Origin of the sequence: Streptomyces sp. NBC_01571 (assembly GCF_026339875.1) — a bacterium.
Lineage (GTDB): Bacteria > Actinomycetota > Actinomycetes > Streptomycetales > Streptomycetaceae > Streptomyces.
Genome location: NZ_JAPEPZ010000001.1, coordinates 5714660 through 5941180 on the forward strand (window position 1 = coordinate 5714660; position 226521 = coordinate 5941180).

Below are 226521 nucleotides of genomic sequence, written 5' to 3' on the forward strand. Positions count from 1 at the left end.
CAGGGGCGCCGCACGCCGGTGCTGGTCCCGCTACGTCCCCAGCGCCGGGAGTCTCACCAGCTCTTCTTCTGGTACGCGTGCCAGTGGGCGCCGGCGTGGCCGACGGGCTTGGTGCAGTGGAGATGCGTGGGCGCGTGCTCCGCCCAGCAGTAGCCGGCGAGGCCGCGGGGCCCGGTCGGTGCAGGCGGGTTGCCCTTCGGTGGCGCCTGCTTGCCTTCAGCCATGACGGGTCCCCCTCTCGGCCCGCTGCGCGGTTGACCACTCCTGGAGAAGTGCGCCGGCCTGCGGGCACTCGCGCTCCGGGACGGAGCGGCAGGAGCGGCAGCCGGAGCAGTGGTCCAGCAGGGCCCCGTACTCCACGGGCGCGATCGGCTGTACGGATGGGGCGCTCACGACTTCACGCCCTCGCCGAGCGGGACCAGGTGGCGCTGCTCGCGGCACGGCGCGCACGCCCACAGCGGGATGGGCGGCGCGCTGTTGCGCTCGATCGCGTCGACTATCACCGCGGTCTCGGATGGCCCCTTGTGCCAGTCGCATCGACGGGCGACCGGTTCCTGCTCTGTGCTCTGCGGCAGGGTGTGCGTATCGTCTGGCATGTCGACTGCTCCCTCGAAGCGTCGTCCAAGCCCCGGGCCGGTGACACGGCCGCGGGGGTTTTCTTCTTCACCCGTATAGACCGTACTACCCCCTGCTACCCCCGTGGCTAGCTATGGTGACCCACCTTTACCCGCCTACTTTCTGGATCATGAGCATTGACCGGGAGGGGCCCGTACCTCCGTACAGGCAGATCGCCGCAGCGCTCCGCACCCAGATCAGCGACGGCACGATCCCCGTCGGCCGCCGCATCCCCTCCCTGGTGCAGCTGGAGCAGACCTACGGCGTAGCCCGGGACACCCTGCGCAAGGCCGTGCAGCTGCTGAAGGACGAGGGGCTCGTCGAGACCGTGAGCGGCATGGGCGTCTTCGTGATCGCGGCACCCGCGGGCGGTGCCGACGAGACGGCCGGCTGACCCCGGACGCACGAAAGCGGCCCCGCCCTCCCGAAGGAGAGCAGGGCCGCTTTTCGTGTCAGGGAGTCATGCGTACTGGCGACGGGTGGGGTCGAGACCGAGTGAGAAAAGGCCGCCGCTGCTTGGACTGTCAGTCGGCTGAGGCGCACCGTCCTTTCGGCATACCAGGGCGTCCGGGTCGTCGGCCGGGGCCTGCCAGCTGTAGCCCGTCGGGCACGCCTGCCCATCCTTGCCGTCCTCGCCCGCGGGCCCCTGCTCGCCCTGCGGTCCGGCCGGCCCCGGGTCGCCCTGCGGTCCTGGTGGTCCTGCCGACCCGTCGACGCCGGGGGCGCCGTTCTGCCCGACGCCGTTTTGCCCGTCCTGGCCTGGCGAGCCAGACGGCCCCGGCGTGCCGGGCGTTCCAGATGGGCCGGGGTCGCCCTTCGGGCCGGGCGGTCCGGGTATCGGGACGGGGACCGCTGCACGGTCGGGCAGATCCTTGACGGCCTTGGTCGGGTCCGGGGCAACCGGCGTCCCGCCCTTGGCCTTCACCTGTTGCCGCAGTGCCCGGACATCCCCGGCAAGGGTGGATACGGCGGTGCCGCGCAGGTCGGCCTCGGCGGCGAGCTGGTCGGCGCGCGCCGCTTCGGACTGGACGCGCACGTACACCAGGAGCACGGCGCCGGTGAGGGCCAGAAGGAACGCGAGGAGAGCTATGGGCTTCCACCTCCGGGCGAGGACCCGCTCGGTGCGCGTCACGGTGCGCCTCCCAGCGTCTGTACCAGCAGCTTCAGGCGTGCCGTCTCCGCTCGCTCCGCGGCCAGCTCGAGGCGCAGGGCGGCCAGGTCGGCGCGCAGCTCCTTGCGTTCTTCCTGCAGTTGGTCCGTGAGCGAGTTGAAGCCCGTCACCGCGTTGCCCTCCCTCTGGGATCGCCCGGCGACCTTCGAGCCGTACATGGCTGCCGCCCCGGCCACCGCGGCGCTGCCGATCACGCCGATTGCTGTGACGAGGGCGGCGTCCATGCCACCTCCAAGACGCTCGCACTGTGCAGGGTTAGACGCTTGCCGCGGTCGACGCGCTGTTCTTGGCGCCGACGACGCGCGCGAACAGGCCCTTCACGAGCGAGCCGGCCGCGGCGATCCCGGCTGCGCCGACCGTCTGCCAGAACGAGGCGGAGAACATGCTCGCCGGGCCAGCCGCGAGAGCGACACCTCCGGCCGCGGTGAGGAACGTCCAGATGACGCGCTCGGCGAGGTCTCTCGCGTAGGTCTTCGCGGTCCTGACGACGGTCTCGGCGTCGCCGGGCAGGGTGAACTCGGGCATGGTGCTACCTCACTTCTTGGGGAGCTTGAGGACCTGGCCGATGGCGATGTCGTCGGCGTTCTTCAGGTGGTTGAGGGTGGCGATCTCCTGCCACCGGTTGCCGTCGGCGAGCTTCGAGGCGGCGATGGACCAGAGGGTGTCGCCGCGGGCGACGGTGTACGAGATGGTCGCGTCCGGCGACCAGGACGCGGGGTGCTTCAGCCGCTCGTCGACGTCGGCGCGCAGCTGCTTCATGGAGAACGTGAACCGGCCGCGCGAGCCGTAGCCCTCGACCGGGCCCTTCGGGTCGATCTTCCCCTCGACGCTGGTCTCCAGGTGGCCGGCGACCGAGCCCGCACCCCAGGCGTGGTGGCGGCAGATCGCCGCGTTCCAGCGGACCCACGCGTCGTACTGGTCGCGGGTGTAGACGTCCTTGCCGTTGCCGAGGTTCTCCGTCTCGACGCCGTACAAGCAGTCGTTGCCGTCGACGGTGCTGGACTTGTCCTGCCTGGGCAGGGCCTTCTCTGCGGTGAGCGCGCTGATGACGTTCGCGGCGGCGAGGCCGGCGTGGTTGGCGCGGTGGCAGGACACCATGACGGCGATCCCGCTCTTGGGCAGGAAGGTGTGGCAGAGGGGCGCGGGCAGGTTCGGCGCCCCGTCCACGGCGACGGCGCGCAGGCTGTTGCTGCCCGCCGTGTGGTGGTTGAGGACGCCGTGGACCGGGCCGAAACTCTTGCCGGTGGCGGCGTCGCGGCCGCGGGTGGTCCAGCCGTCGTACTCGGTGAACTTGACGCCCTCGGCCTTGAGAGCGGCGCGCCACTGCGCGGGGGTCATGGGTGTGGCCATGGGTTCTCCAGGCATAGAGAAAGCCCCGGCCATCTGGCTCGGGGCGGCATGTGAGGGGTGGGTCAGGTGGCCGGCGTCTCCGCGTCCGGGACCGGGTCGGGAGCCGGGGGCTGGGCGGCGTCGAGTATCACGTCGTCTTTCTCGTGACGGGTGATCCTCGCGGTGTACACCTCGGACTCGTTGCGGCTTTCGAGGTCGGCCTGGAGGACCGCGGCGAGCTGCCAAAGCACGGACTCCGGGCCGCTCCAGCCGGGACACTCGATGGTGTGCAAGTTGTCGTACTTGGTGCCGGCGGTGACGGTGTAGCCGGTGACCTCGGCCATAGGGGCTGCTCCTTAGGAGGCTGCTTCGTAGGTGCCGGTGACGCGGAACTCATCGGACGCAGCCCAGGCGAAGGGGACGCCCGTGGCGATGTTGGCGGTGCTGCCGGACTGGGCGAAGAAACGTGCGGCGGTGTCGTTGCTGCCGACCTGCCCGACGCCCACGTAGTTCGCGCCGGCTGACGAGTCGAAGAAGCGCAAGAGCGCGTTGCCCGTCGTCGACTTCGTGGCGCTGGGAAAGGGGATCGTGATGTTCCAGCTGCCGGTCCCGTAGGTGCTGGTCGAGCCCATGAACATGGTGGCCTCGAAGTGCACGGTGCGGCCGACTTTCATGTAGCGACCGTTGATCGTCCCGTTGCCGATGGCCGGGGCGGTACCGGTCGCACCCCACACCGGGGTGTACGTCGACCAGGCGCCGAAGAAGCTGTTGAACTGATCGCGGATCTCCTGGTTGAGGGTGGCCGCCGCGACGACCTCGCCCACGACCCAGGTCCTCGGGGCGAACGTCATGCCGCCTTACCTCCTTCGGATCGGGGGTCGGTCGGCTCCTCGGCGGTCCGGTCCCACGTGCCGTCGTCGTCGGGGTTCCACCAGTTCCGTTCGTGCGGCAGCTCGTCGGCAACGGAGGCCTCCGCGGCCGCCGGGTCCTCGGGGAAGATCAGGGCGAACCAGCCTGCTCCGCAGTCCGTGCAGGCCATGCGCGGGTCCGCCGGGGTGACGATCTGCGCGGACCCGCACGGACAGTCGGCGACCCACCGGTTGTGGTTGATCCGGGCAAAGATCTTCTGCCCGATGACGAATCCGGCGGGCGGGACCAGGCGCCGCTGCTGGCGCAGCTCGACCCAGCGGAACACCCGCTCGGCCAGCGGTACCAGGTCCCAGGCCGTGGGCGGCTGGTTGGGGGGTGGCAGGTAGAACGTCTCGGCGCGCACGACGGCGACCACGGCGACTCCCTAGTAGGCGAGGCGGGTCGTGGACCCGAGGACGGAGTACACGGAGTCGTCCAGGACCCACACGGAGTCGTTCACTGACGCGCTCGTGTGGAACTGGATGATGTGGCTGCGCTCTTTGAGCGTCTCGGTGTAGCCCTCGACCGTGACGCGGAGCGAGCTCGCGGGTGCCTGTGACGGCAGGTTGTAGACGGTGAAGTAGCTGGAGATGTCGGCGTCGAGGATGGCCAGGTAGCCGGGCATCGTGTACGCCTCGATGACCGCCTCGCGCAGCTCGGGGCCCGGGTTGGCGTACCGGGACACCAGCCAGTACGCGGCGTCCAAGACGCTGTTGTCGCTGGTCTTGAGGATGTTGAGGGTCTGCGGGTAGGCGCCGAACGCGAACACGCTCTGGGGTGCGCTGACCCGCTGGGTGGCCCCGCCGGGCCGGGCCGCTTCGACGGAGTTGACCAGCTTCTGATCGTCGTCGGCGAGGCTGGTCCCGGGCTCCAGGTCGGCGTAGTCGATCGTGAAGGACTCGGCGGCCGGGATCGGGTTGTAGCGCACGTCGCGGCTTTGGTACTCCAGTCCGTAGAAGTCCCGCGCGGCGAACAGGTGGCCGGACTCCGTGGACTCGACCTCCCGCATGCGAGCCACGACCTGCGAGCCACCCTCGCCCTGTGAGGCGATCGGGTCGTGGGTGGTCCCGGCGATCGTCACGGACGGGATGCCCGCATACCGGGCGAGCCGCTGGATCCGCACGTCCGCGTCCTCGCCAGCGAACGCGGTCGTGCCCGCCGTGTAGTGCGGGGTGAGGCTGGCGCCGGTGGACACGCTCACCCCGTACAGGGCGACGTGCGCGACACTGCCGGCCCACAGCCGGGTGTTGCGGTAGCCGCCCACGTGCAGGATCCGCTGGTCGAATCCGTAGGTGACGGCGAGCGCGGAGTCCCGCAGGGTGCCGTCGACCCAGACGGCTCCCGCGTTCTGGTCGTAGATGACGTGGTGCCAGGCCCCGTCTGCGAGTCCGCTGGTCCCGTCGACGGTTTCCACGGTGAGGCTGGTGACGCCCAGGTTCGTCCACTCGATCTGCAGGGCGCCGCTCGCGGACAGGGACAGGACGTGGACGTACCGCAGGTCGGCGCTGGCCAGGCCGAGCATGGCGCGCCCGGTCGTGGTGGTCTGGAACCAGCACTCGAACACCGGCCAGTTCTGGGTGAGCTGCTGTTGGACGGCTGAGCCCATGTCGGCCATGAGCCATTTCCCGGCGGTCGCCGTGGATGGCGTGAACACGGGGACCTGGTCGCCGCTGGCGGGCGGCCCGTCTGTGTTCGACATGGTGAGGGTGCCGCCGGACCCGGCCTGCTGGATGGTGAGCGATCCGGCTCCGAGGCCGGACAGGTCACCGGCGCTGAGGGAATCGGACGGCTCGGTCAGCGGGTAGTACGCCACCGGCCCGGATTCGAGGGTCTCCTCGGTCACCGCGGAGCGCAGGGCCGGCAGGCGGTTGAGCCGCTTGAAAAGGTCCGTGCACGTGATCGTGACGGTAGAGAGCAAGCCTTCCCAGTCGACGGGGAACTCGTTGACCATGCCGTAGAAGCGGGGCCGGATCTCCGCGCCGATGAGGTCCCACTCGACGTATCCGGTGGTGCCGCCGGTGCGGGTCGTGGGGAAGTCCACGGCGTGCGTCTGGCTGGTGACCCAGCTCGGGGTGGCGAGGGTGCGGCGCACGGTCCACGTGTAGCCGTCTCCGGACGTCTCCCAGTACACGGTCCCGCTGGCCTCGCGGACGCGCAGCCACCCGTGGTCGATCGCCGAGTAGGTGAGGTTCACCGCGGAGCCGTCGGCGAAGCTGGTCTGCGACTGGGCGCTGATCACACCGGCGAGCGCGTCGTAGCGCCAGCCGATCCGCGTGCCGGACGTGGTCGAGGTGACCCACATCGACGCGGCCACGTTGGAGCTGCCGTTCACCGCGGGGACCGTGGCGAGCTTCGCGGTGAGCTTGCTGCCGGCCAGCTTCCACTGCCGGACGGAGGTGAAGTTCGTGTCCACGCCCGGTGCGAGCGGGATCCGCAGGCGGCCCTCTGCGGTCTCGGTGGCGCCGCCCGTGGCGACGGGCCACACCGACGGGTCGATGCGGCCGTCGTCGAAAGCGTCGCCGAGCATGGCGAGCGGGTAGGGCGCCGACCCGGACACCGTGGGGATGACCGCCACGGATACCCGGATTGGCGCGTTGCGCCGTACATACGGGTAGTACGGCGAGGCCGCGTTGCCCGGGGTGAAGCGTCCGTCCTGGTTGTCCAGGCGCAGCGTGGCCGAGCCCGGCTGCGTCTCGGACAGTTCGTCGGCCGCGCCGCGGGTCACCACGATCCCGTTGACGATGCCGTCCGCGAACGTGCTGACGTCCGTCCACGTGATGGTCGCGGGGAACTGCACCAGGCCGCCCCAGCCCATCTCTACCAGCAGAGCCACTACCCCACCCCCAGACTGACGTTGGCGCCGTGGTGGCGCTTGAGAGAGAGCAGGCCGCGCTGGATCTCCAGCCAGACGGCCTCTGCGTTGGCGCCCGGCCGTACCTCGACGTTGAGGTTGATGACGGTGGTCCCGCCACCGCCCGCTGCTCCTGCGGGCCGGCCGACGACGGGCTGCGTGCCGGCGACCCGGCCAGTGATGACGCCGAGCGCGCGGTCGAGATGAGGCACGCCCTCGATGAGGCCGCGGGCGAGTCCCTGCGTGGAGTACGAGCCGAGCTCCGCCATGACGCGCGAGGGGCTTTTGATGCCGAGGGCCTTCTTGATGGACTTCTGCATGCCCTTGGCGATGGACATCATCAGCTTCTCGATGTCCTTCTGCTGGCCCTCCAGCCCCTTCAGGAACCCCTTGCCGGCGTTCTTCCCGCTGTCGTACATCCGGTCGGCGCCGACCTGCCCGAGCGTCGTCGTGGACTTGTCGAGCTGCGACTGCAGCGAGTTGATCGAGTTGAAGGTCGCCTTGTCCGCGCCGACCAAGGCACTGGCGTAGGCGTAGCCCGTCTCGGGGCCCATGTTGAGGACCTGCCGAAGGAGACTCTTGTTCAGGCCCCGCTTGGCCAGCTGGTCGATGTACGTCGTGAACTTCTTGACCTGCGCGAGCTTGGCCGCCAGCCCGCCCTTGATGCTGCCCTTGGACACCTCCTCCGGCTGCAGCCCCAGGCCCGACAGCGACGAGCTCTCGCGGGCCGCGCTTGTGAGGTCGGACGCGTACTTCTTCGCGGTGGCGATGGTGCTCGCCAGCTTGTCGCGCTTCGCTGCGTCGGCGAGCAGCTTCTTGGTCTGCTTGTTGACCATCGCGACGTAGCGGTTGTCCTTGCTGCCCGTGAACGCCGTCCAGATGTCCTTGGCCAGGTCGGCAGACACGGACTTGATCTTTGCCTGGGATCCGGTCAGGCCGATGATGAGGCCCTTGCCGACGTCTGCGGCGAGCGCCTTCGTCTTCTTCGACGGGCTGGCGATCTGCAGCTCACCCTTGATACCGGTCGTCACGGCGGCCGCCATCTGCCGGGCCGCCGACTCGACGAGCGAGCCGCCGCCGGTCATGCCGGCCGCGAGCCCGCGGGCTGCCTGCATGCCCGCCGATCCGGTGCCGCCGTCCCCGAGGGAGCCGGCCGCGAGGCGGCCGGTGTTGATGGCGCGCAGGAAGTCGAGCCCGTAGCGGGCGACCGACTTCGCCTTGATGACGAACTCGCCGGCCGACAGCCACGGCGCGTGGACGTCGTCGGACGTGCCCGTGCCGGGGCCGCGGACCAGGCCGCCGTCCGCGTACCGGTTGGCGAACGCCTTGCCCGTGTACAGGCCACCGGTGGCGCCGACCATGTCGTGGACGCTCCCGCCGCCCGAGACGGAGCGCGACGTCGAGTATTCCGTCCGGATTTTGTGGAAGGTCCAGGTCGTGGCGGTCTTCCCGTTCAGGTTCGCCAGCGCCCGTGCCACCGCGCCGATCCCGCCGAGGGCACTCCCGTTCGCCGTGTAGACCGCGGTCTTTCCGTCGGGCAGCGCCCTCGTTTTCAGGCCGACCGCTTCGAGTGCCTTGATCGCGGCGCCGTTGAGCGTGTCCACCTTGATCTGCTTGGCGCCCGGCGTCTTCGTGATCTCCGCCTGCACCGACTGCAGTCCGGCGATCGCCTCTTTGCGCTCCAGCTTGACCATGGTCTTGATCTGGTCTGGCGTGCCGAGCAGCGTGTTGACGTACTCGCGGGCCTTCTTCTTGTTCCCGTCGAACGCGTCGGTCGCCAGCCGCATCATCTCGCTGCGCAGCCGCGACGACTTGCTCGTCATCGAGGCCAGCGAGTCGCCCGCCGCCAGGCCGGACGCGACCATCTCATCCTGAGCCTTGGCGGCCGCCGACATGGCCTGCCCGTTCTGCCGCCCCTTGTCGGTGTGGATATCGAGGGTGGCGCCGTTCTTCTTGAACGATTCCGTCAGGCTGTCCAGCCCGGCCTCGAAGCTGATCTGCGAGTCGTAGGCGCTGCGGTTGACGTCGTTCAGCGCGTTGATGCTGGCCCGGAGCCCGTCCGCGCTGTTCTTCTGCGCGTCGAGCGTCAGCTGCGTCTGGCGGGCCTGGTTGCCGAAGATGCCCATCGACTGCGCCGCCCAGTCCTGCTCGAACTTGGCAGCACTCAGCGACGACTTGTACGTGTCGAGCTTGCTCGTGAAGTCCTTGACATTGCCGCCGCCCTTGACGTAGCTGTCCGAGTAGTACTTCAGGGCGGCTGCGGCCTCTCGCGGCTTGCCGCCCCGCACCATGTCGCTCAAGGACTTGTCGATCGCCTTGATCCGGTCCTCGGCTTCGGTGTGCGGAGTCGAGTCCGCCATGCCGAGCGAGAACACCTTGACCAGACCCTGCTGGAGCTTGTCGGTCGTCGTCGGATCGGAGATGTTCCGGATCGAGCTGTACAGGCCGTCGAGGTTCTTCCCGAACAGCCGGGCGCCTTCACCGGAGTTCTTACCGGTGAGCGCCAGGTTGCCCAGGCTCGTGGTCAGCTTGTCGACGTCCGGGGGTGCCTGCTTCCCGACCTTTGCCAGATTGATCGCCGCGACCGCGACGAGGCCGATCCCGACCGCGGCCAGGTTCATCTTGGCGCCGGTCGACAGTGTCCCGACCGCAGACCGCAGCGACCCCATGCGGGTGCCCGCTCCGATGGCCGCCGTGCCCATCCTCCGGATGGCGTCGGAAACGGTGACGAACCCGCCGGCCAGCAGCTGCATACCGGAGCCAGCCAGGCGCACGGCGCGGATCGCGAGCGCGGTCTGCATCAGCGTGGTGATGAATCCCGTGGGCAGCGAAGCCACCAGCGAGGCCGCGGCGTTCGCGATCTGTAGGAGGCCCACGCCCACGCCGGACGCGGCCTCCAGCAGGTGGACCGCAGCCGTCGCCACGTTCTTCAAGGTGTCCGCGAGGAGCGGCCCCTGCGCGCGCGCGTAGTCCATGAACTGGGAGAAGCCCCCGCCGACCTTCCCCGTGTCGAGGGTCTGGGCGAAGTGCACGATGCCGTCGACGGCCTGGCGCAGACTCGTGGTCGCGAAGTTCGAGAACTTCTCCATCAGGCGGTCGAAGCCAGGGCTGGCCATGCCGCCGGCCGCCAGCGTCACCAAACGGTCCAGCTGTACGGACGCGCCCTTCACCAGCGGCGTCAGCTTCGGCAGAGCAGCCGACGCCATGGCCACACCCTTGGTGAAGACGGGCATGGTGTCCTTGGCCAGCGAATCCGACCAGTCCGAGTACTGCTCCTTCAGCATCGACATGCCGACGGCCGCCTTGCGGGTTTCCGGCGGCAGCTTCGCCATCTGCTGCTGGAACTCGACGTGTGCGGCGATGGCATCCTCGGACGCCGCCCCCGACTTCGCGACCGCATCCTCGTACTTCGTCTGCGCCTTGCTCGCCTCGGACAGGGCGCCGATCTGCGGCACGATCGCCGCACCGAACGCTGCCACCGCCACCGCGGCGGCGCCCGCCTGCGCTGCGAGCGGGGCCAGCGCGGCGGCCGCGGGGATCGCCGCGCCGACCATGGCGAGCTTCTTCTCCAGGTTGCCCGCGGAGTCGCCCGCCTTGTCGAGGACGCGGCTCAGCCGGTCTCGGCCCTCCAGCGTGAACGTCAGGCTCGTGCTGGCCATCACTCACCTCCAGCTGCTTGGGCCTGCGCTTGCGCGGCCACGTGTCGCTCGGCCCAGACCACGGCCTGGAGGAATCGGGTACGCGGCAGCGCTTCGAGCTCGGCGGGGCCGATGTGCAGGAGGTGGGCGATCAGAGGCCAGTACTCGTCGAGGAGGTCTCCGATGCGGCGTCCGGCGAGGGGGCCGGCTCCGGGGGCGTGGCGGCGGCCTGGGCTTTTGGGGCTGCCTCGTCGAAGGCCCGGTCGACGTCGGCCGGGTCGTAGGCCATGACCCGCATGTGCTTGGTCATGCCCTCGACCAGTTCGTCAGTCATCTCCGGGTTCTTCATCAGGGCTTCGACCATGTCGAAGATCTCGGCGTACTCCAACTGCGCCTTGGTGCGGCGCTTCCAGCCGGGCAGGTCGAACTCGGAGAAGCGCAGTGTGGGCTGCTGCCGCTTGCGGAACACCCACAGGACCGCGCGCATCGCGGTCGGTGCCTGGTGGCGCAGCGCGGTGTCGACGTCGTCCCAGTCCAGGCCGGTGGCCGACTCGATGACGGACGACTCGATCGCGGACAGATCGTCGGTGGAGACCTCCTCGACGGTGCCGTCCTCCTGGCGGTACGAAACGATCATCTGTTGCTCCTGGGCTATTCGAGGCGACGGCGCACGTCGTCGAGGATTCGGGCGGCTTCGCGATCCATGCGGGGGCGGCCCTTGCGCACGGTGTTGTCCCACCACAGAGGAGTGGCGTTCTGCTGCACCCAGCGGCGCCGGTTGCCGTACACGGGGTGGCGGATGCGGCCGGTGTTGATGGCGCCCGGCATCTTCCGCAGGTCGGCCGGCAGGCGGCCTTTGTCGACCCAGACGCGGGCGCCCGGGTTGCCCGCGGTGCGGACGCTGATACGGATCGCGTCGGCGATCGTGGCGCGCAGCGGGCGGGTCGTCGGGGATGGTCCGCCCGGGCGGCCGCGGCGCCCCTGCGAGCTGATGTCCAGACCGCGGATCGCGGACTGCAGATCGTCACGCAGGGGCTCGGCGGCGTGCCGTAGGCGGCGCTGCATCGAGGCGCGGATGTTCTCGTGCCCGGCCGCCCGCAGGCGGCGCTGCAGCTCGATGAGGCTGCCGGTGTTGGTGATACGGATGTCGGAGACCACGGGGGGTCACCTCACACAGTGATATCCGTGGACATGTATTCGATCTTCACCGGGTTCGTGCCGTCGTACAGACCGGTGAAGTTGAACGACGGCTTCACGACGTCGAAGCCGTCGACGACCGGGGGGCCCTCGTCGAAGCGGACCGCGGGCAGCGTGATGCGGAACGTCTCGAAGTACGTCGAGGCGATGAGCGGTCCGGTGAACTCCCACACCAGGCTGGTCGCGCCGTCGGAGGTGTGGAGGTCGTCGAGGACCGTGTCGATGTAGTCCGTCTCCAGCGTCCCGGTGATCTTCACCTGGTCGTTCGAGATGGGCTCCTTCTTCAGCCCGGACTGGCCCGCGTAGAAGCGCTCCGTCGCCTGCGGCCGCTCGATCTTCACGGACACCTTGCGGACGCCGTCCCGCGCTACCTCCGAGGAGTACGTGCCGGTCTTCACGGCCATCTGCCCGAAGCGGAACGGAGACATCGCCGGGTAGCTGGCGGTCGCCAGGGTCTGCGCCTCGTCGACGGTCTTGCCGTCGAACTCGAACGACGCGGTGAGCATGCCGCCCACCTCGCACGAGAACTCGCCGCTGGTGACCTTGCAGCCGAGGAACGTCTTGTCGGTCACCGTGCCCGTGGTGAGCGGGACGCCCTTCTGGATCGTCAGGCTCTTGCCCGCCGTGTCCGCGAGGATGTGCGTCTGCAGGTAGGCGGCCGTCGCGACTTGCTGCACCGGTGTGACCGTCGTGCCCATCAGCGCCTGCAGCAGGCCGCCCATGGACTTGTTGACGACCTCCAGGTCGATGGACCCCTGCACCTCTTGGCGGGTCAGGACGCGCCGGGACGACAGGGGCAGCAGGCGGCCGGCCGCGATGCCGGCGCTCTGAGCGGTCGTCTTCTTGAGAGCGAGGCTCTCCTTCGTGAACTCGATGAACTTGGCCGGGGCCACGAACGTCCCGTAGGACGACTCCGGCGAATAGCCGATCTGGGCGCCAAGGCCCGAACCGATCGCCATCAGAGATCAGCTCCCTTCGCGGCACGCGCCGCCTTCTTCGCGTCGGCCGCGGCCTTCATGCCGGGCTCCTCGACGGACTCCCAGGTGGCGGTCTGGCAGACGTAGCCCTCGAACCGCTCGTCGGGGACCTCGACGACGGTGTCCGGCTCGATGAGCCGGTCTCCGAGCTCGGGCACCGTCACCGGCTCCGCGCCCAGGTAGCGCACTCGCGCCATGGCTGTACTCCTTCTTGGGTGGGGTGGATCAGATGCGGGCCCGGCAGGTCACGGCGAAGACCACGCCGACGAGGGCGCCCTCGGCCGTGTCCTGCAGGACGTTGCCCGTTGTGAGCTCCGCCCACAGGACGCTGCCGTTCAGGGTCGGTGCCGTCGGATTCGAGTCGCTGGCGCGCATCGCCTGCTCGACCTCGCCGATCAGGTCGAAGGCGTCGGAGCGGCGGAACGACATGTCCTTGTCGCCGCCGCGCGATTCGGCGTAGCAGGTGATCGAGAACGCCTCGTCGCGGGTACGGGCGCCCGCCGCGTTGAACTGCTGCTGAATCTCAACCGCCTGCTCAGCGTTCGGGGACCATCCGATGTGGATCCGCCGGCGCTGCGTCAGGTTGACCGACGCCGGCCCGTCGACGACGGCAACGTCCTCGAGCGCGGACCGTGCCTGCAGGATCGCGAGCAGCGCGTCGATGGCGGCAGGTACGCGGGAGGTCTGCACTACGCCACCCCCGGCGGAACCTTGTACGGCTCCAGCAACTGCAGGACCCGGTTGGGGATCGCGTAGCCCCAGCCCGGCGCGGGCTCGGTGACGTTGTAGTCGTCGCCGCCACCGATGGAGGACATGCCGCGCGACGCCCCGTACTGCGTGCGCCACAGGTGCTGCAGCAGTATGCGGGCGGCGAGGTTGACGGTCGGCATCTCCTCGGTCCGGCCGGCCGTGTACACGAAGCGCCAAAGGGTCCCGGCGAAGGTGCCGCCGCGGTAGCGGACGATGCCGGTGGCTCCGTCCAGGACGAGCCTGGACAGGTCCAGGGCGTCGCCCTCGTCGACCGCGGGCTCCACCGACACCAGGGCGACGGCGGGGATGCGGGACAGGCACACGCTGGCGCTGCGGCCCTCGATCGTCTCGGTGAACTCCCGGACCTCGACGGGCCCGATGTGCCGTTCGATCGGCGCGGTCAGCGCGTCGATGAACGCCTGCAGCTCGACGTCCTCCGCCGAACCGTCGATGTCGAGCTGGGCCTTCGCCTCTTCGAGGGTGAGCAGCGCCATGAGGACCTCCGCCTACTTCTCGACCGCGGACTTCGTCATGGGTCCCTTGCGGCGGGCGGTGGCGGTCTCCGGCTTCGCCGGGTTGGCCGCGTTCTCCTCGGCCAGCTCTTCGGTCTCGTCCTGGCCGTCGGCCTCCTCGACGAGACCGCCCGCGATCATGTGCCGGGCCTCCTCGTCGGGCAGGTCGACCACGCCGCCCCGCTCGGGCCAGGTCTCGCCGTCGCGGGTCCCGGAGATCGTGACCTTCATCCGAACGCGCATTGCTGTTTCCTCTCAAGCCGAAGGGGCGCCCACGGCCATGGGCGCCCCGGATACGGATGGATCAAGACGCCGCGCCGGTGAAGAGCTTCACGGCACCGGTCTGGTCGATGAGCAGGCCGTCCGCGCGGATGATCGCGCGGAAGGTGACCAGGTCAGAGTTGAACGCGTAGTCGTCCGAGCGCTCGAAGCGCACGCCGCCCGCGAGGCGGACGAAGTACTGCGAGAAGTCGCCGAACGCCACAGACTTCGCGTTGACCGCGGTCCCGGCCACGTTCGGGTCCGTGTGCACCGGCTTGCCCAGCAGCATGTCCGGCGCCCCGACCTGGATCGACGGCTGCCACAGGTACTGGCCCTGAGAGTCCTTCAGCTTCCGCGCGGACCCGAGGGAGGCGTCCTTCATCAGCCAGCCACACGAGGTGCTGTTCCGGTACGGCGCGATGACGCTGTAGTACAGGTCGATCAGGTTGTCCGCGGTGAACGCGCCCGTCACGCCGGTGCCGCCGGTCACGCCCGCGGACGCGGAGGTGATGATGCCGGTCGGCTTGGACGAGCCGTCGCCGGTGATGGCGTGGACACCGAACGCGTTGCCGAGCGCGCGGCCGGCCTGCATGGCGAGGTAGCCCTCCAGGTCGACGCCCGTGTCGGTGAGCAGCTCGGAGGACGCCTGGATCAGGACGCCGTACTTGTACGCCCCGAGAGTCCGCTTGGCGAACGCCGGGTCGGACTCGGAGATGGGCGCGGCCTCCGCAGTGAGCGCGCCACTGGAGTGCGCCGTGGTCACCGGGATCTCGATGCTCTCGCCGGACGCCGTGTTCAGGACGGTGGGCCCGGCCATCATGATCCCGGACACCTCGATGAGGTGCGCCATGAGCTGGCCGTAGAACGTGGTGGGCACGGTGTTGCCGCCGGCCGTCGCGGTGCCCTTGACCAGGTCACGGAACGCGACCCCGTCCGGCTTCGCGATGTCGATGGCGCGCTGCTCGCCGCGCGCCCAGCGGCGGAGCTCGGAGTCCTTCTCGTCCGCCTTGCGGGCGCCGGGCTCCTGCGGCTTGGCGAGCAGGCCGGCGAACGCAGCCTCGGCGTCCTTGGTCCGCTGCTCGGCCTCGGTCAGGTCCTTCACGCGAGCGTCGATGCTGTTGAGGTCCGCGTTGAAGGCCTGGTACTTGCCCTCTTCCTCCGCGGTCAGATCGCGCTTCTCCTTCTCGGCCGTGTCGAGCAGCTCCTTGGCCTGCTCCCACACGTTGGCGCGCCGCTCCTGCAGCGACTTGATGAACGCAGTCACGTTGCCCTCCTGGGCATGACGACGACACCCGCGGCGCGTCGGCCGGGGTGCCTGGTGGATGGAGTGTCGAGGTGGGGTTCGCCCTGCCTCAGAAGGTGCGGCGCCTCATCAGCTCGGCGCGCCGCTGCCGTACCGCCAGAACCGGGTGGGGTTCGCCCTGCCCGGTCGGCGGGATGATCGTGGGGGCCGGGGCCCCGAGGAACCGCTTCAGCTCGCCGGCCTCGGCCGCGGCTCGGACTTCCGCCAGCTCGGCGCCCGTCTTCTCCGCGAGGGAGCGCAGGCCCGTGGACGTGTCCAGGTATGCCGGGTCGTTGACCGGGGCGACGTCGACCAGCTGCCCGGACAGCAGCGTCCGCACGGGGAAGCCGTCGTCCGTCATCGCCCAGTCGTCCTCGAACGTGAAGAAGGCGAACGAGGACTCGGTGATGTCGCCGCGCTGCACCAGCTCGTACACGTCGCCGCGGGCCTGCGGTACGTCGACGCTGTAGTCGAGGCCCGTGCCGTCCGTCTGCAGCCGCAGCGTGCCCGCCCGGGACGTGCCGAGCAGCGCCATGTTGTCGTGGTTGTAGCGGGCCATCACGCGCGGCCAGCCGTCGCCCTCGGACTTCGCGAAGAATCCTGGGTCGATGCGCTCGACGAACCCGCCGAGGTTGCGGGACAGCGTGTTGAACTTCGCCGCGTATCCGCCGATGGTCCTGTTGTCGCCGGCCGCCCGGACCTCCACGAGGCCGCGCGTGAACCGACGCTCACTGTCGCCGTTCATCACTTCTCGCTTTCGTCCGGAGCCACCTTGCCCAGTGGCGTGTAGTCCTGCCCGAGCCCGTTGGGCAGGGGCGGCTCGTCCTCGACGCGCCGCAGCTCGTCGATGTTGTGCAGGCCGATCGCCCGGGAGATCCGGTGCGACTGGTAGCGGGTCAGGGTGTCGGTGCGCAGCATCGCGTCGACGTTGAACCGGGCTTCCTCGGTGGGCGGCCGCAGCCAGGAGAACGCGTCCTCCAGCCGGGCCAGCCAGGGGCGCAGTGTCCACGTCAGCAGGTCGATGCTGTTCTGCTCGACCGTGGCGTAGGTGAGGCTGCCGCCCGTCTCGCCGCCGACCTTCTCCGGCGGCACCCCGTAGATTGCTGCGATCTGGTTCGCCGTCGCCTTGATGGTCTCCAGGAACTGCGACTCGTTGGCCGGTACCGAGATGGCCCGGTACTTCACGCCGTTGCCCAGCGCCACGACATCGCGTCCCTCGGCGGCCTCCTTGAACCGGGCCTTCAGGATCGTCGCCGCATCCCGGTCGACGACCATGTCCGTCTCCAGGACGGCGCTCGGGGTGGACCCGTTCGCGAACCAGTCTCGGCCGAACTGGTTGGCCAGCAGCCCGGCCTCCGTCGTCGTCGCGAAGTACGCGATCGGCGACAGCCCCAGGATCTGGCCGGGCACCGTGTAGGCCGGGATGTGGAACAGCTGCCCGTCCTCCAGGCGGCGGCCCTTGTGGTACCAGACGGGCACGGGGGCAAGGTTGTCCTGGATGCTCACGTCGTCCGGGTGGAGCCACTCGATCTGGCTCGGCCAGCCGTCCGGCCCCCAGGCGACGATCAGCCCGTAGGCGTTGCCGCGCAGCGTCAGCGAGGTCATGCACCGGTGCAGCCAGTCGTAGCGCGTACCGACCGCGGCCGGGCGCCGGAACAGCGGGGGCACCGGAGCCCGTAGACGGTCGTCTCCGTCCGTCCGGTAGGACTTCAGGGGCAGGGACGCCACCGAGTCCGCGAGCAGCCGTGTGGCCGCGTACACGGGCCCCAGGCGCAGCGCCCGCTCCTGGCTGTGGCCGCGCAGGACCGCCGGGTCTCCGCCCGAGCCCCACACGTCTTGGTACGAGATCGCCCGCTTCAACGCCGTGCGGCGGAAGGGCCACCACCTCATGTCGTCACCCTTCTCACCACACGCTCAGCAGGATGTCTTTCGGCTCCTCGACCTCGGCGCCGAGCCCCCACTTCGCCAGCGTCACCGCGACAAGCGGGCTGATGTCGACGCTCACGCCGCGGCGGGCCCACGCCCACGCGTCACCGAGCGGCCGCATCTGTGCGCCCGCCAGCGCCGCGGCAAGCGGCGCCTGGTCGAGATGACTGACGGTCTGCTCGATGACCGCGTCGTAGAACTGGCCGCACGCGGAAGCCATCTCGCGGGCCTTCGGCTGCACCACCTCGACGCCGAGGCGCTGCTGCAGCTGCTCGATGATGGAACCGGCCGGCCCGCCGGCGTCGACGACCCAGCACTTCGGCTTCCACCGCTTGTGCAGTTCTTCCGCCCGGTCGAGTAGCCAGCCGGTGCCCGGCCGGTGGTCGACCACCTCGGCGTGCGTGCCGCCCCGCCAGGACCCGGCCACGCCGATCGCAGCGTGGGAGCGCTCGGGCGTCATGTCGATGGCGAACGCCACCTTCTCGCCAGGCTCCGACTCCGCGGCCGCCAGCGCCCGCCAGGCGTCCTCGCCGATGACCTGCCACGTGTCCGCCGTGTCGGACGGGTACACGCCCACACCGAGGCGCTCACGCGCGTACAGGGTGTCGCCGAGCGTCAGCCGCTCGTTCACCGACTTCTCCAGCGTCAGCCGGTACCCGACCGCCGGGTTGGCGATCAGTACCGACTCCGGCGCGCCTACGTCGTCGTGCTCGGTGCAGCCCTGCCCGCACTCGTCGCGGTGCTCGTTGATTGACCACTCGCAGTACGCCAGCGTCGGGTCTGCCACCCCGGACTCCAGGGCGGCCAGCGCGCGGCGGCGCAACCGGCCGAGCTGCACGGACTGGTGGCCGATGCCGGCCGAACCGAGGTACCAGGTCTGTGGGTTCGCGACCGCGGCGAGCGTCGGAGCGAGCGCCGCCATTGCGTCGTCGCCGAGGATCATGTCCTCGTCGAGGACGATGCAGTCCGCCGTGAACCCGCGGCCGGAGCCGCCGGAGCGGGCGATGAACCGCAGGAGCTGCCCCGTGTGCAGCTCGATGCCTTCCTCGCCGACCGTCTGCCAGTACCGCTTAACACGTTTGTGCAGGTCAGGGCATGTGCGGATCAGTCGCTCGATCCGCTTGAACGCGTTCTTCGCCGTCTTGAACTCGTGCGCCGAGTGCAGGATCAGCTGCTCGCCACCGATGAACAGGCCCCACAGCTCGCGGGCCTCGATGATCCCGCCCTTCCCGTTCTGGCGCGGGACGTTGACGCAAACCTCGGAGGCGGCCCAGTTGCCGTCCGCCTTCTCGCCCATGCCCTGGTCGAGGACGAACTGCTGCCACGGGTCGAGCTTCAGCCCGGCGCGGGCCGCCAGGTCGACGGCCTCCTGCCCGGCGCTCGACAGCGCGATGCCCGGCACGGTGAAGACTCGGGGTCTCTGGTGGCCGTACACGGCGCCGTCAGCCACCAGCGGCACGCCTTCGGGCTTCTTCCTGGCGCTTCTTTCGCTGCTCACCAATGTCATCGACCGCGTCCCCCTTCTCCCCGACGGGGGCGAGCTTCCGGAGGTCGGCCATGATCGAGCGCAGCTCACGGGCAGTAACGGCCTTGGCGGTGGCGGCGTCCGTGCCGTCGATGGCCTGCGCGAGATCGAAGGCGACGGCCGCCATGCCGGGCGACGTCTCGGCCGCGTGGAGATCTTCGAGCTCGGCGGCGATCATGTCGGCGATGGCCATGACCACCTCCACTAATTCACTCGAACCTGGTTCGCGGAAATAGCGGGGCGATCACAGAGAGTGAGGCCACTAATGTGGTCGAACTCAGTTCGCGCGGAATGATCTTTCAAAATCGCCGCGCAAAAAATCGGGCGAGAAGGGCGTTTGGGTCGCCCGCCCTCCCCCTCAAAAAGGGGCCGGGCTCATCTCGTTGATCATGGTCACCACACTCGGGACGCCTGCGGCATCTCGTCTCGGGGCCGGCCGCGCCGGGCGTTGTACCACCGGGTGACGACCCGTTCCATCTCAGGCTGTCGCATGGCCTTGACCCTCTGCATGACGATCTCCCGCCCGGGGTCGATGGTCACGATGCGGGCCTCCAGCCTCTTGTACTTGGCCAGGGCCTTGGCGCTGGGCTGTGTGTGGATGACGTACACGTCGACCTTGTCGAGGTGCTGGTACGCCTCGTTGAGTGCGGCGAAGCGGGCTCGGTGCACCACCCGCATCAGTACGTCACCGTGTGCGTGGTGGTCTGCTCCGGGGCCGGCCATGGCCAGGGCCATCAGGTCCAGGTCGATGACGATGTCGTTGGCCTTGGCGTGATCCTTGATCCAGCTGGACTTGCCCGCGGCCGGCGGGCCGGTGACGACGATCAGCACCGGCCGAGGGCCGGGTCGATGCCGCGGTCTCCGGCGGCGAGCCGCTCGGGTTGCTGGCAGACGTTCCAGTCGCACGGGGTGTCCCACTCCGTGTGCCAGCACTGCACGGGCGGGTCGTCGTCCTCGTCCTCGTCGTCTTCGAACTGCATGGTCACCACCTACGGAAGCCAGGTTCCGAACCGCCGCTTGCTAGCGATCATGATCGCCATTCCCGCGCCGACCCCGGCAGCGTCGAAGAGTACGAGCAGCCAGACAACCGGTGACATGGTCACCACCTCCGCGAAGATCTCTGGGGCCTGCTGGGCGTCGTCCTGTTGCCCCTCGCACTGTTGCACCGCCGGTGCGCTGAGCGGGCGTTGACGGGGTCGGTGAGGTTGCCGCCGCGGGACAGCGGGATCAGGTGGTCGAGGGTGAAGGCGAGCGGGTGCCGGCGGCCGTCGACGTCTGGCGGGATGTTGTGGCCGCAGATCCAGCACGGGAGGCCGAGGGCCTTCTGCGCGGCGACGAGGCGGCGGTAGGGGCGCCCGTTGCGGATACCGGCCACGGGCGCCCACCTCCGTCTATGCGTCGCCGAGGACGTCCTTGCGGGCTTCTGCGGCCTTGCGGTTGAGGGTGCCGGTCATGCGGAACAGGGCGACGGTGAGGGCGAGGAACCCGGCGACGAGGAGCAGCTGGGTGATGACGCTGACGATGTGGATGTTCTGGGTGGCCAGGGCGATGGCCAGCAGGATGAAGTTGCCGCAGGCCCACGCGAACCAGATGCGGAGCTTCTCGACGCGGACGGCGCTCTGGACTTCTCTGTAGCTGGTCATGGTCCCCCCAAGGGCTGCGGATGCTGAGTGGGCATCATGCGCCGTTGGGGGGCGTTGTGGTGGCGGTGTGGCTGTCCTGTGACCCGTGGGGGTGAGGGACGGCGGCGCGGGCGGGTGCGCTCCCGCTTCCCGGTCGCCCAACCGGTTTCCGCGCCGCCGTCGGGCACGACGAAGCCCCGGGGGCGCGGGGCCGCTCCGGGGCTTCGTGTGCGTCTGTGGTGCCGGTTGAGGGCACAGTTGTACACGCAGATCGTCACACGCCGTCTGACCTGGGGTCAAGCGGCGGCGCGTGCTTGTCGTTCGGCGAGGAGCGCGGCGACGTCTGCGACGGCGTACCAGGGGTGTCGTTCGGTGCCTCCGACGCGCTTGAGGCGGCCTCGGTAGACGAGGTTGCGGACGCCGCCGGTGCTGGTGCCGAGGGCGCGGGCGACGTCGCGGGTGGTGTACCGGCCGGGCGGGGCGAGCTCGTCTTCCATGCCTCCATGATGCGGCAGCGGTGTCGTCTGCGGGGTGGGTCCGGATCACTGATTCGGGTCGCTTTTGGCGTGCGGGGCGAGACCCCCGAAACTCGAAACCTCCCAGCTCACGCCCGATATCGGGGCCGAAACCGGTTTCGGATCAAGGTGAAACCACAGCCTTGATCCGAAACCAGCCTGGCGGGCTCTACTCGCCGTCTTCGGCGGCGGGCAGATCGGCGTACCGCAGGCCCTTGGCGCCGCCACAGCACTCACGGATGGTGAGCTGCTTGGTCGCCACCTTGAGCGGCTTCAACGCCGCGCTGAGCGCCGTCGACGACTCGGCAGGCTCCATCTCCAGCCAGGCCTTGTACAGGTCCGGCCGGTAGGGGGCCAGGGCTTCGACGAGCCGGTGCGAGTGGATCGCCTCGACCCCGTCCGGCCAGATCGCGCGCAGGTGGTCGACGATCGTCTCGACGTCCTGCTCCTCGACCTGCGCGCCCACCGCCTGTCCAGTGAGGGTGCCGGCGGCGGTGCGCAGCGCGAGGGCGCGCTTGCCGACCTCCTCGGCCTCGGTCTGCTTGATGAACGCGGCGCGCACGGTGAAGCCTTCGCGGCCACGGGCGAGGATGCCGGTTCCCTGCTCGTCGACGCTGATGTCTGTGGCGCGCAGGCCGCGGTCGTAGGCGCCGGTGCCGAGGACGTTGTTGTTGGCGCGCCAGTCCATGACGGCGAGGCACAGGCGGGTGCCGACGCTGCTGGAGACCGAGGTGGGCAGGGAGTTCGCGTCCGGGTTCTGGGTGAGCAGGATGAGGATGAGGCCGTAGGCGCGGCCCTTCTTGATGAGGCGGGTGGCCAGGGCGGTGGCCTCGTCCTTGTAGTCGGGGTGCGTGAACAGCTCCTGGACCTCGTCGATGACGATGACGCGCGGCCCGAGCTGCTGCTCCGGGTACTTCTCGGCGAGCGCGCGGGTGACGCGCCGGCCGTCGGGGACCTCGGACGCGGGCAGTCCCTTGATGAACTTGGCGCGGCGCTGGTACTCGGCGATGCCGGAGCGCATGCCGCCGAGGGCGGCCTCCAACTCGGGGTCGTCGTCGCCGGACACGTACCGGTGGCAGATCGGCTTGACGGCCTCGAGGTCGCCGGATCCCTTCAGCTCGTAGATCCACAGTTCGGCGGTGGGGTCGAGGGCGACGCCGAGGACGACGGCGAGGGCGCAGGACGTCTTGCCGGAGCCGGGGATGCCTCCGACCAGCAGGTTCGAGTACATGAGGGTGATGTCGATGAGGTTGCCGCGCGGGTCGAAGCCGTAGGGCAGCGGCTCGTACACGTCGGCGGTGCCCTGCTTCATGAGCGGCCACAGCTTCCGCCCGGACTTCGCCGGGTCCCGCTGGGCAACCCAGAGCACCAGGCGGCCCGGGTGCGCGGTGCGGTCGACGGAGGGCCACACGGTGCTGATGGGGCGGCGCATCGCCGCGGCGAGTGCGGCCCGCTTCTCCAGGACGGCGGTGGCCTCGACGCCCGGCGGGAGGTCGACCTCGGCGCGCCAGCCCGGTCCGTCGCGCATGACCTCGGCGGCGAACTCGACGCCCCGCTTGCCCTTCTTGCCCTCGATGCCGATCGCGGCGAGCGCGTCGATCACCTCGGTGGAGTCGAGGCGGCGCAGCACGTTGGTGGCGACGTAGCGGGTGACCAGCGGCTTTCCGTCGCTCTTCTTGCCGTTGAGGCCGACGAGGGTGGCGGCGGCGAGCGTCGCGGCGAGCGTCCAGCCGGGCGCCAGGAAGCAGCCGGCCAGGGTGGTGACACCGGTGGTCGTGGCGACCACCAGTGACACGATGCGGCGCGGCCGGACGCGGCGGGAGTGCTCCCGGGACAGGGACAGCCACGCCTCGATGTCCGCGGACGCGGCGGCCCTGGCCTCGACCGGGCGGGCCTCCGTGTCCGCCACCCAGCGTCCCCAGCGCAGGACCATGCGGGCGAGGCCGCGGGGCGCCCTGGTGAGCAGGCGCAGGGCGTAGACGGGCAGGCGGATGGCGTGGAAGGCGGTGACGTGTCCGTAGTAGGACGCCGTCCAGCGGGCGGCGTTGACGAACTCGGCGGCGTTGCGCAGGAAGGTCGGGACGACGGGCGGGGCGTCGGCGAGGTACGCCTGTCGCTCGGCGATCCACGTGCCGGTCGGCAGCTGTTCGGCGGGCGGGTCGACGGGGCGCGGCTTGGCGTCCTGGGCGACGTCGATGATGGTCTCGGTGAGGGTGTCGCGGGCGTCCTCGGTGAACGCGTGGGCGTCCTGGGCGTCCTGGGGGGCGTCCTTGTGGAGCTGGACGACATTGTTCGTCATGCTGGTGGCTTCCTGCCTCTTGATGGGTGCGGGACGCCCGGGGACGGCGGCAGCTTGGCGGTTGGACGCCGTCCCCGGGGCTGGCTACTTGTAGCGGCGGAGCTCGTTCTGGATGCGGCGGGCGGCCTGCTCGTGGTCGTGCATCTCGCGGCGGGCGGCGGCGCGTTCGGGTCCGCTGCTGGTGCGCATGGTGACCTTGGCGGTGGCGGCGGCCTGCTGCTTTTCGGTGAGGCGGCGCTGCAGGGCGGCGACTTCGCGGGTCCCGCGCTCCTCGGCGCGCCGCTCGATACGGTCGGCCTCCCGCTTGATGCGGTCGTCGATGGTGTCCTCGTTGCGGTCGCCTGCTGCGGACTGCTTGAGGGCCTTCAGTCCGAGTCGGGCCAGGCGGAACTTCTCGCCTGTGGTGTACGAGCTGGGCATGGTCAGACCTCCGGGGTCTCGGTGAGGGCCTGGGCGATGGCGACGTGGGTGAGGGCGATGTCCGACCACAGGCCGCCGGCCCGGCTGTGTGCCTCGGAGCGCTGGTTGTCCGGGTTGTAGCGCTCGGCTTCTCCAGCGAGGTTCTCGGCACGGAGGACGGCGGCCTCCGCCAACTTCAGGTGCTGCTCACGGTTCATGGGGTCTCTCCCTGGTCTCGGGTCCGGGCTGTCCGGCCCCACCGCACCCCCGCAGGTGTTCCATTTGGAACACCTGGCGGAGGACGGAAGGGCAGGTCAACCCTTGCGCTGGTAGTCGCGCCACATGGAGCGCAGGACGAGCAGGCAGCAGGTGACGGCCACCGCGCCGACGGCGACGGCGATCGCGGACAGGGCCAGGGAGATCGCGCACACCGACCCGGCGAGGCCGATCGCGATCCACTTGCCCACGCTGAACTGCGAGGTGGCGGGGTCGGGTGGCGGGGCGGCGGGCTGCTGCTGGTTCTGCGCCAGCTTGGCCAGTTCGACCGCGGCGAGGGCGACCTGTACGGCGGCACTGTTCACGGCCGCTTCGGAGGCGGCGGCCTCCGCCTTGGCGAGGGCGTCACTCATCGTGCCCACCTCTTGATCTTGCGGGCGACGCGAGGCCAGAACAGGACGCCGGCGGCGAACGCGAGGACGGGCGGGCAGGAGACGGCGGCGGTGGCGCCGAACAGGGCGAGTTGGAAGAGCGGCGGCCAGGCCACGACCAGGGCCAGGAGGGCGCCGAACAGGATCCGCATCATGCCGACACCTCCGCGTACTCGGGCAGCTGGTCAGGGTGGAAGAGGTTGCGTCCTCGGGCGTCCTTGCTGTGGACGGTGAGGCGTCCTACGGCGACCCAGGAGCGGACGGTGGACATCTCGATGCCGTACCGCTGGGCGACCTGGGCGGACGTCATGAGGGGCGGCTCGGGCGGCGGTCCGTCGTCGGTGTCCTCGGCGTCCTGGTCCGTCCCGCGCGGGAGTTCAGGCGTCCCGGTGACGTCCTGCTGGTCCTCCCGTTCCAATGTCACGGTGGGCACCGGGCGGGCCGTCATCGGCAGCAGACGAGCGCCGGGCGGGACCACCTCGGGGATGGGCTGGACGCTCGGGACGGCATCGGACGCGATCGCGTCCTGGGCGTCCGGTGCGTCCTGGTGGGCGTCCGGCGGGCTTGCTGCGAGGTGCAGCAGGTGCCCGACGACGGCTGGCGGGACGAGGCTGGTGACGGCGATCAGGACGGGCTGGTCGGCGATCACGTGCCCGGTGGTGATGAGGTGCGACACGACCTGCGCGGCCATGGCGAGGCCGAGGGCGAGGCACGCGCCGATGATCGCGGACCAGCGGCCTCGGTCCCCGCGGCGGCGGGTGGAGGCGACGGCGGCCGCGATGCCCGCGTAGGCGGACAGGACGACCGGCATGCCGTAGCTGAAGGGATCTGCCCAGCCAGCGGTCTCGGCGAGGTGGTACTCGCCGGGCGCGCACATGAGGAGGGCGACGCCGAGGACGACGGGCCGTCCGCCGGCGGTGAGGCCGCGGACCCACAGGGGTGCGGCCGTGTGCCGTACCCCTTGGCTGGGCTGCGGCCGGAACAGGCGTGCGACAGCGCGACGGATGCGGCTCATGCCTGGCCCCCGTTCCGGAGGTGCCGGGCTTCGGCGGCGAGGCGCTCGAGCCGGAGGGCGGCCGCGCGCAGGCCGTGGGCGACTCGGCCGACGCCGTCGGGGTCGACGTCCGCGTTGAGGTCGAGGTTGACGGAGACGACCGGATGCGGCTCCGGGCGCTGTACGAGGTAGGGGGCGTGGGTGACGAAGGCGTCGAGGAAGTCGACGTAGCCGTGGCTGCCGATGGAGCCGGCACGGACGTGGCGCCCGTTGTGGGTGACCTCGTCGAGGGTGCCGACGGTGTCGCTGTCGTGGCCGGTGCACCAGGCGGGCTCGGGCAGGACGACTTCGCCATGGTCGAGGGTCTGCAAGGTGACGGTGCCGTCCCGGTAGAGGGGCTGCTGCGTCTTCAGCGGGGTGAGCTCCCGCCGGGTGTACGCCCGGTCGATGGCCGCGTCGAGCTCGGCGGCCTGGTCGGCGCTGAGGGAGGCGTCGGCGGCCTGGAGTTCGGCGTCCGAGCTGAAGATGGCGGCGCCCGCGAGGTAGCCCTCGATTTCCCGCCGGGTGTCGGTGACGGTGAGCTCCGCGAGCGGGGGTTCGCCGGCCAGTTCGGCGTGGCCGATGGCGAGGGCAGCGCGCAGCTGCTCGCGGGTGACGGTGACGGACAGGGTGACGACCGCGAACGGCGTGCTGCTCTCGTCGCAGGGGAACGTCTCGGTGGGCCCGAACGCGGGCACGTCGGCGGTCACTGGTTGCCGCCCTTGGCGCGCACGCGGCGCAGGGCCTCGTCCATGTCCGGGTCGCTGTCGCCCGGACGTGCGGGCATGGAAAGATCGGCCATAGCCGGATCTCCTCCTGGTCTTGTCAGGAAGTGGGCTTCGGTCAGGCCCTTGGTCGGGATTGCCGTCCCGGCCTTGGGCCGTCTTCAGTTGTGGGGTGTAGCTACAGGCGCTTGGCCTTCAGCGCGTTGATGGCCCGGTTGATGCCGGCCCGGGTGACCCCGAGCTCTCTGGCCACTGCTGCTTGGCTGCCCAGTTCGGCTTCGCCGTCGATCAGGGCTTGCGCCCGTTCGTCGGTGGCTTCCTGGTACGCCTTCTGTGCGGCGTTCTGCTTCTGGACGGCTGCGTCATGGCGCTCTTTCCACGTAGTCACGTCCCTCCTAGTACCGGAAGCGGTGGCGGTTCCACAACTGTAGCCAGGGGTGGCGACACTCGTCAACACCCGTGGCGACATCATGCGGACCTCTTGGCCCGCTGGAACGCCTCATGGATGAGCCGCTGCGCCTCCGCCAAGTGACGGGCGTAGATCTTCAGTTCGGCGGTCGGGTCGACCGCCTCGCCCGTGCACTGGGTGCCGCGCCCGGACAGGACGCGGCACGTCACGATCCGCTCAGGCATCCGACGCCTCCTTCGGCTGGTAGTGCATGAGCAGCAGCAGGTCCTGCTCGGTCCGGTACTCCGTCCCGCACCACCGGCACCGCACCACCCGATCCGACCCGCGGGACAGGACCGCGCCGCACACCGTGCCCGCGTCGTCCGTGACCGCGACGCACAGCCCCTCGCGCGCGGGCCCCGTGTCCGCGCCGAGGGAGCGCAGTTCGCGCTCCAGCTCGTGCAGCTCTCGCGCCATCTCGCCGGCCGCCGGGTAGCTGGAGACGATCCACTCCAGCTCCATGCCCAGCCACCGGCAGTCCGCGGCCAGGCCGGACGGGGGCGGCGCGGAGTGCTCCGGCCACCGGGCGCGCTGCACGTCCACGCGCCGGGCGTGGACGACCTTCGCCGCCCGGTTGGCCTCCATGAGGTCGAGGACGCTCTCGTTGATCGGCGACCTCGGCCCGGCGCCCCGCCCGGTGACGGGCTCGCCGAACCCGGTGCGCGCGGGCACCAGGTGCAGGGCGAGCTCGCCGTCCAGGACGGGCAGCGTGGTCAGGCGCAGGGCCAGCTGCACGGTGTGGCGCTCGCACAGGTAGCGCCCGCCGGCGGTCTCGCCGCACAGCTCGCACGCGTTCACGTCCACGTCGTCTCCGTGTGGTCGTACTCGGTGGCGCCGCACGCCGTGCCGTACCCGGAGGCCGTGCACGGCGCGTCGAAGCCATCCCCCGAGTAGCGGTGGGTTCCGATCGGAAACTTCTGCTTGCCGCGGGCGTCCAGCTGGTCCATGGCGCGGCCGAGGTCGGCCATGGCCTGGAGGTACATCTGGTGCAGCGGGTCGACGACTTCCATCAGGCCGTCGACGACGGATTCCGCCGTGGACCTGAAGTCGCCATCCGGGTCGGTGAAGGGGGCGAGCCTCGCGCGCAGGGCGTCCCGCAGTTCCGCGGTCACACCCGGCTCCGGTTCCGCAGCCGGTAGAGGCGGAAGCCGCTGTAGAACAGGTCCGCGGTCGCCTGCTTGCGTGCGGCCCGTGAGGCGGCGGTGCTGCGGCGGGACTGCTCGTCCCACCGCATGTGCAGCAGGTTCATCAGCACCACGCCGAGGCCCATGCCGATGATGAGCAGCTGGATCTCGTTGAGGGACACGTCGACTCCTAGATCAGAACGGGGGGTTCTCGGGGTGGCCGGCGGCGGCCGGGGCGGGCGGGGTGGTTGACCACCCGCCGCCCTGGGACTGGCCGTTGGCGGGCTGGGCTCCGCCCCGGGGGTCTGCGGTGGGCGCACCCCCTTGCTGCTGCCCCCCGCCGCTCGGGTTCTTGGTGACCTTGGCGGTGGCGCGGGTGAGGCTCGCGCCGACCTCGTCGACGTCGAGTTCGTACACGGTGCGCTTGACGCCCTCGCGGTCCTCGTAGGACCGCTGCTTCAGCCGGCCCTGCACGATGACGCGCATACCGCGCTGCAGGGACTCGGCGACGTTCTGCGCTGCCTGCCGCCAGACGGAGCAGGTCAGGAACAGGCTTTCGCCGTCCTTCCACTCGTTGGCCTCGCGGTTGAAGACGCGGGGGGTGGAGGCGATACGGAACTTGGCGACGGCCGCCCCGAACGGGGTGAAGCGCAGCTCGGGGTCGTCGACCAGGTTGCCGACGACGGTAATCACGGTCTCTCCGGACACGGAGGGCTCCTTCTGTGGTGTGCTGGACGGGTGGCCGGCCCGGTTCCCGCGGGCCGGCCGTTTACGTGCGGGTCAGGTACTGGTGGCCAGCCGGGCGGTAAGCCGCTCACTGCGCTGGAATCTCGAATCGCGGTTGAGCGGCAAGTCGAGGAAGTCCGCAGCCGTCAGGCGACGGCCGAGCCGCTGTTCGATGCAGCCGACACACAGGAAGCCGAACGGGCACATGCCCGACGCCTCCCACGTCTGGTCGGTGACCATGTACCGCTCGTCCGTGCTGTCGGTGCCGCAGTCCGCGCAGTCGTACTCCCACTGGTCGGTCATGCCAAGCCAGGCGTCTTTGGCTGAGGCGAGGAAGACGCACTCACGGCTGTCGACCCTGGCGGGGTGCAGTTCCGCATGGAGTTCCTCGGCGGTGGTCCACGCGCCAGGCGTGTCGGCGAACATGGCAAACACGGCCGAGCGGCGCCGGTTCTGGCCGAGCCAGTCGCGGAAGGTCACGGTCACTGGCGCTCCTCGACAGGGGCGGGCGGGAAGGTGAGGACGACGTGGACCCTGGCCCCGCCGAACTCGCCGTCGGCGGCGAGGCCGATCCACTGGTCGTCTTCGCAGGCGCCGCCCGTGACGGTCAGCTCGGTGCCGAGCAGCAGGGCGATGTCCCCAGCGAAGGCCTCGCGCATGTCACCGCGGCCGTCTGTCCAGGGGATGGCCACCAGGACAGCGTCCGGGGTGACGGTCAACTGCGGGTACACGCCGTAGAGATCGCGCAGGGCGGCGAGAGATTCGGTGAGACGGGCGGCCCGGGTGAACGCCAGGCGGGCGGTCTTCGCGGTGGTCATGAGTTCTCCTTCCAGTGGTCGCGGACGGCGGCGAACATCTGGTCGACCTTGGCGTGTGCGGCGACGGCGCCGATCGGGGCGTGGTCGGCGAGCTTCCGCATGCCGGCTTCGTCGATGACCAGGTGCGTGCGGCCGAAGGTGTCGGTGATGGTCTTCGTCTCGACGCCGAGCTCGTCGCACAGAGCCTTGGCGTCGACGTCGGTGAAGTCGTCGGTCACTGGATCTCCTCGGTGGTGGTGTCAGCCGTGACCGTCTCGGTCACGGTTCCGTCCGTCGTGCGGGCGGAAAGGTTGCGGAGCTTCTGTGCGTGGCGGGCGGCGAGGCCGCGCTGCCGGGCGGCTTTGAAGGCGGCGCGCCGGCGCTTGGCGGCTTCGGCTCGGGCCGCAGCGGCGGCTATCCGCTCTTGCACGAGGTCATCGACGTTCACGGCGGCCTTTCCTCCATTAATTCCATGGGTTGGGGACGTTCAAGGTGAGGGATGGGCCCGCTAGTGGTGACCCAGGGGTTAGCTCATGGTTACGCAGAGTAATAATTAGTTAGAAATAGGCTTACGGAGAGTCCTGGAGGTAATGCCAGGACCTCTCACGCGGCACCCCGAGGCATGGAATTAATGGAGATAACCCGGCTCTCCGTCCTGCTCGTCACATCCGGGTGGGTCACGAACCGGCGCTTCTGCGGTCGCCCCTTCTGCCCCTCCTTGCGCTCAGGCGGGTCGATCTGACGGGCCCAGCCGGCTCGCACCAGAACGTCCAATGCGTCGTCCACGTCAGCCATCTCCGTGCACCAGGCCTGACCCCGGACGCCCTTCTCCACATCGCCAGCAGAGAAGCGCCCTTCAACTTCCTTACGGCGCAGCCAGTCGAGGACCGCGCGGGCGGGCCCGAGCTTCGACTGACGCTCGGCCGACATCAGGTCGGACACCAAGCGGGCGTGAGCGATCAGGTAGGGAACCAGGGACACGGCGTCGTCCATCACGTCGCCCGGCACGATCAGCGCCTGCGGGTTCTCGAACAGGGTCAGGACCGCGGCGATGCGCAGCACTTGGCCGGGCAGCTTCTTCGCCCAGCCCTCGATGGCGGCAAGGTCGCCGTGCGACTTGTGCCGGGGCTCGAGCGCCTCCCAGAAGGAGCGGAAGGATTCCTTCGCCTTGCGGTCGAGCTGCATCTCCTGCGGCTCGTCGTCGTCCCAGATCGACGCCATCATGTCTTTGACCCGGGCGCCCCACGCCTGGCTGGTCTCTGGCGGGATGGGGTCGGTGTCGTACACGCGATCGCCGACGCGGCTGGCGGGCATCGAGAAGATGAATCGGGCCATCAGGCCGCGGGCTTCGAAAACGTCGCCGGTCTCGCCCATGCCGGTGAGGAATCCGGGCTGTACGGCCAGGCCGAGCGACAGGTTGGGGCGCTCGAGCAGTAGCGGCCGGCCACTCTTGCGGTTGACCGCGTGGGGTTCCTGGCTCCACGCCTTGAGGACGATCTCAGGGTTCGCGTTCTTGCTGTACCGGCCGCCGACATTGCCGAGGAACGAGCTCTCCGTGGAGAGCACGGCCAGGCGCTCGCCCTGCTCGGCGATGACGTCGGTTGCCGCCTCGGGCGTGGTGTCGTCGGCGATCAGCTGCGTGAAGACCTTGGGCTCACCGAGCAGGTCCAACTCATCCCGTGCCGCGTCGAGCAGGTCGCGCGCGGTCTTCCTCTTCGCCGGGTCGCCCGCCTTGATGACCTTGGACTCGGCGTCGGAGACGCATGCCTCCGCGATCCGCCTGTCCTGCTGGTCCCTCGCGATGGCCGGGCCGTCCTCCAGGCGGCGCCGCTTCTGCTCCTCGAAGATCGGTTTGGCCATGAGGCCCAGGGCAGGCGACTTCATCTCGCCGGGCGCCGCGACGGGCATGGTGTAGAGCGTGACGGGCTCGACCCAGTCCGGCTTGGGGCTGACGGTGCGTCGCCCGCCGATGGCGGTGGAGACGACGGCCATACCCAGCCAGGCGGGCAGGTCGACGGGCACCTGCAGGCTGTCGGAGACGGCCTGCGCCATGGTCCCGATGCCGCGCAGCTTGGACGCGTCCAGGTGCGGGGCGGGAGGCGGGTCGAGCGGTACGGGGTCTTCCCAGCCGCGGAGGTCTTCTGCGTGGACGCCTTTGTCCCAGGACGGGGATTCGACGTTCGGGGCCCAGTTGGGCGCGCTGCTCATGCCGCCTCCGCCGGGTCGCCGGGGTACGGGACGGGCGCCCACACCTGGTTGAACTCGGAGTCCGCGTGGCCGGCGGCGAAGTGGTCGGCGGCGTCCTTGCCGGTGAGGGCCTGGACGACATAGATGGAGCGGGCGATGCCGAGCAGGGTGTTGACGACGGCGACGGCGTGTTCGCGGCCTTTGTCGTCGCGGTCGGCGACGACGGTGACGTCTACGCCTTCGAGGTGCTGGGCATGCTCGGCCGTCCACTTGCCCGAGCCGCCCGCATTGCAGGTGGCGACGAGTCCGTGGTCGACGAGTGCGTGTACGTCCTTCTCGCCCTCGGCGATCCAGACAACCCGGTCGGCCTCCTTCGCCTCCAGGATCTGGGGCAGCCGGTACGGCACGACACGGACCAGGCGGTTGCCGTGCTCGTCGTTGAGGGACCAGCGGCGGCCGGACTTGGTGCTCGGCTCGGGCCGCCACTGCGCGAAACATTTGTGATCGCACCGGGTGACGCCGTGGACGGTCAGCTTGTTCTCGTCGCGGTAGACGTACTGGGCGACCCGCCGGTGCGCCTTGTCGCGGGTCTGGCACGGGATCCACTGGTCGTCCATGGGCCGGTCCCGGGTCCGCTCGAGCGGCTCGTCGAACAGGTCGGCGGCGGTCCAGCCGATGGCCTCCAGGAAGCCGCTGTTGTCGTTGCACTTGTGGCAGTGGATGACCACGCCGTTGCTGCCGCGGCTGATGGCGACAGTGCCGGGGGCATCGCCGTCGTGGCACAGGCCGGGGACCCGGAGGGCTCCGCCCTGGTAGCGGCCGCGCACTCCCATGCCCGCGAGATGATCCGCGAGCCGGTTGTAGGCGAGTGGTTCAGTCACGAACGTGCTCTCTTCTACGAGCTGGATCAGTGGTTCGTGTGGCGGGGCGGGCGCCGCTGGGGGATGCGTCGCCCGCCCCGCGGGTCAGGCCGCTCGGCGCTTGACCTGGGCGACGTCGTCGGCGATCGCGAGGATGTGGGCGCACCAGATGCGGGCCTTGGCCTGGGCGGACGGCCCGGTGGGCTGCTGCTCGAGGTCGTGCCGGATGGAGTCGAGGCACATTTCGTGCAGGGCCTTCTCTGCGGCGCGCTTCACGTACAGCTCGTCAGTGGTGGTGTCGGTCTGGCCGACCGCGTCGAGGGTGGCCGGCTCGGGCACGGGCCACTGGCCGGGGCGGTGCTTGCTCACGGCGTCTCCTTGCGGTGGATGGGCCAGCCGGGGCCGGTCGGGATTTCGGGCAGACCCTGCAGGGCTCGCGGGGTGTGGACGGGGCAGCGGTGTCCGATGACGTAAAGCCGGACGCCGTCGACCTCCTTGCAGTGGTGTCGCTGTTCGCCGACCCAGTGGCCGCACTCGGGGTGAGCGATGTCCTTCACGCCGCCTCCCGTGCCACGGGCTGGTGGAACGCGGCCCTGATCACGGCGCGCTGATGGTCCGTAAAGGGCGGAGCCTCGTCAACGATCGCGTCGATGCGCGCCCAGTACGCGGCGTTGCGGGCCTGGTCCTCGAACCGGACGGGGCGCGCGGCGCGGCGCTCTTCGTCGGTCACGCCTGCACCTCGCCCGGGATCTCGAAGCGGGTGACCTGGAAGACGTCAGGGAAGAGGTGCGCCGACAGGCCGAGGTGCTGGGTGATGAGGAAGCGGATGGCCGCGTCACGGGTGTCGTCGCCGAGGCAGGTCGGGCTGTAGATGGTGATGCGCCCCGATGCGGTGACGGTGACGTAGCCGAAGAAGCCCGGCTCGTTGATGCCGGTGGAGTCGAGGCTGCCGTTCACCCGAGCAAGCAACTCGTCCATCGGGAGGTCGCACACCTGGGCGGACGTGAGATTGTCGCGCTGGTCGATCGGAGTCGACGGCGCCTTTGCCGTCGCTGGCGCCTGTGCTTTCATGGCCATGAGGACGCGTTCTTTCCGGCGGCGGCACTGATGGGGTGGCTAGACCCCGGGTGCCGCCGTCTTGCTGGTTAGCGCTGGTGGACTGAGCTGTTCTCGTCAGACGGGGCCGGGTGGCTAGACCTGGCCCCGTCGCTGTTCTCCGGCGTGATGTGAAGAAGCTGCAGAAGGTCCTGAGTGACGACGCGGTAGCTCCGTCCCGCACGGATGACCGCGCAAGGGAACTCACCGCTCTTCGTCAGCGCGTAGGCCGTAGTTCGTCCGAGCCCGAGGGCGCGACCTGCGGTTTCTACGTCGATGCTCGCCGGCAAGGCCAGCAACTCACCCCTGCTCATCCCTCTGGTTGCGCCATCACGGCGCAGGTGTTGCGTCATCTCCACCCAACTCCTGTGTCACTTGGGTCGACATGACTGAAACTAGCGGATGGGTTGGCACAGTTCAACCCTCCCTGTAAGTTGGGTCGATATGGAGCAACTGGACTGGATGGCACGCGTTAGCACGACCATCGCGAACGAGGTACGCCGCATCCGTCAGCAGCGAGGCATGAGTGCGCAGCGCCTATCGGACAGGTGCGCAGAGCTTGGAGCGCCGATCCCTCGAACCGTTCTCTCCAACTTGGAGAACGGCCGACGGGGGAACGTGACGGTGGCGGAGGTTCTTGTTCTGGCGACTGCCCTTGGCGTCCCGCCGGCGACCCTGATTTTCCCAGTCGGCTACGAACAGGAAGTAGAGCCGCTTCCGGGGGTTTTGGATTCCCCGCTCCGAGCGGTCGACTGGCTTTCTGGATTCGCTGATATTAGCGACGTAACGCCAGGGGAGAGCGATGACGTAGCGCTGTACCGATACCGGAGGTACACGATGAGGATCGGGACCTTGATGGGCCGGCTGAAGGAGCTGCAATTTCTGGACGTTGACGACAGCCGGGCGGGGCAGGCGCGAGCAATGCATGCGGCATATCAAGACCAGTTGAGGCGTGCGATCGAGGAGCAAGCCGAAGTTGCCCAGCGCGCGGAGCGCGTAAGGGGAGACACCCCAGAGGGGTATGCGTTGATGGACGAACTATCGCGAATCAGTGAGCGGACTCTTGAACTTCAGCGCGCGGTAGCGGATGCACGAAGGGATGCGGAGGGGTTCACGGCACGGGCAGCGATGGGGCGCTCTCACCTTGAAAGCGTGCGCGCATTGGCCCTGTCAATCCGTGACGATCGAGAAGATATGCGGCAGCGTGGATGGCTTCTACCCGCCCTACCTGAGGATCTGCGCGAAATTGTTGAGACCGGCGATCCAATGGCGCGAACTCGAATTTCTGACAACACCGGGGGCGTCAGCGAGACGTGAGCGTTCCGAACCTGGCGGAAGGACCTCCTTAGGCCTTGCCGCGCTTCCAAGAGAATTGCACGGCGTCGTAGTCGAAGTACCCGCCGTCGGGCATGCGTCCTGAGCGCGGCTTGACCAGCGTGACGACGAGTGCCGCGCGCAGGACGTTGCGCTTCTGCTCCAGGCTCAGCGCCCGCCACGCCTTCCGCACGTCCGGCGCGCCGACCAGGCCGACGAGCGGATCCACTGTCGCCGCACGGGCGAGCTGCTTGGTGACGCCCTCCAGCTGGGCGCGGGCCGTCTCCATCCCCTCGGTGAACGGCTCCAGCTCGAGCTGCCCAGCACCGAACAGGCCCGCCAGGTCCGTCATCCGCCGGCGGATCTGCTCGCTCTCCGCCTGCAGCCCAGCCACGTCGATGTCCTCGGGGCCGGGCAGGAGCAGGTCCTCCGCGTCGTCCCGTGACAGCCGCGCGACGATCGTGTCCTCGACGTACTGGTCCACGATCTCCGCCCGCCGCCCGCCGCCGTGCCCGCTCGCACACTTGTAGCTCGGATACTGTCGCCCGCCGGACTGCGTCACGGTCATGCCGCGGCCGCACTCGTCGCGGCCGCACAGGTACAGCAGCGACCCCATCCACCTCGGCTGCGCCCCGCGGTTCGTCTGGCGTGACGGGTCCGACAGGATCGCCACGACGGCCCTGAACTTCTCCTCCGGGACGATCGGCTCCCACAGCCCCCGCCCGACTTCCTCGCCCCGGTACACGGCGATCCCGGCGTTCCTCGGGCGCACGAGCATGTCTCGCAGGTCCTGGTGGGAGATCGTGTTGCCGCGCGGCGTCTTCAGGCCCTTGTCCTCGCACCACTTCACGCACGAGCGGATCGACCCGCCGGACAGCAGCGTGTCCGTCCAGTGCAGGACCGCGGCAGCCTCCTCGGGTACGGGCTTGGTCATGTCGAGGACGTCGACCTCGAGCTCCTCGCCCGTCTTCCGGTCGACCCTCTTGGTCGTCTCGCCCGTGGGAACGCCCCAGCCGAACGGCCGGATCCCGCCCGCCCACTTGCCGGCCATGGCTTTCTGCTGGCGGGCGCGGGCGACGCGGTGCCCCTTGTGCTCGGACTCCTGGCGGGCGACGGCGCCGAGGATCCGCGCGGTCATCCGGCCGGACGGCGTGGCGAGGTCGATCGTCCCGGCCTGCACGGTGTGCGTGGCGACGCCGCGGCGCTCGGACAGGTCGATGTACTTCTCCAGCTCGGTGGGCGAGCGGTGGAGCCGGTCGGTGTGCCAGGCGATGACCACGGTGGCGGTGCCCTGCTCGAGGTCGGCGAGCATCTCCTCGTAGCGCTTGCGCTTCTTGCCGGAGAACGCGCTCACGTCGTTGTCGACGTAGGTCTCGACGACGTCCCAGCCGTGGCGTTTGGCCAGCTCCTCGCAGTCTTCCCGCTGCCGGTCGACGCCGAGGCCGGCGCCCGTCCGGTCCTGGGAGATGCGGCAGTAGATGACCGCGCGCGTCCGGCTGACCGCCGCTGGGGTGGGCTTCATCCTCATGAGTGTGGCTCACCAGTGGCGTCATTGTCCCGGGTTCGGCAAGACGACGCTGCTGAGCGCGCTGCTGGGGCTGGTCGGCCCCGGGGAGCGGATCGTGCTGGCCGAGGACTCGGCGGAGCTGCGGCCCGACCACCCCCATGTGGTCCGGCTGGAGGGGCGGCCCGCCAACCAGGAGGGTGCCGGGCTCGTGGCACTGCAGGACCTGGTCCGCCAGGCGCTGCGCATGAGACCGGACCGGCTGGTCGTCGGTGAGGTGCGCGGACCGGAGGTCGTGTCGCTGCTGGCGGCGCTCAACACCGGCCACGAGGGCGAGTGATCGGGTCAACCATACACGGCGACAGCTACCGGCGCCGCCACTTTTCCAGGGACGCTAGGGCGCCTCTGACCAGCGATTATGCGTCGTCTGATGCCGGAAGCGGGTCCACCACGAACGTCCCTCGCGCCGGACGGGTGACCACAAGTCCCGCATCCCGCAGGATCGTCAGCGCACGGCGCACAGTGCCTGGACCGACGCCATAGTCATGCGTCATCACAAGCTCACCAGGCAGGCGTGAGCCAGGCGGATACTCGCCGGTCCTGATCTTGCGCTCAAGAATCGCGGCGAGTTGCTCATAAACGTACGCGGGTGAGTCGGGGCTGATCTTGTCCACACTGCGACCGTAAACGCCTGCCTTCCACCGCGCATTACCTGCCGCTACTACCAACCGCTACCCACCACTACTCCCTATCGCCTACGCTTAGCGGACAACAAAAACGCCCCCAGGGTGGCCGGGCAAGGGCCAATCCCCAGGGGCTAGCCGACTGATTAGGAGTCGACCTATGACCGAGCCTACTGGCGCCCAAGGCGGCAGCAGCATGAGGCACCCGGACGTACACAACTCCAGCGAGCACCCGCACTGTGGCGACACCGGCCGTCTCAGCCGCTTCCCCTGCGTGCGTACTGCTGATCACGCTGGGCTTCACTGCGATGCCTTGGGCGTGAGCTGGCCAGTGGCGCGCGGACTTCGCACCCTCGGGTACGACGCAGCGACAGGCAAGCGGGCGTACGCCGTTACGGAGCCTGGCAGCGCGCTGGACAAGGCGGCAGACGTTGTGGCGCTTGAAACTGCCGCTACATGGCATGCGCTGGCTTCCGCCATGTGCGAGGCAGACGAGCCGCTCGGGGCCGAGGAAGGGGCGTTCGTGCTGGCACGTGTGGTGGAGTCCCTCGGCGAGCTGCTGACAATCGCGGCTAACGCCGTGGCCGGTAACCAGGCTGTAGACCTGCCCCTCTGGGGAGACAGCGCACGGGACATCGGCGCAGCGTTGCGGGGCATGCGCCCGTAGGCGCCGCTAGGAATATCGAGAGCGCCCCTGTACTGCCCAGCGCGGTACAGGGGCGCTCTGCTGTGTGTGCCCAGGGCGTATATCCCGTTTTGACGCCCGGCGAGTCGTTGGGCCAATGGGGATTACCGGCGGTAAGTCAAGACCAGTGAAGGTAAAGAATCTATTCGCTTCTAGCACACGGCGCGCAGCTTGGCAACTCAGGGCGCTAGCACAGGCAACGCCACAGCGCAAACGACCAGGTCACAGCTCTGAGCATACTTCCATCCCGCTGTCAACCAACGCATCTAACGACTCGTCACCTACATCTGAGACGGTGTGAGATTGCAAAATGTCAAGGCATCTGAGGCAACGTTAGGAAAATCAGTTATCACATAATGCCTGCTGCTGTCAACGTGACGTGCACCACATCCGGCCCAACTGCTCGCCGACGACAGAACGGCCCCTGAGCCACTCCCACAGCGGGAATGGACCAGGGGCCGGGGCGCTGGCTACGCCTCTGGCTCGTCCAGGTCGGCCAGCCTGCGCAGCGCCTCGCGCATCACCTTGTTGAAGCTCTGGCCGGAATCCTCAGCGATCCGGCGCAGTGCTTCCATCTCGTCCGACCGTAGGTGGACACGGATGCGGTTGTGACTCATGCGGCAGCCTCCTCGGCCATTCGCAGGTAACGGCGTCCGGTGCGCTCGGACACCCCAAAGTGGTCGGCGACCATTCGGCCGGTCACCGGTCGGCCATGCCGGTCAGCGAGGGTGGCCACGGTTGCGCGCATGTCCTCGACAGTCGGCGGGGTGGCCAGGGCGTCCGCCTCGCTGTCGGCAAAGTCCTGCCACAGGTCGACGTCCGGCCAACTGTCCGGCGCAGCCTCAGCGGGCGCAGGGGGCGCTATCGCTGGCGCGCTGGCCACGGGTGCCGACTCGGCCACGGCAGGCGCCTCAGCGGTCACCAGGGGGCGTGCTGGCCGATGCATCCGGTACAGGGTCACGGGGAACACAGCGTGCAGACCAGCGGACACCCAGGTATCGACGCTGGCGAGAGACTCAGCGGTCAGGACACCGGCCACGTTGGCGGACACGGCCACGGCCACGGCGAACAGGACGTCACGGCGTGACCGGACGGACCAGACTAGGAACAGGTCGACGGCCAGGGGCACGGCGTAGGACGGCCAGCCGGGCACCCCGTGCGTGACCGCTAGGTGTTGCTGGGTCGTGAAGCTGATGAGCATGGCGGCCAACAGGGCTGTGTACCGGGCCCAGTTGGCTACTGAATGACGGTTCAAAAGAGTCTCCAGGGCATGGCAGGGGCCCCCGGCGTAGGGGTCAACCAGGGGCCCGAGTAGGGAAGTTGGGGGCGCTGCGCGCTGTCAGTCGGCCACCAGGGCGAATGTCACCCCGAGTGATAGCCCGAGGTTCACTCGCTGTGACGGATGGGTTCAACGGAAAGTAGTGGACCGATTACGGAGCGCGCAGCCGGCCTGTGACGTAGGCCACAATCGGGGTCTTTGAACTGGGCGCACACCTCGGAGCCCTCCCCCGCGTTCTAGGTCCCCACCCCCCCTAAGGGGTCACCCCCCACCCCCTTGGTCACTCAATGCAACGTCTGACAGAAAGTCAGAACTTGAGAACATTGCATAGCGTGATGGGCGGGGGCACGGGGCCAGGCGGGCAGCCAGCCAGGCGGCCAGGGGCACCTACCAGTCTTGGTAGGTGGTGGTCAGTTCAGGTCGAGCAGATCGCGCAGCGTGCCGAGTGCCTCGTAGACGTCCACGCGTGCGCTGTCGGTAGGCATGAGCACGTGGTCGGCAAGGGTCTGCACCACCCGCGCTGGCTGCCCGTCGAAGGTGAGCCAGTCGGCAGCGAGGGAGGCACGCCTACGGCCGGACACAGCAGCCTCAGCCAGGCGGACGGCAGCGAGGTAGGCAGGCTCACGCGAGGGGGCCAGGTACGGGGCCAGGGTGAGCAGGGGATCAGACATAGTTCCCCCACTCGTCCTCGAACGTGTTCTCCCTGGTGCGCGGCGGGGTGTAGGCAGTGGCAGTGCCCTGGTCTATCCAGCCCTGCGCAACAGCGGACGGCACATTGCGCAGTATCTGCCCGCCGCTGAATACGGCGCCCTGGTAGGTGACTTGGAATCCGGCATTGATCTTGACGTACATGGTGTTCCTCGTTTCTCAGCGCCAAGGGGCCGACCACACACCGGTTTTGGTAGGTGGCCGACCCCCGGCGTAGTCGCTTATACGCCCTTGATGAAACTGTTGGTCGCACCGACAACCAGCCGCGCACGGTTGACCAGGTTGTCAGGCTCGCCATTCTCGGCGTAAGGGTCAGTGATGCCCATGGAATCCAGCGCGCCGAGAACCTGGGAGATTTCCTCAGAGCCTCGCGCGTGAGCATCGGCACGGGGCACATAGCCACCCCCGTACTCTCGCTGTTCGCCAGCCTTGAATAGCGCCAGGAAGGTGCGCACCTGGGCAGCCTGCCGGAATGCATCACGGGCAACGCGAGCGGCATTGTCAGCCTTGCGGTAGGCGTCAGCCGCAGTGCGCAGGGCGGCGCCAGCATCGGGGACCAGATCCGGCACGGCAGCAGACCATGCGCGGAACAGGGCAGCGTCAGCGGCTCGCAGGTCCTCGTATAGCGCCTGGCGGGCGCCCAGGGCACGGGCACGGCGCTTTTCAGCCTTGCCCAGTTCGGTGTCACCAGCGAACGGGTCCTTACCGGCACGGATGGCGGCAGCAGCGTTGCGCTTGTCGATCGCCTCGAAATGCGCCTTCCACATGGGGTCGAGCACGTCGTACTGCTCGGCCTCGAAATCCACCAGGCGCTCATAGGCAGCCTCGCGCGCTGCGTAGTGCTTGGCCACGTCGGCGGGTAGCTGAACGGGCGCCAGGTAGGTCGGAGTCGGGTCAACGAGCGGGATGTTGTCAGACATTGGTATTCCTCTCGGCGCCAGTCGGCGCATAGATGCGAATTTCAGCGGCAGTGCGCTTGGCGTGGCCGTGCTTACTGCTTCTCGGCGCCCGGGTCCACGTACTCAGCGTGGCCAGCCTTGACATGGGCGGCAGCGTGCGACTCGGCATGACGGCCAGTCAATTCAAGGACCTGTCCATTGGTCGCGCTGCGGATAGTGACTGCCTTGAATGTCGGCAGACGGCCGTAGCTGCTATCGATGGCGTTGACCTCAGCAGCGCCCCGCAGAGGCTTGCCGTATGGGTCAACGGCCGGTCCCTCGCTGGCAGTCATCGGCTCGGCGTCAGCGTGCTCCTGGTAATCGGTGTAAAGGGTCAGCTTGGCCCAGTTGGCGTGCCAGGAACGCAGCAGCAGGGCGGCCCCGTATTCGCCCCGCGCGCTGTCTGCGACCTGCTGAGCCGCTATGTAGGCGTCTGCGGCCTCGGACACCCGCTGCTGAATGGCAGAGCCGATGGTGCCGAGTTCGAGCCGTACAGCCTGCTTCAGCGCGTTGTCAGCCTTGACCACCTCGGCCACCAGGGCGCGCAGTGCGCCGACCACACGGGGCCGCTCGTCACGGGCCTGCGCCAGCGCGGAAGGAACAGAAAGCGGGTCCGCACCATTGGCGACAGCCTCACGCCCGGCAGCCTCATCCTTGGCGGCATACGCCGCTTCCCAATTGGACGCCGTAAGTTCGGCGTGGTCCGCCTCGAAATCGGCCCAGCGCCCATACGCAGCCTCGCGAGCGTCGTACAACTTGTGCACGCTCTTGGGCATCAGCGACTTGGGCGGTAGACCAGTGATGTCGGGGGAGTGGAAAATCTCGTCAGACACAGTGAATCTCCATTTCGCGCCCTACGGCGCATAGGTGGTTAGCTCCTGGGCAACACGCGCCCGGTATCCAGTGGTAGTTACTGCGTCACGGCGCAGCGGGCATTCCGAGTTGCGCCGGTGCGACCAATGGGGGCGCTTGTTGGTGTGCACCTGTAGCGATACAGGCGCAAGGCATCTGGGGCACATGAACGGCGCAGCGTCAGCGGGTGCATCCTCTGCGCTGTAGATGTCCATGAGGGACAGCGAGAGAGCGAACAACATTCGGCACACTCACCTCTTGCCCTGGCGTGAGCGGCCCATCAGCGCGCCATGAATGCACTGGCCGTCTGATGCTTCGCACGAATGGCGTTCATCATGGCTGCCTGTGACTGGGTCAGGGCTGCAAGGTGGCGGGTTAGCTCGGCCAGGGCGGCAACTGCGTCCAGGTCAAGGGAATCGTCCTGCTCGATCGATTCGGCCAGCGATGCTGCAACCTGCTCGACCGCGAAACGAGCGGCAGTGCTCGGGCTGTTCGGCCGGGCGTACTTGGGTGCGATGTCAGCGGGTGTGGGTGTCGTCATGGTGGATTCCCAGGGGTAGGCACCTACCAGTTTTGGTAGGTGGCTCAGCGAGTGAAATGGGTTGTCGCGCTGGCCGTCGCACAGAGGGCAGCCAGGGTGGTGAATACGGCGAGCAGCATGGGCGCTCCGATTTGCAGACTGGGAACGGTCGTGGACGGGCGGCGCAGCGCGTTGACCAGCGAGAATGCCCGAGCCGGCGAGGGGTGATCGTTTGCGTGAGCAGCGAGCAGGGCGCCCAGGCTGGCGGAAAACAAAAAGGCCCGTAGGCACCGGTTCACTTCGACCTGTCCTGCACGACAGGGAGTGAATCCGGGCCCACGGGCCTAGATCATGGGTGAGACTCGGTTTCAGGGGGTGCAGCCCTACCAGTTGTCTCGGGGCGCGTGGCGCCCTCGAACATATCTAGCGGTTCGATCGCACTTCCGTCGTGAACCGCCATACGGCCTACAGACAGCCGAACGCAGGCGCCCTGGCTGGATTCCCCAGGGCGAGACTGAGAGGCGCTCAGCGAGCCATACGGCAGGCTTGACACCGGATTACGCGCATGCTGGCGGCGTACTCGACCGGTCCCTTACAGCTCACACAGCGCAGGCAGTCAGCGCAATACGGCGGACCGTCAGCGGGTAGGGCCAGGTAACAGATTCGGCAGGGCTTGACCTTATGCACTGGCCCCCGCCTTTCGCTGGGCCCGGTAAAAGGCAGTCTTGCAGCGAGGGGCACAGAACCGGCGCGGACGACCCCGGCCACCCTCGTTACCGACCCATTCTCCGCAGTGCTCGCAGCAGTGGTCCTGACGCTCGCCGTCGGCGCTATTCGCTGCCCATGCCTGCTCGTTCTGGAGTTCCGCGCAGTCAGCGTCCGCCTGCTCGTCAAAGTCGCAGTAAGTCTGGTTCCCTCTCAGCGGACGGAAGGACTTGCCACATAGGCGGCAGACCTTGTCAGCGGGTTTGGGCTGCGCTTCCTTCCATGCTCGCTGTCGGCACGGGTCAGAGCAGTACCGGCGGTCGGCGCGGACGTCACGGCCGGTGTGTGACTCGCTGGGCAGCCAGGTTCCGCAGTACGCGCAGTCGTAGCGTCGTTCGCTCATGGTGTGTTCCCTAAATCAGATTGCGGAACGGGTCCTGGTTACTCCCTAAGAATCATTAGGAAGTATGTAGGATGTGTTTTGTAATCAGAATAAAGAAACCAACTACAGCAAGTAGTCGCCTCTCTCGCTGTCTAGGAAGCCTTCCGCTCTGCGTACGCATACTTGCGGCAGTTGTCCGAGCAGTACCGGCGCGGGCGGCCCATACCGCTGTTGGCCAGCGGGTTTCCGCATCGCTGGCAGCTTCCCTCGGCGTCCACAGCGCGCAGCGCACTGGCTATTTCCTGGTGTGTGCGGGCGGCATCCTCGTTGGTGCCGACCAGTTCCCACAGGGTCGACTCAGCTACGCGCAGTAGTGAAATGAGCTGCTGACGGGTCATCAGTTCCGTCATCCTTTCGTCAATACGGCATTTCTTGCGTCAGGGTTACGGCATGACAGGGTGTTATTTCGTCGCCCATACGTCATGGCTGGCATGGCAGAACATGACGAAATAGGGCCAGAGAAAAGCCACCCAGCGCGATGCCAGGTGGCTTGATCTCAGAATCTCGGATTTCAGGCTGGAACTAGTCCGGCCTTTCGCTTGGCCTGCTTCTCAGCGTGGATGCCGAGCAGGGCCAGCCGGTGCGCCTGCTTCGCTGGGTCGTTGTCCAGGTTGGACTTGAACGCGCGGACCAGGCGGCCACGGTGGGAGTTCTCGCGCTCCCACGACATGATCACGTTGAGCATTTCCTCTGCTGCCACGGTGTCTCTCCTCAGACCGGTGTGACTGCCTACGGGTGTAACTAGCGATTCGATCGCACTTTCATAATGCGGAAGATTACTTCCGAAATCCTGTGCGCCTGTCAGCGGGCATAAAAGCGCCCCGCCCACCGGATCCACCAGGGACCCAGCGAACGGGGCGCAGAGGGGCGCTCAGGGGCGCCTAGGCGTCCAGTAGGTCCTCCAGTGCCACGGCCTGTAGGGCAGCCTCAGCGGGGTCAGCGTCGCGCACCCATGCCGGACCGGCGAACGCCAGCGCCAGCCGCTCAGGGTCGAACCGGCGAGCCTTGCCAGGCGCCAGGGGCGCGATGATCACGCGTGCGCCCAGGTCGGCGAGCAGGGTCCGGCGCCCCGACTCGTCGCGCTGCTCCCACTCGTCGGCAACCGTGACCCCCGTGTCTTCCCAGCGCCCTACAGCGTGCTCAGCCTCGGTCCGTAGCTCAGCCTCGCGCCGTTCCAGCGCGTCCACCTGGGCCATGGCCAGACGCCACGTCCGGCCACCAGCGGGCAGGTGCGGGATGCTGGCAGACAGGTTGTCCAACTGTGCTGTGACGTCTGCGAGTTGGAGCACTGCGGACCCGTCCGGCTCGACCCAGCGAGCAAAGCTGAACGTCCCAAATCGCTTCAGGAAGTCGGCAGTTACGTGCTCTTCCAGCAGGCGCGCGATGATCACGTTAGGTGCGTGCGCTCCGCGCTTGCCCACGCCTGCCCGGCATACGTACGTGCTGTAGTCCTTGCCGTCGACGGCTCGGCGCTGGCGGTACATGGGCCCATCGCACAGCGAGCAGCGAGCGACGTGCAGCAACAGCGCCTTGCCGGACCGCTCAGCGCCACGGCCCACAGACTTCCCGTCGATGATGCTCCGCACGGTCTGCCACGTCTCGGCGTCCAGGATGGCCGGACCGGCGCTCACAGGGTTGTTCTCGGCGTCTAGAACAGCCTTGTTCGTCAGCGCGCTGCGCCTGGTGCCCGGAGTCGCCTGTACGGCCCAGCCACGGACGGTAGGCGTGTACAGGACATCCCGCAGGGTTGTGGAGTGCCAACGCTGCCCGCGCAGCTTCCGGCCGTCTCGCTGGCGCGCATGCTCCGCCGGGGGCAGGACTCCGCGCGTGTTCAGCTCCTCGGCGAGACCCGTGAGGCTTCCGCCATGGTTCATCAGCCGGTCGGCGCATTCACGCAGGATGGCTGCCGCTGGCTCGTCTATAACCCATCGCTTGTTATTCACCGGACCAGTCACGGCGTAGCCATACGGCGCGATGCCGCCCAGGTGGTTGCCCTTTGATCGAAAGTGTTCCTTGCTCGCTGTGATTCGGTCCGTAATCATTTTTCGCTCATGTTCGGCAAACGCAGCAAGAACACCGATAATCAATCCTGCGTTCTCCGGTGACACCAGATTGTCAGCGGTGACGATTGCTGCTCGCATAGTCTTGGCTGCGTCGAGCAAGCGGTAGAACTCCAGGGAGCTGCGGGCGAAGCGGTCGAGTTTGGCGGCCAGCACGTAGTCACAGCGGGGGAGCCAGGAAAGGACTTCCCGCATGCCGGGCCGGTCCTCCAGCTTGCTCGCGCCGCTGATGTTGGCGTCCGTGGCGATATGGACGACGTTCCACCCGCGCTGTTCGGCGTAGGCCTTGCATGCTGCTATGCGGTGGTCGGGCGCCTCATCTGCGAAAAGGCGGCTGAGTCGGTCGTAGATGACGACTGTTGGCACGGTTGCTCCCTCTGGTCTTGCGCCCGCTGAGTGTACGTGTACGGCTAAGCCGTTCATGTGGGCGGCTGCGGAACGGTGCACGCGAACGCGGCGGCACAGGTACCGGCCCGTCTGGAGGCCCTGGGCACCGCCGCCGGGCTCGACAGGGCCGCCCTGCACAGCCAGTTGGCGGCGGCGCTGTCAGTGGTCCTGCATCTCGTGCGCGATCGGGCGGGGCGACGGCGCATCGCCGAGGTGCACGTCCTGGAGCGCGATCCGTCGGGGCTGGTGGTGACGGTGCCGGCGCTGCGGTGGGGCGCACTGGCGTTCGCGTACGAACCGGGTTGGGAGCGGCTGCGGGAGCTGCTCCACGAGGGAAGCGAGGGGAGCGGACCGTGGTGACGGGGACGGACGGGATGTCGGTGGGAGCGGCCATGGCGTGTGCCGGGACGGCGGCCTGGTTGATGGGCGGCGGGCGGGACTCGGGGGCACACAGAGCGCGGTTGCTGTGTGCGGGCGGACCGGTGATGGCCGGACCGCCGGCGGGGGAGCGGGCGCGGGCCGGATGGCGGCGGCTGCGCGCACGGCTGCGGCCCGAAGGCTGGTCGCTGGTGGCCGGGTTGGCGGTCGCACTGCTGGGTGCCTCGGTCCTGCCGCTGCTCCTCGGCGCGGCGGGGGTGCCGTTGCTCCGGCGGGTACGACGGGCCGGGGAGACGGACCGGGAACGGGAGCGCCGGGGCGACGCGGTGATCGCCCTGTGCGGGGCGCTCGCCGGGGAGGTCCAGGCCGGACGGCAGCCGGGCGAGGCGCTGCTGAATGCCGCGCACGACTCGGGCGGCCTCGGCGAGGCGCGGGCGTCGGTACTGGCCGCTGCCCGGTTCGGAGGGGACGTGCTGGACGCGCTGACCGGTGCGGCACGGCAGCCGGGTGCCGAGGGGTTGGTGGGGCTCGCCGCGTGCTGGCGGGTGGCCGTGGACCGGGGCGCGGGTCTTGCGGCGGGACTCGACCGCCTGGAAGGGGCGCTGCGCGCGGAGCGCGACCAGCGGGCCGATCTGAGAGCCCAGTTGGCGGGATCGCGGTCGACGGCGGTGATGCTCGCGGGGCTCCCGGTCCTCGGACTGCTGCTCGGCACGGCGCTGGGCGCGGATCCGCTGCACGTGCTCCTGCACAGCGGGCCGGGCCTGGGCTGCCTGCTGGTCGGTGGGGTGCTGGAAGGCGTGGGGCTGTGGTGGGCGCTGCGCATCGTGAAGGGAGCGGAGGCGGCATGAGCGCGGAGATCGTCCACAGGCTGTGGACGCTCGGGTGCGGGGCACTGGCGCTCGGCTGGCTGGCGCGGGCGTTCGGCAGGGCGCGGTACGAGCGGCGCGTGCGCAGGAGGCTGGCCGGGTTGCTGGACCTGCGGAGGGAGCCGCGGCGACGGCGGTTCGACGTCCGGGGCCCGTGGCGGCGGTGGCTGGCCCCGGCGGGTGCCGTGTGTGCGGGCTGGGTGCTGGTCGGAGGGCCGGCCGGGGTCGTGACGGGGCTGATGGCGGGGCTCGGGATCCTTCGGTGGCGCAGACGGCGCGGGCCGGGACCGGTGGAGGAGTACGACGTGGCGCGGGCCGCCCGGCAACTTCCGCTCGCCGCCGACCTGGTGGCGGCCTGTATCGCGGCGGGCGCGGATCCCGTGGCGGCGGCCCGGGCCGTGGGCGACGCCCTGGGCGGGCCCGTCGGGGAGCGGCTCGCCCGGGGTGCGGCGGAGGTGCGGCTCGGGGGCGAACCGGCACACGCGTGGCGGAGGTTGGCGTCGATACCGGGAGCCGGGGGTCTGGCGCGGCTGCTGGAGCGGGCGGGCGAGTCGGGGGTACCGGCGGCCGCCCCGGTCGGGCGGATCGCCACCGAGGCCCGCGCCGAACGGGGGCGTAGCGCCACGGCGCGGGCACGCAGGGCGGCCGTCATGGTCACCGTGCCCGTGGGGCTGTGCTTCTTGCCCGCGTTCCTCGCGATCGGCGTCCTGCCCGTGGTGATCGGGCTGGCGGACGGGGTGTTGGGAGGTGGTGGCGGATGACCGGCCGGACGGCCGGCGGCAGGCGTCGAGTGACGACACGAGTCAAGTGATCAGCGGGACCGAACCCACGGGGGTTGAGATGTGCAGGACGGTACGAGTGCGGGTGCGGGCATGGATGCGTGGTCTGGCGGCGCGGAGGGACGCGGGAATGGTCACCTCCGAGTACGCGGTGGGTGTCATCGCGGCGGTGGCTTTCGCCGCCGTGCTCTACAAGGTGGTGACGAGCGGTCAGGTCAGCGAGGAGTTGCAGGACATCGTGGGGCGAGCGCTCAATGTCCCGACGTGAGCCGGTGGTGAGCGGCCCGGCGCGGTGCGGCGACCGTGGATTCGTGACCGCCGAGGCCGCGGTGGTGCTGCCCTCGCTGGTGCTCGTCGGAATGGCGCTGGTGTGGGCCCTGCTCGCCGCGTCCGCGCAGATCCAGTGCGTGGACGCGGCGAGGGCGGGCGCCCGCGCGGCGGCCCGTCAGGACCCGCCCGACACGGTCCTGGCGACGGCACGCCGCGCGGCACCGCACGGCGCCAGGGTCACGGTGAGCCGGACGGGTGATCTGGTCCGGGTGACGGTCACGGCGAGCGCGCCGGGGCCCGACGCGCTGTCCCTGGAGCTGAGCGACGAGGCCGTGGCCCTGGCGGAGGAGACCGTGGGGGTGACCGGGGATGCCACCGGGTCGTAGCGCGCCGCGCGCCCGCCTCCGGCCGGTGCCCGGCCCCTTCCGGTCCTCGCGCAGCCGGTGCGGGCCCGCGCGCTCACCTTCAGGGTCCCCGCGCATCCTCTCGGGCCGTCTGTGCGCCCTTCTGCGGCGTCGAGTTCGCCTCCGGCTCCCGCCCGCCCTTCTCCGTCCGTACGCCCTCCTCGGGCCCGTGCACGCCCTCCTCCGGGCCACGAGGGCGGCAGCGTGGGTGAGGAGGCGGACGCGATCCCCGGATTTCTCGGACAGGGGGTCGGCGACCGTGTGGGCGGTCGGGGTGATCGCCCTACTGTGCGCCGTCTTCGGGGCGGTCCTGGCCATGGGGCAGGTGGTCGTGGTGCGCCACCGCGCGGCGGGGGCGGCCGACCTGGCCGCGCTCGCCGCCGCGGACCACTGGACGGACGGCAGCCGGGCGGCCTGTGCCGAGGCGGACCGGGTGGCCCGGGCCCAGCGTGCCCGGCTGGCGCGATGCACGGTGGAGGGCGACGTCTCGGACGTCACGGCCGTGTCGGGTGCCGGCCCCTTCGCCGCGGAGATCAGGTCCAGAGCGGGCCCCGCCACACCGGTGGACCCGGCGGCTACTCCTCCGGCGCTCCCCGCAGCAGTTCGGTGAGCAGCCGGACGGCACCCCGTTTGTGCAGCGGCTCGTTGCCGTTGCCGCACTTGGGTGACTGGATGCAGGACGGGCAGCCGGCCTCGCACTCGCAGGAGGAGATGGCCTCACGGGTGGCGGTGAGCCAGGCACGGGCGGTGTGGAAGGCGCGTTCCGCGAAGCCCGCGCCGCCGGGGTGACCGTCGTAGACGAAGACCGTGGGCAGCAGGGTGTCGGGGTGCAGGGGGACGGACACGCCGCCGATGTCCCAGCGGTCGCAGGTGGCGAACAGCGGGAGCATGCCGATCGACGCGTGTTCGGCGGCGTGCAGGGCGCCGCCGAGGATCTCCGGACCGATGCGGGCGGCGTCCAGTTGGTCCTCGGTGACCGTCCACCACACGGCACGGGTGCGGAGCGTGCGCGGAGGGAGGTCGAGCTTCGACTCGCCCAGCACTTCTCCGGTGATGACCCGACGGCGCAGGAAGGAGACGACCTGGTTGGTGACTTCGACGGAGCCGTAGCACAACCGGCCCTCGCCCCAGGGGATTTCGGTGTCCGTCTCCAGGACGGAGATGGCGGTCGTGTCGCGGGCGACGGTCGAGTACGGCGGGTTGGCCTCCTCGACCAGTGCGACGGAGTCCTCCAGGTCCAGGTGCTTCACGAGATACGTACGGCCCTGGTGCAGATGGACCGCGCCCTCGTGCACCGTCGTGTGCGCGGCGCCGGCGTCCACCGTGCCGAGCAGCCGCCCCGTCCCGGCCTCGACGATCTGCACCGGGCTGCCGCCCTCGCCGCGGATGTCGGTCAGGTCGGCGGCCCGCTCCCGGCGCGTCCAGTGCCAGGCCTTCGTCCGGCGGCGCAGCAGCTTCGCGGCCTCCAGTTGCGGCAGCAGATCCGCGGCGGCCGGGCCGAACAGCTCCAGATCCTCGTCCGTGAGAGGGATTTCGGAGGCCGCGGCGCACAGGTGCGGGGCGAGGACGTACGGGTTGTCGGGGTCGAGGACCGTGGACTCCACCGGCTGGTCGAACAGAGCTTCGGGGTGGTGCACGAGGAACGTGTCCAGTGGGTCGTCGCGGGCGACCAGGATCGCCAGCGCGCCCTGCCCCGACCGGCCGGCGCGGCCCGCCTGCTGCCACAGGGAGGCCCGGGTGCCGGGGTAGCCCGCGATGACGACGGCGTCCAGTCCGGAGACGTCGACACCGAGTTCGAGGGCGGTGGTGGCGGCGAGACCGAGGAGTTCTCCGGAGTGCAGGGCGCGTTCGAGGGCGCGGCGTTCCTCCGGGAGGTAGCCGCCGCGGTACGCCGCGACGCGCCGGACGAGCGAGCGGTCGACCTCGGCCAGCCGCTCCTGGGCGATCACCGCGATCAGTTCGGCGCCGCGCCGGGACCGTACGAAGGCGACCGAGCGCACGCCCTGGACGGTCAGGTCGGTCAGGAGGTCGGCGGTCTCGGCGGTGGCGGTACGCCGGACGGGCGCGCCCTTCTCGCCGTGCAGTTCGGTGAGCGGGGGTTCCCAGAGGGCGAAGACCAGCTCACCGCGCGGCGAGGCGTCGTCGGCGACCTCGACCACCGGGAGGCCGGTCAGGCGGCGGGCGGCGACGGAGGGCTCGGCGGCGGTCGCGGAGGCCAGCAGGAAGACGGGTGAGGAGCCGTAGCGGGCGCACAGTCGGCGCAGTCGGCGCAGCACCTGGGCGACGTGGGAGCCGAAGACGCCGCGGTAGGTGTGGCACTCGTCGATGACGACGTACTTCAGGGCGCGCAGGAAGGAGGCCCAGCGGGGGTGGGAGGGCAATATCCCGCGGTGCAGCATGTCGGGGTTGGTCAGGACGTAGTTGGCGTACTGGCGGACCCACTCGCGTTCTTCGACCGGGGTGTCGCCGTCGTACACGGCTGGGCGAACGGCGTTGCCCAGGGGTTGTGAAAGTTCCTTCACAGAACGGCGCTGATCTGCTGCGAGGGCCTTGGTGGGCGCCAGGTAGAGCGCGGTGGCTCCCCGGCCGTTCGGCGCCTCGGAGCCGTCCAGAAGGGCTGTGAGGACCGGCACGAGGTACGCCAGGGACTTGCCGGAGGCCGTGCCGGTGGCGACGATCACGGAGTCGCCGTCCAGGGCGTGCTCGGCGGCGAGTGCCTGGTGGGCCCAGGGGTGCTCGATGCCCGCGGCCTGCACGGCGGCGACGACCTCTGATCGAATCCGGTCGGGCCATACGGCATGGCGACCCGCCCGCGGGGGCAAGTGCTCCGTATGAGTGATGCGCGAAGCCCGGCTCGGCCCCGAGGCGAGCCGGTCCAGGACCGTGCCCGGAGAGGGGCGCGAAGCGGTGTCCGCCGAGGTTCGATCGGATCGGTGATTCTTGGCCATCGGCATCGAGTGTGTCACTGGCGTGACGGACAATGGGCTCAAGGCGTCGTGCACGCCTGCCGGTAAGTGATTGAATGCCATCGCGGCTGGCGAACCGTCCCGGGGGCTCTGCCGAGGTGTCCCTTGGGGCGACCGCTCGATAGCAAGGTGCTGGAGGATCCGTGGACCTGTCCCTGTCGACCCGTACCGTCGGCGATCGTACGGTCGTCGAGGTCGGTGGCGAAATCGATGTATATACCGCGCCCAAGCTGCGTGAGCAGCTGGTCGAGCTGGTGAACGACGGCAGTTTCCATCTTGTCGTCGACATGGAGGGCGTGGACTTCCTCGACTCCACCGGGCTCGGCGTTTTGGTGGGCGGCCTGAAGCGTGTGCGGGCCCATGAGGGCTCGCTGCGACTGGTCTGCAACCAGGAGCGCATTCTGAAGATCTTCCGTATCACCGGTCTCACCAAGGTGTTCCCCATCCACACCTCGGTCGAGGAAGCGGTAGCGGCCACCGACTGACCCCGTCGTGGGGCGCCACGGGAGCGTGGCGTCCGAGACGGTAGAAGCAATGGAGGGGGACCGGGCCTCGGCGGCCCGGCCCCCTGACAGCACGCCCGTAGTTGAGGGGGATGCATGGCCACCGTTGAGCTCCGCTTCAGCGCGCTGCCCGAGCACGTCAGGACCGCCCGACTGGTGGCGGCAGCGGTGGCGCGCAGGGCCGGAGTGGACGAGGCCGTTCTCGACGAGGTCAGACTCGCCGTGGGCGAGGCCTGCAGCCGTGCCGTCGGACTGCACCAGAGCAGCGGCATCTCGGCGCCGGTGCGGGTGACGCTGATCGAGGAGGAGAAGCAGTTCTCCATCGAGGTCGGCGACGAGGCGCCGCGTTCGGTGCCCGGTGCGACGGTGCCCGGAGCCGCTCCCGGCAATGCCGACACGGACGCCGAGGAGGACGAGATGGGCCTCGCGGTCATCAGCGGCCTCGTCGACGACGTAGAGGTCAGCGCCGACGAGCACGGTGGACTGATCAGGATGAGCTGGCCGACCACGCCGCCGGTCACGCTCGTTCCCTGATGTCCCCCTCGTAGCAGGACACGTACAAGACACACTCATCACACGAAGGGCCCTGCCTCGCAGGGCCCTTTTTCTTGCGCCCGGGCAGGTGAGATGACTGCACACGCCATTCGTGAATTGGTTCACGATCAATCACGCGATTATTTGATCAAGGGTCAACGCTTTTGGGGCATTACCTCTTTTGGGTTCTGTGGATGCCCGTCGATCATTTGCTGACGGGGATGTGAAGGCGAATTCCGTTTACCGCGTACTGTTTTGATCAGGTTCCGGTACCTACAATCCGTCCACATCTTGAGCTCAGCCCAAGCGTCAAGGAGGACGAATGGCGGGGCTTTCTACCCCTCATCAGTTTGACCATCCCACAACCTTCGCAGCCGCAGTTCTGACCGACGACAACCGCCTGATCGTGATGGTCATCGGCGTCGTCGCGCTGGCGGCCCTTGCGGTCGCCGGGGTTCTGGTACGACAAGTGCTCGCTGCCGGCGAGGGCACCGACAGCATGAAGAAGATCGCGGCAGCGGTCCAGGAGGGCGCGAACGCCTACCTGGGGCGGCAGTTGCGCACCCTGGCGGTTTTCGCCGCCGTGGTGTTCTTCCTGCTCATGCTGCTGCCCGCGGACGACTGGAATCAGCGTGCCGGAAGGTCGATCTTCTTCCTGATCGGCGCGGTGTTCTCGGCGACCACCGGATATATCGGTATGTGGCTCGCCGTCCGGAGCAATGTCCGCGTGGCCGCCGCGGCACGGGAAGCGACTCCGACGGCGGGTGAGCCCGAAAAGGATCTCACCGCCGTCTCGCACAAAGCCATGAAGATCGCATTCCGTACGGGCGGCGTCGTCGGCATGTTCACGGTCGGGCTCGGGCTGCTGGGCGCCTCCTGTGTGGTGCTGGTGTACGCGGCCGACGCGCCGAAGGTCCTGGAGGGATTCGGCCTCGGCGCCGCGCTGATCGCCATGTTCATGCGTGTCGGTGGCGGCATCTTCACCAAGGCCGCCGACGTCGGCGCCGACCTGGTCGGCAAGGTCGAGCAGGGCATCCCGGAGGACGACCCGCGCAATGCCGCGACCATCGCGGACAACGTGGGCGACAACGTCGGGGACTGCGCCGGTATGGCCGCGGACCTCTTCGAGTCGTACGCCGTCACGCTCGTCGCCGCGCTGATCCTCGGCAAGGCGGCGTTCGGCGACTCCGGGCTCGCCTTCCCGCTGATCGTGCCCGCGATCGGCGTCCTCACGGCCATGGTCGGCATCTTCGCGGTGGCGCCACGCCGTTCCGACCGCAGCGGCATGTCCGCGATCAACCGCGGTTTCTTCGTCTCCGCGGTGATCTCGCTGGTGCTGGTCGCGGTGGCCGTCTTCGTCTACCTGCCGGGGAAGTACTCCGGCCTGGACGGCGTCACGGACGCGGCGATCAAGGCCAGGGGCGGCGACCCGCGGATCCTCGCGCTGGTGGCCGTCGCGATCGGCATCGTGCTGGCCGCGCTGATCCAGCAGTTGACCGGCTACTTCACCGAGACCACCCGCCGTCCCGTACGGGACATCGGCAAGAGCTCGCTCACCGGTGCGGCCACCGTCGTCCTCGCCGGTATCTCCATCGGTCTCGAATCGGCCGTCTACACCGCCCTGCTGATCGGTCTCGGCGTGTACGGGGCCTTCCTGCTCGGCGGCGCGTCCATCACGCTGGCGCTCTTCGCGGTGGCGCTCGCCGGTACCGGCCTGCTCACCACGGTCGGCGTCATCGTCGCCATGGACACCTTCGGCCCGGTCTCCGACAACGCCCAGGGCATCGCGGAGATGTCCGGCGACGTCACGGGCGCGGGCGCCCAGGTGCTCACCGACCTGGACGCGGTGGGCAACACCACCAAGGCCATCACCAAGGGCATCGCCATCGCCACGGCCGTCCTCGCGGCCTCGGCGCTCTTCGGGTCGTACCGGGACGCGATCCTGTCGGCCGCGAACGACGTCGGCGAGAAGGTCTCCGGGCCCGGCGCGCCGTTGAACCTGATGATGGACATCTCCCAGCCCAACAACCTGGTGGGTCTGATCGCCGGCGCGGCCGTCGTGTTCCTCTTCTCGGGCCTCGCGATCAACGCCGTGTCGCGCTCCGCGGGGGCCGTCGTCTACGAGGTGCGGCGGCAGTTCCGCGAGCACCCCGGGATCATGGACTACACGGAGAAGCCCGAATACGGACGGGTCGTCGACATCTGCACCAAGGACGCCCTGCGGGAGCTGGCCACCCCGGGTCTGCTCGCCGTCCTGGCGCCCATCGCCATCGGCTTCACACTCGGTGTCGGCGCGCTCGGCTCGTATCTCGCGGGCGCGATCGGGACCGGCACCCTGATGGCCGTCTTCCTCGCCAACTCCGGCGGCGCGTGGGACAACGCGAAGAAACTCGTGGAGGACGGTCACTACGGTGGCAAGGGCAGCGAGGCGCACGCCGCCACGGTGATCGGCGACACGGTCGGTGACCCCTTCAAGGACACGGCGGGACCCGCGATCAACCCGCTTCTGAAGGTGATGAACCTGGTGGCGCTGCTGATCGCGCCGGCGGTCGTCAAGTTCTCGTACGGCGAAGACAAGAACCTCGCTCTGCGCATCCTGATCGCGGTGCTCTCGTTGCTCGTGATCGTGGTCGCGGTGTACATCTCCAAGCGACGCGGGATCGCCGTGGGTGACGAGGAGGACGCGGAACGGGTCTCCAAGTCACCGGATGCGGCGGTGGTTTCGTAACCCCAGGGTTCTCCATCTGGTCAGGTACTGGCCAACGGACGGGCGGGCGGCGCGTATTGACGCGCCGCCCGCCCGCTCCGTGTGTGTTCACACCGTCGCCGTGAGCCTTCTCTCGCTTGGTGCAAATGGCTTCAAAAAGGGGTGAACCGGGTGCACGGCCCGCGGATGTCGCCCGGATGGCGTGTATGTTCCGGGGCCGAGAGCCATGGAAGGGACCAATCCGGTGAACAAGAAGCTCACGGCCGCACTGTCCGGCGGTGCGGTACTGGTACTGGCGCTGTCGGGATGCAGCAGCGACAACGGCAACGACGACAAGCTGAACTCGTGGGCCAAGCAGGTCTGTGACGCGGTGCAGCCGCAGGCCAAGAAGATCGAGGCCGCCAACGCCGCGATCCAGAAGGAGACCTCGGACAACAGCGCGCCGGATGCCGTCCGGAAGACGGACGCACAGGCCTTCCAGGACATGTCCGACGCCTACAAGGCGATCGGCGCCGCCGTCGACGGTGCCGGCGCGCCCGACGTCACCGACGGCAAGCAGAAGCAGACGGATGCCGTGAAGGAACTCAACGGCATCTCCGCGTCCTACGCCGCCCTCAAGAAGCAGGTCGACGGGCTCGACACGAAGGACCAGGCGAAGTTCGCGGACGGCCTCAAGGGCATCGCGACGCAGCTCGCCAAGCTGAGCCAGAGCGGCAACGACGCGCTGAAGAAGCTGGAGGAGGGCGACGTGGGCAAGGCGATGGCCAAGCAGGAGAGCTGCAAGTCGGCGTCGTCGCCCTCCGCGGCCCAGGGCTGAGCGGCGGGCGGGCGAACGGCCGCCCGCCCCGACGAGGACCCGGCACGTGCCCGAACCAGGACCCGGTACGCACGCGTGCCGGGTCCCCGGCATGTGTCCACAGGCGTGCCTGCCACTGTCCACAGGAGCAGGTGCTGCTGTCCACAGGAGTGCGTGCCGCTGTCCACAGGAGTGCGTGCCGGTCGGCGGGAGCGGACACAATGGGGGATGTGAGTCACACCAGCCTGCCACCGTTGCCCTCGTCCGACCGCGTCGACGTCGCCGATCGGCTGCGGGACGCCCTGCTCGGCGCCTCGTTCACCGCCGACGGAATGCTCGACCTGCTCGGCGCACCCGCCTACGCGGCGCTGGCGCGCAGTGAGACCGTGCCCGCTCTCCGGGCGACCCGCGGGGACACGCCCCTGGAGACGCTCGTCCGGCTGTTCCTGTTGCAGCAGCCCGTGCCGCACGCGCGCGTGGCGGACGTACTGCCGGTCGAGGACTGCCTGGAGAGCGGCTGGCTGACCCGGGTGGGCGGCGACGAGGTCACCGCGACGGTGGACGTCCGGCCGTACGGCGGACCCGGTGGCGAGGACTGGTTCATCGTGTCCGACCTCGGGTGCGCCGTCGGGGGCGCGGGCGGCATCGGAACCCGTGAGGAGGGCGTCGTCCTCGGTGTGGGCGGCGCCTCCACGACCCTGGCCGGCATCACGGTCCGCGAGCCCGTCGCCGCCGCGCTCGATCTCGGCACCGGCTCCGGTATCCAGGCCCTGCACGCGGCCCAGCACGCCACACGCGTGACCGCGACCGACCTCAACCCCCGCGCGCTGCACATCACCGCGCTCACCCTGGCGCTCTCCGGCGCCCCGGCGGCCGATCTGCGCGAGGGCTCGCTCTTCGACCCGGTCCCGGACGACGAGACGTACGACCTGATCGTCTCCAACCCGCCTTTCGTGATCTCGCCCGACGCCCGGCTCACCTACCGCGACGGCGGGATGGGCGGGGACGATCTGTGCCGCACGCTCGTTCAGCAGGCGGGGGACCGGCTGAACGAAGGGGGGTACGCCCAGTTCCTGGCCAACTGGCAGCACGTGGAGGGCGAGGACTGGCAGGACCGGCTGCGCTCCTGGGTGCCGCGCGGCTGTGACGCGTGGATCGTGCAGCGCGAGGTGCAGGACATCACGCAGTACGCGGAGTTGTGGCTGCGCGACGCGGGCGACCACCGCTCCGACCCGGCCGAGTACCAGGCGCGGTACGACGCCTGGCTGGACGAGTTCGAGGCGCGCAAGGTCAAGGCGGTCGGCTTCGGGTGGATCACGCTGCGCAGGACGGCGGCCGCCGAGCCCTCGATCACCGTCGAGGAGTGGCCGCACCCCGTCGAACAGCCGCTCGGCGACACCGTGCGCGCGCACTTCGCCCGCGTCGACTTCCTGCGGGCCAGCGACGACGCGGCGCTGCTCGCCGGGCACTTCAGGCTCACGGCCGAGGTGGTCCAGGAGCAGGTCGGCCTGCCCGGCGCCGAGGACCCGGAGCACGTGGTGCTGCGCCAGAACCGCGGGATGCGGCGGGCCACCAAGGTGGACACGGTCGGCGCGGGCTTCGCGGGCGTGTGCGACGGCACCCTGAGCGCCGGGCGGATCCTCGACGCCATCGCCCAACTGGTCGGTGAGGATCCGGTGTTGCTGCGTGACCGGACACCCGGCCAGATCCGGCTGCTGGTGGAACAGGGGTTCCTCGAGCCCGCGGAGTGACGAGGCACGCGCCTCCCGGCGCCCGGCGACACGCGCTCCGCCGGGCACCGGATGCACCAGGGCCCGCATGCATCAGGACTCTTCGCCGGAGCCCCCAGGACCCCTTCGCCGGAGCGACCCGGGACCTTCGCGGGGCCCCAGGCCCCCCAGGGACCCCCTTCGGCGGGGCCCCCAGGACCGTTCGGCGGGGTCCCGGGGACCCTCGCGGGGAGCCCGGCCGTCGCCGGGATGTGGATTCGGCCAACATCCGACCGGTGCCGGACGTTCCGGGCGTTCCGGGCGGCGTTTCCTGCGCAGGTGTGCCGCTCACCGGCCAGGGAAGCGGGTTCGGTGCCTCAGGACCCGCGCCGGGCCGCGCGGCAGGGGTGAGCCGGTCGGTGAGGGCGGGGGCTGGGGAACGGCGGACGACGAATTCGCCACAGTCCCGCGCCCGGCGGGTCGCTTCCGGCGACACGAGGACGGCCCGGAGGGCACCCGCGCCGGGCGTGATCCGAGCCGTCCAGGCCCGCCGATGGGGTGCCGTCCGCCCTGCGTTCACCGCAGGTTCGCACAGCCGCTTCCGGGGCGTGCCAGCCTCCCGACCCTGGGACCCGGGGCGGAAGGCATATCGATGGAAAGTGGACCGGCGATCTTCGTGGGGACGGTGTTCGCCCTGTTCGGAGGCGCACTGCTGGCGTGGACGGTGGTGCGGCTGCGGCAGGGCGAGCCCATCGCCGTCGGTGTGAACCGCGTCGCATCGGCGACGGTCGCGAGCGTTGCCGGAGCGGGTGCGCTCGCACTCGGGATGTGGTGTTTCACGCGCGTGTGAGGGCCGGCACCCCGGTGACCGGGGGGTCACGCTCCGGTTAGGGCCGAAAGGGCGGCTGCGTACTCCGGGCGGCAGGAATGGCGGTAGTCGGGTTACCGTTCGAGTGGCCGTTGCGGGCTTTTCCCGTTTGACACGGGGGCGGGATGTACCGTCACACTCCGCAGCGTCAGCACGACCCGACCCCCGGGACCTAGGCCTGGGGAGACCCCCTGCGTCGACCGGAGAGAAGAGCGAAGTTGTCCCCGACCAGCGACACCGCACACGGCGGCCGCCGACTCGTCATCGTCGAGTCGCCTGCCAAGGCGAAGACGATCAAGGGCTATCTCGGCCCCGGCTATGTCGTCGAAGCGAGCGTCGGGCACATCCGCGACCTCCCCAACGGCGCGGCGGAGGTGCCGGAGGAGTACACCGGCGAGGTGCGCCGCCTCGGCGTGGACGTCGAGCACGACTTCCAGCCGATCTACGTGGTCAACGCCGACAAGAAGGCCCAGGTCAAGAAGCTCAAGGACCTGCTGAAGGACTCCGACGAACTCTTCCTCGCCACCGATGAGGACCGCGAGGGCGAGGCCATCGCGTGGCACCTCCTGGAGGTCCTGAAGCCCAAGGTTCCCGTCCACCGGATGGTCTTCCACGAGATCACCAAGGACGCGATCCGCAGCGCCGTCGCCAATCCGCGCGAGCTCAACCAGCGCATGGTCGACGCCCAGGAGACCCGCCGCATCCTGGACCGCCTCTACGGCTACGAGGTCTCGCCGGTCCTGTGGAAGAAGGTCATGCCGCGTCTGTCGGCGGGCCGCGTGCAGTCCGTGGCGACCCGCCTCGTCGTCGAGCGGGAGCGCGAGCGCATCGCCTTCCGGTCCGCCGAGTACTGGGACCTGACCGGCACCTTCGGCACCGGCCGCCGTGGGGACGCGTCCGACCCGTCCTCCCTGGTCGCCCGTCTCACCGCGGTCGACGGGAAGCGCGTCGCCCAGGGCCGGGACTTCGACTCGCTCGGCCAGTTGAAGGGCGCCAACACACTCCACCTGGACGAGGCGAACGCCCGCGCGCTCGCCGCCGCCCTGGAGAACACGGACTTCTCGGTCCGCTCGGTCGAGTCCAAGCCCTACCGCCGTTCGCCGTACGCGCCGTTCCGCACGACGACGCTCCAGCAGGAGGCCTCGCGCAAGCTCGGCTTCGGCGCGAAGGCCACCATGCAGGTGGCCCAGAAGCTGTACGAGAACGGCTTCATCACCTACATGCGTACGGACTCCACGACCCTCTCGGAGACGGCGGTCACCGCCGCCCGCACCCAGGTCACGCAGCTGTACGGCGCCGACTACCTGCCGGCCCAGCCGCGCACGTACGCCGGAAAGGTCAAGAACGCGCAGGAGGCGCACGAGGCGATCCGCCCCTCGGGTGATCGTTTCCGCACTCCGGCCGAGACGGGTCTGACCGGCGACCAGTTCAAGCTGTACGAGCTGATCTGGAAGCGGACCGTCGCCTCGCAGATGAAGGACGCGGTCGGCAACTCGGTCACGGTGAAGATCGCCGGCACGTCCGCCGACGGGCGTGACGCCGAGTTCAGCGCGTCCGGCAAGACGATCACCTTCCACGGCTTCCTGAAGGCCTACGTCGAAGGCGCGGACGATCCGAACGCCGAGCTCGACGACCGTGAGCGCCGTCTCCCGCAGGTCGGCGAGGGCGACCGGCTGTCCGCCGAGGAGATCACGGTCGACGGGCACGCCACCAAGCCCCCGGCCCGCTACACCGAGGCCTCGCTCGTCAAGGAGCTCGAGGAGCGCGAGATCGGCCGCCCGTCGACGTACGCGTCGATCATCGGCACGATCCTCGACCGCGGCTACGTCTTCAAGAAGGGCACGGCACTGGTGCCGTCCTTCCTGAGCTTCGCCGTGGTCAACCTCCTGGAGAAGCACTTCGGCCGGCTCGTCGACTACGACTTCACGGCCAAGATGGAGGACGACCTCGACCGCATCGCGCGGGGCGAGGCACAGGCCGTGCCGTGGCTGCGGCGGTTCTACTTCGGCGAGGGCGAGGCGACCGGTGCCGCCGAGGCCGGGAACGGCGACGGCGACCACCTGGGCGGCCTCAAGGAGCTCGTCACCGACCTGGGCGCCATCGACGCCCGCGAGGTGTCGTCCTTCCCCGTCGGCAACGACATCGTGCTCCGCGTGGGCCGCTACGGCCCGTACGTCGAGCGCGGCGAGAAGGACTCCGAGAACCACCAGCGCGCGGACGTCCCCGAGGACCTCGCCCCGGACGAACTCTCCGTGGAGCTGGCGGAGGAGCTGCTCGCCAAGCCGAGCGGCGACTTCGAACTCGGCAACGACCCGGAGTCGGGCCACCAGATCATCGCGCGGGACGGACGCTACGGCCCGTACGTCACCGAGGTGCTCCCCGAGGGCACCCCGAAGACGGGCAAGAACGCCGTCAAGCCGCGTACCGCGTCCCTCTTCAAGTCCATGTCGCTGGACACGGTGACTCTTCAGGACGCCCTCAAACTGATGTCCCTGCCGCGCGTCGTCGGCAAGGACGCCGAGGGGGTGGAGATCACCGCGCAGAACGGGCGCTACGGGCCGTACCTGAAGAAGGGCACTGACTCGCGCTCCCTGCAGACCGAGGACCAGCTCTTCACCATCACGCTCGAAGAGGCGCTGGAGATCTACTCCCAGCCCAAGCAGCGTGGCCGTGCGGCCGCCAAGCCGCCGCTGAAGGAGCTGGGCGAGGACCCGGTCAGCGCGAAGCCCGTCGTCGTCAAGGACGGCCGTTTCGGGCCGTACGTGACCGACGGCGAGACCAACGCGACCCTGCGGTCCGGGGACAGCGTCGAGGACATCACTCCGGAGCGCGGCTTCGAGCTGCTCGCCGAGAAGCGCGCCAAGGCCCCGGCCAAGAAGACCGCGAAGAAGGCGGCCGCCAAGAAGACGGCCACCAAGAAGGCCCCGGCCAAGAAGGCCGCCGCGAAGAAGACGACGACGTCGAAGACGGCCGCCAAGAAGGCGCCCGCCAAGAAGACGGCCGCCAAGAAGACGGCCGCTTCCGAGAGCTGAGACCAGGCCGGCACCGCCCGGCAGATGTGGACGCCCCCGTACCTTCCGGTGTGGGGGCGTCCACATGTTCGGGCACCCCTCCGGACAGTCAGTGGGTCCCGATAGGCTTGCAGAATGACGCGAGCCGAGCAGCCTACGGCCCACACTCCGGCCCCCGACGACGCCCTGGTCGCGGATTCGCGCGAGCGCGCCGTGCGCGCGCTGCTGCGCCAGCCGCAGCTGAAACGCCTGTGGGGCGCCCATCTCGTAGGGAGTGTCGCCGACGCCCTGGCCCTGCTCGTCCTGGTCGTACTCGTCCTCCAGGCGGCGGTCGCCGAGGGCTCCTTCGGCGGCGGCTACCGCGGCGTCGCCCTCGCGGTGTCCGCGGTCTTCGCGGCGCGTGTGCTCGCGACGCTGCTCTTCGGAGCGGTCCTGCTGGGCCCGCTCACCTCGCTGACGTCGAAGGACGGCCCCCTCGACAGGCGCTGGACCATGGTCGGCGCCGACGGGCTGCGCGCCCTGCTGTTGATCGTCGCGCCTCTGTGGATCGACTGGACACCGGACGACGCCCTCGCCGTCCTCCTGGTCGTCGCGTTCGTGACCGGTGTGGCCGAGCGCTTCTGGACGGTGAGCCGGGAGGGCGCGGCCCCCGCGCTGCTGCCGGCGCCACCCCTTGAGGGCGCCACCGTGCGCCCGCTGCCGGACCACATGGACGCGCTGCGACGCCTGTCCCTGCGTACCGCGTTCGCGGCGGTGCCGATCGCGGCCGCGGCGCTCGTCGTGGTGTCCCTCGTCAACAACCTGCTGGGTGCCGGGATCACCTGGTTCGACCAGCACCAGGCGGCGCTCGCCTCGTATGTCGCCGCCGGGCTGTTCGCCGCCTCGCTCTCCGTGCTCACGTTCCTCGAACTGCCCGACACCCGCACCCCCCGCGCCCGCTCGCCCCTGGAGGGCCTGCGCCGCCCCAAGACGGGCACCGGTGTCGACAAGGGCCGTACCGGCGTGATCCCGCTCCTGGTGCTCGCCTGCGCGGCCGTCGCCGCCGCGATCGCGGCAGCCGTCGCGGTCTCCGTGCTGCAGGCCAAGGACCTGGGCGGCGGACCTGTCACGTACGGGCTGCTGGTGCTGGCGCTGACCGGCGGTGTCGTCGTCGGTGTCCGTACCGCCGCCAAGGTGCTGCCGTCGCTGTCGCGCCGCCGGCTCCTCTCCCTCGCGATCGCCTTCACCGGTATCGCCCTGCTGGCCGCCGGACTGGTCCCGGACGTCACCACCGTGCTGCTGATCGTCGCCCTCGCCGGCGTCGGCGCGGGTGTCGCCGCGAACACCGGGCACGCGCTGCTCGACCAGGAGGCCGAGGAGTACCGGCGGGCGCGCACCACCGAACACCTGCACGCGGTCGTACGGGTCTCCGTGGCGCTCGGCGCCCTGCTGGCCCCCCTGGTGGCCGCGGCGATCGGACCGCACCGCCTGGAGAACGGCAAGTTCGTGTTCGCGCACGGCGGCGCCGCCTTCACCCTGATGCTGGTCGGCGCCCTGCTGCTGCCCGTCGCCGCCCTGGTGCTCGCCAAGGTCGACGACCGCTCGGGCGTGCCGCTGCGCCACGACCTGCTGGACGCGCTGCGCGGCGGCGACGACCCGCTGCCGACGCCCGCCGGGAACGGCTTCTTCATCGCCCTGGAGGGCGGCGACGGAGCCGGGAAGTCGACCCAGGCCGAGGCGCTCGCCGAGTGGATCCGGGCCAAGGGCCACGAGGTCGTGGTGACCCGCGAACCCGGTGCCACACCGGTCGGCAAGCGACTGCGGTCGATCCTGCTGGACGTGTCCTCGGCAGGTCTGTCGCACCGCGCGGAGGCGCTGCTGTACGCCGCCGACCGCGCGGAGCACGTGGACACGGTGGTGCGGCCCGCGCTGGAGCGCGGTGCCGTCGTCATCTCCGACCGCTACATCGATTCCTCGGTGGCCTACCAGGGCGCGGGCCGCGACCTGTCACCAACCGAGATCGCCCGCATCAACCGGTGGGCGACCAACGGACTGGTGCCGCACCTGACGGTGCTGCTCGACGTCTCCCCGGAGGCGGCGCGCGAGCGGTTCACGGAGGCGCCGGACCGGCTGGAGTCGGAGCCCGTCGAGTTCCACACGCGCGTGCGGTCCGGTTTCCTGACGCTGGCCGCCGCCGACCCCGGCCGCTACCTGGTCGTCGACGCCGCACAGGAGCCCGAGGCGGTCACCACCGTCGTCCGGCACCGCCTCGACGTGATGCTGCCCCTCTCCGAGGCCGAGGTGAAGGCCCAGGAGGAGGCGCGCAAGGCGGCCGAGGAGGAGGCCCGGCGCAAGGCCGAGGAAGAGGCTGCCCGCAAGGCCGAGGAGGAGCGCCAGGAGCGCGAGCGCCAGGAACAGCTAGCCCGGTTGCGCGCGGAGGAAGAGGAACGCCAGCAGCGGGAGCTGGAGGAGGCCCAGCGTCGCGAGGCGGAGCGGCAGGCGGAGGAGGCCCGGCAGCGTGCCGAGGACGCCCGCCGGCGGGCCGAGGAGGAGCGGGCCCGACTGCTGGCCGAGGAGAAGGTCAGGGCCGCCGAGCAGGAACGGCTGCGCAAGCAGGCCGAGGAGGAGGCCCGGCTGCGCGCCGAGGCGGAGACCCGGCGTCTGGAGAAGCAGCGCAAGGCCGAGGAGGCATTGCTGCGCGCGGAGCGGGCACGGCGTGCGGCGGCGGAGACGGCGGCCGCCTCGGCCGCTGCCGCAGCCGCGGCGAGCGCCGCCGCGTCCTTGCCGTCCACCGGGGCCGCTTCGACCACCAGGGCTTCGACGTCGGCCGCCGCGTCCGACTCCGCTCCGGCGCCGACCCCGGCCTCGTCGCAGGCATCCACTCCTGCCCCCGCCACAAATCCGGCCGGCACCAACACCAGCACTGGTACCGAGTCCGACAACGAGACGACCGTGCCCACGCCGGTCGTCGCGCCCCCGAACGCGTCGGGCGGTGCGGTGGACGACACGGCGGTGCTGTCGCCGGTGCGGGACAGGGGCAACCGCGGCGGTTCCCGGTCCGACTCCGAGGAGACGGCCAAGCTGCCGAAGCCGCCCGTGCCGGAGGACGCCGCCGAGCGGACGACGGTGCTGCCGCCGGTCGCGGGAGCCGCCGACGAGACGGCGGTCCTGCCGCCGGTGACACCCGGCGCGTCCGACGAGACGGCGGTGCTGCCTCCCGTACGGGACCGGGCCCCGGACTCGGGCAGGGACAGGGACAGGGACAGGGGTAGGGGTGGGGATTCGGCCGGGGACCCGTCCGACCGGGTGCCCCCGGGCTTCTTCCGGGACGAGCGGGCGGCGGCGCAGCGCTCCGACGACGGGGTCGACCGTACGCGCGAGCTGCCCCAGGTCGACGCCTCGGGCACGCCCCGCCGCCGCCCGCGTCCCGACTGGGCCGAGGAGACGCCGCTCGACGACCTTCCGACCCTCGCGGACGAGCTGCTGGGCCCGCGGGAGGACGACGAAGCGGACGAGGGACGCGAGGGACGCGAGGGACGCGGCGGGAACCGTCGCTGAATCCGGGGCGGCGGCTGCGCGGGGCGGTCGCTGCCGCTGGAACGGGGTGGGGTGACCGCCGGGTGCGGTCGTCGTGGCCGTGGGAGACCCGGTGAGGATGATCCGCCGGGAGTGCGGCGATCGTGAGCCGGCCAGGTCGGCGGTCGTGACCGGCGGAGGCGGCACGGGCGGGATCTCCGAGCATCGCGGTCTCCGCCTGTCGGCCCGTGGCCCGGGGCCGTGGTCGGCGGCGTCCGTCGGCAGCGGCGTCCGTTGTCAGTGGCGACCCGCACAATGGACGCGGCAAGGCAGAGTGCGACGAAAGGGCGGTGCCCCGTGCCCGTATGGGACGACCTGGTGGGCCAGGAGAAGGTGAGCGAGCAGCTCGCCGCCGCCGCGCGTGACGCAGACGCCCTGGTCACGGCGGTCGCCGGGGCCACCCCGCCGCCCGAGGCGTCCAGGATGACCCACGCCTGGCTGTTCACCGGGCCGCCCGGGTCGGGCCGTTCCACCGCGGCGCGCGCCTTCGCCGCGGCGCTCCAGTGCGTGAGCCCCGACCGCGCGCTGGGCGGGGTCCCCGGCTGCGGTTTCTGCGACGGCTGCCACACCAGCCTGATCGGGACGCACGCCGACGTGCAGATCGTCCGCACCGACCTCCTCTCCATCGGTGTGAAGGAGACCCGTGACCTGGTGCGCCGCGCCCAGATGTCGCCCGCCGTCGGCCGCTGGCAGGTCATCGTCCTGGAGGACGCGGACCGCCTGACGGAAGGCGCGGGCAATGTGCTGCTGAAGGCCGTCGAGGAGCCGGCGCCGCGCACGGTCTGGCTCCTGTGCGCGCCCTCCATCGAGGACGTCCTGCCCACCATCCGCTCCCGCTGCCGCCTGCTGACCCTGCGCACGCCCCCGGTGGAAGCGGTCGCCGACATCCTCGTACGGCGTGACGGCATCGACCCGGATGTCGCCGCGGCCGCCGCGAGCGCGACGCAGGGGCACATCGGGCGGGCCCGGCGCCTCGCCACGGACCCGCGGGCTCGGGAGCGCCGGGCCGCCGTCCTCAAGCTCCCGCTCCGGGTCGACGACGTCGGCAGTTGCCTCAGGGCGGCCCAGGAACTGGTCGACACGGCCGCGGAGGACGCGAAGCAGCTCGCCGAGGAGGTCGACGTGAAGGAGACCGAGGAGCTGAAGACCGCCCTCGGCGCGGTGCAGGGCGGGCGCATGCCGCGTGGCACCGCGGGCGTCATGAAGGAGCTGGAGGACCGGCAGAAGCGCCGCAGAACGCGTACCCAGCGCGACAGTCTGGACCTCGCGCTCATCGACCTCACGGGCTTCTACCGCGACGTCCTCGCCCTCCAGCTCGGCTCCCGCCTGGCCATCGCCAACGCGGATTCCGGGGATGTGCTGGAGAGACTGGCTCGCGGCAGCTCGCCGGAGGCGACCCTGCGCCGGATCGACGCCATCGCGGCGTGCCGCGAGGCCCTCGACCGAAATGTGGCACCGCTGCTGGCGGTGGAGGCGATGACGATGGCGCTGCGCGCGGGCTGACGCGGTCGTCGAATTCGGGCGCGCGGGCTTACGTGTCGCCGTCGGGATGTGGCGCGCGGGGGCTGACGCGCGGGCGTCGGGGTGCGGCATGCGCGTGGTGCGCGTGGTGCGCGAGGTTGACGATGTCACTCGTAAGAGGCGCGTGCGCCACTGAAGGTGATCAATCGATCGCGCAAGGTTACGCTCGCGGAATGTACTTCAGGCGCATCCTCAGGCCCCTCCGCAGGGGCGGCATGCTGCTGGCCGCCACGACGCTGCTCGTCTCCGCCTGCTCCTCGGAGAGTTTCACCACGTTCACCACGACGGCGCCGAGTGCCGCCGAGGCGGCGCCGACGACGGCCGAGGCGGTGCTGACCCCGCTGCCCAACACCACTCCGGCGACGCTGACGCCCTACTACGAGCAGAAGCCGGCCTGGCGCTCCTGCGGTGCGTCCGGCTTCGAATGCACCACGATCAAGGTGCCGCTCGATTACGGCGACCCGGCTTCGGGCCCCATCAAACTGGCCGTCGCCCGCAAGAAGGCCACGGGTCCGGGGAAGCGGATCGGCTCGCTGCTGGTCAACCCGGGCGGTCCGGGCGGCTCGGCGGTCGGATACCTGCAGTCGTACGCGGGGCTCGGCTACCCGGCGCAGGTCCGCGCCCGCTACGACATGGTCGCGGTCGACCCGCGCGGAGTGGCCCGCAGCGAGCCGGTCGAATGCCTCAGCGGCCCGGAGATGGACGCGTTCACGAAGACGGACATGACGCCCGACAACGTGCGGGAGACGAGTGAACTGGTCGACGCCTACAAGAAGTTCGCCGAGGGATGCGCCCGGCACTCGCCCAAGCTGCTGCGGCATGTCTCCACGGTCGAGGCGGCCCGAGACATGGACATCCTGCGCGCGGTACTGGGCGACCAGAAGCTGAACTACGTGGGAGCGTCGTACGGGACGTTCCTGGGAGCGACGTACGCGGGCCTGTACCCGCAGCGGGTGGGCCGGATGGTCCTGGACGGCGCGCTGGACCCCTCGATCACCGCCCGCAAGCTCAACGAGGACCAGACGGCGGGCTTCGAGACGGCCTTCCAGTCCTTCGCGAAGGACTGCGTACGCCACAGCGGCTGCCCGCTGGGCGGCGCGGGTACCAGCCCGGACCAGGTGGGCAAGAACCTCAGCGCCTTCTTCAAGAAGCTCGACTCGAACCCCATCCCGACCGGCGACGCGAAACGCCGTCAGCTCACCGAGTCGCTCGCGACGACGGGCGTGATCGCGGCGATGTACGACCAGGCGGCCTGGCCCCAGCTGCGTGAGGCGCTCAGCGCGGCGATGAAGGACAAGGACGGGGCGGGCCTGCTCGCCCTCTCCGACAGCTACTACGAGCGTGACGCCGAGGGCCACTACACGAACCTGATGTACGCCAACGCGGCCGTGAACTGCCTCGATCTCCCGGCCGCCTTCTCCAGCCCCGACCAGCTGGAGAAGAGCCTCCCCACCTTCGAGAAGGCGTCCCCCGTCTTCGGCGACGGCCTGGCCTGGGCCTCCCTGAACTGCGCGTACTGGCCCGTGAAACCAACGGGGGAGCCCCACCGCATCGAGGCGAAGGGCGCGGGCCCGATCCTGGTGGTCGGCACCACCCGGGACCCGGCCACCCCCTATGCCTGGGCCGAGTCCCTCGCCAGGCAGCTCTCCTCCGCCACACTCCTGACCTACGTCGGCGACGGCCACACCGCCTACGGCCGCGGCAGCGTCTGCATCGACTCCGCGATCAACCGCTACCTCCTCGACGGGACCCCTCCACCCAAGGGAAAGCGCTGCTCATAGCCCTCCCGCACGCCCCGGATCCGGGCCCTCCGGGGCGTGTACGGAGCACCCTCGGAAACTGTGTAGACTTACCGCGTTGCTGATCGCACCATAGTGCGGACGGCGCGCCGCCTTAGCTCAGATGGCCAGAGCAACGCACTCGTAATGCGTAGGTCTCGGGTTCGAATCCCGAAGGCGGCTCTGTAGAAGCCCCAGGATTCTCACTCGCCGTGACCTGGGGCTTTTGCTTTTTGCTGGATACGGCGGCCGCGCCGTGCACGAGCCGCGCGGCGGTCCCCAGTCTCAGTTGCGGGCTCAGAGGCAGCTGCCGGGGCGGGCAGGTGGGCGTCACCCATGCGGCGCATGGTGTCCTTCGAGAGGTGCGAGCGGCCCTTGACCTAACGGCGCGTCTGACTGATCTGGGTGTACTGCCAGGATCTCCATGATGATGGTCGGCATGTCCACGCCCAGCTCGTTTCAGGACATCAGCTCCCGGACCGCGTGGGTCAGCTCGGGAGAGGCGCGTCGCTCGACCAGAACGTCGACTTCACGTTCGGCGCCGGCAGCCTCTGCTTCGAGTAGTCCGGGCCGTTCGGCTTGCTGGTTGGCGGAGCAACCTCGGACTTCTCCGCACACGGGGTGGTGACGCTCAGGTGGGCCTGGCCAGTGGTCCCGATCAGGACTTCGAGCTGGAAGCCGTCCTGGGTCTCGAAGTTGGCCGCCAGCCCGTTCTGACTCGCCGCGACGAACTTGTAGCCTTTCCCCTTCCAGTGGCGTTCCAATACGCCGAGGAAGCTGGCACGCCGTTCGGCCGAGATGATCGTCATGACGGAACGATCGCGGTCCACATAGCAGTCACCCGGCATTGAGTACGTGTGCGTCCACTGAACGGGAGGCTTGATGGCCGCAAACGTCTCGTCCAGAATCGCGTCCGCCTTGTCGGCCGCCTCTTGCATGTTCATATTCGATTGGCTTTCCTTGCTTGAGGACGCGGTACCTGTCGAGCCGCACCCAGCCAGAAGCAGAACCAGCACTGCGGCCGCTGCAACCCTTTTCCTCATCGCGGCGTCTCCCTCGTGACGTATCCCGGCTGTCCTGCGGTAATGGCAGCGATGTTTCGCGCAGAAACCTTATCCTTTCCATCCTCTGGGGAGAAGTAATTACTATGGGCATCGATATCCAACTTCGAGTCCAACACGTCGGGGAAGGAAGGATGAACTAGCTCCGGTCCGGGCAAGGTCTCGAATCTGTTGGCGCCGAACGCTTTGCTCGCCGGATCCTTGCCGAACCAGATGTCGTCGTCACCCCGGTCTGCGATTTCTCCTCCGAGGTACGCGCCAAACGGCCCTCCCCCGAAGAATCCCATGGTTCCTGCCGCGGCTTCCTTTGACGAAGGGAGCCTGGTGACGATGTCGTTCTCGGCCGCGCCCACCCAGACGTGATCCTTGCCCACACCTAGGTCCGCCGCCTTGTCAACGCCGACGCCGGGACTGCCGACGAGGATGATGTCATCGGCCCCCGGAATCCCTCCTGCCTCCTGTGTGGCGGCCCCCACCAGTCGAGAACCGTAGGAATGCCCAATGGCAGTAATGTGAGGATCGGCATGCTCGTTGGTCGCCGAAATTCCACTCATGAAACTGTTGTAAGCGGGGGCGCCGCGCTCAGCGTCGTCCGTGGTCATTACATCGATCGATTGCGGGGCATCGTAGCCGAGCCATACGATCGCGGATGAGGAGGGATCGATACCCTGGGCGCCCTTAGCCGTATCGAAGGCACGTTTCACCGTGCCGTCGGCAAAACCGGAATTAAGTTTAGTGCCCAATCCAGGCACGTAAGCGGAGACGTTCTTCGAGGTGTCAGGGTTCCCGAAGGCAACGATTGCTCTCCCGTTTCCTTCGAGGCCGACCCCTAGTAGGAACATCGGCGGCTGACTGCCCGAGTCGAGCTTGGTCCGGATACCTTTCAGTCCGTCAAGCTTGTCTTTGAACGCCTCGTCGTGCCTGGCCTCCAACTCAGCGATGAGAAGTTGGATGTTCCCGCGGTTTGCTTCGTCGCGGACCACGGCCGGGATGCCGTCCAGGTTTCCGATGATTTCCGGGAAGGCCGCCTTGTACTCCGCGCGCTCCTCGTCGCTGAGGTTGTCCCACCACTCCTTGCGGTCGGTGGGCGACTTGTCCAACGGGACGTGGTCCGCGATGTAGTCACTCGCGGCAGAACTCACAGCGTCGACGTCGGACGCTACGTCTGCCCATACCTCGGTGTTGACGTTCAGGCCTGGTGCCGCTTTGAGCTTGCGCAGTGCCTTGCTGTACCGATCGTCGATCTCCTGGGCTTCCCTTACGGCGTGGGCGATGCGGTCGGCGATGTCCACAGCTTTGGCGTAGTGCGGGTTCGGACTCTTGAACCGAGGATCGTTCGGCGCCAGCCTCGGTGACTGAAATCCACTGTTGTTGCTCGTGACCAGACCGTTGTTGCCCAGAACCGTGCCGCCGGGGATCGGCTCACCGGTGAGCTCGTTCGTACCGCTGGCGGGATACGTGATGGCGCCGTTCTCGTTGACGGTGTACGCCAGCGCGACCGCGTCGTCCAGTGCCTCAGTCAGACGCCGCTTGGGGGCAGCGATTTCGGACGAGAAGCCGTCGAGGGCTCCAGTGATCAGACCGCACTCGACCTGGGTGTAGTGGAAGTTCTCCGAGAGTTTCCGCAGCTGCTTGAGTGCCGCGTCCGCGGCCTCACCCTCATTGGCCTTTCGCATGGCCGCGGTGATCTGGTTGTCGATGCGGTCCTTGGCCGCGTCGGCCATGCCGTTCATCGCGCGGTACCCGTCCGCCGCGTCCGCGTACTCGGTCGGTTTGAGGGCCTTGAGAGTCAGGTGGTCCATGCTTCCGGGTCACTGCCCCTTGGCCTGGCCGCGGCTGGCCGGCGCGTCCTCGTAGTACTTGGACTTCAGCTTGGCGATCTCGGCCTCGATGACCTCGTCGGTCCGTAGCTGGTCGTTGCCCGTCTTCTCGAGTACTCCGGCAAGCCCGTCGCACACCCCGCTCACGTCCTTGACGTAGCGTCTCCAGGAGTCGTAAACCCCCTTCTGGGCCGCCGCGGTCAGGCACCCGGCCCCCTTCTCGAGTCCCGTCTGGCCCGACTCCGCCTTCGCCCACGCCTTGCCAAGGTCTTCCCGTAACGAACCGACGCCTTCCCCCGCCTTGGTCCACGCCGCCTTGTCGGACCTCAGCTCGTCGGCACCGACGCTACTGCCACCCGAAGTGGAACCTCCGGGGTCGGCAGGTAGTTGGTTGAGCTGCATCTGTGTGGTGTGCCGCTCGACAGCCGCGGTCTTGAGCTGCTCCCACTCATCCCACGCCATGCCTGGCCCCCTCCCCGTGCCTCGTCGTACACCGACGAGTGGATGCGAACGTGTGACAGCATCGTTTTGGTGATCGAGAAGTACCGTAGCGCCGTTCATCACCTGCCCCATCCGCACCGGTAACCATCGCACCTGAGTATCTGTACTCATGTGGAACAAGGGCCTCGGTCGGAAGGGCTGACGCTGCTCGGGGCCGAATGCGGAGGATGAGTGAGCCCGGTTTCTGCGTAAGGGAATTGGCTCAGGGGGATCGTGGCCGCCTGGAGCGACGCTGCGGGGGCCTTCCGGGCAGTACTGCCGTCCCGACACCCGGCGAGATCCGGAGGGTGCTGTCGTCGTCCCTGGGCGCGGAGCCCGTCGTGGCGGAGTGGTCATCCTCTGCCGCCGCGTCGGTGCCGTTGGATCTGGAGGCGTCGGGAGACGGTGACTGCGACGCTGCGGCTGCGAGTTCCGGGAGGGGGTACTCGTTGGCGGGGCCCGGAACGTAGGGTTCTGCAGAGCAATGCGGGGGCGTACGGCCCCGTATCTAGCCGAGGTTGTCGGTCCGCTCCTTAGGCCCGCCCGATTGGGGCCCGGCCGGCCCGCCGACGAGGTCCTCCGGGGGCCAGGATGGGGCCGGAAGGACAGTGGAACCCGGTGAACGATCATCAGGCCCCGGATGCCTCCATGCCCTCTGACCTGCGCAGACAGTAAAAGTGGGAACAGTCAGGGAAGTCCGGGGCAACGCTCTGGCGATCTTGTGATGCGTGGTCTCGGGTTCGAATCCCGAAGGCGGCTCTGTAGAAGCCCCCGGATTCCCGGATTCCCACTCGCCGTGACCTGGGGCTTTTGCTTTTCCCGAACGCGGCGGCGGTGTCGTGCGCGTGCCGCCTTGTTGTCCGTGGCGCGGTCAGTTGGCGTCGGTGATGCAGCGGGGGGTGGACGCGCTGCAGACCTTGGCCTGTGGGGGTATTTCAGGGCCGTTGTGGCCCCATTCGAGGAAGGTGACGGTCCGGTCGGGCTCCAAGGTGGCCCGGGACTGATACAGGAAGCCCTGGTGTTCGTCCCCGGTGAGGTGGAAGGGTCCACGATCGTCGACGACGACGGCGAGGCTGTAGTAACGGTGCTGGAACTCGTCCGATGAAGGCATGTGGTCGGGGATCCCCTCCATCCGGCCGATCCTCGGCACGGATGGGTCCTGGGCGACGTTGTAAGGGCCGCACTTGAATCCCGCTCCGTCCTCGCGCCGGTAACCGAGGCAGTAGCCGTCGCCGGAGATCCAGCCCACCTCGCCAGTGCCTTTCTGTCCGCGATGGATGACCACCACGGTGTTCAGGGCCGGTATGGGGTGCCCCTGGGGAGGGGCTGCCGTATTGAGCCACTTCACGAGAGCGCTGTCCTTCGGCCCGAGGCGGGCCGCCACTCCAACGGGACGTGCCGGGCCCGCGGCCGGCGTGGGCGCCGCCGAGGTCGACGAGAGGGCTGAGGCGGTGGGGCGAGGCGTGCCCGCAGCCTTGCCGTGCCCCTCGCTCGTGCACCCGGCGAGGGCCAGGAACAGTACGCCGCACGCTGTGAACCGTCTGCCAAGCCCCGTCGCCATCGAACCCAAGCCCCCTGGTAGCAGTACTGGAAGGAGCCGACGCCGAGACCTTCGCGACCGGCCGCCGCCCAGGCGCGGTGCGTTCCGCTTGCCGGTCGGCCACGTTGATCGCTCACTCACGGACGCGCTCCTGAGGGTGACAACCGAACGGCGTCAGGGGTTGTGCAGCAGCCTCCGGCGTGACGGAGGGGAGATCCCCGGCAGGTCGGCCGGTCAGACGATGAGGGTGAACGACGTGCCCGCCGGCATGGTCAACCACGTGGCCACGGGCGTCCGTCGAGGCGCTCGATGTCGCGGTTGAAGCGGCTGAGATAGGCGGCGAACTCGGCGACGTCCTCGGCCGCCCAGTCGACCATGACCTTCTCCAGACCCTCCAGGTTCTCGGTCCGATGGATGTCCAGACGACGCTCGCCCTCGGCGGTGATGGCGAACTTGCGGGCCATGCCCCCCTCGGGGTCGGGCATACGCTCGACGACCCCGGCCCGCACCATGGCGGCGGTCTGTCGGTTGAGGGTCGAGGCGTCCAGGCCGAAAGCCTCGCTGAACTCGCCGATCGACATCGGCCCCTGTGCCTGGATGCGGCTGAGCAGGACGTACGCGCTGCGGTCCAGCCGTTCCTCACCGGCCCCACGCGCCCGCGGGTTGAGCATGTGCATGTGCCGCCCGAGCAGCATGGTCTCGAATTCCAGCAGATCAAGTGGCTTGTCCACGCGAGGCATCCTTCAGTTCCCGGCTCGCTTCCCCTGTCAGGAGAACCGCCTTCGGCTAGATATACCACCCATATATGCATCATACACTCAACATGTACCGTGCACATCCCTGCCTGCCGGGAGTGGCGACCCATGGCACCCCGGCCGTCCCCCGGTGGACGACACGGTGAGCTCCCGAAGATGCCGGCGCCGGTCACACATCCACCCCGGGGTGCGTCAAGAGGGAGGCGCCACCCCTGCGACCCGGTGGGGGTGTGACAGGTGTGACAGGTGTGACAGGGACGAGAAGGAGATGACGACATGGCCGTTCTGATGGTGCGTGCCACGGTGAAGCCCGAGTGTGTCGACGAGCTCGAAGCGGCGCTGCGGAGGATGTTCACCGCGATCGAGGCCGCGCGGCCCAAGGGCGTGCGGTACGCCTCGTACCGGCTGGCCGACGGGGTCACCTACCTCGCGGAACTGGAGATCGCGGACGGGATCGGGAATCCGCTTCCCGAGATCCAGGAGTTCCGCGAGTTCCAGGCGGCCCTCAAGGACTGGCTGGCCGCCCCGCCCGCCGTCGAGCACTTCGAGGTGCGGGGCGCGTACGCCGCCTGAGGACACGTGGGTGTCCGGTAAGAGCTGGTAAGAGTCGGCCGGACGCCGGGTGTGCTCCCGTCCCGCGGTCCCCGCGCCGCGTAGGTTCGCTCCCGACCGCGCGGCCGGCCGGCCGGGGAGAGCTCCGACAAGGGCCGGGCGGCGGCTGCGGCCGGTGCCGGGACCGAGGGCCGTACGGGGCGGGGAGCCGCGAACGGCGTGAGGAACCGCATACGGGGCGAGGAAAGACGGCGTACCTGAGGGATACGCCCGGTGAACGGTTAGCATCGCGGGCAGTGTTGTCGGCCTGGGATGGAGTGGTGTCGTGCCGGAGGGTCCACGGATCGCCGTTGCCGTCGTGACGATGGGGAATCGGCCCGTCGAGGTCGACGCGCTGCTCACCTCGGTGGCCAAGCAGGACGTCGCGCCCGCCCGGATCGTGATCGTCGGGAACGGGTGTCCGCTGCCCGACTTCGCCGAGCGGCTCGGGCTGCCCGGCGAGGTGACCACCATCGAGGTCGACGAGAACCTCGGCTGCCCGGGCGGCCGGAACGTGGGCCTGGCCAGGCTCGCGGAGTTCGGGGACGTGGACGTCGTGGTCGAGCTCGACGACGACGGGCTGCTGGTCGACGCGGATGTGCTGCGCAAGGTCCGTGACCTGTACGCCGCCGACCCGCACCTCGGCATCGTCGGCTTCCGGATCGCCGACGAGAACGGGGAGACCCAGCGCCGGCACGTGCCCCGGGTCGGGGCGAAGGACCCGATGCGGGGTGGCCCGGTCACCGGGTTCCTCGGCGGCGGGCACGCGCTGTCGATGCCCATGGTCGCCGAGATCGGTGACTGGCCCGCCGAGTTCTTCTTCGCCCATGAGGAGACCGACATGGCCTGGCGTGCCATCGACGCCGGGTGGACCGTGCTGTACGAGCCCGAACTGCTGCTCCAGCACCCGAAGACCTCACCCGCGCGGCACGCCATCTACTACCGGGTCACCGCCCGCAACCGCGTCTGGCTCACCCGCCGCCGACTGCCCTTCGCGCTCATCCCCGTGCACCTGGGGATCTGGGTGCTGCTCACACTCGTACGGACGCGGTCGCTCGGCGGGCTGCGGGCCTGGTTCGGCGGCTTCGCGGAAGGCCTGCGCGAGTCCGGCGGCCGACGGCAGCCGATGCGGTGGCGGACGGTGTGGCGGCTCACGCGGCTCGGACGCCCGCCCGTCATCTGACGGTTCGATGGGCGCCGGGAAGGACGAAGGCCCCGGTCGTTCACCTCCGACGACCAGGGCCCTCTCTGTCCCCGGATCCGGCCACGGCGGCGACACTCCCCCGAGTTACGCGTCGTACGCGCGCACCGTCGGGCCAGATCCGATGCACTGATCCCATCAGGCCGCGCCAACGGATCGCTAACATGTGGCCAACGGGTCCCTCGGGAACCGGCCAACGGTTCCGCCGGAACCGGGAGTCGGTCGGTGCGAAGTCGCCAGGGGCACGGCCGGACGGTCGCGTGGGAAGGCAGTGGGCGGGCTATGCGGTACGGGCTGCGGTTCGGGCTGCTGGGTCCACCGGTCCTGTACGACGCCGACGGCGAGGTCGGGTCGATCGGCGGCGGCAAGATGCGTGCCCTGCTGGTGGCGCTGCTGCTGGAGCCGGGCCGGGTCGTCTCGGTCGACGCGCTCAAGGACGCGCTGTGGGGTGGATCACCGCCCGCGTCCGCACAGGCCTCACTGCAGAACCACGTCACCCGGCTGCGTCGGCTCCTCGACGATCCGGAGCGGCTGCGGGCCGTACCGCCGGGGTATCTGCTGCGGGTCGGCGAGGGCGAGCTCGATGTCCGCGTCTTCGAGTCCCACGTCACGGCGGCGCGTGCCGCGCATGCCGGGCGGGACGGCGCACGGGCGCTGCGCGAGGCACTGGCGGCGCTCGCGCTGTGGCGCGGCACCCCGCTCGGCGGAGTCCGGCCCGAGCTCGGCGGGCACGCCCTCGTCCAGCGCCTGGAGGAGGCGCGGCTGCTGCTCCTGGAGTGGCGCTACGAGGCCGAGTTGTGGCTCGCGCCGCCGATCGCCGGAAGCGGTGGGCGCGCCGGCGGTGGCCGTGGCGGGGGAGCGGTGGGGACTTCGGGGGGTGCGGAGGGCACCGGGGAGACACGTGCTTCCGGGAACTCCCCGAGCTTTGCGGACGCGAGTGGTTCCGTGAGCTCCACCAACTCCGCGGGCGAGGACGGCTTCGGGAGTTCCATGAACTCCGTGGGCGAGGACGGCTTCGGGAGCTCCACGAACTCCGCGGACGTGGGTGGCTTCGGGAGCTCCACGAACCCCGCGGACGCGGGCGTCTTCGGGCATGCCCGACTGGCCGGCCTCGCACCCGAGTTGGCCGCTCTGGTCGCGGAGCACCCGTTGCGGGAGGCCTTTCACCGGCTGCTGATGCTCGTGCTGCACCGCACTGGTCGTCAGGCCGAGGCCCTGGCCGTCCACCGCGACCTGCGGGCCCGTCTGATCGAGGAACTCGGGGTCGAGCCGGGCCCCGCCGTGCGAGAGGCACATCTGGAGATCCTGCGCGACCGCGAGCCCGGCGTGTCAGTCGGATCAGTCGGATCCGCCGGGTCGGGCGGCAGGGCCGGAACAGCCGGCACGGGCGGAAAGGACAGTGCGGGTACGCCGGCCGGGTCAGGCAGGTCGGGCGGACCACGGAGAACAAGCGGATCGAGCAGAGCAGGCGCATCGAGCGGCGAAGGCGGATCGGGCAGGGCCGGCGCATCGGGCAGGGCCGGCGCATCGGGCGGAGTGGACGGGGCCGGCGACATCGGTCAGGCCCCCTGCGCGGACGGAGACGTACCGGCCGCACCGGCGCAGCCGGTTTCCCCCCGTCCTGCCCAACTCCCACCGCCTCCGGCCCACTTCACCGGACGCGGCGACGTACGCGACGAACTGGGCCTGGTCCTGGACACGGACCGGCGGTTGCGCCTGCCCGTTCCCGCCGTGGCCGTCATCAGCGGCATGGCCGGGGTCGGCAAGAGCGCGCTGGCGCTACACGTGGCCCACGGACTGCGGGAACGTTTCCCTGACGGCCAGCTGTACGTCAACCTGCACGGGGCCACCCCTGGAATGACCCCGCTCTCGCCCGGTCAGGCGCTCGCGGCGCTGCTGCGCGACCTCGGCGTCGAGTCGCGCCGTATCCCCGAACTCCCTGACGCGGCAGCCGCGTTGCTCCGTTCGACGCTGGCCCCGACGCGCACCCTGATGGTGCTGGACGACGCCGCGCACGCCGCTCAGGTACGGCCGCTGCTGCCGGCGGGCGCCGGGTGCGCGGTGATCGTGACGAGCCGTTCGCCGCTCACGGTGCTGGACGGCGCACACCGTTTCCCGCTCGCACCGCTGTCGGACGAGGACAGCGCGGCGCTGCTGCGCGCGGTCTCCGGACGCCGCGACGGCCTCGACGGCGGGCACCCGCTCGTCGAACTCACCGGTCGGCTCCCGCTCGCCCTGCGCGTCGTCGCGGCCCGCCTCGCCGCGCGCCGGGCGCTCACCCCGGACGCACTTGCCGATCAACTGACCGACACGGAAGGCAGGTTGCGTCATCTGGAGTACGACGACCTGAGCGTTCGCAGGTCCCTCGCCGTGGCCCATGACGCGCTGCGCGCCTCGGACCGCGAGGCCGACCGGGACGCGGCGCGCGCCCTGTGCAGCATCGGGGCGCTCGACCTGCCCGTCTACGGTGCGCCCCTGCTCGCCCGGCTTTCCGGCATCGCCGAACACCGCGCCGAGGCCGCGCTCGACCGCCTCGTCGACGTCGCCCTCCTGGAGGAGACGGCGTACGCCCGCTACGCACCCCACGACCTCGTCCGCGACTTCGCCCGGGAGATCGCGGGAACGACGACGACGACGGGAACGAGAGAGGCACCAGGGACACCTGGCGCAACAGGGTCGACGGAGACAGCAGGAGCGACCGAGACGCCAGGGCCGGCGGAGGCGGCCGACGAAGCAGCCGGCGCTGACGGAGCGGACAGGACGGGCGGGGTGAGCGAGGGTCCCTGCGTCTCCGAGCGTGCCCTGCGCTGGTACGCCGGAGTCGCCGCCCGCTCGCTCGAAGTGATCGTCGAGGCGGGGCTCGACCGCGCGGACCGCAGCCGGCCGACGGCCACGCAGCCGGCCGCGCACACGGCCGACGCCGCCGCCACACCGCCGTTCCGCTCCGCCAAGGACGCCTTCGCCTGGGGCGATCTGGAGCTGGAGAACGTGATGACGCTGGTGGAGCGGTACGCGGAGGTGTCCGCGTATGTGCCGGTGCTGGTGCGGCTGCTCAACCCCTACCTCCAGCGCAGCGGCCGGGTCGCGGAGTCGGAGGTGCTCCTGCGGACGGCGCTGGGCGCGGCGCGGCGGCTCGGGGACGAGGCCGCGCAGGCGTACGCGCTCGGCGACCTCGCGGGGCTGCACTTCATGACGGGGCGGGCGGGCGAGGCGCTCACCCTGAACGACGAGGCGCTGGCGATCTGGCGGCGGCTCGGGGTGCTGTCGTGGGTGCGGCGCGGTCTGAACAACCGCGGCATGCTCCTGGAGGGGCTCGGCCGGTACGTGGAGTCCAGCGAGGCCCTGCTGATGAGCCTGGAACTCTCCCGGGAGCTGGGCGACCCGCACACGGAGGCCATCACCTACAGCCATCTCGGCAACCTGTACGAGCACACCGACGCCCGCGCCGCCATCGACCACCACAAGCGCAGCCTCGCGATCGGCGACGTGATGGATGACGTGATCATCCGGCACTCGGCGCACTGCAACATCGGGTACGCGCACCTCACCCTCGGGGAACCGGCCGCCGCCGTACCGCACTTCGAGGAGAGCCTGCGCATCCTCGGGGGGCACGACGACTGGCACGGGGAGTCGCAGACCCGGCTCGGGCTGGTGCGCGCGCTGCGCGGGGTGGGGCACTGCGAGCGGGCCGCGCTGGAGTGCGAGCTGCTGCTGTGCCGTGCCGATCGGCGCGCCGACCAGTTCACCGGCGGTCTGGCGCGGCACCAGCGCGGACTGCTGCTGCGCACCCGGGGGGACGCCGAGGGGGCGTACGCACAGTGGAGGGCGGCGCTGGAGGCGCTGGACGGCAGGGACACCTCGGTGGTGGGGGAGCTGCGGGAGCTTCTCCAGGAGGCGTAGCTACTTCGCGTCCGCGTAGCACTCCACGACCGCGGTCGTGAAGGGGAAGTGGACCGGTGTCTCGCCGAACGTCAGCCTGCCCGCCAGCTCCGCGGCCTCCCGGACGGCCGCCACGACCACGTCCGCCTCCTCGGCCGGGCAGTGCACGATCACCTCGTCGTGCTGGAAGAAGACCAGCTCGGCGGCGAGGCCGGCGCAGGCGCGGCGGAGGGCGGCGAGCAGCAGCAGCGCCCAGTCGGCGGCGCTGCCCTGGACGACGAAGTTGCGTGCGAAACGGCCGCGGGCGCGGGAGTTGGAGGAGGCGTACCCGGGCACCCAGCCCTGGTCGCCGAGTGCCTCGGCGGGCTCGTCCTGGGGGAGGCCCGCCTCCTCCGACGCCCGGTCGGAGGCACCGGCGGCCGGGGGGCTGGTCCGGCCCAGCCAGGTCCGTACGAGGCGGCCCTCCTCGCCCGCGCGGGCGGCGTCGTCCACGTACGCCACCGCCTTGGGGAAGCGGCGGCGCAGTGCGGCCAGGTTCTTCAGGCCGTCGCCCGACGTCTGCCCGTACACCGCGCCGAGGACGGCGAGCTTGGCCTGGTCGCGGTCGCCGGCGAAGGCCCGGTCCGACACCGCCTGGTAGAGGTCGCCCTCCCGGCCCGCGACCTCCATCAGGCCGGGGTCGCGGGAGATCGCGGCCAGTACCCGCGGCTCCATCTGGTCGGCGTCGGCCACCACGAGTCGCCAGCCGGGGTCGGCGACGACGGCACGGCGGATGACCTTGGGGATCTGGAGCGCGCCCCCGCCGTTGGTCACCCAGCGTCCGGTGACCGTGCCGCCCGGGAGGTACTCGGGGCGGAAGCGTCCGTCGCGCACCCAGTCCTGCAGCCAGGACCAGCCGTGGGCCACCCAGATCCGGTACAGCTTCTTGTAGGCGAGCAGGGGCCGCACGGCGGGATGGTCGACCGATTCGAGCTCCCACCGCCGGGTGGACCCGACCTTGATCCCGGCCTGCGCGAAGGCCTTGACGACGTCGGCGGGCAGGTCGGGTCTGACCCGTCTGCCGAAGGCCGCCGAGACCTCGTCCGTGAGCTCGGCGAGGCGGCGGGGCTCGCCGCCGCCCGCGTACCGCTCGCCGAGCATCTCGCGCAACAGCTCGCGGTGGACGTCCGCGCGCCACGGCAGTCCCGTCGCGTTCATCTCCGCCGCCACCAGCATGCCCGCCGACTCGGCGGTGGTGAGCAGGTGCATGCGCTCGGGGTGGGCGGTGGCCGCATGGCGGCGCCGCTGCTCCGCGTACACCTCGATGAGGTCTTCCAGGGGGAGGTGGACCGGGCGGGGCTCGAAGAGGGACGACTGCGAGCCGGGCTCGGCGGAGCGCTGCGGGGGGTCCGGTGGCACGGGCCCGCCGCGCAGCCTGGCCAGCGCGGCGGCCGCCGCGCGGGGTTCGCCGAGCCGGCCCTCGTGGCCGAGCAGCAGGTTCTCGGCGGCCTCGATGTCGTAGCACCGCTCCACGCGCACCCCGGCGGCGAGCAGGCGTGGGTGGACGCCGGCCGTGGACCGCCAGACCCACCGGACCACGTCGGGCCGGGCCCGCACGGCCTCGACGAGATCGGCCTCCCTGCGCACCGGTCCCACGGGCAGCCCGTCGGGTCCGAGGGGGGCGAGCTCCGCGCCGCCGTCCTCGGCCGGTCCGACAGCCCACCGGTCGCTCATGATGCCGAGTCTCGCAGGAGGGTCTGACAACGCCGTCGCGACGACTCGGCTGGTCGGGGCGACGCGGCTGGTCGGGGCCGCCCCGACGGCGCGGCCGGACGCCGCGCCGCGACGACTCGGCCGGATGCCGCGCCGCGACGACTCGGCCGGTTACGGCGCCTCGGTGAGGTCCGCCAGCGCGCGGGCGACGTGGGCCTCGGTCGCCTGCTTGGTGACGCCGGCGTCGCTGAGCACCCCCTGGCCGTTCTCGTGCTCCAGGAGGGCCAGGAGGATGTGTTCGGTGCCGATGTAGTTGTGGCCGAGGCGGAGGGCCTCGCGGAAGGTGAGTTCGAGGACCTTCTTCGCGGCGGGGCCATAGGGGACGAGCTCCGGGACCTCGGCGGCGGCCGGCGGGAGCGCCGCGGTCGCCGCCTCACGGAGCGCCTCCAGGGTCACGCCCTGCGCGGTGATCGCGAGCGCTGCGAGCCCCCCGGGCTCGGCGAGCAGACCGAGGACCAGGTGTTCGGGGAGGCCTTCGGCGTTGCCCGAGGTCTTGGCCTCGGCGTGCGCGGCCATGACCACGTTCCGGGCGCGCGGTGTGTAGCGGCCGAAGCCCTGGCTGGGGTCGAGGTCCGACTCCGCCTTCGGGACGAACCGCTTCTGCGCCGCCTGCCGGGTGACCCCCATGCTCCTGCCGATGTCCGTCCAGGACGCGCCCGAACGCCGGGCCTGGTCCACGAAGTGCCCGATCAGATGGTCGGCGACGTCGCCGAGGTGGTCCGCGGCGATCACCGCGTCCTGGAGCTGGTCGAGCGCGTCGGTGTGGACCTTCTTGATGGCCTCGATGAGGTCGTCGAGGCGTACGGATGGCGTGCCGAGTGGGTTCGTCGTCATGTGTCAACCGTAAGTTGACAGTGGAGGGGTGTCAACCCGAAGTTGACATCTCGCGCGCCCTCGTCCGGGGAAGGCTCGGGCGAACAGCTGGGGAGAATCCGCGGGGAAACGTTGTCCACAGGGTGTGGATACTTTTTTCGCGTGACGGAAGCCCGACGGCACCTGCCCCGGAGGGGACCCCGGAGCGCGTGGCACGATCGGAGGATGAGCAGCAGTACGACGCCCAGCACCGTGGAGCGTGCCTTCGGGGCCGCCCTCTACGCCGACACCGACGCGGCCCTCGACACGGGCGCCTCGCTGCTCGCCGCCGATCCCGCGGCGGACGCCGAACTCGCCCTGCGCGGCACGGAGTTCGTCGCCGCCGCCTGGCGCCGCGGCTGGCAGCCCGCCGACGTCGTACGGATCGTGCGGCGCGAACTGGACGACGTACACGTGGGCCTGGTGTCGGCCCTGATCCTGCGGGAGGACCGGACACCCCGGGGCCCGCGCTGGGCGGCTCAGCTCGACGAACTGGACGCGGCCGCCGGGCCGCCGCGCGCCGACCGCTTCACACACGCCACCACCGTGCTGGAGCTGTACCGGCTGTTGCTGCGGCTGCCCGCCATCGAGCCGTTGGACCCGCCCCGGCAGGACGCGCCGCAGGACTCCCGGATGCTCACCCGCATCCGCGCCCTGCTCGCCAAGGCCGAGGCGACCGGCTTCCCGGAGGAGGCGGAGGCACTGAGCGCCAAGGCCCAGGAGCTGATGGCGCGGCACAGCATCGACGAGGCACTGCTCGCGGCCCGCACGCACGCCAAGGACGCGCCCGGCGCCTGCCGCATCGGTGTCGAGCCGCCGTACGAGACGGCCAAGGCGGTACTGCTCGACGCGGTGGCCGGAGCGAACCGCTGCCGTGCCGTGTGGAACGAGCCCCTCGCCTTCTCGACCGTCGTCGGCTTCGAACCCGACCTGGAGGCGGTCGAACTCCTCTACACCTCGCTGCTCGTGCAGGCCACCACCGCGATGGCGAAGGCGGAGGCGGCGCAGCGGGCCGGCGGGCGGAAGCGTACGAAGACGTTCCGGCAGTCGTTCCTCGCCGCGTACGCCCATCGCATCGGAGACCGGCTCGCGACGGCCGCCGAGGGGCAGGTCGCGTCGTCGGAGGGGGAGCTGCTGCCCGTCCTGGCGGCCCGCGAGGTGGCGGTCACCGACCACATGGAACAGATGTTCCCGGACACCGTCACCACCCGGCTGCGCGGGGTGGACGACGCGGCCGGGTGGCAGGAAGGGGCCGCCGCGGCGGACCGGGCCCAGGTCAGAGCCCGGCCGCCGCTGCGATGAGGCGACGGCCGGCGGGCCCTGCGAGCGGCTGATCGGTCAGTCGCCGGCCGCCTGGAAGGTGCTCACGGAGGCGTTCAGGTCGTCCGGCCCGGTCTTGCCCGCGAGGGGGCCGTACGACCACTTGAAGCGCTGGGCGTCCTTGGCACCGGGCAGGCTGATCTTCAGCGAGGTCGCGGCGAGGCTCTTCGCGTCGCCCGCCTTGCCCCGCACGTAGGTGATCGTGAAGGAGGCGGTGCCGTCCTTCGCCAGGGTCATCTTCTGCGGCTTCGCCGACTTGTCCGCGAAGACCTCCGTTCCCCGGGTGCTGTCGTGCAGCTCGATGCCGGGGAAGCCCGTGAGGGTGCACTCCTCGCCGTGGTTGGTGAGCGTGACGGGCACGTTGCCGGTGTCCCCGGCGGCCGGGGCGGTGTTGGCGGGGCCGACCTCGAAGTCGATCCGGTCGATCGCGCAGACGCTGGAGGAGGCCGAGGTCGCCGTGGAGCCGCCGGAATCCTTCTTGTCGGCACCGCCGCTGTCGCAGGCGGTCAGCATGAGGGCCGCCGCGGCGGTGACGACGGCGATCGGAAGGGCGCGCATGGGTTTCCCCCTGGGTTCGTGACGGTGCACACCGATCATCACGCAGACCGGGGGGTGAGTGTCGCGCGACCCCCCGCTCCGGCGCGTCGTCCGTGCGACTGGCACCCGGAGAATCACCTGAACGTCGAACGGGGCGGGCCCGCGGGCGTCCGGCACGGAGCCGCGGAACATGGGGAGATCGACGTCCCGTTCGGGGGCGGGGCCCGCAAGTGCGCAGGCGGGAGCCGTGGGCGGGGGTTCAGGACCCCAGGCTCGCCGTCGGCAGCCCCGACGGCAGCTTGCCGCCCTGGGCCTTCGTGTACGACTCCTTGCCGAGACCGCCCGACCAGGTGACCTTGAGCGTCGTGGCGTTGACGGAGTCGACCATGCCCGTGGCGCGCTGCTTGTTTCCGTCCGCGCAGGTGAGGTGGATCATCCGCATGCCCGACTCCTCCCCGGCCGTACCGCTGCACACGGTGCCGCCCGTCGCGAAGAGCCCGGCCTGCTTCCCGGTGATCACCAGCGCCACCGCTTTGCCGCCTGTGGTGGCCAGCCAACTGCCCTCGAGTCCGGCCTTGGCGGTGGGCGAGGTGCTCGCATCCCCGCCCGTGCCGCCGGTCCCGGACGCGCCGGTGCTCGCGGTCTTGTCCGCGGATCCCGGACTGGAGGAGCCGGAGTCGTCGCTGCTGCAGCCGGTCAGCGCGAGCGCGCCCGCCAGACCCGCGGCCACGAGCATGGCGGTGGCCGCGGTCCGGACCCGCCGACGCGGGAGGATCGCCGAAGTCGCCGATGTCACTGAAGCCCCCAAGGGTGGTGGTGTCGCTGGGGTCGCCGGAACGACCGCAGCAAGCTACCAGGAGCATGCGTGAACGCCTCGGGCGAGTCGTGCGGAGTACGTACGGATGTCCTGAGCGGTCCGGTCCTATCCGGTCGGGCCGGGTCGGGTCCGTTCCCTCCGGGGCCGTCCGGGAGGCCGGCGGCACCCGCCGCCGCACCGAGTGGGCCTGCGGGCTCGACGGGCCCGGTGGCCTGGTGGCGCGATGGCCTGGAAGTGGCTCCGGCGTGATCGCTATTCCGTCCCGGAGATCCGGTCCGCGGCCCGCGCGCAGGGAGACGGGGCCCTGCCCCGTCCCACCCCTAGGTGCTGGACCGCGGGCGAGACCGCGTACGGCGACGGCGTCGGGCCGCCCCGACCGCGAGAGCGCCGACCTGCCGAAGAGGTTCCTCCGCGACGGTGAGGGGCTCCGCGACGGTGGGGTCGGCCGTGCGACTGTAGGGACGGGAGGGGGAGCTGGTGTGTGCGAACGGGAACGCGGGGGAGAGGGCATCGCGGCCGTACCGCCGCACCTGCCGCCGACCGGGTCCTGGGCCGGAGGTTGAAAACCGGACGTTGAAGCCGAACGTTGAAACTCGAAAGGCTCGCCCTGCGTCTGTTCCTAGTACATAGGGATTCGACCCGGGCGAACCCGTACGGATGCCGGGGCGGACGAGCATGCACGGGGGGCGGAGGTCGTGTGTCGGGCGACTTCCGGGGCAGGCGAGGGGCCGTCGGCGGCCCGGCGGGCAGCAGGCCGTAGTCAAGCGGACAGCAGGCAGTAGTCAAAGGCCGGTAAAAGCTGTAACCGTGGGACCACCCCCCGTGCACGTGCATCTGCTCATGCATCTGCACATGAACAGAGCTATGATCCGGGGCAGTTGGCCACTGCATCAATGGCCACATCGGCCACTGCACGACCGGGGAGCGACCTGTGGACCACGACGTGTGCGACGTGGATGACGTGTACAACGGCATGGCTGCGACAGAGCTGACCGGGGTGGCCTGGCAGAAGAGCAGACACAGCAACTCGCAGGGATCCTGCGTGGAGTTCGCGAGGCTGCCGGGGGGTGACGTGGCCGTGCGGAACTCGCGGTTCCCCGAGGGGCCGGCGCTCGTCTACACCCGCGCCGAGATCGAGGCGATGCTCCTGGGCATCAAGGACGGCGAGTTCGACCACCTGATCGCGGGCTGAGGGCGGGGTGCCGGCGGACCGGTACCGAGTGCCCGTTCCGTGAACGCGGCGCGGTCGTCACCTCGCGCCGCGTAACGCGCGTAGAACCGCGGCGCCGAAAGGCGCCGCGGTTCTTCATTCGGCCGGGGCCGTGGCGGGGGCGTGCGGCGGGAGCCGGAACAGCGCCCACACGACCTTGCCGCTGAGGGTGCCCGCGAGCGGATGCCAGCCCCAGCTGTCGGCGAACGAGTCGACCAGGAACAGGCCCCGGCCCGACTCCGCCGAGAAGTCGTCCGAATCGCCGGCCACCGGACTGTCGTGACTGGGGTCGCGCACCGCGCACACCAGACGTGAGGTCCACCGCATCAAGTGCAGCCGCACGGGCGCGCCTTGGTCGTCCGCGCGGGGCGTGTCCGAGGGCAGCGCGTGTCGCAGCGCGTTGGTGACGAGTTCGGAGACCACCAGGCACACGTCGTCGAAGCGGTCGCCCATGTCCCACTGGTCCAGCGTCCTGCGCGTGAACCGCCGGGCCTCGCGCACCGCTTCGTAGCGTGCGGGCAGGGCACAGGAAGCGGCGCTGGACACGGCCGCGGGATCGAGCGGCGGAAGTCCCTGCCGTAAGGGCTCGAGCATGGTCGATCCATTCGTCCCCATGCGAGGCACTCCCGGGTGTTCGCGGTCGTTGCGATGCAGCGGTGGCGCGGGGACCATGGTTCCGAATGCGTACAGCAGATGCAAGGGCAGATGCACGTGCACGCGCCCGAACTGAAGTCTTTTGCCCCCTTTTCCAGCTACTTCTTCTGTCGTCTTCTTCCCTCTTGTTGGCCCTCGCGTGCCCCTTTGCTGCGCGGTGCCTTCGGAAGCTTTCCGTTTCTGTAATCGAACGAGTACTGCTTGAAGTGTTTTAGTGGCAGACTTCGGCGTCTGAAGACGGTTGGGGAGGCGGACGAACGTGAGCGCTGGTGAGTCGAGCGGCTCTGTGGTGCGGCGCATGCTGCTGGGGTCACATCTGCGGCGCCTGCGGGAGGCGCGCGGCATCACCAGGGAAGCGGCCGGCTACTCGATCCGTGCCTCCGAATCGAAGATCAGCCGCATGGAGTTGGGACGGGTGAGCTTCAAGACGCGCGACGTCGAGGACCTGCTGACGCTGTACGGCATCACGGACGAGGCCGAGCGCACCTCCCTGGTGTCCCTCGCCAAGGAGGCCAACGTCGCGGGCTGGTGGCACAGTTACTCGGACGTGCTGCCCAGCTGGTTCCCGACCTACGTCGGCCTGGAGGGCGCGGCCCACCTGATCCGGTCGTACGAAGTCCAGTTCGTGCACGGCCTGTTGCAGACCGAGTCCTACGCCCACGCGGTCGTCGCGCGCGGCATGAAGGGCGCGAGCGCGGCCGACATCGAGCGGCGGGTGGCGCTGCGTCTGGAGCGGCAGAAGTACCTCGTCTCCGAGAAGGCCCCGGAGTTCCACATCGTCCTCGACGAGGCCGCGCTGCGCCGTCCCTACGGCGACCGCGAGGTGATGCGCGGCCAGCTCCAGCATCTGATCGAGGTGTCGGAGCGCCCCAACGTGCGCCTCCAGGTGATGCCGTTCAGCTTCGGCGGCCACTCCGGCGAGAGCGGCTCCTTCACGATCCTGAGCTTCCCCGAGTCCGATCTGTCGGACGTCGTCTATCTGGAGCAGCTGACCAGCGCGCTCTACCTGGACAAACGCGAGGACGTCACCCAGTACGAGAGTGCGCTGAAGCAGTTGCAGCAGGACAGCCCCGGGCCGTCCGAGAGCCGCGATCTGCTCCGTGGACTGCTCCAGCTCTCCTGAACCCTCGGCCCGGCATCCACCGGACGCCTCTCCGTCCTCTCCGGGGAGTCTTCACGGACTGTCCCGAGCTGCCCCCCAACTCCCTTTGTGCACAAGTACGATGACGTCTGATCAGTCGTTGATCGGATGTCTGCTGACTCAGACTCGAAATGTCTGCCTCGGCAGCAAGGGGATCGAGGGAGCACATGTCGTCCTACTTCACCGACCTGGCCCGGCAGTACATCGGCGGGGAGTGGCGCCCGGGCACCGGCTCCTGGGACATCATCGACTTCAACCCGTACGACGGTGAGAAGCTGGCGTCCATCACCATAGCCACGGTGGACGAGGTCGACGAGGCCTACCGCGCGGCCGAGCGAGCCCAGAAGGAATGGGCCGCGGTCAACCCGTACGCGCGCCGCGCCGTCTTCGAGAAGGCCCTGCGTCTCGTCGAGGAGCGCGAGGCGGAGATCACCGAGGTGATCATCGCCGAACTCGGCGGCACCCACCTCAAGGCCGGCTTCGAGCTCTACCTCGCCAAGGAGTTCCTGCGCGAGTCGATCCAGCTGGCGCTGCGGCCCGAGGGCAGGATCCTCCCCTCGCCGATCGACGGCAAGGAGAACCGCGTCTACCGGCTGCCCGTCGGTGTCGTCGGTGTGATCAGCCCCTTCAACTTCCCCTTCCTGCTCTCCCTGAAGTCCGTCGCGCCGGCCCTGGCGCTGGGCAACGGCGTGGTCCTGAAGCCGCACCAGAACACCCCGATCGTCGGCGGCTCGCTGGTCGCCAAGATCTTCGAGGACGCGGGGCTCCCCGGCGGCCTGCTCAACGTCGTGATCACCGACATAGCGGAGATCGGCGACGCCTTCATCGAGCACCCCGTCCCGAAGGTGATCTCCTTCACCGGTTCGGACAAGGTCGGCCGGCACGTCGCCACCGTCTGCGCCTCGCACTTCAAGAGCGCGGTCCTCGAACTCGGCGGCAACAGCGCGCTGGTGGTCCTGGACGACGCCGACATCGACTACGCCGTGGACGCGGCGGTCTTCAGCCGGTACGTCCACCAGGGCCAGGTCTGCATGGCCGCCAACCGCGTCCTCGTGGACCGCTCGGTCGCCGACGAGTTCACCGAGAAGTTCGTCGCCAAGGTCAGGACGTTGAAGGTGGGCGACCCGAGCGACCCGCGGACGGTCATCGGCCCGGTCATCAACTCCTCCCAGGCGGACGCGATCACGGGCGCCGTCGAGCAGGCGATCGCCGAGGGCGCCACCGCGCTCGTGCACGGCGCCACCACCGACAACCTGGTCGGGCCGACCGTCCTGACGGACCTGCCGTCCGACTCCGGCATCCTCCGGCAGGAGATCTTCGGCCCGGTCGCGCTCCTGGTCCCCTTCGACGGCGAGGAGGAGGCCGTACGCATCGTCAACGACACCCCGTACGGGCTCAGCGGCGCCGTCCACACCGCCGACGTCGAGCGCGGGGTCTCCTTCGCCAAGCAGATCGACACCGGCATGTTCCACGTCAACGACGGCACCGTGCACGACGAGCCGCCGGTCGCCTTCGGCGGCGAGAAGCACTCGGGCATCGGCCGCCTCAACGGCGAGGCGACGGTCGAGGCTTTCACCACCCAGAAGTGGATCTCGGTGCAGCACGGGCGGAGCTTCTTCCCGTTCTGAGAGAGGCCGGAAGAGGGGCAGCCCGCGGCAGACATGCATCCAGGTGCGCAGTGGACGCATGTCTGCCAGGTATCCCGTCACTGGGGCGAGGGGCAAAACCGGAGACCTCGCCCGCGGAGCGGCCCGGCACGAGCGCATCGTGGGGGACGGCGCGAGCGCCGTCGGCCTGCCGGCCGCGGAGCAGGAGGGCCCGTCAGCCGGCGGGCGGGTGACCGGGTCATAACCTTGGGCGCATGTCAGCGATCCGTCTCCTGGTGCTGGGGGCCGTGCGCCAGCACGGGCGGGCCCACGGTTACCAGGTGCGCAACGACCTCGAGTACTGGGGCGCGCACGAGTGGTCCAACGCCAAGCCCGGCTCGATCTACCACGCGCTCAAGCAGATGGCGAAGCAGGGACTGCTGCACGCCCACGAGATCGCGCCGTCCACGGCGGGCGGCCCCCCGCGCACCGAGTACGAGATCACGGGCACGGGCACCGAGGAGTACCTCACGCTGCTGCGCCGGTCGTTGACCGCGTACGACCAGAAGCCCGATATCCTCTCGGCCGCGCTCGGCTTCATGGTCGACCTCGGCCGGGCGGAGGTCCTCGGGCTCCTTCGGGAGCGGGTGCGCGCCATCGAGGAGTGGCGCACGTCCGTCACCGAGTACTACACCCCCGAGGACGGCCCCGGACAGCTCGGCCACATCGGCGAGATCATGAACTTCTGGGTCCACTCCGCCGACTCCGGAGCGCAGTGGACCCGGGGGCTCATCGAGCGGATCGAGGGCGGCGCGTACACGTTCGCGGGCGAGGGCCCGCCCTTCGTCGGCGTGCTGGGGGAGGGCGAGGAGAACCCGTACGCGACGGGGGCTCCGCACCCCGGCGACCGTATCTAGAGCTGCCGTGGCGCCCAGGCGGAACGGTGCGCGCGGGCACCGTTCCGTCCCGTCCCCGGGGGCTCCGCCCCGGACCCCGCCAAGGGGCCGCCGCCCCCTGGACCCCCGCTCGCCCGGAGGGCTCGTCCTCAAACGCCGGACGGGCTGAAATGCGTGGCCCGGGCGCCAGTCTTCGAGTGCGCCCCAGCAGCGCGGGCTCGCACTTCCAGCCCGGTCGAAGTCCCCGGCGCACGCCGAAGTCCCCAGCGCACGCCGAAGTCCCCAGCGCGCGCCGAACTCTCCAGTGTGGGCCCGCATCTCCAGCCCGTCCGGCGATTGAGGACAAGGCCCTTAAGGCCGAACGGGGGTCTGGGGGCGGAGCCCCCAGGGATGGGAACGGCGCGCGCCGCACGCGCCGTCAGTGGTGGAAGCCGGTCGCCCGCTGCTTGTCACGGGTCCACGGATGTGGCTGACGGCGCAGTTGGGGCACCAGCCGGCTCAGGTCCTCCATGAAGAGGTCGGCGAGATCCGCCGAGAAGCCGTTACGGCACACCACCCGCAGCACCGACAGGTCCTCCCGGTTGGCCGGGAAGGTGTACGCGGGTACCAGCCAGCCGTTCTCCCGCAGGCGCCGGGACACGTCGAAGACGTCGTAAGCGCTCACGTGGGGCGCCGTCGTGAAGGCGAAGACGGGCAGTTGGTCGCCCCGGGTGATCAGGCGGAAGTCCTCCAGCTCCTCGATCCGTCGGGCGAGCCCGCGGGCCAGGTCCCGGGTCGTCTGCTGGACGGCCCGGTAGCCCTCGCGGCCCAGCCGCAGGAAGGTGTAGTACTGCGCCGCGACCTGTGCGCCGGGCCGCGAGAAGTTGAGCGCGAAGGTCGGCATGTCGCCGCCCAGGTAGTTGACCCGGAAGACGAGCTCCTCCGGCAGCTCGGCCGACGACCGCCACAGCGCCCATCCGACACCCGGGTAGACGAGTCCGTACTTGTGCCCCGAGGTGTTGATCGACGACACCCGCGGCAGCCGGAAGTCCCAGACCAGGTCCGGGTCCAGGAAGGGGGCGATCATCCCGCCGGACGCTCCGTCGACATGGACGGGGATGTCCAGGCCCGTACGCTCCTGGAGCCGGTCGAGGGCCGCGCAGAGGTCCGCGATCGGCTCGTAGGACCCGTCGAAGGTGGAGCCGAGGATCCCGACGACCCCGATGGTGTTCTCGTCGCACAGCTCGGCCGCCGCCTGCGGGTCGAGGTGGAACCGGTCGCCCTCCATGGGCACTTGGCGGGCCTCGACCTCCCAGAAGTTGCAGAACTTCTCCCAGCAGACCTGGACGTTCACCCCCATGACGAGGTTGGGGCGCGCTCCCGGGTAGCGGTCCGCGTTCCGCTGCGTCCAGCGCCGCTTCAGCGCCATCCCCGCGAGCATGCACGCCTCGCTCGAACCGGTCGTGGAACAGCCCACGACGGCGCCGGGATCGGGCGCGTTCCACAGGTCCGCGAGCATGGCCACGCAGCGTCGCTCCAGCTCGGCGGTGCGCGGGTACTCGTCCTTGTCGATCATGTTCTTGTCGAGGCACTCCCCCATCAGCACCCCGGCCTGCGGCTCCATCCAGGTGGTGACGAAGGTGGCGAGATTCAGCCGTGCGTTGCCGTCCAGCATCAGTTCGTCGTGGACCAGCTGGTAGGCGATCGTGGGCGTCAGCGGCCGGTCCGGGAGCCGGTGCTTGGGTGGCGCCTCGGTCATGTCGCCGAGCGGATTCGCGTCGCCGAAGAAGGGGTTGACGGACATCGGTCGCTCGTCGGGCTTCTCGGAGCCTTGGTGGAGCGGCATGAGCTCTCCCATCGCGTCTGAGGGTCCTGTGGGGTTCTGGGTCCTGTGGGGTCAACGAACGGCGGTTCCGTCCTGGTGGAGCTGCATCTGCGGTCTGCCGGTCACCAGCAGCCAGGCCGGCAGGGTGGCGATGCACAGCAGGGCGAGGATCGTGGGAGAGGCGACCAGGACGGCCGCCGTGAACAGACTCATCCAGCCCTGCCGGGTGATCGCGAGGAGCATGCCCAGCACCCCCGCGGACACGCCGAGAGCGGGCGGGACCGCCGGGACGAGCGCATGGGCGAACAGGCCGAACGCGGCGCCGATGAAGACGGCCGGGAAGATCCGGCCGCCCCGGAAGCCGCAGGACGCGGCGACGACCAGGGCGGCGAGCTTCACCACCGTCATCGTGGCGAACTGCCCGGCCGACCAGCCCTCGGGGTTCCTGGCCAGCTCGCCCACCTCGGCCAGCCCCTTGAAGAGCGTCAGATGACCGCCCAGGGCGCCCAGCAGGCCGAGGACGAGCCCGCCGAGCGGAAGCGCCAGCATCGGGTGCCCGAGCCGGGAGAAGACGCCGTGGACGTACGGGAAGGCGTAGACCGCCGCCATGCCGAGCAGCGCCGCCGCGGAGGCGACCACGAGCGCGGCCAGGACGTCGCCCCCGCGGGGCGGTCCGAGCGGGGGCATATGGAGCTCGAAGGTCGGATGGGCCACCAGGGCGGTCGTCGTGGCACCCGTGGCGGCGGCCGTCAACGGACCGAACAGGTTGTCCCACAACTTGCCGTCCAGCTGTTGTCCGGCGAGCGCCTCGGAGATGACCAGCGCCGCCGCGACCGGCGTCCCGAACAGCGCGCCGATCGTCGCCGCCTCGGCCAGCGCCGCCCACAGGCCACCGGGCAGCCGTGGCGCGAGCCTGCGGCCCAGCCAGAACGCGAGTGCGATATTGGTGGCGATGATCGGGTTCTCCGGTCCCAGACTCGGACCGCCGGCCAGCATCAGCGCGGTCGCCACCAGCAGGCCGGGCAGCACGGCGGGTGGCATCGGGGGCGCCGAGAGCCCGACGGTCGCCGGGTCGGGGCCCGCGTGGCCCGGGACCTTCCACACCACCAGACCGACCAGGACGCCCGTCGAGGTGAGGACGACGAGCATCCAGAGCACGGAGTACCGGCCGACCCCCAGCGACTCGGGGAGGCCGTTCCAGAGCACCCCCTGGAGTCTCTCCGCGAGCGCGCTCACCCCGAGGAACAGAAGGCTGGCCGCGACGCCGACGACGAGTGCCGGGACGATCAGCGGCAGCAGCGCCCGCGCGGGGGTCGCCGGGGCGGAGGCATGTGCCTGCCGGGCCGCGTCGTGGGTCACGCGGTCACCCTAAGCGGGCAAACCGGGCACCACATCCGGAGTGGCGTCGCGCGGAATCCCCGCTTGCACCTCACGTGACGTCAGGGGCCAGGCTGAAGGCGTACGGAGGAAGGAGCGGAAGTGAGCTATTCGGTGGGCCAGGTCGCCGGTTTCGCCGGGGTCACGGTGCGCACCCTGCACCACTACGACGAGATCGGCCTGCTCGTGCCGAGCGGGCGCAGCCACGCGGGGCACCGGCGCTACGGCGACACCGACCTCGACCGGCTGCAGCAGATCCTGTTCTACCGGGAGCTCGGCTTCCCGCTCGACGAGGTCGCGGCCCTGCTCGACGACCCGGAAGCGGACCCGCGCGCGCATCTGCGCCGCCGGCACGACCTGCTGACCGCCCGGATCGAGAAACTGCAGAAGATGGCCGCGGCCGTGGAGCACGCCATGGAGGCACGCACGATGGGCATAGATCTCACGCCCGAGGAGAAGTTCGAGGTCTTCGGGGACAAGGACCCCGAGGCGCACGCCGAGGAGGCCGAGCAGCGCTGGGGAGGCACCGAGGCGTACGCCGAGTCGCAGCGCCGCGCCGCCCGCTACACCAAGGACGACTGGAAGCGCATGCAGGCCGAGGTGGCTTCCTGGGGCGAGCGTTACGACGCCCTCATGGAGGCCGGTGAGCCCGCGACCGGCGAGCGCGCCATGGACATGGCCGAGGAGCACCGGCTCCACATCACCCGGTGGTTCTACGCCTGCTCGTACGAGACGCATCGGGGTCTCGGCGAGATGTACGTGGCCGACGAGCGGTTCAAGGAGTTCTACGACTCCATGCGCCCGGGACTGGCCGAGCACCTGAAGGGGGCGATCGCGGCGAACGTCACGCGGCACGGAGGCTGACGGCGCCTGTCCCGCGGGTCCCCGGCCGCGGCCGTGTTCTCCGGTCCCCGTGGCTCACAGCTTTGTGCCAGTGGGACCACAGTGCATGCTGGGGACATCCGTGGAACCTGGCGTGGACACAATGCGTTGATAGCTTTGACCGCCGTACCAGGACGCCGCCTCTTCCTTCACCCCTCAGGAGCCCGGAACCGTGACGACGCTCGCCCTCGGTCCAAGCTGGCTGGATCCGAACACGCTCCTGGACAACTTCGGCATCTGGGGCCTCCTTCTCGTCGTCTTCGCGGAGTCCGGCCTGCTCATCGGCTTCTTCCTGCCGGGCGACTCGCTGCTGTTCACCTGCGGTCTGCTGATCACGTCGCACCGGCTGGACTTCCCCCTGTGGGGAGCCGTCGCCCTGATCTGCGTCGCCGCGATCCTCGGCGACCAGGCGGGTTACCTCTTCGGCAAGAAGGTCGGCCCCTCGCTCTTCACCCGCCCGGACTCCCGCCTCTTCAAGCAGGAGAACGTGGTCAAGGCCCACGAGTTCTTCGAGAAGTACGGCCCCAAGTCCCTGGTCCTGGCCCGCTTCGTGCCGATCGTGCGGACGTTCACGCCGATCATCGCGGGCGTCAGCGGCATGCGGTACCGCTCCTTCATCACCTTCAACATCATCGGTGGCGTCCTGTGGGGCGCGGGCGTCACCCTGCTCGGCTCCTGGCTCGGCAACATCGCCGTCGTCAAGGACAACATCGAGGCGATCCTGATCCTGATCGTCCTCGTCTCGGTGGTCCCGATCGCCATCGAGTTCCTGCGGGCGCGCTCCAAGGCCAGGAAGAACCCGCCGGAGCCGGAGGCCCCCCAGGGCCCGGCCGCGTACCAGCAGCAGCCCACGGCCCCCGTCATGGACGACGCCACGCGGCCGCTGCGGATGCACCAGCCGCAGCAGGGCCAGGACCCGTACCAGCAGCAGGACCCGTACCAGCAGGACCCGTACCAGCAGGGCGGCCGACAGCCGGGGCGGCACCAGCAGGACCAGTACGCCCAGGGCCAGGGATACCCGCAGCAACAGGACCCCTACGGCCAGGGCCGGCGATACCCGCAGCAGCAGCCCCAGCAGCCGTACGGCAACCAGGACCAGGGCTACTACCAGGGCCACGACCAGAACTACGGCCAGCACCGCGACCAGGGCCACGGTCAGAACCACGGCCAGGGTTACGGCCAGGGTCAGGGCCAGAACCATGATCAGGGCCAGGCCTATCCGCCCCAGCAGTCCCCGCAGGGCTACCCGCAGCAGCCGTACGACGCGCAGCAGAACCCGTATCACCAGGGCTACCCGCAGGGCTGAGCCCGGCACACCGCGCCCCCGAAGGGGTCCTGGGGACTCAGAAGCCCCTGGTCCGCTTGGCGGCCCGCCGCCCCGCGGCGGAGCCGCCGGGCACCCGCAGGAACAGCCGGGAGATCTCCGACCCCAGGTTCACCCCGATCGCGATGGCCATCGCGAGCGCGGCGGCCTTGGTGAGGGACACCAGCCCCTTGTCGACGTTGTTCTGGGCGATGGACAGCAGCCCGAAGTAGGTGGCCGAACCCGGCAGCAGGGGCCCGATCGCGGCGGTCGTGTACGGCAGCGCGGAGGCGAAGCGGTAGCGGGACAGAAGCTGCCCGAAGAGACCGACCAGGCCCGCCGCGACGGCCGTCGAGGCCACCGGTGAGATGCCGCCCGGGTAGTGCATCGCCCCGTAGACCGACCAGGCCACCCCGCCGTTGAGGGTGACCGCGAGGACGGTGGACCGTTCCTGCTGGAGCAGGACCGCGAAGGTCAGCGACAGCAGCATGGACGCGGCGATCTGCACCAGGGGCCGCTCGGAGATGCTCAGGGACTGGTCCGGGTTGAGCTGGGCGTCGAACTTCACGCCGAAATACAGCACCACCAGGACACCGACGACGATGCCCACGAAGAGGTACATGACCTCCAGCAGGCGCGCGGACGCGGTGATGTAGAAGCCGGTCAGCCCGTCCTGCACGCCGGCGACGAGCGCCCGTCCGGGCAGCAGCGCGAAGAGCCCACCGGTGATCACCGCGGACGCCTTCACGTCGACGTGCGCCAGCTGGAGCGCGACCCCGATCGCGGCCGGCGGCATCGCGGCCACCGTGAACTGGTAGAACTCCGGCAGCCCGCGCCCGGCGCACAGCCACGCGAGCCGGTCACCGAGCATCGCGCCGAGCGCCGCGGCGACGAACACCACGGCGTCACCGCCGACGAGCACCGAGGCGGCGCCCGCGAGCAGCCCGCTGGAGCCGGTCAGCACCCAGCCGGGATACGGGTGCCGGTTGCGTCGCATCTCGGCGAGCCGCCGGTAGGCGTCCTCCAGGGAGATGCCGGTCTCGGTGTCGCTCAGGTCGTCGACGAGCCGGTAGACGGCCGCCAGGCGTGTGTAGTCGGTGCCCCGGCGGCGTACCGTCCGTGAGGCCGTCACGGGATCGTCCACCAGGGACGGCTGGTGCGAGATCGACAGCAGCGTGAAGGTGACGTTCGGCTCGCAGCGGTCCAGGCCGTAGGAGCGGCAGACGGCGAACATGGCCGCCTCCACGTCCTCGGCGCCCTCGCCGCCCGCGAGCAGCAGCTCGCCGATACGCAGCGTCAGGTCGAGCACGCGCGGGACGGCGGGCCCCGACTCGTCCTCCTTGTGCACCAGCTCGGGTGCCGGGCGCTCGGCCACGGGCATGCGCAGCATCGTGCGCATCCGGTCCTGCCAGGGCACGTCCTTGGTCAGACTGACGACGGGGACGCCGGTCGCCGGTGTGAAGGCCGGCGGCGCGTGCCGTGCGCTGTAGGTGCGCGGCGTGCTGAACGCAGACCCCTCGGAGTCCGCCCCCGCCGGCTCCGGCGGCGCCAGCCCCCTGGGGATCGCGAACTCCGACGTGGTCCCCGACTCGTCCTCGACCGCCTGCGCCACGCCGTCCGGTTGGACGAAGGCGCTCCTCGCCTCGTCCGACTGCGGTTTGCGGTCCTCCGCTTCCGTCACCCACTGCTCCCGACTGCACAGGTCCAGTACGCCCCAGTATGCGCACTGATGCACGAACGGGCCGCGCCACCCCCGCAGGGGTGGCGCGGCCCGCGGATCTCAGGAGGGATCAGTGACCGCCCTGCTCCTTGAGTCGCTTGTAGGAACGCTCGATCTCGGCCTCGGCCTCCGTGCGGCCCACCCAGTTCGCGCCCTCGACGGACTTGCCGGGCTCCAGGTCCTTGTAGACCTCGAAGAAGTGCTGGATCTCCAGGCGGTCGAACTCCGACACGTGGTGGATGTCGCGCAGGTGCTCCACCCGCGGGTCGTGCGCCGGGACGCACAGCAGCTTGTCGTCGCCGCCGGCCTCGTCCGTCATACGGAACATGCCGATCGTGCGGCACTGGATGAGGCAGCCCGGGAAGGTCGGCTCGTCCAGGATGACCAGCGCGTCCAGCGGGTCGCCGTCCTCGCCGAGGGTGTTCTCGACGAAGCCGTAGTCGGCCGGGTAGCTGGTCGAGGTGAAGAGTCGACGGTCCAGGCGGATCCGACCGGTCTCGTGGTCCACCTCGTACTTGTTCCGCGAACCCTTCGGAATCTCGATCGTGACGTCGAACTCCACCGGTGGCTCCTCCATGATCAACACATAGTTCTGGTGATTAAGTGTCCCTCACGCAGGTGTGTGATCGCGAAAGGGGCTGGTGGTCGTGCCAGAGCTGAGGGCTTGGCGGGCCGCGAGACCGCATGTGCTGCGGGTCGCGCGGGCCGCGCGACCGCGGGTGAGGCGGGTCGCGCAGTCCGTACGTCCGCAGCTGGTGCGGGTCGCTCAAGCCGTGCGGCCGCGCTCCGGGAGGATCACGGCCCCGCAGCTCACGGCCGTGGCCGCCACCGCGGGCCTGGCGCTCGCGGCCGGGGCGGTGGCCGTGGCCGGTCCCTGGGACTCCACCGGTCAGCGTACGGCGGAGCGCGACTGGGCCGCATCGCGGGACCAGCAGGGTGGCGCAGATCACGGGCGGAACGCCGATACGTCCCCTACGTCGCCGGCACCCGCGCCCAGCGCCGCGTCCGTGCTCACCGGCCTCGGCAGTGTCACGTCCGCGGCGCCCGCGCCGGACGGCAAGGCCCTCGCGGCCACCCTCGACCGGCTCTTGGGCGTGCCCGCGCTCGGCGCCCGGCGCACGGCCGTGGTCGTCGACGTCGCGACCGGCAGGCGGCTGTACGGCAAGGAGGCAGCCACGGCGCAGACCCCGGCCTCCACCACCAAGATCGCCACCGCCGTCGCCGTGCTCTCCGCCGCGGGCGCCGACCACCGCCTCACCACCCGCACGGTGCTGGAACCCGGCACCAAGGAGGTCGTCCTCGTCGGCGGCGGCGACCCGACGCTGACCGCCCGCAAGGACGCCGGGGAGTGGGCGAGCCTGCGCACCCTCGCCGACGACACGGCGAAAGCGCTGAAGGCCCGTCACCTGGACCAGGTGACGCTCTCGTACGACACCTCGCTCTACTCCGGTCCCGCCGTGCATCCCATCGGTCCCAACCCCAACCTCGCGCCGGTCAGCGCCCTGACGGCCGACGAGGGGCGCACCGACGCCTCCACCAGCGGCCCGGCCGAACGCACCGCGGACCCGGCGGCGGACGCCGCCGGCACGTTCGCGGACCTGCTGCGGGCCAAGGGCATCGACACCACGTCCCCCGGCCCGTCGCGAGCCACCAGCGGCTCGCAGGCCCTCGCCTCGGTCTCCTCGCCACCCCTGTCCGCCCTCGTGGAGCGGATGTTGACGAACAGCGACAACGACATCGCGGAGGCCATGGCGCGTCAGGTCGCCGTCGCCACGGGACGGCAGCCGAGCTTCGGCGGCGGCGCCGGGGCGATCGACGCGCAGCTGCGGAAGCTCGGACTCCCGCTGTCCGGGGCGCACTTCACGGACGGCAGCGGCCTGAACCGCGACGACCGGCTGACGGCGGACCTGCTCACCGCCCTCCTGGTGAAGGCCGGCGACCCTGCCCGGCCCGAGCTGCGCCCGGTCCTGACCGGCCTCCCGGTCGCTGGCTTCACGGGCACCCTCAGCGACCGCTACACCGACGACTCCTCCGGACCCGGTGTCGTACGCGCCAAGACCGGCACCCTGACCGGGGTGAACACCCTGGCGGGCACGGTCGTCGACGCGGACGGCCGGCTGCTGGCCTTCGCCTTCCTGGCCTCCGGCACGTCCGATCCCATGGCGGCGCAGGCGGCCCTGGACGACACGGCCTCGACACTGGCGGGCTGCGGCTGCCGCTAGGCCGTGTCCGGACGCGGCCGGCTCGAAGGGTCAGGACCCGGCCGGCGCGAAGGGCCAGGACCCGACCCGGTGCCGCGACGGCGCCGATCCGACGTGGGCCCGCGGACCCGGACCGGGCCCCGCCGGACGCGCCGACGGGTCCTGGCCCCCGCAGCCGCACGAGCCCCAGCAGCCCCGGGCGGGGGACTCATCCGGCGCCGTACCCCTAACCGCAGCCGGATCCCCTCACGTACGGTTGACGCATGACGAGCATCGGTGGTGCCGAGATGGTCGACTGGAATCTCGCGGTGGCGACCGCGACCCGGCTCGTGCGGCCTGGCCCCGACGTGAGCCGCGACGAGGCCCGGGAGGTCGTCGCGGAGCTGCGCAGGCACGCGAAGGCCTCGGAGGCGCACGTCCGGGGCTTCACGCGGATGGGCACGGAGGACCTCCACGACACCCCCGTACTCGTGGTCGACCGACCCGGTTGGGTGCGGGCGAACGTCGCCGGGTTCCGGGAGGTCCTCAAGCCCCTGCTGGACAAGATGCAGGAACGCCGGGCGAGCGGCCCGGGCGGAGCCGTCCTCGGCGCCGTCGGCGGCAAGGTGACCGGCGTGGAGCTGGGCATGCTGCTGTCGTTCCTGTCGTCGCGGGTCCTAGGCCAGTACGAGACCTTCGCCCCCGCGACCCGCGAGCTGCCCGCCGGGGAGAACGGCGGCGGCAGGCTCCTGCTGGTCGCGCCGAACATCGTCCACGTGGAGCGCGAACTCGACGTGGAGCCCCACGACTTCCGCCTCTGGGTGTGTCTGCACGAGGAGACCCACCGCACCCAGTTCTCGGCCGTGCCCTGGCTGCGCGACCACCTGGAGGGCGAAATCCAGTCTTTCTTGGCCGAGACCGAGGTCGACCCCATGACGGTCCTGGAGCGCATCAGGGAGGCGGCGCAGTCGCTCGCGGGCGGGCGGCCCGAGGGCGAGGAGGACGAGGGCCGCTCACTGGTCGAGATCGTGCAGACGCCCGCCCAGCGGGAGATCCTGGCCCGGCTGACGGCCGTGATGTCGCTCCTGGAGGGGCACGCGGACTTCGTCATGGACGGCGTGGGCCCGGACGTGGTCGCGTCCGTCGGGGAGATCCGCGAGAAGTTCCAGCAGCGCCGGGCCAAGGGTGCCTCGCGCCTGGACCTCGCCCTGCGCAAGCTGCTGGGTCTGGACGCCAAACTGAAGCAGTACAGGGACGGCGAACGGTTCGTGCGCGCGGTCGTCGAACAGGTGGGCATGGACGGGTTCAACCGCGTGTGGACTTCCCCGAACACGCTCCCGACCAAGACGGAGATCGCCAAACCGGCGGACTGGGTCGCGCGGGTGCACCGCAAGACGGAGTCGTGAACCCTACGGCAAGGTCGTGAAACGAATCCGGCCGACGGCAGGTGAACGCCCCTCCAATCACCCGTCCGAGGGACCGTGGGCCATGCGTAGGCGTGCAATGCTCGGGGAACGGCCTGTTTCTGTCACCATCGACACACTCTGAGTGACCGAAACTCGGGCTCACCCCCCGAAAACTTCATGAAGGGAACCGGACATGGGTCCCCATCCTGCGGTCGCGGCGATACGCCTGGCGGTCCGCCGCGTACTCCACGACATCCTCATCGACCACACCCGACCCCCAGGCGGGTCCTCCCCGCTCGGCCCGCTCGGCCCGCTCGTTCTGGTCGCCTGCTCCGGCGGCGCCGACTCCATGGCGCTCGCCTCCGCGCTCGCCTTCGAAGCCCCCAAACTCGGTGTCCGCGCCGGCGGCATCACCGTGGACCACGGTCTGCAGTCCGGCTCCGATCTGCGCGCCGACGACGTGGTCGGACGCCTCGTCGAGCTGGGCATGGCGCCCGTCGAGTCCCTCGCCGTGACCGTCGGCCGCGACGGTGGCCCCGAGGCCGCCGCCCGCGACGCCCGGTACGCCGCCCTGGACGCCGCCGCAGAGCGCCACGGCGCCGCCGCGATCCTCCTCGGACACACGCGCGACGACCAGGCCGAGACGGTTCTGCTGGGCCTCGCCCGCGGCTCCGGCATCCGCTCCCTGTCCGGCATGGCCGAGGTCTCGGGGGCCGGCGGCCGTTACCGGCGCCCGTTCCTGCACCTCGACCGGCAGACCGCGCGCAAGGCCTGCATGGTCCAGTCGCTGCCCGTCTGGGACGACCCGCACAACGCCGACCCGGCCTACACCCGCTCGCGACTGCGCCACGAGGGTCTGCCCGCCCTGGAGAAGGCGCTGGGCAAAGGGGTGGTCGGAGCCCTCGCCCGTACGGCCCAGCTCTCCCGTGACGACGCCGACGCCCTCGACGCCTGGGCCCGTCAGGCCGAGGCCTCCGTGCGGGACACCGCGGGCCTGCTGGAGTGCGCCAAGCTGTACGCCCTGCCGCCCGCCGTACGCCGCCGCATCCTGCGCCGGGCCGCCATCGAGGCGGGTGCCCCGGCCGGTTCGCTGTTCGCCCGCCACATCGAGGAAGTCGACCGGCTGATCACCGGCTGGCGCGGTCAGGGAGTCATCAATCTCCCGGGCAAAGTCGTCGCGCAGCGGCAGGGTGGCAGACTGGTGATTCGGCAAAGCTGAAACGCGCCCCCTCCGGAGAGGGCCGTGACAGCCGGTGGGACGACCGAAAGTGATGCGGGTGGACGCGAAAGACATGGGCACCGACCTCAAGTCGGTGCTCATCACCAAGGAAGAGATCGACGCGAAGCTGGTCGAGCTGGCCGCGAAGGTCGACGCGGAGTACGCGGGCAAGGACCTGCTGATCGTGGGGGTGCTCAAGGGTGCCGTCATGGTCATGGCGGACCTCGCGCGCGCGCTGTCCACCCCCGTCACCATGGACTGGATGGCGGTGTCCTCGTACGGCGCGGGCACCCAGTCCTCCGGTGTGGTGCGGATCCTCAAGGACCTCGACACCGACATCAAGGGCAAGCACGTCCTGATCGTCGAGGACATCATCGACTCCGGGCTGACCCTGTCCTGGCTGATCTCCAACCTCGGCTCCCGCGAGCCGGCCTCCCTCAAGGTGTGCACGCTGCTGCGCAAGCCGGAGGCGGCCAAGGTCGCGATCGACGTGGAGTGGGTCGGCTTCGACATCCCGAACGAGTTCGTGGTCGGGTACGGCCTGGACTACGCCGAGAAGTACCGCAACCTCCCGTTCGTCGGTACGCTCGCGCCTCACGTCTACGGCGGCTGAACCCCCGAGTCCCGGTCTTCGTAAGACGATCGGGAACCCCAGCGGGTTTCGCGCCGTTGGAGCATGCGTGGGCGGGATTGTCAGTCGTCCCCTGCGGCTTCGGGTGACAATGCTGGGGTACCGTCCGAAGAACAGTCTTTCTAAGTCTTTATCAAACTCACTATGGCAGGAGGGACGGGGCGGCTCCGCTCCGTATGGATGGACGTGAAGCGATACTTCCGTGGGCCGGTCATGTGGATCGTGCTGGCCGTCCTTGCCGTGGTCGTGTTGATGCAGGTCGTCGGCTCGTCCGGCGGCTACAAGACAGTGGACACCGGCCAGGTCGTCCAGGCGATCAATGACAACAAGGTCGAGTCGGCCAAGATCACCACTGGCGACGAGCAGGTCATCAAGGTCTCGCTGAAGGACGGCGAGAAGGTCGATGGCAGCTCGAAGATCCAGTCGAGCTACATCGGCGACCAGGGCGTGGCCCTGGCCAACACCCTGCAGGACAAGTACCAGAACAAGCAGATCCCGGACGGCTACACGGTTTCGCCGTCCAAGCAGAACCCGTTCCTGGGCATCCTGCTGTCGCTGCTTCCCTTCGTCCTCATCGTCGTCGTCTTCCTGTTCCTGATGAACCAGATGCAGGGCGGCGGCTCCCGGGTCATGAACTTCGGGAAGTCCAAGGCGAAGCTCATCACCAAGGACACCCCGAAGACGACGTTCTCGGACGTCGCGGGTTCGGACGAGGCGGTGGAGGAACTCCAGGAGATCAAGGAGTTCCTGCAGGAGCCGGCGAAGTTCCAGGCCGTCGGGGCGAAGATCCCCAAGGGTGTGCTCCTGTACGGGCCTCCCGGTACCGGCAAGACGCTGCTCGCACGCGCCGTCGCGGGCGAGGCCGGCGTTCCCTTCTACTCGATCTCGGGTTCCGACTTCGTCGAGATGTTCGTCGGTGTCGGTGCCTCCCGGGTCCGTGACCTCTTCGAGCAGGCCAAGGCGAACGCCCCGGCGATCGTCTTCGTCGACGAGATCGACGCGGTCGGCCGCCACCGCGGCGCCGGCCTCGGCGGTGGTCACGACGAGCGCGAGCAGACGCTGAACCAGCTGCTCGTCGAGATGGACGGCTTCGACGTGAAGGGCGGCGTGATCCTCATCGCCGCCACGAACCGGCCCGACATCCTCGACCCGGCCCTTCTGCGCCCCGGCCGCTTCGACCGCCAGATCGCGGTCGACCGCCCGGACATGCAGGGCCGTCTGGAGATCCTCAAGGTTCACCAGAAGGGCAAGCCGGTCGCTCCGGACGTCGACCTGTCCGCCGTCGCCCGCCGCACGCCCGGCTTCACGGGTGCCGACCTGGCCAACGTGCTGAATGAGGCCGCGCTCCTGACGGCCCGCAGCAACCAGAAGCTGGTCGACAACAACATGCTGGACGAGGCGATCGACCGTGTGGTCGCGGGCCCGCAGAAGCGGACCCGGATCATGTCGGACAAGGAGAAGAAGATCACCGCGTACCACGAGGGCGGCCACGCCCTGGTCGCGGCGGCGTCTCCGAACTCCGACCCGGTCCACAAGATCACGATCCTGTCGCGCGGACGGGCCCTCGGCTACACGATGGTCCTGCCGGACGAGGACAAGTACTCCACGACGCGCAACGAGATGCTGGACCAGCTTGCTTACATGCTGGGCGGCCGCGCGGCCGAGGAGCTCGTCTTCCACGACCCGACCACCGGTGCCGCGAACGACATCGAGAAGGCCACCGCAACGGCCCGCGCGATGGTCACGCAGTACGGCATGACCGAGCGTCTCGGCGCGATCAAGTTCGGCGGCGACAACACCGAGCCGTTCCTCGGCCGGGAGATGTCGCACCCGCGCGACTACTCGGAAGAGGTCGCCGCGCTCGTCGACGAAGAGGTCAAGAAGCTCATCGAGAACGCGCACAACGAGGCCTGGGAGATCCTGGTCGAGAACCGCGATGTTCTGGACGCGCTGGTGCTCCAGCTGCTGGAGAAGGAGACGCTGAGCAAGGAGCAGATCGCCGAGGTCTTCGCTCCCATCGTGAAGCGCCCGGCCCGCCCCGCGTGGACCGGCTCCTCCCGCCGCACCCCGTCCACCCGCCCGCCGGTGCTCTCCCCCAAGGAGCTGTCACTGACGAACGGGGCGAACGGCGCGACGCCGTCCATCGTCAAGACGGAATCCGTCCCGGCGAAGGAAGCGGCTCCCGAGGACCGCACGGAGGGCTGACCCGCTCAGCTCCCCGGCGGCCTCAGCAGGCCCGGAATGATTGCCGCGCCCCCCAGGTTTTAGCCTGGGGGGCGCGGCATTGCGGTATGCCCGCACGTCGGCGCGTCGAACCGCACGCGCCGAGAGGCACAGGAACGAGGACCACATGACCGACCCCGTGACGCTGGACGGCGAGGGCTCGATCGGCGAATTCGACGAGAAGCGCGCCGAGAACGCCGTACGAGAGCTCCTCATCGCGGTCGGCGAGGACCCGGAGCGCGAGGGCCTGCGGGAGACACCGGGGCGGGTGGCGAGGGCCTACAGGGAGATATTCGCCGGGCTGTGGCAGCGGCCCGAGGACGTGCTGACGACCACTTTTGACCTCGGGCACGACGAGATGGTCCTCGTGAAGGACATCGAGGTCCTTAGCAGCTGTGAGCATCATCTGGTCCCGTTCGTCGGGGTGGCCCATGTGGGGTACATCCCGTCCTCGGACGGCAAGATCACGGGGCTCTCGAAGCTGGCCCGGCTCGTGGACGTCTACGCCCGGCGTCCGCAGGTTCAGGAACGGCTCACCACGCAGATCGCCGACTCCCTGATGGAGATCCTGGAGCCGCGCGGCGTGATCGTCGTCGTGGAGTGCGAACACATGTGCATGTCGATGCGCGGGGTCCGCAAGCCGGGAGCGAAGACCATCACCTCGGCGGTGCGCGGCCAGATGCGGGATCCGGCCACTCGCAACGAGGCGATGAGCCTGATCATGGCCCGCTGAGCCCGCTCCTCGCACACCGGGCGTGCTCCCGGTGCGCGGACGCCCTCCGGGCGGGCCAGGGCCCGGTCACCGGCGTCGGGGGTCGGGTCGCTGTGCGGTGCGGGCGCCGGACGGGCGTCACGCGACCGGAGCCGCGCCGCCGTGTTCGTTGTCGTCGTCCTCCGGGAGTTTGCAGACGCGCTCCAGGAAGAAGGCGGCCGCTATGACGGCGATGCCGGCCAGGACCGAGAAGCCGGCGTAGATGGCCTGGTCGCGCAGGGCCGGGACTTCCAGGGACTCGAGCAGGAACGCGCCCGCGCCGCCGTACATGCCCGCCACCAGGGCGGCGACCAGGGCGCTCGCCTGGCCGAAGACGACCGCGCGGGCCGCCATCAGCGGGTCGACGCCCTTGGCGCCGGGGCGGCGCTCGCGCTGGGCCTTGAGGCGGGCGCGCAGCGAGAGCGCCGTGGACAGCAGCACGACGGCGATCAGGGCCAGCACGATGGGGGCGGCCAGAGGGACGCGGGGAAGCGTCCCCACCGCGTTCCACAGCCGGGCGCCCGCCCAGGACAGCACGCCCGCCACGACGAACACGGCGGCCAGCGTCCTGATCCGCAGCTCTTTCACTTTGCCCCTTCGGTCACCCGCCCCCGGACGGTCGTCCGGCCTCTGGTCGTCTTGACCTTAACGACTACTCGGGCAGGTGGAGTTCCAGGTCGGCGCGGGGCGTGACATCGTCCTGGCCGACGCCGGCGAGGAGCTGTGCCACCGGGCCGCGTCCGGGCAACTGGGCCTCGGGTTCCACGTCCTGCCAGGGGACGAGGACGAAGGCCCGCTCGTGGGCGTGCGGGTGAGGGAGCGTCAGGACCGGGTCGTCCGAGACGACATCGGCGTACGCCACGATGTCCACGTCGATCGTGCGGGCGCCCCAGCGTTCGTCGCGTACCCGGTCGAAGGCCTCCTCGACCGCGTGCGCCCGCTCCAGGAGCGAGGACGGGGGGAGGGTGGTCTTGAGGACCACGACCGCGTTGAGGTACGACGGCTGGCTGCCCGGCTCGACGCCCCACGGCTCCGTCTCGTAGACGGGCGAGACCGCTTTGATGCGGACGCCGGGGGTGTCCTCCAGAGCGTCGACGGCGCCCTGCAGGGTCTCCAGCCGGTTGCCCAGGTTCGAGCCGAGCGAGAGGACCGCCCGCTTCGGGTTCTGCAGGGTCGTGTCGGCCGCGTCCACGCGCTCCACCACGGAGGCGGGCACCGGCTGGACCGTCGGGTCGCTCTGGCCTTCGGTGTAGGACGCAGTCATACTCGGCTCCGGGTGATGGTGACGGTCACGTCGTCGAAGGGGACCGGGATCGGCGCGTCCGGTTTGTGGACGCAGACTTCGACCTCGCTCACCCCGTCGTGCTTCAGGCAGGCCTGGGCGATGCGCTCGGCGAGCGTCTCGATGAGATCGACGGGTTCGCCCTCGACGATGGCCACGACCTCCTCCGCCACGATGCCGTAGTGCACGGTCTTCGTCAGGTCGTCGTCGGCCGCGGCCGATCGGGTGTCCAGGCCCAGCGACAGGTCCACGATGAAGGGCTGTCCCTCTTCGCGTTCCTTCTGGAAGACACCGTGGTGTCCGCGAGCCTTGAGGCCGCGCAGCGCGACACGATCCACGCGAATCACTCCTGCAATCGTCGGTAGGGTCCGTCGTGCACCGCGTGCGGTCGGCACACCGGCCTTCGGACGAATCTACCTGCGGGCACTGACAGTGTCGGTCCGTGGGGGCGCGCGCCCACATGATGGTCACGAGGCTTCATCGGGTGTTTCCCCTGGGGAACGCGGCGGCTCACGGGTCGGTAGCGGCCCATACCCGGCGGTTCGTGATTCCAACCACTTCTTGGTTCCCCCGGGCGTCCGGCCCACTCAACCGGGTGTCTCCTCGTCCTCCTCCTCGCCGGATTCGGCGAGGACGGGGGAGGCGTGGTGCGACCAGAGCTTCCAGCCGTCGTCCGTGCGCCGGAACACGTTCGTGGCGACGACCAGCTGGCCGACCAGCGGGCCGAGCTCGTCGCTGTCGTCGGGCGCGGGGCCGCCGCTGAGGATGTTCTCGGTGCAGGTGACCAGCGCGGTGTCGCCGGTCACGGAGACGTGCACGTCCGTGAGGAAGAACTGGATGTACTCGGTGTTGGCCATGATCAGCGCGTACGAGCGCAGGACCTCGCCTCGGCCGTTGAGGACCGGCCAGCCGGGGTGGACGCAGGAGACGTCCGCGCCCTCGCTCCCGACGCTGTCGTCGCCGGTGTCCAGAGGGGCCAGCCAGAGGGACGACAGCGTCTCGAAGTCGCCCCTTTCCAGTGCCTCGTAGAAGGCGGTGTTGGCGAGTTCGACCTGCTCGACGTCGGTGCGCGGTGCGCTCACTGGGCTCCCTCGACGGCCCGGGCGACGCGGACGGCGTCGGCGGTGGCCCGTACCTCGTGGACACGGACCGCCCACGCGCCCTGGTGGGCGGCGAGCGCGGAGACGGCGGCGGTGGCGGCGTCCCGTTCGCGGGCGGGTGGCGGGGCGCCCTCCGGGCCCGCCAGGACGTGGCCGAGGAAGCGTTTGCGCGACGCGGCGACCAGGAGCGGGCGGCCGAGTCCGCCCAGCCGGTCGAGGTGGGCGAGGAGTGCCAGGTCGTGCTCGGAGTCCTTGGAGAAGCCGAGGCCCGGGTCGACGACGATCCGGTCGGGGCTGACGCCGCCGGCCAGAACGGCCTCCACGCGCGCGTGGAGCTCGTCGACGACTTCGGAGACGACGTCCGTGTAGGTCCCCCGTACGTTGCCGCCCTCCAGGAAGCCGCGCCAGTGCATGACCACGAAGGGGGCTCCGGCCGCGGCGACGGCGGGGATCATCGCGGGGTCGGCGAGACCGCCGCTGACGTCGTTGACCAGGGCGGCTCCGGCGGCGAGCGCCTGCTCGGCGACGCTGGCGCGCATGGTGTCCACGGAGACGGTGATGCCCTCGGAGGCCAGGCCCCGGACGACCGGGATCACCCGCTTGAGCTCTTCCGCCTCGTCGACGCGGGAGGCGCCGGGGCGGGTGGACTCGCCGCCCACGTCCACCAGGTCGGCGCCCTCGGTGACCAGGTGGAGGCCGTGTTTGACGGCGGCCGTCGTGTCGAACCAGCGTCCGCCGTCCGAGAAGGAATCGGGCGTGACGTTGACGACTCCCATGACCGCGCAGCGGTCCCAGGTCGGCAGTCCCGCGACGTGGCCGCGCCGGCGCTCAGTGCTCATACGTCCAGCCTAGGCCTCCGGCGAGGGCCGGATTCCTCCGCGGGCCGCCCGTGACCGGGGTCTTCGGGCCGCTCCCGGCCGGTTCGGGTTGCTCCGCGGACCCCTCCACCGTGCGGGCCCCCGTGGTGCGGGCGAGGGCCCCCAGGGCTGGGGCAGGAGTCCTCGGGCGGCGTCGTCCGCGCGGCTACGCGCGGCTCCGTCCGTGCGCCTACGCCGCTCTGACCCCGTGTTCCGCCACCGCGTGCGCGCAGGGGCGCGGGGCCCGGACGCGGCGGCGGAGCAGCCCGGGAAGGGCCAGGTTCACGAAGCCCTCGGCCTGCATGGCGGCGAAGCCGATGCGCGGGAGGTCGCGGGAGGAGCCGTAGACGACGAAGCGGGGCTCCCAGCGCGGGCGGAACTTGGCGTTGAACTTGTACAGGGACTCGATCTGGAACCAGCGGGACAGGAAGACCAGCAGTCCCCGCCAGGCGCGCAGCACGGGCCCCGCGCCGATCTTCTCGCCGCGTGCCAGCGCCGAGCGGAACATCGCGAAGTTGAGCGAGATCCGCTGGATGCCGAGGCGGGGGGACGCCTCCAGGGCGGCCACGATGAGGAGTTCGTTCATGCCGGGGTCGGCCGCGCGGTCGCGCCGCATGAGGTCCAGGGAGACCCCGTCGGCGCCCCACGGGACGAAGTGGAGGACGGCCTTCAGGTCACCGTACGGGCCGGGTGTGTCGTCGGCCTTGTGGGCGGTGGCGATGAGGCAGTCGCTGTCGGAGGGGTCGCCGATGCGGCCGAGCGCCATGGAGAAGCCGCGTTCGGTGTCCGTGCCGCGCCACGCCTCCGAGGCGCGGCGTATCCGGTCCAGTTCGCCCTCGCTCAGGTCACGGATGCGCCGCACCCGGGTCTCGTAGCCAGCCCGTTCGATGCGTTTCACCATCTGGCGCACGTTGCGCATCGCGCGCCCGGCCAACGAGAAATCCGCGACGTCCACCACCGCCTCGTCGCCCAGTTCGAGGGCGTCGAGACCGGTCTCGCGGGTCCACACCTCGCCGCCCGTCTCCGAGCAGCCCATCACGGCGGGGGTCCAGGAGTGGGCCTTGGCCTCGTCCATGAAGCGTTCGATGGCGCCGGGCCAGGCCTCGACGTCACCGATGGGGTCGCCGCTGGCCAGCATCACGCCGGAGACGACGCGGTAGGTGACGGCGGCCTTGCCGCTGGGCGAGAACACGACGGCCTTGTCACGGCGGAGCGCGAAGTGACCGAGCGAGTCGCGGCCGCCGTGCTTGTCGAGGAGGGTCCGCAGCCGGCTCTCGTCGTCCTCCGTCAGGCGGGCGGCGGGGTGTTCGGGGCGGAAGGCCAGATAGATCGTCGTGACGGCGGTCAGCCAGCCGAGCGCGCCGAGCGAGAAGGCGACCGTCCAGGAGGTGGGTCCGGCGTAGTCGACGGGGCCCTCGAAGCCGAACAGCCCGTACAGCACGTGGGCGAGGCGGTCGGCCACGCTCGGGTCGCCGACCATCCGGTCCTCGTGGACGCTGACGATGATCAGCCCGAGAACGAGGGAGCCGGCGCCCATGAGGACGAAGTTCGCGAGGGCCCGCCAGCGGCTGCGCGGATCGGGCAGGGCGGCGAACTCGCTGCGGTGGCGCAGCAGCGGTGCGAGCAGCGCGAGGGAGATGACGACGCCGATGAGCGAATGGCGGTAGGCGAACTGGGCGACGGCGCCGGCCGGCAGCAGCACCACGGCGGCGCGCCACGCCCGGCGCTTGCGGCGGCGCAGTCCATGAGCGAGGAGCAGGAGGAGCACGCCCGCGCTGAGCGACAGCGCCGCGGCGAAGGGTCCGAACGAACCCGGCAGCACCTCGGCGAGGGCGTGCATACGGCTGCGCCGGAAGCGCGGGAAGACGCCGGCGGCGATGTCCAGGACCCCTACGAGTGTGCAGGCCCTGGCGACGAGGGCGGGGACGGCCTCAGGGCGGGGACCACGGACTATGCGTCGCGTCCCACCTGTTCGGTCTGGAACCTCACCCGACATTTCCCCATCTATCCTGACAGACATCGCATCCCGTAGTTCTGCGAGAGACCTTGATTCCGGTGCCATTCCGGCATCCGGCGACATTGCGCCCTCTAGGACGGTGTCTAGGGGGGTCAGGTTCACTCCCCATCGGAAAGCCGTTTCAAAAGGCAAGGAAAGTCCGGGGCAAGCTCCTGCGAAGGAGCAGGGCGGCCCGGGACGGGAAGCGCAGGCGGGAACAGTCCATGGGTCTCACAAGCAACAAGGTGCTGGTGTTGGCGATCTTGTTCGCCGTGCTGCTGTTCGCCGGCACGGTGTGGTGGTGGCCACGGCTGGCGCGGCGCGACTGGCCGGCTGTCGGCGGACGGATCGGCATGCTTCTGGTCACCCAGGTGGCGGTCTTCGTCTCGATCGGCCTGTTCGCCAACCAGGCGTTCGGGTTCTACGCGAGCTGGGCCGACCTTCTCGGCCGGGAGAGCGGCCAGGGTGTGGTGGTCGACCATTCGGGCCGCGGGGCCGGCGGCCCTCTCCAGGTGGTCGACACCCAGCAGGTGAATGTGTCGGGCGGGGCCCGGCCGCAGGTCGGCGGTCAGATCCAGAAGGTCGACATCGTCGGCCGTACGACACACATCGCCACCCCGGCGTACGTCTATCTGCCCCCCGAGTACTTCCAGTCGCGCTATCGCACCCGTACCTTCCCGGCGACCACGGTCCTCACCGGGTACCCGGGCACCGCGGAGGCGCTCATCAAGGGGCTGCACTATCCGCAGACGGCCCACGAGTTGGCCAAGGACGGCAGGATGCAGCCGATGATCCTCGTCATGATGCGGCCCACCGTCGCGCCGCCGCGGGACACCGAATGCGTGGACATCCCGGGCGGACCGCAGACCGAGTCCTTCTTCGCCAAGGACCTTCCCGAGGTCGTGGCGGCCCACTACAGGGTGGGCAGGAAGCCCGGGAGCTGGGGGATCATCGGCGACTCCACGGGCGGCTACTGCGCGCTGAAGCTGGCCGTGCACCACCCCGAGACGTACGCCGCCGGGGCGGGCCTGTCGCCCTACTACAGGGCGCCGATCGATCCGACGACGGGCGACCTCTTCCACGGGGACCGGCTGCTGCGCAACTCGGCCGACCTGCGCTGGTACCTGCGGCACAATCCCGCGCCCCGCACGTCGCTGCTGGTCACCAGCAGCAAGGAGGGCGAGCACAACTACAGGGACACGCTGAGGTTCATCGACCAGGTGAAGGGCACGGGGCGCACCGGGATCGCGTCGATCATCCTCGACAGCGGGGGTCACAATTTCAACACGTGGCGCAGGGAGATCCCGGGGGCGCTGCAGTGGATGAGCGGGATGCTGAGCGACCGCTGACGGCCCCGACGGAGATCGCCGACGGCCCTTCCGGGGAGCGCGATCGGCCGGGCGGAGAAGATCCGGAGAATTCCCGCTGACTGTTTCGCGGTGCGTTCTCCGGCCGTTCCGCGGGCTATTCGGCGAGAAACACGACCTCAAAGCGCTTTCGGAAAGGCGAGCGGTCCGGTGAGGGATCCGGACGAAGGATCCGGACGAAGAGGCTGATCAACCACCAGCGGCGCTCGCGGGGCATGCGGGGCGTGCGGGGCATGCGGTGGCCCTTTAGGGGTAAGGGGTCGCCCCCAGGGGCTGCCGGGGCGCTGCGAAGGTTTCGGGGTGGCTGTGTTTTTACCGGGCGGGGCTCCAAGATTCGCCTACGCGCGGTAAGTTTCTGGCCATGCCACGTGGACGTCACCGCCATTCCCCGCCTCTGCACCGGCTGCTGCCTCCCTCGGCGATCGCGGGCGTCTCGCTCGTCTGCGCCGTGGGTCCCTGGCTGTTCACGGAGCCAGGTGTGCTCCGCATGCTGGCGGCGGGCGCCGCGGTGACCGCTGTCGTCGGGGCCGTCGTCATGCGCAGCTGGGACACGGCGGCGGGCAAGCGGGTCGCGGACCTCACGCGCGCGCGTGCGAGCGACGAGTGGCGCCACGAGGAGCGTGTCGCCGAACTGGAGACGGACCTCGACGAGTCGCGCGAGCTGCGCACCAAGCTCGAACACAACCTGCGGGCCAAGCGCGTGGAGCTGGCGGGCCTGCGCAACGAGCACGCGGCGCTGCTGCGGCGGTACGCGACGGCGGAGACCGAGCGGGCGAGCGCGCTGGAGGGCCGGCGGCTGCTCGAGATAGAGACCACGGCTCCCGCGCGCGAGCTTCCGGCCGCGGGGGAGCCGGCGCGGTCCGCGGACCCCGCGGAGCCGGAGACCGGCGAAGCGGTCGACTCGACGGAGACGCCCGAGGACGTGGCCGAAACGGGCGAGGAGACGAACGCCGACGCGGGTGAGGGCACGGACGCGGAAGCGGAAGCGACGGCGGAGAAGGCGGAGCAGGGCGTAACTGAGAAGGCGGAGCAGGGCGTAGGCGAGAAGGAGGCCGGCGAGGAGGAGGCGGAAGGCGGGGCGGCGGACGCGTCCGAGGCTGCCGAGGCCTTCTCCCCGGCCGGATCGTCGCTCTTCCTGCGGGCCGACGCGGCGCTCAGCCGGATCGCGGACGGTGCCGCGGAGGCGGACATCCCCGACACGGACGCCGGCACCGGCAACACCGAAAGCACCGGAAGCACCGGAAGCACCGGCTCCGGCTCCGCCTCGGACGGCGCCTCCGCCACCGATGGTGAGGGCACCGCCGACGGCGACGCACACGGCGACGCACACGGCGACGCACACGGCGATGCCCCCGGCGATGCGGACAACGCCACCGAAGCGACGGCGGACTCCGATCCCGAGCCCGACCCCGATCCCGAGGCCGAGTCCGTGCCGGAGGACGACGACCCCGGGGCCTTCGCGGGTGTCGAGCCCGGCGACTCACCGGCGCAGGGGTCCGCGCACGACGCCCCCGCGACCCCCGCGAGCGCCCTGAGCCTCCTGGACGAGCAGCGCGCGCGGGCCGACGCCACCGAAGCCGCCGACGTCGCTCCGTCCGCGCCCGGAGCCGACGGCGAGACGGACGGGACACGGCCGGCGACGACGCCCGAGGCGGCCGACGGGCACGAGCGCACGGACACCGTTTCCGCGCCCACGCAGGCCACGGCGCCCGCTCCCACCCCCGCTCACGCGAAGGCGTCCGCGGCGGCCGAGGAGGCGGCCCACCCCGCGCAGCCGGTGAAGCCCGCCAAGCCCGTGCGTCCCTCCGGACACTTCACCGTGCCGACCGCGGTGGCCGTCGTGCCGACCGCGCCCGCCCGGCGCCCGTCCGTCGAGGGCGGGTTCGACTTCTTCGGTACGCAGCAGGGGTCGTCGTCCGACGCGATGGAGTCCGTGCAGAACGAGGACCTCGCCGACGTGGTCGGCCAAGAGGCGCTCGCCCTGCACAAGGCCGAGGCCGAGGCCGGTTTCAAGCCCGTCGACGAGGAGTCCCGCGGGGTCGGCCAGGTCATCGACCTGACGGCGCACGACGAGACCGAGCACATCGACGTGGGCGTCCTGCGGAGCGCGGTTTCCTGACGGCGCCCCCGGCCGGAGGCGTCAGGGGTTCGCTACATGAGGGCAGTGGCACCGAGCCACTGCCCTCTCGCCGTCAGACCCTCCCCGCGAGCCCTCCCCGCCAGCCCTCCGCATCAGGCCTCCGCATCAGGCCCTCCAGGCCCCGCCATCCACCGGTCCGGCCGGGCCTCCCGCCGCCCCGTCCGTGACCGGTCCGCCTGCGCCTGAAGAAGCTCCGCGGCCTCCGGGGCGCCGCGCAGCCGAGCCGTCACCGTCTTGCCGGCCCCGGTGTCCACATGGACGTCGGCGAGGCCGTGGAGGCGTCTCCAGGGCCCCTGCGTCAGCCGGACGCTCTGGACCTTCGCATGGGGTACGAGGGAGAGGGTGCGGCGCAGCAGGCCGTGACGCGCGGCGAACACGGTGTCGGTGACGGCGAGTCCGTACCCCCGCCACCAGAACGGCACGCACCACCCGGCCCGGCGCGGCGGCCGGGACAGGGCGGACGGCACGGTCACCCCCGGCAGCACGCCCGCGACCACCGCCTCGGCGACCTCGCGCGGGGCGACCGGCACGAGGACGGAGTTGGACGACCCCGCCACGTCCAGCTCGACCCGTACCCATCCGCGCCGCCGCCACAGCAGCGGTTCGATGATCCGCACGGTCTGCACGCGCCCCGGCGGCACCGTCTCGTGCGTTCGGTCGAGGAGGCCGTGGTCGATGCGGAGCCCGTCGGGGGAGTCGCCCACCGTCCAGTCGTACTCGCCGACGAACCGGCCCACGCTGCTCGCGCCCGCGGCGCCGAGCAGCGGCACCCCGGTCGCGAGGACCGACCACACGCTGTGGGTGGCGAACCAGAGCACGGGCGGTACGACGAGCGCGGCGGCCAGGGAGCCCCAGGTGGCGCCGGTGAGGACCAGTGAGACGGCCAGGACGCCCCCCGGGACGTGCAGCAGCCGTCGTACCGGCGCCTCGCCGACCTCGTGCGCCGTCTCGGGGGCGAAACCGGCCGCGCGGGCGAGGAGTTCGGCGCGCAGGGCGCGGGCGTCGTCCTCGCCGAGGAAGGCGAGCTCGTCCTTCTTGTGCGTCCCGACGACATCGAGTTTGAGTTTGGTGACGCCCGCCACGCGGGCCAGCAACGGCTGGGTGACGTCGACGGCCTGGAGCCGGTCGAGCCGGATGTGCGCGGTACGCCGGAACAACAGGCCGGTGCGTATGCGCAGTTCCGTCTCGGTCACCGCGAAGTGCGTGAACCACCAGCTGAGAAAGCCGTAGAGGGCGGCCGCCGGGACGATCACCGCGAGGCCGATGAGCAGCGCCGTCGTCGTCAGCCGGGTCAGCTGCTCCTGTGCCTGATCGGGGTCGTGCACGGCCCAGCCGGCTATCACGGCGACGGGCGCCCAGGCCCGCCGGAACGGCGTCACGGGATGCAGCCGCCGCTCGACCAGTGGCTTTGCCTCCCGGGGGGCGGCGTCCTGCGGGCCGGGCGCCGGCGTCGTCACAGTCCCGCCGATCGGGCCTCGCCCAGCTCGGTCAGCCGGTCGCGCAGCCGCTCGGCCTCGGCCGGGTCCAGGCCCGGGATGCGCGCGTCCGTCGCGGCGGCCGCCGTGTGCAGCTGCACGCTCGCGAGCCCGAAGTGCCGCTCGACGGGGCCGGAGGTCACCTCGACCAGCTGCATCCGGCCGTACGGCACCACGGTCTCCTCGCGGAACAGCACCCCCCGGCTGATCAGCAGGTCGTCCGCGCGCTCCGCGTACCGCCAGGAGCGCCAGTTGCGCCCCAGCATCCGCCAGCCCCATCCGAGCAGAGCGAGCGGCAGCAGGGCGAAGGCCGCCCAGACCGGCCCGGCGAGCAGTCCCGGCAGGAGGGCCACGGCGATGGTCAGCAGCCCCAGCCACACCACCAGCAACAGTCGGCGCATCCGCAGCAGCCCCGGCGGCAGCCCGGTCCAGACAGGCTCCGAGGCGGTGCCGACCGCGGCTTCCGTGCTCCGCTTTTCCATGCCGCAAGGGTACGTACGCCAGACTGTGTGCATGACTCCCAAGACGGAGACCACGATCGGTATCGGCGGCGCCGCGGAAAGCACCGACATGGTGCTCAACATCGGGCCCCAGCACCCGTCGACGCACGGCGTGCTGCGGCTGCGGCTCGTGCTCGACGGCGAACGGATCCAGCAGGCGGAGCCGGTGATCGGCTATATGCATCGCGGTGCGGAGAAACTGTTCGAGGCACGCGACTACCGCCAGATCGTCATGCTCGCCAACCGCCACGACTGGCTCTCGGCGTTCTCGAACGAGCTGGGCGTGGTGCTCGCCGTGGAGCGGATGCTCGGCATGGAGGTCCCCGAGCGCGCTGTATGGCTGCGCACGCTTCTCGCGGAGCTCAACCGCGTCCTCAACCATCTGATGTTCCTGGGCTCCTACCCCCTGGAGCTGGGCGGGATCACGCCGATCTTCTACGCGTTCACGGAGCGCGAGGAGCTTCAGCACGTGATGGAGGAGGTCTCCGGCGGGCGCATGCACTACATGTTCAACCGGGTCGGGGGCCTCAAGGAGGACCTCCCCGCCGGATGGACCACCCGCGCGCGGGACGCCGTCACCGCCCTGCGCTCGCGGATGAGCGTGTACGACGACCTGGTGCTCGGCAACGAGATCTTCCGGGGGCGCACCCGGGACGTGGGCGTCCTCGCACCGGCGGCCGTGCACGCGTACGGCGTGAGCGGGCCGATCGCGCGCGCCTCGGGGGTCGACTTCGACCTGCGCCGCGACGAGCCGTATCTGGCGTACGGCGAGCTCCAGGACACCCTGAAGGTCGTCACGCGGCAGGAGGGCGACTGCCTGGCCCGCTTCGAGTGCCTCCTGGAGCAGACGCACAACGCGCTCGACCTCGCGGACGCCTGTCTCGACCGGCTGGCCGAGCTGCCGCCCGGACCGGTCAACCAGCGCCTCCCCAAGGTCCTCAAGGCGCCCGAGGGCCACACGTACGCCTGGACCGAGAACCCCCTCGGCATCAACGGGTACTACCTGGTCAGCAAGGGTGAGAAGACCCCGTACCGGCTGAAGCTGCGCTCGGCCTCTTTCAACAACATCCAGGCGCTGACCGAGCTGCTGCCCGGCACGCTGGTCGCGGACATGGTGGCGATCCTGGGATCACTGTTCTTCGTGGTCGGCGACATCGACAAGTAGATCGACGGGCAGGCCGTCGAACAGGGAGCGGCGGCCGGACCGGGGCACGCCCACCGGCTGCAGCAGCCAGCCGAACTCGCCCAGGCCGCCGGGCGCGGTGAGCTCGGCGGCCTCGCCGGCGCTCGCGAGGGCGCGTACGTACGCGGCAGGGTCGCTCGAAGCCAGCGAGAGCGCCGGTCGGGCGCCACTCACGCCCAGCGCGCGCAGCGCGGCCCGCTGGGTCACCACGTGCCCCCCCGGCAGCGCGCACGCGTCGAGGGCGACGTGCGCCGTGATGTCGCACGACCCATCGGGCACGGGCCGCGTCTCCCGGCCCTCACGAAAGCCCGTGAGCGTCCCGAAGGGCGGCCGGGCGACCGCGGGGTGGGCGTAGTCGACGGCGACGGCCAGACCCCGGTCGAGGGTGGCCACGGCTCCGGCCCAGGCCGTGTCCCTGGAGAGCCCGATCTCGGCACGGGCACCCTCGCCGGACGCCGGCCACCACGCGCGCAGCCACCGCGCCTCCGCGCCGGCGACGGGCTCACCGAGGCGTTCGGCCCCGTCCTCGGCCCGTACGAGAACCAGCCGCGGTACGCCCTCGCAGTCCACCTCCGCCACGTCCACCGGCACGTTGTCCAGCCACTCGTTGGCGAACAGCAGCCCGGTGATCCCGCGCGGGGGCTCCGGGAGCCACTGGATCCCGGGGTCGAGTCCGGCGGGGCGCGAGGCGCGTTCGACGGCGTACCCGCGCGCACGGGAGGCCACGTCGGCGGGGAGCGCGGCGAGGACACCCGTCACGAGTTCGCCGTGACCGGCCGCCATGTCGACGAAGTCCAGCACGGCGGGACGGCCGAGGGCCTCGTCGACCCGGCACAGCAGCCGGGCCACGGCCGCCGCGAAGAGCGGGGACGCGTGCACCGACGTACGGAAGTGGCCCGCGGGCCCCTCGGGCCTGCGGTAGAAGCCCGACGGGCCGTACAGCGCCTCCTGTGCCGCCTCGCGCCAACCCCGCCACACGCCCGCCGCCTCATGCCTCACCGGGCCAGGCTAAGCGTCGGGAAAGGGGAGAGTCTCCACCTTGGGGAGTACGAGCACCGCTCGCGGATCGGCCCTCCGGTTGACCCCTGCACACTGCACGCTTCCCTACTCTGGGTTACGTGCAGCGCCTTTATGACTTTCTCCGCAGACACCCGACGTGGGTCGACGGCTTCTGGGCCGTCGTCCTGCTCGGGATCTCCGCCGTGAGCCTCACCAATGTCAACGGCGCTGCGAACCACCACGGGTCGCTCGCGACGGCCCTCCCGATCGCCCTGGTCCTGAGCCTGGTCGTGGCGCTGCGCCGCCGCATGCCCGAGAAGATGCTGGTCCTGGCGGCCGCCATGGGCCTCGCCCAGCTCGTCCTGGACGTCGAGGTGGTGCCCGCCGACTTCGCGATGCTGGTGATCATCTACACCGTCGCGGCGGACGGCGCCCGCTGGGCCTCCCGCTTCGCCCTGATCGGCGGCCTGTGCGCGGCGACCCTCTCGCAGATCCGCTGGCCCCAGATGGAGTCCAGCTCGCTGGGCAACGTCCTGATAGCGGCCTTCCAGACGGTGCCGTTCGCGCTCGCCTGGGTGCTCGGCGACTCCATCCGCACCCGCCGTGCCTACCTCGCCCAGCTGGAGGAGCGTGCCGCCCGGCTGGAGAAGGAGCGCGAGGCGCAGGCCAAGGTCGCCGTCGCCGCCGAGCGCGCCCGGATCGCCCGCGAGCTGCACGACGTGGTCGCGCACAACGTCTCGGTGATGGTGGTCCAGGCCGACGGCGCCGCCTACGTCATGGACACCGCCCCCGAGCAGGCGAGGAAGGCCCTGGAGACCATCTCCGGGACCGGCCGCCAGGCGCTCGCCGAGATGCGCCGCCTGCTCGGCGTGCTGCGCACCGGCGAACACCAGGAGGTCGGCGAGTACGTGCCGCAGCCCGATGTGGAGCAGCTCGACGACCTCATCGAGCAGTGCCGTACCTCGGGGCTGCCCGTCGACTTCAAGGTCGAGGGGACGCCGCGCCCCCTGCCCAGCGGCGTGGAACTCACGGCGTACCGCATCGTGCAGGAGGCGCTCACCAATACGCGCAAGCACGGGGGCCCGAACACCGGCGCGAGCGTGCGCCTGGTCTACTTCGACGACGGCCTCGGTCTGCTCGTCGAGGACGACGGCAAGGGCGCGCCCCACGAGCTGTACGAGGAGGGCGGCGCCGACGGGCAGGGGCACGGCCTGATCGGGATGCGCGAGCGCGTCGGCATGGTCGGCGGCACCCTGGACGCGGGACCGCGGCCCGGTGGAGGCTTCCGCATCAGTGCCCTGCTGCCGCTCAAGCCCGCGCACTGACACCTGTACACGTGTGATCCGTAAGCATGTGTGATCCGTAAGCAAGTGAAGTGAAGGGACCCCGATGGCGATCCGCGTGATGCTCGTCGACGACCAGGTGCTGCTGCGCACCGGTTTCCGGATGGTGCTCGACGCCCAGCCGGACATGGAGGTCGTGGCCGAGGCGGGCGACGGTGTCGAGGCTCTCCAGGTACTGCGGGCGACGGCCGTCGACGTGGTGCTGATGGACGTCCGCATGCCGAAACTGGACGGGGTGGAGACCACGCGCCGGATCTGCTCGGAGCCGAACCCCCCGAAGGTGCTGATCCTCACCACCTTCGACCTCGACGAGTACGCCTTCTCCGGGCTGAAGGCGGGTGCTTCCGGCTTCATGCTCAAGGACGTGCCGCCCGGCGAACTGCTCACCGCCATCCGCTCCGTGCACAGCGGCGACGCGGTGGTCGCGCCGTCCACCACCAGGCGCCTGCTCGACCGCTTCGCGCCGATGCTGCCCAACGCCGGCAAGGACCACCAGCACAAGGGGCTGGAGCGGCTCACCGACCGCGAGCGCGAGGTGATGATCCTGGTCGCGCAGGGCCTGTCGAACGGAGAGATCGCGGCCCGCCTCGTGCTCTCCGAGGCGACCGTGAAGACCCACGTGGGGCGCATTCTGACGAAGCTGGGGCTGCGGGACCGGGTGCAGGTGGTGGTCCTCGCCTACGAGACGGGGCTCGTACGGGCGGGCGGACACCGCTGATCCGGGGGCGGGCCGGGCCTGCCCGGCCTCTCGCGGTCCCACCGGGGCCGTGTGGCGCGGCTCAGCGCAGGATGCCCTCCAGGAAGTCGCTGCCGAGCCGGGCCACCACCGTCACGTCCAGCTGGTGCAGCACGTAACGGCCACGGCGCCGCGTGGTGATCAGGCCCGCCTTCTTGAGCACGCCCAGGTGCCGGGATATCTCGGGTGCCGTCATCCCGTTCACCTGGGCCAGCTCGCCCGTGGTGAACGCGCTGCGGGCCAGACTCCGGCAGATCCGCATCCGGACCGGGTGCGACAGGGCGGTCATCCGCAGCGTCAGCTGCTCCAGGGAGGACTGGGCGGTCAGCTCGGGGGAGCCGACCGGGTAGTGCAGCACCGGCTGCCAGCCGTACCGGTGCAGCACCATCAGGTGCGGCCAGCCGAGACTCGTCGGCACCAGGAGGAGCCCGCCGTCCCCGGTGGACGTCCGGCCCTGGCCCAGCTTGTCGACCGTGATCGTCCGGGTGCTCTCGTCGAGCGCCAGGGCGGGGGAGACCGAGGCCACGGCCTCCGCCAGACCTCTGCGCCGCAGGAGGTCCGTCTTGTGCCGGGCGTCCGCCGCGAGCTGGTGGCGCAGCCGGGACCAGGTCTCCGCGAAGAACGCCTCGTCGCAGTCCTCCAGGAACTGCCGCAGCCACGCCCGGATCTGCGGGGGATCGTCCAGCAGCCGCTGGCTGAACCGCACCTGCTGGGGTCCGCGCGCGGCGGCCAGCTCCAGCGCGCGGTGCTGGAGCTTCGGGTCGGAGAGCGTGTCGGGGCCCGGCCCCTCGTACGGGAGCGCGCAGGTGAACTCCAGCGCCGCGTCGACGAACTGCTCGTCCGTCAGCTTGTCCAGCTGGTCCAGCTCCTCGGCGAGCGTGGCACCCGGGAGCGTGCTCCGGCCGGGAATGCCCGCGTACGGCAGGAACAGGTCGGAGAAGGTCGTCCGCCACAGGAAGTCGGCCTCGCACATCCGGTCGGCGAGATGCGGGTCCAGCCGGGGGGTCACGCCGGTCGCCCAGCCCTGCAGCCCGGGGTGGTGCCCCGGCTCGGACAGCGCGTGCAGCGCCATCCCGAGCTCGGCCAGCGGCGAGGGCACGACGGCGATCCGCTCCGGCCGCAGCCCGCTGACATCGATACGCACGCTCATGACCTCATGGTGCACCCCACCACCGACAACGCCGCCGCCGATTGACGGCCGCCGTCAATCGGGGCGACGTGCGCCGGGCCCGGGCGCACGCTGAGAGCGGAACCGGGGCGCACCGCGCGGGGCCCACGGATCCCCCGCCCGTCCCGAAGCCGTCCCGAAAGGGCGATCCGTCATGAGCGTCACCCAGCAGTACCTCCTCGACACCCACCGGGCCCGTCAGCACGGTGAACCCGGCCCTCCCGCGCCCGGACGGCACGACTGGCGGGTCGCCCGCGAGCTGCGCGACCACCGGCGGTTCCGGGCCGTCGTGGCGGGCCGTCCGGCCCGCGGCTCGTCCCGGGAGGCCCTGGGCCGTTGGCTGCGCGGACGGCGGCGCGCCGGCTGCTGACCCGGGCCGCGGGCGTCCCGGCGTCCGGGATCTCAGCCGGGCAGCCGCGCCACGAAGTCCGCGACGGCCGTCTTCACGTCCTCGGCCGTCCACTCCAGACCCGGGGCCGCCACCGTGACCTCGGTGAGCGCCAGCCCCGGGCCGCCACGACTCCAGCGCGTGAAGAGACCGGTCTTCGTCTCCTCGGTGTGCAGCGTCGCCGTGTCCGTGAGCACCTCGGCGTCGTACGGGAGCCAGACCTGGAACTGATGGGTGTGCGGCTCCTCGGGGTGGACGCGCGCCCAGGGCACCCCGGCCTCGGCGAACCCCTCGCGCAGGGCGGCGGCGACCACGCGCGCGTGGGCCACGTACGCGGGCAGCCGGGGCAGTTCCCGGTCCAGGCCGATCAGTGCCCCCAGAACGGTCGGGAACTGCTGGAAGACCATGCCGCCGTACCGGTGCCGCCAGGCCTTCGCCTCGTCGATCAGCGTCCTCGGGCCCGCGACCGCCGCCCCGCCGAGGCCGCCGAGCGACTTGTAGAACGACACGTAGACGCTGTCCGCGAGGCCCGCGATCTCGTCCAGGGGGCGGCTGAAATGCGGGGTGCACTCCCACAGCCGCGCTCCGTCGAAGTGCACGACGGCATCCCGCTCGCGCGCCGCCTCCGTGACCGCTTCCAGCTCCTCCCAGGTGGGCAGCACGAAACCGGCGTCCCTGAGAGGCAGTTCGAGCAGCAGAGTCCCGAACGGCTCCTCGAAGTCCCGGACCTCCTCGGCCGTCGGCAGCCGCGGTTCCCCTGTCACCCGGACCGGGCGCAGCCCGCTGAGCGTGCTGAACGCATGCCGCTCATGCACCTCCGGGTGGCCGAGCGCGTGCATCGCGACGGTCGCGTCACCGGTACGGCCCGCCCAGCACCGCAGGGCGACCTGCTGGGCCATGGTCCCGGTGGGGAAGAAGGCGGCCGCCTCCTTGCCGAGCAGCCCGGCGACCCGCTCCTCCAGTGTCTCCACGATCCGGTCGCCGTACATGTCCACCGGCCGGTCGAGGTCGTACACGCTCTCGGCCCCGTCGTTCAGCCAGGCCAGCCGCGAACGGACCGTCTGCTGATGGCCGGCCCGCCACAGCACCCTTTCGGCCTCCTGCCACGCGGTACTTCGCCGCTCCCGCTTCCGCTCCGCCGTCTCGTCCCGGTCCTGCCCGTCCGTCTCTTCCGTGTCCCGCTCCGCGGCCTGTTCCCGGCCCCGCTCCGCCGAATCGCTCATCCCCGGATGATGCCGTGCGCCGTCCCGTACCGGCACCCCGATTTGCCCACCCCGCGTGACCTGCGGAAACCCACAGCCTGTGGACAACCGAAACGGCGCTCGGACCAATCGCGTTAACATGACGAGAAATCGTCCGGTACCCCGAGCGGACTGGAACGGAAGGCCGCCGTCGAGTGAGTACATCCCCCCAGCCAGAACCCAAGGACCGACCCGCCCGCCTCAGTGTCGGCGTCGTCGGCGCGGGCCGCGTCGGTCCCGCCCTCGCGGCGGCCCTCCAGCTCGCCGGCCACCGCCCGGTGGCCGTGTCCGGGGTCTCCGACGCCTCCAGGCGCCGAGCCGCGCTGCTCCTGCCCGACGTGCCGCTGATGTCTCCGGCACAGGTCTTCGAGCGCGCCGACCTGGTGCTGCTGACCGTCCCGGACGACACCTTGCCCGGTCTCGTCGAAGGGCTCGCGGAGACCGGCGCGGTCCGACCCGGCCAACTGCTCGTGCACACCTCAGGGCGGTACGGCGCGCGGGTGCTCGACCCGGCGCTCAGGGCGGGCGCCCTGCCGCTCGCGCTGCACCCCGCCATGACCTTCACCGGCACCCCCGTGGACGTGCAGCGGCTGGCCGGATGCTCCTTCGGGGTCACCGCGCCCGAGGAGCTGCGCCTCGCCGCCGAGGCCCTCGTGATCGAGATGGGCGGCGAGCCCGAGTGGATCTCCGAGGAGTCCCGGCCGCTCTACCACGCGGCCCTCGCACTCGGCGCCAACCACCTGGTGACCCTGGTCGCCGAGTCCATGGACCTGCTGCGCACGGCCGGCGTCGAGGCACCCGACCGGATGCTCGGCCCGCTGCTCGGCGCCGCCCTCGACAACGCCCTCAGGTCCGGCGACGCGGCCCTCACCGGGCCGGTCGCGCGCGGTGACGCGGGCACGGTCGCGGCCCACGTCGCCGAGCTGCGCAAGCACGCCCCGCAGACCGTCGCCGGCTATCTCGCGATGGCCCGCGCGACGGCGGACCGCGCCCTCGCCCACGGGCTGCTGAAGCCGGAACTTGCCGAGGACCTCCTCGGGGTACTCGCCGACGGCGCGACCCTGCCCGACGACGGGAGCGACCGATGACCGTCCTGCTGCGCACCTCCGACGATCTGCACGCGCGCGTACGCGGCGACCGCCGGGTCGTGGTGATGACCATGGGGGCCCTGCACGAGGGCCACGCCACGCTGATCCGTACGGCACGCGAGATCGCCGGCCCGCGGGGCGACGTCGTCGTCACCGTCTTCGTGAACCCTCTCCAGTTCGGCGCCGGCGAGGACCTCGACCGCTACCCGCGCACCCTCGACTCCGACGTCAAGATCGCCGAGCAGGCGGGCGCGGACGCCGTGTTCGCCCCCTCCGTGGACGAGGTCTACCCGGGCGGCGAACCCCAGGTCCGGCTCTCCGCCGGCCCCATGGGCGGGCGGCTGGAGGGCGCCACACGACCCGGCCACTTCGACGGCGTGCTCACCGTCGTCGCCAAGCTGCTGCACCTCACCCGGCCCGACACGGCACTGTTCGGGCAGAAGGACGCCCAGCAACTCGCCCTCATCCGCCGCATGGTGCGCGACCTGAACTTCGGCATGGAGATCGTCGGCGTACCCACCGTGCGCGAGGACGACGGACTCGCCCTCTCCAGCCGCAACCGCTTCCTGTCGCCCGAGGAGCGGCGCACCGCGCTCGCCCTCTCCCAGGCGCTGTTCGCCGGCCGCGACCGGCACGCCGCCCAGGAGGCCCTGCGCGCGCGGGCCCGCGAAGTGCCCGCCACGCGCGCGCGTGCCGAGGCACTCAGCGCGATCGGCGAGTCCCGCGCCGCCGCCGACGCGCACGCCGTGTCCAAGGCCGCCCCCAGTGGCCCCTCCGGTGTCCGCGCGGCCGCCAGCCTGATCCTGGACGAGGCGGCCCGCCTCCGGCCGCCGCTGGCCCTCGACTACCTGGCACTGGTCGATCCGTCCGACTTCACCGAGATCCAGGACGACTTCACCGGCGAGGCGGTCCTCGCCGTCGCCGCCCGGGTCGGGACGACCCGCCTGATCGACAACATCCCCCTCACCTTCGGAGCCGCCTCGTGACCGGCAAAGGCACAGGTACCGGTAAAGGCACAGGTACTGGCATACGACTGCACGCGCCCGCCCCCGGCTGGGCCCTGACCGCCGACGTGGTCGTCGTCGGCTCCGGCGTCGCCGGTCTCACCGCCGCCCTGCGCTGCGAGGCCGCGGGCCTGACGACCGTCGTCGTCACCAAGGCCCGCCTGGACGACGGCTCCACCCGCTGGGCCCAGGGCGGCATCGCCGCGGCCCTCGGCGAGGGCGACACCCCCGAGCAGCACCTCGACGACACCCTGGTCGCGGGCGCGGGACTCTGCGACGAGGACGCGGTACGCATCCTCGTCACCGAGGGCCCCGACGCCGTACGCCGCCTCATCGCGACCGGAGCGCACTTCGACGAGTCCACCGAGGGCGACCTGGCGCTCACCCGCGAAGGCGGCCACCACCGCCGCCGCATCGCGCACGCGGGCGGGGACGCGACGGGCGCCGAGATCTCCCGGGCGCTCGTCGAGGCGGTACGCGCGCGTGGCCTGCGCACGGTGGAGAACGCGCTCGTCCTGGACCTCCTGACGGACGCCGACGGCCGCACCGCGGGTGTGACCCTGCACGTCATGGGAGAGGGCCAGCACGACGGCGTGGGAGCCGTGCACGCCCCCGCCGTGGTCCTCGCCACCGGCGGCATGGGCCAGGTCTTCTCCGCGACCACCAATCCCTCGGTCTCCACGGGCGACGGCGTGGCCCTCGCGCTGCGCGCCGGCGCCGAGGTCTCCGACCTCGAATTCGTCCAGTTCCACCCGACCGTGCTGTTCCTCGGCCCGGACGCGGAGGGCCAGCAGCCACTGGTGTCGGAGGCGGTACGCGGCGAGGGCGCCCACCTGGTCGACGCGGACGGCGTGCGCTTCATGGTCGGCCGGCACGAGCTGGCCGAGCTGGCGCCCCGGGACATCGTCGCCAAGGGCATCATGCGCCGCATGCAGGAGCAGGGCGCCGAGCACATGTACCTCGACGCCCGGCACTTCGGCGCCGACATGTGGGAGCACCGCTTCCCGACCATCCTCGCCGCCTGCCGCGCCCACGGCATCGACCCGGTGACCCAGCCCGTCCCCGTCGCCCCGGCCGCCCATTACGCCTCCGGCGGCGTCCGCGCCGACGCCCGGGGACGCACCACGGTGCCCGGTCTGTACGCCTGCGGCGAGGTCGCCTGCACCGGCGTGCACGGCGCCAACCGGCTCGCTTCCAACTCCCTCCTGGAGGGGCTGGTCTACGCCGAGCGCATCGCGGCCGACATCGCGCACAGCCGTAGGGAGGACGGCCTCCACGCGCGCGTGCCCGAGCCGGTCCCGCACCCCGACAAGCCCGCGCACCCGCTGCTCGCGCCCGAGGCCCGGTTCGCCATCCAGCGGATCATGACGGACGGCGCGGGCGTCCTGCGCTCGGCCGAGTCCCTCTCCCAGGCGGCCGACCGCATCCAGCGGCTGCACGCCGACGCCCGTGACGCCCTCGACGAGAACGGCAAGACCTCCGAGCCCGGCGTCGACACCTGGGAGGCCACCAACCTCCTGTGCGTGGCGCGGGTCCTGGTCGCCGCCGCCCGCCTGCGCGAGGAGACCCGCGGCTGCCACTGGCGCGAGGACCACGCCGACCGCGACGACCTGGACTGGCGCCGGCACATCGTCGTACGGCTGAATCCCGACCGCACGCTCGCCGTGCACACCACCGACACAGCAGACTTCCCCCCGACCCTCCCCCAAGCCGACGGCCCCGCCCGGGCAGGGGAGACCCCCATGCCCCCGCAGACGCCCCGCAACCAGGAGCAGTGACCGAAGTGAGCACCCCCGACCTTCCCCTCGCCCAGAGCGGCGGCTGCGGCGACGGCTGCGGCTGTGGCGGCGCCGACATCGACGGCGACGAGACGTACATGGAGTGCGGCCTCGACCCCGCGCTCGCCCAGCTCCTCGCCGACGCCGGACTCGACCCGCTGGAGGTCGAGGACATCGCGAACGTCGCCATCCAGGAGGACCTCGACAACGGCGTGGACGTGACGACCGTCGCGACCATTCCCGAGGACGCCGTCTCCACCGCGGACTTCACCGCCCGTGACGCGGGCGTCGTCGCGGGCCTGCGGGTCGCCGAGGCGGTCGTCTCCGTGGTCTGCACCGACGAGTTCGAGGTGGAGCGCCACGTCGAGGACGGCGACCGGGTCGAGGCGGGACAGAAACTCCTCAGCGTCACCACCCGCACCCGTGACCTCCTCACGGCCGAGCGCAGCGCGCTGAACCTGCTGTGCCGCCTGTCCGGCATCGCGACCGCCACGCGCGCGTGGGCCGACGCCCTGGAGGGCACCGGCACGCGCGTGCGCGACACCCGCAAGACGACCCCGGGCCTGCGCTCCCTGGAGAAGTTCGCGGTGCGCTGCGGCGGCGGCGTCAACCACCGCATGTCGCTCTCGGACGCCGCGCTGGTCAAGGACAACCACGTGGTCGCCGCGGGTGGCGTGGCACAGGCCTTCACGGCCGTCCGCGAGTCCTTCCCGGAGGTGGCGATCGAGGTCGAGGTCGACACGCTGCACCAGCTGCGCGAGGTCGTGGACGCGGGCGCCGACCTGATCCTCCTCGACAACTTCACGCCCGCCGAGTGCGAGGAGGCGGTGACCCTGGTCGCCGGCCGGGCGCTCCTCGAGGCCTCGGGCCGGCTCACCCTCGGCAACGCCGAGGAGTACGCCAAGACGGGCGTCGACTTCCTCGCGGTGGGCGCCCTGACCCACTCCTCGCCGATCCTGGACATCGGCCTGGACCTGCGCGACGCGTCGGCGGACGAGGCTTCCACGGACGAGGCGGAGTAGGACCCATGCTCCTCACCATCGACGTCGGCAACACCCACACGGTCCTCGGCCTCTTCGACGGCGAGGAGATCGTCGAGCACTGGCGCATCTCCACGGACGCCCGCCGCACCGCCGACGAGCTCGCCGTGCTCCTCCAGGGCCTGATGGGCATGCACCCGCTGCTCGGCGAGGAACTCGGCGACGGCATCGACGGCATCGCCATCTGCGCCACCGTCCCGTCCGTGCTGCACGAGCTTCGTGAGGTGACCCGCCGCTACTACGGCGACGTCCCGGCCGTCCTGGTCGAGCCCGGCGTCAAGACGGGCGTGCCGATCCTCACGGACAACCCGAAGGAGGTCGGCGCGGACCGCATCATCAACGCGGTCGCGGCCGTCGAGCTCTACGGGGGACCGGCGATCGTCGTCGACTTCGGTACGGCGACCACGTTCGACGCGGTCAGCGCGCGGGGCGAGTACGTGGGCGGTGTCATCGCGCCCGGCATCGAGATCTCCGTCGACGCGCTCGGGGTCAAGGGGGCCCAGCTGCGCAAGATCGAGGTGGCCCGGCCGCGGGCGGTCATCGGCAAGAACACCGTCGAGGCGATGCAGTCCGGGATCATCTACGGGTTCGCGGGGCAGGTGGACGGAGTCGTCAACCGGATGGTGCGGGAGCTCGCGGAGGATCCGGACGACGTCACGGTCATCGCGACAGGCGGGCTGGCGCCGATGGTTCTGGGGGAGTCCTCCGTCATCGACGAGCACGAGCCGTGGCTCACGCTGATCGGGTTGCGCCTGGTGTACGAGCGCAACGTGTCCCGTACCTGAGGGTTCCGCCCCCAGACCCCCGGATCGGCCTTGAGGGCCTTGTCCTCAAACGCCGGACGGGCTGGATATGCGGGCCTGCGCCGGAGATGCGAGGGCGCGCTACTGAGACCGGCGCCCGGGCCAGGTGGGTCAGCCCGTCCGGCGTTTGAGGACGAGCCCTTCGGGCGAGCGGGGGTCCAGGGGGCGGCAGCCCCTTGGCAGGGGGCCGGGGACACGGAGGTCGCCAGGGGATGGGCGGGGGGTTAGGACACGCGTAGGGGGATATGGCGGATTTTGTCTGATTAGCGCGTATCGTCACGGCATGCCCACGCCCTACGGATCCCGCGGCGGCATGGCGTTCGGTGCGCAGGAGCTGCGTGTGCTCCGTCGCGCTCTCGCCCTCGCCCTCCATCCCGCCCCCGCCTCGGCCGAAGACGTCCAGGACTGCCTCCGGCTCGCCGAATCCGTCGACGAGGCCGCCCGCGAGGGAGCCAGGCTCCGGGCCTTCCTGCTGGCCGACCTCTCCCGCTACCGAGCCGCGCTCCCCGGCACGGCCGCCGGTTATCTCGTACTCCTGGAAGAGACCCTGGCCACCGGCTACCGGCCGAATCCGGACGATCTCGCCGCCCTGCGCGCCCTGCGCGGCAACCCCGCCGCGGCCGCCCTGCTGGAGCGCTGCTGCGACCTCGCCGAACGGGACGTCCGCGCCCGCCTGGCGAGCCGCACGGACACTCCCACGGTCCCGGCGTCCCGTACCCGGCTGACGGCCCTCCCCGGAGGTCTGGCACGGGCCGCGGGCCCCGGCGAGCCCGTCCGGAAGCCGTCGGACCGGCCCGCCGCCGATCCGAAGCCGAACCCCCCGGGCAGGAGCCCGCGCCCGGACCGCCCGATCCCCACCCCGGGCGAGGTCTTCCCGCCGAGGCGCAAGCCCGCGCCGCCCCCGGTGAACCCCCCTCAGCAGCTCGCGGCGGGCTAGCTACTCTGGTGGCATGGACTATGTCTCCGCGCTCGTGCCCCCCGTAGTGATGGCCGTGTTCTTCATCGGGTTGATCGTGACGATCGTCAAGACCCAGGGCGGTGCCAACAAGTCCAAGGAGGACGCGGTCGTCGACGCCGCCCTCGCGCGCGCGGACAGCGCCCGCCAGGTCTCCCGGGACTCCGAGGCCTGAGCGCCCGGCCCCTTCGGGGCGCTCATCGGCGTACGACTCATACGTTTTTCGAGTCGTACGCCCTTTTTGTTGCTGATCTCCCACTATTGTTCTGAGCTGTGCCTCGCCCATTGGGAGAACTCGAAGACTCGGTCATGACGCGGGTGTGGAAGTGGAACCGCCCGGTGACCGTTCGAGAAGTCCTGGAAGACCTTCAGCAGGAACGGTCCATCGCCTACACCACGGTGATGACCGTTTTGGACAATCTCCATCAGAAGGGCTGGGTGCGTCGCGAGGCGGAAGGCCGGGCCTATCGATATGAGGCGGTCTCCACGCGTGCCGCCTACTCGGCGGCCCTCATGAACGACGCATGGTCCCAGAGTGACAACCCGGCGGCCGCTCTCGTCGCCTTCTTCGGCATGATGAGCCAGGAACAGCGCCATGCGCTGCGCGACGCCATGCGTATCGTGCAAGGTCCCGAAGAAGGCCCGGTCGATGCGGAAACACGGGCGGCTCCGGAAGCTTCCGAGGAGAAGCGCGACGAGAAGCACGAGGAGAAGTCGGGCGAGAACCCGGGCGAGAACCCGGGCGAGAACCCGGGTGAGAACCCGGCCGGGAACGCAGGTGAGAAGCCGGGCGGCGAGAACCCCGCCTCGGACCGTGACGGCACCGGGCGATAGCGTCCGCTCATGCCAGCAGAGCATCCGGCGCGGCGGCCCGCACCGCATCCCGGAGACACCGCGAAAGCCATCACCGTCCGGCGGGCCAGGACCGGCGATGTCCCGGCCGTGCGCCGCCTCCTCGACGCGAACGTCCGACGCCGCATCCTCCTCGACAAAGCCACGGTGACGCTTTACGAGGACATCCAGGAGTTCTGGGTCGCCGAACGCGACGCCGGCTCGAGCACCGACTCGAGTACCGAGGTGGTCGGCTGCGGTGCGCTGCACGTGATGTGGGAAGACCTCGCGGAAGTCCGCACTCTCGCGGTGAACCCCGCGGTCAAGGGCGTCGGCGTCGGCCATCAGTTGCTGGAGAAGTTGCTGGAGACCGCCCGCTGGCTCGGTGTTCGCCGCGTTTTCTGTCTCACCTTCGAAGTGGACTTCTTCGCGAAGCACGGCTTCGTGGAGATCGGGGAGACACCGGTCGACACCGACGTGTACGCCGAGCTGCTGCGTTCCTATGACGAAGGTGTCGCGGAGTTCCTCGGTCTCGAACGAGTGAAACCGAACACCTTGGGCAACAGCCGGATGCTTCTGCATCTGTGATCGCCGGCCACTATTCCGCCGGACCGCCTTGCCCGCGTTCCCTATGTCCGAAACGCGCACGTTTCCGGGCTTCCAGCGGCCCCCGAGTCTCCCCCAGGGGTTTGTGTTTTTCCAGCAAAAGCGGTTTGCTTTCCGACGTACTGCAGTACTGCATATAACAGGGGACGCGAAACGGCGGCCTACGCCGCAGACCCTCGGCCCTCACGTTATCGATGAAAGGAAATCCGGTGGCACAGAAGGTTCAGGTCCTTCTTGTCGACGACCTCGACGGTGGCGAGGCGGACGAGACCGTGACGTTCGCGTTGGACGGCAAGACCTACGAGATCGATCTCACGACCGCCAATGCGGACAAGCTGCGTGGTCTTCTCGACCCCTACGTGAAGGGTGGGCGCCGTACCGGTGGCCGTGCTTCGGGGGGCCGTGGAAAGGCGCGCGTCGCTTCCGGCGGCAGCCAGGACACCGCGCAGATCCGCGCGTGGGCGAAGGAGAACGGTTACGAGGTCAACGACCGTGGCCGCGTTCCCGCGTCCATTCGCGAGGCCTACGAGAAGGCCAACGGCTGAGCGCACGCGCGCCGCAACCGGATGCGATGGCACTGAGTCGCCATCGTGTCCACGAGTCGTACGAGATCGGGGGCGCCCCCACCGCCCCCCATGGCCGACAGAGTCGGCAGCGAGGACTCCACCTCGCACCCCGGCTCAGGGGGCCGCAGCCAGACGGCGGCCCCCTGCGGACCGGACCCGCCGGCGGAGAGCGGCCCTTCGGGCATCCCTGGCGGCAGCGGAGCCCCGATGCTCCCGCCCGCGCCGATCGCCGTGAGATCCAGCGCGAGGGCACCCCACTCCAGCCAGTCGAGCAGCCCCGGCAGCTCCTCCGCGCTCCCCGCGGCCACCAGCAGCCGCATCCGCGCCCCGCGCCGGACCGGCCGGCCCCCGCGCCGTGCCGGTGAATCCGCCGGGCCGACCGCGGAATCCCCGGAATCCCCGTGCGGCGCCCGCGCCCGGAAAACCGTCTCTCGCGCTCCGGAATCCCGTGGATCACCGGAATCAGCGGATTCACCGGATTCTGCGGATTCCGCATGCCGTTCCGGCGGGTTTCTGCGCAGTGCCACCGGGGACGTCGGACCCAGGTGCCGCAGGGCCGCGAATCCCGCCTCCGCGGGGACTTCCAGCACGTCGAAGCGCATGCCGGTGGCCAGCCGCAACGGTGAGCCGGGCACGGTCGTCCAGCCCAGTTCGTTCTCGTACCACCGCCGCGTCCTGTCGCTCGGGTCGAGCGGGAGGCGAGGAAGGGGGACAGTGGGAACCATGACAGGAGCAACCGACGGAAGGGCTCCAGAGTTACGCTGGGTGTTTCATGATGAGCGCAGAGTGTCGAACAAGGGGGCGCGCGGGGACGGTCGGCGGCGCAAAGATGTTCGCCCATAGCGGAGGGAACCTGTGCGCGCCGCATGGAGTGTCAGGTCGTACGGGTAAGACATCCCTAGTGGGAGGGGCGACACGCAGTGCCTTGGCACCTCACGTTCGCCATCGGCGTACAGCTCATGAGGGTATCTGCCTGGCCTGCGGGAACATCGTCTCGCACCATCAGGTTGGAGCAGATGTCGGCGTTCGGGGTCAGGAGGCCAAGGACGGTGTCGGCAGTTGGAATGAGCGGTCCCCGCTTGCGGGACTAAGCTGCGGAAGGACAGGGAGGGGAGCGTCCCCTTACTGCCTGACCGCTCTGAGGAGCGATTAACGATGTTCGAGAGGTTCACCGACCGCGCGCGGCGGGTTGTCGTCCTGGCTCAGGAAGAAGCCCGGATGCTCAACCACAACTACATCGGCACCGAGCACATCCTCCTGGGCCTGATCCACGAGGGTGAGGGTGTCGCCGCTAAGGCCCTGGAGAGCCTCGGGATTTCGCTCGAGGCGGTCCGCCAGCAGGTGGAGGAGATCATCGGGCAGGGGCAGCAGGCCCCGTCCGGCCACATCCCCTTCACCCCCCGTGCCAAGAAGGTCCTGGAGCTCTCGCTCCGCGAGGCCCTTCAGCTGGGCCACAACTACATCGGCACGGAGCACATCCTGCTCGGCCTGATCCGAGAGGGCGAGGGCGTCGCCGCCCAGGTCCTGGTCAAGCTGGGCGCCGATCTCAACCGGGTGCGGCAGCAGGTCATCCAGCTGCTCTCCGGTTACCAGGGCAAGGAGACCGCCACCGCCGGCGGTCCTGCCGAGGGCACCCCCTCCACGTCCCTGGTCCTCGACCAGTTCGGCCGGAACCTCACCCAGGCCGCTCGTGAGTCCAAGCTCGACCCGGTCATCGGGCGCGAGAAGGAGATCGAGCGGGTCATGCAGGTGCTCTCCCGCAGGACCAAGAACAACCCGGTCCTGATCGGTGAGCCCGGCGTCGGCAAGACGGCTGTCGTCGAGGGCCTGGCGCAGGCCATCGTCAAGGGCGAGGTGCCCGAGACCCTCAAGGACAAGCACCTCTACACCCTGGACCTCGGCGCGCTGGTCGCCGGCTCCCGCTACCGCGGTGACTTCGAGGAGCGCCTGAAGAAGGTCCTCAAGGAGATCCGCACCCGCGGCGACATCATCCTGTTCATCGACGAGCTCCACACGCTGGTCGGTGCGGGTGCCGCCGAGGGAGCCATCGACGCGGCCTCGATCCTGAAGCCGATGCTGGCCCGCGGTGAGCTCCAGACCATCGGTGCGACGACTCTGGACGAATACCGCAAGCACCTCGAGAAGGACGCGGCCCTCGAGCGCCGCTTCCAGCCGATCCAGGTGGCGGAGCCTTCCCTCCCCCACACGATCGAGATCCTCAAGGGCCTGCGCGACCGTTACGAGGCACACCACCGCGTCTCCATCACCGACGAGGCACTGGTCCAGGCCGCCACCCTGGCCGACCGGTACATCTCGGACCGCTTCCTGCCGGACAAGGCGATCGACCTGATCGACGAGGCGGGCTCCCGGATGCGCATCCGCCGGATGACCGCACCGCCGGACCTCCGCGAGTTCGACGAGAAGATCGCGGGCGTCCGCCGCGACAAGGAGTCGGCCATCGACTCCCAGGACTTCGAGAAGGCGGCCTCTCTCCGCGACAAGGAGAAGCAGCTGCTGGCGGCGAAGACCAAGCGGGAGAAGGAGTGGAAGGCCGGCGACATGGACGTCGTTGCCGAGGTCGACGGCGAGCTGATCGCCGAGGTCCTCGCGACCGCGACCGGCATCCCGGTCTTCAAGCTGACCGAGGAGGAGTCGAGCCGCCTGCTGCGCATGGAGGACGAGCTCCACAAGCGGGTCATCGGTCAGAAGGACGCCGTCAAGGCGCTCTCGAAGGCGATCCGCCGTACCCGGGCCGGTCTGAAGGACCCGAAGCGTCCGGGTGGTTCGTTCATCTTCGCGGGCCCGTCCGGTGTCGGTAAGACCGAGCTGTCCAAGGCCCTCGCCGAGTTCCTCTTCGGTGACGAGGACGCGCTGATCTCCCTCGACATGTCGGAGTTCAGCGAGAAGCACACGGTGTCGCGTCTCTTCGGTTCGCCCCCCGGTTACGTGGGCTACGAGGAGGGCGGCCAGCTGACGGAGAAGGTGCGCCGCAAGCCGTTCTCGGTCGTCCTCTTCGACGAGGTCGAGAAGGCCCACCCGGACATCTTCAACTCGCTGCTGCAGATCCTGGAGGACGGTCGGCTGACCGACTCCCAGGGCCGGGTCGTGGACTTCAAGAACACGGTCATCATCATGACGACCAACCTCGGCACCCGGGACATCTCCAAGGGCTTCAACCTGGGCTTCGCGGCCACGGGTGACACGAAGTCCAACTACGAGCGCATGAAGAACAAGGTGTCGGACGAGCTCAAGCAGCACTTCCGTCCCGAGTTCCTCAACCGCGTCGACGACGTGGTCGTCTTCCCGCAGCTGACGCAGGACGACATCCTCAAGATCGTCGACCTGATGGTCGGCAAGGTGGACGAGCGCCTCAAGGACCGGGACATGGGCATCGAGCTCTCCCAGTCCGCCAAGGAACTGCTGTCCAAGAAGGGTTACGACCCCGTTCTGGGCGCGCGGCCGCTGCGTCGCACGATCCAGCGCGAGATCGAGGACACGCTCTCGGAGAAGATCCTCTTCGGCGAGCTGCGTCCCGGTCACATCGTGGTCGTCGACACGGAGGGCGAGGGCGACACCGCGACCTTCACCTTCCGCGGCGAGGAGAAGTCGGCACTGCCCGACGTCCCGCCGATCGAGCAGGCCGCGGGTGGGGCCGGTCCCAACCTGAGCAAGGAGGCGTGACCCCGCTGGGTTCGCCGCAGTAGAAGACAAGGGGCTGCCCCGGGACTTCGGTCCCGGGGCAGCCCCTTCTCTCGTTGCCCACGACGGTACGCGGGCAGCGCCGCACGGTCCTGTCTCCGGATGAGCCGTGGACGGCACCGGCAGCGAGGCGGAAGCGAGGCCGTGGGCGGGGGTGGAGGCGGGGCCGGAGTGCCGTCCGCGGACGACAGGGCCCGCGGTCCTGACCGAGCGGCTGCGGGGTCCTGACCGGGCCGCTGCGAGGCCCTGGAGCCGCACGACGGCCGACGCCACCCGCGAGCGCGTACGCAGGCCCGTGTGCGGGGTCTCGGGGTCCGTACGCAGGTTGCGGGGCCCGTGGTCCAGGCGTCGGGGCGGGCAGGCCCATGCAGGGTCCGTACGCAGGCTCGCTCCCCGCACCGGACCTCTCCCCCTGCCTCCCTCCAAGGATCCGGTTCGCCTCGCGACGGGGGTCGCGGGAGGGGCCGGACGGGGTCCTGCCGGCGCCTCCGCGGTGACATGACGCACAGGCGATTTGTCCCGTACTAGGGGCGTTAGTGGAGGGACCCAGGGGGGCAAAACGGACTTTTCGTGCGGGGTTTGCTTGGGGGTCCGAGGGTTCGGGGCGAGGGTGTGGCGGGGGGTCGTTCCTGCCGTGCCATGAGGGGTGAGAAGTGGGGTTAAACCTAACTTCTTCCAGAAAAAACGGACGAATCATTCCACGGCATAGCTTCTGTCAAGGAGTCGGTCGTTTCGGGGTCAAGTACGACCTAGCGTCGTAGAAGGGGGCTTTGGGGATTCGCCGGGGTCCGGGTTACCAAGGGATGGCCCCCTCCGGCAGCGACGAGCTCCGGGTGGGTTCAAGTCCCCCGTCCCCGTCTCCATGAGGTTCAGATGTCGAAGCGCGTCACGTCCCGTCACTCCCGTACGTCCCTGCTCCGTAGCCGGACGGCCGTCCTCGCCGCCTCGGTGGGCGCCTCGGTCGTGCTGGGCGCCGGGATCGCGTCCGCCAGCACCCTGGACAGCGCCGCCACCGGCACGACGGCCGGTGTGGTGCAGACCCAGGCCGCCGCCCAGGCCAAGGCCGCCGAGAAGGCTCACCACGCCACGGTCAAGAAGGCCGCTTCCTGGATCGACCCGGTGAAGAAGTACACCCTGTCCGCCACCTTCAACCAGGCCGGCGGCATGTGGGCGCACAAGCACTCCGGCCAGGACTTCGCGGTTCCGCTGGGCACCGACGTGTCCGCCGCCCACGGCGGCACCGTCGTCAAGGCCGGCGGCAACGGCGCCGGCGACGGCCCCGCGTACGGCAACGCCATCGTCATCAAGCACGGCAACGGGACGTACTCCCAGTACGCCCACCTCTCCCGGATCGACGTGCGCATAGGCCAGGTCGTCGCCACCGGTCAGCACATAGCGCTGTCGGGCAACACCGGGAACTCCAGCGGGCCGCACCTGCACTTCGAGATCCGTACGACCCCGAACTACGGCTCGGCCATCGACCCGGTCGCCTTCCTGCGCGCCAAGGGCGTGACGGTCTAAGCACCCCCGGGTGTGACCTCGAAGGCGTGATGGTTCACGGAGCGACGGGACCGCTGTGCGCCTGCGTCACCAGATCGACGGCGACCTCCAGGATGGCCTTGCGCTTGTCCTCGGGGTCGCCTTCGACGTCCTTCAGCATGAACATCCCGGCATGCATCGAGAACAGCGCGCTGATGCAGCGGACCTGGTTCGTCAGGTCCGCTTCCGGCTCCTTGAGCAGGTCGATCATGCGGAGCATGCGGTCCTTGAAGTCCTCGCCGGTGCGCAGCTCACGGACGGCGGCCTGGTTCTCCTGCATGAAGCGGAAGAGCGGGGCCGCGTCCGCGAGGGCGTTGCTGTAGCGGTGCAGGATCTCCTGCTTCGTCGCCAGCGTCCGCGGCTGCTGCCGTCCCCACTCGATCAGCTCGTCCATGGGCCTGGACAGGTCCTGGAAGAGGCTCTTGAGGATGTCTTCCTTGGTCTTGAAGTGGTAGTACAGCGCCGCTTTGGTGACATCCAGGTGCTCGGCGATCTCGCGCAGCGAGGTCTTCTCGTAGCCGTGCTCGGAGAAGAGTTCGAGGGCCACGTCCTGGATGCGCTGACGGGTGTCCCCGCGACGCTGTCGCTTGGTGCCGTCCATGGTGTCGCCGCCCATCCTGTTACTCCTCGCGCTCCTTGAAACGTACGTGACGCCTCACGGGCAAATCCAGGAAAACTTACTTGACGCCCGGCTAGTTACGGGGCTACTTTCCCTCAGTGTAGTCAACTTGCCGGTCGGCAAGTAAGTGGCAGAGCAGGGGCAGTCGCCCCGGACACCAGTGGGCATCCAGCGGGACCCAGGGGAGTGGGAATGATGGCGGACAACACGGAAGCGGTCATACAGACCGAGAAACAGGACGAGAAGCAGCCACGCAGCGTACGGGTCGTCCTGCTCGCGCTCATGATCGCGATGCTCCTCGCGATGCTCGACAACATGATCGTGGGCACGGCGATGCCGACGATCGTGGGCGAGCTGGGCGGCCTGGAGCACCTGTCATGGGTCGTCACGGCGTACACGCTCGCGACCGCCGCCTCGACCCCGATCTGGGGCAAGCTCGGCGACATGTACGGGCGCAAGGGCGCCTTCATGACCTCGATCGTGATCTTCCTGGTCGGGTCCGCGCTCAGCGGCATGGCGCAGGACATGGGACAGCTGATCGGCTTCCGTGCCATCCAGGGTCTGGGCGCCGGCGGTCTGATGGTCGGCGTCATGGCGATCATCGGTGACCTCATCCCGCCGCGTGAGCGGGGCAAGTACCAGGGCATGATGGCCGGCATCATGGCGCTCGCCATGATCGCCGGACCGCTGGTCGGCGGCTCCATCACGGACCACTGGGGCTGGCGCTGGTCCTTCTACATCAACCTGCCGCTCGGCATCGTCGCGCTGCTGGCCGTCAGCGCCGTGCTGCACCTGCCGAAGAAGCGGGTCGAGGCGAAGATCGACTATCTCGGTGCCGGGCTGCTCACCGTCGGCATCTCGTCCATCGTGCTCGTCACCACTTGGGGCGGCAGCGAGTACGCCTGGGGCTCCGCGCGGATCATGGAGCTCATCGGCATCGGCGTCGCCGCGCTCGTCGGCTTCGTCTTCGTGCAGACCAAGGCCGCCTCGCCGATCCTGCCGCTGCACATCTTCCGCAACCGCAACTTCACGCTGATGTCCGTCATCGGCTTCATCACCGGCTTCGTGATGTTCGGCGCCGTGCTCTTCCTGCCGCTGTACCAGCAGTCCGTCCAGGGCGCGTCGGCGACCAACTCCGGCCTGCTGCTCCTGCCGATGCTCGGCGCGATGCTGGTCACCTCGATGGTCGCCGGGCGGGTCACCACCAGCAGCGGCCGCTACAAGGCGTTCCCGGTCGTCGGCAGTGTCCTGATGTCGGTGGGCCTGTTCCTGCTCTCGCAGATGGACACCGGTACCAGCCGGCTGACCTCGGGCCTGTACATGGCCGTGCTCGGCCTGGGCATGGGCTGCCTGATGCAGATCACGATGCTGGTGGCGCAGAACAGCGTCGAGATGAAGGACATGGGCGTCGCGTCCTCGTCCACCACCCTCTTCCGTACGCTCGGCTCGTCCTTCGGCGTCGCGATCATGGGCGCGCTGTTCAACCACCGCGTCCAGGACGTGATGGCCGCGCGGGCCGGGGCGCTGGGGTCCAAGATGACCGAGCAGTCCGCGCAGCTCGACGCGGCCAGCCTGGCCAAGCTGCCGGCCGCGGCACGCGAGGCCTATCAGTTCGCGGTGTCCTCCGGCACGCACTCCGCGTTCCTGCTGGGATCCGTGGTGGCCCTGGGCGCACTGGCGGCGGCGGTCTTCGTGAAGGAGGTCCCGCTGCGGGGCGCGGGAGCGCCGGCCAAGTCCGAGGACGAGCCCGCGGCGAACGACGCGCCGCCGAGGGAAACCCTGGCGGAAACCGTCTGACCCCGCTCGACCCGAAGGCCCCCGGCGTGTCCGCCCCGGGGGCCTTCTCCTGTATATGGGCACCCATCGGCTGTCCGGGCGTCCATCGGCGTTCATGGGCGGCCATGGGTCTGTCGCGGCTACCGGTGCCGCAAGGGCTCCCGCTCCCTCACGCCGGCAGCAGGGGGAAACTGCCCGTGTTCGTGGGGGCGTGCTCCGGCAGCCACAGCACCGCGACCGCGCCCTCGGCGGGTACGTTCTCCGGGGCGCCGGCGGGCCGGACGTTGCGGAAGGTCAGCCGGGCGCCGAGCACCCGGGCCTGGCCCGCCGCGATGGTGAGGCCGAGCCCGTGGCCGTGGCCGGAGCGGTCGCTGCTGCCGGTGCGGAAGCGGCTGGGGCCGTCGGCCAGGAGTTCCTCGGGGAAACCGGGACCGTGGTCGCGCACCCGGATGACGCGGCCCTCCACGGAGACCTCGATCGGTGGTCTGCCGTGCCGTGCCGCGTTGGCCAGCAGATTGAACAGGACACGCTCCAGGCGGCGCGGATCCGTGGTGACCTCGGATTCGTGGATCACGCGTACGACGATGTCGGCGTCCTTGGCGGCCACCCGTCGCGCGACGAACTCGCCGAGCATGATGTCCTGCAGTTCGGCCCGCTCGGAGGCACCGTCCAGCCGGGCCACCTCCAGGACGTCCTCGACGAGTGTGCGCATGGCCTGTGCCCGGTCGCGGACGAGTTCCGTGGGGCGGCCGGGGGGCAGCAGCTCGGCCGCGGTCAGCAGTCCCGTGACCGGTGTGCGCAGCTCGTGCGCGATGTCGGCGGTCACCCGGCGCTCGGCCTCGATGCGCTGCTGGAGCGCGTCCGCCATGGCGTCCACCGCGCGCGCCAGGTCGTCGGTCTCGTCGCGCACGACCCCGCCGATCGCTTCCCGTACGCGGACGTCGGTCTCGCCCTTGGCGACCTGGTTCGCGGCGGCCGCGGCCTTGCGCAGCCGGCGCGACAGCTGACCGCCGATCAGTACGCCGAGGGCGCTGCCGCCGAAGACGACCGCGATCGAGCCGATGATCAGCGCCTGGTCGAGGTCCTTCATGACGTCGGTGTTGCGGTCCGTGAACCCGGTGTGGAGCGAGAGGACACGGCCGTCCTTGAGCGGCACGGCCGCCCAGATGTCCGGCACGCCGTTGGGACGGTCGGCCACGTAGGTGGCTCGCCGTCCCTCCTCCACCTTCGCCAGCAGGTCTCCCGGGATCGTCGGGTCGTCGACCTTGACCCCGAAGGACTGCGTGCGGCCGGACTCGTACATACGCTGGGCGACCTGGATCCGTTCGTCGGCCAGATCACGCGAGTTGTCGAGCATCGAGACGCGTGCCGCGTTGTGCACGACGAGGCTCAGGGCGACCGCGACGAGGGCGCCGACCATGGCGATGGCCGCGCTCAGCTTCCACCGGATGCCGGTGCGCATACCGGTCAGTCCGGCCTCGGCGGGCCGGCGACCACGGACGGGCCTGCCGCCGCCGGCGCGGAGGCGCTCGCCGCTGCCGCTGCCGCTGTTGTCGCGGTGGCGGAGGCCGCCGTGGTCGCTGCCCGCGCCCGTGCCGCCGCTCGTGCCGCCGCCCGTGCCTGTGGGGGCGCCGAAGCCGGCGGCCCCGCCACCGGCGCCGCCCGCCCTGCCGACGGACCCGCCCGGCCCGCCGACGCGGACAGGAACGTCACCCGGTCCGCCGTACCCGCCGCCCGGTCCACCACGGACGCCACCCCGTCCGGCGAGATCGCCGCCCGGTCCGCCAAGGTTGCCGCGCGGCCCGACGCGCTCGCCGTTCCGTCCGCCGTGAGCGCCGCCTGGCCCGCCGGTGCCGGCGCCGGGTCCGCCGAAGCCGGTGCCCGGGCCGCCGGCGCCGTCACCCGGGCCGCCGTGGACGGTGCCCGGTCTGTCGTCGTCCGCCGGATTCCGGCGCTGGAACATCCCCCGCATATCCTGCTCAGGCCTTCAACTTGTAGCCGAAACCACGGACCGTCTCGATCCGGTCCTGGCCGATCTTCGTCCGCAGCCGCTGGACATGGACATCGACGACGCGGGTGTCACCGCCCCAGCCGTAGTCCCACACCCGTTCGAGCAGCTTGTCGCGGCTCAGCACCGTGCCCGGCGCGGACGAGAACTCCAGCAGCAGCCGCATCTCGGTGGGAGTCAGCGCGACCCGCACCCCGCCCTTGAGCACCTCCATGCCCTCGGTGTCGATCTCCAGGTCCCCGTCCCCGAAGGAGAGCAGGCCGCCGTCGACCGACGAGGGCGTGTCCGTGCCCGCGTTCGGACCGCTCGCGTGCCCGAAGCGCCGCAGCACCGCGCGGATGCGGGCGACCAGCACGGCCCCGTCGAAGGGCTTGGTCACATAGTCGTCGGCGCCCGCTTCCAGACCCAGGACGACATCGATCGAGTCGGCCCGCGCCGACAGCATGATCACGGGGACGGTGGACTCGTCACGGATACGACGGCACAGGCTGACGCCGTCGAGGCCGGGGACCATGACGTCCAGGAGGGCGATGTCGGGGCGGTCCGCACGGAACGCCTCCAGACCCGACAGGCCGTCGGGCATCGCGGTGACCGCGAAGCCGTCGCGTTCCAGCGCGAGTTGCGTGGCCTCGCGGATGACATCGTCGTCCTCGACGAACAGGACGTGGGTCTGCTCTGCCATCCGGCTGCTCCGTTTGTTCCGTCTGCTCTTCAGTTCGCGGCGGGGGAGGGGGCGTCGGTGGCGCCCACCGCGTTGCTGTAGTCGTTGTGCGTCCGGGACTCCTCGGTGAAGTGGGTCGCGGACCAGCCGTAGGTGATCACTTCTTCACTGGAGGGGTACGACACCGGGTCGCCCTTCTTGTACAGCTGCTGGGTGACCACCAGGTCGCCCCGGTCGATCTCCGCGTAGACCGGCGGCTCCTCGGTCTTGAACACGTTCTCGTACCGGCCCTTCTCCTCGCGGTACACGTACGAGCCGATGCCGACAGCGTCTCCGCAGGTCATCACATTGACCACCACGTCGTCCGAGGGCCCCCCGGTCAGTTCCCCGTACGACACGTCGACCGGGTACTCGTCGGCCACGCACGGCTTGAGGGCGCTCTTGACCGACGGACTGACCTCGGGGTCGTCCTTGACGAGCTTGACCACGTCCACCCGCTCGGGGGCCTTCGTGGCCGAGGGGGAGCCGGTGGGCGTCGTGCGGGCCTTGGCGACCGCCTCACTGCCCGCGGGGCCCTCGTCACGGGCCCCCGTACCCCCCGTCGCACAGGCGGTCAGGAAAAGCCCGAGGGCGGCGAGCACGGCCGTCGCCGCGCCCACCGCCTTCAGTACCCGGCCGGCCTTCCTGGCCCGAATTCCTAGGCCGCGCAACGCTCCCGCTCCTTACCCGGTTCGAGCGCGCGGGCGCCGCGCTCCTCCTGGTCCCGGCTCTCCAGCTCCTCGCGGAGCCGGGCCAGCGCCCGGTGCAGCGTGCTCTTGACCGTTCCGGCCGACATGCCGAGCGCGGCGGCCGTCTCCTCCGTGGACATCTGCTCCCAGTGTCGCAGCACCACGACACTGCGCTGCTTCGGAGCGAGCACCTTCATGATGTCCATGAGGAGCGCGCGGTCCGCGTGCTGCTCGGTGGAGTCCTCGACGCGAGCGTCCGGGAGCTGCTCGGTGGGCACCTCCTCGAGCTTCCGCGCACGCCACCACTCGGTCCGCGTATTGATCATCACGCGGCGCAGGTACGCGTCGGCCAGCCGCTTGTCCGCGATGCCGTCCCAGCGGCCGTACGTGCGTACGAGCGCGGTCTGCAGCAGGTCCTGGGCGTCGACGGGGTCGGGGACCAGGCGACGGGCACTGCGCAGCAGCGCGTCCTGCCGAGTGCGGACGTACTCCTCGAATTCGAGCACCTCGCCGTGCGCCATGATCAACCGCCTCCATCCCCGTTTCCGACCCGCCTGCTGACGCCTGCTGTCGGTGGTCCGTCGCTTGTGTACCGCTGTCGTTCCGCTGTGCGTGCGGTACGGAAATGAAGCTACGGAGGCGTTGTCACGGGGTTGTCCGAGACAGCCTGCGACGAGCACTCGGCTGTACGTCGGTTGTGTAACGGAAGGAGGAGGCGGGTAAGGCGAGGTGGCTACATGTCCTGGTTGGGGATGTTTTGGCTGGTCAGGGAGTGAGACATGGCCGGTGTCAGGTCAAGGGCAGCCGATACAAACCGCCCGTGAGGGGTTCGACGAGTCCGTCGGCGACGAGCCCGTCCAGAGCGCGGGCACGCTGCACCGGCTCCTCCCACACGCGGTCCAGGGCGGATTGCGGGACGGGTGTGACGGCTTCCCTGAGTACGGCGAGCAGTTTGCCGCGCACCTGACGGTCGGTACCGGCGTACGTCTGGCCGCGGCGCGGCGGGCCGTCGTGCTCCGGCTTGCCCGCCAGCCGCCAGGCGCACTGGCCGGCGATGGGGCAGCGGTGGCAGCTCTCGTTCTTCGCCGTACAGATCAGCGCGCCGAGTTCCATGGAGGCGGCGGCCCAGCGGGAGGCGGTGCGCTCGCTCTCGGGGAGCAGGGCGCGGGCGAGCTTGCGCTCGGCGGCCGTGGTGGCGTTCGGGGGATACTGCACGCCGGCCACGGCCCGGGCGAAGACCCTGCGCACATTCGTGTCCAGCACGGCGTGCCGCTGGCCGTACGCGAAGGACGCCACCGCGGCGGCCGTGTACTCGCCGATGCCGGGCAGCGCGAGCAGCTGTGCGTGCTCCGTGGGTACGTCGCCGCCGTGGCGTTCCGTTATGGCGACCGCGGCGCCGTGCAGCCGGAGGGCGCGGCGGGGGTAGCCGAGGCGGCCCCAGGCGCGGACGGCTTCGCCCGGGGCCTCCTTGGCGAGGTCGGCGGGGCGGGGCCAGCGGGCCACCCACTGTTCGTACACGGGCAGGACGCGGCTCACCGGGGTCTGCTGCAACATGAACTCACTGACCATCACGCCCCAGGGGCCGGCATCGGGGCGGCGCCAGGGGAGATCGCGGGCGTGCTCGTCGAACCAGGTGATCACCGGCTCGTGCAGGGTCTCGCCGGAGGCGGTGGGCTGGGGGCTGGGTGTGGGCAAGGTGGGTGCAGTCATGACGTTTCCGATCCTGCCATGCGTCGGTGCCGGGGTGTGTTTCTCGCGTACATGGGCGGGTTGCGCGACCGCACCCCCGCGCCCTACCCGACCCGTCCCGTCTCTGAGGCTCCGCCCCAGTCCCCGCCAGGGGCGCTGCGCCCCCTGGACCCCCGCTTCGCCCGAAGGGCGCGTTCTCAAACGCCGGACGGGCTGATGATGCGGGCCCGGGCTGCAGATTTTCAGGCCGTCCGGCGATTGAGGACGAGGCCGTCCAGGCCGAAGCGGGGGTCTGAGGGCGGAGCCCCCAGGAAGGGGATGGTGGGGGTCCCCCCTGCTCGAGCGAGGCCGAGAGCTCGGGGGAGGGTAGGGGCGGCGGGGGCGAAAACCGGACGGGGGCGACAACCTCACCGGGCTGTCGAGATGATGATCCGGAAAAGTTGACGCTCAGGGCGGCGGGTGGGGCAAGTCCCGGCTCCGATCTCTCGTACAGTTTGCGCCGTGGGATCTCTGCGCAATCCGGTCGGGCCGCTACCCTCCACCATCTACTGGCGTCGGAGGGCCGTTCTGCTGTCTCTGGTGGCGCTGTTGGCGCTGCTGACGGTCTGGATCGTCAGTACCGGGGGCGGTGGCGGCAAGAAGGGCGCGGACGGTTCCAACGGGAAGGGTCCCGTGGAGACGATCACCCCGGGCCCCTCCGGATCCGGCCCGGCGATAAGCCAACACCCGGGCGGACGCGACGAGTCGAGCGGCAGCGCGAACGCCGGCGGCAGTGGCGGGGGCAGTGGCGGGGGCAGCGGCGACGGCTCCGGTGACGGGGACGGTTCCGGCAGCGGTTCCGCCGGAGGCACCGGCGGCTCCAACGGCGGAGGCATCGGATCCGCCGGATCCGCCGATCAGGTCCCGGCCGGTTCCACTCTCCCCAACTGCACGGCAGGCGCGGTCAAGTTGACCCTGCGCAGCGTGCACAACTCGTACGGACCCGGGACCAAGCCCTCGGTCCAGCTGGTCGCGAAGAATTCCTCGGGAAGCGACTGCAAGGTCGATCTCGGCCCGAAGAAGGCCGTCCTGACGATCACTCAGGCCGGCGAGGACAAGAGCTTCTGGTCCTCCGCCGACTGCCCCAAGGACGTCTCCAGCCTGTTCTTCCGTGTTCCGGCGGGCGGCCAGGTGACCTACACGGTGGACTGGGACCGCACGGCCAGCGCCCCCGAGTGCGCGACGCCTCCGGCGGGTTCGGCGTCCGCGGGCACCTACCTGGTGGAGGCGAAGGCGCCGGGGCTGGCGAAGGCACAGACGTCGTTCGTCCTGACGCAGGACTGAGACCCCGGGCGACCCGGATCCTCGGGTCGCCCGGGGACAGGCCGGTCACCCGGCGGGCGGGCCACCCGTATCCGGGCCGTCACCGATACCCGGCTCGCCGGTCAGACGTACCGTTCCAGGATCGACGACTCCGCCAGCCGCGAAAGACCTTCGCGCACGCTGCGCGCCCGCGCCTCGCCCACCCCGTCGACGGCCTGGAGATCGTCGACGCTGGCCGCGAGAAGCTTCTGCAGACCACCGAAGTGCTCGACGAGACGGTCGATGATCGCGCCGGGCAGGCGCGGCACCTTCGCGAGGAGCCGGAAACCGCGGGGCGAGACCGCGGAGTCGAGCGCCTCGGGGGAGCCGGTGTAACCCAACGCCCGTGCCACGGTGGGCAGCTCGAGCAGTTCGGCATGGGCGAGGGCGTTCAGCTCGGAGAGTGCCTCGTCCACCGTGCGGGAGCGCTTCGCGGTCGGCTCGGGCACGTAGTCGCGGACCACCAGCTCACGCTCGGGCTCCACGCCCGCGATCAACTCGTCGAGCTGGAGGGCGAGCAGACGTCCGTCCGTGCCCAACTCCACCACGTACTCGGCGATCTCGGTCGCGATGCGGCGCACCATCTCCAGACGCTGCGCCACCGCCGACACGTCCCGGACGGTGACCAGGTCCTCGATCTCCAGCGCGGAGAGCGTGCCCGCGACCTCGTCGAGGCGGAGCTTGTAGCGCTCCAGCGTCGCGAGGGCCTGGTTGGCACGCGAGAGGATCGCGGCGGAGTCCTCCAGGACGCGGCGCTGACCGTCGACGTACAGGGCGATCAGCCGCATCGACTGGGAGACCGAGACGACGGGGAAGCCGACCTGCTTGCTCACGCGGTCCGCGGTGCGGTGCCGCGTACCCGTCTCCTCGGTGGGGATCGTCGGGTCCGGGACCAGCTGCACGCCCGCCCGGAGGATCTTGGTGAGGTCCTTGTCGATCACGATGCCGCCGTCGAGCTTGCACAGCTCGCGCAGCCGGGTCGCGGTGAACTCCACGTCCAGCACGAAGCCGCCGGTGCACATCGACTCGACGGTCTTGTCCCAGCCGAGCACGATGAGTCCGCCGGTGTTGCCGCGGAGAATTCGTTCGAGCCCGTCGCGCAGGGCCGTGCCGGGTGCCACGGCGCTCAAAGAGGCGCGCATCAGGCCATCGGCACCGGAGCTCCCACCGGACTTTCCGGGAGCTGCTGCCCGGTCGTTGGCTGCCACTGCACTCCTCCGGTCGCGGGTTGCCGGTCGCCCTGGGTTCGTACGGACGGGCGAGACCAGGGCAAAGTCTACCGGCGCTCTTCGTCCTCCCGTGGGGCCTCTCGACGACGCGAGCGCGGAAGGACCCGCAGCGCCTCGCCCATGTCGGCGACTTCCAGGACCTTCATACCGGGTGGCGTCCTGCCCGGATCGCTCGGAACGAGGGCGTGGGTGAAGCCCAGTCGGTGGGCTTCGGCCAGTCTCCGCTGCACCCCCGTGACCCGTCTGACCTCCCCGGCGAGGCCCACTTCACCGATCGCGACGAGGTTTTTGGGGAGAGGAGTGTCACTCGCCGCGGACGCGAGCGCGAGGGCGATCGCGAGGTCCGCGGCCGGCTCGGAGAGCTTCACGCCGCCGACCGTCGCCGAGTAGATGTCACGCTTTCCGAGGGCGCTGATCCGGCCCCGCTGCTCCAGGACGGCCAGCATCATGGAGACGCGGGAGGTCTCCAGACCGGAGGTCGTCCGGCGCGGGGACGGGATCTGCGAGTCCACGGTGAGCGCTTGCACCTCCGCCACCAGGGGCCGGCGGCCTTCCAGGGTCACGGTCAGGCAGGTGCCCGGGACCGGCTCGGCACGTCGGGTGAGGAAGAGGCCGGAGGGGTCGGTCAGGCCCGTGATGCCCTCGTCGTGCAGCTCGAAGCAGCCGACCTCGTCCGTCGTCCCGTAACGGTTCTTGACGCCTCGGACCAGCCTGAGGCGGGCGTGCCGGTCGCCCTCGAAGCTCAGGACGACGTCCACGAGGTGTTCGAGCAGGCGGGGGCCCGCGATCGCGCCGTCCTTGGTGACATGGCCCACGAGGAGGGTCGACATGCCGCGCTCCTTGGACGCGCGGATGAGTGCCCCGGCGACCTCACGGACCTGGGCCATACCGCCCGGGGCGCCGTCGATCTCCGGGGAGGCGACGGTCTGGACCGAGTCGAGGATGAGGAGCGACGGCTTCACGGCGTCCAGATGGCCGAGGACGGCCGCGAGGTCGGTCTCCGCGGCCAGATAGAGGTGGTCGTCGATGGCCTTGATGCGGTCGGCCCGCAGCCGGACCTGGCTCGCCGACTCCTCACCCGTCACATACAGCGTGCGGTGCTCGTCGCTCGCCGCCTTCGCCGCCACGTCCAGGAGCAGGGTGGACTTCCCGACGCCGGGCTCGCCCGCGAGCAGGACGACCGCGCCGGGCACCAGACCGCCGCCCAGGACGCGGTCCAGCTCGGGCACGCCGGTGCTGCGCGCGGTGGCCTGGCGGCCGTCGACCTGGCCGATGGGGACCGCTGAGGTGGTGACCCGGCCGGGCGTCGTGGTCCGCACCGCGGGTGCGCCGTACTCCTCGACCGTCCCCCACGCCTGGCACTCCGGGCAGCGGCCGAGCCACTTGGCCGTCTGCCAGCCGCATTCGGTGCAGCGGTAGGACGGACGGTCCTTCGCGGTTTTCGTACGGGCAGCCATGACCGAACCGTAGCCGAGGCCACCGACAGCGCGGTCGGCTGTCATGCCCGCAGCGAGCCCGTCGCCGTCCTGCTCCCGCCGTCCTCCCGGGTCGGGCCGGGGGCTTCCGCCGACCGGAACCCGTCGCGCGCCCCCCCGTCCGTCGCCGCCCGTGGAGGCCCAGGCCACGGAATCGGAGTGTCGTGTCCCCTTATGAGGGATCGTTTCACCCGTACGGATTAAATATGCTCAAGGGGGAAGAAGGGGTCGCCGTCGGGCACCTACGGTCGCACGGGTGATGAGCAGCAGTCCGGAGACCTCGACACACACCACGCACACCACCGGCGCACACCGGGCGCACGGCGCAGCGCGCAAGCGGGTGGTGCCCCGTGGCGCAGCCCGTGCGACGGCCCAGCACCCTCCCGCGCGCTACGAGCCCTATCTGGACGGCCTGTTCACCTACTGCCTGTCCGTGCTGTGCGACCACGACGCGGCCACCGCCGCCCTCGGCGACGTCCTGGCCCTCGCCGACCGCCGGGGCCAGCGCTGCCCGGAGTCCCCGGACGACCGCCGGGCCTGGCTGTACGCGCTCGCCCGCTGGTCCTGCCTGCGCAAGCTCACCGAGGCCCGGCGCAGACACCAGGCGACGCACGCCTCCGGCCGCCGCACGACCCCCAAGGGCGACAAGGAGGCCGCCGACCGGCGCGCGGCCGAGGTGCTCGCCGCCCCCCTCTCCGAAGAGGCCCGGGCCCAGCGACAGCGCGAACTCGCCCTGCTGGCCTGGCCGGAGGCCGCCGGCACCACCCCCGAGCAGCGGGAGGCGCTCGAACTCGCCGTCCGCCATCAACTCGCCGCCCACGAGGTCGCCGCCGTCCTCGGCATGGACGCCACCAAGGCGCGCGAGCTGCTCGCCTCCGCGGCCTGTGAGGTCGAACGCACCCGCGCCGCCCTCGCCGTCGTCGAGACCGGCACCTGCCCGAGCGTCGCCCTCCTCACCGGCGACAGCCAGCTGGTCCTGAGTACCGGCCTGCGCCGCGAACTCGTCCGGCACGTCGACGACTGCCCGCGCTGCCGCCGCACCGCCGAACGCGCCGCGCCCGGCACCTGGCCCGGCACCGTCACGCCCGCCGCGCTCCCCGTCCTGCAGGCCCCGCGCGCCGCCCTGCACATCGCGCTCGCGCACGTCCCGCGGACGCGGGGCGGCGCACCGCGTTTCGACCGGCGCGGTTTCCCGATGGACCCCAAGGACCGGGCCGCCCGCCGGGACCGGCTGCGGGCGCGCGCCGTCACCACGACCGTCGTCGCCACCGTCGTCGCCGCGCCCGTGCTCGCCCTCTGGGCGGCCTACCGCGGCGCGCCCCTCACCGGAGAGGGCGCCGACGGCCGCCCGGCCACCGCGAGCGAGGCGCACGGCCACGACGGCATCGGCGGCGAGAACGGGGGCGGCTACGAGAACGCGGGCAACGCCAGCACCAGACCCGGCAGCCGCTTCGCCAAGGGCGACAGCACGCCCGACGTGTCCGTGGAGGTCACCAGCGCCGCGGGCGCGGGCAGCGCCGCCGGACAGCTCTCCGTACAGGCCAGGGGCAGTGGCGACACGACCTTCATCACGCTGACCGCGTCAGGGAGTTCGGCGGTCCACTGGTCCGCGCGTTCCGGAGCGCCCTGGCTCTACCTCAGCCGGTCGTCGGGCACGATCGCCCCCGGGGAGAGGGTGACGATCAAGGTGTACGTCGATCAGCTCCGCCAGCCGGCGGGCGCCTGGAGCGCACGCGTGGCGATCGCACCCGCGGGCGCCGTGGTCACGATCGGCGGGTACGGGAACGCGGGACCGTCGGCCCCCGGAGGGTCCGGCCCCGGCCCCGCGCCCGGCAGCCCCACCCCGTCCGGCCCCGGCTCGGCAACGCCCTCGTCCGGCCCCGACCCGTCGCCGACACCTTCCGGCCCGTCGCCGACCCCCACGCCCACGGGCCCGACCCCGTCGAACCCGGACGGCTCCACCCCGCCGCCCGAGGGCACCGGCGACCCGGCCCCGTCCTGACGGTCAGGCGACCGGGTCGGCGGGATGCGGTGCGACCAGGGGCAGCTGCGAGGCCAGCCGCTGCTCGCAGAGTTCGACCAGCCGGTCGTAGCCGGCCTTGCCCATCAGCTCCACGAGCTCCGGGCGGTACGAGACGTACACCGGGTCGCCCGCTCCGTGCGCCGAGGTCGCCGACGTGCACCACCAGTGCAGGTCGTGGCCGCCCGGACCCCAGCCACGGCGGTCGTACTCGCCGATCGAGACCTGGAGCACCCGGGTGTCGTCGGGCCGGTCGATCCACTCGTACGTCCGGCGCACCGGCAGCTGCCAGCACACGTCCGGCTTGGTCTCCAGCGGCTCGCGGCCCTCCTTGACCGCCAGGATGTGCAGCGAGCAGCCCGCGCCGCCGGCGAAACCTGGCCGGTTCTGGAAGATGCACGAACCCTGGTACGGGCGCGTCTGGCGCTCGCCGTCCTCGTCCTGCGACACCCAGCCCGTCTCCAGGCCCACGTCATGGTGCTGCCAGAGGTCCGGCGTGAGCCTCGCCACGTGTCCGGCCACCCGCTTCTCGTCGTCCTCGTCCGAGAAGTGGGCCCCCAGCGTGCAGCAGCCGTCGTCGGCGCGACCGGCCTGGATGCCCTGGCAGCCGCTGCCGAAGATGCAGTTCCAGCGAGAGGTCAGCCATGTCAGATCGCACCGGAAGACCTGCTCGTCATCGGCGGGATCAGGGAACTCCACCCATGCCCGCGCGAAGTCGAGTCCCTTCTCGTCGGACGCCGAGGCCTTCACCGGCGCCGCCTTCGGGGCCTTCTTGGACTTGGTGGCCTTCGCCTGCGAAGAACCCTTGGTCGAATTGTCAGGCTTCGCCTTTTTCGTCTTTGGCACGCGTCCAGGGTAAGTCGCCGGAGGCCGCTCCGGGGACGGCGGGCGGGGCCGGCCGCAGTAGCGTTCCGTACATGAGACTCGGTGTCCTCGACGTGGGTTCGAACACGGTGCATCTGCTGGTGGTGGATGCACACCCCGGCGCGCGCCCGCTGCCCGCGCACTCGCACAAGGCCGAATTGCGGCTCGCCCAACTGCTCGACGAGAGCGGGGCGATCGGTTCCGACGGTGTCGACAAACTCATCGAGACGGTCCAGGACGCGCTGGAGGCCGCCGAGGACAAGGGTGTCGAGGCGATGCTGCCGTTCGCCACCTCCGCCGTGCGCGAGGCCAGCAACGCGGACGACGTGCTGGCCCGGGTGCAGACCGAGACCGGTGTCGAGCTCCAGGTGCTGACCGGCGCGGAGGAGGCCCGGCTGACGTTCCTGGCCGCCCGGCGCTGGTTCGGCTGGTCGGCGGGGAAGCTGCTGGTCCTCGACATCGGCGGGGGGTCGCTGGAGATCGCGTACGGCCTGGACGAGGAGCCGGACGCGGCGGTGTCGTTGCCGCTGGGCGCGGGGCGGCTGACCGCGGGCTGGCTGCCGACCGATCCCGCCGATCCGGCCGACATCAAGGCGCTGCGGCGCCATGTCCGGGCGCAGATCGCTCGCACGGTGGGGGAGTTCAGCCGGTTCGGTGCCCCCGACCATGTCGTCGCCACCTCCAAGACCTTCAAGCAGCTCGCCCGGCTGGCCGGCGCGGCGCGCTCCACGGACGGGCTGTACGTGCAGCGTGAGCTGAAGCGGCGTTCGCTGCAGGACTGGGTGCCGAGGCTGGCCTCGATGACCGTGGGCGAGCGGGCGGAACTTCCCGGGGTCTCGCCCGGGCGGGCGGGGCAGTTGCTCGCGGGGGCGATGGTCGCCGAGGGGGCGATGGATCTCTTCGGGGTGGAGACCCTGGAGATCTGTCCCTGGGCCCTTCGCGAAGGTGTCATCCTGCGGCGTCTGGACCAGATGGAGTCCGTGTAGCCGTGGGGCACCGCCCCCAGACCCCCGTTCGGCCTGAACGGCTCGTCCTCAAACGCCGGACGGGCCGGAGATGCGGCTGGGGGGCGGGCCCGCGCTGCTGGGTCGCCCTCGAAGGCAGACGCCCGGGGTCATGCATGTCAGCCCGTCCGGCGTTTGAGGACGAGCCCTTCGGGTGAAGCGGGGGTCCAGGGGGGGCGGCAGCCCCTTGGCGACGCCCGCGGGTGACGGCCCGCACGAGATCCGAGGGCGGAGCCCTAGACGGGGCCGGGGAAGGAGCCCCTGAAGCCGGCGCGGCCGGTTCGTGGGGGTCCGCGGGTCACCGCCTCCCCGCGCCCAGGCCACTCCCCGTACTCTGTCCTTCGTGGCAGAACCAGTGGTGCGCATCCCGGATGCGAAGGTCGCGCTGTCCACGGCGTCCGTGTATCCGGAGTCGACGGCGACGGCCTTCGAGATCGCGGCGCGCCTCGGTTACGACGGTGTCGAGGTCATGGTGTGGACCGACCCCGTCAGCCAGGACATCGACGCTCTGCGCCGGCTCTCCGACTACCACCGGATTCCGATCCTCGCCGTCCACGCTCCTTGCCTGCTCATCACCCAGCGCGTCTGGTCCACCGACCCCTGGACCAAACTCCAGCGCGCCCAGGCGGCGGCCGAGAAGCTCGGCGCGAGCACCGTCGTCGTGCACCCCCCGTTCCGCTGGCAGCGCCAGTACGTGCGTGACTTCGTCTCCGGAATCTGGCGCATGGCGAACGAGACGGACGTACGCTTCGCCGTCGAAAACATGTACCCCTGGCGCTATCGCGACCGGGAGATGCTCGCGTACGCCCCCGACTGGGACGTCACGAAGGACGACTACCGTCACTACACGATCGATCTCAGCCACACCGCGACCGCCCGCACGGACGCCACGCAGATGATCGACCGCATGGGCGACCGCCTCGGGCACGTCCATCTCGCCGACGGCAACGGTTCCAACAAGGACGAGCACCTGGTCCCGGGCCGCGGCACCCAGCCCTGCGCCGAGCTGCTGGAGCGCCTCGCGCTCGGCGGCTTCGACGGCCACGTCGTCATCGAGGTCAACACCCGCCGCGCGATGTCCAGCGCCGAACGCGAGGCGGACCTCGCCGAGGCCCTCGCCTTCACCCGCCTGCACCTCGCCTCCGCCGTCAAGGTGCCCCGCCGGTGACGGACGCGGCCCCCCGCCGCCGGGGGCGCCCCTCCCGTACGCAGACGGAGGCGGCCCCCGCCACCCGCGACCGCATCCTCGACGCGGCCCGCGAGGAGTTCTCGGAGCGGGGCTACGAGAAGACGTCGGTCCGGGGCATCGCGAAGGCGGCCGGGGTCGACTCCGCCCTCGTGCACCACTACTTCGGCACCAAGGAGCAGGTCTTCGAGGCGGCCGTCGAGGTCGCCTTCGCCCCCGCCCTGGCAGCCCCCACTGCGGTCGAGGACGGCCCCCTCGACGGCATCGGGGAACGCCTGACCCGTTTCATCTTCGGCGTCTGGGAGAACCCGGCCACGCGCGCGCCCCTCCTGGCGATCGTCCGTTCCGCCGTGAACAACGAGACCGCCGCGGCCGTCTTCCGCCGGCTCATCGCCGCGCAACTGCTGCGCCGTATCGCCCAGCAGGTCGACCTCCCCGACGCCGAACTGCGCGCCGAGCTGGCCGCCGCCCAGCTGGTGGGGGTGGCGATGCTCCGTTACGTGATCAGGGTCGAGCCGCTGGCCTCGGCGGACCTGGAGCCGATCGTCGCGCGGGTGGCCCCGGTGGTTCAGGGCCACCTCACCCTTCCGTGAGCGGGTGAGCGCTCCAGCCCGCCGCACTCACGAGACGCCCGTGCCCCCGCCCCTCGGTTTCCGCGCCCGGGCGTCCACGGGATCCGGCGCCCGGCGTCCGGGGGATGCGGCGCCCGGCGTCCAGGGGCATCCAGTGCCCCGGCGACCACGGGCACTCGGGCCCCCGGCCCGCGCGGGCATCCCCGCCCCCTGTCGCACGGCACCCACGTACCCGCCGTACCGGGGCGGGTGCCGGCCCGCGCCGGGCATCCTCCGCCCCGCGCGGCACCCCCGTACCCGCGCACCGGGAGAGACGTCGGCCCGCGTGAGCGTCGTTGTCCTCCCCGCGCGGCGCGCCGCCCCGTACCCGCGCACCGAGACAGGCATCCCGCATTCCGGACGCCGCGTCCGAATCCTGGCGCGGCGGCGTAGGCTCGATGCCAGTCATAACTCTCCGAAGGAGCGAGCGACGATGCCCGAACTGAGGTCCCGCACAGTCACCCACGGCCGCAACATGGCGGGCGCACGCGCCCTTATGCGTGCCTCCGGTGTACCGGGCGCGGACATCGGACGGAAGCCGATCATCGCGGTCGCCAACTCCTTCACGGAGTTCGTGCCGGGCCACACCCACCTGCAGCCGGTCGGCCGGATCGTCAGCGAGGCCATCACGGCCGCCGGGGGCATCGCCCGCGAGTTCAACACCATCGCGGTCGACGACGGCATCGCGATGGGCCATGGCGGCATGCTGTACTCCCTGCCCTCCCGGGACCTGATCGCGGACTCGGTCGAGTACATGGTGGAAGCCCACTGCGCCGACGCCCTGATCTGCATCTCGAACTGCGACAAGATCACGCCCGGCATGCTGATGGCGGCCCTGCGCCTGAACATCCCGACGGTCTTCGTCTCCGGCGGCCCGATGGAGTCCGGCCGCGCCACCCTGGTCGACGGCACGGTCCGCACGCTGGACCTGGTCGACGCGATCTCCGACGCGGTGAACGACAAGATCTCGGACGAGGACATCCTCCGTATCGAGGAGAACGCCTGTCCGACCTGTGGTTCCTGTTCCGGCATGTTCACCGCCAACTCGATGAACTGCCTGACCGAGGCCATCGGCCTCTCCCTCCCCGGCAACGGCTCGGTGCTGGCCACCCACACGGCCCGCAAGGGGCTGTACCAGGACGCGGCCCGCACGGTGGTCGACATCACCCGCCGCTACTACGACCAGGACGACGAGTCGGTCCTGCCGCGCAACATCGCCACGCACGCGGCGTTCGAGAACGCCATGGCCCTCGACATCGCCATGGGCGGCTCCACCAACACGATCCTGCACCTGCTGGCCGCCGCCCAGGAGGCGGGCGTCCCCTTCGGCCTGGACGAGATCAACGACGTCTCGCGCCGCGTGCCCTGTCTCGCCAAGGTCGCCCCGAACGTCGCCAAGGACCGCACGTACTACATGGAGGACGTGCACCGCGCGGGCGGCATCCCGGCCCTGCTCGGCGAGCTGCACCGGGCCGGCCTGCTCAACGAGGACGTCCACTCCGTGCACAGCCCGTCCCTCTCGGACTGGCTGAAGACGTGGGACGTGCGCGCGGGCTCCCCGTCCCCCGAGGCGGTCGAACTGTGGCACGCGGCCCCCGGCTGCGTCCGCTCCGCCGAGGCCTTCTCCCAGTCCGAGCGCTGGGAGGCCCTCGACGAGGACGCCGAGAACGGCTGCATCCGCTCCGCCGAGCACGCGTACTCCAAGGACGGCGGGCTGGCGGTCCTCAAGGGCAACCTCGCGGTGGACGGCTGCGTCGTGAAGACGGCGGGTGTCGACGAGTCCATCTGGACCTTCGAGGGCCCCGCGGTGGTCTGCGAGTCCCAGGAAGAGGCCGTCGACAAGATCCTCCGCAAGGAGATCACCCACGGCGACGTCGTCGTCATCCGCTACGAGGGTCCCAAGGGCGGTCCGGGTATGCAGGAAATGCTCTACCCGACCTCGTTCCTCAAGGGCCGCGGCCTCGGCAAGACCTGCGCCCTGATCACCGACGGCCGTTTCTCCGGCGGCACCTCGGGCCTGTCGATCGGCCACGCCTCCCCCGAGGCGGCCTCCGGCGGCACCATCGCCCTGGTCCGGGACGGCGACCGCATCCACATCGACATCCCCAACCGCTCGATCGAGCTCCTGGTCACCGACGAGGAGCTCGCCGCCCGCCGCTCCGCCCTGAACGGCGTCTACGCCCCCGCGAACCGCGACCGCAAGGTCTCGGCCGCCCTCCGCGCCTACGCCGCGATGGCGACGAGCGCGGACAAGGGCGCGGTGCGCGACGTCTCGAAACTGGGCTGACCCACCAGCGCGCACTCCAGGGGCCGCTCCTGCCGGGGGCGGCCCCTTCGCGGTTCCCAGGTTCACCGGTTCTCTTCGCGGTCCACCAGGCCCCTCCGCAGGCCCGCCGCGGTGAAGCAGGCGGAATCGTGGTTCACCAGGTGGAGGGACGGCTCCCGTCGACCGCGAAGAGCGATCCGTCGGGAGCGGAGGAGTAGACCTTCCCGTCGGCCGCGACCGGCGCCGGAATCGAGCTGATCAGTGAGCCCTGTGCGTCACCGAGCCGTGCCCTGGTCTGCCCGAGCAAGGTGCCCCGCGTGGTGTCGACGGAGAGCAGCCGCCCGTCCGCCGCGGTGAGGTAGAGCCGTCGCCCGGCCACGACCGGGGCCGAGGCCGTGCTCACCGTGGTCTCCGCGCGCCAGAGCTGGGCCGAGGCCCGGGTGTCCACGGCGACCAGCGTGCCGCCGCCGGCCAGCAGGTACACGGTGTCGCCCCGCACGACGGCCTGCGCCGACAGCAGCTGGACCGGCAGCGTGACCCGGCGGACCGAGCGGGTCGAGACGTCGTAGCGCACGACGGCGTTCGTGTACTGGTTGCCGCCGATCGAGGTGAACCAGACCGCACCGTCATGGGCGCCCACCACGCTCAGCGTTCCGTCCAGCCGTCGCTGCCAGCGGGTGGAGCCGGTTCGCGGATCCACCGCGTCCACCCGCGTGCCGTTCCCGGCCGCCGTCGCCGTGTAGGCGACGCCGTCTCCGTACGTGACGAAGTGCGGCGCCGGCTGCCCGGGGACGGCGTGCCGCCACTTCTCCTTGCCGGTCGCGGCGTCCAGCGCGGTGACCACGCCGCCGGGTCCGGTGAGCAGGACGACACCGCCGACGTGGGTGACACCGCCGTCGTAGCGCGCGACGTCATGGCTCCACCGGGTCGTGCCCGTGGCGGGATCCAGCGCCTGCAGGCGCAGGCCGTCCCCGCTGAGGACCTGCAGCAGCCCGCCCGACAGCACCGGTGGCGCCGTCGATCTGTGGTTCCCGCGATGCGTGTCACCGCGCGACCACAGCACCCGCCCGTCGGCCGGGTCGACCGAGGCGGCCAGGACGCCCGGACGCACGCAGTACAACTCGTGCGGCGTGTACGTGCACTGCGGCAGACCGACAGCCTTGATGCCGGGGGCTCCCAGATGCAGGTCCCACGGCTGGAAGGGGTTCCCCGACGGCCGCCCGTCCGTGTCCTTGTCCGGGACCCGGACGTCCGAGCCGCCATGGAGGGCGAGGACGCCGATGACCACGGCGGCGAGCACGCTCGCGGCGGCGGCGACGGGCAGCCGCCAACGCCGCCCCGGCACCTTCTCGGGCGGTCCGGAACGGCCGTCCCGCCGATGCGCGCCATCGCCGGGCAGCGCGCGATCCCGGCGATGCGTGGGATCGGGATCAGGACCGGGCGTCGGCGCGGGCACCAGCGGACGGCCCGCCCGGGCGGGCACGGGGGCGTCCAGCCGCGCGGCCCTCGCCCCCCGTCCGCTCGCACCACGCTGTCCGGGAATGAACGCCTGGGTGTCGTACGACGCCGACACCGACTTCAGCGCCGTCATCAGCTCGTCCGGTGTGGGCCGGTCCTCGGGTTCCTTGGCGAGGCAGCGCGCCACCAGATCGGCCAGCTCTTCCGGAACCCCTGTCAAGTCCGGTTCGTCATGCACGACTTGATAGGCGACGAGATACGGACTGTCGGAGTTGAAGGGGCCGCTCCCGGTGGCCGCGTGCACGATCAGCGAGCCGAGTGCGAAGACATCGGCGGCCGGTCCGACCTCGCGCGGACTGCGGAACTGCTCCGGAGCCATGAACGGCGGGGTGCCGATCAACTTGCCTGTTTCGGTGTGCAGTTCACTGTCGGAAGGCCGCGAGATGCCGAAGTCGATCACTTTGGGGCCGTCGTCGGCCAACAGCACGTTGCTCGGTTTGAGATCGCGGTGCACGACACCGGCCCGGTGGATGTCGCGCAGCCCTTCGGCGAGGCCGGCCATCAGCTGACGCAGCGGGGCCGCATCCAGCGCGCCGTTCCGCTTCACGTGTTCGGCGAGGGTCGGGCCAGGGATGAAGAGCGTGGCCATCCACGGGTGTTCGGCCTCGGGATCGGCGTCCACCACGGGCGCGGTGAAGGCGCCGCTGACCCGCCGGGCCGCAGCCACCTCCTGCTTGAACCGCCCCCGGAACTCGGGGTCTTGGGAGAACTCCGCGTGTACGACCTTGACGGCGAGCCGCAACCCGGAGGCGGACCGCGCCAGATGCACGACGCCCATGCCACCGGAGCCGAGCTGTGCCTCCAGCAGGTACTGCCCGGCGTGCATCGGATGTTCCGCTTCCGGTTCGGTTCCGGCGCTGCGCTGTGGCGGCATCACTCACCCCCGTGGGTATGTCCGCATGCGCGACGCGCAGAGCCTAGTCGATCCTTCGTGCGAAACATCGGCGGCTTGCTAGCCTCGGCGCTCGACACGAACATGGCGTGAATCATTCAGCGGGGGAGGCCAGGATGGCCACGGAAGACATAGAGATCACCGACGCGGCGGAGACGGCGGACGCGGAGTCCTTGCGCGCGGCGTCGGTCCAGACGTATCCGATCGCCCCGGGCTCCAGCCTGAACGTCCGCAGCGGCCCGGGCACGCACTACTCGATCGTCCGCACCCTGTCGGCGGGCTCGTCGGTACCGATCTACTGCCAGTGCCCGGGCGAGACCATCAGCGGCTACTACGGGACGACGAACATCTGGGACAACATCGCCAACGGCCAGTTCGTCTCCGACGCCTACGTGAAGACGGGCAGCGACGGTTACGTCGCGGGGCGCTGCGCCTGAATTCGCCCCGACGCCGGCGACGACCGGCGTGGGGGTCACCCGCACCCCTAGAGACAGGACAGAGGGATGAAATTCGAGGGACGCAGATCGGCCGCGTTCGCAGGCGCCGCCGCCGGCGCTTTGTTGATGGTGATGGGGTCACCCGTGGCCGCGTCCGCGGACGGGCCGCCGACCTACCCGATCGCGCCGGGCTCCAGCGTGAACGTCCGCAGCGGCCCTGGCACGGGCTACTCCATCGTCAAGGTCCTGCCGACGGGCTCAAGGGTCGTGATCTTCTGCCAGACCCCCGGTGAGACGGTCAGCGGGTACTACGGGACGTCGAACATCTGGGACAACGTCGGCAACGGCGAGTACGTGGCCGACGCCTACGTGAACACGGGCAGCGACGGCTACGTCGCGCCGCGCTGCGCCTGACCGAAAGACGCCAGAAGTTCGGGCGAAGCCGGGTCCCGCGGCGACCGGAGCGATAATCGGCGTGTGAGCGATACGACCGAAACCGGTACCCCCGCGGGACCCCAGCCCGAGCCCCTCCGTTTCTTCGGGACGACCTGGGTGGAGCACGACGGCGGCTACACCGGCCGCCGCGCCGGCGTGGCCGTCGGCTCGTTCGCCGCCGCGGTGGCCGCCTGCTTCGTCCTGCGCTTCGCCTACCAGGGCCTGGCGATCGCGGACGTCGGCAGGCCGGTGACGATCCTGGTCGTGGTGATGTTCGCGGTGTGCAGCGCGCTCTCCTTCCGCCACACCTGGGACGCGTTCTCCAAGCGCCCCGACCCCGACCGCCAGGCCTCCCTCCGGGGCCTGCTGGCCATCGGTTTCGTCGGCACCCTCCTCGCGTACTCCGTCCGTTCCCTCACCGAGGCCCCCGGCGAGAAGCTGCACCGCGAGGAGTACGACACGGCCCGCGCGCGGTACGAGCGCCGTTCCGCCGGCCGCACCCGCAATCCGTCGAGGAAGCGCCGGGCCTCCGGGTCCTGACGGCATCACCGGCTGGCGGCGGAGCCCCGGTTCAGGGCCGGGCCGACCGGGACGAAAACCCCTGTGCCCCCACAGCGACACCAGCCACCATGAACGTATGACCCCCTCCTCCCACCCCGACGCCGACACCGGCACCGAGGCGAAGGCCCCGGCGGCCACGGGCGCCGCCACCGGACCCGACGCGCCGGCCGGCACCGGCACCGACACCGGCACCGACACCGGCACTGACACCGGCGTCGGCGCCGACGCCCGGAACAGGACCCGCGCCACCCGCGCCCACTCCTTCAACACCGCCGCGGCCCAGTACGCGGCGAACCGCCCCTCCTATCCACCGGCCCTCTTCGACGCGATCGAAGAGCTCGTCGGCCGCTCCCTCACCGGCGCACAGGTCGTCGACGTGGGCGCCGGCACCGGCATCGCCAGCGCGCTGCTGCGGGCGAGGGGCGCGCACGTCCTGGCCGTGGAGCCCGGCGAGGGCATGACCGCGGAATTCCGCCGTACGGTCCCCGGCATTCCGGTCGTCCGGGGTGACGGCAACGCCCTCCCTCTCCTCGACGCCCGCGCCGACTTCCTGACGTACGCCCAGTCCTGGCACTGGACCGACCCGGCCCGTTCCCTGCCGGAGGCATTCCGGGTGCTGCGTCCCGGCGGCGCCCTCGCGCTCTGGTGGAACACGGACGCCCTCGACGTCCCCTGGATCGCCGCCCAGACACGCCGTATCGAGCGGTACTTCGGCGACGAGCAGGCCAGCAAGCGAGGCACCGGCAGCAAGGAGGGCGTGGCCGGCACCCGTACCGAGCGTGCCTTCGAAGGGGCTCCCCACGTCCCGGACCACGCCCACCGCGTCGTGCGCTGGAGCCGTCGTGTCCCCGTCGACACCCACCTCGCCAACATCACCAGTCACTCGATCTTCCTGGTGCTCGGCGAGGAGGGCACCGAGGCCTTCCTCGCCGAGGAGCGGGCCCACCTGCTGGAGGCATTCCCGGACGGGCAGGTCGAGGAGGTCTACGACGTGCTGGTGATCGTGGCGACGCGTTCGTGATCCCGCGCGGCGGCCCACCTTTCCAGGGCCGCCGCACACGCGTGATCCACATGCCGCAGCCCGCCCAGCTCCAGCCGTACGTCACGGTCGTGCGGCAGCGCCTCCAGGGCGTCCAGCAGCTTCGGAAGCCGCAGGAACGTCGCGTTCCCCACCACCCGTACGACCATTCCCGCGGCCCCCCGGTCCTCGGTCTCCACCTGCACATGGCTGATGTCCCACGCGGTCTTGGCCACGGCGAGCGCCAGTCCGACCAGCACCCCCTCGAACAGGTTCCCGGCCACGATGGCCACCGCCGTCACGCCCAGCACCACGACCTCGCCCCGGTGCCCGCGCCACAGCACCCGCACCTCCCGCGCCGGCACCAGCTTGCAGCCCGCGTGCACGAGCAGTCCCGCCAGCGCCGCCACCGGAATGACCCCGAGGACTCCGGGCACCACCGCGGTGAAGACCAGCAACCACACGCCGTGCAGCACCCGCGAGGCCTTCGTCCGCGCCCCCGCCTGCACGTTCGCCGCGCTCCGCACGATCACCGCGGTCATCGGCAGCGCCCCGAGCGCCCCGCACACGGCGTTCCCCGCGCCCTGCGCGATGAGTTCGCGGTCGTAGTCGGTCCGCGGGCCCCGGTGCAGCCGGTCCACCGCCGCCGCGCTGAACAGCGACTCGGCCGACGCGATCAGCGCGAACGCCAGCACCGTCCCGAGCACGCCCACTTCCGTGAGCCGCCCGAGCTCCGCCAGGGACGGCGGCTGCACGGAGTCCAGCAGCCCGCGCACCGTCACCCGCCGTACGGAGAGGTCGAACAGGCCGGTCGCCGCCGACGCGAGCGCCACCGCCAGCAGCGGCGCGGGCACCACCCGCGCCCCGCGCCGCCACCGCGGCCACAGCAGGAGTACGGCCACGGTGGCGCCCCCGACCGCGAGGGCCACGGGGTCGGCGGCACCGGGCAGCGAGACCAGCCCGGCGATCTTGCCGAGTCCGCTCGCGGGCGCGGGGGCATCTCCCATCGCGTACACCTGGCCCGCGATCAGCACGAGCCCGATCCCGGCGAGCATCCCCTGCACCACGGCCACGGACACGGCCCGGAACCAGCGCCCGAGCCGCAGCACCCCGAGCGCGAGCTGCACCAGCCCGGCCCCGAGCACCAGCACACCGAGCGCCTGCAGCCCGTACGTCTGCACCGCCTTGTACACCAGCACGGTCAGCCCGGCCGCCGGCCCGCTGACCTGGAGGCTGCTGCCGGGCAGCACCCCGGCGACCAGGCCGCCGACGATCCCGGTCACCAGCCCCAGTTCGGCCGGCACACCGGAGGCTATGGCGACCCCCACACACACAGGGGAAGCGCCACGAGAAAAACGACGAGGGACGCCAACAGATCGGCTTTGCGCATCACAACAGCACCTCCGGTCGAGAGCGGCGGATGCGTGGGCTGCCGAGCCGGGGGAGGGCGCGGCGGACGTACGGGCGCGGTCCAGCGGCCGGTGGGCATATGACCGCGCACTGAAATCCATTGTCGGTAACGGGAGTTGATCGCGCAGCCCTTCCGTGTGACCACCACGTGAACGCGGAAGCGCACCACCCGCACCGCGCACCGGAGTGACCCCTTCCGATCACGCCCCCGTGCGCCTGCGCCGTCGAACGCGACCGGGCTTGACGGCCGCGTCCCACGGGAGCAATATTCATCACGTGATGAATATTTCGAGGCGCACACCGTCCCCGGCCGACCCTCCGGACCCCTCCGTCTCTCCCGTCCTCTCCGCCGCTTCCGGCTCTCCCGCATCCCCCCAGCCCGCCGTCCGCGCCGAGGGCCTCACCGTCCTACGAGGCCCCCGCACCGTCCTGCGCGGCCTCGACTTCGCCGTACCGCGCGGCCAGATCACCGGACTGCTCGGCCCCTCCGGCTGCGGCAAGTCCACCCTCATGCGGTCCACCGTCGGCACCCAGGCCAGGGTGACCGGCACCCTCGAAGTCCTCGGCCGTCCGGCGGGCGACGCCGCCCTGCGCTCCCGCATCGGATACGTCACCCAGGCCCCGTCCGTCTACGACGACCTGACCGTCCGCCAGAACCTCGACTACTTCGCCGCGGTCCTCGACCCGGGACGCGCGGCCGCCGACCGCCGCCACGACCACGTCACCCGGGCCATCTCCGACGTCGACCTCACCTCCCACGCCGACTCCCTCGCGGGCAACCTCTCCGGCGGCCAGCGCAACCGCGTCTCCCTCGCGGTCGCCCTCCTCGGCACGCCGGAACTGCTGGTCCTCGACGAACCCACCGTCGGCCTCGACCCGGTCCTGCGCCGCGACCTGTGGACCCTCTTCCACGCCATCGCCGCCGACCGGGGCGCCACCCTCCTCGTCTCCTCCCACGTCATGGACGAGGCCGAGCGCTGCCACCGCCTCCTGCTGATGCGCGAGGGCGAGATCCTCGCCGACGACACCCCCGACGCCCTGCGCGAGCGCACCGGCACCGAGACCGTCGAGGCCGCCTTCCTCCACCTCGTCGACGAGGCGAACGCGACCGCCGACCGGCCCCGCAAGGAGACCGCCCGATGACCACCAGCACCAGCACCAGCACCAGCACCAGCAACACCAGGACCGTCACCGGCACGAGCACGAGCACGAGGGCGACCGCCGTCAACCGCTCCCGTACGACGGCCACCGCGACCCGCGTGCTGCGTCAGCTCCGCCACGACCCGCGCACCATCGCGCTGTTGATCCTCATCCCGTGTCTGATGCTCGTCCTGCTCCGCTACGTCTTCGACGGCAGCCCGCGCACCTTCGACTCCATCGGCGCCTCGCTCCTCGGGATCTTCCCGCTCATCACGATGTTCCTGGTCACCTCCATCGCCACCCTGCGCGAACGCACCTCGGGCACGCTGGAACGCCTCCTCGCCATGCCGCTCGGCAAGGGCGACCTGATCGCCGGCTACGCCCTCGCGTTCGGCGCCCTGGCCGTCGTCCAGTCGGCCCTCGCCACCGGCCTCGCGGTCTGGTTCCTGGGCCTCGACGTCACGGGGTCTCCGTGGCTCCTCCTGCTCGTCGCGCTCCTCGACGCGCTCCTCGGCACGGCCCTCGGCCTCTTCGTCTCGGCCTTCGCGGCCTCCGAATTCCAGGCGGTCCAGTTCATGCCGGCGGTGATCTTCCCCCAGCTCCTCCTGTGCGGCCTCTTCGCGCCCCGTTCGAGCATGCACCCCGCCCTGGAAGCGGTCTCCGACGTGCTCCCCATGTCCTATGCCGTCGACGGAATGAACGAAGTCCTCAAACACACCGACATGACGGCCACGTTCCTCCGTGACGCGCTGATCGTGGCGGGCTGCGCCCTCCTGGTCCTGTTCCTCGGCGCCGCCACCCTGAGGCGCCGCACGCAGTGACGCGCCGTGGCCGTCCCGCCCAACGGACGGACCACCCGGCCCGACCGGCCGGGTGCGAGGATGACCCCAGGACGACGCACCCCTGGAGGGCACCCGCACCATGACCCAGAAAGTCGCAGTCCTCGGCACCGGAAAGATCGGCGAAGCCCTGCTGAGCGGAGTGATCCGATCCGGCTGGGACCCCGCCGACCTCCTCGTGACGGCCCGCCGCCCCGAGCGCGCCAGGGAACTCCAGGAGCGCCACGGCGTCACGGCCGTCACCAACGCCGAGGCCGCCAAGAACGCCGACATCCTGATCCTCACGGTCAAGCCACAGGACATGGGCACCCTCCTCGACGAGCTCGCCCCGCACCTCCCCGCCGACCGCCTGATCATCAGTGGCGCGGCCGGCATCCCCACCTCGTTCTTCGAGGAACGTCTGGCCGCGGGCACCCCGGTGGTGCGGGTCATGACGAACACCCCCGCACTCGTCGACGAGGCCATGTCCGTCATCTCCGCCGGCAGCCACGCCACCGAGGAGCACCTCGTCCACACCGAGGAGATCTTCGGCGCCGTCGGCAAGACGCTCCGTGTCCCCGAGTCCCAGCAGGACGCCTGCACCGCCCTCTCCGGCTCGGGCCCGGCGTACTTCTTCTACCTGGTCGAGGCCATGACGGACGCGGGCATCCTGCTCGGCCTGCCCCGCGACAAGGCCCACGACCTGATCGTCCAGTCCGCGATCGGCGCCGCCGTGATGCTCCGCGACAGCGGGGAGCACCCCGTGCGGCTCCGCGAGAACGTGACGTCCCCCGCGGGCACCACGATCAACGCGATCCGCGAACTGGAGAACCACGGCGTACGCGCGGCCCTCATCGCCGCACTGGAGGCCGCCCGCGACCGCAGCCGCGAGCTGGCCTCCGGCAACAGCTAGGCCTGCCGCGGCACTAGCGCCGTGACCGGACAGGTTCACCGGAGCCTGATCACTCCGTGGTCCTGTGGCCGGTGGGCGCACGAGTCACCGCCGCTCCCCGGATGCGGCCGGCCGCACGGCTGACCGACCTTCACGTGGTCGATATCGACTTGCTGTCGCATCCGGCGGGCGGGCAAGGTCTGGATCATGCTTGAACTGCGTGCTCTGGAATCGGACGACTGGCCCCTCTGGCGGGAGTTGCGGCTGGCGGCGCTCGCCGAGGCGCCCTGTGCGTTCGGATCGACGCTGGCCGAGTGGCAGGGCTCCGGCGATCGAGAGGAACGCTGGCGTGCCCGTCTGTCCATTCCCGGCGCGCGGGATCTCGTCGCGTTCCTCGACGGTCTTCCGGTGGGCATGGTCAGCGGAGTGCCGGGTGAGGGCGCGGAGAACGTGGAGTTGATCTCGTTGTGGGTCAGCCCCGCGGCTCGGGGCCGGAGCGTGGGTGACCACCTGATCGAGGCGGTCGAACGGTGGGGGGCGGAGCGCGGTGCCGGGACGCTCCGGTTGTCCGTGATGCCGGGTAATCGCAGAGCCACCGCGCTCTACGAGCGGCACGGCTTCAAGGACACGGGTGAGCCCGGCGATCTTCTGTCCGACGGCGTCGGCAGGGAGCGGGTGATGGCGAAGAGCCTGGCCATCGTCCGAGATCTCAGCTGAAACCTCCGCGCCGGTGCGGCGCGGTCTCCCGCGCTGGACAGGCACCGGCAGAGCGGCGGCGAAGGGGCCGGGCACGCCCGCCCGGCCCCGCCGTGTCAGCCCGCCGCCAGCAACCCGATCGCCCGGTACGCCGAGTCCACCCGCGGCCTGGCCATCTCCCTCGCCCTCATGGCGCCGTCCCGCAGCACACCCTCCACGTAGGAGGGGTCGGCGCACAGCTCCTTGTGCCGTTCCCGCAGGGGCCGCAGGAGTTCGACCACGGCCTCGGCGGTGTCCTTCTTCAGGGCGCCGTACGACTGATAGGCATCGCTCAGGGTCTCCGGGTCCGTGCCTTCGCAAGCGGCGAGGATCTCCAGCAGGTTCGAGACCCCCGGCCGCCCCTCCGGGTCGTGGACGACGTCCTGTCCGCTGTCCGTCACGGCTCGCATGATCTTCTTCCGCGTGACGTCCGGTTCGTCGAGCAGATAGACGACGCCCGGTCCCACGTCGTCGCTCTTCCCCATCTTCGACGTCGGGTCCTGGAGATTCATGACCCGCGCGGCGACCTCGGGGCGCGTGGCCCGGGGCACCGCGAACGTGTGCCCGTACCGCTGGTTGAACCGCACCGCGAGATCCCGGGTCAGTTCCACATGCTGTGTCTGGTCGTCCCCGACCGGCACCTCGTCGGTCCCGTACGCCAGGATGTCGGCCGCCATCAGCACGGGATAGGTCAGCAGCGACAGCCGTACGCTCCCACCCCGCTCCCGTTCCCGCGCGGCCTTGTCCTTGTACTGGATCATCCGCCGCATCTCCCCGTCGGTGGCGACGCACTCCAGCAGGTACGACAGCCGGGCGTGCTCGTCGACATGGCTCTGTACGAAGACGGTGCACAGCTGGGGATCGAGCCCCGAGGCCAGCAGCAACGTCGCCGCCTGCCTGCTGAGTCTGCGGACCCGTCCCGGATCGTGGTCCACGGTCAGCGCGTGCAGATCGACGATGCAGAACAGGGCGTCGGCCCGGTGCTGATCGACGTCGGCCCAGCGGCGTACGGCCCCCAGGTAGTTCCCCAGCGTCAGATGCCCGGTCGGCTTGACCCCGCTGAAGATCCGCTTCATCTCTCCACCTTCTGGTCGAGGCCGCCGCACCCACCGGCCGGCCCCCAGGAGGGAGATACAGAAACGGCCGCCGGGGCGGCGGCCGTCGTGTACATACGTGAGTACGGCCGCCGTCAGGCGGCCCACCACTGCTGGGTGCACGTATGTGTGGTCATGTGCTCGAGGGTACGCGCCCGAGGGGCGTCCGGGGCCGAGTTGACACACCCCAGCCCCGTACGTAGTGTTCTCCGAGTTGTCCGACGTGAGCGCCGACTCCGGTCGGTCCCCGGACAGCCATTCCGCAACAAGCATCCAGCGAACGGCGACTCGTCGTCGGTTCGTTTCTGTGCGCGTTTGCGAAATGAGGAATCCGCGTTCGAAAGGACGCCCCCGATTAGCTCGGGAGGCAGGAATCCGCTAAAGTCTCACTGGTCGGAACGGCCCAACAGCCGGGAAGACAAGCCCCACTGACTGGGAATCAGGCCTGAAAGGATCTGATAGAGTCGGAACCGCCGGAAAGGGAAACGCGAAAGCGGAAACCTGGAAAGCACCGAGGAAATCGGATACGGAAACGGTCTGATAGAGTCGGAAACGCAAGACCGAAGGGAAGCGCCCGGAGGAAAGCCCGAGAGGGTGAGTACAAAGGAAGCGTCCGTTCCTTGAGAACTCAACAGCGTGCCAAAAATCAACGCCAGATATGTTGATACCCCGTCTCCGGCCGATCGGCTGGGACGAGGTTCCTTTGAAAAAGTCCTGCCCCTTCGGGGTAGGCGCACAGCGAGGACGCTGTGAACCGGGAGGATTATTCCTCTTCCTGGTTCCGCTCTCGTGGTGTCGTCCCGATTACGGGAAAACATTCACGGAGAGTTTGATCCTGGCTCAGGACGAACGCTGGCGGCGTGCTTAACACATGCAAGTCGAACGATGAAGCCCTTCGGGGTGGATTAGTGGCGAACGGGTGAGTAACACGTGGGCAATCTGCCCTTCACTCTGGGACAAGCCCTGGAAACGGGGTCTAATACCGGATAATACCTGCCTGGGCATCTGGGTGGGTTGAAAGCTCCGGCGGTGAAGGATGAGCCCGCGGCCTATCAGCTTGTTGGTGAGGTAGTGGCTCACCAAGGCGACGACGGGTAGCCGGCCTGAGAGGGCGACCGGCCACACTGGGACTGAGACACGGCCCAGACTCCTACGGGAGGCAGCAGTGGGGAATATTGCACAATGGGCGAAAGCCTGATGCAGCGACGCCGCGTGAGGGATGACGGCCTTCGGGTTGTAAACCTCTTTCAGCAGGGAAGAAGCGAAAGTGACGGTACCTGCAGAAGAAGCGCCGGCTAACTACGTGCCAGCAGCCGCGGTAATACGTAGGGCGCAAGCGTTGTCCGGAATTATTGGGCGTAAAGAGCTCGTAGGCGGCTTGTCACGTCGGGTGTGAAAGCCCGGGGCTTAACCCCGGGTCTGCATTCGATACGGGCTAGCTAGAGTGTGGTAGGGGAGATCGGAATTCCTGGTGTAGCGGTGAAATGCGCAGATATCAGGAGGAACACCGGTGGCGAAGGCGGATCTCTGGGCCATTACTGACGCTGAGGAGCGAAAGCGTGGGGAGCGAACAGGATTAGATACCCTGGTAGTCCACGCCGTAAACGGTGGGAACTAGGTGTTGGCGACATTCCACGTCGTCGGTGCCGCAGCTAACGCATTAAGTTCCCCGCCTGGGGAGTACGGCCGCAAGGCTAAAACTCAAAGGAATTGACGGGGGCCCGCACAAGCAGCGGAGCATGTGGCTTAATTCGACGCAACGCGAAGAACCTTACCAAGGCTTGACATACACCGGAAAGCATTAGAGATAGTGCCCCCCTTGTGGTCGGTGTACAGGTGGTGCATGGCTGTCGTCAGCTCGTGTCGTGAGATGTTGGGTTAAGTCCCGCAACGAGCGCAACCCTTGTTCTGTGTTGCCAGCATGCCCTTCGGGGTGATGGGGACTCACAGGAGACTGCCGGGGTCAACTCGGAGGAAGGTGGGGACGACGTCAAGTCATCATGCCCCTTATGTCTTGGGCTGCACACGTGCTACAATGGCAGGTACAATGAGCTGCGAAGCCGTGAGGCGGAGCGAATCTCAAAAAGCCTGTCTCAGTTCGGATTGGGGTCTGCAACTCGACCCCATGAAGTCGGAGTTGCTAGTAATCGCAGATCAGCATTGCTGCGGTGAATACGTTCCCGGGCCTTGTACACACCGCCCGTCACGTCACGAAAGTCGGTAACACCCGAAGCCGGTGGCCCAACCCCTTGTGGGAGGGAGCTGTCGAAGGTGGGACTGGCGATTGGGACGAAGTCGTAACAAGGTAGCCGTACCGGAAGGTGCGGCTGGATCACCTCCTTTCTAAGGAGCACTTCTTACCGATCCCTCCGGGGTGAGGTCAGAGGCCACTACGTCGGCAAATGTTCGACGGTGGTTGCTCATGGGTGGAACGTTGATTATTCGGCACACTTGATCGTCTTCTCCTTCCAGTACTGTCCTTCGGGGCGTGGAACGAATGAGGGAAGCGGGGAGTGTGTCGGGCACGCTGTTGGGTGTCTGAAGGTACGGCCGATTGTTGGCTGTCTTCAGTGCCGGCCCCAGTGAACTTGCCTTCGGGCAGGGTGATGGGTGGTTGGTCGTTGTTTGAGAACTGCACAGTGGACGCGAGCATCTGTGGCCAAGTTTTTAAGGGCGCACGGTGGATGCCTTGGCACCAGGAACCGATGAAGGACGTGGGAGGCCACGATAGTCCCCGGGGAGTCGTCAACCAGGCTTTGATCCGGGGGTTTCCGAATGGGGAAACCCGGCAGTCGTCATGGGCTGTCACCCTTGCCTGAACACATAGGGCAAGTGGAGGGAACGCGGGGAAGTGAAACATCTCAGTACCCGCAGGAAGAGAAAACAACCGTGATTCCGGGAGTAGTGGCGAGCGAAACTGGATGAGGCCAAACCATATGCGTGTGAGACCCGGCAGGGGTTGCGTATGTGGGGTTGTGGGATTTCTCTTTCACGGTCTGCCGGCCGTGAGACGAGTCAGAAACCGTTGATGTAGGCGAAGGACATGCGAAAGGTCCGGCGTAGAGGGTAAGACCCCCGTAGTCGAAACGTCAACGGCTCGTTTGAGAAACACCCAAGTAGCACGGGGCCCGAGAAATCCCGTGTGAATCTGGCGGGACCACCCGCTAAGCCTAAATATTCCCTGGTGACCGATAGCGGATAGTACCGTGAGGGAATGGTGAAAAGTACCGCGGGAGCGGAGTGAAATAGTACCTGAAACCGTGTGCCTACAAGCCGTGGGAGCGTCGGATATGTGCTTGCACATATCTCGTGACTGCGTGCCTTTTGAAGAATGAGCCTGCGAGTTTGCGGTGTGTTGCGAGGTTAACCCGTGTGGGGAAGCCGTAGCGAAAGCGAGTCCGAATAGGGCGATTTAGTAGCGCGCTCAAGACCCGAAGCGGAGTGATCTAGCCATGGGCAGGTTGAAGCGGCTGTAAGAGGTCGTGGAGGACCGAACCCACCAGGGTTGAAAACCTGGGGGATGACCTGTGGTTAGGGGTGAAAGGCCAATCAAACTCCGTGATAGCTGGTTCTCCCCGAAATGCATTTAGGTGCAGCGTCGTGTGTTTCTTGCCGGAGGTAGAGCACTGGATAGGCGATGGGCCCTACCGGGTTACTGACCTTAGCCAAACTCCGAATGCCGGTAAGTGAGAGCGCGGCAGTGAGACTGTGGGGGATAAGCTCCATGGTCGAGAGGGAAACAGCCCAGAGCATCGACTAAGGCCCCTAAGCGTACGCTAAGTGGGAAAGGATGTGGAGTCGCACAGACAACCAGGAGGTTGGCTTAGAAGCAGCCACCCTTGAAAGAGTGCGTAATAGCTCACTGGTCTAGTGATTCCGCGCCGACAATGTAGCGGGGCTCAAGCGTACCGCCGAAGTCGTGTCATTGCAGCAATAGGGCCAACGCCTGCTGTGATGGGTAGGGGAGCGTCGTGTGCCGGGTGAAGCCGCGCCGGAAGGCAGTGGTGGACGGTTCACGAGTGAGAATGCAGGCATGAGTAGCGATACACACGTGAGAAACGTGTGCGCCGATTGACTAAGGGTTCCTGGGTCAAGCTGATCTGCCCAGGGTAAGTCGGGACCTAAGGCGAGGCCGACAGGCGTAGTCGATGGATAACCGGTTGATATTCCGGTACCCGCTGTGAAGCGTCAAACATTGAACCAGGCGATGCTAAGTCCGTGAAGCCGCCCTGGAGCCTTCGGGCAAAGGGGAGTGGTGGAGCCGATGGTCCAGACCTGTAGTAGGTGAGTGATGGGGTGACGCAGGAAGGTAGTCCATCCCGGGCGGTGGTTGTCCCGGGGTAAGGGTGTAGGCCGTGTGATAGGTAAATCCGTCGCACATCAAGGCTGAGACCTGATGCCGAGCCGATTGTGGTGAAGTGGATGATCCTATGCTGTCGAGAAAAGCCTCTAGCGAGTTTCATGGCGGCCCGTACCCTAAACCGACTCAGGTGGTCAGGTAGAGAATACCGAGGCGTTCGGGTGAACTATGGTTAAGGAACTCGGCAAAATGCCCCCGTAACTTCGGGAGAAGGGGGCCATCACTGGTGATCCGATTTACTCGGTGAGCTGGGGGTGGCCGCAGAGACCAGCGAGAAGCGACTGTTTACTAAAAACACAGGTCCGTGCGAAGCCGTAAGGCGATGTATACGGACTGACGCCTGCCCGGTGCTGGAACGTTAAGGGGACCGGTTAGTCAAACTTCGGTTTGGCGAAGCTGAGAACTTAAGCGCCAGTAAACGGCGGTGGTAACTATAACCATCCTAAGGTAGCGAAATTCCTTGTCGGGTAAGTTCCGACCTGCACGAATGGCGTAACGACTTCTCGACTGTCTCAACCATAGGCCCGGTGAAATTGCACTACGAGTAAAGATGCTCGTTTCGCGCAGCAGGACGGAAAGACCCCGGGACCTTTACTACAGTTTGATATTGGTGTTCGGTTCGGCTTGTGTAGGATAGCTGGGAGACTTTGAAGTCATGGCGCCAGCCATGGTGGAGTCGTCGTTGAAATACCAGTCTGGTCGTGCTGGATGTCTAACCTGGGTCCGTGATCCGGATCAGGGACAGTGTCTGATGGGTAGTTTAACTGGGGCGGTTGCCTCCTAAAGAGTAACGGAGGCGCCCAAAGGTTCCCTCAGCCTGGTTGGTAATCAGGTGTTGAGTGTAAGTGCACAAGGGAGCTTGACTGTGAGACCGACGGGTCGAGCAGGGACGAAAGTCGGGACTAGTGATCCGGCGGTGGCTTGTGGAAGCGCCGTCGCTCAACGGATAAAAGGTACCCCGGGGATAACAGGCTGATCTTCCCCAAGAGTCCATATCGACGGGATGGTTTGGCACCTCGATGTCGGCTCGTCGCATCCTGGGGCTGGAGTCGGTCCCAAGGGTTGGGCTGTTCGCCCATTAAAGCGGTACGCGAGCTGGGTTTAGAACGTCGTGAGACAGTTCGGTCCCTATCCGCTGTGCGCGTAGGAATATTGAGAAGGGCTGTCCCTAGTACGAGAGGACCGGGACGGACGAACCTCTGGTGTGCCAGTTGTCCTGCCAAGGGCATGGCTGGTTGGCTACGTTCGGGAGGGATAACCGCTGAAAGCATCTAAGCGGGAAGCCTGCTTCGAGATGAGTATTCCCACCCCCTTTGAGGGGTTAAGGCTCCCAGTAGACGACTGGGTTGATAGGCCGGATCTGGAAGGCGGGTAACCGCTGGAGGTGACCGGTACTAATAGGCCGAGGGCTTGTCCTCAGTTGCTCGCGTCCACTGTGTTGGTTCTGAAACCACGAACAACCGTCGTAGCTTTGCCACGGCTCCGGTTGACAGTTTCATAGTGTTTCGGTGGTCATAGCGTGAGGGAAACGCCCGGTTACATTCCGAACCCGGAAGCTAAGCCTTACAGCGCCGATGGTACTGCAGGGGGGACCCTGTGGGAGAGTAGGACGCCGCCGAACAAATTTTGAAGGAAACCCCCGTACCGGGAAATCGGTACGGGGGTTTTCTGCGTTTACGGGTCTCCTCGTTTTAGTGTTGCCGTATGCGCTACGACCTGGTCATCTTCGACAACGACGGCGTCCTCGTGGACAGTGAGCCGATCTCCAACCGTCTCCTCGCCGCCTATCTGACCGAGCTCGGACACCCCACCTCGTACGAGGAGTCCATCCGGGACTACATGGGGTCCGCGATGCACCGTGTCCACGACCTGGTCCACGAGCGCACCGGGCAGCGGCTGCCCGACGACTTCGACGACGTCTTCCACGGACGGGTCTTCGCCGCGTTCGAGCGCGAACTGCGGCCCGTCGCCGGAGCCGTGCAGGTGCTGGAGAAACTGGCCGCGGACGGGGTGCCGTACTGCGTGGCCTCCTCCGGCAGCCATGAACGCATCCGGGTGGGGCACCGTACGACCGGGCTCGACCGGTGGTTCGACGAAGGACGGGTCTTCAGCTCCCAGGACGTGGGACGGGGCAAGCCGGCGCCGGACCTGTTCCTGCACGCGGCCGCGCGGATGGGCGTACCGCCGCGGCGCTGCGTCGTCGTGGAGGACAGCCCGCTCGGGGTGCAGGCGGCGAACGCGGCCGGGATGGACGTGTACGGGTTCACCGCCATGACACCGGCCGCACGGCTCACCGGCGCCTCCCGGCTCTTCTCCGACCTGGAAGACCTCCCCGACCTGCTCGTATGACCCGTGCCACGGGGCAGCGCTGACATTTGTCATGGCGAGCTCCGGACGATCGTTTCTGTCGGCCCAAGGGGTCCGGCCGCGAAGCTGAGTGCATCGAGAGCGGCACGTACACGGCGACGACGGAGGGACCCGATCATGAGCGTCACGGCCACGGAGACCGGCAGCGCGACGGCTGCCATGGGCGACACCACCCAGGTCACCACCCGGCAGCACTTCCTGCCGCTGATCGTGGACGTGGCGGTGCCGATCGGCTCGTACTACCTCCTCAAGAGCGGCCTCGGCATGAGCACCATGGCGGCGCTGGGGTGGAGCAGCGTCGTGCCGGCCGTGCGGACCCTGTGGAGTGTGGCGCGGGAGCGGAAGGTCAACGCGCTGGCCGCGCTGATCCTGTTCGTCAACGTGGCCGGTCTGCTGCTGAGTCTGGTCGCCGGTGACCCGCGGCTGATGCTCGCCAAGGACAGCGGGGTGAGCAGTGTGATCGGCATCGGCGTCCTGCTCTCCGTGGCGGCGGGCCGGCCGATGATGACGACGGCGATGAAACCGTTCGTCACCAAGGGGGACCCCGCGAGGACGGCCGCCTGGGAGCGGCTGCTCAGCGGGTCCGAGCGGTTCCGGACGTTCGAGCGGACCTTCTCCCTGGTGTGGGGCGTCGCGCTGCTCGGGGAGTGCGTCGTGCGGATCGTGGGGGCCTACACGCTGCCCGTCGACACGATGGTGTGGCTCGGCACGGTCGTCATGATCGGCACGATGGCGCTGGCCATGCTGCTCAGCGGCGGCCTCGCCGCCGGTCCGATGGAGGCGATGGTCAGGGCGGAGGCGGGCGTCCGGCCCGGCGAACGGTGACGGCCCGCCGCAGAGTTGAGCAGAATTCATCTTCGGCTGGATCTACCCACCGGTAGGACGGGGCCCTACGCTCGCCGCCATGACAGATGTGCTGCGGCGCGGCAGGGCCTCGCTGGCGTTCAGCTTCTTCGCGCAGGGCGCCACCTTCGCGCTGCTCGTGACGCGCATCCCGGCCATCCAGGACCGGTACGGGGTCTCGGACGCGCTGCTGCCCGTCTTTCTGGCGGCCGTCCCGATCCTCGCCGGCGTCGGGAGCGTCACGACCGAGCACCTGGTCAAGCGGATACGGCCCAGCCGGCTGCTGCGCTGGTCCCAGCCGGTGGTGCTGCTGGCGCTGCTGGGGGTCGGGGCGGGGGACCGGCTCGTGGAACTGGCGGTGGCCCTGGGTGCCTTCGGGCTCGCGGTCGGCGCGCTCGACGCCTCCATGAACATGCTGGGGGTGAGCCTGCAGCGGACGTACGGGCGCAGCATCATGCTCGGTTTCCACGCCACGTACAGCCTGGGCGGGATCGTGGGCGCCTCGCTCGCGTGGGTGGGGGCGCACTGGCATCTGTCGTTGTTCACGTCCTACCTGCCGGTGGTGCTCGTGCTGCTGCCGGCCGCGTTCCTGGGCAGTCGGTGGTACGTCGACGGGGAGACCGTGCCCGGGGCGGAGAAGGCGGAGGCCGGGCCCGTCGTCTTCAAGCTGCTGTTGCCGCTGTGTCTGGTGATGACGTTCGCGTACATCGGGGACTCGACGGTCTCCAACTGGAGCGCGAAGTATCTGCAGGACGTGCTGGGCAGTTCCGAGCAGCTGGCGACCGTTCCGTACAACGTCTACATGGTGATGACGCTGGTGGGGCGGGCTGTCGGGGACGTCGGGGTGCGGCGGTTCGGGGCGGTGGCCGTCGTACGGCTGGGGGCCGTGGTGGCGGCGCTGGGGTTCGCGGTGGTGGCGGCGGCCCCGGGAGCGTGGGTCGGGATGCTCGGGTTCACCCTGTTGGGGCTGGGGCTGTGTGTGCTGGTTCCGCAGACGTTCGCGGCGGCCGGGCGCCTCTTCCCGGGGGCTTCGGACACGGCCATCGCGCGTCTGAACATCTTCAACTACGTGGGGTTCCTGATCGGTTCGCCGTTGGTGGGGGCGCTGGGCGATGCCTGGAACTACCGGGGCGCCATGCTTGTGCCGATGGTGTTGGTCCTGGTGACCCTGGGGTACGCCCGCTCGTTCGCGCCCGAACCGGACCGATACGGTGACGGGCATGAGCGGCCGCGCACAGCTGATGTGGGACGAGGCAGTAACGGGCTATGACTTCGGTCCGGACCATCCGATGGATCCGGTCCGGCTGGCGCTGACCCGGGGACTGGTCGGCGCCTTCGGGCTCGACCGGGATGTGGACGTGGTCGCGGCGAAGGCGGCCGGGGAGTCGACGCTCCGGCTCGTGCACCGGGAGGACTACGTGGAGGCGGTCAGGGCGGCCTCCGCCGATCCGGCGGCCGCGGACGCCTCGTACGGGCTCGGGACCATGGACGATCCCGCCTTCGCGGGGATGCACGAGGTGTCCGCGCTCATCGCGGGGCAGTCGGTCGGTGCGGCGGAGGCGGTGTGGCGCGGGGACGCGCTGCACGCGGTGAACTTCGCGGGCGGGCTGCATCACGCGATGCCGGGTGGCGCGTCGGGGTTCTGCATCTACAACGACGCCGCGCTGGCGGTCGCACGGCTGCTCGAGCTCGGGGCCGAACGGGTCGCCTACGTGGATGTGGACGTGCATCACGGGGACGGGGTGCAGGCCGCGTTCTGGGAGGATCCACGGGTTCTGACGATCTCACTGCACGAGCATCCGCGGACCCTGTTCCCGCAGACCGGGTGGCCCGAGGAGACCGGCGCCCGGGGCGCGGAGGGCAGTGCCGTGAACGTGGCGCTGCCGGCCGGGACGGGGGACGCGGGGTGGCTGCGGGCCTTTCACGCCGTCGTTCCCGAACTGGTCGCGGACTTCCGGCCGCAGGTGCTCGTCACCCAGCACGGCGCCGACACCCACTTCGAGGACCCGCTCGCGCATCTCGCCGTCTCGCTCGACGCGCAGCGGGCCGTGCAGGTCGCCTGTCACGAGCTGGCGCACGGGTACGCCGACGGGCGGTGGATCGCGCTGGGCGGCGGGGGGTACGCGGTCGTGGACGTCGTACCGCGGTCGTGGACGCATCTGGTGGCCGTCGCAGCGGGGCGGCCGATCGATCCCGAGACGGTGATTCCGGAGAGCTGGCGGCAGGAAGTCTTCGCCCGTACGCGGCAGTTGGCGCCGGTGCGGATGACGGACGGGCGGTGGCCGGTGTCCTGGGCGGACTGGGAGTCCGGGTACGACCCGGCGGACCGCCTCGACCAGGCGATCGTGGCGACGCGGCGCGCGGTGTTCCCGCTGCGGGGGCTGCTCGCGTAGGGCCCGTCCGGGGTCGCCGCCCCCAGATGTCCATTACGCCAACTGTGGGGCGTTTTCGGGATTTTCGGGGTGAACGTCCGGCGCATGCGCCAGCATCGCTGACGTGTTGAGCACCGGAGCATTGCGCGCGCACCTGCTGGCCGCCCGGCTGGCCGGGCCCGTCGCCACCTCGCGCGAGGAGAGTCTGCGGAGTTATCGGCTCTTCGCTGCCCGGGATCCTCGGGTGCTGCTCGGACTTGATCCCGAGTGGACCTGGCGGGAGCGGGATCTGATCGAGTTGATGGCCGACAAGTGCGGGGTTTCGGCCGATCCGGCGCACACGAGCGGGCATGATGTGATCGACCCGGAGAAGACCCTGTCCGCGCTGGAAGCCTTCGCGCGGCGGCTCGGGGAAGCGGCCCGCGACCGCGAACCGGTGCTTCTGGGCACCGGCCATCCGCACCGGCTGCTCGGTTTCTACGCCGCTCTCGCGGACGCGTTGTCGTCAGCGGGATGTGACGTCCTCACCCCCGCGCAGGGTAGCTCTGTCGACATAACGACCCGGTTCGGTCTACGCACGTACAACCTCGACTACGTACAGGGCGTCGCGTTGGTGCGCGAACCCGGTGTGCATGCCCCCCGTGGTGCGACCGGCGCGCACTCCCACTCGCCGCTCCCGGTTCGTACCGTTCTGGCGGCCGCGGCGGAGGCCGGCGGGCCCCTCCCGGAGCTGGTGATCGGGGACCACGGATGGGTCTGCGGAGCAGGTCAGCTAGGGTTCGAGGCCATGGGGCTGGCCGATACGGACGATCCCGCGCTCTTCGTCGGAGAGGCAGAGGGGCGGGTGTCCGTCGTCGTTCCGGTTGATGACGCTGTGCGGTCTGATTACTACCGACCGCTTACTCGCTATGTACTCAATCGAGCGTGTCTGTCACAGTAGGCGGCCGATGCCATCCCCTCTTCCCCACTCGCATCACCCGCCCCTACATTGGGGAGTGAGCACGCAACGACGAAGAGTCACCGGAAGGGGAAGCCGGTGACCGTCGAGTGCGGAAGGTTCAGGTGTGTCATGGCTGCAGCGGGCGAGAGGCCTCTGAACGAGGTTCAGTTCCTTACCGTGGCGGAAGTCGCCTCGGTGATGCGAGTGTCGAAGATGACCGTGTACCGCTTGGTGCACAGCGGTCATCTGCCGGCGATCCGGGTGGGGAGGTCCTTCCGGGTGCCGGAGCAAGCTGTTCACGAGTACCTCCGCGAGAGCTATGTGGGGGTGGAGACGGCCTGACGGCGTCCCGGTGAAGTTCCCGGAAGGCCCTCGTGGTCACCTCGGGAATGCACTCGGATCACCTCGATTACGACCTTGGCGCTCGGACGGGTAGGCTGGCCCCTCATAGGTCGTGTGGGCCCATGCAGCCCAGCACCGAGTAAAGAGAAGTGAGCGAGGGTAGTCGTGGGCTCTGTTATCAAGAAGCGGCGCAAGCGGATGGCGAAGAAGAAGCACCGCAAGCTGCTCAAGCGCACTCGCGTTCAGCGTCGCAACAAGAAGTAAGGCCGTGCCCCGCCTGAGCGGGGCTCGTCCTTGCGCTTGCGCGGCGGCTGTCGACAGTGCGCTCTGCGGCCCCCCACCCACGGGTGGGGGGCCGCAGCGTTTTCCGGCCGTGGGCGGCCGCGCATCTGCGCCCCGAGCGCTCTCAGGGAGGATGCTGTGCGTACGCCTGCCGGCCGCGCGGTCCGGCCCGGTCGTAGGTCCCTGGCCCGCCGTCACTTCGTGCGCCGGGTGGTCATCACGGCGCAACATCGACCCGCTAGGTTGGCGGCACACGGGGAACACGGCAGGGTACGAGCAGAGCTACGTCCAGATACGTCCAGCACGGGAAGAGAGGCGCTGATCTTGGGGAAGGTCGTGCTCGTGACCGGAGTGGCCCGCCAGTTGGGGGGCCGGTACGTACGACGGATCCAGCGTGACCCACAGGTGGACCGCGTGATCGCCGTGGACGCGGTGGCACCCGAGCACCATCTGGGCGGTGCCGACTTCATCCGGGCCGACATCCGCCAGCCCACGATCGCCCGGGTGCTCGCCGAGCACTCCGTCGACACGGTCGTGCACATGGACGTGACGGGCACCGCGTTGAGCGGCGGCAGCCGGACCACGGTCAAGGAGACCAACGTCATCGGCACCATGCAGCTCCTCGGGGCCTGTCAGAAGTCCCCGACGGTCAAGCGGCTCGTCGTGAAGTCCAGTACGAACGTCTACGGCTCCGCGCCCCGCGATCCGGCCGTGTTCACCGAGACCACCCCGCCCAAGTCGCTGCCCAGCGGCGGCTTCGCGAAGGACACGGTGGAGGTCGAGGGGTACGTACGCGGCTTCGCGCGCCGCCGGCCGGACGTCGCCGTGTGCGTGCTGCGGTTCGCGAACATCCTGGGCCCGAGTGCCGATTCACCGCTCGCCTCGTACTTCGCGCTGCCGGTGCTGCCGACCGTGTTCGGCTACGACCCGCGCCTCCAGTTCGTGCACGAGGACGACGTCATCGAGGTGCTGCGGATCGCCTCGGACGAGCCGGAGCGGGGCACCCTCAACAGCGGCACGTTCAACATCGCCGGAGACGGCGTCCTGTTGCTCTCCCAGTGCGCGCGCCGGCTCGGCCGCCCCACGGTGCCGCTGCTGCTGCCCGCGCTCACCTGGGCGGGCACGGCGGTGCGTACCCTGGGCGTGACGGACTTCTCCCCGGAGCAGTTGCGGCTGCTGACGCACGGCAGGGTCGTGTCGACGAATCAGATGCGCGAGACGCTGGGATACAAACCGAAGTACACGACCGCCGAGACCTTCGCGGACTTCGCACGCAGCCGGGGACCCGGACTCCTGCCCCCCGAGGCCCTCGCGGGGGCCGTGGACCGGATCGCCGCGCTGTCCTTCCTGGGCGGCGGCCAACCCCCGACACTGAGCGCCAACTGAGGAGCGCATCGACGATGGCGGACGCCAAGGTCATTCCGTTCGACGACGACCGGTCGCGCGGGGGTGCTGCGCAGCGCCCGCTGCGGCGGCGGACCACGGGGAGCAGGCGCACGGGCGATCCCGCGGTGGTCCGTGAGGTCCAGCCCCTGCCGGGCCGGAGCTTCCCGCAGGATGATGTTCCTGTGACGCGTGAGGAGAAGCCTGTTCAGCAGCCCCGGGACGGCGGCGGGCTGGAACGGCGTGTCGCCGGAGGCCTGGCCTTCCTGCGCAGGCGTCTGACCGGTGACTACGAGGTCGACGACTTCGGGTACGACCAGGAGCTCACCGACCAGGTCCTGATGTCCCTGATCCGCCCGCTGTACGAGAAGTACTTCCGGGTCGAGGTCAAGGGCATCGAGAACATCCCGTCCGAGGGCGGGGCGCTGATCGTCGCCAACCACTCGGGGACGCTGCCGCTGGACGGCCTGATGATGCAGGTCGCCGTCCACGACAACCACCCCGCGGGCCGGCATCTCCGGCTGCTCGCCGCCGACCTGGTCTTCATGCTGCCGGTCGTCAACGAGCTGGCCCGCAAGGCCGGTCACACCCTTGCCTGCGCGGAGGACGCCGAACGGCTGCTGGAGCGCGGTGAGCTGGTCGGGGTGATGCCGGAGGGCTTCAAGGGCATCGGCAAGCCGTTCAGCGAGCGCTACAAGCTCCAGCGCTTCGGGCGCGGCGGATTCGTGTCGACGGCCCTGCGGCAGGGCACTCCGATCATTCCGTGCTCGATCGTCGGCGCGGAGGAGATCTATCCGATGATCGGGAACGCGAAGACCCTCGCGCGGCTCCTGGGGTTCCCGTACTTCCCGATCACGCCGACCTTCCCGTGGCTCGGCCCGCTGGGCGCCGTGCCGCTGCCGACGAAGTGGACGATCCAGTTCGGTGAGCCGATCCCGACGGACGGGTATCCGCCGGAGGCCGCCGAGGACCCGATGCTGATGTTCAACCTGACGGACCAGGTCAGGGAGCAGATCCAGCACACGCTGTACAAGCTGCTGGTGCAGCGCCGGTCGGTCTTCTTCTGACCCTCACGCATACGCCGGTGGGGCACCCTTCGGAGGAAGGGTGCCCCACCGGCGTATGCGCCCGCGGATCTACCTGTTGTCCTCGCTGTCGATGCCCAGGCCCGGAAGGAGACCGGGGAGCAGCGGGGGCAGGGTGACGTCGGGGGCTCCGCCGGCCGGGCTGGACCTGCCGGCCGACGGGGACGAGCTGGTGGTGTCCTTGGGCGGGTCGAGCAGGCCGCCCGTGTTGCCGCCGAGCAGGCCTTCGCCGGTGCTGCCCGAGGCGGACGGCTTCGGCTTGCTGCTGCTGTGGCTGCCGGTGGTGGAGCCGCTGCTGGCACTGGGTGCCGGGCGGTCCGTGCCGGACGAGCCGGGGGCGTCCGAACTGGCGCCGCGGTGTCGGCCCGTGCCTTCCGGCACGGCGGGCTTCGGGAGCAGCGGGTCGACCTCCTGGTCTATGGCGGCGAACACCGACGAGACCTGCTGACTGACGTCGCCGAGCTGGACGGGCAGTCGGTCGCGCAGCGCGCCCCAGGCCTGGCGGTGGGACTGGGCGAAGGCGGAGAGGGCCTGGATCGGGCCGAGCGAGCCGTCCCGTTCGTATGCCTCGTGCAGGAGGCGGTGGCCTTCCGCCGCGTCGTGCTGCATGCCGTTCAGGGCGCGCCTGACCTCGCCCAGGGACTCGTGGTCGAGGCTGCCCCGGCGGTCGCGCTCCATCAGGCGGCGCGCCTCGCTCAGCCGGGTCGAGGCCTGGTCGAGGTAGAGCTCGCCCCGGTCGCTGTCGCCGTGGGCCAGGCCCAGCTTGATGTCCTCCATGCCTCGTTTGAGCCCGTAGAGCGAGTCTCCGGGCAGTGCGTCGGAGCTGGCGGCGGCCACACCGCCGAACGCTCCGGCGGCCACGCCGACGGTGAGCCCGCCCGCGGCGAGGCCCTTGGACAGGCGCGAACGCGGTCGTAGCTTCCCCAGCCCGCTCGCCCGGTGCGCGCCTCGTGCCCGGTGCGAGCGCTGCTCGGGCACGGAACGGTCCGGGCCTTCGCCCCCCGCGGCGGTGCCTTCCAGCAGCATGGCCTCCATCGCGGCGACGAGCTGGGCTCGCTGCACGATTTTGACCTCGGGGTCCAGCTCCGGTTTGGGCAGCTCGCCGAGACCGGTGGCGAGGGCCAACAGCAGGCCCTGCTCGGTCTGTTCCGTAGCAGCCGGGGACGGTGCCGATCCATCGGGCTGCTCGGCCGCCGTGCCCTGGTCGGACTGCTCGTCCAGGGCCTGGGCGAAGGCGTTCGCCCGCCGGTGTGCCGATACGTTCGCGATCACTGGCGGCACCTCCTCTCGTCATGACGGTCGACTCCCCAGGGGGTCCTGAGGGTTGCACGCCCCGGGCGTGTCCACACGATCGGGTGACCGGTGGGGCCGGGGAGTGACCACAGGGAGCCTGTATCCCGCACAACGAGCGTCGCGGCACTTGGGTTACGGACGACGGATGATCGGACCCCGAAGTCAACAGACTTTTACAGAAGGTGAGTTGAGCGTCGCCGAGCGTAGGGGTCGTGCGGGAGGGGGCGTGGTACGGGCTTCAGCGGGCGTCGTCCGGCAGGAGCCGGGCGAGGGTGCGGACAGCTCGGTACTGGAGTGTCTTGATGGCGCCCTCGTTCTTGCCCATCACCCGGGCGGTCTCGGCGACCGAGAGCCCCTGCAGGAAGCGCAGGGTGACGCACTCCTGCTGCTGGGGATTGAGGCGTCGTACGGCGTCGAGCAGTGCCGCGTTCGACAGTGACTCCAGGACGGAGTCCTCAGGGCTGCGTTCGACCTCGTTCGCGTCGAGCATCTCGCCCGTCGTCACTTCCAGGCGGAAGCGGCTCGACTTGAAGTGGTCGGCGACCAGGTTGCGGGCGATGGTCACCAGCCAGGCGCCGAAGTCACGGCCCTGCCAGGTGAAGGTGCCGATGCGGCGCAGGGCGCGCAGGAACGTCTCGCTGGTGAGGTCTTCCGCGGTCGCCTTTCCGCCGACGCGGTAGTAGATGTAGCGGTACACGGTGTCGCTGTACTGGTCGTAGAGCCGCCCGAAGGCGTCGGCCTCGCCGGCCTGGGCGCGCTCGACGAGGTCCATCATCCGGGCGCTGTCGCTGTCTGCGGCCGGGCGGCGTGCGGTGGGCGTGGCGGCCGAGCCGGAGCGGCCCCGCCTGCCGACCGCCGCGCTGCCGTCGGCCAGTGCGTAGCACGGGCCGACGGGCGCGGGGTAGGCGAAGGCGGGGACGGCGTACGCGGTGGGGACGAAGCCGCGCAAGCGGTCGAGGACCGTTGCGCGCAGCGTAGCCAGGCCCGAGGCGTCAACCCCGACGTGTGAGTACACGGGACTCCCAGAGGCAGAGCTTCCATCACGTTCAGTGCGGGACCATTCACCCGTCGTAGCGACGGAGGGGTACCGGTTTGCGTCTGAGGAGAATAACGCTTCGTACAGGCAGTGCTACACCCAGTTGCTCAAATCATCGATTACGTCGCTTCTGTAACCGATTGGCGCCCGATCAAGTGTCCTTCGGTGACCGATTGTTGATCGGATCGGTTCGTCTTCCGGCTGGGTGCGGGGCGTGTTGTGGCCGGGTGGGAGCGGGGGGACTGGCCGGGGCGTTGTGGGGGTAGGACCGGGAGAATGTGCGGGCCCCTCCGGGGGTTCGGGTGGTTCTTCGGGCGCGGGTGGGTGGGGGTTGAGCGCACAGTTCCCCGCGCCCCTGGAGGGACGGGGCTGCGCCCCGGTCCCCTGTGGGGTGGGTTCTTCGGGTGCGGGTGGGTGTGGGCTGGGCGCGCAGTTCCCCGCGCCCCTGGAGGCATGGGGGCTGCGCCCCCGGCCCTCCGGCGGGTGGTTCTTCGGGTGCGGGTGCCTGGGGGCCGGGTGCGCAGTTCCCCGCGCCCCTGAAAGCGTGGCTCGCGTCCGGGGTTCTCGGTCCAGCCCGCATCTCCGCCTCGTGCGGAACCCTTCAGCGCGGGGCCGCAATCTTCAGCCCGTGCGGAATCATCCAGCGCAGGCTGGCACCCTCACAGCCCGTGCGGAATCATCCAGCGCAGGCTGGCACCCTCACAGCCCGTGCGGAATCATCCAGCGCAGGCTGGCACCCTCACAGCCCGTGCGGAGCGGTATGGCGCAGGCCCGCATGTTCAGGTCGTGCGGAGCCGTATGGCGCAGGCCCGCGTCTTCGGCCCGTCCGGCGTTTGAGGACGAGCCCTTCGGGCGAGCGGGGGGCCAGGGGGCGGCAGCCCCTTGGTGGGGGGGCTGGGGGCGGGGCCCCCAGGGTGGGTGGGGGGTTAGCGGCGGCGGCGGTGGAGGGCGATGGCCGCGGCCGTGCCGCCGGCCACCGCGCCCACGCCGGCCGCGGCCGGGATACCGACCTTCGCGGCCTTGCGCGCCGTGCGGTAGTCGCGCAGCCGCCACTCGAAGGCGCGCGCGTGCTTGCGCAGCTTGGCGTCCGGGTTGATCGCGTAGGGATGACCGACCAGGGACAGCATGGGGATGTCGTTGTGCGAGTCGCTGTAGGCCGCGCACCGGGTGAGGTCCAGGCCCTCCGCCGTGGCCAGCGCGCGGACCGCCTCCGCCTTCGCCGGGCCGTGCAGGGGCTCGCCCACCAGCTTGCCGGTGTAGACGCCGTCCACCGACTCCGCGACCGTGCCCAGCGCACCGGTAAGCCCCAGGCGGCGGGCGATCACCGTCGCGATCTCGACCGGGGCGGCCGTCACCAGCCACACCTTCTGGCCCGCGTCCAGGTGCGCCTGGGCGAGGGCGCGCGTGCCGGGCCAGATGCGCTCGGCCATGTACTCGTCGTAGATCTCCTCGCCGATGGACATCAGCTCGGCGACCCGGTGGCCCTTGACGATCGACAGTGCCGAGTCGCGGGCGTCCTGCATGTGCTCGGGGTCCTCGACCCCGGCCAGCCTGAACCATGCCTGCTGCCACGCGAACCGGGCGAGATCGCGGGTCTCGAAGAACTTCCGCTTGTACAGGCCCCGCCCGAAGTGGAAGAGCGCGGCGCCCTGCATGACGGTGTTGTCCAGGTCGAAGAAGGCGGCGGCCTTGTCGTCACCGAGCACCGGGAAGTCCGGTTCGCGGTCGGGGACGTCCGGCTCGGCGTCGTGGGCCAGTTCCTCCAGTTCCTGCGAGGACTTACGCGCTGCCTCCGCCGAGGCCTCGCCTGCCAACACGCTCCGCGCGGTGGCGGAGCGCCTACGGGGAGTGAGCCATCCGAGAGCGGCCATGGCGTGAGCATAGCCAGTTTGTTCGGTGCTACCGGAGTCGCGAGGGTTCGAAGCTGTGAACTCTCCGCGACCGAGCCGTTAAAGAAGCGGTCCGCGGCGTTCCCGATCGGCGCGTCGGGGCCCGTCTCCGGGGCCGGTTGGCGCCTCGTGCGCCGAAGAGGGGCCGGTGATGCGTCCGCGGCGGGAGAATGGCCGGTATGAGTCCCATGTTCGGGCGCGGTGAGCGCCGTACGGAGAAGGCGGAGCGGGTGGAGAAGACCGGGAAAGCGGGGACGAGGGCGCCGGGTGAGCGGCTGGTCACCCTGATCAGGAAGCCCGGCTGTCATCTGTGTGATGACGCACAGCAAGTGGTGGAGAAGGTGTGTGGAGACCTCGGCGTGCCGTGGGAGGGGAAGGACATCACGCAGGACGAGGAACTGCACCGCGCGTACTGGGAGCAGATCCCCGTTGTGCTGGTGGACGGCGCCCAGCACACGTTCTGGCGCGTGGACGAGGGGCGGCTGCGCAAGGCCCTGGCCGCGTAGCCGCTCGTGATCCGGCCCGAGTCCGTCCTGACCGAGCAGTCCAGGTGGTCCGGAAAGTCGCCTAGGATCGACGGCGATTGGTCTCGGGGGCGGGATTCGTTGAGGAGTGTGTGCGGCTTTGCCCCCTTCAGGTGCGGAACGAAGCTGTCCGCGCGCTGGTTCCATACCCGCGCGCCGGGCATGCGTGACCCCCGTCACGTTGCCCGGGCAAATCGGACACCATCTTTGTGCACGCGTTCACAAAGACATAGCCTGCATTCGACGGGGCGGTCTAGGTACGTGTGACCGCCTGCAGCCCCGCTCTACCCGCAGGAGCACCGTGGCAACTGGCCGAACTCACCGACCGGCGACCCGCAGCCGAGGAATTCCCGAGGCCACCGTCGCCCGTCTTCCGCTGTACCTCCGAGCCCTCACCGCACTGTCGGAGCGCTCGGTCCCCACGGTCTCCTCCGAGGAGCTCGCGGCCGCGGCGGGGGTCAACTCCGCGAAGCTGCGCAAGGACTTCTCCTACCTGGGCTCCTACGGGACGCGCGGTGTGGGGTACGACGTCGAGTATCTCGTCTACCAGATCTCCCGCGAGCTGGGCCTGACCCAGGACTGGCCGGTAGTGATCGTCGGCATCGGTAATCTCGGCGCCGCGCTGGCCAACTACGGAGGGTTCGCGTCCCGCGGCTTCCGGGTCGCCGCGCTGATCGACGCCGATCCGGAGATGGCCGGAAAGCAGGTCGCGGGCATCGCCGTGCAGCACAGCGACGGCCTGGAGAAGATCATCGACGAGAACGGCGTCTCCATCGGCGTCATCACCACCCCGCCGGGCGTGGCCCAGCAGGTCTGCGACCGTCTGGTCGCGGCCGGGGTCACCTCCATCCTGAACTTCGCGCCGACCGTCCTGTCCGTCCCGGACGGCGTCGACGTGCGCAAGGTCGACCTCTCGATCGAACTCCAGATCCTCGCCTTCCACGAGCAGCGCAAGGCCGGCGAGGAGGCCGAGGCCCAGGCCGGTGCCGCCGCCCAGGCCGCCGCCCGGGAGAACAACGGCAAAGGACCCGACGGGGACGTTCCCGCCGTGATGCCGGCATGAGTCTCCTCGTCGTCGGGCTGAGCCACCGCAGCGCCCCGGTCAGCGTCCTCGAGCGGGCCACGCTGACCGCGGACGCGCAGGCCAAGCTGGTCCAGGACACCGTCGCCGCCGAGCCGGCCGCCGAAGCCGCGGTGCTCGCCACCTGCAACCGCATCGAGCTGTACGCCGACGTGGACAAGTTCCACGCGGGCGTCGCCGAGCTGTCCACGCTGCTCGCCCAGCACAGCGGGGTCGGGCTCGAGGAGCTCACCCCCCACCTCTACGTGCACTACGAGGACCGGGCCGTCCACCACCTCTTCTCGGTGGCGTGCGGGCTGGATTCGATGGTCGTGGGCGAGGGCCAGATCCTCGGCCAGATCAAGGACGCCCTGGCGGCCTCGCAGGAGCTGCACACCGCGGGCCGTCTGCTGAACGACCTGTTCCAGCAGGCGCTGCGGGTCGGCAAGCGGGCGCACTCCGAGACCGGCATCGACCGGGCCGGGCAGTCCCTGGTCACCTTCGGCCTGGAACAGCTGTCCTCGGGTGCCCCCGTCGACGTCTGGGCCAAGGGCAAGCGGGCCCTCGTCATCGGGGCCGGCTCCATGTCCTCGCTGGCCGCGGCGACGCTCGCGCGCGCCGGGGTCGCCGAGATCGTCATCGCCAACCGCACGCCGGACCGCGCGCAGCGCCTCGCCCAGATCCTCAACGAGAACGAGGGCGGCGCCTCGGACGTGACGGCCCGCGCGGTACCGATGGACGCGGTTCCGGTCGAGCTGACACGTGCCGATGTCGCCGTCTCCTGCACCGGCGCGACGGGACTCGTCCTGACGGCCGAGTCGGTCATGGCGGCCGTGTCGGGACGCACGGGGCAGGGTGCCGTTCAGGGCGCCGGCTCCGCTCGTACGGCGTCGGGCACGGCCGTGGACGGCCACGCGCCGCTCGCGCCCACGAGCGTCGGCACCGAGGACGGCTGTCCGCTCGACGTGTCCACCGTGCAGGGCACGGCCGGGTTCTCCGTGCTCGGCGAGGCCGCCGTGGCCGGCATGGCCGCCGCCGAGCTGGAGCAGCACGCGGCCTGGGTGGACAAGGGCGACGCGGCGGCCCGCGCCCCGCGCGCGGCGGGCCTGCTCGACCCGGAGGCCGACACGGAGGCCATCGCGGCGCTCGCCGCGGCCGTCGCCGCCGTCGGCCGGGTTCCCGAGCGCCGCAGGCCCGAACCGGTCGCCGAGGCGCCCCGCCGCGCGCCCGCGCTCGCGCTGCTCGACCTCGCCATGCCCCGTGACATCGACGCGGCCGTGCACCGCCTGCTCGGCGTGCGCCTGGTCGACATCGAGTCGCTGGCCGAGGCGTCCGCGGACGCGCCGATGGCCGCCGACGTGGACCAGGTGCGGCGGATCGTCTCCGACGAGGTGGCCGCGTTCAGCGCCGCCCAGCGGGCCGCCCACATCACGCCCACCGTCGTGGCGCTGCGGACGATGGCCGCCGACCTCGTCGCGAGCGAGATCGCGCGGCTCGACGGACGGCTGCCGGACCTCGACGACAAGCAGCGGGGCGAGATCACGCAGACCGTACGGCGTGTCGTCGACAAGCTGCTGCACGCGCCGACCGTACGGGTCAAGCAACTGGCCGCCGAGCCCGGTGGCGCCGGGTACGCGGACGCGCTGCGAACCCTGTTCGACCTGGACCCGGAGACGGTCGCCTCCGTCTCGCGGGCCGAGAACAACACCGAGAACGCCAAGAACCGAGGGCGAGCATGAGTGAGCCGCGTGAGCCACAGGGGCGCACCGGCGACGAGAGTCCGAGTGCGCACAGGCCCGATGGGTCGAGCACGGCCGGACTTCCGACGCCGGATGCACCGCCCCGAGGGGCTGAGCCGGAACAAGGGGCACTGAGGCTGGGGACCAGGCGCAGCAAACTCGCCATGGCCCAGTCCGCACTGGTGGCGGACGCAGTGAGCAAGGTGACCGGACGGCCCGTCGAGCTCGTGGAGATCACGACGTACGGCGACGTCTCCCGTGAGGACCTCGCGCAGATCGGCGGCACGGGTGTGTTCGTCGCCGCGCTGCGCGAGGCGCTGCTGCGCGGCGAGGTCGACTTCGCCGTGCACTCGCTCAAGGACCTGCCGACCGAGCAGCCCGACGGGCTGGTGCTGGCCGCCGTGCCGGTGCGGGAGGACGCGCGCGACGTACTGGTCGCCCGGGACGGTCTCACCTTCCCGGAGCTGCCGGAGGGCGCGCGGGTCGGTACGGGTTCGCCGCGCCGGATGGCCCAGCTGAACGCGTACGCACGCAACCACGGGATGACGATCGAGACGGTCGCGATCCGCGGGAACGTCGACACGCGGATCGGATACGTGCACGGTGGGGAGCTCGACGCCGTCGTGCTCGCCGCCGCCGGCCTCAGCCGCCTCGGGCGGCTGGGAGAAGCGACGGACTTCCTGCCCGTCGACACCGTTTTGCCCGCCCCCGGCCAGGGGGCCCTGGCGATCGAGTGCACCGCGGACGACGCGGATCTCGTCGCCGCGCTCGGAGAGCTCGACGACCCGTTCACCCGGATCGCCGTGACCGCCGAGCGGTCCCTGCTCGCCGCGCTGGAGGCCGGCTGCAGCGCACCTGTGGGTGCGCTCGCCGACCTGCTCGCGGACGGGCAGATTGTCAAGGAAATGCGCCTGCGCGGCGTCGTCGGTACGACCGACGGCTCGACGCTGGTGCAGTTGTCCACCACCGGTCCCGTGCCCGAGACGCACGACCAAGCGATGGCGCTCGGCCGTGAACTCGCCGCCGAGATGCTTGCGAAGGGCGCGGCCGGTCTGATGGGGGAGCGAGCACATTGAGCCCCACCAACCTTCCCGCCGGTCCCGAACACGGGCACGTCACCTTCCTCGGTGCCGGACCCGGAGATCCGGGACTACTGACACTGCGCGCCGTGGAGGCGCTGGCGAACGCGGACGTCCTCGTCGCCGGGCACGAGGTGCTCGACGTCGTGCGTACGCACGCCAGGCAGAACGTCGCCGTGCTGAACACGGATACGGAGACGGCTTTCGGCACGTCAGCCGGTCCGTACTCGGGCACGGGCGCGTCCCAGTCAGCGGTTGTTGACGCCGTGTCAGCAGCCGTTGGTGACCCCGCGTCGAGGGACGCTGCCAATCTTGTCATGGAGGCCGCGCGGGGCGGCAAGCGGGTCGTGCGTGCGGTGTCCGGTGACCCCGGGCTCGACACGTACGCCGCCGAGGAGATGCTGGCCTGCGCCGCCGCGGGCGTGCCGTTCGAGGTCGTGCCCGGTGTCGCGGCGGCCGTGGGCGTGCCCGCGTACGCCGGTGTGCCGCTGCGGGACGCGCAGGGCGCGGACGTGCGGTTCGTCGACGCGCGGACGGCCTCCGACCGGTGCTGGACCGAGGTCGGGGCGTCGGACGGCACGGTCGTCGTGTCGGCGACGCTCGACTCCGTGGCCGCGGCCGCGGGAGAGCTCGTCGCGTCGGGCCGCAAGCCCGATACGCCGATGTCGGTGACGGTCGCGGGTACGACCACGCGTCAGCGGACCTGGTCGGCCACGCTCGGGACCATCGCGCAGACCCTGAAGCAGGCCAAGGTGCTGCCGTCCCCGGACGGCGGACGGCCGGTGATAGCCGTGGTCGGTGAGCGTTCCGCCGCCGCCCAGCGCGACCAGTTGTCGTGGTTCGAGTCCAAGCCGCTGTTCGGCTGGAAGGTGCTCGTGCCGCGCACGAAGGAGCAGGCGGCTTCGCTCTCCGACCAACTGCGTTCGTACGGCGCCGTGCCGCACGAGGTGCCCACGATCGCCGTCGAACCGCCGCGTACGCCGCAGCAGATGGAGCGTGCGGTCAAGGGGCTCGTCACCGGGCGGTACGAGTGGATCGCCTTCACGTCGGTCAACGCGGTGAAGGCGGTGCGGGAGAAGTTCGAGGAGTACGGGCTCGACGCGCGGGCCTTCGCCGGGATCAAGGTCGCGGCGGTGGGCGAGCAGACGGCGAGGGCGCTGGTCGCCTTCGGTGTGAAGCCGGACCTGGTGCCGAGCGGGGAGCAGTCCGCGGCCGGGCTGCTGGACGACTGGCCGCCGTACGACCCGGTGTTCGACCCGATCGACCGGGTGTTCCTGCCGCGGGCCGACATCGCCACCGAGACGCTGGTCGCGGGGCTCATCGAGCTGGGCTGGGAGGTCGACGACGTCACGGCCTACCGGACCGTGCGGGCGTCGCCGCCGCCGGCGGAGACCCGTGAGGCGATCAAGGGCGGTGGCTTCGACGCCGTTCTGTTCACGTCCTCGTCGACGGTGCGGAACCTGGTCGGTATCGCGGGCAAGCCGCACAACGTGACGGTGATCGCGTGCATCGGCCCCGCCACCGCCAAGACGGCGGAGGAGCACGGGCTGCGGGTCGATGTCATGGCTCCGGAGCCGTCGGTGCACAAGCTGGCGGAGGCGTTGGCGGACTTCGGGCTGCGGCGGCGGGCTGCCGCGGCGGAGGCCGGGGATCCGGTGACGCGGCCCAGTGAGCGGCGGCCGGGGGCGCGGAGGCGGCGGGCTACGTAGGTGTTACGTGGGTGTTTGGGGCGGTCGGGGCGGTGGGGGTGGCTTTTTCTCGCCCCCGCCGCCCCTACCCGTTCCCTCCCCGGGGGCTCCGCCCCGACCCGTCCAAGGGGCTGCGCCCCCTGGACCCCCGCCTCGCCCGAAGGGCTCGTCCTCAAACGCCGGACGGGCTGAATACGCAGGCCTGCGTCGGAGATGCCGGACGGGCTGAGACACCCAGGGGCGCGGGGAACTGCGCGACCGGCCCCCACCTCACCCGCACCCGTGTCCCTACCGGCACGATGTCGGCAAAAGGGGTGGGGCGGCGGGCGTAGCGTGGGGGGATGACGAAGTACGGATCGTTCCCCGGTACGCGGCCGCGGCGGCTGCGTACGACGCCTGTGATGCGGCGCATGGTCGCCGAGACCCGGCTGCACCCCGCCGACTTCATCCTCCCCGCGTTCGTGCGGGAGGGCGTGAGCGAGCCGGTGCCGATCGCGTCGATGCCCGGTGTCGTGCAGCACACCCGGGACAGCCTGAAGAAGGCCGCCCTGGAGGCGGTGGAGGCCGGGATCTCGGGGATCATGCTCTTCGGGGTGCCGGAGGACTCGAAGAAGGACGCCGTGGGGACGCCCGGCACCGACCCGGACGGGATCCTGCAGGTCGCCCTCCGCGACGTGCGCGCCGAGGTCGGGGACGAGCTCCTCGTCATGTCCGACCTGTGTCTCGACGAGACCACCGACCACGGGCACTGCGGAGTCCTCGACGCGGAAGGGCGCGTGGACAACGACGCGACCCTGGAGCGCTACGCCGAGATGGCCCAGGTCCAGGCCGACGCCGGGGCCCATGTGGTGGGCCCCAGCGGGATGATGGACGGGCAGATCGGTGTCGTCCGCGACGCCCTGGACCAGATCGGCCGGGAGGACGTCGCCGTCCTCGCCTACACCGCCAAGTACTCCTCGGCCTTCTACGGGCCCTTCCGGGAGGCCGTCGGCTCCTCGCTCAGGGGCGACCGGAAGACGTACCAGCAGGATCCCGCGAACCTCCGGGAGTCCATGCGGGAGCTCGCACTCGACCTGGAGGAGGGTGCCGACATGGTGATGGTGAAGCCGGCCGGACCCTACCTGGACGTCCTCGCGCGGGTCGCCGACGCGGTGGACGTGCCCGTGGCCGCGTACCAGATCTCCGGCGAGTACTCGATGATCGAGGCGGCGGCGGAGAAGGGCTGGATCGACCGGGACAAGGCCATCCTGGAGACGCTGACCGGCATCAAGCGGGCCGGGGCGCGGAACATCCTCACGTACTGGGCGACCGAGGCCGCCCGGACGCTGCGCTAGGCCGCTAGGCCGCTAGTCCGCCGGCCCGCGAAGGACCGGCGGCGCTCAGTAGGACAGCGCGTCGTCCAGGCTCTGCTGCCAGTACGTCACCGTCAGCTTGGCATCGACGTACACGCCCTTCGCGGGCAGGGCCGGGGACGACGTGGCGCCCTTGGCGAAGCCGACCACCAGGGTCTTCGCCGTGTAGCCGTCGCCGCCGCTGCCGTCGCCGGCCGACAGGAGGACGCCCGCGTAGCCGGACTCGCCCGGGGCGAGGGTGACGACCGCCTGCGGGTGGGTCTCCTCGGCGACCGGAGGGACCGACTGGGCCTCGCCGAAGCGGGCGATCGGGTAGCCGGTCAGGTCGCAGTTCTTCGAGCCGGTGTTGGTGACGGTGAGGAGCAGGTGGTCGAGGGGGCGGGAGACCTCGGTCGCGGTGGTCCTGGTGTTGGCGCCGTTGCAGGCGGCGTTCCGGGTGCCGCCCGCGCCGGTGCCGCCTCCCGTGGCCTTGCCGTTGCCCGCCCTCCCGGAGGAACCGTTCGCGGAGCCCTCCGCGGAGCCCTTCGTCGGGGAGGTGGCCGAACCTCCCGTCGAGGTGCCGCTGTCGCCCGCGGGCTTCGCCGTCGTCGACCCGCCCTGCTGGGCCGAGGACCGCGACGCGGCGGACGGGCCCTCGTCCCGTACGCCCTTTCCGTTGTCGCACGCCGTGAGGGCGAGCGCGGCGAGCGCGACCGTCGAGGCGGCGAGCAGACGGGTGCGGACGGTGCGTGCGGACATGGGTGATCCCCCTGTGGGTGTCGGGCCGGGTCGGCCGCTCGACGGGTCGAGGCGAGCGGCGTGCTTGGATGGCCACAGCTTGTGGGGTGATCCGTCCCGACCGCCACGGTTGCCGGGGGATACGGGACGCCGGAACGCTGGTAAGGGGTCTGACCTGGGGGAATGTCATCCTCCTGGAATGCGGCCCGGGACGCGGGGGATGGAGGAACGGTGGCCGGGGACGAGTTCGCGGGACTGCTTCGGGAGTTGAAGGAGCGGTCCGGGCTCAGTTACGGGGTGCTCGCGAAGCGGCTGCACGTGAGTACGTCCACGCTGCACCGGTACGTCAACGGGGACGCCGTACCGACGGACTACGCACCGGTGGAGCGGCTCGCGCGGGCGTGCAGGGCGACTCCGGAGGAGCTGGTGGAGCTTCACCGGCGGTGGGTCCTCGCGGACGCGCTGCGGGGGCAGAAGGGTACGGCCGCGGGGGCCCTGGCGGGAGCGTCAGCCGACGCCGACGCCGACGCCGACGCCGACGAGAACGGGGACGGGAACGGCGAGGGGAACGGCGACGGGGCTGCGGTAGCGGCTGCCGTGGCGGACGTCGCCGCGGACGTCGCGCCGGAGACCGGGCCGGGTTCCGCGCCGGAGAGCGGTCGGGCGGCCGGTCCGGACGCCGGGCGGGAGGCCGTGGCTCAGGCGCCGGTGCGGCGGAGTCGACGGGCCGTGGCGCTCGCCGCCGCCGGTGCCGTCGTGGTGGCCGCCGTCGCCTCCACCGCGCTCGTCGTGCACCTCGGCTCCGGCAGGAGCGACGACGACGCCAAGGGGCACGCCGTGGCCGTCGGCGTCCCGCCCGGCGCGCGCCCGCGTGCCGACAGCACCCCGACCGGCGCGCGTCAGGGATCGGCGTCGCCGTCCGCCTCGCGCGACGCCGGACCCGAGGTGTCCTCCTCCTCGGTCGGCGGGGCGGTGGACCAGGACACAGCCACCGGGAAGGGCGCCGGCGAGGACGGATCCGCCGAGGACGGCGCCACCGCGCCGACCGTCGTCGCCGACCCGTACAAGTGGGACGACCCGTGCAGCCAGCACTACCTGGTGAACCGGAAGGCCGCACAGGTGCCACCGCCGCCGAACGAGGCGGACGCACGGGGGTGGGTCGGCGCGCTCGGCGGGGTCGCCGGCGGGCAGCAGATGCTCGCGCTGACCGTGCAGGGCACCGGGAGGGCCACCGTCGTCCTGAAGGGTCTGCATGTGCGGGTAGTGGAGAAGAACGCGCCGCTCGCCTGGAACGACTTCGCGATGGGTGTCGGCTGCGGCGGCGGTGTGGAGACGAAGTCGTTCGGCGTGGACCTCGACGCGGGGCGGCCCGTGACCGCGCCCAAGGCCGGACAGCGGGACTTCCCCTACAAGGTCAGCGAGTCCGACCCCGAGGTGTTCTACGTCTTCGCGGACGCCCAGGCGCACGACGTGAGCTGGTACCTGGAACTGGACTGGTCCAGCGGGTCGAAGAGCGGCACCGTGCGGGTCGACGACCACGGGAAGCCGTTCCGGACCAGCGGGAGCGTGGGGCGTCCCGCGTACGACTATCCGCTGGGCGGAAGCGAGTGGCAGACGGCGGCTCCCGCCGGGTAGGGCCCTGGTGTCGCGGCCCGGGCACGATCAAGTCGCCCCAGGAGTTAGGTTGTTGCTCGTTTGATGACGCGACTCTCCAGGGAGAGGCCTTATGCCCGGTGATGCTCTCAGCCAGGACCCCGCCGAGCTGAGAAGGAGGATCGACACCACCAGGGCGCACCCGGCTCGCGTCTACGACGTCTTCCTCGGAGGCAAGGACAACTACCCGGTCGACCGGAACGCGGCCGCCGCGGCGCTCGCGGCGAACCCGCGCGGCTACCTCGACGTCCGGCACAACCGGGACTTCCTGCGGCGGGCGGTGACCACACTGACCCGGGACGAGGGCGTCCGCCAGTACCTGGACATAGGTACGGGACTGCCCACGCGGGAGAACGTGCACCAGATCGCCCAGCGGACCGACCCCACGTCACGGGTCGTGTACGTCGACAACGATCCGGTGGTCCTCGCCCACGCGCGGGCGCTGCTCACCAGTGGGCCGGAAGGGGTGACCGACTACATCGACGCCGACCTCAAGCGGCCCGCGCAGATTCTCCAGGAGGCCGCGAAGACCCTCGACTTCGACCAGCCGGTCGCGCTCGTGCTGGTGGCGGTCCTGCACTTCATCGAGGACGACGAGGCGTATCCGATCGTGCGTGACCTGGTGAAGGCGCTGCCGTCCGGGAGCCGGGTGGTGCTCAGCCATCTCACCGAGGACCTGAACCCGGAGAACGTCCGGGCGGTGCAGCGGACGTACACCGAGCGGGGGTTCACGTTCGTCCTGCGGTCCAGGGCCGAGGTCGAGCGGTTCTTCACGGAGAACGGGCTCGAACCGGACGAGCCGGGCGTCGTTCCCGTGCATCACTGGCGGCCGGACGGGGCGGCGCCCGCCCCCGAGGCGGCCGACCCCGCGTACCTCGCGACCCTCGACGACATCGAGAAGGTCCGCTACCGCGACATCAACGACGTCACGGACGCCGACATCAACGTCTACGGGGCGACCGCCGTCAAGCGCTGAACGCCTTGCGGGGGCGGCGGTCCGGTTCTCACGCCGCGCCGCCCCCGCCGCCCGAGGGGGGTCAGTCCCACCAGAAGGACCACGCCCGCTGACCGAGCACCTCGTGCTCCGCGTACGCGCGCAGCGTCTCGTGGTGGCCCTGGGTGATGTTGTCCGGGCAGAAGGCGAAGTGCTCGGCCGCCACCGCCGCGGCCTCGTCCCGGGTCCTGGGCGGCGCCGCCACCGACAGCACCAGCTGGTCGAAGGTGAGAGCCACGACCCGTATGCCGAAGCGGTCCTCCCACGAGCGCAGCACCGCGCACAGGCGGGCCACGTCCCCCTCGTAGTTGAGCGGGCCGGACCAGCCGATCGCCGCCGGGACGTCGGCGCTGCGGCGCGCGGGGACCAGGGCCAGGCGCGGCTCCTTCAGCCACGAGCCGCTGTCCGCAAGGGAGTCGGCGATCTCGGCGGCACGCGCGTCGGGGTCGGCCTCCTGCTCCGTGGCGGGCGCGAGACCGGGCCAGGCGGGGCCGAACGGCGCGACCGTCTCGTCGTACGTCCCCTGTGCGCCGAAGACCTCGACGACGGCCTGCTTGCCGGGGTGGTCCCCGTCCGCGCCGAGTTCGTCCGCCGCGTACTCGTCCCAGAACTCCGCGAGCACCTCCTCGGCGTCGTGGTCCCCGGGATACGACATCTCGGCCGGCATCAACTCCCAGTCCTCCGGGCCGCCCTGGCCGCCGCCCACGTCGATCAGGAGGGGGAGCAGCCCGGACGTCCGCCGGGCGGGCTCCAGCGCCGCCCAGCCGCCGGGGGCCGCCGGTCCGCCGGCGTGCCACAGCAACGGCTCGTGCCACGGGCCGTCCCCGGTCGCGTCGATCAGTCTCCCGGCCGGGAGTTCAAGCCCGAGCGTGTGCCCGCTCGGGTCGGCCGCCAGCTTCGGCAGCGGGTTCGGAAGTGTCGCCATGCCGGTGACTGTAGGGGCCGCCACTGACAACGGGTGGAGCGCGGTGCTTCGGCGGGCGGTGCACGCCGTGAACGCGGCCCATGCCTCCGGCGAGGTACGCAGGCCGGGGCTCGCAGGGCTCTTGGAGTCCCGCACGTGGACGGCGGTCAGCGGTACGAGTTCGATGGCGGGCCGGTTCCAACGCGCCTGCGGCTGAAAGAAGTTGACGCCGAGAGGAAATGGTTCGACTGCGGTGCGTGGCCCTGGTTACTTGTGGGGAACGGGTGCTCAGAAGGGGCGCCCGTCCTCATGGAGGGGGATGCATCCGTGCCCAGAAGCACAGGATGGAGACGCGTTCTGACCGGCGCGCTCGCGGGCCTGACCGCGACGATCGGTCTCACCGCGGCCCTGGCCGCACCAGCCGAGGCGGCCACCGGCACACCCACGGCCGTGACCAAGTACAGCCACACCAGCCTGCCCGGGGACTACATAGGCCAGGGCGCCACCGTCGCGTACACGCCAAAGACGGCCACGATCAGCGCGGGCGGCTCCGCGGCGTACGCCCGATTCCGTGTGTCGACCGGCGACACCTGGTGGGACGTCGACCTCGCCGCGCCACAGGGGGAGAGGCTCCACCCCGGCGTGTACCGCAACGCCGAGCGGGCCGCGTTCCGCACCGGACGCTCTCCGGGCCTCGACGTCTCCGGCGACGGGCGCGGCTGCAACGAGGTGTACGGGCAGTTCTCGGTCAACCAGATCGCGACGGACGCCGACGGCGCGATCACCCTGCTCGACGCCACCTACACCCAGCACTGCGAGAGTGCCGACGCCCCGGCCCTCAAGGGCGTCGTCAAGTACCGGGCGTACCCGCTGTCCTACGCCTACACCAGCGATGCGGGGGACTACATCGGGCAGGGCGGGACTGCCCACCACACCGGAGCCACCAGCACGTTCGGCATCCGCCCGTGGGGCGACGGCATCCAGTACGACGTCTCCGGCGAGCGCGCGTACTTCACCGCCCTGCTCACTCCGCCCACCGGTCAGAAGCTGGAGGCGGGGCGCACCTACGAGACGCGGCGCGACAGCGACGAGTCGTTCGCCGGCCTCGACGTCTTCGGCGACGGGCGCGGCTGCAACACCAGCACCGGTGAACTGACCGTCGGCAAGCTGGCGCTCGACGACGACGGCACCGTGAAAGCGTTCGCCGCGACCTTCGTCCAGCACTGCGAGGGCGGCACACCGGCGCTGCGGGGCACCATCCACTATTACGCCTGACAGGCGGACGGCCCCGGCGGGACGGTGGTGGCCGTCCCGCCGGGGCCGAGCCTGCCGGTCCGGTGCGTCAGAGCCGCTCGGGCGTCCTGATGCCCAGCAGGGCCATGCCCTGGTGGAGCGTGCGGGCCGTGAGGTCGCAGAGGAACAGGCGGTTCTCCGCCACCTCCTGGGCCGGGGCCGGCTTGATCACCGGGCACTGGTCGTAGAACGTCGTGTAGAGCGACGCCAGCTGGTACAGGTACGCCGCCAGCTTGTGCGGCGCGTACTCCGCGGCGACCTCCTCCAGCGTCTCCCCGAACCGGTCCAGGTGCAGACCCAGCGCCCGCTCCGCCGGGGCCAGTCCGAGCTCCGGGTGCGCGAGCGGCGTACGGTCGCCGGCCTTGCCGAAGATCGACCGGATACGGGCGTACGCGTACTGGAGGTACACCGACGTGTCGCCGTTCAGCGAGACCATCTGGTCCAGGTCGAACTTGTAGTCCCGGACGGCGGAGGTGGAGAGGTCCGCGTACTTCACGGCGCCGATACCGACGTACCGGCCGTTCTCCCCGATCTCCTGCTCGCTCAGGCCCACCTTCTCGGCCTTCTCACGGACCACGGTCGTCGCCCGCTCGATCGCCTCGTCCAGCAGGTCCACCAGCCGGATCGTCTCGCCCTCACGGGTCTTGAACGGCTTGCCGTCCTTGCCCAGCACCGTCCCGAAGGCGAGCTGGTGCGCCTTCACGTCGTCGTTCAGCCAGCCCGCCCTGCGCGCGGTCTCGAAGACCATCTTGAAGTGCAGGGACTGACGGGCGTCCACGACGTAGAGGAGCGTCGACGCCTTGAGCCGGAAGACCCGGTCGCGGATCGCGGACAGGTCCGTCGCCGCGTACCCGTAGCCGCCGTCCGACTTCCGCACGATCAGCGGGACAGGGTTGCCCTCGGGGCCCTTGATGTCGTCGAAGAAGACGCACAGGGCGCCCTCCGAGCGGACGGCGACGCCGGACTCCTCCAGGAGACGGCAGGTCTCGTCCAGCATGTCGTTGTAACCGGACTCGCCGACCACGTCCGGGTCGCGGATCTCCATGTCCAGCTTCTCGAAGACCGAGTAGAAGTAGATCTTCGACTCGTCCACGAACTTCTGCCACATGGCCAGCGTCTCGGGCTCGCCCGCCTGGAGGTCCACCACCCGGCGCCGCGCCCGCGTCTTGAACTCCTCGTCGGAGTCGAAGAGCGTCCGCGCCGCCTTGTAGAGGCGGTTCAGGTTCGACATGGCCTCCTCGCCGGAGACCTCGCCACCCTGGTGGTCCAGCTCGTGCGGGTGCTCGATCAGGTACTGGATGAGCATGCCGAACTGGGTGCCCCAGTCGCCGATGTGGTGACGCCGTACGACGGACTCGCCCACGAACTCCAGGATCTGGACCACCGCGTCGCCGATCACCGCCGAGCGGAGGTGACCCACGTGCATCTCCTTCGCCACGTTCGGCTGCGCGTAGTCGATCACCGTCGTGCCCGGGTGCTCCACGAACGGCACGCCGAGGCGCTCGCCGTCCGCGTACCGCGCCGCCAGGTTCTCGGTGATCGCCCGGTCGGTGATCGTGATGTTCAGGAAGCCGGGTCCGGAGACCTCGATGTCCTTGATCACCTCACCCGACTCGACCCGCGCCACGACCTGCGTCGCCAGCTCTCTCGGGTTCGCCTTCGCCTTCTTCGCGAGCGCCAGGATCCCGTTGGCCTGGAAGTCGGCCCGGTCGCTTCGTCGCAGCAGCGGGTCCGCGGAACCGGCCTCCGGCAGGGCTGCCGTGAGGGCGTCCGCGAGGCGCTGGTGGACGGAAGCGGTGAGGGACGTGACCGAGGCCATGGGGTGGATGCCGTTCTCCTCGAGGGATTCAGATGGACCCGGCCAGTATCCCATGGGGGAGCAAGCGGATTTCGCTGCGACGGCCCGGCCCCGCCGGGTGGCGAGGGGGCACTGAAAAGCCGTTTTCGTGGTTCCGGTCCCAGCTGGGAGAATGGTCCGGTCAGCCGTACTGGCGTATCAGAAAGAAGGACGTGCCGATCGTGGCTCAGAGCACCGAGACCACCGACTGGGTCTCCCGTTTCGCGGACGAGGTCATCGCCGAGTCGGAGCGTCGTGCCCCGGGCAAACCGGTCGTCGTCGCGTCCGGACTCTCCCCCTCCGGCCCCATCCACCTCGGCAACCTGCGCGAGGTCATGACCCCGCACCTGGTCGCCGACGAGATCCGCCGCCGCGGCCTCACCGTGCGCCACCTGATCTCCTGGGACGACTACGACCGCTACCGCAAGGTCCCCGTCGGCATCCCGGGCGTCGACGACTCCTGGGCGGAGCACATCGGCAAGCCGCTGACCTCCGTCCCCGCCCCCAAGGGCTCGGAGTACCCGAACTGGGCCGAGCACTTCAAGGCCGCGATGACCGCGGCGCTGGCCGAGCTCGGCGTCGAGTACGACCCGATCAGCCAGACCGAGCAGTACACCGCGGGCGCCTACCGCGAGCAGGTCCTGTTCGCGATGAGGCACCGCGGCGACATCGACGCCGTCCTGGAGCAGTACCGCACCAAGAAGGCCCCGGCCAAGAAGCAGCAGGGCCAGAAGCCCGTCGACGAGGCCGAGCTCGAAGCCGCCGAGGGATCCGGCGCCGCCGCCGAGGACGACGGCAGCTCCACCTCCGGGTACTTCCCGTACAAGCCCTACTGCGGGCGGTGCGACAAGGACCTCACCACCGTCACGGCCTACGACGACGAGACGACCGAGCTGACGTACACCTGCTCGGCCTGCGGTTTCTCCGAGACCGTCCGGCTCAGCGAGTTCAACCGCGGCAAGCTGGTCTGGAAGGTCGACTGGCCGATGCGCTGGGCCCACGAGGGCGTGATCTTCGAGCCGAGCGGTGTCGACCACTCGTCCCCCGGGTCCTCCTTCCAGGTCGGCGGCCAGATCGTCGGGATCTTCGGCGGCGAGCAGCCGATCGGACCGATGTACGCCTTCGTCGGCATCTCCGGCATGGCCAAGATGTCCAGCAGCAAGGGAGGGGTCCCCACCCCGGCCGACGCGCTGCAGATCATGGAGCCGCAGCTGCTGCGCTGGCTGTACGCTCGCCGCCGCCCCAACCAGTCGTTCAAGATCGCCTTCGACCAGGAGATCCAGCGGCTCTACGACGAGTGGGACAAGCTGGCGGGCAAGGTCGCCGACGGTTCCGTGCTGGCCGCCGACGCCGCCGCGTACGCCCGTGCCGTGGGCACCGCCGCCGGGGAACTGCCCAGGACCCCCCGCCCGATGGCGTACCGCACCCTCGCCTCCGTCGCCGACATCACCGCCGGCGCCGAGGACCAGACCCTGCGCATCCTCAGCGAGCTCGACCCGGAGAACCCGCTCGGCTCGCTCGACGAGGTCCGGCCCCGGCTCGACAAGGCCGAGACCTGGATCAACACCCAGGTCCCGGCGGAGGAGCGCACCGTCGTGCGCGCCGAGCCCGACGCCGGACTGCTCGCGTCCCTCGACGACCAGGGCCACGAGTCGCTGCGACTGCTCCTGGACGGCCTGGACAAGAACTGGTCCCTGGACGGCCTGACCCATCTCGTCTACGGCGTCCCCAAGGTCCAGGCCGGCTTCCCGGCCGACGCCACCGCGAAGGAACTCCCGCCGGAGATCAAGGTCGCCCAGCGCACGTTCTTCGCGCTGCTCTACCACCTGCTCGTCGGACGCGACACCGGCCCTCGGCTGCCCACGCTGCTGCTCGCCGTCGGCCAGGACCGGGTGCGCAAGCTGCTCAGCGCGTAACCGCGCACAGCCGCACGAGGAGGGGGCGCCCGGTGAACACCGGGCGCCCCCTCCTCGCACACGCTGACGTACCTACGCGATGTGGTCTTCCTGGAGCTCCGCCGTGTGGCGGTTGGTGAAGCGATTGACCATGCGGTCGGCCTCGCGCTGCGGGAGCGTGGTGCCGTACGTCGCCTCCACGTCGCCCCTGAACTGGCCCGAGGTCGGATAGCTGCCGTCTATCGACTTCTTGAAGACCAGGTAGTAGTCCTCCTCGGTCGGCTCCGAGCCGCCACCCGCACCCAGCTCACGGGTACGCCCCGGGCCGGACGGGATCGGGAAGGTACCGGTGTCCTCCGGAGACGGCTCCGGGGCGGGCACAGGCTCCTCGTACCGCTGCTGCGGGAACGTCTGCTGAGCGAACGCCTGCTGCTCGAACCGCTGCTGTTCCTCGAACTGCTGCCGAGCCCGGAACTGCTGCTGCTCCTCGAACTGCTCGGCCTGCTGCTGCTCCTCGTACCACTGCCGGTACGCGACATCCGGGTCGTACGTCGGGTCGTAGCCGCCCTGATACGCGACGGACTGGGGGTCCCGCGCCTGAAGCCACTGACTCTGCGGCTCGGCGTAGTCCTCCTCCGGCTGCTCGGGGGGCTCGTTCGCCTCGGAGGCGGGAAGCTGTTCCCGGACAGGCGCCGCGTTGCCCGGTACGGCGGGTGCCGTCGGTTCCGGCTCGCGCGCCACCTCCAACTGCGGCGCGGGGGGCAGCAGTGCGGGCTCGATGCCGGCCGCCGCCAGGCCCGACGGGGCGGTCTCGGCGAGCGGGACGCCGTAGCGCGCCAGGCGCAGCGGCATCAGGGACTCCACCGGGGCCTTGCGGCGCCAGGCCCGGCCGAAGCGGGAGCGCAGCCGGGCCTGGTAGACCAGCCGCTCCTGCTCCAGCTTGATGACCTGCTCGTAGGAGCGCAGCTCCCACAGCTTCATCCGGCGCCACAGGAGGAAGGTGGGGAGCGGGGAGAGCATCCAGCGGGTGAGGCGGACGCCCTCCATGTGCTTGTCGGCGGTGATGTCCGCGATCCGGCCGATCGCGTGCCGGGCCGCCTCGACGGAGACCACGAACAGGACCGGGATCACGGCGTGCATGCCGACGCCCAGCGGGTCCGGCCAGGCCGCCGCGCCGTTGAACGCGATCGTCGCGACCGTCAGCAGCCACGCCGTCTGGCGCAGCAGCGGGAAGGGGATCCTGATCCAGGTGAGGAGGAGGTCCAGTGCCAGCAGGACGCAGATGCCCGCGTCGATGCCGATCGGGAAGACGTACGCGAAGTTCCCGAAGCCCTTCTTGAGGGCGAGTTCGCGCACGGCCGCGTACGAACCCGCGAAGCCGATTCCCGCGATGACGAGCGCGCCGGCGACGACCACGCCGATGAGAATCCGGTGCATCCGGGTGAGCTGAATGGGCGCGGACACCCGTACTCCCCTCCCCTTGCCTGTTGTTCCTTGCGTGTTGTTGCGCGCAACAGGGTGGCACATGTGTACGGCGTACGGGTGGGCGGTAGCGAAGGAGCCCGGTCCCCGCGGGATCCGGGCTCCGTCAAATGCGCAGGAACGGCTACGAGTTGAGCCGCCGAAGCGGCTGCGACGTCAGCTCTTCCTGACCGCGGACTTGGAAGGCGAAGCGCTCTTGGAGGCCGACTTCGAAGGACTCGGGGACTTCGACGGCTTCGCGGACTTCGAGGCCGACGCGGACGGGGACGCCGACTTCGAGGGCGCGCCGGACCGGTCGGGCGCGCCGCCCGACCTGCTGCCGTCCCGGTTCGCGGTGGCCACCGCGGCCACCACCTCCTTGGCCGCCTTCTCGGCGGCCTTCGTCAGGTCGTCCGCGCCGGGCGCCTTGTCGCCGGCCAGGCCGGCGCCGTTGTAGTCGAGCGTGATGACGACGTTCTCGACGCGCGTCACGACCGTCTGCTGCTTGAAGGTGCCTTCCTTCTTCTTCAGGTCGTAGTGCACCGCCGTCGACGCGTCGCCGGCCCCGGAGACGGGCGCCGAACCGGTGCCCTTCGCGCCGGTCACCGTCTGCGCGTCCTTGACCTGCTTCTCGTAGTAGGTCTGCGCGAGCTGGTTGCCCTCGCCGCGGGCCGCGTCCGAGTCGAAGCGCAGCAGGGAGACGTTCAGCCAGCGGAACTGGGACCCCTTGACGCCCTTGTTGTCGAGGCTGTTCCAGGAGCAGTTGCCGCGGGTCGCGGCTTCGTTCGACTGGCCCGCCTTGGCCGACTTCAGACCCTTCGGGACGAGCTCGCCCAGCGTCTTCTTCGAGAGCACGGAGCAGGGGTTCGGCAGCGTCGCGTACGCGGCCTTCCTGACGGCGTTCGCGGTCGCGTCCGGGGACGCCGCCGAGCTCGTGCCGGTGCTCGCCTTCGCGTCGCCGGAGCCGGAGCCGGAGTCCGAGCCGGAGTCCGAGGAACAGCCGGCGGCGACGAGCATCACCGGGACGGCGGCTGCGCTGACAAGGATGCGGGTGAGTCGCGGGGCTCGGCCTACTCGCTGTGCTGGTCGGTGCATGGTTCCTTCACTCGTGGCGCTCGTGGTGCGGCCGCACATGGAACGTGCGGCCGGTCGGGTCCGAGGGGCCACGGTACGCGGTGAGACAGCCGGGTGTTTCCGGTTCCAGGGGTTCGCGGGGGAGCCCCGGACGACCCCGCGGGCCCCTCAGTCGTTGAACCTGTCGACCAGCTTCTGGGCCAGATTCCGTGCCTTGTCCTGCATTTCCTTGCTGTCCGGGGCGCCGGCGGAGGCGGTCGGCTGCTCGGCGTACTCGACCGTCACGATCACGTTGGACGTGCGGAACACCACAGTCACCGTGCGCTGCTGGGTCGTCGAGGAGGCCGAGTTGAGCTTGTCGTCGAGGAACGCCTCGTCGCCCATGGAGCCGAGCTCGCGGGGCTGGAGGTCGGCCGGGGTCCCGCTCGTACCGGCGGAGGCGGTGGCGCCGCCGGACACGGGAGTGGACGCGGAGGAGGACGGAGTGGGGGCCTCGCTGCCGGAGGCGGAGGCGGAGGGGGAGCCGGTTGCGGACGCGGTGGCCGAACCGACGGGCTCGGGGAGGTCCGCCGCGGTCTCCTTGGCCGCGTAGATGTCCTGGGCCCGGGTGTCGTCGCTGATCGCGTTGTCGTACGAGACCACGCGCTCGAAGTCGACGAGGAGATGGTCGGTGGCGTCGGTCGACTCCACCTTCCAGCCGCAGCCGACGCGGCGGTCGGTGTCGTAGGTGAGGGTGGCCACGCCCTCGTACGCGGTGTCGCGCTGCTCCTGGTCGGTGATCTGCTCGATGCCGGGCAGCAGCGAGTCGAGACTGTCGTGGCTGACGGCGGCGCAGGCCTCCGGAAGCGTGCGGTACTTGCCCGGCTGGGCGGCCGGGGTGGTCGCGCCGGCATCGCCCGGCTTGGGGTCCGTCGGGGTGTCCGTGCCTCCCGAACCGCCGGTGCAGCCGGCCAGCAGGGCCGCGAGGAGCACGGCGGTCCCGGGGACGTACGCCTTCCGCTGCACGGTGAGGCTCCTCTCGACGGATTCCGGGGCGCGCGGCCCGGGAGGTCCTGTGGTGCTGTCCTGTGGTTATTCGGTTGCCGCGCGGGGGCGGCCCCTGCAGACAATGTGTATCGCACGCACTGCCGTGGACGCCGGTCCGTTGTCCTGTACGTCGACCTTGGCCCCGCTTTTGCGTTGTGTGACCTTTGTTGTTTTCCGGGGGAAGAGGGACGTTATGTCGTACGTGGAGATGCCGGGCGCGCAGGTGCCCATCCGGATGTGGGCCGACCCGGCGTCGGTCGAGGACGTCGCGCTGCGCCAGCTGCAGAACGTGGCGACACTGCCGTGGATCAAGGGCCTCGCCGTGATGCCGGACGTGCATTTCGGGAAGGGTGCCACGGTGGGGTCGGTCATCGCGATGCGGGACGCGGTGTGCCCGGCGGCGGTGGGGGTCGACATCGGGTGCGGGATGTCCGCGGTGAAGACGTCGCTGACCGCGGGTGACCTGCCGGGGGATCTGTCCCGGCTCCGGTCGAAGGTCGAGCAGGCGATCCCGGTGGGGCGGGGGATGCATGACGCGCCGGTCGAGCCCGGCGACGTGTACGGACTGGCCACGGCGGGCTGGGACGACTTCTGGGGGCGGTTCGACGGAATTGCCGAATCGGTCAAATTCCGTCGGGAGCGTGCCGCGAAGCAGATGGGAACGCTCGGTTCCGGGAATCACTTTGTCGAAATCTGCACGGACACGACCGGTTCCGTCTGGCTGATGCTGCACTCCGGTTCGCGGAACATCGGCAAGGAACTGGCCGAGCACCACATCGGCGTCGCCCAGGAACTCCCGCACAACCAGGGCCTGGTCGACCGTGACCTGGCGGTCTTCGTCGCGGACACCCCGCAGATGGCGGCCTACCGCAACGACCTGTTCTGGGCGCAGGAGTACGCGAAGTACAACCGCACGCTGATGATGGCGCTCCTGAAGGACGTGATCCGCAAGGAGTTCAGGAAGGCGAAGCCGACTTTCGAGCCGGAGGTCAGCTGCCATCACAACTACGTCAACATCGAGCGTTACGAAGGCATGGACCTGCTCGTCACGCGAAAGGGCGCCATCAGCGCCCGGGCCGGGGAGTTCGGCATCATTCCGGGGTCGATGGGGACGGGCTCGTACATCGTGAAGGGCCTCGGCAACGAGAAGTCCTTCAACTCGGCGTCGCACGGCGCGGGCCGGCGCATGAGCCGCAACGCGGCGAAGCGCCGCTTCTCGACGCGGGACCTGGAGGAGCAGACGCGGGGCGTCGAGTGCCGCAAGGACTCCGGTGTCGTCGACGAGATCCCGGGCGCGTACAAGCCGATCGAGCAGGTCATCGAGCAGCAGCGCGACCTCGTGGAGGTCGTGGCGAAGCTGAAGCAGGTCGTCTGTGTGAAGGGCTGAACCGTGAGCGGGGCCCGGGCCGTTGCCGGTCCGGGCCCCGCTCACGGACATACGGGGTCACTTCGCGTGCATCACCGCGTAGATCATCACGAAGGCCACGATGTGGATGCCGAAGAGGAAGTACGCGAGGTAGTACCAGACCATGCGTTCGTTCTTCTTCTCCTCGGCGAGCCGGCGTTGATCCAGGGAGGGTGTGTCCGGCGTCTCGTCCGGCATCACAGTTCCCGGTGGACCTTCGAGTTGGACGCCTGGGCGCGGGGGCGCACCACGAGAAGGTCGATGTTGACGTGGCTGGGGCGGGTGACCGCCCAGGTGATGGTGTCCGCCACGTCGTCGGCGGTGAGCGGCTCGGCCACGCCCGCGTACACCTTCTCCGCCTTCTCCGTGTCACCGCCGAAGCGGGTCAGCGCGAACTCGTCCGTCTTGACCATGCCGGGCGCGACCTCGATGACACGGACCGGGGTGCCGACGATCTCCAGCCGGAGGGTCTCGGCGAGGACGTGCTCGGCGTGCTTGGCCGCGACGTAGCCGCCGCCGCCCTCGTAGGTGCCGTGGCCGGCGGTGGAGGAGAGCACCACCACCGTTCCGTCGCCGCTGGAGGTGAGGGCGGGGAGCAGGGCCTGGGTGACGTTCAGGGTGCCGATGACGTTCGTCTCGTACATCAGGCGCCAGTCGGCCGGGTCTCCGGTCGCCACCGGGTCGGCGCCCAGCGCACCGCCCGCGTTGTTGACCAGGACGCCGATCGTCCGGAAGGCGGTGGCGAACTCGTCGACCGCCGCGCGGTCCGTGACGTCCAGCGTGTACGCGGCGGCCTGGTGCCCGGCCGCGTTGATCTCCTCGGCCAGCGCCTCGATGCGGTCCTTGCGGCGGGCGGTCAGGACGACGCGGTAGCCGGCCGCGGCGAGCTGCCGGGCCGTCGCCGCGCCGATGCCGCTGCTCGCGCCGGTGACGACGGCGATGCGGGAGGAGGCGGAGGGCGCGGCGGACGTCATGGGCTGCTCCTGAGGCGTACGGCGTACGGCCGCGCGCACGTCGGGGTGCGCGCACGGGCGTACGGCATGCGGTGATCGGTCGTGGCCAGGATAGGCAGGCGGCCGTCGCGCGCGTCGAGTCCGTCCGCTCCCCGGGCGGGCCGTCTCAGCGGCCGCCGCGCGGCGCGTACATGATCACGGCCATCCCGGCGAGACAGATCAGCGCGCCGGTGATGTCCCAGCGGTCGGGGCGGTAGCCGTCCGCGACCACGCCCCAGGCGAGTGAGCCGGCCACGAAGACCCCGCCGTACGCGGCGAGGATGCGGCCGAACTCGGCGTCCGGCTGGAGCGTGGCCACGAAGCCGTAGACGCCCAGTGCCATGACGCCGGCGCCGATCCAGAGCCAGCCGCGGTGCTCGCGGACGCCTTGCCAGACCAGCCAGGCGCCGCCGATCTCGAAGAGCGCGGCGACGACGAAGAGGACCACGGAACGGACGATCACCATGCGGTCACCTTCGCACGGGCGCTCCGCGCGGCCGCCGTCACCTGTTGGACGGCGCCTGTCGGCGGTCAGGGGTGGCATACATCGGGTGACCTGATGAGCGTTCTGGGTGTTCCGAGCGAAGGAAGTGACGGCGTGCGGATTCTCTCTGCGGTGGGTGCGATGGGGGCGGGGGCGGCCGTGGTGGTGGCCGGGGCCTGCCCGGTCCAGGCCCTCTCCCCGGAGGCGGACCTCGCCTACCACGGCTCCGTGGCCATGGCGGCCGGGCTCTTCGACCTGCGGCTGACCCCGCAGAACCACGGCCCGAGCGCGGTCGCCGAGGCGACGGTCCGGCTGCGCTGGTCGGTCCCGCTCGCGGACGAGCAGCGGCTGCCGGTCGGCTGCGCGCGCTCGGGCGAGCGCAGCGTGGTGTGCCGGACGGGGGAGCTGCCGGGGGACGGGCTGGGGAGCCCGGTCGAGCTGACGGTACGGCTGCGGGAGGCGCCGTCCGAGGTGATGCTGGAGATCGACACGGTGTGGGGTGGCGGCGCGGTGGACCGCAACCACGCCAACGACCGGCAGCGGGTGCTGGCGCTGGACACGGGTGACTCGTACGCCTTCTAGTGCGTGCCAGGCGTCGCGAGGCAGGCGGGGCTTTCGCAACACGCGCGCTGGACGGGGCGGCCAAGGCGCACGCCCGGCCGGCGGAGGGCGGGCTGCGGGGGCGGGTGGTCCTTGTCGCGTAGGGCGGCCTGTGGGGGTCGGGCGGTCCTTGTCCCGTAGGGCGGGGTGCGGGAGCGACGGGGTGCGGAGGTGCCCGCGCCGCGCGGTGTAGAGGTGCCCGCGCTGCGGGGGTGCGGTGGTGCCCGGCAAGGGGTGGGAGTGGCGCCCGGGGGAGGGGCGGGAGCGGCCCCGGAGGAGAGGGGGCGGGAATAGGTCGGTGGGGGTCGTCGTTTGCGGGTATAGTTGAATCGTAAACAACCTGGAGGGCGAGCGACCATGCAGTTCGGGATATTCACCGTCGGCGACGTGACACCGGATCCGACCACCGGCCGGTCACCGAGCGAGCACGACCGCATCAAGGCCATGGTCGCCATCGCGCAGAAGGCCGAGGAAGTCGGCCTGGACGTCTTCGCGACCGGTGAGCACCACAACCCGCCGTTCGTGCCCTCGTCGCCGACCACGATGCTCGGCTACGTGGCGGCGCGCACCGAGAACCTCATCCTGTCCACCTCCACCACCCTCATCACCACCAACGACCCGGTGAAGATCGCCGAGGACTTCGCGATGCTCCAGCATCTGGCGGAGGGCAGGGTCGACGTGATGATGGGCCGCGGCAACACCGGGCCGGTCTACCCCTGGTTCGGGCAGGACATCCGCCAGGGCATCAACCTCGCCATCGAGAACTACGCGCTGCTGCACCGCCTGTGGCGCGAGGACGTGGTGACGTGGGAGGGCAAGTTCCGTACGCCGCTGCAGTCGTTCACGTCGACTCCCCGCCCGCTGGACGGGGTGCCGCCGTTCGTCTGGCACGGCTCGATCCGCTCTCCGGAGATCGCCGAGCAGGCCGCGTACTACGGCGACGGCTTCTTCCACAACAACATCTTCTGGCCGGCCGACCACACCCAGCGGATGGTCGAGCTCTACCGCGAGCGGTACGCGCACTACGGACACGGCACCGCCGAGCAGGCCATCGTCGGCCTGGGCGGTCAGGTCTTCATGCGGCACAACTCGCAGGACGCCGTACGGGAGTTCCGGCCGTACTTCGACAACGCGCCGGTGTACGGACACGGGCCGTCCCTGGAGGACTTCACCGACCAGACGCCGCTGACCGTCGGCTCGCCCCAGCAGGTCATCGAGAAGACGCTGACCTTCCGGGAGTACGCCGGTGACTACCAGCGCCAGCTGTTCCTGGTGGACCACGCCGGACTGCCGCTGAAGACCGTGCTGGAGCAGATCGACATGCTGGGCGAGGAGGTCGTCCCCGTCCTGCGCGAGGAGTTCGCCAAGGACCGTCCGGCCACGGTGCCGGACGCCCCGACCCACCAGGCCCGCGTGGCCGCCGCCCGGGAGGTGACCGTCGTATGAGGCTCGTCGTCGTCTCGGCGGGGCTGAGCGTCCCGTCGTCCACGCGGCTGCTGGCCGACCGGCTGGCGGCGGCGACCGTCCGTGGGACCGCCGCGCGGGTCGAGGTCGTCGAACTGCGCGACCTCGCCGTGGAGATCGCGCACAACTTCACCAACGGGTTCCCCGGGCGGGCGCTGAGTTCGGCGCTCGACGCCGTGACGACGGCGGACGGGCTGATCGTCGTCACGCCGGTGTTCTCGGCGTCGTACAGCGGCCTGTTCAAGTCCTTCTTCGACGTACTGGACAAGGACGCGCTCGCCGGGAAGCCGGTGCTGATCGCCGCGACCGGCGGCTCGTCCCGGCACTCCCTCGTGCTCGAGCACGCCCTGCGCCCGCTCTTCGCCCACCTGCGCGCCGTCGTCATACCGACCGGGGTGTACGCCGCCTCCGAGGACTGGGGCGCGGAGGGACTCGCCGAACGGATCGACCGGGCGGCGGCGGAGCTGGGGGCACTGATGACGGGGCTCGCGGCGGCTGCCGGTACGGCGACGGGTGCCAGGGGTGCCGAAGGCGCTCCTGGTGTCGAGGGTGCTGGGGTGGTGCAGCCGGTCGGGGCGGCGCCCGCGCCCAGGGCACCCGTCACTACCGGGACCGTGCCTGTGCGTGCCGTGGCCGCGCGGACCGCGTCCGGTGGTGGCTTCGAGGTCGTCCCTTTCGAGCAGCAGCTCGCGGCGCTGCGGCCGTAGGCGAGCGGGCCGGAAGGCCGGGTGGCGGAGTGGGCAGGGGTGGGCCGCCACCGTCGTGCGCTTCCGGCCCACCCCCTCCGCACCTGCCCGACCCGAATCGGGGGGCCTCGGGTCGGCCGGGCGGGTACCGGGTGATGCCGGACGGGTACCGGGTGACATCGGGTGATCGGGTGCGAAGGAGTCGCGTCGCGGGGCCGCCGTCCGTTCGGCCGATGGCGCCGATGGCGTGGGCGCGGCGCGGCGGGGACACGCTCCCGGAGCGTCTCGCCCGGCATTCCTTCACCGGCTTGTCCCCGGTCCGCCGGTCCGTCCTGGCATACGGGACACGGTGACCCGGCGAGGTAAGGGGCTCGCGCGAGGAGGGGTGAGAGCCGGGTAAGAAGCCCCCGCTCACCTGGCCCATCAGGTGGTGGGCGGCCGGGGGCTTGGCAGACTGGTGAGGTGCCCCAGACTGTGCTGCTCGCCGAGGACGACCGTGCCATCCGCCATGCCCTGGAAAGGGCACTGACGCTGGAGGGCTACGCGGTGACGGCCGTCGCCGACGGCGTCGAGGCGCTGGCGCAGGCCCACCGCACCCCACCGGACATCCTGGTCCTGGACGTCATGATGCCCGGCATCGACGGACTCCAGGTGTGCCGCGTGCTGCGCGCGGAGGGGGACCGCACACCGATCCTGATGCTCACCGCCCTGGTCGAGACGGCCGACCGCATCGCGGGCCTGGACGCCGGGGCCGACGACTACGTGGTCAAGCCGTTCGACGTCGAGGAGGTGTTCGCCCGGCTGCGGGCGCTGCTGCGCCGTACGAGCCCGGTGAACGGCGCCCCCGCCGGCGGACCGGAGATCGCGTCCGCCACGGCCCCGGCCCCGGCGTCCCGGGAGGCCCTGGGGCAGCTCGCCGCGGCCGGGCTGCACATGGACGTCCAGGCGCGTCGCGCGTGGCGCGGGCAGCGCGAGCTGGAACTCACCCGCACCGAGTTCGAACTGCTCGAACTCCTCGTCCGCAACGCGGGCATCGTCCTCGACCACGCCACGATCTACGACCGCATCTGGGGCTACGACTTCGGACCCGGCTCCAAGAACCTCGCCGTCTACGTGGGATACCTGCGGCGCAAACTCGACGGGCCGGGCGCGCCGGCGCTGATCCACACGGTGCGGGGCGTGGGGTACGTCCTGAGGGAGGACTGAGTGCCCCCGGGATGGCTCGCGGGGCTGCGGCCCCGGCGGCTGTCCTCCCTTCGGGCGACCTTCACCCTGTCGTTCGCGGCCGTGGCCGCCGCGGTCACGGCCCTCGTCGGTTTCCTCAGCTACGACGCCGCGGCCCGGCTGGTGCGCGTGGACCAGCAGACCGTCTTCTCCGAGGTCGTGCAGGACCTGCGCGGCCAGGTGCGGGAGACGCCGCTCGACCCGGGCGACTTCTCGTCGTCCGACCCCGACCACGACGGGCCGCTCGACGACGTCATCCGGCCCAGCCGTACGGATGTGCAGGTGCTCGGGCGCGGCGGGGCGGTCGCCGAGCGCGGGCGACCGGTCCTGCCCGTCGTCGCCGGCGACCGGCGGATCGCCGACGCCCCGGCCGCGGGTACGTGGGTGGAGCACCGGGAGGTGGACGTCGGAGGGGACCTCTACCGGGTGGCCACGGTCGCGCTCGGTGGCGGGCGGGGCGCGGTGCAGGTCGCCCAGCAGTTCAGCGACACGGAGGATCTGCTGCGGGAGCTGCAGCAGCGGACCGTGCTGCTCGTCGGGGCGGTGGTGATCGCCGCGGGGCTGTTCGGATGGTGGCTGGCGCGGCGGATCACCCGGCGGCTGGTGCGGTTGGCGGGGGCCGCCGAGGACGTGGCGCGCACCGGGCGGCTCGGCATCCAGGTGCCGGTGGCCGGATACGACGAGGTGGCGCGGCTCGGCCGGTCCTTCGACCGGATGCTCGGGCGTCTCGCCCGGTCCGAGGAGGACCAGCGGCGGCTGGTCCAGGACGCGGGGCACGAACTCCGTACGCCGCTGACCTCGCTGCGTACGAACATCTCGATGCTCCGGCGCATCGACGAGCTGCCGCCCGGCGCCCGCGAGGAGCTGGTCGCCGACCTGGCCCAGGAGTCCCGTGAGCTGACCGATCTCGTCAACGAACTGGTGGCGCTCGCGGCCGGGCAGTCCGACACCGAGCCCGTGCAGCGGATCGATCTCGCCGATCTCGCCGAGGACGTCGCGATCGTCGCGCGGCGGCGCAGCGGGCGGGATGTCGTCGTGCGGGTGAGTGGGGACACGATGGTGGACGGGCGTCCGACGGCGTTGCAGCGGGCGGTGTCGAATCTGGTGGAGAACGCGGTGAAGTTCGACCGGGACGGGAAGGTGCCGATCGAGATCGCGGTCACGGGGCCGGTGCGGATGCGGGGCGGTGAGGGGGCCGGTGCCGGTGCCGGCGTCGGCGCCGATGGAGGCATCGGTGGTGGTGCCGGTGGGGGTCTCGGCAGCGGTGTCGGTGCCGGTGCCGGTGACGTCCGTCCGGGCAACGTCCGTATCGAGGTGCTCGACCGGGGGCCGGGTATCGCCGAGGGTGATCTCGTGCGGGTGTTCGACCGCTTCTACCGTGCGGCCGATGCGCGGAGTCTGCCCGGGTCGGGGCTCGGGTTGTCCATCGTGCGGGAGGTCGCCATGGCGCATGGTGGGGGGTCGTTCGCCTTTCGGCGGGAGGGGGGCGGGGCGGTGTTCGGTTTCACGGTGAGCGGCACGGGTGACCGTCCTCCGCCCGATTCTTGACGCCCCCCGCCATCATCCCCGGGGCTCCGCCCCGGACCCCGCCAGGGGCGCTGCGCCCCCAGGTACGGACGGGTCGGGTAGGGGCGGCGCGGGCGAGGAAACCCGGGTTTCAGCCGACGTGGACGCGGGGCCGGCACGTGGGGTCCGGTTCGGCCTCGCGGAGAACTTCCCGGGTGACGGGAGCGACCTCCCCCTGACCGAAGAGGAAGAAGCGGAGGAAGTTCGCGAAGGGGTTCCCCTCGGTCCACTCGAAGTAGATGTGCGGAGTGCACCGCGTGCTGTCCCGGACGTGAAGCAGAAGCGCCGCGAGCGCGTTGGGCACGGACGACGACTCCAGCGTCAGCACGCGATAACGCCCGTGCAGCACCTCCCCGCGCACCGTGAGCCCCGTCTCGAACTCGGACGCGTCGAGGACGGTGACCTCGACGAACACGAAGTCCTCCGTGGTGGGGACGTCGTTGTCGGCGCGGATCTGTTTGATCTTCTCCCGGTACTCGCCGATGTCACGGCTGTCCGGCTCGTTGGCGATGAAGCGGATCTTACGGCTCGCGATGTCACGGACGAAGCGTTCGGCCATGGCGTCGAGGCTCACGCTGGTCACGCGCAGCTCGAAGGCGCGGGCGAGCCGCGAGAGGAGCGAGACGAGGATGATGCCGGCGATGAAGCAGGCGCCGATCTTGACACCGTCAGGACGCTCGATGACGTTGACGACGGTCGTGTAGAGGAAGACCACGGAGATGACGCCGAAGCCGAGGGTCCAGTTGCGCTGCCCGGCCTTGCGGGCGGCGATGGTCACCGCGATCGCCGCGGAGCTGATCAGCACCAGCACACCGGTGGCGTACGCACCGCCCTGGGCGTCGACGTCGGCATCGAAGATCCAGGTGACGAGGAAGGCGACCAGGGTGAAGACGATCACCATGGGGCGGACGGCGCGCGCCCAGTGGGGAGCCATACCGTAACGGGGCAGGTAGCGAGGCATCAGGTTGAGCAGTCCGGCCATGGCGGAGGCGCCGGCGAACCACAGGATGGCGATCGTCGACACGTCGTACACCGTGCCGAAGACGCCGCCGAGGTACTCGTGCGCGAGATACGCGAGCGCGCGCCCGTTGGCCTGGCCGCCCGACTTGAACTCTTTCTCCGGGATGAGCACGGTGGTGATGAAGCTGGTCACGATCAGGAACACGCTCATGATCACGGCGGCCGTGGTCAGCAGCTTCTTGGCGCCGCGGATCCGGCCGGTGGGCTTCTCGTCGGTGTCGCCGGGGTCGCCCTCGACGTGCGGCATGACGGCCACGCCGGTCTCGAAGCCGGACAGTCCGAGCGCGAGCTTCGGGAAGACGAGCAGGGCCACCCCGATCATCGCGAAGGCGTTGCCGTGCTCCGCGGTCAGGGCCGTGCCCCAGTCGGTGATCACGTGCCCCTCGGTCGCCACGTGCCACAGCCCGGTCACCGCGACCACCACGTTGAGCCCCAGGTAGATCGCCACGAGCACGACCGCGACGCCGATCGCCTCCAGGAAGCCCTTGAGGAAGACGGCACCGAGCAGGGCCACCAGGATGAGCGTGATCAGCATCTGCCTGTCGTGCAGGGCGCTGGTGAGGTGCGGGTTCTCGACGAGGTGGGTGGAGGCGTCCGCGGCCGAAAGGGTGATGGTGATCAGGAAGTCGGTGGCGGCGAAGCCCAGCAGGGTCAGGACGAAGAGCTTGCCCTTCCAGAACGACAGCAGCCGTTCCAGCATCGCGATCGAACCCTCGCCGCGTGGGCTCTCCTCGGCCACCCGCCGGTAGACGGGCAGCGCGCCCGCGAGGGTGACGACGACGAGCACGATGGTCGCCACCGGGGACAGCAGTCCGGCGGCCAGGGCCGCGATGCCGGGCTGGTAGCCGAGGGTGGAGAAGTAGTCGACGCCGGTGAGGCACATGACGCGCCACCACCGCTGGCCCTCGTGCACGGGCTCCGGCTCGGCGGGCTCCGGCACCCGGCGGTCCTTGCCCATGTCGGACAGGCCCTCCAGCATCCACGCCCGCAAGCGGCTCGTGGGGGCGTGCTCGGTGCTGGCCATCGGCGTGCTCTCCTGACGTGCGGCCCTTCGGTGTCGGGTTTCCGGCCATCGAGGAGACGGCGCGATCAGCGTATGCAGAGAGTGATGCAAGGGCCCGCGGACGAGGGGGCCGAACGCGTCAAGCTTGCGTTAAGACTGGCCGGTCGCGCATCAGGGGCGTGCCGGAGAGGTCCGCGCGCGGGGGCGCGGCCCGCGATTCGGCCGCCGGGGCGGCAGAGGTCCGGGCGGCCTGCCGCATGAGTGTGGTCCTGCCCCACCCGCCGCACGTCGCGGGCCGGCGCGCCCGCCCGTCAAGGCGGTGTCAACTTCCCCGTGAGCGACGCCAGGGAAGCGTCAAGGCCGCTGCGTCGCGCGGACGCCGGGGCTTGGCTGAGGGGTGATGAACGATGTACGGCCGACGCGTGAGGTGCGGCCCGGACGGCTGAAGGTCTACCTCGGGGCTGCCCCGGGCGTCGGCAAGACGTACCGCATGCTCGACGAGGGGCACCGCCGGGCGGCGCGCGGCGCCGACGTGGTGGTGGGGTTCGCGGGGCCGGGCTCCCACCTGGTCCTGCGCCGGCCGCACACTCGCCTCCTCCGAGCGGCGGGTGCTGGCCGCCTTCGCCGCGCATGTGGGGTCCGCCGTCGAGCGGGCCAGGCTCGCGGAGGCCGCCGCCGAGGTGGAGCCGGTCCGGGCCGCCGACCGGATGCGTACAGCGCTGCTGCGGGCGGTCGGCCGCGACCTGCGCACCCCGCTCGCCGCCGGCTGGGCCGCCGTCGCCTCGCTGCGCAGCCGTGACGTCGAGTTCTCCGCCGCGGACCGCGACGAACTCCTCGCCACCGCCGACGAGTCGATGGCCAAGCTGAACCGGCTGGTGGAGAACCTGCGCGACCTCAGCCGTCTGCAGGCCGGCGCGCTCTCCCCGACCTGCGGGCCACCGCCCTGGAGGAGGTGCTCCCGGCGGCGCTCGCGGACGTCCCCGGCGTAGAGGTCTGCGACCTGGAGAGGCTCCCGGCCGTGCTCGCCGACCCGCCGCTGCTGGAACGGGTGATCGCCAACCTGGCCGGCAACGCCGCCCGGCACACCCCCGCGGGGCGCCCGGTGCTGCTGACCGCGAGCCCCACGCGGGCCGGGTCGAGGTGCGGGTCGTGGACCGCGGTCCGCCGTCCGACCGCGACCGCCTCTTCGAGCCCTTCCAGCGGCTGGGCGACACCGACAACTCGACCGGTCTGGGTCTGGGCCTAGCCCTGTCCCGGGGCCCGACCGAGGCGATGGATGGCACCCTCGTCCCGGAGGACACCCCGGGCGGCGGGCTCACGATGGTGCTGTCACTGCCGTGCGCGCGGGACGCGGAGGACTGTGTGCCGCCGATGGTGGTGCCGTAGAAGCCGGCGGCGGTGCCGTGGAAGGGTGTCGGGTGTCGTAGGGGGCCGCCGCCTTGGAAGGGCGGGGCGCGCCGTCAGCGGTGGTGCCGCGGCGCGGTGCCCCGCGGCTCGCCCCGGCGCACCGATCCGGGCGCGCGGGCGGCCGGCCGGTCGGCGTGGGCGGCCGAGGTCAGCTGCCACGGCACGCTCGTGACCATGACGCCCGGTGTGAACAGCAGCCGGTTCTTCAGCCACAGGGCCGACTGGTTGTGGAGGAGGTTCTCCCACCAGCGGCCGACGACGTACTCGGGGATGAAGACGGCGACGATGTCGCGCGGGCTCTCCCGGCGCACCGAGCGGACGTACTCCACGACCGGCCGGGTCACCTCGCGGTAGGGCGAGTCGATGACCTTGAGGGGGACCGCGATGCCGTACTCCTCCCAGTGCCTGCGCAGCGCCGCCGCCTCGTCGCGGTCCACGGAGACCGTCAGCGCCTCCAGATGGTCGGGGTGCAGGGCCCGCGCGTAGGCGAGGGCGCGCAGCGTGGGTTTGTGCAGGGTGGACACCAGGACGATGGCCAACACCCGGGAGGGAAAGGTGAGTTCGGTCTTCGGGTCGGTCACCGCCAGTTCCGCCGCGGTGGTGTCGTAATGGCGTCGGATCCCGCGCATCATCACCCACAGGACGACGGCCGCGAGGACGGCGAGCCACGCGCCCTGGGTGAACTTGGTGGCCAGCACGATCACCAGGACCAGGCCGGTGACGACCGCGCCGATCGTGTTGATCACCCGGGCCGTGTGATGGTGGCGGCGCCGTGCCGGGTCGTGTTCGGCGCGCAGTTCGCCGTTCCAGTGCCGGACCATGCCGAGCTGGGAGAGCGTGAAGGAGGTGAACACGCCCAGGATGTAGAGGTGGATGAGGCTGGTGACGTTCGCTCTGAAGCCCCACAGCAGCAGGCAGGCGACGATCGCCAGCGCCAGGATGCCGTTGGAGAAGGCCAGCCGGTCGCCGCGGTTGTGCAACTGGTGCGGCAGGAAGCGGTGCTGGGCCAGGATCGAGGCGAGCAGCGGGAAGCCGTTGAAGGCGGTGTTCGCCGCCAGGATCAGGACGAGCGCGGTCACGGTCTGGATGAGGTAGAAGCCGGGACTGTGTTCGCCGCCGAAGACCGCCGCCGCGATCTGGGCGATGACCGTGCGCTGGGTGTAGGCGGAGCAGGAGCCGGTCAGGCCCGTCAGACGGCAGGGGTCGCCGGTGATGTGGACCTTCGTGATCAGCGCGAGCGCGGTGACGCCCGCGAACATGACGACCGCGGTGACGCCCATCGCCGCCAGCGTGGCGGCCGCGTTCGCCGACTTGGGCTTGCGGAACGCCGGTACGCCGTTGGAGATGGCCTCGACTCCCGTCAGCGCCGTACAGCCGGAGGAGAACGCGCGCAGCACCAGCATCAGCAGGGCCAGGCCCGTGAGGCCCGCGTCGGAGGGGGCCGCGGTGATGCCGTAGCCCGCGCTCTCGGCGACCGGCGCGTCCCCGAGGGCGCAGCGGACCAGGCCCGTGATCACCATGATGAGCACGCCGCCGACGAAGAGGTAGGTGGGGGCGGCGAAGGCCCGTCCCGACTCGCGCACGCCCCGGAGGTTGATCGCGGTCAGGACCGCGACGAAGCCGATGGCCAGCAGGACGCGGTGGGAGGCCAGCTGGGGGAGGGCCGAGATGATGTTGTCCACGCCGGAGGCGACCGAGACGGCCACCGTCATGACGTAGTCGACGAGCAGGGAGGCGGCCACCACGAGACCGGCGGAGGGGCCGAGGTTGGTCGACACCACCTCGTAGGAACCGCCGCCGCTCGGGTACGCGTGGACCACCTGGCGGTACGACAGCACCACGACGGTCATCAGGGCGACGACCGCGGCCGCGATCCACGGGGCGAAGTGCAGATACGCCAGGCCGCCGAGGGTGAGGACGAGCAGGATCTCCTGGGTCGCGTACGCCACCGAGGACAACGGGTCCGAGGCGAAGACGGGCAGCGCGAGCCGCTTGGGCAGGAGCGTCTCGTGCAGCTCTTCGCTCCGCATGGCCCGGCCGATCACCAGCCGTTTGAGGATCCCCGTCACGTTGAACACGGCCGGAGACTAAGCCGGGCGAGCGTCCGGGACGGGGAGGGCGAACGGCCCGGGGGCCTTGAAGGGACCGTTAGGGTCCCGCCGCGCAGGTGCAGATGGAGCAAGGAGGGCGGGGCGGTCCGTGCCGGTTCTTCGCGAGGCGCGGGCCCCGTTCCGGGCCGACATCACTCCAGCGCCGACATCACGGCAGCCCCGTCATGGGTCCAGCGCCGATATCACTCCGGCCCCGCCGTCACTCCAGCCCCGACACCCTGAAGACCGTCCGTGCCGTCTCGCGGTCGATCCGCTCCGAGACGCGGCGCAGGGCCGTCTCCCCGCAGGTCAGCGAGCCGCGGTGGGCGGAGCGGCGGGCGTCCTCGTCGAGGCGGTGCCACAGCGGGGGGTTGGCGACCAGGACGCGGGGGTCGATCTCGGCACGGGCGCCGAAGGCGTCCCGCAGGACGAGGCGCTGCCCGACCCCGTCCAGGCAGCGCACCGACACCAGGTGGTCGGTGCGCACCCGGTGCCCGCGCAGCGGTCCGCGCGTGCTCAGCCAGCCCTCGCCGGCGGCGACCCGGGAGGGGTACAGCACCAGGAGGAGCAGTGCCGCGAGCGCGGTCCACAGCCCGGCGCGTACGGGGGTGAGGCTGCCGGCGGCCCCGTCGATCAGCAGCAGGAGGACGAGGAGAGCGCCCGCGCAGCGGAGCGAGCTGCGCAGGTCTCTTTCCCAGAGGCGGTCGTACGCCACCTCGGCCGGTTCCCCGTGCGGTACCGGTGCGGGGGCGTCGCGGGTGTGGTCGCGGCGGTCCATGGCACCGACGGTAGAGACCGCGAAGGCCGGGGTCACCCCGCCTTGACGGGCCTCTGACGGCCCGGGGCGTCAGGGTTGCGACAAGGGCCGGGAAGCCGGCGGTTCCGAGGTGATCGCCGTCCCGGCGTCGCCGCCCGAGGCCCGCGTATGGGTTGCGTCAAGGCCGTACGAGGCTCCGTATAGGAGGCGTCAACGGCGCTCGAAATCGGCCAGAGAGGCGGTTTCCTCTACCCGTCCGTTCCATTATTCCGAACCTCATCCAGGAGCTCACGATGGCCGATGTGGCCTTCGTTGTCACCACGATCGCGGTGTTCGCGCTGGTGGCCCTCGTCGCCAAGGGGGTGACGAAGCTGTGACCGCCGAGAACATTGTCGGCCTGGTCGTGGCCGTCGCCCTGCTGGGCTATCTCGTCCTCGCCCTCGTCTTCCCGGAGAGGTTCTGAGTCTCGACATGAGTCCCGTCCTCGCCGGCGTGCTCCAGCTTCTCGCCCTGATAGCGGCGCTGGCTCTCGCCTACATCCCGCTTGGCGACTACATGGCCAAGGTCTACTCCTCCGACAAGCACTGGCGTGTCGAGAAGTGGATCTACAAGGGTATCGGTGCCAATCCGAACACGGAGATGCGCTGGCCCGCGTATCTGCGTGGTGTCCTCGCCTTCTCCGCGGTCAGTGTCCTCTTCCTCTATCTGCTGCAGCGGCTCCAGGGCCATCTGCCCGGCTCGCTCGGTTTCTCCGCGATCGACCCGGACCAGGCGTTCAACACTGCCGCGTCCTTCGTGACGAACACCAACTGGCAGTCGTACTACGGCGAGCAGGCCATGGGCCACGTCGTGCAGACCGCCGGTCTGGCCGTGCAGAACTTCGTCTCCGCTGCTGTCGGTATCGCGGTGGCCGTCGCGCTCGTGCGCGGCTTCTCGCGTTCGCGCACCGGTGAGCTCGGCAACTTCTGGGCCGACCTGGTGCGTGGCACGATCCGTATCCTGCTGCCGCTCTCGGTGGTGGCCGCGGTCATCCTGGTGGCCTGCGGTGCGATCCAGAACTTCTCCGGGATTCACTCGGTGGGCCAGTTCATGGGCGGCTCGCAGCAGTGGAACGGCGGCGCGGTCGCCTCGCAGGAGGCCATCAAGGAGGTGGGCACCAACGGTGGCGGTTACTTCAACGCCAACTCCGCGCACCCCTTCGAGAACCCGACTCCGTTCACGAACCTTTTCGAGATCTTCCTGCTGCTGGTCATCCCGTTCGCGCTGACCCGCACCTTCGGCCGGATGGTCGGCTCGCTCAGGCAGGGTTACGCGATCCTCGCCACCATGGCCACGATCTGGGTCGGTTTCGTCGCCCTGATGATGTGGACGGAGTTCGCCCACCACGGCCCGGCGTTCCAGATCGCCGGCGGTGCGATGGAGGGCAAGGAGAGCCGCTTCGGTGTGGGTGCGTCCTCGATCTTCGCGGTGTCCACGACCCTGACCTCGACCGGTGCGGTGGACTCCTTCCACTCGTCGTTCACCGGTCTCGGCGGCGGCATCACGATTTTGAGCATGCAGCTCGGCGAGATCGCGCCGGGCGGTACCGGGTCCGGGCTCTACGGCATCCTGATCATGGCGGTCATCGCGGTGTTCATCGCCGGTCTGATGGTCGGCCGCACCCCGGAGTACCTGGGCAAGAAGATCGGCACCCGTGAGATCAAGTTCGCGGCCTGCTACATCCTCATCACCCCGGCTCTGGTGCTCGTCTTCACCGCCGCGGCGATGGCGCTGCCCACTCCGGGCCACTCGATGACCAACAGTGGGGCGCACGGATTCTCCGAGATCCTGTACGCCTACTCCTCGGGCGCCAACAACAACGGTTCGGCCTTCGCGGGTCTGAACGCGGACACGCAGTGGTTCAACAGCACGATCGGTCTCGCGATGCTGCTGGGCCGGTTCCTGCCGATGGTGTTCGTGCTGGCGCTGGCGGGCTCGCTCGCCGAGCAGAAGCCGGTCCCCGCCACCGCGGGCACCCTGCGCACCGAGAAGCCGCTGTTCACCGGTCTGCTGGTGGGCGCGATCCTGATCATCACCGGTCTGACCTACTTCCCGGCGCTCGCGCTGGGTCCGCTGGCCGAGGGGCTGGCGTCATGACCACCGACGTAACGAACCAAGAGGACGAGATGTCCACAGCCACTCCGACCCGGGCGCCGCACAGTGATGTGCCGACCGGCCACAAGTCCGACGAAGGCCGTGTCGGTGCGGGTCTGTTCGACCCGCAGCAGCTGCTGAGGTCGCTGCCGGACGCCTTCCGCAAGCTCGACCCGCGGGTGATGGTCAAGTCGCCCGTGATGTTCGTGGTGCTGGTCGGCTCGGTCCTGACGACGGTCTTCTCCTTCAAGGACCCGGGCGACTGGTTCGGCTGGGCGATCAGCGCCTGGCTGTGGCTGACCGTGATCTTCGCCAACCTGGCGGAGGCGGTGGCCGAGGGCCGCGGCAAGGCCCAGGCGGACACGCTGCGCAAGGCGAAGACGGACACCGTCGCGCGGCGCCTGAGTGGCTCCGCCGAGGAGCAGGTGCCCGGCACCGAACTGCGCGTCGGTGACCTGGTCGTGTGCGAGGCGGGCGACATCATTCCCGGCGACGGTGACGTCGTCGAGGGCGTCGCGTCCGTCGACGAGTCGGCCATCACGGGTGAGTCGGCTCCGGTCATCCGGGAGTCGGGCGGCGACCGCAGTGCTGTGACCGGCGGTACGAAGGTCCTCTCCGACCGGATCGTCATCAAGATCACGACGAAGCCCGGTGAGACCTTCATCGACCGGATGATCGCCCTGGTCGAGGGCGCGGCCCGGCAGAAGACCCCGAACGAGATCGCGCTGAACATCCTGCTCGCGTCCCTCACGATCGTCTTCCTGCTCGCGGTGGCGACCCTGCCGCCGTTCGCGGACTACGCGGGCACGCACCTGACCATGGTCGTGCTGGTGGCCCTGCTGGTCTGTCTGATCCCGACGACGATCGGCGCGCTGCTCTCGGCGATCGGTATCGCGGGCATGGACCGACTGGTGCAGCGCAACGTGCTGGCCATGTCCGGCCGTGCGGTCGAGGCGGCGGGCGACGTGTCGACCCTCCTCCTGGACAAGACCGGCACCATCACGCTCGGCAACCGTCAGGCTTCGGAGTTCGTGCCGGTGACCGGCACGACCGAGGCGGAGGTGGCGGATGCCGCCCAGCTCTCCTCGCTGGCCGACGAGACGCCCGAGGGCCGCTCCATCGTCGTCCTGGCGAAGGAGAAGTACGGGCTGCGCGAGCGCCACCAGGGCGAACTCGCGGGCGCCGAGTGGATCGCCTTCACCGCCCAGACCCGGATGTCGGGTGTGGACGTCGACGGGCGCATGATCCGCAAGGGTGCGGCCGGTTCGGTCGTGGCCTGGGTCTCGGAGCGGGGCGGCGAGGTGTCCGCGGACGCCGCCACCCTCTCCGACCGCATCTCCCAGGCGGGCGGTACCCCGCTGCTGGTGGCCGTCGAGGACACCGAGGGCGCGCGCGTCCTCGGGGTGATCCACCTCAAGGACGTCGTCAAGGAGGGCATGCGCGAGCGGTTCGACGAGCTGCGCCGGATGGGCATCCGCACGGTCATGATCACGGGTGACAACCCGCTGACGGCCAAGGCGATCGCGGACGAGGCCGGCGTCGACGACTTCCTCGCGGAGGCCACTCCCGAGGACAAGATGGCGCTCATCAAGCGTGAGCAGGCCGGCGGCAAGCTGGTCGCGATGACCGGCGACGGCACCAACGACGCCCCCGCGCTGGCCCAGGCGGACGTCGGCGTGGCGATGAACACGGGTACGTCGGCCGCCAAGGAGGCCGGCAACATGGTCGACCTCGACTCCAACCCGACCAAGCTCATCGAGATCGTCGAGATCGGCAAGCAGTTGCTGATCACCCGGGGCGCGCTGACGACGTTCTCCATCGCCAACGACGTCGCGAAGTACTTCGCGATCATCCCGGCGCTGTTCGCGGCGGTCTACCCGGGCCTGGACAAGCTGAACATCATGCACCTGTCCTCGCCCGACTCCGCGATCCTGTCGGCGGTCATCTTCAACGCGCTGATCATCATCGCGCTGGTGCCGCTGGCCCTGCGGGGTGTGCGGTACCGGCCCATGAGCGCCGACCGGATGCTGCGGCGCAACCTCGGGATCTACGGCATCGGCGGCCTGATCGCCCCCTTCATCGGCATCAAGATCATTGACCTGCTCATCTCCCTCATCCCCGGAATCGGCTGATCGCTATGAACAACTCGGTTACGAACACGGCCCGGTTGCTCTGGGCCGGCCTGCGGGCCCTGCTGGTCCTCACCGTCGTCTGCGGGGTGATCTACCCGCTCGCCGTCACCGGCGTCGCCCAGGGCCTCTTCTCCGACAAGGCCAACGGCTCGGAGATCAAGGCGGACGGGAAGGTCGTCGGCTCCTCGCTGATCGGCCAGTCCTACAACCTGCCGCTGAAGAAGGGTCAGGAGACGCCGGACGCCGACCTGAAGTGGTTCCAGGGACGCCCCGCCAACGGTCTGGGGACGAACTCGGTCAACACGCAGTACAAGCTGATCCTGTCCGGCGCCACGAACCGGTCGGGCGACAACAAGGACCTCATCGACTGGGTGACCGCCGCCAAGAAGGCCGTCGTCAAGGACAACTCGGTGAACGGCTACACGGTCAAACCCTCCGACGTGCCCGCCGACGCGGTGACGTCCTCCGGTTCCGGCCTGGACCCGGACATCTCCCCCCAGTACGCCGACATCCAGGTCCACCGGATCGCGGAGAAGAACGGCCTGTCCGTCGCCCAGGTGCAGAAGCTGGTCGACGAGCACACCGACAGCCGCACCCTCGGCTTCATCGGCGAACCCCGCGTCAACGTCCTCGAACTCAACATCGCGCTCAAGGCCCTGACCGGGAAATGACCGGGAGTCAGTGAATCGACGATGACCCGGGTGCTGGTCGTGGAAGACGACCCCCAGCTCGTACGAGCGCTCGTGATCAACCTGCAGGTCCGCCAGTACGGAGTGGACGCGGCGCCCGACGGCACCACGGCCCTCCGGCTGGCGGCCGTACGGCAGCCCGATGCCGTCGTGCTCGACCTCGGGCTGCCCGACATGGACGGTGTGGACGTCATCAGGGCGTTGCGCGGCTGGACCCGCGTACCGATCCTGGTGCTGTCCGCGCGGCGCGCCTCCGGCGAGAAGGTCGCCGCGCTCGACGCGGGCGCCGACGACTACATCACCAAGCCGTTCAGCATGGACGAACTCCTCGCCCGGCTGCGCGCCGCCGTCCGCCGCACGGAGAGCCCGGCGCTCCTGCCCGGCTCCGACGTGGTCACCACCGCCGAATTCACCGTCGACCTGGTGGCCAAGAAGGCGAGGCGCGCGGGGCGGGACGTCCGGCTCACGCCCACGGAGTGGCACCTGCTGGAGATCCTGGTCAGCAACCCCGGCCGTCTCGTCCCGCAGCGCCGGCTGCTC

The 226521-nt window shown here is 70.4% G+C and carries 215 protein-coding genes, 1 tRNA gene, 3 rRNA genes and 6 pseudogenes (1 of these 225 running past the window's edge); 103 read left to right on the top strand and 122 right to left on the bottom strand.

What is annotated here, in order from left to right; all coding sequences use genetic code 11:
- Positions 1 to 53: 53 nt before the first annotated feature.
- The 3 genes from OHB41_RS25730 to OHB41_RS25740 are packed head-to-tail and all read right to left on the bottom strand — an operon-like array spanning position 54 to position 596.
- Positions 54 to 224 carry a hypothetical protein gene (locus OHB41_RS25730; protein WP_266700535.1) on the bottom strand — a complete coding sequence of 57 codons (171 nt, stop codon included), beginning with the start codon at positions 222 to 224 and terminating at the stop codon, positions 54 to 56.
- Positions 217 to 393 (bottom strand): hypothetical protein, encoded by a 177-nt coding sequence (locus OHB41_RS25735; protein ID WP_266700536.1) that lies wholly within the window; start codon positions 391 to 393, stop codon positions 217 to 219. Before OHB41_RS25735 ends, OHB41_RS25730 begins: the two co-directional genes overlap by 8 nt.
- The gene (locus OHB41_RS25740) at positions 390 to 596 is read right to left on the bottom strand and encodes a hypothetical protein (protein WP_266700537.1); all 207 of its coding nucleotides are present in this window, start codon (positions 594 to 596) and stop codon (positions 390 to 392) included. The genes OHB41_RS25735 and OHB41_RS25740 overlap by 4 nt, the downstream gene beginning before the upstream one ends.
- A 149-nt stretch (positions 597 to 745) precedes the next feature.
- Here OHB41_RS25740 and OHB41_RS25745 point away from each other — a divergent pair, with 149 nt between their 5' ends.
- On the top strand, positions 746 to 1009 hold the full coding sequence (locus OHB41_RS25745) for a GntR family transcriptional regulator (RefSeq protein WP_266700538.1): 264 nt from the start codon (positions 746 to 748) through the stop codon (positions 1007 to 1009).
- 66 nt (positions 1010 to 1075) lie between these two features.
- Here OHB41_RS25745 and OHB41_RS25750 read toward each other — a convergent pair whose 3' ends face one another.
- From OHB41_RS25750 to OHB41_RS25995, 50 genes are all read right to left on the bottom strand, one after another.
- A complete protein-coding gene (locus tag OHB41_RS25750; RefSeq protein ID WP_266700539.1) occupies positions 1076 to 1747 on the bottom strand; it encodes a collagen-like protein in 672 nt (223 codons plus the stop codon).
- On the bottom strand, positions 1744 to 2010 hold the full coding sequence (locus OHB41_RS25755; RefSeq protein WP_266700540.1) for a hypothetical protein: 267 nt from the start codon (positions 2008 to 2010) through the stop codon (positions 1744 to 1746). The genes OHB41_RS25750 and OHB41_RS25755 overlap by 4 nt, the downstream gene beginning before the upstream one ends.
- Positions 2011 to 2041: 31 nt before the next feature.
- A complete protein-coding gene (locus OHB41_RS25760) occupies positions 2042 to 2311 on the bottom strand; it encodes a hypothetical protein (protein ID WP_266700541.1) in 270 nt (89 codons plus the stop codon).
- A 9-nt stretch (positions 2312 to 2320) separates the two neighbouring features.
- Positions 2321 to 3136: an N-acetylmuramoyl-L-alanine amidase gene (locus OHB41_RS25765; RefSeq protein WP_266700542.1), complete on the bottom strand. Its 816-nt coding sequence runs from the start codon at positions 3134 to 3136 to the stop codon at positions 2321 to 2323.
- 62 nt (positions 3137 to 3198) lie between these two features.
- Positions 3199 to 3459 carry a hypothetical protein gene (locus tag OHB41_RS25770; RefSeq protein ID WP_266700543.1) on the bottom strand — a complete coding sequence of 87 codons (261 nt, stop codon included), beginning with the start codon at positions 3457 to 3459 and terminating at the stop codon, positions 3199 to 3201.
- Between the two features lie 12 nt (positions 3460 to 3471).
- Entirely contained in the window at positions 3472 to 3966 is a 495-nt protein-coding gene (locus tag OHB41_RS25775; protein WP_266700544.1) for a hypothetical protein, read from the bottom strand.
- On the bottom strand, positions 3963 to 4400 hold the full coding sequence (locus OHB41_RS25780) for a hypothetical protein (RefSeq protein ID WP_266700545.1): 438 nt from the start codon (positions 4398 to 4400) through the stop codon (positions 3963 to 3965). The genes OHB41_RS25775 and OHB41_RS25780 overlap by 4 nt, the downstream gene beginning before the upstream one ends.
- Positions 4401 to 4409: 9 nt before the next feature.
- Positions 4410 to 6857 carry a LamG-like jellyroll fold domain-containing protein gene (locus OHB41_RS25785; protein WP_266700546.1) on the bottom strand — a complete coding sequence of 816 codons (2448 nt, stop codon included), beginning with the start codon at positions 6855 to 6857 and terminating at the stop codon, positions 4410 to 4412.
- The gene (locus OHB41_RS25790; RefSeq protein WP_266700547.1) at positions 6857 to 10534 is read right to left on the bottom strand and encodes a hypothetical protein; all 3678 of its coding nucleotides are present in this window, start codon (positions 10532 to 10534) and stop codon (positions 6857 to 6859) included. The genes OHB41_RS25785 and OHB41_RS25790 overlap by 1 nt, the downstream gene beginning before the upstream one ends.
- Positions 10535 to 10664: 130 nt before the next feature.
- Positions 10665 to 11150 carry a hypothetical protein gene (locus tag OHB41_RS25795; protein WP_266700548.1) on the bottom strand — a complete coding sequence of 162 codons (486 nt, stop codon included), beginning with the start codon at positions 11148 to 11150 and terminating at the stop codon, positions 10665 to 10667.
- A gap of 14 nt (positions 11151 to 11164) precedes the next feature.
- A complete protein-coding gene (locus tag OHB41_RS25800) occupies positions 11165 to 11671 on the bottom strand; it encodes a hypothetical protein (RefSeq protein ID WP_266700549.1) in 507 nt (168 codons plus the stop codon).
- Positions 11672 to 11682: 11 nt separating this feature from the next.
- Positions 11683 to 12669, bottom strand: coding sequence for a phage tail tube protein (locus tag OHB41_RS25805; protein WP_266700550.1), 987 nt, complete (start codon positions 12667 to 12669; stop codon positions 11683 to 11685).
- Complete coding sequence (locus OHB41_RS25810; protein WP_266700551.1) at positions 12669 to 12884, bottom strand: hypothetical protein; 216 nt, start codon at positions 12882 to 12884, stop codon at positions 12669 to 12671. Before OHB41_RS25810 ends, OHB41_RS25805 begins: the two co-directional genes overlap by 1 nt.
- Positions 12885 to 12912: 28 nt before the next feature.
- Complete coding sequence (locus OHB41_RS25815) at positions 12913 to 13377, bottom strand: hypothetical protein (protein WP_266700552.1); 465 nt, start codon at positions 13375 to 13377, stop codon at positions 12913 to 12915.
- Complete coding sequence (locus OHB41_RS25820; RefSeq protein WP_266700553.1) at positions 13377 to 13931, bottom strand: head-tail connector protein; 555 nt, start codon at positions 13929 to 13931, stop codon at positions 13377 to 13379. The genes OHB41_RS25815 and OHB41_RS25820 overlap by 1 nt, the downstream gene beginning before the upstream one ends.
- A 12-nt stretch (positions 13932 to 13943) precedes the next feature.
- Positions 13944 to 14192, bottom strand: coding sequence for a DUF7302 family protein (locus tag OHB41_RS25825; RefSeq protein ID WP_266700554.1), 249 nt, complete (start codon positions 14190 to 14192; stop codon positions 13944 to 13946).
- Between the two features lie 61 nt (positions 14193 to 14253).
- Complete coding sequence (locus OHB41_RS25830) at positions 14254 to 15474, bottom strand: phage major capsid protein (protein ID WP_266700555.1); 1221 nt, start codon at positions 15472 to 15474, stop codon at positions 14254 to 14256.
- Positions 15475 to 15562: 88 nt separating this feature from the next.
- On the bottom strand, positions 15563 to 16237 hold the full coding sequence (locus tag OHB41_RS25835; RefSeq protein ID WP_266700556.1) for an HK97 family phage prohead protease: 675 nt from the start codon (positions 16235 to 16237) through the stop codon (positions 15563 to 15565).
- A complete protein-coding gene (locus OHB41_RS25840; protein ID WP_266700557.1) occupies positions 16237 to 17382 on the bottom strand; it encodes a phage portal protein in 1146 nt (381 codons plus the stop codon). Before OHB41_RS25840 ends, OHB41_RS25835 begins: the two co-directional genes overlap by 1 nt.
- Before the next feature lie 13 nt (positions 17383 to 17395).
- Positions 17396 to 18877, bottom strand: a complete 1482-nt coding sequence (locus tag OHB41_RS25845) for a terminase large subunit domain-containing protein (RefSeq protein WP_266700558.1) — start codon at positions 18875 to 18877, stop codon at positions 17396 to 17398.
- Positions 18861 to 19136: a hypothetical protein gene (locus OHB41_RS25850; RefSeq protein WP_266700559.1), complete on the bottom strand. Its 276-nt coding sequence runs from the start codon at positions 19134 to 19136 to the stop codon at positions 18861 to 18863. Before OHB41_RS25850 ends, OHB41_RS25845 begins: the two co-directional genes overlap by 17 nt.
- A 200-nt stretch (positions 19137 to 19336) precedes the next feature.
- Positions 19337 to 19774, bottom strand: coding sequence for an AAA family ATPase (locus OHB41_RS25855; RefSeq protein WP_266700560.1), 438 nt, complete (start codon positions 19772 to 19774; stop codon positions 19337 to 19339).
- Positions 19768 to 19923, bottom strand: a complete 156-nt coding sequence (locus OHB41_RS25860; protein ID WP_266700561.1) for a hypothetical protein — start codon at positions 19921 to 19923, stop codon at positions 19768 to 19770. Before OHB41_RS25860 ends, OHB41_RS25855 begins: the two co-directional genes overlap by 7 nt.
- A gap of 119 nt (positions 19924 to 20042) precedes the next feature.
- Positions 20043 to 20318 carry an HNH endonuclease gene (locus OHB41_RS25865; RefSeq protein WP_266700562.1) on the bottom strand — a complete coding sequence of 92 codons (276 nt, stop codon included), beginning with the start codon at positions 20316 to 20318 and terminating at the stop codon, positions 20043 to 20045.
- 16 nt (positions 20319 to 20334) lie between these two features.
- Positions 20335 to 20586 (bottom strand): hypothetical protein, encoded by a 252-nt coding sequence (locus OHB41_RS25870; RefSeq protein WP_266700563.1) that lies wholly within the window; start codon positions 20584 to 20586, stop codon positions 20335 to 20337.
- Positions 20587 to 20861: 275 nt separating this feature from the next.
- Entirely contained in the window at positions 20862 to 21062 is a 201-nt protein-coding gene (locus OHB41_RS25875; protein WP_266700564.1) for a hypothetical protein, read from the bottom strand.
- Between the two features lie 187 nt (positions 21063 to 21249).
- Positions 21250 to 23379, bottom strand: coding sequence for an FtsK/SpoIIIE domain-containing protein (locus OHB41_RS25880; RefSeq protein ID WP_266700565.1), 2130 nt, complete (start codon positions 23377 to 23379; stop codon positions 21250 to 21252).
- A gap of 84 nt (positions 23380 to 23463) precedes the next feature.
- On the bottom strand, positions 23464 to 23799 hold the full coding sequence (locus OHB41_RS25885; protein WP_266700566.1) for a hypothetical protein: 336 nt from the start codon (positions 23797 to 23799) through the stop codon (positions 23464 to 23466).
- Between the two features lie 2 nt (positions 23800 to 23801).
- A complete protein-coding gene (locus OHB41_RS25890; protein WP_266700567.1) occupies positions 23802 to 23996 on the bottom strand; it encodes a hypothetical protein in 195 nt (64 codons plus the stop codon).
- Between the two features lie 96 nt (positions 23997 to 24092).
- On the bottom strand, positions 24093 to 24407 hold the full coding sequence (locus OHB41_RS25895) for a hypothetical protein (RefSeq protein WP_266700568.1): 315 nt from the start codon (positions 24405 to 24407) through the stop codon (positions 24093 to 24095).
- Complete coding sequence (locus OHB41_RS25900; protein ID WP_266700569.1) at positions 24404 to 24580, bottom strand: hypothetical protein; 177 nt, start codon at positions 24578 to 24580, stop codon at positions 24404 to 24406. Before OHB41_RS25900 ends, OHB41_RS25895 begins: the two co-directional genes overlap by 4 nt.
- A complete protein-coding gene (locus OHB41_RS25905) occupies positions 24577 to 25440 on the bottom strand; it encodes a MerR family transcriptional regulator (RefSeq protein ID WP_266700570.1) in 864 nt (287 codons plus the stop codon). Before OHB41_RS25905 ends, OHB41_RS25900 begins: the two co-directional genes overlap by 4 nt.
- On the bottom strand, positions 25437 to 26168 hold the full coding sequence (locus OHB41_RS25910; protein ID WP_266700571.1) for a DUF6907 domain-containing protein: 732 nt from the start codon (positions 26166 to 26168) through the stop codon (positions 25437 to 25439). Before OHB41_RS25910 ends, OHB41_RS25905 begins: the two co-directional genes overlap by 4 nt.
- 193 nt (positions 26169 to 26361) lie before the next feature.
- Positions 26362 to 26571 carry a hypothetical protein gene (locus OHB41_RS25915; protein WP_266700572.1) on the bottom strand — a complete coding sequence of 70 codons (210 nt, stop codon included), beginning with the start codon at positions 26569 to 26571 and terminating at the stop codon, positions 26362 to 26364.
- Between the two features lie 80 nt (positions 26572 to 26651).
- A complete protein-coding gene (locus tag OHB41_RS25920) occupies positions 26652 to 26816 on the bottom strand; it encodes a hypothetical protein (RefSeq protein WP_266700573.1) in 165 nt (54 codons plus the stop codon).
- Positions 26809 to 27435: a hypothetical protein gene (locus OHB41_RS25925; protein WP_266700574.1), complete on the bottom strand. Its 627-nt coding sequence runs from the start codon at positions 27433 to 27435 to the stop codon at positions 26809 to 26811. The genes OHB41_RS25920 and OHB41_RS25925 overlap by 8 nt, the downstream gene beginning before the upstream one ends.
- Positions 27426 to 27743 (bottom strand): hypothetical protein, encoded by a 318-nt coding sequence (locus OHB41_RS25930; RefSeq protein ID WP_266700575.1) that lies wholly within the window; start codon positions 27741 to 27743, stop codon positions 27426 to 27428. The genes OHB41_RS25925 and OHB41_RS25930 overlap by 10 nt, the downstream gene beginning before the upstream one ends.
- The gene (locus tag OHB41_RS25935) at positions 27740 to 27937 is read right to left on the bottom strand and encodes a hypothetical protein (protein WP_266700576.1); all 198 of its coding nucleotides are present in this window, start codon (positions 27935 to 27937) and stop codon (positions 27740 to 27742) included. The genes OHB41_RS25930 and OHB41_RS25935 overlap by 4 nt, the downstream gene beginning before the upstream one ends.
- A gap of 13 nt (positions 27938 to 27950) precedes the next feature.
- A complete protein-coding gene (locus OHB41_RS25940) occupies positions 27951 to 28463 on the bottom strand; it encodes a single-stranded DNA-binding protein (RefSeq protein WP_266700577.1) in 513 nt (170 codons plus the stop codon).
- A 72-nt stretch (positions 28464 to 28535) separates the two neighbouring features.
- Positions 28536 to 28967: a hypothetical protein gene (locus tag OHB41_RS25945; RefSeq protein WP_266700578.1), complete on the bottom strand. Its 432-nt coding sequence runs from the start codon at positions 28965 to 28967 to the stop codon at positions 28536 to 28538.
- Positions 28964 to 29299, bottom strand: coding sequence for a hypothetical protein (locus OHB41_RS25950; RefSeq protein WP_266700579.1), 336 nt, complete (start codon positions 29297 to 29299; stop codon positions 28964 to 28966). Before OHB41_RS25950 ends, OHB41_RS25945 begins: the two co-directional genes overlap by 4 nt.
- Positions 29296 to 29517, bottom strand: a complete 222-nt coding sequence (locus OHB41_RS25955; protein WP_266700580.1) for a hypothetical protein — start codon at positions 29515 to 29517, stop codon at positions 29296 to 29298. The genes OHB41_RS25950 and OHB41_RS25955 overlap by 4 nt, the downstream gene beginning before the upstream one ends.
- Complete coding sequence (locus OHB41_RS25960; RefSeq protein WP_266700581.1) at positions 29514 to 29726, bottom strand: hypothetical protein; 213 nt, start codon at positions 29724 to 29726, stop codon at positions 29514 to 29516. The genes OHB41_RS25955 and OHB41_RS25960 overlap by 4 nt, the downstream gene beginning before the upstream one ends.
- Positions 29727 to 29881: 155 nt before the next feature.
- Positions 29882 to 31486 carry a YfjI family protein gene (locus OHB41_RS25965; RefSeq protein WP_266700582.1) on the bottom strand — a complete coding sequence of 535 codons (1605 nt, stop codon included), beginning with the start codon at positions 31484 to 31486 and terminating at the stop codon, positions 29882 to 29884.
- Positions 31483 to 32346 (bottom strand): hypothetical protein, encoded by an 864-nt coding sequence (locus tag OHB41_RS25970; RefSeq protein ID WP_266700583.1) that lies wholly within the window; start codon positions 32344 to 32346, stop codon positions 31483 to 31485. Before OHB41_RS25970 ends, OHB41_RS25965 begins: the two co-directional genes overlap by 4 nt.
- Before the next feature lie 84 nt (positions 32347 to 32430).
- Positions 32431 to 32694: a hypothetical protein gene (locus OHB41_RS25975; RefSeq protein ID WP_266700584.1), complete on the bottom strand. Its 264-nt coding sequence runs from the start codon at positions 32692 to 32694 to the stop codon at positions 32431 to 32433.
- Entirely contained in the window at positions 32691 to 32882 is a 192-nt protein-coding gene (locus OHB41_RS25980; protein WP_266700585.1) for a hypothetical protein, read from the bottom strand. Before OHB41_RS25980 ends, OHB41_RS25975 begins: the two co-directional genes overlap by 4 nt.
- Positions 32879 to 33055, bottom strand: coding sequence for a hypothetical protein (locus tag OHB41_RS25985; RefSeq protein WP_266700586.1), 177 nt, complete (start codon positions 33053 to 33055; stop codon positions 32879 to 32881). The genes OHB41_RS25980 and OHB41_RS25985 overlap by 4 nt, the downstream gene beginning before the upstream one ends.
- Entirely contained in the window at positions 33052 to 33402 is a 351-nt protein-coding gene (locus tag OHB41_RS25990; RefSeq protein ID WP_266700587.1) for a hypothetical protein, read from the bottom strand. The genes OHB41_RS25985 and OHB41_RS25990 overlap by 4 nt, the downstream gene beginning before the upstream one ends.
- 68 nt (positions 33403 to 33470) lie before the next feature.
- Positions 33471 to 33773 carry a helix-turn-helix transcriptional regulator gene (locus tag OHB41_RS25995; protein WP_526024962.1) on the bottom strand — a complete coding sequence of 101 codons (303 nt, stop codon included), beginning with the start codon at positions 33771 to 33773 and terminating at the stop codon, positions 33471 to 33473.
- Positions 33774 to 33882: 109 nt separating this feature from the next.
- Between OHB41_RS25995 and OHB41_RS52675 the strand changes: the two genes are divergently transcribed.
- A complete protein-coding gene (locus OHB41_RS52675) occupies positions 33883 to 34737 on the top strand; it encodes a helix-turn-helix domain-containing protein (RefSeq protein WP_526025060.1) in 855 nt (284 codons plus the stop codon).
- Between the two features lie 28 nt (positions 34738 to 34765).
- On the opposite strand, the gene OHB41_RS26005 is transcribed toward OHB41_RS52675, so the two are convergent.
- A complete protein-coding gene (locus tag OHB41_RS26005) occupies positions 34766 to 36256 on the bottom strand; it encodes a recombinase family protein (protein ID WP_266700589.1) in 1491 nt (496 codons plus the stop codon).
- Between the two features lie 37 nt (positions 36257 to 36293).
- On the opposite strand from OHB41_RS26005, the pseudogene OHB41_RS26010 reads away from it, so the two are divergent.
- Positions 36294 to 36572, top strand: a pseudogene (locus OHB41_RS26010) (ATPase, T2SS/T4P/T4SS family); the annotation flags it as partial.
- Positions 36573 to 36654: 82 nt separating this feature from the next.
- Here the strand turns inward: OHB41_RS26010 and OHB41_RS26015 are convergent.
- The 12 genes from OHB41_RS26015 to OHB41_RS26065 all read right to left on the bottom strand — a co-directional run bounded on the left by OHB41_RS26015 (position 36655) and on the right by OHB41_RS26065 (position 45476).
- Positions 36655 to 36912, bottom strand: a complete 258-nt coding sequence (locus OHB41_RS26015; protein ID WP_266700590.1) for a GntR family transcriptional regulator — start codon at positions 36910 to 36912, stop codon at positions 36655 to 36657.
- Positions 36913 to 38076: 1164 nt separating this feature from the next.
- The gene (locus tag OHB41_RS26020) at positions 38077 to 38223 is read right to left on the bottom strand and encodes a ribbon-helix-helix protein, CopG family (protein WP_266700591.1); all 147 of its coding nucleotides are present in this window, start codon (positions 38221 to 38223) and stop codon (positions 38077 to 38079) included.
- Positions 38220 to 38807 carry a transfer protein spdA gene (locus OHB41_RS26025; RefSeq protein ID WP_266706127.1) on the bottom strand — a complete coding sequence of 196 codons (588 nt, stop codon included), beginning with the start codon at positions 38805 to 38807 and terminating at the stop codon, positions 38220 to 38222. The genes OHB41_RS26020 and OHB41_RS26025 overlap by 4 nt, the downstream gene beginning before the upstream one ends.
- Positions 38808 to 39295: 488 nt before the next feature.
- Positions 39296 to 39556 carry a hypothetical protein gene (locus OHB41_RS26030; RefSeq protein WP_266700592.1) on the bottom strand — a complete coding sequence of 87 codons (261 nt, stop codon included), beginning with the start codon at positions 39554 to 39556 and terminating at the stop codon, positions 39296 to 39298.
- Positions 39549 to 39737, bottom strand: a complete 189-nt coding sequence (locus OHB41_RS26035; RefSeq protein ID WP_266700593.1) for a hypothetical protein — start codon at positions 39735 to 39737, stop codon at positions 39549 to 39551. The genes OHB41_RS26030 and OHB41_RS26035 overlap by 8 nt, the downstream gene beginning before the upstream one ends.
- 77 nt (positions 39738 to 39814) lie before the next feature.
- Complete coding sequence (locus OHB41_RS26040; protein ID WP_266700594.1) at positions 39815 to 40513, bottom strand: hypothetical protein; 699 nt, start codon at positions 40511 to 40513, stop codon at positions 39815 to 39817.
- A gap of 71 nt (positions 40514 to 40584) precedes the next feature.
- Positions 40585 to 41364, bottom strand: coding sequence for a hypothetical protein (locus OHB41_RS26045; protein WP_266700595.1), 780 nt, complete (start codon positions 41362 to 41364; stop codon positions 40585 to 40587).
- A gap of 21 nt (positions 41365 to 41385) precedes the next feature.
- Positions 41386 to 41625 (bottom strand): competence protein CoiA family protein, encoded by a 240-nt coding sequence (locus OHB41_RS52680; RefSeq protein WP_526024963.1) that lies wholly within the window; start codon positions 41623 to 41625, stop codon positions 41386 to 41388.
- Positions 41626 to 41663: 38 nt separating this feature from the next.
- Positions 41664 to 41924, bottom strand: a complete 261-nt coding sequence (locus tag OHB41_RS26050) for a hypothetical protein (RefSeq protein WP_266700596.1) — start codon at positions 41922 to 41924, stop codon at positions 41664 to 41666.
- A 1218-nt stretch (positions 41925 to 43142) separates the two neighbouring features.
- Positions 43143 to 43400 carry a hypothetical protein gene (locus tag OHB41_RS26055; protein ID WP_266700597.1) on the bottom strand — a complete coding sequence of 86 codons (258 nt, stop codon included), beginning with the start codon at positions 43398 to 43400 and terminating at the stop codon, positions 43143 to 43145.
- A gap of 161 nt (positions 43401 to 43561) precedes the next feature.
- Complete coding sequence (locus OHB41_RS26060) at positions 43562 to 43750, bottom strand: hypothetical protein (protein WP_266700598.1); 189 nt, start codon at positions 43748 to 43750, stop codon at positions 43562 to 43564.
- Positions 43751 to 43931: 181 nt separating this feature from the next.
- Complete coding sequence (locus tag OHB41_RS26065; protein WP_266700599.1) at positions 43932 to 45476, bottom strand: recombinase family protein; 1545 nt, start codon at positions 45474 to 45476, stop codon at positions 43932 to 43934.
- A 54-nt stretch (positions 45477 to 45530) separates the two neighbouring features.
- Here OHB41_RS26065 and OHB41_RS26070 point away from each other — a divergent pair.
- The 6 genes and pseudogenes from OHB41_RS26070 to OHB41_RS26095 form a co-directional block, all read left to right on the top strand.
- Positions 45531 to 45857: pseudogene (locus OHB41_RS26070) on the top strand (ATPase, T2SS/T4P/T4SS family); the annotation flags it as partial.
- A gap of 14 nt (positions 45858 to 45871) precedes the next feature.
- Positions 45872 to 46723 carry a type II secretion system F family protein gene (locus OHB41_RS26075; protein WP_266706129.1) on the top strand — a complete coding sequence of 284 codons (852 nt, stop codon included), beginning with the start codon at positions 45872 to 45874 and terminating at the stop codon, positions 46721 to 46723.
- Positions 46720 to 47502: a type II secretion system F family protein gene (locus OHB41_RS26080; protein ID WP_266700600.1), complete on the top strand. Its 783-nt coding sequence runs from the start codon at positions 46720 to 46722 to the stop codon at positions 47500 to 47502. Before OHB41_RS26075 ends, OHB41_RS26080 begins: the two co-directional genes overlap by 4 nt.
- A gap of 79 nt (positions 47503 to 47581) precedes the next feature.
- Positions 47582 to 47788: a DUF4244 domain-containing protein gene (locus tag OHB41_RS26085; protein WP_266700601.1), complete on the top strand. Its 207-nt coding sequence runs from the start codon at positions 47582 to 47584 to the stop codon at positions 47786 to 47788.
- On the top strand, positions 47775 to 48176 hold the full coding sequence (locus OHB41_RS26090) for a TadE family type IV pilus minor pilin (protein WP_266700602.1): 402 nt from the start codon (positions 47775 to 47777) through the stop codon (positions 48174 to 48176). The genes OHB41_RS26085 and OHB41_RS26090 overlap by 14 nt, the downstream gene beginning before the upstream one ends.
- Before the next feature lie 226 nt (positions 48177 to 48402).
- Positions 48403 to 48804, top strand: coding sequence for an Rv3654c family TadE-like protein (locus OHB41_RS26095; protein WP_266700603.1), 402 nt, complete (start codon positions 48403 to 48405; stop codon positions 48802 to 48804).
- Here OHB41_RS26095 and sftH read toward each other — a convergent pair.
- The gene (gene sftH / locus OHB41_RS26100) at positions 48770 to 51223 is read right to left on the bottom strand and encodes a DNA 3'-5' helicase SftH (RefSeq protein WP_266700604.1); all 2454 of its coding nucleotides are present in this window, start codon (positions 51221 to 51223) and stop codon (positions 48770 to 48772) included. The two genes, OHB41_RS26095 and sftH, sit on opposite strands and share 35 nt — an antisense overlap.
- Positions 51224 to 51303: 80 nt before the next feature.
- On the opposite strand from sftH, the gene bldG reads away from it, so the two are divergent.
- The 11 genes from bldG (at position 51304) to OHB41_RS26155 (ending at position 68325) form a co-directional block, all read left to right on the top strand.
- Entirely contained in the window at positions 51304 to 51645 is a 342-nt protein-coding gene (bldG, locus tag OHB41_RS26105) for an anti-sigma factor antagonist BldG (protein WP_003975386.1), read from the top strand.
- Positions 51646 to 51759: 114 nt separating this feature from the next.
- Positions 51760 to 52197, top strand: a complete 438-nt coding sequence (locus OHB41_RS26110; protein WP_266700605.1) for an ATP-binding protein — start codon at positions 51760 to 51762, stop codon at positions 52195 to 52197.
- A gap of 322 nt (positions 52198 to 52519) precedes the next feature.
- Complete coding sequence (locus OHB41_RS26115) at positions 52520 to 54925, top strand: sodium-translocating pyrophosphatase (RefSeq protein ID WP_266700606.1); 2406 nt, start codon at positions 52520 to 52522, stop codon at positions 54923 to 54925.
- Between the two features lie 205 nt (positions 54926 to 55130).
- Entirely contained in the window at positions 55131 to 55721 is a 591-nt protein-coding gene (locus OHB41_RS26120; RefSeq protein WP_266700607.1) for a small secreted protein, read from the top strand.
- A gap of 209 nt (positions 55722 to 55930) precedes the next feature.
- Complete coding sequence (locus OHB41_RS26125; RefSeq protein ID WP_526024964.1) at positions 55931 to 57451, top strand: DUF7059 domain-containing protein; 1521 nt, start codon at positions 55931 to 55933, stop codon at positions 57449 to 57451.
- 610 nt (positions 57452 to 58061) lie between these two features.
- On the top strand, positions 58062 to 58259 hold the full coding sequence (locus OHB41_RS26130; RefSeq protein WP_168529291.1) for a hypothetical protein: 198 nt from the start codon (positions 58062 to 58064) through the stop codon (positions 58257 to 58259).
- Positions 58260 to 58495: 236 nt separating this feature from the next.
- Positions 58496 to 61309: a type I DNA topoisomerase gene (topA, locus tag OHB41_RS26135; protein WP_266700609.1), complete on the top strand. Its 2814-nt coding sequence runs from the start codon at positions 58496 to 58498 to the stop codon at positions 61307 to 61309.
- 114 nt (positions 61310 to 61423) lie between these two features.
- A complete protein-coding gene (tmk, locus tag OHB41_RS26140) occupies positions 61424 to 64825 on the top strand; it encodes a dTMP kinase (RefSeq protein ID WP_266700610.1) in 3402 nt (1133 codons plus the stop codon).
- A 315-nt stretch (positions 64826 to 65140) separates the two neighbouring features.
- Entirely contained in the window at positions 65141 to 66346 is a 1206-nt protein-coding gene (locus tag OHB41_RS26145; RefSeq protein WP_266700611.1) for a DNA polymerase III subunit delta', read from the top strand.
- 191 nt (positions 66347 to 66537) lie between these two features.
- Positions 66538 to 68145 (top strand): alpha/beta hydrolase, encoded by a 1608-nt coding sequence (locus OHB41_RS26150; protein WP_266700612.1) that lies wholly within the window; start codon positions 66538 to 66540, stop codon positions 68143 to 68145.
- A gap of 106 nt (positions 68146 to 68251) precedes the next feature.
- A tRNA-Thr gene (locus OHB41_RS26155) sits at positions 68252 to 68325 on the top strand.
- Positions 68326 to 68345: 20 nt separating this feature from the next.
- On the opposite strand, the pseudogene OHB41_RS26160 reads toward OHB41_RS26155, so the two are convergent.
- The 6 genes and pseudogenes from OHB41_RS26160 to OHB41_RS26185 all read right to left on the bottom strand — a co-directional run.
- Positions 68346 to 68601: pseudogene (locus tag OHB41_RS26160) on the bottom strand (hypothetical protein); the annotation flags it as partial.
- A 29-nt stretch (positions 68602 to 68630) separates the two neighbouring features.
- Positions 68631 to 69080: a hypothetical protein gene (locus OHB41_RS26165; protein WP_266706131.1), complete on the bottom strand. Its 450-nt coding sequence runs from the start codon at positions 69078 to 69080 to the stop codon at positions 68631 to 68633.
- Positions 69081 to 69181: 101 nt separating this feature from the next.
- The gene (locus OHB41_RS26170; protein WP_266700613.1) at positions 69182 to 71005 is read right to left on the bottom strand and encodes an alpha/beta hydrolase; all 1824 of its coding nucleotides are present in this window, start codon (positions 71003 to 71005) and stop codon (positions 69182 to 69184) included.
- 9 nt (positions 71006 to 71014) lie between these two features.
- Positions 71015 to 71485: a hypothetical protein gene (locus OHB41_RS26175; RefSeq protein WP_266700614.1), complete on the bottom strand. Its 471-nt coding sequence runs from the start codon at positions 71483 to 71485 to the stop codon at positions 71015 to 71017.
- Positions 71486 to 72374: 889 nt separating this feature from the next.
- Complete coding sequence (locus OHB41_RS26180; protein WP_266700615.1) at positions 72375 to 72851, bottom strand: hypothetical protein; 477 nt, start codon at positions 72849 to 72851, stop codon at positions 72375 to 72377.
- Positions 72852 to 73315: 464 nt separating this feature from the next.
- On the bottom strand, positions 73316 to 73774 hold the full coding sequence (locus OHB41_RS26185; protein ID WP_194280613.1) for a MarR family winged helix-turn-helix transcriptional regulator: 459 nt from the start codon (positions 73772 to 73774) through the stop codon (positions 73316 to 73318).
- Positions 73775 to 74074: 300 nt separating this feature from the next.
- On the opposite strand from OHB41_RS26185, the gene OHB41_RS26190 reads away from it, so the two are divergent.
- From OHB41_RS26190 to OHB41_RS26200, 3 genes are all read left to right on the top strand, one after another.
- On the top strand, positions 74075 to 74371 hold the full coding sequence (locus OHB41_RS26190; protein WP_266700616.1) for an ABM domain-containing protein: 297 nt from the start codon (positions 74075 to 74077) through the stop codon (positions 74369 to 74371).
- 343 nt (positions 74372 to 74714) lie between these two features.
- On the top strand, positions 74715 to 75572 hold the full coding sequence (locus tag OHB41_RS26195; protein WP_526025061.1) for a glycosyltransferase family 2 protein: 858 nt from the start codon (positions 74715 to 74717) through the stop codon (positions 75570 to 75572).
- A 300-nt stretch (positions 75573 to 75872) separates the two neighbouring features.
- Complete coding sequence (locus OHB41_RS26200) at positions 75873 to 79490, top strand: AfsR/SARP family transcriptional regulator (RefSeq protein WP_266706133.1); 3618 nt, start codon at positions 75873 to 75875, stop codon at positions 79488 to 79490.
- Here the strand turns inward: OHB41_RS26200 and OHB41_RS26205 are convergent, their stop codons facing one another.
- Positions 79491 to 81182: a bifunctional 3'-5' exonuclease/DNA polymerase gene (locus OHB41_RS26205; protein WP_266700618.1), complete on the bottom strand. Its 1692-nt coding sequence runs from the start codon at positions 81180 to 81182 to the stop codon at positions 79491 to 79493.
- Positions 81183 to 81332: 150 nt separating this feature from the next.
- Complete coding sequence (locus OHB41_RS26210) at positions 81333 to 82055, bottom strand: Clp protease N-terminal domain-containing protein (protein ID WP_266700619.1); 723 nt, start codon at positions 82053 to 82055, stop codon at positions 81333 to 81335.
- A 204-nt stretch (positions 82056 to 82259) separates the two neighbouring features.
- Here OHB41_RS26210 and OHB41_RS26215 point away from each other — a divergent pair, with 204 nt between their 5' ends.
- Positions 82260 to 83375 carry a DUF2786 domain-containing protein gene (locus OHB41_RS26215; protein WP_266700620.1) on the top strand — a complete coding sequence of 372 codons (1116 nt, stop codon included), beginning with the start codon at positions 82260 to 82262 and terminating at the stop codon, positions 83373 to 83375.
- A gap of 36 nt (positions 83376 to 83411) precedes the next feature.
- Here OHB41_RS26215 and OHB41_RS26220 read toward each other — a convergent pair whose 3' ends face one another.
- Positions 83412 to 83951 carry a DUF4232 domain-containing protein gene (locus tag OHB41_RS26220; RefSeq protein WP_266700621.1) on the bottom strand — a complete coding sequence of 180 codons (540 nt, stop codon included), beginning with the start codon at positions 83949 to 83951 and terminating at the stop codon, positions 83412 to 83414.
- A gap of 238 nt (positions 83952 to 84189) precedes the next feature.
- Positions 84190 to 84726, bottom strand: a complete 537-nt coding sequence (locus OHB41_RS26225) for a hypothetical protein (protein WP_526024965.1) — start codon at positions 84724 to 84726, stop codon at positions 84190 to 84192.
- 952 nt (positions 84727 to 85678) lie between these two features.
- On the opposite strand from OHB41_RS26225, the gene OHB41_RS26230 reads away from it, so the two are divergent.
- The gene (locus tag OHB41_RS26230) at positions 85679 to 85939 is read left to right on the top strand and encodes a DUF397 domain-containing protein (RefSeq protein ID WP_153289320.1); all 261 of its coding nucleotides are present in this window, start codon (positions 85679 to 85681) and stop codon (positions 85937 to 85939) included.
- Between the two features lie 114 nt (positions 85940 to 86053).
- On the opposite strand, the gene OHB41_RS26235 is transcribed toward OHB41_RS26230, so the two are convergent.
- Positions 86054 to 86572, bottom strand: coding sequence for an ATP-binding protein (locus tag OHB41_RS26235; RefSeq protein ID WP_266700622.1), 519 nt, complete (start codon positions 86570 to 86572; stop codon positions 86054 to 86056).
- A 325-nt stretch (positions 86573 to 86897) separates the two neighbouring features.
- On the opposite strand from OHB41_RS26235, the gene OHB41_RS26240 reads away from it, so the two are divergent.
- From OHB41_RS26240 to OHB41_RS26250, 3 genes are all read left to right on the top strand, one after another.
- Positions 86898 to 87734, top strand: coding sequence for a Sco1979 family transcriptional regulator (locus tag OHB41_RS26240; RefSeq protein WP_502976826.1), 837 nt, complete (start codon positions 86898 to 86900; stop codon positions 87732 to 87734).
- Between the two features lie 185 nt (positions 87735 to 87919).
- Entirely contained in the window at positions 87920 to 89380 is a 1461-nt protein-coding gene (locus tag OHB41_RS26245; RefSeq protein ID WP_266700623.1) for an aldehyde dehydrogenase family protein, read from the top strand.
- A 233-nt stretch (positions 89381 to 89613) separates the two neighbouring features.
- Entirely contained in the window at positions 89614 to 90255 is a 642-nt protein-coding gene (locus OHB41_RS26250; protein WP_266700624.1) for a PadR family transcriptional regulator, read from the top strand.
- Between the two features lie 397 nt (positions 90256 to 90652).
- Here OHB41_RS26250 and gad read toward each other — a convergent pair whose 3' ends face one another.
- Both gad and OHB41_RS26260 read right to left on the bottom strand, forming a co-directional pair.
- Positions 90653 to 92059: a glutamate decarboxylase gene (gene gad / locus OHB41_RS26255; RefSeq protein ID WP_266700625.1), complete on the bottom strand. Its 1407-nt coding sequence runs from the start codon at positions 92057 to 92059 to the stop codon at positions 90653 to 90655.
- A 51-nt stretch (positions 92060 to 92110) separates the two neighbouring features.
- Positions 92111 to 93397 (bottom strand): ion channel protein, encoded by a 1287-nt coding sequence (locus OHB41_RS26260; protein WP_266700626.1) that lies wholly within the window; start codon positions 93395 to 93397, stop codon positions 92111 to 92113.
- A gap of 120 nt (positions 93398 to 93517) precedes the next feature.
- Here OHB41_RS26260 and OHB41_RS26265 point away from each other — a divergent pair, with 120 nt between their 5' ends.
- A complete protein-coding gene (locus OHB41_RS26265) occupies positions 93518 to 94279 on the top strand; it encodes a MerR family transcriptional regulator (RefSeq protein ID WP_266700627.1) in 762 nt (253 codons plus the stop codon).
- Positions 94280 to 94469: 190 nt separating this feature from the next.
- Positions 94470 to 95603: a DedA family protein gene (locus OHB41_RS26270; protein WP_266700628.1), complete on the top strand. Its 1134-nt coding sequence runs from the start codon at positions 94470 to 94472 to the stop codon at positions 95601 to 95603.
- A 37-nt stretch (positions 95604 to 95640) separates the two neighbouring features.
- Here the strand turns inward: OHB41_RS26270 and OHB41_RS26275 are convergent, their stop codons facing one another.
- Both OHB41_RS26275 and OHB41_RS26280 read right to left on the bottom strand, forming a co-directional pair.
- The gene (locus OHB41_RS26275; RefSeq protein WP_266700629.1) at positions 95641 to 97281 is read right to left on the bottom strand and encodes a threonine/serine exporter family protein; all 1641 of its coding nucleotides are present in this window, start codon (positions 97279 to 97281) and stop codon (positions 95641 to 95643) included.
- A gap of 109 nt (positions 97282 to 97390) precedes the next feature.
- Positions 97391 to 97882, bottom strand: coding sequence for an inorganic diphosphatase (locus OHB41_RS26280; protein ID WP_168529311.1), 492 nt, complete (start codon positions 97880 to 97882; stop codon positions 97391 to 97393).
- 79 nt (positions 97883 to 97961) lie between these two features.
- Here OHB41_RS26280 and dacB point away from each other — a divergent pair, with 79 nt between their 5' ends.
- From dacB to folE, 6 genes are all read left to right on the top strand, one after another.
- On the top strand, positions 97962 to 99542 hold the full coding sequence (gene dacB / locus OHB41_RS26285; RefSeq protein ID WP_266700630.1) for a D-alanyl-D-alanine carboxypeptidase/D-alanyl-D-alanine endopeptidase: 1581 nt from the start codon (positions 97962 to 97964) through the stop codon (positions 99540 to 99542).
- A 242-nt stretch (positions 99543 to 99784) separates the two neighbouring features.
- On the top strand, positions 99785 to 100906 hold the full coding sequence (locus OHB41_RS26290; RefSeq protein WP_266700631.1) for an Rv3626c family coenzyme F420 biosynthesis-associated protein: 1122 nt from the start codon (positions 99785 to 99787) through the stop codon (positions 100904 to 100906).
- Between the two features lie 193 nt (positions 100907 to 101099).
- Positions 101100 to 102125, top strand: a complete 1026-nt coding sequence (gene tilS, locus OHB41_RS26295) for a tRNA lysidine(34) synthetase TilS (protein WP_266700632.1) — start codon at positions 101100 to 101102, stop codon at positions 102123 to 102125.
- A gap of 52 nt (positions 102126 to 102177) precedes the next feature.
- Positions 102178 to 102738 carry a hypoxanthine phosphoribosyltransferase gene (hpt, locus tag OHB41_RS26300; protein ID WP_266706139.1) on the top strand — a complete coding sequence of 187 codons (561 nt, stop codon included), beginning with the start codon at positions 102178 to 102180 and terminating at the stop codon, positions 102736 to 102738.
- Positions 102739 to 102936: 198 nt separating this feature from the next.
- On the top strand, positions 102937 to 104961 hold the full coding sequence (gene ftsH / locus OHB41_RS26305; RefSeq protein WP_266700633.1) for an ATP-dependent zinc metalloprotease FtsH: 2025 nt from the start codon (positions 102937 to 102939) through the stop codon (positions 104959 to 104961).
- 145 nt (positions 104962 to 105106) lie between these two features.
- The gene (gene folE, locus OHB41_RS26310) at positions 105107 to 105712 is read left to right on the top strand and encodes a GTP cyclohydrolase I FolE (protein ID WP_168529315.1); all 606 of its coding nucleotides are present in this window, start codon (positions 105107 to 105109) and stop codon (positions 105710 to 105712) included.
- A 117-nt stretch (positions 105713 to 105829) separates the two neighbouring features.
- Here folE and OHB41_RS26315 read toward each other — a convergent pair whose 3' ends face one another.
- The 6 genes from OHB41_RS26315 to OHB41_RS26340 form a co-directional block, all read right to left on the bottom strand.
- Positions 105830 to 106318, bottom strand: a complete 489-nt coding sequence (locus OHB41_RS26315; RefSeq protein WP_266700634.1) for a DUF3180 domain-containing protein — start codon at positions 106316 to 106318, stop codon at positions 105830 to 105832.
- Between the two features lie 64 nt (positions 106319 to 106382).
- Complete coding sequence (folK, locus tag OHB41_RS26320) at positions 106383 to 106994, bottom strand: 2-amino-4-hydroxy-6-hydroxymethyldihydropteridine diphosphokinase (RefSeq protein ID WP_266700635.1); 612 nt, start codon at positions 106992 to 106994, stop codon at positions 106383 to 106385.
- On the bottom strand, positions 106991 to 107350 hold the full coding sequence (gene folB / locus OHB41_RS26325) for a dihydroneopterin aldolase (RefSeq protein ID WP_266700636.1): 360 nt from the start codon (positions 107348 to 107350) through the stop codon (positions 106991 to 106993). The genes folK and folB overlap by 4 nt, the downstream gene beginning before the upstream one ends.
- Positions 107351 to 107599: 249 nt before the next feature.
- Positions 107600 to 108094, bottom strand: coding sequence for a nuclear transport factor 2 family protein (locus tag OHB41_RS26330; protein WP_266700637.1), 495 nt, complete (start codon positions 108092 to 108094; stop codon positions 107600 to 107602).
- The gene (gene folP, locus OHB41_RS26335; RefSeq protein WP_266700638.1) at positions 108091 to 108951 is read right to left on the bottom strand and encodes a dihydropteroate synthase; all 861 of its coding nucleotides are present in this window, start codon (positions 108949 to 108951) and stop codon (positions 108091 to 108093) included. Before folP ends, OHB41_RS26330 begins: the two co-directional genes overlap by 4 nt.
- A 208-nt stretch (positions 108952 to 109159) precedes the next feature.
- A complete protein-coding gene (locus OHB41_RS26340) occupies positions 109160 to 110965 on the bottom strand; it encodes a phosphatidylglycerol lysyltransferase domain-containing protein (protein WP_266700639.1) in 1806 nt (601 codons plus the stop codon).
- A gap of 224 nt (positions 110966 to 111189) precedes the next feature.
- Between OHB41_RS26340 and OHB41_RS26345 the strand changes: the two genes are divergently transcribed.
- Positions 111190 to 112314 (top strand): alpha/beta hydrolase, encoded by a 1125-nt coding sequence (locus tag OHB41_RS26345; protein WP_266700640.1) that lies wholly within the window; start codon positions 111190 to 111192, stop codon positions 112312 to 112314.
- Between the two features lie 379 nt (positions 112315 to 112693).
- Entirely contained in the window at positions 112694 to 114451 is a 1758-nt protein-coding gene (locus tag OHB41_RS26350; protein ID WP_266700641.1) for a hypothetical protein, read from the top strand.
- A gap of 113 nt (positions 114452 to 114564) precedes the next feature.
- On the opposite strand, the gene OHB41_RS26355 is transcribed toward OHB41_RS26350, so the two are convergent.
- Together OHB41_RS26355 and OHB41_RS26360 are read right to left on the bottom strand one after the other, a co-directional pair.
- Positions 114565 to 115929: a PH domain-containing protein gene (locus tag OHB41_RS26355; protein ID WP_266700642.1), complete on the bottom strand. Its 1365-nt coding sequence runs from the start codon at positions 115927 to 115929 to the stop codon at positions 114565 to 114567.
- The gene (locus tag OHB41_RS26360; protein ID WP_266700643.1) at positions 115926 to 116429 is read right to left on the bottom strand and encodes a PH domain-containing protein; all 504 of its coding nucleotides are present in this window, start codon (positions 116427 to 116429) and stop codon (positions 115926 to 115928) included. Before OHB41_RS26360 ends, OHB41_RS26355 begins: the two co-directional genes overlap by 4 nt.
- A 31-nt stretch (positions 116430 to 116460) precedes the next feature.
- On the opposite strand from OHB41_RS26360, the gene OHB41_RS26365 reads away from it, so the two are divergent.
- Positions 116461 to 117612, top strand: coding sequence for an NADH-quinone oxidoreductase subunit D (locus tag OHB41_RS26365; RefSeq protein WP_266700644.1), 1152 nt, complete (start codon positions 116461 to 116463; stop codon positions 117610 to 117612).
- Here OHB41_RS26365 and OHB41_RS26370 read toward each other — a convergent pair.
- Positions 117577 to 118629, bottom strand: a complete 1053-nt coding sequence (locus OHB41_RS26370; RefSeq protein ID WP_266700645.1) for an SAM-dependent methyltransferase — start codon at positions 118627 to 118629, stop codon at positions 117577 to 117579. The two genes, OHB41_RS26365 and OHB41_RS26370, sit on opposite strands and share 36 nt — an antisense overlap.
- A gap of 119 nt (positions 118630 to 118748) precedes the next feature.
- Between OHB41_RS26370 and OHB41_RS26375 the strand changes: the two genes are divergently transcribed.
- Together OHB41_RS26375 and OHB41_RS26380 are read left to right on the top strand one after the other, a co-directional pair.
- Positions 118749 to 119954, top strand: coding sequence for a sensor histidine kinase (locus tag OHB41_RS26375; protein WP_266700646.1), 1206 nt, complete (start codon positions 118749 to 118751; stop codon positions 119952 to 119954).
- A gap of 64 nt (positions 119955 to 120018) precedes the next feature.
- Positions 120019 to 120690, top strand: a complete 672-nt coding sequence (locus tag OHB41_RS26380; protein WP_266700647.1) for a response regulator transcription factor — start codon at positions 120019 to 120021, stop codon at positions 120688 to 120690.
- A gap of 61 nt (positions 120691 to 120751) precedes the next feature.
- Here OHB41_RS26380 and OHB41_RS26385 read toward each other — a convergent pair whose 3' ends face one another.
- On the bottom strand, positions 120752 to 121858 hold the full coding sequence (locus OHB41_RS26385; RefSeq protein WP_266700648.1) for a DUF5937 family protein: 1107 nt from the start codon (positions 121856 to 121858) through the stop codon (positions 120752 to 120754).
- Positions 121859 to 122030: 172 nt separating this feature from the next.
- On the opposite strand from OHB41_RS26385, the gene OHB41_RS26390 reads away from it, so the two are divergent.
- Positions 122031 to 122246: a hypothetical protein gene (locus OHB41_RS26390; RefSeq protein ID WP_266700649.1), complete on the top strand. Its 216-nt coding sequence runs from the start codon at positions 122031 to 122033 to the stop codon at positions 122244 to 122246.
- Positions 122247 to 122278: 32 nt separating this feature from the next.
- Here OHB41_RS26390 and OHB41_RS26395 read toward each other — a convergent pair whose 3' ends face one another.
- Positions 122279 to 123487, bottom strand: a complete 1209-nt coding sequence (locus OHB41_RS26395; protein ID WP_266700650.1) for a threonine aldolase family protein — start codon at positions 123485 to 123487, stop codon at positions 122279 to 122281.
- A gap of 173 nt (positions 123488 to 123660) precedes the next feature.
- Here OHB41_RS26395 and OHB41_RS26400 point away from each other — a divergent pair, with 173 nt between their 5' ends.
- From OHB41_RS26400 to OHB41_RS26445, 10 genes are all read left to right on the top strand, one after another.
- Positions 123661 to 124593, top strand: coding sequence for a Rossmann-like and DUF2520 domain-containing protein (locus OHB41_RS26400; RefSeq protein WP_266700651.1), 933 nt, complete (start codon positions 123661 to 123663; stop codon positions 124591 to 124593).
- Positions 124590 to 125579, top strand: coding sequence for a pantoate--beta-alanine ligase (gene panC / locus OHB41_RS26405; RefSeq protein ID WP_266700652.1), 990 nt, complete (start codon positions 124590 to 124592; stop codon positions 125577 to 125579). Before OHB41_RS26400 ends, panC begins: the two co-directional genes overlap by 4 nt.
- Positions 125576 to 127375, top strand: a complete 1800-nt coding sequence (locus OHB41_RS26410; protein ID WP_266700653.1) for an L-aspartate oxidase — start codon at positions 125576 to 125578, stop codon at positions 127373 to 127375. Before panC ends, OHB41_RS26410 begins: the two co-directional genes overlap by 4 nt.
- Before the next feature lie 5 nt (positions 127376 to 127380).
- Entirely contained in the window at positions 127381 to 128397 is a 1017-nt protein-coding gene (gene nadC, locus OHB41_RS26415; protein WP_266700654.1) for a carboxylating nicotinate-nucleotide diphosphorylase, read from the top strand.
- A gap of 5 nt (positions 128398 to 128402) precedes the next feature.
- On the top strand, positions 128403 to 129200 hold the full coding sequence (locus tag OHB41_RS26420) for a type III pantothenate kinase (RefSeq protein ID WP_075032429.1): 798 nt from the start codon (positions 128403 to 128405) through the stop codon (positions 129198 to 129200).
- Between the two features lie 331 nt (positions 129201 to 129531).
- Positions 129532 to 130155, top strand: coding sequence for a hypothetical protein (locus OHB41_RS26425; protein ID WP_266706141.1), 624 nt, complete (start codon positions 129532 to 129534; stop codon positions 130153 to 130155).
- Positions 130156 to 130168: 13 nt separating this feature from the next.
- Positions 130169 to 130348 (top strand): hypothetical protein, encoded by a 180-nt coding sequence (locus tag OHB41_RS26430; RefSeq protein WP_168529340.1) that lies wholly within the window; start codon positions 130169 to 130171, stop codon positions 130346 to 130348.
- A 134-nt stretch (positions 130349 to 130482) separates the two neighbouring features.
- Entirely contained in the window at positions 130483 to 131007 is a 525-nt protein-coding gene (locus OHB41_RS26435; protein WP_451289696.1) for a BlaI/MecI/CopY family transcriptional regulator, read from the top strand.
- Between the two features lie 9 nt (positions 131008 to 131016).
- On the top strand, positions 131017 to 131592 hold the full coding sequence (locus tag OHB41_RS26440) for an amino-acid N-acetyltransferase (protein ID WP_266700656.1): 576 nt from the start codon (positions 131017 to 131019) through the stop codon (positions 131590 to 131592).
- A 227-nt stretch (positions 131593 to 131819) separates the two neighbouring features.
- Positions 131820 to 132155: a histone-like nucleoid-structuring protein Lsr2 gene (locus tag OHB41_RS26445; protein WP_266700657.1), complete on the top strand. Its 336-nt coding sequence runs from the start codon at positions 131820 to 131822 to the stop codon at positions 132153 to 132155.
- On the opposite strand, the gene OHB41_RS26450 is transcribed toward OHB41_RS26445, so the two are convergent.
- Positions 132134 to 132901: an SCO3374 family protein gene (locus tag OHB41_RS26450; protein WP_266700658.1), complete on the bottom strand. Its 768-nt coding sequence runs from the start codon at positions 132899 to 132901 to the stop codon at positions 132134 to 132136. The genes OHB41_RS26445 and OHB41_RS26450 overlap by 22 nt on opposite strands.
- 430 nt (positions 132902 to 133331) lie before the next feature.
- Between OHB41_RS26450 and OHB41_RS26455 the strand changes: the two genes are divergently transcribed.
- Both OHB41_RS26455 and OHB41_RS26460 read left to right on the top strand, forming a co-directional pair.
- A complete protein-coding gene (locus OHB41_RS26455) occupies positions 133332 to 135857 on the top strand; it encodes an ATP-dependent Clp protease ATP-binding subunit (protein ID WP_148012285.1) in 2526 nt (841 codons plus the stop codon).
- Between the two features lie 891 nt (positions 135858 to 136748).
- Positions 136749 to 137396: a M23 family metallopeptidase gene (locus OHB41_RS26460; RefSeq protein WP_266700659.1), complete on the top strand. Its 648-nt coding sequence runs from the start codon at positions 136749 to 136751 to the stop codon at positions 137394 to 137396.
- Between the two features lie 34 nt (positions 137397 to 137430).
- Here the strand turns inward: OHB41_RS26460 and OHB41_RS26465 are convergent, their stop codons facing one another.
- The gene (locus OHB41_RS26465) at positions 137431 to 138030 is read right to left on the bottom strand and encodes a TetR/AcrR family transcriptional regulator (RefSeq protein WP_266700660.1); all 600 of its coding nucleotides are present in this window, start codon (positions 138028 to 138030) and stop codon (positions 137431 to 137433) included.
- Positions 138031 to 138228: 198 nt separating this feature from the next.
- Between OHB41_RS26465 and OHB41_RS26470 the strand changes: the two genes are divergently transcribed.
- Complete coding sequence (locus tag OHB41_RS26470; protein ID WP_266706143.1) at positions 138229 to 139830, top strand: MDR family MFS transporter; 1602 nt, start codon at positions 138229 to 138231, stop codon at positions 139828 to 139830.
- A gap of 148 nt (positions 139831 to 139978) precedes the next feature.
- On the opposite strand, the gene cseC is transcribed toward OHB41_RS26470, so the two are convergent.
- From cseC to OHB41_RS26495, 5 genes are all read right to left on the bottom strand, one after another.
- Positions 139979 to 141271, bottom strand: coding sequence for a two-component system sensor histidine kinase CseC (gene cseC / locus OHB41_RS26475; protein WP_266706145.1), 1293 nt, complete (start codon positions 141269 to 141271; stop codon positions 139979 to 139981).
- A 517-nt stretch (positions 141272 to 141788) separates the two neighbouring features.
- Entirely contained in the window at positions 141789 to 142499 is a 711-nt protein-coding gene (gene cseB, locus OHB41_RS26480; protein ID WP_266700661.1) for a two-component system response regulator CseB, read from the bottom strand.
- A 29-nt stretch (positions 142500 to 142528) separates the two neighbouring features.
- Complete coding sequence (locus OHB41_RS26485) at positions 142529 to 143188, bottom strand: hypothetical protein (RefSeq protein WP_266700662.1); 660 nt, start codon at positions 143186 to 143188, stop codon at positions 142529 to 142531.
- A complete protein-coding gene (locus OHB41_RS26490) occupies positions 143176 to 143727 on the bottom strand; it encodes a SigE family RNA polymerase sigma factor (RefSeq protein ID WP_168529360.1) in 552 nt (183 codons plus the stop codon). The genes OHB41_RS26485 and OHB41_RS26490 overlap by 13 nt, the downstream gene beginning before the upstream one ends.
- 268 nt (positions 143728 to 143995) lie before the next feature.
- Positions 143996 to 144916 (bottom strand): iron-sulfur binding domain-containing protein, encoded by a 921-nt coding sequence (locus OHB41_RS26495; protein ID WP_266700663.1) that lies wholly within the window; start codon positions 144914 to 144916, stop codon positions 143996 to 143998.
- A 480-nt stretch (positions 144917 to 145396) separates the two neighbouring features.
- Here OHB41_RS26495 and OHB41_RS26500 point away from each other — a divergent pair, with 480 nt between their 5' ends.
- Positions 145397 to 146218 carry a hypothetical protein gene (locus OHB41_RS26500; RefSeq protein WP_266700664.1) on the top strand — a complete coding sequence of 274 codons (822 nt, stop codon included), beginning with the start codon at positions 145397 to 145399 and terminating at the stop codon, positions 146216 to 146218.
- 101 nt (positions 146219 to 146319) lie between these two features.
- Here the strand turns inward: OHB41_RS26500 and disA are convergent, their stop codons facing one another.
- Complete coding sequence (gene disA / locus OHB41_RS26505) at positions 146320 to 147444, bottom strand: DNA integrity scanning diadenylate cyclase DisA (protein ID WP_266700665.1); 1125 nt, start codon at positions 147442 to 147444, stop codon at positions 146320 to 146322.
- Between the two features lie 68 nt (positions 147445 to 147512).
- Positions 147513 to 148922 carry a DNA repair protein RadA gene (gene radA, locus OHB41_RS26510; RefSeq protein ID WP_266700666.1) on the bottom strand — a complete coding sequence of 470 codons (1410 nt, stop codon included), beginning with the start codon at positions 148920 to 148922 and terminating at the stop codon, positions 147513 to 147515.
- A gap of 274 nt (positions 148923 to 149196) precedes the next feature.
- On the opposite strand from radA, the gene OHB41_RS26515 reads away from it, so the two are divergent.
- Positions 149197 to 150942, top strand: coding sequence for a BACON domain-containing protein (locus OHB41_RS26515; RefSeq protein WP_266700667.1), 1746 nt, complete (start codon positions 149197 to 149199; stop codon positions 150940 to 150942).
- Between the two features lie 3 nt (positions 150943 to 150945).
- Here OHB41_RS26515 and OHB41_RS26520 read toward each other — a convergent pair whose 3' ends face one another.
- On the bottom strand, positions 150946 to 151806 hold the full coding sequence (locus OHB41_RS26520) for a DUF3109 family protein (protein WP_266700668.1): 861 nt from the start codon (positions 151804 to 151806) through the stop codon (positions 150946 to 150948).
- Between the two features lie 71 nt (positions 151807 to 151877).
- Here OHB41_RS26520 and OHB41_RS26525 point away from each other — a divergent pair, with 71 nt between their 5' ends.
- From OHB41_RS26525 to ilvD, 4 genes are all read left to right on the top strand, one after another.
- A complete protein-coding gene (locus OHB41_RS26525) occupies positions 151878 to 152810 on the top strand; it encodes a Ppx/GppA family phosphatase (RefSeq protein WP_266700669.1) in 933 nt (310 codons plus the stop codon).
- A gap of 361 nt (positions 152811 to 153171) precedes the next feature.
- A complete protein-coding gene (locus tag OHB41_RS26530; RefSeq protein WP_266700670.1) occupies positions 153172 to 153996 on the top strand; it encodes a sugar phosphate isomerase/epimerase family protein in 825 nt (274 codons plus the stop codon).
- Positions 153993 to 154607, top strand: coding sequence for a TetR/AcrR family transcriptional regulator (locus OHB41_RS26535; RefSeq protein WP_266700671.1), 615 nt, complete (start codon positions 153993 to 153995; stop codon positions 154605 to 154607). The genes OHB41_RS26530 and OHB41_RS26535 overlap by 4 nt, the downstream gene beginning before the upstream one ends.
- Positions 154608 to 155058: 451 nt before the next feature.
- The gene (ilvD, locus tag OHB41_RS26540) at positions 155059 to 156912 is read left to right on the top strand and encodes a dihydroxy-acid dehydratase (RefSeq protein WP_266700672.1); all 1854 of its coding nucleotides are present in this window, start codon (positions 155059 to 155061) and stop codon (positions 156910 to 156912) included.
- Between the two features lie 133 nt (positions 156913 to 157045).
- Here the strand turns inward: ilvD and OHB41_RS26545 are convergent, their stop codons facing one another.
- Positions 157046 to 159283, bottom strand: coding sequence for a serine/threonine-protein kinase (locus OHB41_RS26545; RefSeq protein ID WP_266700673.1), 2238 nt, complete (start codon positions 159281 to 159283; stop codon positions 157046 to 157048).
- 134 nt (positions 159284 to 159417) lie between these two features.
- On the opposite strand from OHB41_RS26545, the gene OHB41_RS26550 reads away from it, so the two are divergent.
- From OHB41_RS26550 to OHB41_RS26565, 4 genes are all read left to right on the top strand, one after another.
- On the top strand, positions 159418 to 159738 hold the full coding sequence (locus OHB41_RS26550; protein ID WP_266700674.1) for a hypothetical protein: 321 nt from the start codon (positions 159418 to 159420) through the stop codon (positions 159736 to 159738).
- Positions 159739 to 159804: 66 nt separating this feature from the next.
- Positions 159805 to 160152, top strand: coding sequence for a hypothetical protein (locus OHB41_RS26555; protein ID WP_451289695.1), 348 nt, complete (start codon positions 159805 to 159807; stop codon positions 160150 to 160152).
- 63 nt (positions 160153 to 160215) lie between these two features.
- The gene (locus tag OHB41_RS26560; RefSeq protein ID WP_266700675.1) at positions 160216 to 160713 is read left to right on the top strand and encodes an EamA/RhaT family transporter; all 498 of its coding nucleotides are present in this window, start codon (positions 160216 to 160218) and stop codon (positions 160711 to 160713) included.
- A gap of 97 nt (positions 160714 to 160810) precedes the next feature.
- Positions 160811 to 161755 carry a class I SAM-dependent methyltransferase gene (locus OHB41_RS26565; protein WP_266700676.1) on the top strand — a complete coding sequence of 315 codons (945 nt, stop codon included), beginning with the start codon at positions 160811 to 160813 and terminating at the stop codon, positions 161753 to 161755.
- Here OHB41_RS26565 and OHB41_RS26570 read toward each other — a convergent pair.
- Positions 161719 to 163142, bottom strand: a pseudogene (locus tag OHB41_RS26570) (SulP family inorganic anion transporter). The gene OHB41_RS26565 and the pseudogene OHB41_RS26570 sit on opposite strands and share 37 nt — an antisense overlap.
- A 299-nt stretch (positions 163143 to 163441) precedes the next feature.
- On the opposite strand from OHB41_RS26570, the gene OHB41_RS26575 reads away from it, so the two are divergent.
- The 4 genes from OHB41_RS26575 to OHB41_RS26590 all read left to right on the top strand — a co-directional run bounded on the left by OHB41_RS26575 (position 163442) and on the right by OHB41_RS26590 (position 166729).
- Positions 163442 to 164305 (top strand): ABC transporter ATP-binding protein, encoded by an 864-nt coding sequence (locus OHB41_RS26575; RefSeq protein WP_266700677.1) that lies wholly within the window; start codon positions 163442 to 163444, stop codon positions 164303 to 164305.
- The gene (locus OHB41_RS26580) at positions 164302 to 165123 is read left to right on the top strand and encodes an ABC transporter permease (protein ID WP_266700678.1); all 822 of its coding nucleotides are present in this window, start codon (positions 164302 to 164304) and stop codon (positions 165121 to 165123) included. The genes OHB41_RS26575 and OHB41_RS26580 overlap by 4 nt, the downstream gene beginning before the upstream one ends.
- Positions 165124 to 165223: 100 nt before the next feature.
- The gene (gene proC, locus OHB41_RS26585) at positions 165224 to 166033 is read left to right on the top strand and encodes a pyrroline-5-carboxylate reductase (protein ID WP_266700679.1); all 810 of its coding nucleotides are present in this window, start codon (positions 165224 to 165226) and stop codon (positions 166031 to 166033) included.
- Positions 166034 to 166219: 186 nt separating this feature from the next.
- Entirely contained in the window at positions 166220 to 166729 is a 510-nt protein-coding gene (locus tag OHB41_RS26590; protein ID WP_266700680.1) for a GNAT family N-acetyltransferase, read from the top strand.
- Positions 166730 to 166824: 95 nt separating this feature from the next.
- Here OHB41_RS26590 and trpS read toward each other — a convergent pair whose 3' ends face one another.
- Positions 166825 to 167823: a tryptophan--tRNA ligase gene (trpS, locus tag OHB41_RS26595; protein ID WP_266700681.1), complete on the bottom strand. Its 999-nt coding sequence runs from the start codon at positions 167821 to 167823 to the stop codon at positions 166825 to 166827.
- Between the two features lie 835 nt (positions 167824 to 168658).
- On the opposite strand from trpS, the gene OHB41_RS26600 reads away from it, so the two are divergent.
- The 12 genes from OHB41_RS26600 (at position 168659) to OHB41_RS26655 (ending at position 181797) form a co-directional block, all read left to right on the top strand.
- A 16S ribosomal RNA gene (locus OHB41_RS26600) occupies positions 168659 to 170184 on the top strand.
- A 314-nt stretch (positions 170185 to 170498) separates the two neighbouring features.
- Positions 170499 to 173619, top strand: a 23S ribosomal RNA gene (locus tag OHB41_RS26605).
- Positions 173620 to 173705: 86 nt separating this feature from the next.
- Positions 173706 to 173822 (top strand): 5S ribosomal RNA (rrf, locus tag OHB41_RS26610).
- Together the 16S, 23S and 5S rRNA genes form the textbook arrangement of a ribosomal RNA operon.
- Before the next feature lie 83 nt (positions 173823 to 173905).
- Positions 173906 to 174550: an HAD family hydrolase gene (locus tag OHB41_RS26615; RefSeq protein ID WP_266700682.1), complete on the top strand. Its 645-nt coding sequence runs from the start codon at positions 173906 to 173908 to the stop codon at positions 174548 to 174550.
- 177 nt (positions 174551 to 174727) lie between these two features.
- Positions 174728 to 175393 (top strand): VC0807 family protein, encoded by a 666-nt coding sequence (locus OHB41_RS26620; RefSeq protein ID WP_266706149.1) that lies wholly within the window; start codon positions 174728 to 174730, stop codon positions 175391 to 175393.
- Positions 175394 to 175472: 79 nt separating this feature from the next.
- Positions 175473 to 176681 carry an MFS transporter gene (locus tag OHB41_RS26625; RefSeq protein ID WP_266700683.1) on the top strand — a complete coding sequence of 403 codons (1209 nt, stop codon included), beginning with the start codon at positions 175473 to 175475 and terminating at the stop codon, positions 176679 to 176681.
- On the top strand, positions 176632 to 177804 hold the full coding sequence (locus OHB41_RS26630; RefSeq protein WP_266700684.1) for an acetoin utilization protein AcuC: 1173 nt from the start codon (positions 176632 to 176634) through the stop codon (positions 177802 to 177804). The genes OHB41_RS26625 and OHB41_RS26630 overlap by 50 nt, the downstream gene beginning before the upstream one ends.
- Positions 177805 to 177907: 103 nt before the next feature.
- Positions 177908 to 178723, top strand: a complete 816-nt coding sequence (locus tag OHB41_RS26635; RefSeq protein WP_266700685.1) for a phosphatase — start codon at positions 177908 to 177910, stop codon at positions 178721 to 178723.
- Between the two features lie 129 nt (positions 178724 to 178852).
- Positions 178853 to 179065 carry a helix-turn-helix domain-containing protein gene (locus tag OHB41_RS26640; protein WP_004984898.1) on the top strand — a complete coding sequence of 71 codons (213 nt, stop codon included), beginning with the start codon at positions 178853 to 178855 and terminating at the stop codon, positions 179063 to 179065.
- A gap of 165 nt (positions 179066 to 179230) precedes the next feature.
- A complete protein-coding gene (locus tag OHB41_RS26645) occupies positions 179231 to 179329 on the top strand; it encodes a 30S ribosomal protein bS22 (RefSeq protein WP_003948845.1) in 99 nt (32 codons plus the stop codon).
- A 342-nt stretch (positions 179330 to 179671) separates the two neighbouring features.
- Entirely contained in the window at positions 179672 to 180733 is a 1062-nt protein-coding gene (locus tag OHB41_RS26650) for an NAD-dependent epimerase/dehydratase family protein (protein ID WP_266700686.1), read from the top strand.
- A 14-nt stretch (positions 180734 to 180747) separates the two neighbouring features.
- The gene (locus OHB41_RS26655) at positions 180748 to 181797 is read left to right on the top strand and encodes a lysophospholipid acyltransferase family protein (protein ID WP_266700687.1); all 1050 of its coding nucleotides are present in this window, start codon (positions 180748 to 180750) and stop codon (positions 181795 to 181797) included.
- A gap of 69 nt (positions 181798 to 181866) precedes the next feature.
- Here OHB41_RS26655 and OHB41_RS26660 read toward each other — a convergent pair whose 3' ends face one another.
- The 3 genes from OHB41_RS26660 to OHB41_RS26670 form a co-directional block, all read right to left on the bottom strand.
- Positions 181867 to 183087 (bottom strand): DUF5667 domain-containing protein, encoded by a 1221-nt coding sequence (locus tag OHB41_RS26660; protein ID WP_266700688.1) that lies wholly within the window; start codon positions 183085 to 183087, stop codon positions 181867 to 181869.
- A gap of 259 nt (positions 183088 to 183346) precedes the next feature.
- The gene (locus OHB41_RS26665) at positions 183347 to 184123 is read right to left on the bottom strand and encodes an ECF subfamily RNA polymerase sigma factor, BldN family (RefSeq protein ID WP_266700689.1); all 777 of its coding nucleotides are present in this window, start codon (positions 184121 to 184123) and stop codon (positions 183347 to 183349) included.
- Positions 184124 to 185070: 947 nt separating this feature from the next.
- Positions 185071 to 186015 carry an HAD family hydrolase gene (locus OHB41_RS26670; protein WP_266700690.1) on the bottom strand — a complete coding sequence of 315 codons (945 nt, stop codon included), beginning with the start codon at positions 186013 to 186015 and terminating at the stop codon, positions 185071 to 185073.
- A 188-nt stretch (positions 186016 to 186203) separates the two neighbouring features.
- Here OHB41_RS26670 and OHB41_RS26675 point away from each other — a divergent pair, with 188 nt between their 5' ends.
- From OHB41_RS26675 to hemB, 6 genes are all read left to right on the top strand, one after another.
- Positions 186204 to 186539, top strand: coding sequence for a glutaredoxin family protein (locus OHB41_RS26675; RefSeq protein WP_266700691.1), 336 nt, complete (start codon positions 186204 to 186206; stop codon positions 186537 to 186539).
- A 319-nt stretch (positions 186540 to 186858) separates the two neighbouring features.
- Positions 186859 to 187620 carry a redox-sensing transcriptional repressor Rex gene (locus OHB41_RS26680; protein WP_266700692.1) on the top strand — a complete coding sequence of 254 codons (762 nt, stop codon included), beginning with the start codon at positions 186859 to 186861 and terminating at the stop codon, positions 187618 to 187620.
- Positions 187617 to 189356 (top strand): glutamyl-tRNA reductase, encoded by a 1740-nt coding sequence (locus tag OHB41_RS26685; RefSeq protein ID WP_266700693.1) that lies wholly within the window; start codon positions 187617 to 187619, stop codon positions 189354 to 189356. Before OHB41_RS26680 ends, OHB41_RS26685 begins: the two co-directional genes overlap by 4 nt.
- Positions 189353 to 190432 carry a hydroxymethylbilane synthase gene (gene hemC / locus OHB41_RS26690; RefSeq protein ID WP_451289995.1) on the top strand — a complete coding sequence of 360 codons (1080 nt, stop codon included), beginning with the start codon at positions 189353 to 189355 and terminating at the stop codon, positions 190430 to 190432. The genes OHB41_RS26685 and hemC overlap by 4 nt, the downstream gene beginning before the upstream one ends.
- Positions 190429 to 192144, top strand: a complete 1716-nt coding sequence (locus OHB41_RS26695) for a bifunctional uroporphyrinogen-III C-methyltransferase/uroporphyrinogen-III synthase (protein ID WP_266700694.1) — start codon at positions 190429 to 190431, stop codon at positions 192142 to 192144. Before hemC ends, OHB41_RS26695 begins: the two co-directional genes overlap by 4 nt.
- A gap of 320 nt (positions 192145 to 192464) precedes the next feature.
- Complete coding sequence (hemB, locus tag OHB41_RS26700) at positions 192465 to 193457, top strand: porphobilinogen synthase (RefSeq protein WP_266700695.1); 993 nt, start codon at positions 192465 to 192467, stop codon at positions 193455 to 193457.
- Positions 193458 to 193502: 45 nt separating this feature from the next.
- On the opposite strand, the gene OHB41_RS26705 is transcribed toward hemB, so the two are convergent.
- Positions 193503 to 194213 (bottom strand): DUF4232 domain-containing protein, encoded by a 711-nt coding sequence (locus tag OHB41_RS26705; protein ID WP_266700696.1) that lies wholly within the window; start codon positions 194211 to 194213, stop codon positions 193503 to 193505.
- A 210-nt stretch (positions 194214 to 194423) separates the two neighbouring features.
- Between OHB41_RS26705 and OHB41_RS26710 the strand changes: the two genes are divergently transcribed.
- Positions 194424 to 195827 carry a transcriptional regulator gene (locus OHB41_RS26710; protein WP_266700697.1) on the top strand — a complete coding sequence of 468 codons (1404 nt, stop codon included), beginning with the start codon at positions 194424 to 194426 and terminating at the stop codon, positions 195825 to 195827.
- 91 nt (positions 195828 to 195918) lie between these two features.
- Entirely contained in the window at positions 195919 to 196821 is a 903-nt protein-coding gene (locus OHB41_RS26715) for an SAM-dependent methyltransferase (RefSeq protein ID WP_266700698.1), read from the top strand.
- A gap of 61 nt (positions 196822 to 196882) precedes the next feature.
- Here OHB41_RS26715 and OHB41_RS26720 read toward each other — a convergent pair whose 3' ends face one another.
- Both OHB41_RS26720 and OHB41_RS26725 read right to left on the bottom strand, forming a co-directional pair.
- On the bottom strand, positions 196883 to 197764 hold the full coding sequence (locus tag OHB41_RS26720; protein ID WP_266700699.1) for a DUF4253 domain-containing protein: 882 nt from the start codon (positions 197762 to 197764) through the stop codon (positions 196883 to 196885).
- 75 nt (positions 197765 to 197839) lie between these two features.
- Positions 197840 to 197929, bottom strand: a pseudogene (locus tag OHB41_RS26725) (DUF397 domain-containing protein); the annotation flags it as partial.
- 141 nt (positions 197930 to 198070) lie between these two features.
- On the opposite strand from OHB41_RS26725, the gene OHB41_RS26730 reads away from it, so the two are divergent.
- On the top strand, positions 198071 to 199018 hold the full coding sequence (locus OHB41_RS26730) for a hypothetical protein (protein WP_266700700.1): 948 nt from the start codon (positions 198071 to 198073) through the stop codon (positions 199016 to 199018).
- Between the two features lie 67 nt (positions 199019 to 199085).
- Here OHB41_RS26730 and argS read toward each other — a convergent pair whose 3' ends face one another.
- Positions 199086 to 200855: an arginine--tRNA ligase gene (gene argS, locus OHB41_RS26735; RefSeq protein WP_266700701.1), complete on the bottom strand. Its 1770-nt coding sequence runs from the start codon at positions 200853 to 200855 to the stop codon at positions 199086 to 199088.
- A 191-nt stretch (positions 200856 to 201046) separates the two neighbouring features.
- Here argS and lysS point away from each other — a divergent pair, with 191 nt between their 5' ends.
- Positions 201047 to 202789, top strand: a complete 1743-nt coding sequence (gene lysS, locus OHB41_RS26740) for a lysine--tRNA ligase (RefSeq protein ID WP_266700702.1) — start codon at positions 201047 to 201049, stop codon at positions 202787 to 202789.
- Between the two features lie 72 nt (positions 202790 to 202861).
- Here the strand turns inward: lysS and OHB41_RS26745 are convergent, their stop codons facing one another.
- The 3 genes from OHB41_RS26745 to OHB41_RS26755 all read right to left on the bottom strand — a co-directional run bounded on the left by OHB41_RS26745 (position 202862) and on the right by OHB41_RS26755 (position 206308).
- On the bottom strand, positions 202862 to 204232 hold the full coding sequence (locus OHB41_RS26745; protein ID WP_526024966.1) for a DUF2637 domain-containing protein: 1371 nt from the start codon (positions 204230 to 204232) through the stop codon (positions 202862 to 202864).
- 174 nt (positions 204233 to 204406) lie between these two features.
- Positions 204407 to 205324, bottom strand: a complete 918-nt coding sequence (locus OHB41_RS26750) for a DUF3558 family protein (RefSeq protein WP_266700703.1) — start codon at positions 205322 to 205324, stop codon at positions 204407 to 204409.
- 147 nt (positions 205325 to 205471) lie between these two features.
- Positions 205472 to 206308, bottom strand: a complete 837-nt coding sequence (locus OHB41_RS26755) for a DUF3558 domain-containing protein (protein ID WP_266700704.1) — start codon at positions 206306 to 206308, stop codon at positions 205472 to 205474.
- Between the two features lie 214 nt (positions 206309 to 206522).
- Between OHB41_RS26755 and OHB41_RS26760 the strand changes: the two genes are divergently transcribed.
- On the top strand, positions 206523 to 207716 hold the full coding sequence (locus OHB41_RS26760; RefSeq protein WP_266700705.1) for an RtcB family protein: 1194 nt from the start codon (positions 206523 to 206525) through the stop codon (positions 207714 to 207716).
- A 57-nt stretch (positions 207717 to 207773) separates the two neighbouring features.
- On the opposite strand, the gene OHB41_RS26765 is transcribed toward OHB41_RS26760, so the two are convergent.
- The 3 genes from OHB41_RS26765 to OHB41_RS26775 all read right to left on the bottom strand — a co-directional run bounded on the left by OHB41_RS26765 (position 207774) and on the right by OHB41_RS26775 (position 209192).
- Positions 207774 to 207932 carry a hypothetical protein gene (locus OHB41_RS26765; RefSeq protein ID WP_266700706.1) on the bottom strand — a complete coding sequence of 53 codons (159 nt, stop codon included), beginning with the start codon at positions 207930 to 207932 and terminating at the stop codon, positions 207774 to 207776.
- A complete protein-coding gene (locus OHB41_RS26770) occupies positions 207932 to 208708 on the bottom strand; it encodes an SDR family NAD(P)-dependent oxidoreductase (protein ID WP_266700707.1) in 777 nt (258 codons plus the stop codon). Before OHB41_RS26770 ends, OHB41_RS26765 begins: the two co-directional genes overlap by 1 nt.
- A gap of 145 nt (positions 208709 to 208853) precedes the next feature.
- Complete coding sequence (locus OHB41_RS26775) at positions 208854 to 209192, bottom strand: YnfA family protein (RefSeq protein WP_266700708.1); 339 nt, start codon at positions 209190 to 209192, stop codon at positions 208854 to 208856.
- A gap of 159 nt (positions 209193 to 209351) precedes the next feature.
- Between OHB41_RS26775 and OHB41_RS26780 the strand changes: the two genes are divergently transcribed.
- The 5 genes from OHB41_RS26780 to OHB41_RS26800 all read left to right on the top strand — a co-directional run bounded on the left by OHB41_RS26780 (position 209352) and on the right by OHB41_RS26800 (position 214732).
- Positions 209352 to 209792, top strand: coding sequence for a hypothetical protein (locus tag OHB41_RS26780; protein WP_266706155.1), 441 nt, complete (start codon positions 209352 to 209354; stop codon positions 209790 to 209792).
- Positions 209793 to 210167: 375 nt separating this feature from the next.
- Complete coding sequence (locus tag OHB41_RS26785; protein ID WP_266700709.1) at positions 210168 to 211256, top strand: LLM class flavin-dependent oxidoreductase; 1089 nt, start codon at positions 210168 to 210170, stop codon at positions 211254 to 211256.
- Positions 211253 to 211981: an FMN reductase gene (locus OHB41_RS26790; RefSeq protein ID WP_266700710.1), complete on the top strand. Its 729-nt coding sequence runs from the start codon at positions 211253 to 211255 to the stop codon at positions 211979 to 211981. The genes OHB41_RS26785 and OHB41_RS26790 overlap by 4 nt, the downstream gene beginning before the upstream one ends.
- A 441-nt stretch (positions 211982 to 212422) precedes the next feature.
- Positions 212423 to 213166, top strand: a complete 744-nt coding sequence (locus tag OHB41_RS26795; RefSeq protein WP_266700711.1) for a response regulator transcription factor — start codon at positions 212423 to 212425, stop codon at positions 213164 to 213166.
- Positions 213167 to 214732 (top strand): sensor histidine kinase, encoded by a 1566-nt coding sequence (locus OHB41_RS26800; RefSeq protein WP_266700712.1) that lies wholly within the window; start codon positions 213167 to 213169, stop codon positions 214730 to 214732. It abuts the gene before it with no gap.
- A 109-nt stretch (positions 214733 to 214841) separates the two neighbouring features.
- Here OHB41_RS26800 and OHB41_RS26805 read toward each other — a convergent pair whose 3' ends face one another.
- A complete protein-coding gene (locus OHB41_RS26805; protein ID WP_266700713.1) occupies positions 214842 to 216794 on the bottom strand; it encodes an APC family permease in 1953 nt (650 codons plus the stop codon).
- A gap of 520 nt (positions 216795 to 217314) precedes the next feature.
- Here OHB41_RS26805 and OHB41_RS26815 point away from each other — a divergent pair.
- Positions 217315 to 218159: pseudogene (locus OHB41_RS26815) on the top strand (sensor histidine kinase); the annotation flags it as partial.
- Between the two features lie 74 nt (positions 218160 to 218233).
- Here the strand turns inward: OHB41_RS26815 and OHB41_RS26820 are convergent.
- Together OHB41_RS26820 and OHB41_RS26825 are read right to left on the bottom strand one after the other, a co-directional pair.
- Complete coding sequence (locus OHB41_RS26820; protein WP_526025062.1) at positions 218234 to 220210, bottom strand: amino acid permease; 1977 nt, start codon at positions 220208 to 220210, stop codon at positions 218234 to 218236.
- A gap of 280 nt (positions 220211 to 220490) precedes the next feature.
- Positions 220491 to 221048, bottom strand: a complete 558-nt coding sequence (locus OHB41_RS26825; RefSeq protein WP_266700715.1) for a hypothetical protein — start codon at positions 221046 to 221048, stop codon at positions 220491 to 220493.
- A 352-nt stretch (positions 221049 to 221400) separates the two neighbouring features.
- Here OHB41_RS26825 and kdpF point away from each other — a divergent pair, with 352 nt between their 5' ends.
- The 5 genes in view from kdpF to OHB41_RS26850 are tightly spaced (at most 21 nt apart) and all read left to right on the top strand, a layout consistent with a single transcriptional unit that may run on beyond the window.
- Positions 221401 to 221490, top strand: coding sequence for a K(+)-transporting ATPase subunit F (kdpF, locus tag OHB41_RS26830; RefSeq protein ID WP_033264828.1), 90 nt, complete (start codon positions 221401 to 221403; stop codon positions 221488 to 221490).
- Between the two features lie 8 nt (positions 221491 to 221498).
- On the top strand, positions 221499 to 223163 hold the full coding sequence (gene kdpA / locus OHB41_RS26835; RefSeq protein WP_266700716.1) for a potassium-transporting ATPase subunit KdpA: 1665 nt from the start codon (positions 221499 to 221501) through the stop codon (positions 223161 to 223163).
- Positions 223160 to 225292, top strand: a complete 2133-nt coding sequence (gene kdpB / locus OHB41_RS26840; protein ID WP_266700717.1) for a potassium-transporting ATPase subunit KdpB — start codon at positions 223160 to 223162, stop codon at positions 225290 to 225292. Before kdpA ends, kdpB begins: the two co-directional genes overlap by 4 nt.
- Positions 225293 to 225297: 5 nt before the next feature.
- Complete coding sequence (locus OHB41_RS26845) at positions 225298 to 225963, top strand: potassium-transporting ATPase subunit C (RefSeq protein WP_266700718.1); 666 nt, start codon at positions 225298 to 225300, stop codon at positions 225961 to 225963.
- Between the two features lie 21 nt (positions 225964 to 225984).
- Positions 225985 to 226521, top strand: the 5' portion of a protein-coding gene (locus OHB41_RS26850) for a response regulator (RefSeq protein ID WP_266700719.1). The gene runs 153 nt beyond the window's last position; the window shows 537 of its 690 coding nt (coding positions 1–537); the start codon lies at positions 225985 to 225987; its stop codon lies off the right edge, out of view.

Excerpts from the sequence above, each read along its gene's own strand:
- OHB41_RS25730 (WP_266700535.1), bottom strand. The coding sequence starts at position 224 with ATGGCTGAAGGCAAGCAGGCGCCACCGAAGGGCAACCCGCCTGCACCG.
- OHB41_RS25740 (WP_266700537.1), bottom strand. The coding sequence starts at position 596 with ATGCCAGACGATACGCACACCCTGCCGCAGAGCACAGAGCAGGAACCG.
- OHB41_RS25745 (WP_266700538.1), top strand. The coding sequence starts at position 746 with ATGAGCATTGACCGGGAGGGGCCCGTACCTCCGTACAGGCAGATCGCC.
- OHB41_RS25755 (WP_266700540.1), bottom strand. The coding sequence starts at position 2,010 with ATGGACGCCGCCCTCGTCACAGCAATCGGCGTGATCGGCAGCGCCGCG.
- OHB41_RS25760 (WP_266700541.1), bottom strand. The coding sequence starts at position 2,311 with ATGCCCGAGTTCACCCTGCCCGGCGACGCCGAGACCGTCGTCAGGACC.
- OHB41_RS25765 (WP_266700542.1), bottom strand. The coding sequence starts at position 3,136 with ATGGCCACACCCATGACCCCCGCGCAGTGGCGCGCCGCTCTCAAGGCC.
- OHB41_RS25770 (WP_266700543.1), bottom strand. The coding sequence starts at position 3,459 with ATGGCCGAGGTCACCGGCTACACCGTCACCGCCGGCACCAAGTACGAC.
- OHB41_RS25775 (WP_266700544.1), bottom strand. The coding sequence starts at position 3,966 with ATGACGTTCGCCCCGAGGACCTGGGTCGTGGGCGAGGTCGTCGCGGCG.
- OHB41_RS25790 (WP_266700547.1), bottom strand. The coding sequence starts at position 10,534 with ATGGCCAGCACGAGCCTGACGTTCACGCTGGAGGGCCGAGACCGGCTG.
- OHB41_RS25795 (WP_266700548.1), bottom strand. The coding sequence starts at position 11,150 with ATGATCGTTTCGTACCGCCAGGAGGACGGCACCGTCGAGGAGGTCTCC.
- OHB41_RS25805 (WP_266700550.1), bottom strand. The coding sequence starts at position 12,669 with ATGGCGATCGGTTCGGGCCTTGGCGCCCAGATCGGCTATTCGCCGGAG.
- OHB41_RS25810 (WP_266700551.1), bottom strand. The coding sequence starts at position 12,884 with ATGGCGCGAGTGCGCTACCTGGGCGCGGAGCCGGTGACGGTGCCCGAG.
- OHB41_RS25820 (WP_266700553.1), bottom strand. The coding sequence starts at position 13,931 with ATGGCGCTGCTCACCCTCGAAGAGGCGAAGGCCCAGCTCGACATCGAC.
- OHB41_RS25825 (WP_266700554.1), bottom strand. The coding sequence starts at position 14,192 with ATGCGCGTTCGGATGAAGGTCACGATCTCCGGGACCCGCGACGGCGAG.
- OHB41_RS25835 (WP_266700556.1), bottom strand. The coding sequence starts at position 16,237 with ATGAACGGCGACAGTGAGCGTCGGTTCACGCGCGGCCTCGTGGAGGTC.
- OHB41_RS25840 (WP_266700557.1), bottom strand. The coding sequence starts at position 17,382 with ATGAGGTGGTGGCCCTTCCGCCGCACGGCGTTGAAGCGGGCGATCTCG.
- OHB41_RS25850 (WP_266700559.1), bottom strand. The coding sequence starts at position 19,136 with ATGGCCATCGCCGACATGATCGCCGCCGAGCTCGAAGATCTCCACGCG.
- OHB41_RS25860 (WP_266700561.1), bottom strand. The coding sequence starts at position 19,923 with ATGCAGTTCGAAGACGACGAGGACGAGGACGACGACCCGCCCGTGCAG.
- OHB41_RS25870 (WP_266700563.1), bottom strand. The coding sequence starts at position 20,586 with ATGACCAGCTACAGAGAAGTCCAGAGCGCCGTCCGCGTCGAGAAGCTC.
- OHB41_RS25875 (WP_266700564.1), bottom strand. The coding sequence starts at position 21,062 with ATGGAAGACGAGCTCGCCCCGCCCGGCCGGTACACCACCCGCGACGTC.
- OHB41_RS25880 (WP_266700565.1), bottom strand. The coding sequence starts at position 23,379 with ATGACGAACAATGTCGTCCAGCTCCACAAGGACGCCCCCCAGGACGCC.
- OHB41_RS25885 (WP_266700566.1), bottom strand. The coding sequence starts at position 23,799 with ATGCCCAGCTCGTACACCACAGGCGAGAAGTTCCGCCTGGCCCGACTC.
- OHB41_RS25890 (WP_266700567.1), bottom strand. The coding sequence starts at position 23,996 with ATGAACCGTGAGCAGCACCTGAAGTTGGCGGAGGCCGCCGTCCTCCGT.
- OHB41_RS25895 (WP_266700568.1), bottom strand. The coding sequence starts at position 24,407 with ATGAGTGACGCCCTCGCCAAGGCGGAGGCCGCCGCCTCCGAAGCGGCC.
- OHB41_RS25900 (WP_266700569.1), bottom strand. The coding sequence starts at position 24,580 with ATGATGCGGATCCTGTTCGGCGCCCTCCTGGCCCTGGTCGTGGCCTGG.
- OHB41_RS25905 (WP_266700570.1), bottom strand. The coding sequence starts at position 25,440 with ATGAGCCGCATCCGTCGCGCTGTCGCACGCCTGTTCCGGCCGCAGCCC.
- OHB41_RS25920 (WP_266700573.1), bottom strand. The coding sequence starts at position 26,816 with ATGCCTGAGCGGATCGTGACGTGCCGCGTCCTGTCCGGGCGCGGCACC.
- OHB41_RS25950 (WP_266700579.1), bottom strand. The coding sequence starts at position 29,299 with ATGACCACCGCGAAGACCGCCCGCCTGGCGTTCACCCGGGCCGCCCGT.
- OHB41_RS25965 (WP_266700582.1), bottom strand. The coding sequence starts at position 31,486 with ATGAGCAGCGCGCCCAACTGGGCCCCGAACGTCGAATCCCCGTCCTGG.
- OHB41_RS25990 (WP_266700587.1), bottom strand. The coding sequence starts at position 33,402 with ATGGCCATGAAAGCACAGGCGCCAGCGACGGCAAAGGCGCCGTCGACT.
- OHB41_RS25995 (WP_526024962.1), bottom strand. The coding sequence starts at position 33,773 with ATGACGCAACACCTGCGCCGTGATGGCGCAACCAGAGGGATGAGCAGG.
- OHB41_RS52675 (WP_526025060.1), top strand. The coding sequence starts at position 33,883 with ATGGCACGCGTTAGCACGACCATCGCGAACGAGGTACGCCGCATCCGT.
- OHB41_RS26005 (WP_266700589.1), bottom strand. The coding sequence starts at position 36,256 with ATGAAGCCCACCCCAGCGGCGGTCAGCCGGACGCGCGCGGTCATCTAC.
- OHB41_RS26020 (WP_266700591.1), bottom strand. The coding sequence starts at position 38,223 with ATGAGTCACAACCGCATCCGTGTCCACCTACGGTCGGACGAGATGGAA.
- OHB41_RS26025 (WP_266706127.1), bottom strand. The coding sequence starts at position 38,807 with ATGCTCATCAGCTTCACGACCCAGCAACACCTAGCGGTCACGCACGGG.
- OHB41_RS26030 (WP_266700592.1), bottom strand. The coding sequence starts at position 39,556 with ATGTCTGATCCCCTGCTCACCCTGGCCCCGTACCTGGCCCCCTCGCGT.
- OHB41_RS26035 (WP_266700593.1), bottom strand. The coding sequence starts at position 39,737 with ATGTACGTCAAGATCAATGCCGGATTCCAAGTCACCTACCAGGGCGCC.
- OHB41_RS26040 (WP_266700594.1), bottom strand. The coding sequence starts at position 40,513 with ATGTCTGACAACATCCCGCTCGTTGACCCGACTCCGACCTACCTGGCG.
- OHB41_RS52680 (WP_526024963.1), bottom strand. The coding sequence starts at position 41,625 with ATGTTGTTCGCTCTCTCGCTGTCCCTCATGGACATCTACAGCGCAGAG.
- OHB41_RS26050 (WP_266700596.1), bottom strand. The coding sequence starts at position 41,924 with ATGACGACACCCACACCCGCTGACATCGCACCCAAGTACGCCCGGCCG.
- OHB41_RS26055 (WP_266700597.1), bottom strand. The coding sequence starts at position 43,400 with ATGACGGAACTGATGACCCGTCAGCAGCTCATTTCACTACTGCGCGTA.
- OHB41_RS26075 (WP_266706129.1), top strand. The coding sequence starts at position 45,872 with ATGTCGGTGGGAGCGGCCATGGCGTGTGCCGGGACGGCGGCCTGGTTG.
- OHB41_RS26080 (WP_266700600.1), top strand. The coding sequence starts at position 46,720 with ATGAGCGCGGAGATCGTCCACAGGCTGTGGACGCTCGGGTGCGGGGCA.
- OHB41_RS26085 (WP_266700601.1), top strand. The coding sequence starts at position 47,582 with ATGTGCAGGACGGTACGAGTGCGGGTGCGGGCATGGATGCGTGGTCTG.
- OHB41_RS26090 (WP_266700602.1), top strand. The coding sequence starts at position 47,775 with ATGTCCCGACGTGAGCCGGTGGTGAGCGGCCCGGCGCGGTGCGGCGAC.
- sftH (WP_266700604.1), bottom strand. The coding sequence starts at position 51,223 with ATGGCATTCAATCACTTACCGGCAGGCGTGCACGACGCCTTGAGCCCA.
- OHB41_RS26110 (WP_266700605.1), top strand. The coding sequence starts at position 51,760 with ATGGCCACCGTTGAGCTCCGCTTCAGCGCGCTGCCCGAGCACGTCAGG.
- OHB41_RS26115 (WP_266700606.1), top strand. The coding sequence starts at position 52,520 with ATGGCGGGGCTTTCTACCCCTCATCAGTTTGACCATCCCACAACCTTC.
- OHB41_RS26120 (WP_266700607.1), top strand. The coding sequence starts at position 55,131 with ATGGAAGGGACCAATCCGGTGAACAAGAAGCTCACGGCCGCACTGTCC.
- OHB41_RS26130 (WP_168529291.1), top strand. The coding sequence starts at position 58,062 with ATGGAAAGTGGACCGGCGATCTTCGTGGGGACGGTGTTCGCCCTGTTC.
- tmk (WP_266700610.1), top strand. The coding sequence starts at position 61,424 with ATGACGCGAGCCGAGCAGCCTACGGCCCACACTCCGGCCCCCGACGAC.
- OHB41_RS26150 (WP_266700612.1), top strand. The coding sequence starts at position 66,538 with ATGTACTTCAGGCGCATCCTCAGGCCCCTCCGCAGGGGCGGCATGCTG.
- OHB41_RS26165 (WP_266706131.1), bottom strand. The coding sequence starts at position 69,080 with ATGCAAGAGGCGGCCGACAAGGCGGACGCGATTCTGGACGAGACGTTT.
- OHB41_RS26170 (WP_266700613.1), bottom strand. The coding sequence starts at position 71,005 with ATGGACCACCTGACTCTCAAGGCCCTCAAACCGACCGAGTACGCGGAC.
- OHB41_RS26175 (WP_266700614.1), bottom strand. The coding sequence starts at position 71,485 with ATGGCGTGGGATGAGTGGGAGCAGCTCAAGACCGCGGCTGTCGAGCGG.
- OHB41_RS26190 (WP_266700616.1), top strand. The coding sequence starts at position 74,075 with ATGGCCGTTCTGATGGTGCGTGCCACGGTGAAGCCCGAGTGTGTCGAC.
- OHB41_RS26195 (WP_526025061.1), top strand. The coding sequence starts at position 74,715 with ATGGGGAATCGGCCCGTCGAGGTCGACGCGCTGCTCACCTCGGTGGCC.
- OHB41_RS26200 (WP_266706133.1), top strand. The coding sequence starts at position 75,873 with ATGCGGTACGGGCTGCGGTTCGGGCTGCTGGGTCCACCGGTCCTGTAC.
- OHB41_RS26205 (WP_266700618.1), bottom strand. The coding sequence starts at position 81,182 with ATGAGCGACCGGTGGGCTGTCGGACCGGCCGAGGACGGCGGCGCGGAG.
- OHB41_RS26210 (WP_266700619.1), bottom strand. The coding sequence starts at position 82,055 with ATGACGACGAACCCACTCGGCACGCCATCCGTACGCCTCGACGACCTC.
- OHB41_RS26215 (WP_266700620.1), top strand. The coding sequence starts at position 82,260 with ATGAGCAGCAGTACGACGCCCAGCACCGTGGAGCGTGCCTTCGGGGCC.
- OHB41_RS26220 (WP_266700621.1), bottom strand. The coding sequence starts at position 83,951 with ATGCGCGCCCTTCCGATCGCCGTCGTCACCGCCGCGGCGGCCCTCATG.
- OHB41_RS26235 (WP_266700622.1), bottom strand. The coding sequence starts at position 86,572 with ATGGGGACGAATGGATCGACCATGCTCGAGCCCTTACGGCAGGGACTT.
- OHB41_RS26245 (WP_266700623.1), top strand. The coding sequence starts at position 87,920 with ATGTCGTCCTACTTCACCGACCTGGCCCGGCAGTACATCGGCGGGGAG.
- OHB41_RS26250 (WP_266700624.1), top strand. The coding sequence starts at position 89,614 with ATGTCAGCGATCCGTCTCCTGGTGCTGGGGGCCGTGCGCCAGCACGGG.
- gad (WP_266700625.1), bottom strand. The coding sequence starts at position 92,059 with ATGCCGCTCCACCAAGGCTCCGAGAAGCCCGACGAGCGACCGATGTCC.
- OHB41_RS26290 (WP_266700631.1), top strand. The coding sequence starts at position 99,785 with ATGACGAGCATCGGTGGTGCCGAGATGGTCGACTGGAATCTCGCGGTG.
- tilS (WP_266700632.1), top strand. The coding sequence starts at position 101,100 with ATGGGTCCCCATCCTGCGGTCGCGGCGATACGCCTGGCGGTCCGCCGC.
- hpt (WP_266706139.1), top strand. The coding sequence starts at position 102,178 with ATGCGGGTGGACGCGAAAGACATGGGCACCGACCTCAAGTCGGTGCTC.
- ftsH (WP_266700633.1), top strand. The coding sequence starts at position 102,937 with ATGGACGTGAAGCGATACTTCCGTGGGCCGGTCATGTGGATCGTGCTG.
- folE (WP_168529315.1), top strand. The coding sequence starts at position 105,107 with ATGACCGACCCCGTGACGCTGGACGGCGAGGGCTCGATCGGCGAATTC.
- folK (WP_266700635.1), bottom strand. The coding sequence starts at position 106,994 with ATGACTGCGTCCTACACCGAAGGCCAGAGCGACCCGACGGTCCAGCCG.
- folP (WP_266700638.1), bottom strand. The coding sequence starts at position 108,951 with ATGAGCACTGAGCGCCGGCGCGGCCACGTCGCGGGACTGCCGACCTGG.
- OHB41_RS26340 (WP_266700639.1), bottom strand. The coding sequence starts at position 110,965 with ATGTCGGGTGAGGTTCCAGACCGAACAGGTGGGACGCGACGCATAGTC.
- OHB41_RS26345 (WP_266700640.1), top strand. The coding sequence starts at position 111,190 with ATGGGTCTCACAAGCAACAAGGTGCTGGTGTTGGCGATCTTGTTCGCC.
- OHB41_RS26350 (WP_266700641.1), top strand. The coding sequence starts at position 112,694 with ATGCCACGTGGACGTCACCGCCATTCCCCGCCTCTGCACCGGCTGCTG.
- OHB41_RS26360 (WP_266700643.1), bottom strand. The coding sequence starts at position 116,429 with ATGGAAAAGCGGAGCACGGAAGCCGCGGTCGGCACCGCCTCGGAGCCT.
- OHB41_RS26365 (WP_266700644.1), top strand. The coding sequence starts at position 116,461 with ATGACTCCCAAGACGGAGACCACGATCGGTATCGGCGGCGCCGCGGAA.
- OHB41_RS26380 (WP_266700647.1), top strand. The coding sequence starts at position 120,019 with ATGGCGATCCGCGTGATGCTCGTCGACGACCAGGTGCTGCTGCGCACC.
- OHB41_RS26385 (WP_266700648.1), bottom strand. The coding sequence starts at position 121,858 with ATGAGCGTGCGTATCGATGTCAGCGGGCTGCGGCCGGAGCGGATCGCC.
- OHB41_RS26390 (WP_266700649.1), top strand. The coding sequence starts at position 122,031 with ATGAGCGTCACCCAGCAGTACCTCCTCGACACCCACCGGGCCCGTCAG.
- OHB41_RS26395 (WP_266700650.1), bottom strand. The coding sequence starts at position 123,487 with ATGAGCGATTCGGCGGAGCGGGGCCGGGAACAGGCCGCGGAGCGGGAC.
- panC (WP_266700652.1), top strand. The coding sequence starts at position 124,590 with ATGACCGTCCTGCTGCGCACCTCCGACGATCTGCACGCGCGCGTACGC.
- OHB41_RS26420 (WP_075032429.1), top strand. The coding sequence starts at position 128,403 with ATGCTCCTCACCATCGACGTCGGCAACACCCACACGGTCCTCGGCCTC.
- OHB41_RS26425 (WP_266706141.1), top strand. The coding sequence starts at position 129,532 with ATGGCGTTCGGTGCGCAGGAGCTGCGTGTGCTCCGTCGCGCTCTCGCC.
- OHB41_RS26430 (WP_168529340.1), top strand. The coding sequence starts at position 130,169 with ATGGACTATGTCTCCGCGCTCGTGCCCCCCGTAGTGATGGCCGTGTTC.
- OHB41_RS26435 (WP_451289696.1), top strand. The coding sequence starts at position 130,483 with ATGACGCGGGTGTGGAAGTGGAACCGCCCGGTGACCGTTCGAGAAGTC.
- OHB41_RS26440 (WP_266700656.1), top strand. The coding sequence starts at position 131,017 with ATGCCAGCAGAGCATCCGGCGCGGCGGCCCGCACCGCATCCCGGAGAC.
- OHB41_RS26450 (WP_266700658.1), bottom strand. The coding sequence starts at position 132,901 with ATGGTTCCCACTGTCCCCCTTCCTCGCCTCCCGCTCGACCCGAGCGAC.
- OHB41_RS26455 (WP_148012285.1), top strand. The coding sequence starts at position 133,332 with ATGTTCGAGAGGTTCACCGACCGCGCGCGGCGGGTTGTCGTCCTGGCT.
- OHB41_RS26460 (WP_266700659.1), top strand. The coding sequence starts at position 136,749 with ATGTCGAAGCGCGTCACGTCCCGTCACTCCCGTACGTCCCTGCTCCGT.
- OHB41_RS26465 (WP_266700660.1), bottom strand. The coding sequence starts at position 138,030 with ATGGGCGGCGACACCATGGACGGCACCAAGCGACAGCGTCGCGGGGAC.
- OHB41_RS26470 (WP_266706143.1), top strand. The coding sequence starts at position 138,229 with ATGGCGGACAACACGGAAGCGGTCATACAGACCGAGAAACAGGACGAG.
- cseC (WP_266706145.1), bottom strand. The coding sequence starts at position 141,271 with ATGCGCACCGGCATCCGGTGGAAGCTGAGCGCGGCCATCGCCATGGTC.
- cseB (WP_266700661.1), bottom strand. The coding sequence starts at position 142,499 with ATGGCAGAGCAGACCCACGTCCTGTTCGTCGAGGACGACGATGTCATC.
- OHB41_RS26490 (WP_168529360.1), bottom strand. The coding sequence starts at position 143,727 with ATGGCGCACGGCGAGGTGCTCGAATTCGAGGAGTACGTCCGCACTCGG.
- OHB41_RS26495 (WP_266700663.1), bottom strand. The coding sequence starts at position 144,916 with ATGACTGCACCCACCTTGCCCACACCCAGCCCCCAGCCCACCGCCTCC.
- radA (WP_266700666.1), bottom strand. The coding sequence starts at position 148,922 with ATGGCTGCCCGTACGAAAACCGCGAAGGACCGTCCGTCCTACCGCTGC.
- OHB41_RS26525 (WP_266700669.1), top strand. The coding sequence starts at position 151,878 with ATGAGACTCGGTGTCCTCGACGTGGGTTCGAACACGGTGCATCTGCTG.
- ilvD (WP_266700672.1), top strand. The coding sequence starts at position 155,059 with ATGCCCGAACTGAGGTCCCGCACAGTCACCCACGGCCGCAACATGGCG.
- OHB41_RS26545 (WP_266700673.1), bottom strand. The coding sequence starts at position 159,283 with ATGCCGCCACAGCGCAGCGCCGGAACCGAACCGGAAGCGGAACATCCG.
- OHB41_RS26550 (WP_266700674.1), top strand. The coding sequence starts at position 159,418 with ATGGCCACGGAAGACATAGAGATCACCGACGCGGCGGAGACGGCGGAC.
- OHB41_RS26555 (WP_451289695.1), top strand. The coding sequence starts at position 159,805 with ATGAAATTCGAGGGACGCAGATCGGCCGCGTTCGCAGGCGCCGCCGCC.
- OHB41_RS26565 (WP_266700676.1), top strand. The coding sequence starts at position 160,811 with ATGACCCCCTCCTCCCACCCCGACGCCGACACCGGCACCGAGGCGAAG.
- OHB41_RS26575 (WP_266700677.1), top strand. The coding sequence starts at position 163,442 with ATGAATATTTCGAGGCGCACACCGTCCCCGGCCGACCCTCCGGACCCC.
- OHB41_RS26580 (WP_266700678.1), top strand. The coding sequence starts at position 164,302 with ATGACCACCAGCACCAGCACCAGCACCAGCACCAGCAACACCAGGACC.
- proC (WP_266700679.1), top strand. The coding sequence starts at position 165,224 with ATGACCCAGAAAGTCGCAGTCCTCGGCACCGGAAAGATCGGCGAAGCC.
- OHB41_RS26590 (WP_266700680.1), top strand. The coding sequence starts at position 166,220 with ATGCTTGAACTGCGTGCTCTGGAATCGGACGACTGGCCCCTCTGGCGG.
- trpS (WP_266700681.1), bottom strand. The coding sequence starts at position 167,823 with ATGAAGCGGATCTTCAGCGGGGTCAAGCCGACCGGGCATCTGACGCTG.
- OHB41_RS26615 (WP_266700682.1), top strand. The coding sequence starts at position 173,906 with ATGCGCTACGACCTGGTCATCTTCGACAACGACGGCGTCCTCGTGGAC.
- OHB41_RS26620 (WP_266706149.1), top strand. The coding sequence starts at position 174,728 with ATGGGCGACACCACCCAGGTCACCACCCGGCAGCACTTCCTGCCGCTG.
- OHB41_RS26625 (WP_266700683.1), top strand. The coding sequence starts at position 175,473 with ATGACAGATGTGCTGCGGCGCGGCAGGGCCTCGCTGGCGTTCAGCTTC.
- OHB41_RS26630 (WP_266700684.1), top strand. The coding sequence starts at position 176,632 with ATGAGCGGCCGCGCACAGCTGATGTGGGACGAGGCAGTAACGGGCTAT.
- OHB41_RS26640 (WP_004984898.1), top strand. The coding sequence starts at position 178,853 with ATGGCTGCAGCGGGCGAGAGGCCTCTGAACGAGGTTCAGTTCCTTACC.
- OHB41_RS26655 (WP_266700687.1), top strand. The coding sequence starts at position 180,748 with ATGGCGGACGCCAAGGTCATTCCGTTCGACGACGACCGGTCGCGCGGG.
- OHB41_RS26670 (WP_266700690.1), bottom strand. The coding sequence starts at position 186,015 with ATGGCCGCTCTCGGATGGCTCACTCCCCGTAGGCGCTCCGCCACCGCG.
- OHB41_RS26675 (WP_266700691.1), top strand. The coding sequence starts at position 186,204 with ATGGCCGGTATGAGTCCCATGTTCGGGCGCGGTGAGCGCCGTACGGAG.
- OHB41_RS26685 (WP_266700693.1), top strand. The coding sequence starts at position 187,617 with ATGAGTCTCCTCGTCGTCGGGCTGAGCCACCGCAGCGCCCCGGTCAGC.
- hemC (WP_451289995.1), top strand. The coding sequence starts at position 189,353 with ATGAGTGAGCCGCGTGAGCCACAGGGGCGCACCGGCGACGAGAGTCCG.
- hemB (WP_266700695.1), top strand. The coding sequence starts at position 192,465 with ATGACGAAGTACGGATCGTTCCCCGGTACGCGGCCGCGGCGGCTGCGT.
- OHB41_RS26705 (WP_266700696.1), bottom strand. The coding sequence starts at position 194,213 with ATGTCCGCACGCACCGTCCGCACCCGTCTGCTCGCCGCCTCGACGGTC.
- OHB41_RS26715 (WP_266700698.1), top strand. The coding sequence starts at position 195,919 with ATGCCCGGTGATGCTCTCAGCCAGGACCCCGCCGAGCTGAGAAGGAGG.
- OHB41_RS26720 (WP_266700699.1), bottom strand. The coding sequence starts at position 197,764 with ATGGCGACACTTCCGAACCCGCTGCCGAAGCTGGCGGCCGACCCGAGC.
- argS (WP_266700701.1), bottom strand. The coding sequence starts at position 200,855 with ATGGCCTCGGTCACGTCCCTCACCGCTTCCGTCCACCAGCGCCTCGCG.
- OHB41_RS26750 (WP_266700703.1), bottom strand. The coding sequence starts at position 205,324 with ATGCACCGACCAGCACAGCGAGTAGGCCGAGCCCCGCGACTCACCCGC.
- OHB41_RS26760 (WP_266700705.1), top strand. The coding sequence starts at position 206,523 with ATGTCGTACGTGGAGATGCCGGGCGCGCAGGTGCCCATCCGGATGTGG.
- OHB41_RS26765 (WP_266700706.1), bottom strand. The coding sequence starts at position 207,932 with ATGCCGGACGAGACGCCGGACACACCCTCCCTGGATCAACGCCGGCTC.
- OHB41_RS26770 (WP_266700707.1), bottom strand. The coding sequence starts at position 208,708 with ATGACGTCCGCCGCGCCCTCCGCCTCCTCCCGCATCGCCGTCGTCACC.
- OHB41_RS26775 (WP_266700708.1), bottom strand. The coding sequence starts at position 209,192 with ATGGTGATCGTCCGTTCCGTGGTCCTCTTCGTCGTCGCCGCGCTCTTC.
- OHB41_RS26780 (WP_266706155.1), top strand. The coding sequence starts at position 209,352 with ATGGGGGCGGGGGCGGCCGTGGTGGTGGCCGGGGCCTGCCCGGTCCAG.
- OHB41_RS26785 (WP_266700709.1), top strand. The coding sequence starts at position 210,168 with ATGCAGTTCGGGATATTCACCGTCGGCGACGTGACACCGGATCCGACC.
- OHB41_RS26790 (WP_266700710.1), top strand. The coding sequence starts at position 211,253 with ATGAGGCTCGTCGTCGTCTCGGCGGGGCTGAGCGTCCCGTCGTCCACG.
- OHB41_RS26805 (WP_266700713.1), bottom strand. The coding sequence starts at position 216,794 with ATGGCCAGCACCGAGCACGCCCCCACGAGCCGCTTGCGGGCGTGGATG.
- OHB41_RS26820 (WP_526025062.1), bottom strand. The coding sequence starts at position 220,210 with ATGCGGAGCGAAGAGCTGCACGAGACGCTCCTGCCCAAGCGGCTCGCG.
- OHB41_RS26825 (WP_266700715.1), bottom strand. The coding sequence starts at position 221,048 with ATGGACCGCCGCGACCACACCCGCGACGCCCCCGCACCGGTACCGCAC.
- kdpA (WP_266700716.1), top strand. The coding sequence starts at position 221,499 with ATGAGTCCCGTCCTCGCCGGCGTGCTCCAGCTTCTCGCCCTGATAGCG.
- kdpB (WP_266700717.1), top strand. The coding sequence starts at position 223,160 with ATGACCACCGACGTAACGAACCAAGAGGACGAGATGTCCACAGCCACT.
- OHB41_RS26845 (WP_266700718.1), top strand. The coding sequence starts at position 225,298 with ATGAACAACTCGGTTACGAACACGGCCCGGTTGCTCTGGGCCGGCCTG.